At 71.4% G+C, this 179,595-nt stretch carries 150 protein-coding genes and 6 pseudogenes (1 of these 156 cut by a window edge); 78 read left to right on the forward strand and 78 right to left on the reverse strand.

Features of this window, described 5'->3' with window-relative positions:
- The 10 genes from GWK25_RS38630 to GWK25_RS38675 form a co-directional block, all read left to right on the forward strand.
- A protein-coding gene (locus GWK25_RS38630) for a fumarylacetoacetate hydrolase family protein (protein WP_374200715.1) crosses the window boundary here: on the forward strand, positions 1-328 show its end. Its footprint begins 701 nt before the window's first position; the window shows 328 of its 1,029 coding nt (coding positions 702-1,029); its start codon lies off the left edge, out of view; the stop codon is at positions 326-328.
- The gene (locus GWK25_RS38635; protein ID WP_215456166.1) at positions 325-1,296 is read left to right on the forward strand and encodes a cyclase family protein; all 972 of its coding nucleotides are present in this window, start codon (positions 325-327) and stop codon (positions 1,294-1,296) included. The genes GWK25_RS38630 and GWK25_RS38635 overlap by 4 nt, the downstream gene beginning before the upstream one ends.
- Positions 1,297-1,319: 23 nt before the next feature.
- The gene (locus GWK25_RS38640) at positions 1,320-2,450 is read left to right on the forward strand and encodes an FAD-dependent oxidoreductase (RefSeq protein ID WP_215456168.1); all 1,131 of its coding nucleotides are present in this window, start codon (positions 1,320-1,322) and stop codon (positions 2,448-2,450) included.
- Entirely contained in the window at positions 2,447-3,523 is a 1,077-nt protein-coding gene (locus GWK25_RS38645) for an amidohydrolase family protein (RefSeq protein WP_215456169.1), read from the forward strand. Before GWK25_RS38640 ends, GWK25_RS38645 begins: the two co-directional genes overlap by 4 nt.
- 25 nt (positions 3,524-3,548) lie before the next feature.
- On the forward strand, positions 3,549-4,487 hold the full coding sequence (locus tag GWK25_RS38650; protein ID WP_215456170.1) for a VOC family protein: 939 nt from the start codon (positions 3,549-3,551) through the stop codon (positions 4,485-4,487).
- A 106-nt stretch (positions 4,488-4,593) separates the two neighbouring features.
- Entirely contained in the window at positions 4,594-5,565 is a 972-nt protein-coding gene (locus GWK25_RS38655) for a fumarylacetoacetate hydrolase family protein (RefSeq protein WP_215456171.1), read from the forward strand.
- Positions 5,562-6,314 (forward strand): SDR family NAD(P)-dependent oxidoreductase, encoded by a 753-nt coding sequence (locus tag GWK25_RS38660; protein WP_215456172.1) that lies wholly within the window; start codon positions 5,562-5,564, stop codon positions 6,312-6,314. The genes GWK25_RS38655 and GWK25_RS38660 overlap by 4 nt, the downstream gene beginning before the upstream one ends.
- Positions 6,315-6,330: 16 nt before the next feature.
- Entirely contained in the window at positions 6,331-7,086 is a 756-nt protein-coding gene (locus GWK25_RS38665) for a CoA transferase subunit A (protein WP_215456173.1), read from the forward strand.
- The gene (locus GWK25_RS38670) at positions 7,083-7,757 is read left to right on the forward strand and encodes a CoA transferase subunit B (protein ID WP_286014575.1); all 675 of its coding nucleotides are present in this window, start codon (positions 7,083-7,085) and stop codon (positions 7,755-7,757) included. Before GWK25_RS38665 ends, GWK25_RS38670 begins: the two co-directional genes overlap by 4 nt.
- Before the next feature lie 440 nt (positions 7,758-8,197).
- On the forward strand, positions 8,198-10,759 hold the full coding sequence (locus GWK25_RS38675) for a GH32 C-terminal domain-containing protein (RefSeq protein WP_215456174.1): 2,562 nt from the start codon (positions 8,198-8,200) through the stop codon (positions 10,757-10,759).
- Positions 10,760-11,241: 482 nt separating this feature from the next.
- Here the strand turns inward: GWK25_RS38675 and GWK25_RS38680 are convergent, their stop codons facing one another.
- Complete coding sequence (locus tag GWK25_RS38680) at positions 11,242-12,441, reverse strand: Clp protease N-terminal domain-containing protein (RefSeq protein WP_251829228.1); 1,200 nt, start codon at positions 12,439-12,441, stop codon at positions 11,242-11,244.
- Between the two features lie 226 nt (positions 12,442-12,667).
- Between GWK25_RS38680 and GWK25_RS38685 the strand changes: the two genes are divergently transcribed.
- The 3 genes from GWK25_RS38685 to GWK25_RS38695 all read left to right on the forward strand — a co-directional run bounded on the left by GWK25_RS38685 (position 12,668) and on the right by GWK25_RS38695 (position 14,950).
- Positions 12,668-13,375, forward strand: a complete 708-nt coding sequence (locus GWK25_RS38685) for a hypothetical protein (protein WP_215456175.1) — start codon at positions 12,668-12,670, stop codon at positions 13,373-13,375.
- A gap of 81 nt (positions 13,376-13,456) precedes the next feature.
- Positions 13,457-13,750, forward strand: a complete 294-nt coding sequence (locus GWK25_RS38690; RefSeq protein WP_215456176.1) for a zinc-ribbon domain-containing protein — start codon at positions 13,457-13,459, stop codon at positions 13,748-13,750.
- A 156-nt stretch (positions 13,751-13,906) separates the two neighbouring features.
- On the forward strand, positions 13,907-14,950 hold the full coding sequence (locus GWK25_RS38695) for a S9 family peptidase (protein ID WP_215456177.1): 1,044 nt from the start codon (positions 13,907-13,909) through the stop codon (positions 14,948-14,950).
- A gap of 147 nt (positions 14,951-15,097) precedes the next feature.
- On the opposite strand, the gene GWK25_RS38700 is transcribed toward GWK25_RS38695, so the two are convergent.
- Complete coding sequence (locus tag GWK25_RS38700) at positions 15,098-16,288, reverse strand: MFS transporter (protein WP_215456178.1); 1,191 nt, start codon at positions 16,286-16,288, stop codon at positions 15,098-15,100.
- Positions 16,289-16,403: 115 nt separating this feature from the next.
- Between GWK25_RS38700 and GWK25_RS38705 the strand changes: the two genes are divergently transcribed.
- The 4 genes from GWK25_RS38705 (at position 16,404) to GWK25_RS38720 (ending at position 20,925) form a co-directional block, all read left to right on the forward strand.
- On the forward strand, positions 16,404-17,375 hold the full coding sequence (locus GWK25_RS38705; protein ID WP_215456179.1) for a helix-turn-helix domain-containing protein: 972 nt from the start codon (positions 16,404-16,406) through the stop codon (positions 17,373-17,375).
- Positions 17,376-17,419: 44 nt separating this feature from the next.
- Entirely contained in the window at positions 17,420-17,926 is a 507-nt protein-coding gene (locus GWK25_RS38710; protein ID WP_251829229.1) for a glutathione peroxidase, read from the forward strand.
- Between the two features lie 134 nt (positions 17,927-18,060).
- Positions 18,061-18,927 (forward strand): MerR family transcriptional regulator, encoded by an 867-nt coding sequence (locus GWK25_RS38715; RefSeq protein ID WP_251830665.1) that lies wholly within the window; start codon positions 18,061-18,063, stop codon positions 18,925-18,927.
- Between the two features lie 315 nt (positions 18,928-19,242).
- A complete protein-coding gene (locus GWK25_RS38720; protein WP_215456181.1) occupies positions 19,243-20,925 on the forward strand; it encodes a hypothetical protein in 1,683 nt (560 codons plus the stop codon).
- Positions 20,926-21,100: 175 nt separating this feature from the next.
- On the opposite strand, the gene GWK25_RS38725 is transcribed toward GWK25_RS38720, so the two are convergent.
- Positions 21,101-23,719, reverse strand: a complete 2,619-nt coding sequence (locus GWK25_RS38725) for a D-alanyl-D-alanine carboxypeptidase (protein WP_215456182.1) — start codon at positions 23,717-23,719, stop codon at positions 21,101-21,103.
- A gap of 296 nt (positions 23,720-24,015) precedes the next feature.
- On the opposite strand from GWK25_RS38725, the gene GWK25_RS38730 reads away from it, so the two are divergent.
- The 3 genes from GWK25_RS38730 (at position 24,016) to GWK25_RS38740 (ending at position 26,642) form a co-directional block, all read left to right on the forward strand.
- On the forward strand, positions 24,016-24,774 hold the full coding sequence (locus GWK25_RS38730; RefSeq protein ID WP_215456183.1) for a GPP34 family phosphoprotein: 759 nt from the start codon (positions 24,016-24,018) through the stop codon (positions 24,772-24,774).
- A 517-nt stretch (positions 24,775-25,291) separates the two neighbouring features.
- Entirely contained in the window at positions 25,292-26,149 is an 858-nt protein-coding gene (locus tag GWK25_RS38735; protein WP_184892816.1) for a helix-turn-helix transcriptional regulator, read from the forward strand.
- A 301-nt stretch (positions 26,150-26,450) separates the two neighbouring features.
- Positions 26,451-26,642: a DUF397 domain-containing protein gene (locus GWK25_RS38740; RefSeq protein WP_045556149.1), complete on the forward strand. Its 192-nt coding sequence runs from the start codon at positions 26,451-26,453 to the stop codon at positions 26,640-26,642.
- A 144-nt stretch (positions 26,643-26,786) separates the two neighbouring features.
- Here GWK25_RS38740 and GWK25_RS38745 read toward each other — a convergent pair whose 3' ends face one another.
- Entirely contained in the window at positions 26,787-27,626 is an 840-nt protein-coding gene (locus GWK25_RS38745) for a hypothetical protein (protein ID WP_215456184.1), read from the reverse strand.
- A gap of 80 nt (positions 27,627-27,706) precedes the next feature.
- Here GWK25_RS38745 and GWK25_RS38750 point away from each other — a divergent pair, with 80 nt between their 5' ends.
- Both GWK25_RS38750 and GWK25_RS38755 read left to right on the forward strand, forming a co-directional pair.
- On the forward strand, positions 27,707-28,495 hold the full coding sequence (locus GWK25_RS38750; protein ID WP_215456185.1) for an SDR family oxidoreductase: 789 nt from the start codon (positions 27,707-27,709) through the stop codon (positions 28,493-28,495).
- A gap of 212 nt (positions 28,496-28,707) precedes the next feature.
- Complete coding sequence (locus tag GWK25_RS38755; RefSeq protein ID WP_215456186.1) at positions 28,708-30,285, forward strand: sodium:solute symporter family protein; 1,578 nt, start codon at positions 28,708-28,710, stop codon at positions 30,283-30,285.
- Between the two features lie 51 nt (positions 30,286-30,336).
- Here the strand turns inward: GWK25_RS38755 and cpt are convergent, their stop codons facing one another.
- The 3 genes from cpt to GWK25_RS38770 form a co-directional block, all read right to left on the reverse strand.
- Entirely contained in the window at positions 30,337-30,918 is a 582-nt protein-coding gene (cpt, locus tag GWK25_RS38760; RefSeq protein ID WP_215456187.1) for a chloramphenicol phosphotransferase CPT, read from the reverse strand.
- 37 nt (positions 30,919-30,955) lie between these two features.
- Positions 30,956-31,411 carry a GNAT family N-acetyltransferase gene (locus GWK25_RS38765; RefSeq protein ID WP_215456188.1) on the reverse strand — a complete coding sequence of 152 codons (456 nt, stop codon included), beginning with the start codon at positions 31,409-31,411 and terminating at the stop codon, positions 30,956-30,958.
- Positions 31,412-31,536: 125 nt separating this feature from the next.
- On the reverse strand, positions 31,537-32,652 hold the full coding sequence (locus GWK25_RS38770) for an ADP-ribosylglycohydrolase family protein (RefSeq protein WP_215456189.1): 1,116 nt from the start codon (positions 32,650-32,652) through the stop codon (positions 31,537-31,539).
- Between the two features lie 438 nt (positions 32,653-33,090).
- On the opposite strand from GWK25_RS38770, the gene GWK25_RS38775 reads away from it, so the two are divergent.
- Entirely contained in the window at positions 33,091-33,612 is a 522-nt protein-coding gene (locus GWK25_RS38775; RefSeq protein ID WP_215456190.1) for a DUF2165 domain-containing protein, read from the forward strand.
- 36 nt (positions 33,613-33,648) lie between these two features.
- Here the strand turns inward: GWK25_RS38775 and GWK25_RS44405 are convergent, their stop codons facing one another.
- The gene (locus GWK25_RS44405; protein WP_286014576.1) at positions 33,649-37,086 is read right to left on the reverse strand and encodes an ATP-binding protein; all 3,438 of its coding nucleotides are present in this window, start codon (positions 37,084-37,086) and stop codon (positions 33,649-33,651) included.
- Between the two features lie 94 nt (positions 37,087-37,180).
- Positions 37,181-39,793, reverse strand: coding sequence for a bifunctional FO biosynthesis protein CofGH (locus GWK25_RS38785; protein WP_215456192.1), 2,613 nt, complete (start codon positions 39,791-39,793; stop codon positions 37,181-37,183).
- A gap of 481 nt (positions 39,794-40,274) precedes the next feature.
- Between GWK25_RS38785 and GWK25_RS38790 the strand changes: the two genes are divergently transcribed.
- Positions 40,275-42,605 (forward strand): immune inhibitor A domain-containing protein, encoded by a 2,331-nt coding sequence (locus tag GWK25_RS38790; RefSeq protein ID WP_215456193.1) that lies wholly within the window; start codon positions 40,275-40,277, stop codon positions 42,603-42,605.
- Positions 42,606-42,789: 184 nt separating this feature from the next.
- On the opposite strand, the gene GWK25_RS38795 is transcribed toward GWK25_RS38790, so the two are convergent.
- Positions 42,790-43,638: an LLM class F420-dependent oxidoreductase gene (locus GWK25_RS38795; protein WP_215456194.1), complete on the reverse strand. Its 849-nt coding sequence runs from the start codon at positions 43,636-43,638 to the stop codon at positions 42,790-42,792.
- A gap of 162 nt (positions 43,639-43,800) precedes the next feature.
- Entirely contained in the window at positions 43,801-44,685 is an 885-nt protein-coding gene (locus GWK25_RS38800; protein ID WP_308404428.1) for a serine hydrolase, read from the reverse strand.
- Positions 44,686-44,851: 166 nt separating this feature from the next.
- On the opposite strand from GWK25_RS38800, the gene GWK25_RS38805 reads away from it, so the two are divergent.
- Both GWK25_RS38805 and GWK25_RS38810 read left to right on the forward strand, forming a co-directional pair.
- Entirely contained in the window at positions 44,852-46,384 is a 1,533-nt protein-coding gene (locus GWK25_RS38805) for a CehA/McbA family metallohydrolase (RefSeq protein WP_215457890.1), read from the forward strand.
- A 136-nt stretch (positions 46,385-46,520) separates the two neighbouring features.
- Positions 46,521-47,351, forward strand: coding sequence for an SAM-dependent methyltransferase (locus GWK25_RS38810; protein ID WP_215456195.1), 831 nt, complete (start codon positions 46,521-46,523; stop codon positions 47,349-47,351).
- Between the two features lie 35 nt (positions 47,352-47,386).
- On the opposite strand, the gene GWK25_RS38815 is transcribed toward GWK25_RS38810, so the two are convergent.
- Complete coding sequence (locus GWK25_RS38815; RefSeq protein ID WP_215456196.1) at positions 47,387-48,307, reverse strand: endonuclease/exonuclease/phosphatase family protein; 921 nt, start codon at positions 48,305-48,307, stop codon at positions 47,387-47,389.
- A 74-nt stretch (positions 48,308-48,381) separates the two neighbouring features.
- On the opposite strand from GWK25_RS38815, the gene GWK25_RS38820 reads away from it, so the two are divergent.
- On the forward strand, positions 48,382-48,804 hold the full coding sequence (locus GWK25_RS38820) for a nitroreductase/quinone reductase family protein (protein ID WP_374200669.1): 423 nt from the start codon (positions 48,382-48,384) through the stop codon (positions 48,802-48,804).
- Between the two features lie 4 nt (positions 48,805-48,808).
- On the opposite strand, the gene GWK25_RS38825 is transcribed toward GWK25_RS38820, so the two are convergent.
- Both GWK25_RS38825 and GWK25_RS38830 read right to left on the reverse strand, forming a co-directional pair.
- Complete coding sequence (locus GWK25_RS38825) at positions 48,809-49,057, reverse strand: hypothetical protein (protein ID WP_215456197.1); 249 nt, start codon at positions 49,055-49,057, stop codon at positions 48,809-48,811.
- Positions 49,058-49,133: 76 nt separating this feature from the next.
- On the reverse strand, positions 49,134-49,931 hold the full coding sequence (locus GWK25_RS38830; RefSeq protein WP_215456198.1) for a bifunctional 2-polyprenyl-6-hydroxyphenol methylase/3-demethylubiquinol 3-O-methyltransferase UbiG: 798 nt from the start codon (positions 49,929-49,931) through the stop codon (positions 49,134-49,136).
- Between the two features lie 149 nt (positions 49,932-50,080).
- On the opposite strand from GWK25_RS38830, the gene GWK25_RS38835 reads away from it, so the two are divergent.
- Positions 50,081-50,989 (forward strand): virginiamycin B lyase, encoded by a 909-nt coding sequence (locus GWK25_RS38835; RefSeq protein WP_215456199.1) that lies wholly within the window; start codon positions 50,081-50,083, stop codon positions 50,987-50,989.
- Positions 50,990-51,187: 198 nt separating this feature from the next.
- Positions 51,188-51,670: a hypothetical protein gene (locus GWK25_RS38840; protein WP_215456200.1), complete on the forward strand. Its 483-nt coding sequence runs from the start codon at positions 51,188-51,190 to the stop codon at positions 51,668-51,670.
- A 15-nt stretch (positions 51,671-51,685) separates the two neighbouring features.
- On the opposite strand, the gene GWK25_RS38845 is transcribed toward GWK25_RS38840, so the two are convergent.
- The 4 genes from GWK25_RS38845 to GWK25_RS38860 all read right to left on the reverse strand — a co-directional run bounded on the left by GWK25_RS38845 (position 51,686) and on the right by GWK25_RS38860 (position 54,274).
- Positions 51,686-52,515 (reverse strand): IS5 family transposase gene (locus tag GWK25_RS38845; RefSeq protein ID WP_374200716.1). Its coding sequence is split into 2 segments (ribosomal slippage): positions 51,686-52,203 and positions 52,203-52,515, totalling 831 coding nucleotides; the frame shifts between segments, so codons are not numbered across the junction.
- Between the two features lie 65 nt (positions 52,516-52,580).
- Positions 52,581-53,204, reverse strand: coding sequence for a histidine phosphatase family protein (locus GWK25_RS38850; protein ID WP_215456201.1), 624 nt, complete (start codon positions 53,202-53,204; stop codon positions 52,581-52,583).
- 88 nt (positions 53,205-53,292) lie between these two features.
- Positions 53,293-53,727 (reverse strand): cytidine deaminase, encoded by a 435-nt coding sequence (locus GWK25_RS38855; RefSeq protein WP_215456202.1) that lies wholly within the window; start codon positions 53,725-53,727, stop codon positions 53,293-53,295.
- Between the two features lie 10 nt (positions 53,728-53,737).
- A complete protein-coding gene (locus GWK25_RS38860; RefSeq protein WP_215456203.1) occupies positions 53,738-54,274 on the reverse strand; it encodes an AAA family ATPase in 537 nt (178 codons plus the stop codon).
- Positions 54,275-54,390: 116 nt separating this feature from the next.
- Here GWK25_RS38860 and GWK25_RS38865 point away from each other — a divergent pair, with 116 nt between their 5' ends.
- Both GWK25_RS38865 and GWK25_RS38870 read left to right on the forward strand, forming a co-directional pair.
- Positions 54,391-54,621 carry a hypothetical protein gene (locus GWK25_RS38865; protein WP_215456204.1) on the forward strand — a complete coding sequence of 77 codons (231 nt, stop codon included), beginning with the start codon at positions 54,391-54,393 and terminating at the stop codon, positions 54,619-54,621.
- Positions 54,618-54,917, forward strand: coding sequence for a type II toxin-antitoxin system PemK/MazF family toxin (locus tag GWK25_RS38870; RefSeq protein ID WP_215456205.1), 300 nt, complete (start codon positions 54,618-54,620; stop codon positions 54,915-54,917). Before GWK25_RS38865 ends, GWK25_RS38870 begins: the two co-directional genes overlap by 4 nt.
- Positions 54,918-54,950: 33 nt before the next feature.
- On the opposite strand, the gene GWK25_RS38875 is transcribed toward GWK25_RS38870, so the two are convergent.
- From GWK25_RS38875 to GWK25_RS38890, 4 genes are all read right to left on the reverse strand, one after another.
- Positions 54,951-56,438 (reverse strand): aldehyde dehydrogenase family protein, encoded by a 1,488-nt coding sequence (locus GWK25_RS38875; protein WP_215456206.1) that lies wholly within the window; start codon positions 56,436-56,438, stop codon positions 54,951-54,953.
- Positions 56,435-58,165 (reverse strand): amidohydrolase family protein, encoded by a 1,731-nt coding sequence (locus GWK25_RS38880; RefSeq protein ID WP_215456207.1) that lies wholly within the window; start codon positions 58,163-58,165, stop codon positions 56,435-56,437. The genes GWK25_RS38875 and GWK25_RS38880 overlap by 4 nt, the downstream gene beginning before the upstream one ends.
- 109 nt (positions 58,166-58,274) lie before the next feature.
- Entirely contained in the window at positions 58,275-59,393 is a 1,119-nt protein-coding gene (locus tag GWK25_RS38885) for an LLM class flavin-dependent oxidoreductase (protein WP_215456208.1), read from the reverse strand.
- A gap of 139 nt (positions 59,394-59,532) precedes the next feature.
- Complete coding sequence (locus GWK25_RS38890; protein ID WP_215456209.1) at positions 59,533-60,285, reverse strand: SDR family NAD(P)-dependent oxidoreductase; 753 nt, start codon at positions 60,283-60,285, stop codon at positions 59,533-59,535.
- A 195-nt stretch (positions 60,286-60,480) separates the two neighbouring features.
- On the opposite strand from GWK25_RS38890, the gene GWK25_RS38895 reads away from it, so the two are divergent.
- Complete coding sequence (locus GWK25_RS38895) at positions 60,481-61,221, forward strand: hypothetical protein (RefSeq protein WP_215456210.1); 741 nt, start codon at positions 60,481-60,483, stop codon at positions 61,219-61,221.
- A gap of 121 nt (positions 61,222-61,342) precedes the next feature.
- Positions 61,343-62,134 (forward strand): hypothetical protein, encoded by a 792-nt coding sequence (locus tag GWK25_RS38900; protein ID WP_215456211.1) that lies wholly within the window; start codon positions 61,343-61,345, stop codon positions 62,132-62,134.
- Between the two features lie 117 nt (positions 62,135-62,251).
- Here GWK25_RS38900 and GWK25_RS38905 read toward each other — a convergent pair whose 3' ends face one another.
- The gene (locus GWK25_RS38905; RefSeq protein WP_374200670.1) at positions 62,252-62,815 is read right to left on the reverse strand and encodes a LuxR C-terminal-related transcriptional regulator; all 564 of its coding nucleotides are present in this window, start codon (positions 62,813-62,815) and stop codon (positions 62,252-62,254) included.
- Between the two features lie 554 nt (positions 62,816-63,369).
- On the opposite strand from GWK25_RS38905, the gene GWK25_RS38910 reads away from it, so the two are divergent.
- On the forward strand, positions 63,370-64,113 hold the full coding sequence (locus GWK25_RS38910; RefSeq protein ID WP_215456212.1) for a hypothetical protein: 744 nt from the start codon (positions 63,370-63,372) through the stop codon (positions 64,111-64,113).
- Between the two features lie 44 nt (positions 64,114-64,157).
- Here the strand turns inward: GWK25_RS38910 and tgmC are convergent, their stop codons facing one another.
- The 3 genes from tgmC to GWK25_RS44085 are packed head-to-tail and all read right to left on the reverse strand — an operon-like array spanning position 64,158 to position 67,002.
- On the reverse strand, positions 64,158-65,354 hold the full coding sequence (tgmC, locus tag GWK25_RS38915; RefSeq protein WP_215456213.1) for an ATP-grasp peptide maturase system methyltransferase: 1,197 nt from the start codon (positions 65,352-65,354) through the stop codon (positions 64,158-64,160).
- Positions 65,351-66,337 carry an ATP-grasp ribosomal peptide maturase gene (gene tgmB / locus GWK25_RS38920; RefSeq protein ID WP_215456214.1) on the reverse strand — a complete coding sequence of 329 codons (987 nt, stop codon included), beginning with the start codon at positions 66,335-66,337 and terminating at the stop codon, positions 65,351-65,353. The genes tgmC and tgmB overlap by 4 nt, the downstream gene beginning before the upstream one ends.
- Complete coding sequence (locus tag GWK25_RS44085; RefSeq protein WP_251829231.1) at positions 66,337-67,002, reverse strand: DUF6415 family natural product biosynthesis protein; 666 nt, start codon at positions 67,000-67,002, stop codon at positions 66,337-66,339. The genes tgmB and GWK25_RS44085 overlap by 1 nt, the downstream gene beginning before the upstream one ends.
- A gap of 224 nt (positions 67,003-67,226) precedes the next feature.
- On the opposite strand from GWK25_RS44085, the gene GWK25_RS38930 reads away from it, so the two are divergent.
- Genes GWK25_RS38930 through GWK25_RS38940 form a run of 3 tightly spaced genes read left to right on the forward strand, consistent with a single transcriptional unit; the run spans position 67,227 to position 68,861 of the window.
- Positions 67,227-67,487 carry a hypothetical protein gene (locus GWK25_RS38930; protein ID WP_215456215.1) on the forward strand — a complete coding sequence of 87 codons (261 nt, stop codon included), beginning with the start codon at positions 67,227-67,229 and terminating at the stop codon, positions 67,485-67,487.
- A complete protein-coding gene (locus tag GWK25_RS38935; protein WP_215456216.1) occupies positions 67,459-67,986 on the forward strand; it encodes a DUF6879 family protein in 528 nt (175 codons plus the stop codon). The genes GWK25_RS38930 and GWK25_RS38935 overlap by 29 nt, the downstream gene beginning before the upstream one ends.
- Before the next feature lie 23 nt (positions 67,987-68,009).
- A complete protein-coding gene (locus tag GWK25_RS38940; protein WP_215456217.1) occupies positions 68,010-68,861 on the forward strand; it encodes a helix-turn-helix transcriptional regulator in 852 nt (283 codons plus the stop codon).
- 39 nt (positions 68,862-68,900) lie between these two features.
- Here the strand turns inward: GWK25_RS38940 and GWK25_RS38945 are convergent, their stop codons facing one another.
- Positions 68,901-69,161: a GntR family transcriptional regulator gene (locus tag GWK25_RS38945; RefSeq protein ID WP_215456218.1), complete on the reverse strand. Its 261-nt coding sequence runs from the start codon at positions 69,159-69,161 to the stop codon at positions 68,901-68,903.
- Positions 69,162-69,415: 254 nt separating this feature from the next.
- On the opposite strand from GWK25_RS38945, the gene GWK25_RS38950 reads away from it, so the two are divergent.
- Entirely contained in the window at positions 69,416-69,673 is a 258-nt protein-coding gene (locus GWK25_RS38950) for a hypothetical protein (RefSeq protein ID WP_374200671.1), read from the forward strand.
- Positions 69,674-70,084: 411 nt separating this feature from the next.
- Here GWK25_RS38950 and GWK25_RS38955 read toward each other — a convergent pair whose 3' ends face one another.
- Positions 70,085-71,011, reverse strand: a complete 927-nt coding sequence (locus GWK25_RS38955) for an LLM class F420-dependent oxidoreductase (protein ID WP_215457894.1) — start codon at positions 71,009-71,011, stop codon at positions 70,085-70,087.
- Between the two features lie 50 nt (positions 71,012-71,061).
- Positions 71,062-72,345 (reverse strand): amidohydrolase family protein, encoded by a 1,284-nt coding sequence (locus GWK25_RS38960; RefSeq protein ID WP_215456220.1) that lies wholly within the window; start codon positions 72,343-72,345, stop codon positions 71,062-71,064.
- Between the two features lie 241 nt (positions 72,346-72,586).
- Between GWK25_RS38960 and GWK25_RS38965 the strand changes: the two genes are divergently transcribed.
- Positions 72,587-75,619, forward strand: coding sequence for a BTAD domain-containing putative transcriptional regulator (locus tag GWK25_RS38965; RefSeq protein WP_215456221.1), 3,033 nt, complete (start codon positions 72,587-72,589; stop codon positions 75,617-75,619).
- Positions 75,620-75,823: 204 nt separating this feature from the next.
- The gene (locus GWK25_RS38970) at positions 75,824-76,069 is read left to right on the forward strand and encodes a hypothetical protein (RefSeq protein WP_251829232.1); all 246 of its coding nucleotides are present in this window, start codon (positions 75,824-75,826) and stop codon (positions 76,067-76,069) included.
- A gap of 74 nt (positions 76,070-76,143) precedes the next feature.
- Here the strand turns inward: GWK25_RS38970 and GWK25_RS38975 are convergent, their stop codons facing one another.
- The 3 genes from GWK25_RS38975 to GWK25_RS38985 form a co-directional block, all read right to left on the reverse strand.
- Complete coding sequence (locus tag GWK25_RS38975; RefSeq protein WP_215456222.1) at positions 76,144-76,515, reverse strand: fic family toxin-antitoxin system, toxin component; 372 nt, start codon at positions 76,513-76,515, stop codon at positions 76,144-76,146.
- Entirely contained in the window at positions 76,512-76,730 is a 219-nt protein-coding gene (locus GWK25_RS38980; protein ID WP_215456223.1) for a hypothetical protein, read from the reverse strand. The genes GWK25_RS38975 and GWK25_RS38980 overlap by 4 nt, the downstream gene beginning before the upstream one ends.
- 88 nt (positions 76,731-76,818) lie before the next feature.
- Positions 76,819-78,486: a fatty acid--CoA ligase family protein gene (locus tag GWK25_RS38985; RefSeq protein WP_251830676.1), complete on the reverse strand. Its 1,668-nt coding sequence runs from the start codon at positions 78,484-78,486 to the stop codon at positions 76,819-76,821.
- 191 nt (positions 78,487-78,677) lie between these two features.
- On the opposite strand from GWK25_RS38985, the gene GWK25_RS38990 reads away from it, so the two are divergent.
- From GWK25_RS38990 to GWK25_RS39015, 6 genes are all read left to right on the forward strand, one after another.
- Positions 78,678-79,826, forward strand: a complete 1,149-nt coding sequence (locus GWK25_RS38990) for a lipid-transfer protein (RefSeq protein ID WP_215456224.1) — start codon at positions 78,678-78,680, stop codon at positions 79,824-79,826.
- 27 nt (positions 79,827-79,853) lie between these two features.
- Positions 79,854-80,270: a Zn-ribbon domain-containing OB-fold protein gene (locus tag GWK25_RS38995; protein ID WP_215456225.1), complete on the forward strand. Its 417-nt coding sequence runs from the start codon at positions 79,854-79,856 to the stop codon at positions 80,268-80,270.
- Positions 80,267-81,046 carry an enoyl-CoA hydratase/isomerase family protein gene (locus GWK25_RS39000; RefSeq protein ID WP_215456226.1) on the forward strand — a complete coding sequence of 260 codons (780 nt, stop codon included), beginning with the start codon at positions 80,267-80,269 and terminating at the stop codon, positions 81,044-81,046. Before GWK25_RS38995 ends, GWK25_RS39000 begins: the two co-directional genes overlap by 4 nt.
- A gap of 313 nt (positions 81,047-81,359) precedes the next feature.
- The gene (locus GWK25_RS39005) at positions 81,360-85,673 is read left to right on the forward strand and encodes a LamG-like jellyroll fold domain-containing protein (RefSeq protein ID WP_215456227.1); all 4,314 of its coding nucleotides are present in this window, start codon (positions 81,360-81,362) and stop codon (positions 85,671-85,673) included.
- Between the two features lie 233 nt (positions 85,674-85,906).
- Positions 85,907-92,719 (forward strand): polymorphic toxin-type HINT domain-containing protein, encoded by a 6,813-nt coding sequence (locus GWK25_RS39010; protein WP_215456228.1) that lies wholly within the window; start codon positions 85,907-85,909, stop codon positions 92,717-92,719.
- A complete protein-coding gene (locus tag GWK25_RS39015; protein ID WP_215456229.1) occupies positions 92,709-93,167 on the forward strand; it encodes a hypothetical protein in 459 nt (152 codons plus the stop codon). Before GWK25_RS39010 ends, GWK25_RS39015 begins: the two co-directional genes overlap by 11 nt.
- Before the next feature lie 91 nt (positions 93,168-93,258).
- On the opposite strand, the gene GWK25_RS44620 is transcribed toward GWK25_RS39015, so the two are convergent.
- The 5 genes from GWK25_RS44620 to GWK25_RS39035 form a co-directional block, all read right to left on the reverse strand.
- Entirely contained in the window at positions 93,259-93,780 is a 522-nt protein-coding gene (locus GWK25_RS44620) for an acyltransferase family protein (protein ID WP_308404430.1), read from the reverse strand.
- Between the two features lie 445 nt (positions 93,781-94,225).
- The gene (locus tag GWK25_RS44625) at positions 94,226-94,537 is read right to left on the reverse strand and encodes an acyltransferase family protein (protein ID WP_251829234.1); all 312 of its coding nucleotides are present in this window, start codon (positions 94,535-94,537) and stop codon (positions 94,226-94,228) included.
- Between the two features lie 98 nt (positions 94,538-94,635).
- Positions 94,636-95,166, reverse strand: coding sequence for a hypothetical protein (locus GWK25_RS39025; RefSeq protein ID WP_215456230.1), 531 nt, complete (start codon positions 95,164-95,166; stop codon positions 94,636-94,638).
- Between the two features lie 267 nt (positions 95,167-95,433).
- Positions 95,434-97,776 (reverse strand): PQQ-binding-like beta-propeller repeat protein, encoded by a 2,343-nt coding sequence (locus GWK25_RS39030; RefSeq protein ID WP_215456231.1) that lies wholly within the window; start codon positions 97,774-97,776, stop codon positions 95,434-95,436.
- A 347-nt stretch (positions 97,777-98,123) separates the two neighbouring features.
- A complete protein-coding gene (locus GWK25_RS39035) occupies positions 98,124-98,999 on the reverse strand; it encodes a VOC family protein (protein ID WP_215456232.1) in 876 nt (291 codons plus the stop codon).
- A gap of 409 nt (positions 99,000-99,408) precedes the next feature.
- On the opposite strand from GWK25_RS39035, the gene GWK25_RS39040 reads away from it, so the two are divergent.
- On the forward strand, positions 99,409-100,056 hold the full coding sequence (locus GWK25_RS39040) for a TetR family transcriptional regulator (protein ID WP_184892725.1): 648 nt from the start codon (positions 99,409-99,411) through the stop codon (positions 100,054-100,056).
- 133 nt (positions 100,057-100,189) lie between these two features.
- Here GWK25_RS39040 and GWK25_RS39045 read toward each other — a convergent pair whose 3' ends face one another.
- Positions 100,190-100,702, reverse strand: a complete 513-nt coding sequence (locus tag GWK25_RS39045; protein ID WP_374200672.1) for a nitroreductase/quinone reductase family protein — start codon at positions 100,700-100,702, stop codon at positions 100,190-100,192.
- A 78-nt stretch (positions 100,703-100,780) separates the two neighbouring features.
- Positions 100,781-102,180, reverse strand: a pseudogene (locus GWK25_RS39050) (acyl-CoA dehydrogenase family protein).
- Between the two features lie 235 nt (positions 102,181-102,415).
- On the opposite strand from GWK25_RS39050, the gene GWK25_RS39055 reads away from it, so the two are divergent.
- The 3 genes from GWK25_RS39055 (at position 102,416) to GWK25_RS39065 (ending at position 104,855) form a co-directional block, all read left to right on the forward strand.
- On the forward strand, positions 102,416-103,582 hold the full coding sequence (locus tag GWK25_RS39055) for an acetyl-CoA acetyltransferase (RefSeq protein WP_215456233.1): 1,167 nt from the start codon (positions 102,416-102,418) through the stop codon (positions 103,580-103,582).
- Between the two features lie 81 nt (positions 103,583-103,663).
- Positions 103,664-104,089 (forward strand): pyridoxamine 5'-phosphate oxidase family protein, encoded by a 426-nt coding sequence (locus GWK25_RS39060; protein ID WP_215456234.1) that lies wholly within the window; start codon positions 103,664-103,666, stop codon positions 104,087-104,089.
- 13 nt (positions 104,090-104,102) lie between these two features.
- Entirely contained in the window at positions 104,103-104,855 is a 753-nt protein-coding gene (locus tag GWK25_RS39065) for a pyridoxal 5'-phosphate synthase (RefSeq protein WP_215456235.1), read from the forward strand.
- Between the two features lie 21 nt (positions 104,856-104,876).
- On the opposite strand, the gene GWK25_RS39070 is transcribed toward GWK25_RS39065, so the two are convergent.
- The 6 genes from GWK25_RS39070 to GWK25_RS39095 form a co-directional block, all read right to left on the reverse strand.
- Positions 104,877-105,656, reverse strand: a complete 780-nt coding sequence (locus tag GWK25_RS39070; RefSeq protein WP_308404431.1) for a class I SAM-dependent methyltransferase — start codon at positions 105,654-105,656, stop codon at positions 104,877-104,879.
- Between the two features lie 101 nt (positions 105,657-105,757).
- Entirely contained in the window at positions 105,758-106,378 is a 621-nt protein-coding gene (locus GWK25_RS39075; RefSeq protein WP_215456237.1) for a GNAT family N-acetyltransferase, read from the reverse strand.
- A 24-nt stretch (positions 106,379-106,402) separates the two neighbouring features.
- Positions 106,403-106,828 carry an OB-fold domain-containing protein gene (locus tag GWK25_RS39080; RefSeq protein ID WP_215456238.1) on the reverse strand — a complete coding sequence of 142 codons (426 nt, stop codon included), beginning with the start codon at positions 106,826-106,828 and terminating at the stop codon, positions 106,403-106,405.
- 55 nt (positions 106,829-106,883) lie between these two features.
- The gene (locus tag GWK25_RS39085; protein ID WP_215456239.1) at positions 106,884-107,333 is read right to left on the reverse strand and encodes a DoxX family protein; all 450 of its coding nucleotides are present in this window, start codon (positions 107,331-107,333) and stop codon (positions 106,884-106,886) included.
- Positions 107,334-107,415: 82 nt separating this feature from the next.
- Entirely contained in the window at positions 107,416-108,357 is a 942-nt protein-coding gene (locus GWK25_RS39090) for a hypothetical protein (protein WP_215456240.1), read from the reverse strand.
- A gap of 295 nt (positions 108,358-108,652) precedes the next feature.
- Positions 108,653-110,230: an ATP-binding protein gene (locus GWK25_RS39095; protein WP_308404432.1), complete on the reverse strand. Its 1,578-nt coding sequence runs from the start codon at positions 110,228-110,230 to the stop codon at positions 108,653-108,655.
- Between the two features lie 193 nt (positions 110,231-110,423).
- On the opposite strand from GWK25_RS39095, the gene GWK25_RS39100 reads away from it, so the two are divergent.
- From GWK25_RS39100 to GWK25_RS39115, 4 genes are all read left to right on the forward strand, one after another.
- Complete coding sequence (locus GWK25_RS39100) at positions 110,424-111,665, forward strand: NAD(P)/FAD-dependent oxidoreductase (protein ID WP_215456242.1); 1,242 nt, start codon at positions 110,424-110,426, stop codon at positions 111,663-111,665.
- Positions 111,666-111,953: 288 nt separating this feature from the next.
- Positions 111,954-114,242 carry an acetate--CoA ligase family protein gene (locus GWK25_RS39105; RefSeq protein ID WP_215456243.1) on the forward strand — a complete coding sequence of 763 codons (2,289 nt, stop codon included), beginning with the start codon at positions 111,954-111,956 and terminating at the stop codon, positions 114,240-114,242.
- Between the two features lie 73 nt (positions 114,243-114,315).
- Complete coding sequence (locus GWK25_RS39110; protein WP_215456244.1) at positions 114,316-115,143, forward strand: enoyl-CoA hydratase/isomerase family protein; 828 nt, start codon at positions 114,316-114,318, stop codon at positions 115,141-115,143.
- Positions 115,144-115,209: 66 nt separating this feature from the next.
- Positions 115,210-115,962 (forward strand): flavin reductase family protein, encoded by a 753-nt coding sequence (locus GWK25_RS39115; RefSeq protein ID WP_251829235.1) that lies wholly within the window; start codon positions 115,210-115,212, stop codon positions 115,960-115,962.
- Here GWK25_RS39115 and GWK25_RS39120 read toward each other — a convergent pair.
- The 6 genes and pseudogenes from GWK25_RS39120 to GWK25_RS39145 all read right to left on the reverse strand — a co-directional run bounded on the left by GWK25_RS39120 (position 115,959) and on the right by GWK25_RS39145 (position 120,783).
- Complete coding sequence (locus GWK25_RS39120; protein WP_215456245.1) at positions 115,959-116,495, reverse strand: hypothetical protein; 537 nt, start codon at positions 116,493-116,495, stop codon at positions 115,959-115,961. The two genes, GWK25_RS39115 and GWK25_RS39120, sit on opposite strands and share 4 nt — an antisense overlap.
- 94 nt (positions 116,496-116,589) lie before the next feature.
- Positions 116,590-116,814 (reverse strand): annotated as a pseudogene (locus GWK25_RS39125) (MFS transporter); the annotation flags it as partial.
- 3 nt (positions 116,815-116,817) lie between these two features.
- Positions 116,818-117,215, reverse strand: a pseudogene (locus tag GWK25_RS44925) (RNA-guided endonuclease TnpB family protein); the annotation flags it as partial.
- Between the two features lie 174 nt (positions 117,216-117,389).
- Positions 117,390-118,439 carry a Zn-dependent alcohol dehydrogenase gene (locus GWK25_RS39135; RefSeq protein ID WP_215456246.1) on the reverse strand — a complete coding sequence of 350 codons (1,050 nt, stop codon included), beginning with the start codon at positions 118,437-118,439 and terminating at the stop codon, positions 117,390-117,392.
- 21 nt (positions 118,440-118,460) lie between these two features.
- Entirely contained in the window at positions 118,461-119,615 is a 1,155-nt protein-coding gene (locus GWK25_RS39140) for an acyl-CoA dehydrogenase family protein (RefSeq protein WP_215456247.1), read from the reverse strand.
- 256 nt (positions 119,616-119,871) lie between these two features.
- Positions 119,872-120,783 (reverse strand): SDR family NAD(P)-dependent oxidoreductase, encoded by a 912-nt coding sequence (locus tag GWK25_RS39145; RefSeq protein ID WP_215456248.1) that lies wholly within the window; start codon positions 120,781-120,783, stop codon positions 119,872-119,874.
- A gap of 165 nt (positions 120,784-120,948) precedes the next feature.
- Between GWK25_RS39145 and GWK25_RS39150 the strand changes: the two genes are divergently transcribed.
- The gene (locus tag GWK25_RS39150; RefSeq protein WP_215456249.1) at positions 120,949-121,890 is read left to right on the forward strand and encodes a cyclase family protein; all 942 of its coding nucleotides are present in this window, start codon (positions 120,949-120,951) and stop codon (positions 121,888-121,890) included.
- Between the two features lie 522 nt (positions 121,891-122,412).
- On the opposite strand, the gene GWK25_RS39155 is transcribed toward GWK25_RS39150, so the two are convergent.
- The 4 genes from GWK25_RS39155 to GWK25_RS39170 all read right to left on the reverse strand — a co-directional run bounded on the left by GWK25_RS39155 (position 122,413) and on the right by GWK25_RS39170 (position 126,905).
- Complete coding sequence (locus tag GWK25_RS39155; protein ID WP_308010875.1) at positions 122,413-122,985, reverse strand: ATP-binding protein; 573 nt, start codon at positions 122,983-122,985, stop codon at positions 122,413-122,415.
- A 514-nt stretch (positions 122,986-123,499) separates the two neighbouring features.
- Positions 123,500-124,387, reverse strand: a complete 888-nt coding sequence (locus GWK25_RS39160; protein ID WP_215456250.1) for an acyl-CoA dehydrogenase — start codon at positions 124,385-124,387, stop codon at positions 123,500-123,502.
- Positions 124,388-124,556: 169 nt separating this feature from the next.
- Positions 124,557-125,687 carry an acyl-CoA dehydrogenase family protein gene (locus GWK25_RS39165; RefSeq protein ID WP_215456251.1) on the reverse strand — a complete coding sequence of 377 codons (1,131 nt, stop codon included), beginning with the start codon at positions 125,685-125,687 and terminating at the stop codon, positions 124,557-124,559.
- A 12-nt stretch (positions 125,688-125,699) separates the two neighbouring features.
- On the reverse strand, positions 125,700-126,905 hold the full coding sequence (locus GWK25_RS39170) for an amidohydrolase family protein (RefSeq protein WP_215456252.1): 1,206 nt from the start codon (positions 126,903-126,905) through the stop codon (positions 125,700-125,702).
- Positions 126,906-127,064: 159 nt separating this feature from the next.
- On the opposite strand from GWK25_RS39170, the pseudogene GWK25_RS39175 reads away from it, so the two are divergent.
- Positions 127,065-128,590: pseudogene (locus GWK25_RS39175) on the forward strand (class I adenylate-forming enzyme family protein).
- A gap of 31 nt (positions 128,591-128,621) precedes the next feature.
- Here the strand turns inward: GWK25_RS39175 and GWK25_RS39180 are convergent.
- Both GWK25_RS39180 and GWK25_RS39185 read right to left on the reverse strand, forming a co-directional pair.
- A complete protein-coding gene (locus GWK25_RS39180; protein ID WP_215456253.1) occupies positions 128,622-129,134 on the reverse strand; it encodes an EF-hand domain-containing protein in 513 nt (170 codons plus the stop codon).
- 191 nt (positions 129,135-129,325) lie between these two features.
- Positions 129,326-129,733: an STAS domain-containing protein gene (locus tag GWK25_RS39185; RefSeq protein ID WP_215457900.1), complete on the reverse strand. Its 408-nt coding sequence runs from the start codon at positions 129,731-129,733 to the stop codon at positions 129,326-129,328.
- 550 nt (positions 129,734-130,283) lie between these two features.
- On the opposite strand from GWK25_RS39185, the gene GWK25_RS39190 reads away from it, so the two are divergent.
- Together GWK25_RS39190 and GWK25_RS39195 are read left to right on the forward strand one after the other, a co-directional pair.
- Positions 130,284-130,865 carry a sigma-70 family RNA polymerase sigma factor gene (locus tag GWK25_RS39190; RefSeq protein ID WP_215456254.1) on the forward strand — a complete coding sequence of 194 codons (582 nt, stop codon included), beginning with the start codon at positions 130,284-130,286 and terminating at the stop codon, positions 130,863-130,865.
- A gap of 482 nt (positions 130,866-131,347) precedes the next feature.
- Positions 131,348-132,682 carry a zf-HC2 domain-containing protein gene (locus GWK25_RS39195; protein ID WP_251829236.1) on the forward strand — a complete coding sequence of 445 codons (1,335 nt, stop codon included), beginning with the start codon at positions 131,348-131,350 and terminating at the stop codon, positions 132,680-132,682.
- Between the two features lie 65 nt (positions 132,683-132,747).
- On the opposite strand, the gene GWK25_RS39200 is transcribed toward GWK25_RS39195, so the two are convergent.
- The 3 genes from GWK25_RS39200 to GWK25_RS39210 all read right to left on the reverse strand — a co-directional run bounded on the left by GWK25_RS39200 (position 132,748) and on the right by GWK25_RS39210 (position 134,708).
- Complete coding sequence (locus tag GWK25_RS39200) at positions 132,748-133,245, reverse strand: DUF1877 family protein (protein WP_215456256.1); 498 nt, start codon at positions 133,243-133,245, stop codon at positions 132,748-132,750.
- Between the two features lie 11 nt (positions 133,246-133,256).
- Positions 133,257-134,138, reverse strand: coding sequence for a formyltetrahydrofolate deformylase (purU, locus tag GWK25_RS39205; protein WP_215456257.1), 882 nt, complete (start codon positions 134,136-134,138; stop codon positions 133,257-133,259).
- 69 nt (positions 134,139-134,207) lie between these two features.
- Complete coding sequence (locus GWK25_RS39210; protein ID WP_215456258.1) at positions 134,208-134,708, reverse strand: hypothetical protein; 501 nt, start codon at positions 134,706-134,708, stop codon at positions 134,208-134,210.
- A gap of 128 nt (positions 134,709-134,836) precedes the next feature.
- Between GWK25_RS39210 and GWK25_RS39215 the strand changes: the two genes are divergently transcribed.
- Positions 134,837-136,144: an ABC transporter substrate-binding protein gene (locus GWK25_RS39215; protein WP_215456259.1), complete on the forward strand. Its 1,308-nt coding sequence runs from the start codon at positions 134,837-134,839 to the stop codon at positions 136,142-136,144.
- Between the two features lie 106 nt (positions 136,145-136,250).
- Here GWK25_RS39215 and GWK25_RS39220 read toward each other — a convergent pair whose 3' ends face one another.
- Entirely contained in the window at positions 136,251-137,975 is a 1,725-nt protein-coding gene (locus GWK25_RS39220) for a hypothetical protein (protein WP_215456260.1), read from the reverse strand.
- A 191-nt stretch (positions 137,976-138,166) separates the two neighbouring features.
- The gene (locus GWK25_RS39225) at positions 138,167-139,549 is read right to left on the reverse strand and encodes a transcriptional regulator (RefSeq protein ID WP_215456261.1); all 1,383 of its coding nucleotides are present in this window, start codon (positions 139,547-139,549) and stop codon (positions 138,167-138,169) included.
- Between the two features lie 304 nt (positions 139,550-139,853).
- Here GWK25_RS39225 and GWK25_RS39230 point away from each other — a divergent pair, with 304 nt between their 5' ends.
- A complete protein-coding gene (locus GWK25_RS39230; RefSeq protein ID WP_221522833.1) occupies positions 139,854-140,537 on the forward strand; it encodes a bifunctional DNA primase/polymerase in 684 nt (227 codons plus the stop codon).
- A gap of 91 nt (positions 140,538-140,628) precedes the next feature.
- Positions 140,629-141,114, forward strand: a complete 486-nt coding sequence (locus tag GWK25_RS39235; RefSeq protein WP_215456262.1) for a hypothetical protein — start codon at positions 140,629-140,631, stop codon at positions 141,112-141,114.
- 26 nt (positions 141,115-141,140) lie between these two features.
- Here GWK25_RS39235 and GWK25_RS39240 read toward each other — a convergent pair whose 3' ends face one another.
- Entirely contained in the window at positions 141,141-141,410 is a 270-nt protein-coding gene (locus tag GWK25_RS39240) for a hypothetical protein (protein WP_215456263.1), read from the reverse strand.
- Positions 141,411-141,850: 440 nt separating this feature from the next.
- On the opposite strand from GWK25_RS39240, the gene GWK25_RS39245 reads away from it, so the two are divergent.
- The 4 genes from GWK25_RS39245 (at position 141,851) to GWK25_RS39260 (ending at position 145,475) form a co-directional block, all read left to right on the forward strand.
- Positions 141,851-142,456 carry an ATP-binding cassette domain-containing protein gene (locus tag GWK25_RS39245; protein WP_215457901.1) on the forward strand — a complete coding sequence of 202 codons (606 nt, stop codon included), beginning with the start codon at positions 141,851-141,853 and terminating at the stop codon, positions 142,454-142,456.
- Positions 142,453-143,268 (forward strand): ABC transporter permease, encoded by an 816-nt coding sequence (locus GWK25_RS39250; protein ID WP_374105825.1) that lies wholly within the window; start codon positions 142,453-142,455, stop codon positions 143,266-143,268. Before GWK25_RS39245 ends, GWK25_RS39250 begins: the two co-directional genes overlap by 4 nt.
- Before the next feature lie 60 nt (positions 143,269-143,328).
- A complete protein-coding gene (gene uppS / locus GWK25_RS39255; RefSeq protein ID WP_308404433.1) occupies positions 143,329-145,149 on the forward strand; it encodes a polyprenyl diphosphate synthase in 1,821 nt (606 codons plus the stop codon).
- Positions 145,150-145,304: 155 nt separating this feature from the next.
- Positions 145,305-145,475 carry a hypothetical protein gene (locus GWK25_RS39260; protein ID WP_251829237.1) on the forward strand — a complete coding sequence of 57 codons (171 nt, stop codon included), beginning with the start codon at positions 145,305-145,307 and terminating at the stop codon, positions 145,473-145,475.
- A gap of 43 nt (positions 145,476-145,518) precedes the next feature.
- Here the strand turns inward: GWK25_RS39260 and GWK25_RS39265 are convergent, their stop codons facing one another.
- The 3 genes from GWK25_RS39265 to GWK25_RS39275 form a co-directional block, all read right to left on the reverse strand.
- Positions 145,519-145,713 (reverse strand): hypothetical protein, encoded by a 195-nt coding sequence (locus tag GWK25_RS39265; protein WP_215456264.1) that lies wholly within the window; start codon positions 145,711-145,713, stop codon positions 145,519-145,521.
- 385 nt (positions 145,714-146,098) lie between these two features.
- A complete protein-coding gene (locus GWK25_RS39270; protein ID WP_215456265.1) occupies positions 146,099-146,956 on the reverse strand; it encodes an alpha/beta fold hydrolase in 858 nt (285 codons plus the stop codon).
- An 884-nt stretch (positions 146,957-147,840) separates the two neighbouring features.
- Positions 147,841-148,533, reverse strand: a complete 693-nt coding sequence (locus tag GWK25_RS39275) for a metal-dependent transcriptional regulator (protein ID WP_033525889.1) — start codon at positions 148,531-148,533, stop codon at positions 147,841-147,843.
- Positions 148,534-148,918: 385 nt separating this feature from the next.
- On the opposite strand from GWK25_RS39275, the gene GWK25_RS39280 reads away from it, so the two are divergent.
- The 3 genes from GWK25_RS39280 to GWK25_RS39290 all read left to right on the forward strand — a co-directional run bounded on the left by GWK25_RS39280 (position 148,919) and on the right by GWK25_RS39290 (position 152,085).
- Positions 148,919-149,680, forward strand: a complete 762-nt coding sequence (locus GWK25_RS39280) for an SIS domain-containing protein (protein WP_215456266.1) — start codon at positions 148,919-148,921, stop codon at positions 149,678-149,680.
- Positions 149,681-149,869: 189 nt separating this feature from the next.
- Positions 149,870-151,351, forward strand: a complete 1,482-nt coding sequence (locus GWK25_RS39285) for a PAS domain-containing protein (RefSeq protein ID WP_215456267.1) — start codon at positions 149,870-149,872, stop codon at positions 151,349-151,351.
- Between the two features lie 71 nt (positions 151,352-151,422).
- Positions 151,423-152,085, forward strand: coding sequence for a 1,4-alpha-glucan branching protein (locus tag GWK25_RS39290; RefSeq protein ID WP_215456268.1), 663 nt, complete (start codon positions 151,423-151,425; stop codon positions 152,083-152,085).
- A 61-nt stretch (positions 152,086-152,146) separates the two neighbouring features.
- On the opposite strand, the pseudogene GWK25_RS44105 reads toward GWK25_RS39290, so the two are convergent.
- Positions 152,147-152,761 (reverse strand): annotated as a pseudogene (locus GWK25_RS44105) (IS200/IS605 family accessory protein TnpB-related protein); the annotation flags it as partial.
- Between the two features lie 102 nt (positions 152,762-152,863).
- Between GWK25_RS44105 and GWK25_RS44415 the strand changes: the two are divergent.
- Both GWK25_RS44415 and GWK25_RS39300 read left to right on the forward strand, forming a co-directional pair.
- Positions 152,864-153,208, forward strand: coding sequence for an RRXRR domain-containing protein (locus GWK25_RS44415; protein ID WP_215456269.1), 345 nt, complete (start codon positions 152,864-152,866; stop codon positions 153,206-153,208).
- Positions 153,209-153,666: 458 nt separating this feature from the next.
- Positions 153,667-154,695, forward strand: coding sequence for an isopenicillin N synthase family oxygenase (locus GWK25_RS39300; RefSeq protein WP_215456270.1), 1,029 nt, complete (start codon positions 153,667-153,669; stop codon positions 154,693-154,695).
- A gap of 16 nt (positions 154,696-154,711) precedes the next feature.
- On the opposite strand, the gene GWK25_RS39305 is transcribed toward GWK25_RS39300, so the two are convergent.
- Complete coding sequence (locus GWK25_RS39305) at positions 154,712-155,815, reverse strand: citrate synthase 2 (RefSeq protein ID WP_045556076.1); 1,104 nt, start codon at positions 155,813-155,815, stop codon at positions 154,712-154,714.
- Positions 155,816-155,969: 154 nt separating this feature from the next.
- Between GWK25_RS39305 and pdxH the strand changes: the two genes are divergently transcribed.
- The gene (gene pdxH / locus GWK25_RS39310) at positions 155,970-156,599 is read left to right on the forward strand and encodes a pyridoxamine 5'-phosphate oxidase (RefSeq protein WP_215456271.1); all 630 of its coding nucleotides are present in this window, start codon (positions 155,970-155,972) and stop codon (positions 156,597-156,599) included.
- Positions 156,600-156,640: 41 nt separating this feature from the next.
- Here the strand turns inward: pdxH and GWK25_RS39315 are convergent, their stop codons facing one another.
- The 8 genes from GWK25_RS39315 to GWK25_RS39350 all read right to left on the reverse strand — a co-directional run bounded on the left by GWK25_RS39315 (position 156,641) and on the right by GWK25_RS39350 (position 166,827).
- Positions 156,641-157,258 (reverse strand): TetR/AcrR family transcriptional regulator, encoded by a 618-nt coding sequence (locus GWK25_RS39315; RefSeq protein WP_215456272.1) that lies wholly within the window; start codon positions 157,256-157,258, stop codon positions 156,641-156,643.
- Complete coding sequence (locus tag GWK25_RS39320) at positions 157,246-157,983, reverse strand: enoyl-CoA hydratase family protein (RefSeq protein ID WP_215456273.1); 738 nt, start codon at positions 157,981-157,983, stop codon at positions 157,246-157,248. Before GWK25_RS39320 ends, GWK25_RS39315 begins: the two co-directional genes overlap by 13 nt.
- A complete protein-coding gene (locus GWK25_RS39325) occupies positions 157,980-159,548 on the reverse strand; it encodes a 4-coumarate--CoA ligase family protein (RefSeq protein ID WP_215456274.1) in 1,569 nt (522 codons plus the stop codon). The genes GWK25_RS39320 and GWK25_RS39325 overlap by 4 nt, the downstream gene beginning before the upstream one ends.
- Before the next feature lie 28 nt (positions 159,549-159,576).
- On the reverse strand, positions 159,577-160,740 hold the full coding sequence (locus tag GWK25_RS39330; protein WP_215456275.1) for an acyl-CoA dehydrogenase family protein: 1,164 nt from the start codon (positions 160,738-160,740) through the stop codon (positions 159,577-159,579).
- 87 nt (positions 160,741-160,827) lie between these two features.
- Positions 160,828-162,708, reverse strand: coding sequence for a biotin carboxylase N-terminal domain-containing protein (locus GWK25_RS39335; RefSeq protein WP_374200673.1), 1,881 nt, complete (start codon positions 162,706-162,708; stop codon positions 160,828-160,830).
- Between the two features lie 23 nt (positions 162,709-162,731).
- Positions 162,732-164,336, reverse strand: a complete 1,605-nt coding sequence (locus GWK25_RS39340) for an acyl-CoA carboxylase subunit beta (RefSeq protein WP_215456277.1) — start codon at positions 164,334-164,336, stop codon at positions 162,732-162,734.
- Entirely contained in the window at positions 164,333-166,033 is a 1,701-nt protein-coding gene (locus tag GWK25_RS39345) for an acyclic terpene utilization AtuA family protein (protein ID WP_215456278.1), read from the reverse strand. Before GWK25_RS39345 ends, GWK25_RS39340 begins: the two co-directional genes overlap by 4 nt.
- The gene (locus GWK25_RS39350) at positions 166,030-166,827 is read right to left on the reverse strand and encodes a TIGR03084 family metal-binding protein (protein WP_215456279.1); all 798 of its coding nucleotides are present in this window, start codon (positions 166,825-166,827) and stop codon (positions 166,030-166,032) included. The genes GWK25_RS39345 and GWK25_RS39350 overlap by 4 nt, the downstream gene beginning before the upstream one ends.
- Before the next feature lie 232 nt (positions 166,828-167,059).
- On the opposite strand from GWK25_RS39350, the gene GWK25_RS39355 reads away from it, so the two are divergent.
- Both GWK25_RS39355 and GWK25_RS39360 read left to right on the forward strand, forming a co-directional pair.
- On the forward strand, positions 167,060-167,980 hold the full coding sequence (locus GWK25_RS39355; protein ID WP_374200717.1) for a DMT family transporter: 921 nt from the start codon (positions 167,060-167,062) through the stop codon (positions 167,978-167,980).
- 112 nt (positions 167,981-168,092) lie between these two features.
- Positions 168,093-168,950 (forward strand): alpha/beta fold hydrolase, encoded by an 858-nt coding sequence (locus GWK25_RS39360; protein ID WP_215456281.1) that lies wholly within the window; start codon positions 168,093-168,095, stop codon positions 168,948-168,950.
- A 239-nt stretch (positions 168,951-169,189) separates the two neighbouring features.
- Here the strand turns inward: GWK25_RS39360 and GWK25_RS39365 are convergent, their stop codons facing one another.
- A complete protein-coding gene (locus tag GWK25_RS39365; RefSeq protein WP_215456282.1) occupies positions 169,190-170,389 on the reverse strand; it encodes a pentapeptide repeat-containing protein in 1,200 nt (399 codons plus the stop codon).
- Between the two features lie 85 nt (positions 170,390-170,474).
- On the opposite strand from GWK25_RS39365, the gene GWK25_RS39370 reads away from it, so the two are divergent.
- Positions 170,475-170,843: a DUF952 domain-containing protein gene (locus GWK25_RS39370; RefSeq protein ID WP_215456283.1), complete on the forward strand. Its 369-nt coding sequence runs from the start codon at positions 170,475-170,477 to the stop codon at positions 170,841-170,843.
- An 87-nt stretch (positions 170,844-170,930) separates the two neighbouring features.
- Here GWK25_RS39370 and GWK25_RS39375 read toward each other — a convergent pair whose 3' ends face one another.
- Positions 170,931-174,041, reverse strand: coding sequence for an FAD-binding and (Fe-S)-binding domain-containing protein (locus tag GWK25_RS39375; protein WP_215456284.1), 3,111 nt, complete (start codon positions 174,039-174,041; stop codon positions 170,931-170,933).
- Between the two features lie 380 nt (positions 174,042-174,421).
- Between GWK25_RS39375 and GWK25_RS44630 the strand changes: the two genes are divergently transcribed.
- From GWK25_RS44630 to GWK25_RS39395, 4 genes and pseudogenes are all read left to right on the forward strand, one after another.
- Entirely contained in the window at positions 174,422-177,388 is a 2,967-nt protein-coding gene (locus GWK25_RS44630; protein WP_308404434.1) for an ATP-binding protein, read from the forward strand.
- Positions 177,385-177,786, forward strand: a pseudogene (locus GWK25_RS39385) (roadblock/LC7 domain-containing protein); the annotation flags it as partial. The gene GWK25_RS44630 and the pseudogene GWK25_RS39385, both read left to right, overlap by 4 nt.
- Before the next feature lie 128 nt (positions 177,787-177,914).
- Positions 177,915-178,262 carry a DUF742 domain-containing protein gene (locus GWK25_RS39390; RefSeq protein ID WP_215456285.1) on the forward strand — a complete coding sequence of 116 codons (348 nt, stop codon included), beginning with the start codon at positions 177,915-177,917 and terminating at the stop codon, positions 178,260-178,262.
- Positions 178,243-179,505: a cytochrome P450 gene (locus GWK25_RS39395; protein ID WP_215456286.1), complete on the forward strand. Its 1,263-nt coding sequence runs from the start codon at positions 178,243-178,245 to the stop codon at positions 179,503-179,505. The genes GWK25_RS39390 and GWK25_RS39395 overlap by 20 nt, the downstream gene beginning before the upstream one ends.
- The last annotated feature ends 90 nt before the right edge of the window (positions 179,506-179,595 follow it).

Here is a 179,595-nt window from a genome sequence, read left to right on the forward strand (position 1 = left end):
CGCCCCGGGCTTCACCCCGCTCGGCCCGTGGATCGTGCCCGCCGAGTCGATCGCCGACCCGGGTGACCTGCGGGTCACGCTGAAGCTCAACGGCCGGACCATGCAGGACGAGTCCACGAAGGACATGCTCTTCGGCATCGCACGGCTGGTGTCGTACATCTCGCAGACGGCTCAACTCCTTCCCGGTGACCTGGTGTTGACCGGCAGCCCGGCCGGCAACGGCATGCACTGGGGACGGCTGCTGCAGGGCGGCGACGTCATGGAGGGCTCCGTCACGGGGCTGGGCGCGCAGCGCACCCGCTGCGTCGCCGAGGGGACCGCGTCGTGACGGCCCCGCTCGACCCCACGGACGCCGAGGGCGCGATCGCCGAGGCCGCCAAGCGGTGTTCCAACTGGGGGCGTTGGGGCGAGGACGACGTGCTCGGCACGCTGAACCTCCTCGACGAGGCCAAGCGCCGCGAGGGTGCGGCACTGGTCCGCCGGGGCGCGAGTTTCTCGCTGTCGCAGCGGTTCGACATGAACGGGCCGCAGAAGGGCTGGCGCCGCCGCACCAACCCCGTCCACACCATGCTGGACACGGGAACGGACGCGGCGCTCGGCAACCAGGGCTTCCCGCACGGCATCGGCGGCGCCGACGACGTGATCACGATGCCCTTGCAGTGCTCCACCCAGTGGGACGGGCTCGGGCACATCTTCGACCACGGCAAGGCGTGGAACGGGCGGGCGGCCGAGAAGGTCGTCACCTCCGACGGCGATCTGGTCACCGGCGTCGAGCACATGGCCCCGTACGTCGCCGGACGCGGAGTCCTCCTCGATGTCGGCCGGGTGATCGGCGACGAACGCGGAGAACTGCCGGACGGTTTCGCGATCACCGAGGAACACCTGACCGCGACGGCCGAGGCGCACGGCGTGGCCGTCGGCCGCGGGGACATCGTCGTCGTCCGGACCGGGCGGCTGGCGCGCGCCCGCCGCGAGGGCTGGGGCGACTACGCGGGCGGAGACTCTCCCGGTCTGTCCTTCACCACCGCCGGCTGGCTGCACACGAGCGAGATCGCCGCGATCGCCACCGACACGTGGGGTTTCGAGGTACGGCCGAACGAATTCGACGGCGCCTTCCAGCCGCTGCACCAGGTCGTCATCCCCCACATGGGCCTGCTGATCGGCGAGATGTGGGACCCCGACGCCCTCGCGGACGACTGCGCCCGCGACGGCGTGTACGCGTTCTGGCTCACCGCCGCGCCCCTGCCCATCACCGGAGCCGTCGGCTCCCCCGTCAATCCGATTGCCGTCAAGTAAGCCGCGGAACAAAGGAGTTCCCCATGTCCAGACCCCGCACGGTCCTCGTCATAGGCGGCGGCGCCTCCGGCAACGCCATCACCGTCCTGCTGCGCCGGGCCGGCCTCTTGGTCGACCTGATCGAGGCCAGCCCCGACTGGAACGCCACCACCGGCTCCGGCATCACCCTCCAGGGCAACGCCCTGCGTGTCCTGCGCGAGCTGGGCGTGTGGGAGCAGGTGGAAGCATCCGGTTTCGCCTACGGCTCGCTGGGGGTGACCGCCCCCGACGGCACCCTGCTGTTCGTCAAGGAGGACATCAAGTGCGGCGGTGACGACCTGCCCGCCACCCTCGGCATGCGGCGGCCGCAACTGCAGCAGATTCTCATCGACGCCGTCCGTGCGACCGGTGCCACCGTACGCCTGGGCACCACCGCCGAGACCCTGGAGCAGGACGCCGACGGTGTCTCCGTCCGGTTCAGCGACGGCACCGAGGGCCGCTACGACCTGGTGATCGCCGCCGACGGCCTGAACTCCGCGACCCGCGCCGCGATCGGCATCAGCGACCGTCCCGAGCCCGTCGGCATGGCCATCTGGCGCGCCCCCGCCCCGCGCCCCGAGGGCGTCACCCGCTCGGACCTCACCTTCGGTGGCCCCGCCTACATCGCGGGCTACACCCCCACCGGCGAGAACACCCTCTACGCCTACGTCGTCGAGGCCAACCGGGACCGCAACTCCATCGACCCCGCCACCTACGCGGACGAGATGCGCCGGCTGGCGGAGCAGTACGGCGGTGTCTGGCCCGAGATCACCAAGCACATCACGGACCCCGCGAAGGTCAACTACACGTGGTTCAACCGGCATCTGGTCGAGGGCTCCTGGCACCGCGGCCGGGTCGTCCTGGTCGGTGACGCCGCTCACTGCTGCCCGCCCACCTTCGCCCAGGGCGCGGCGATGTCCTTGGAGGACGCCTCCGTCCTGACGGAACTGCTCACCAGCGGGCGCGACTGGGACGACGCCCTCTTCCAGGCTTACTACGACCGACGCGTCCCGCGCGTGAGGACCGTCGTCGAGGCGTCCGTCCAGCTCTGCCAGTGGCAGCTGGACCAGGTGCACGACGCGGATGTGCCCGGACTGATCGGCCGCACCATGACCGCCCTCAAGGAACTGCCGTGACGGACCACCCGCCGCCGGCCACCGCCGGAAGCCGCCCCCAGCGCGATCCCCGCCCCTCGTCGAGCAAGGAGGCGCGCACTCCTCCGACCGTCGACGTACACGCGCACGTCCTGATCCCCGAGGTCGATGCCCTGGTGGCCGGCCTGCCGGGCCTGGCGGAGGCCAGGGCCCTCGACGCCCGCCGCAACGGGCCCGCGGCTCTCGCCGTCAGCGGCCCCATGGTCGCCGAGCGCATCCCGAGGCTGACGGACGTCGCCGTACGACTGGCCTCGATGGACGCGCAGGGCGTGGACGTCCAGCTGGTCAGCCCGTCGCCCTCGCACTACCACTACTGGGCGGACGAGGAGACGGCCGAGAAGCTGTGCCTGCTCGCGAACGAGGCGACGGCCGCCCACTGCGCGCAGGCACCCGGTCGACTGCACGGTCTGGGTCTCGTTCCCCTCCAGCACCCGGAGTCGGCGGTGCGCGCGCTCGAACTCGCCATGGGCATGGGCCTGTCGGGTGTCGAGATCTCCTCGCACACGCCGGGCCGGGAACTGTCCGACCCGGCGTACGAACCCTTCTGGAGCCGGGCCGAGGAGACGGGCGCGATCCTCTTCCTGCACCCCTTCGGCTGCACGCTCGACGAACGTCTCGACCAGTGGTACCTGTCCAACACCGTCGGTCAGCCCACCGAGAACGCCGTCGCCCTCTCGCACCTGATCTTCTCCGGGGTGCTGGACCGGCACCCGGAGCTGAAGGTGATCGCCGCGCACGGGGGCGGCTATCTGCCCACCCACATCGGCCGCTCCGACCACGCCTGGTCGACCCGCTCCGACGCGGGCGCGGGCTGCGCCCACCTGCCCAGCAGCTACCTCAAGCGCCTGTACTTCGACTCCCTGGTCCACGACCCGCAGGTCCTGCGGGCGCTGATCGGCGCGGTCGGCGCCGACCGGGTGCTGCTCGGCTCCGACTTCCCCTTCGACATGGGCACCGAGGACCCCGTCGGCGCGCTGCGCGCCGCACGCCTGCCCGACGACGACTTCCACGCCGTGCGCGGTGGCAACGCGACAACGCTGCTGCGCCTCACCTGACCCCCACGCAGGAGGAAAACCCACCATGAGCGCACGCCTGCTCACCCATCTGCGGCACGTCGACCTCGCCGTGCCCGACTACGACAAGCAGCTCGACTTCTACGCCGGCGTCTGGGGCCTGACCAAGGTCGCCGAGGACTCCGGTATCTCCTTCCTCGCCGCCGAGGGCAGCCCCGAGCAGTACGTGGTGCGGCTGCGCAAGGCCGAGGAGAAGCGCCTCGACCTCGTCTCGTACGGCGCCGCGAGCGCGGCGGACGTGGACGCCCTCGCCGAGCAACTCCTGGCGGGAGGTGTGCAGTTGGTCTCCCAGCCGGGCAAGATCGACACACCCGGTGGCGGCTACGGCTTCCGCTTCTTCGACGTCGACGGCCGCACCATCGAAGTGTCCGCCGATGTGGACGTCCGGCAGCACCGCAAGATCGAGGAGAAGGAGTCGATCCCGGTCAAGCTGTCGCACGTCGTGCTGAACTCGCCGGACCTGGACAGGACCCGCGAGTGGTACGAGACCCACCTCGGCTTCCGCCACTCCGACACGCTCAGCTCGCCGTACGTCGGTGACGTCATGCATTTCATGCGGATCTCCAACCAGCACCACTCCATGGCCATCGCCAAGGGCCCGCACACCTCCCTGCACCACGTCTCCTTCGAGATGCGCGGCATCGACGAGTACATGCGCGGCTCCGGCCGCGTGATCCGCGCCGGCTTCAAGAAGGTCTGGGGCCCGGGCCGGCACATGGCGGGCGACAACACCTTCACGTACTTCCTGGACCCGCACGGCAACACCGTCGAGTACACGACGGAGTTGGAGCTGCTGGACGAGGACACCTGGCACCCCCACGTCTACGACTTCTCCCAGCCCGAGGTCACCGACCAGTGGGGCACGGCGAACCCGATGAACGAGCTGATCGCCAAGGAGTCGTTCAACGACGTCGACCGCGGCGTGTTCGTCGCCCCGCCGGTCTGATCCTCCTCGAACCCCGGGGACGCGGTGGCCCTGTCACCGCCCTGACGCCCTTGCCGCGTCCCCGGCTCCCACCGCTGTCGCACACCGCCGGAGCCTGGAGCCGTGCATGCGTTTCGCCACCTATGAACACCGACACCAGCGCCGGGTCGCCGTCGTGGAGGAGGACGGCACCCTTCACCCCGTTCCCGGGGCGCGCTCGCTCACGGAACTGCTCAGCCGCGGCGACGGACTCGACTCGCTCCTGCGCGCCGGCGCCGCCACGCTGGACGTCCCACCGGGCCCCCACGTGTCCGAGGTACTACTGCTGCCTCCGCTTCAGCCGCCCACCGTGCGGGACTTCGTCACCTTCGAGGAACACGTCGAAGGAGTAAGGCGATCCGTCGACGGCGTCGGCGGGGTGCCCGAAGCCTGGTACGACGCCCCGACGTTCTACTTCACCAACCCGTACGCCGTCATCGGCGCCCACGACGACGTCCCGGTGCCGCCGGGCAGCGAGGTCCTCGACTTCGAGCTGGAGGTCGCCGCCGTCATCGGCCGGGAGGGGCACGACCTGACTCCCGAGCAGGCAAGGGACCACATCATCGGCTACACGGTCTTCAACGACTGGTCGGCCCGTGACCTGCAGTCCCGCGAGATGCAGGTCCGCCTCGGCCCGTGCAAGGGCAAGGACACGGCCGCCACCCTCGGCCCGTACCTGGTCACCGCCGACGAGCTGGAGCCGTACCGCGACACCGACGGTTTTCTGCGCCTGGCGCTGACCGCCTCGGTGAACGGCGAGGTCGTCGGCAAGGACCTGCTGTCCAACATGAGCTGGACCTTCGAGGAGATGGTCGCCTACGCCTCGCGGGGCACCGTCGTCCGCCCCGGCGACGTGCTCGGCTCCGGCACCTGCGGCAACGGCGGCTGCCTCGCCGAGCTGTGGGGCGTCCGGGGCGAACAGTCCCCGCCCCCGCTGAAGCCGGGCGACACCGTCGCCCTCACCGTGGAGGGCATCGGCACCGTCTCCAACACCGTGGTCGCGGGCGGGGATCCGCAGCCGCTGCCGACCGCCCGCCGCCGCTCCCGGGAGCGGCCGTGAACGACCCGCGTCCCGGGAGACTCCTCGGCAAGGTCGTCGTCGTCACCGGCGCCGCACGCGGCCAGGGCGCCGCCGAGGCCGAGGCCCTGACCCGCGAGGGCGCCCGCGTCATCGCCACCGACGTGACCGGGGCCCCCGGCTGCCGCCGCCTCGACGTCACCGACCAGGAGCACTGGGCGGAGCTGGCCGCCGAACTGCGGGAGTCGTACGGCCAGGTGCACGGCCTGGTCAACAACGCGGGCATCACCTGGCGCGCCCGCCTCGACGAAGTGACCCCCGACGACTTCGCCCGGGTCCACGCCGTCAACGTCACCGGCCCGCTCCTTGCCGTCCAGCACCTCACGCCCCTCATGCCGCCCGGCTCGTCCATCGTCAACGTCGGCTCCACCGCCGCGCTCACCGGCCACTACCCGGTCGCCTACACGACCAGCAAATGGGCACTGCGCGGCCTGTCGAAGACCGCGGCCACGGAGCTCGGCCCGCGCGGCATCCGGGTCAACACGATCCACCCCGGCTTCATCGAGACCGAGATGACCGCCTCCGCCTCCCCCGCCTTCCGCGAGGCGAACATCCGCGAGACCCCGCTCGGCCGGACCGGCACGGTGGACGAGATCACCCCGCTCGTGGTCTTCCTCCTGTCCGACGAGTCCTCCTTCATCACCGGCGCCGAGATCCCGGTCGACGGCGGACTCGCCGTGCACGGCGGCGTGAAGTCCATCTCGGACGCCGTACGCATCCATCAGGCGTAGAAAGGCCCTCTCACTCATGGACAAGGTCTGTTCGAGCGCCGCCGAGGCAGTCGCCGACATCACCGACGGCGCGTCTGTGGCCGTCGGCGGCTTCGGCCTCAGCGGTGTCCCCGAAGTGGTGATCCGGGCCCTGCACGAGCAGGGCACCAGCGGCCTGCGGGTCGTGTCGAACAACTGCGGCGTGGACGGCCGGGGACTGGGCGTGCTGCTCGGCGCCGGCCGGATCGCCCGCGTGACGGGCAGTTACGTCGGCGAGAACAAGGAGTTCGCCCGCCAGTACCTGTCGGGCGAACTGGAGGTGGAACTGGTGCCGCAGGGCACCCTGGCCGAACGGCTGCGCGCCGGCGGCGCGGGCATACCCGCGTTCTACACCCCGGCCGGTGTGGGCACCGAGGTCGCGAACGGCGGTCTGCCGTGGAGGTACGCGGCGGACGGCTCGGTCGCCGTGGCGTCCCCGCCCAAGGAGACACGCGACTTCCACGGCCGGCCGCATGTCCTGGAGCACGCCGTCACCACCGACTTCGCCCTCGTCCGGGCCTGGCGGGGGGACCGGCACGGCAACCTGGTCTTCCGCCGCGCCGCGGCCAACTTCAACCCGCTCGCGGCGATGGCCGGCCGGATCACGATCGCCGAGGTCGAAGAGCTCGTGGAACCGGGCGAGTTGAGCCCCGACGCCGTTCACGTCCCCGGCGTCTTCGTCCAGCGGATCGTGGAGCTCACCCCCGCTCAGGCCGCCGACAAGCAGATCGAGAAGAGGACGGTACGAGCATGAGCGCCACGATGGACACGCCCCGGGGCTGGACCCGCGACCAGATGGCCGCCCGCGCCGCCGCCGAACTCACCGACGGCTCCTACGTCAACCTCGGCATCGGCCTGCCCACCCTCATCCCCGGCCATCTCCCGCCCGGCGTGCAGGTGGTGCTGCACTCCGAGAACGGCATCCTGGGCACCGGCCGCTATCCGACCGCCGACGAGGTCGACCCGGATCTCATCAACGCGGGCAAGGAGACCGTCACCGTCCTGCCCGGTGCCTCCTTCTTCGACTCGGCCCTGTCCTTCGGCATGATCCGCGGCGGTCACATCGACACCGCGGTGCTGGGCGCGATGCAGGTGTCGGAACGCGGTGACCTGGCCAACTGGATGATCCCCGGAAAGATGGTCAAGGGCATGGGCGGGGCGATGGACCTGGTCCACGGCGCCCGCCGCGTCATCGTCCTGATGGAGCACACCGCCAAGGACGGCAGCCCGAAGATCCTGACCGAGTGCACCCTGCCGCTCACCGGCGAAGGGTGCGTCCACCGTGTCATCACCGACCTGGGTGTCCTCGACGTCACACCCGACGGCCTCGCCGTCGTCGAGACCGCACCCGGCATCACCCTCGACGAGATCACCGCGAAGACAGCCGCGCCGCTACGGACCGACGCCGTCACCGCGACCTGCTGACGCAGCCGTCCACGCCCCCTCGCAGGTCGACGCTCAGGGGCGCAGTGCTCGGCCCCGTCGGCCGCCGCCAAGCGGGCGCTCCTGTGCGGAGCGACGGCATTCAAGGCCCGCTGAGTTCCGGTGTGATGCGCCCTGCGCAGGGGTGTCCCGGCCGTTTCGCTGTTGGAGCGGGCCCCGATCGGGGTCGGGCGGATGTTCCCGAGCGGCCACCATCGCCTCACGGAACGCAGGCTGATCTCAGAGCAATCGCGTCCGAACCGTTGACGCGCCGACCGGATCGCGCCTCATAATCGGGCACCTCGATGTCATCGCTGACATAAGTCAACGCTGACATCTCGTCGGCTGCGTGGACGTCGCCGTCGGCCAGTTGCCACTTTCGATCCGCCCGCGCCAGAGCCGTACACACCGGCGCGCGGACGGCCGCGGGACAAGGAGTCACCATGAGCTCTGCACGCGTATCCCGGCATGCCCGCATGCGCCTGATGGCGGCGATGGTGACCGTCTGCGCCCTGTCGGCGACCCCCCTCGCGCCCGCGGCGGTCGCGGCCGACACCCCGCCGTACACCGAGCCCCACAGACCCCAGTTCCACTTCACCCCGGAGAAGAACTGGATGAACGACCCCAACGGCCTCGTGTACCACCAGGGCGAGTACCACCTCTTCTACCAGTACAACCCGAACGGCAACTCCTGGGGCGACATGTCCTGGGGGCACGCGGTGAGCAAGGACCTCGTGCACTGGGAGGAGTTGCCGCTCGCCCTGTCGCACGACGACGAGGAGATGGTGTTCTCCGGCAGCGCGGTCGTCGACGTGAACAACACCACCGGCTTCGGCACGAAGAACAACCCGCCCATGGTCGCGATCTACACCAGCGCCTACAAGGACGGCGGCAAGCAGGCCCAGTCGCTCGCCTACAGCACCGACCGCGGCCGCACCTGGACCAAGTACCAGGGCAACCCCGTCATCGACATCGGTTCCAGGAACTTCCGCGACCCGAAGGTCCAGTGGTACGCGCCCACCCAGAGCTGGCTCATGACGGTCTCGCTCTCCGAAGAGCACAAGGTGCAGTTCTACTCCTCGAAGAACCTCAAGGACTGGAGCCTGCTCAGCGAGTTCGGGCCGACCGGCGCGGCGGGCGGCGTGTGGGAGTGCCCCGACCTGTTCCCCCTCGCCGTCGACGGCGACCCGGGCAACATCAAGTGGGTCCTGGTCGTGAACCTCAACCCCGGCGGCGTCGCGGGCGGTTCGGGCTCGCAGTACTTCATCGGCGACTTCGACGGCAAGAAGTTCACCGCCGAGGACAAGGGCACCTACACCCCGCCCACGGGCACGGTGGTGCAGGACTTCGAGGGCACCGACTTCGGTACGTGGACCACCACCGGCAGCGCGTTCGGCCGGGCGCCGGCAGCCGGGGCGGTGAACGGGCAGCAGCCGGTCACCGGCTTCGACGGCACGGGCCTCGCCAACAGTTTCCACGGCGGTGACGGCACCACCGGCACCCTCACCTCGCCCTCCTTCACGGTCGACAGCCCCTACCTGAACTTCAAGATCGGCGGGGGCCGGCATCCGCACAAGGACGGAACGGTCCTGGAGCAGACCCCGCCCGAGGGCACGGTCCTCGCCGACTTCGAGGGCGGCACCTACGGCGACTGGACGGCGACCGGGAACGCCTTCGGCACCGCACCGGCCGCCGGCACCCTTCCCGGCCAGCAACAGGTCTCCGGTTTCCTGGGCGGCGGGCTGGTCAACACCTTCCTGAACGGGGACTCCACCACGGGCACCCTCACGTCGCCCGAGTTCACCCTCGACAAGAAGTACGTCAACCTCCTCGTCGGCGGCGGCCACCACCCGGCCGGCTCGGCCAACCCCACCGCCGTCGAACTCCTCGTGGACGGCCAGGTCGTCCGCAGCGCCACCGGGAAGGACGCAGAAGCGCTCGACTGGGCGACCTGGGACGTCGGCGACCTCGCCGGGAAGAAGGCGCGGATCAGGATCGTCGACGACAACACCGGCGGCTGGGGCCACCTCAACGTCGACCACATCGTGCTCTCCGACACCACCGCACCGCGCGTCTCCGCCGAGACATCCGTCAACCTGATCGTCGACGGCAAGGTCGTCCGCACCGCCACCGGCACCGACAGCGAGACCCTGGACTGGGCCTCGTTCGACCTGCGCCCCTACGCCGGCAAGCAGGCGCGGATCCAGGTCGTCGACATGAACACCGGCGGCTGGGGCCACATCCTGGCCGACCGGTTCACCGCCGCGGACGAGCCGGCCAAGTCGGTTCTGCAGCGGGCCGACTGGACCGACCACGGCCAGGACTACTACGCGGCCGTGTCCTGGGAGCACGCGCCGGGCGGCAAGCGCTACATGATCGGCTGGATGGACAACTGGGACTACGCCGGCGCCGTCCCCACCACCCCCTGGCGCGGCGTGCAGAGCGTCCCCCGGGAGATGGCCCTGCGCACGATCGACGGCAGGATCCGACTGACCAGCAAGCCGGTGGGCACCTTGGAGTCCCTGCGGGACAGGCGCCTGGTGGCGGCGTCCGGCGTCACCGTCAAGAACACCTCCAGGCGCCTGCCCAGCCGCACGGCCGCGGGCAGGGCGCTCGACATCGAGGCCACGTTCTCCCTCAAGGACGCCGACCGCTTCGGCCTGAAGGTCCGCACGGGCGCGAACGGCGAGGAAACCGTCATCGGGTACGACGCCACGACCCAGGAGCTGTACGTCGACCGCTCCCGTTCCGGCGCCGTGGACTTCCACAACCTGTTCTCCACCGGCCTGCGGACCGCGCCCCTGAAGCCCGAGAACGGCAAGGTCAAGCTGCGCATCCTGGTCGACTGGTCCTCCGTCGAGGTCTTCGGCGGCAGCGGCGAGGCCGTGATCACCGACCAGATCTTCCCCGACCCGTCCAGCACCGGCATGGAGGTCTTCGCCGAGGGCGGCACCGCCACCCTCGACCAGCTGCGGACGTGGCAGCTGGGGTCCATCTGGAGGTGACGGGGCGTGAGTTCACGCCCCGGGAAGGCAGGAATTGGGTTGCGGCTCGACTGTGTCCACGACATGCCACGACACCGAACACCCGGGGCATGGTTCCGAACACGACGGCGGACGCGAGGGTTTCGCCCGTGCGTCAGTTTTTCCGGCGGCGCCTCTGTGCGAAGGGGCCGTGGCGATCGTGCTCCCGCCATTCCTCGTCCTGGGGGTCACGGTCCTCGCCGTCGGCGTTGTCTCCGGGGGTCGCGATGCGTTCCCCCCTGTTGACCTTGGCCAGCAACGAGGCGAGGGGATCAGGGGGACCGTCGCTGAAACGAGCGGAGGCGCGCTCGGGCGGTGACCCCGGCTCTCCCCCGTCGTGACTCGACCGTGCCGTACCGCTCATGAGCAGCCCCCTCCGACTCGATGAGATGCACTGAGGTCTTTCCCTGACCCCTCGCGGGTAACCCGATGTCGCTCCTGCCCGTGCTCCGCGGCCGAGTGGGTCAGGCGGTGGGAGGGCCGGTCAAGGCGGTGATCAGCTGGTGGGCTCGGGTTCGTTCGAGCAGGAGGGACTCGGTCAGGGGGCCCGTGCCGGGGTCCGGTACGGAGCCGTCCGTGGAGGCGGTCGGGCCCGTTGCGGTCGCGGTGGAGGGCGGGGCCGTCGTCAGGTAGTGGCCGAGGGGGCGGGGATCCGGGAGCAGGGGGACGCTGTTGTCGGTCAGGGCCCTGTGGACCGTCGCGTAGTCCAGGCCCAGCCGGGTCAGGCGGTCGCCGCCCGTGTAGCGGAGGTCGGGCGTGGGGGCGTTCTCGCCCGCGAGGTGCGGGTGGCGGAGGGCGACCTCGTGCGTGGCCAGGATCGCTAGGAGGACGTGTTCCGTACCGACCGCTTCGGCGCCCAGCCGGTGTGCCTGCTCGTAGGTCTCCAGGCCGACCCAACGGGTGGGGCGCGACGCCCAGTTGATCCCGGAGCGCTTGACCAGCCACCGCTTCCAGAAGGGCAGGTGGCGGTAGTGGTCACGGCCGAGGAGCCGGTCGCGGGTGGCGTGCAGGAGCGGGGTCAGGCCGTCCGTCGCGCAGGCGGCCGTCCCGTCGAGGCGGGCCCGTACGGCCTGGGGGGTGATACCGCAGGCGCCCAGCAGCTCCACCGCGCGGTTCTCCTCGTCCAGCAGGGCCCGCAACAGATGCGGTGCGCCGAACTTCGCCGCGCCCTCCCGCTCGGCGTGGCCCATCGCAGCCGTCAGCGCCCTGGCCGCGGCGCCGGTAAAGCGATCGCTCCGGTCGACGCTCTCGCCCAGCACCTCCCGCGCGTCGACGTTCGCCTCCGCGTCGTCGGAGGCCCGCCACCCTGCGGTCCGGTCCGTCCGCACGACGTCCGGATCCGTCCCCACGGCATCCCGGTCCCTCCGCTGCCGCAACACCGCCAGCAGGGCCGTCTTCGTCGCCCCCTCGCTCGCGAGTGCCTCGCGCGCGGCACCCTTGGACGTGGTGATGCCGGCGAGCAGGTGCTCGGTGCCCAGAGGGCCCCCGGCGCCCGCCTGGGCACCTCGGGCCGCCCCCAGGATGCCCACGGTGTTCCAGTCGGCCTCTCTCATCGCCGCCGCCGCGCCACCGGCCGCTCCCCCGCCACCGGCCGCCCCCGTGCCGTCGGCAGCTCCCGCGCCGCCAACCGCTCCCATACCGCCGTCCCTCTTCTCGCTGGTCATGGGGCCAGCCTCGCCGAGCGGGGGCGCCGGCCGCATCGCCCCCGAGAGGGACCTCGGCGGGTCTCGGCATGCCTCTCTGGTTGCATACGGCGCGGCCGGAGGTGGACCTCTGGCGACGGGGGCGCCCCGGCCTGCACCCCGCCATCACAATCCAGCCACACCCCCTCCAAAAAACCGCAGGCGTACGGGATGATTCAGCCTTCAACTGCACCATCGTGGGGGGACCATGAGCCACGACATCACGCCACCGCCCATGCCGGGCTTCGGGCCGCCGATGCCGCCGCAGCCGCCGAAGCCGCCGTCCGGGAACCGGACGAACCTGATCATCGTCGGGTGTGCCGTCGCCGTCGTCGCCAGTGTCATCGGCACGGGCATCGTGGTGACCGACGACGGCGACGCGTCGGCCTCGCCCGCGCCGACGGTCACCGTGACGAAGACGGTCGCGGCGCAGGACGCGGACACCACCGGCGACGACAGCGGGGACGACAGCGGGGAGGGGACCGAGGAGTCCTCCGACGCGAGCGACACCGCGACCGACGACGACGGGGTCTTCGCCCTCGACGACGAGGTGATCTACGACAGCGACGTCGAGGTCGCGCTCTCCGGGTTCAAGCGCGGGGTGTCCAGCGACTACGCGGTGCCCGAGAGCACGCCGTACGTCAAGTTCAACATCAAGATCACCAACGGGTCCGACGCCACGGTCGACGCCAACGAGATGACCGTGAACTGCGCCTACGGCGACCAGGGCAAGGAGGGCGAGGCGATCTATGACGACGGCCTGAACGGTCTCCCCGACACCCGCATCCTCGCCGGACGCTCCCTCACCGTTCCGTGGGCCTGTGAGCTGCCCAAGAGCGAAACGTTCCTCCAGGTCGAGGTCTCTCCCGACTACGACTCCGAGGAAGCGATCTTCACCGGCGACGTGAAGAAGTGAGGGACGGGCACACTTGAAGGCAGTGCGTACGGTGCGTGCAACACGCGCGGTGCGTCGTTGGGCACCCCCGGGAAGGATCAGATGTTCATCATCTTCGGCACCAAGGGATACCTGTACCAGCTCGCGATACTGACTCTGGTGTGCGGACAGTGCGGCAACCCCGCCGCGCACACGCTCAGGAAGCGGGTCACGAAGTTCACGCTGTTCTTCGTGCCACTCGTCCCGATCTCGACGAAGTACCAGACGCAGTGCACGTTCTGCGGCGCCGAGCAGAAGGTCAGCGCCGAGCAGGCCGAACGGCTCCAGGAGCAGAGCGCCGGCTCGCACGGCGGCCAGTCGTACGGCCAGCCGCAGCAGCAGCCGTACCAGTCCTGAGAACGGGCAGGAGCGCATCGGGCTGGAGGAAACCGGCCCGAAGGAACCCGGCGTGAGAGCGGTCGGGGAAGAATCAGCCTGAAGGAACCGGCGTGTACGGCAGCGCCGTGTCCTTCCGGTGGCACGCCCTCCCCGCCCGCGCGGGATACTGGCCCCATGCGGTTGCGAGGCCGGGGCTGTGTCGTCACCGGGCTGGTGTCGGTACTGGTGGCTCTGCCCGGCTGTGCGGGTGGCGACCGCGAGGGTGGTCCGGCTCCCACGGCGCCGCCGCAGACATCGCGGACGTCGGAGGCAGCGGAGGCAGCGGAGGCATCCCCCACCCCGCCCCCCGTGAACCCGGTCTCGATCCCCGGCCTGATCGCCCGCCCGCACACCGGCTCCGACCTGCGTCTGGGCGCCGTACTGGCCCGTACCGCCGCGTACACCAGCCACGCGGTGACCTACGAGGCCGACGGTCTGACCATCTCGGGGATCATGAACATCCCCGAGGGCGAGGGGCCCTTCCCGGCGCTGGTACTGGCGCACGGGTACATCGACCCCGCCGTGTACACGACCGGGCGCGGGCTGGCCCGGGAACAGGATCTGCTGGCCCGCGAGGGCTACGTCGTCCTGCACACCGACTACCGCAACCACGCCGGTTCCGACGACGACCCCGACAACGACGTGAACCTCCGCCTCGGCTACACCGAGGACGTCATCGGCGCCGCCCTCGCGCTGCGCGACTCCGGGCGTCCCGAGATCGACACCGACCGGCTCGGTCTGCTGGGGCGGTCGATGGGCGGCGGTGTCGTCTACAACACGCTGGTGGTCGCCCCGGGGCTGTTCGACGCGGCCGTGGTCTTCGCCCCGGTGAGCTCCCGCCCCGCCGAGAACATCGACCACTTCCAGCGCCCCGGCGACGACCCGATCGTGGCGGAGATCGAGGCCGCGCACGGCACCCCGGCGTCGAACCCCGCCTTCTGGCGCGAGGTCTCGCCCCTCACCTACGTCGACCGCGTCACCGAACCCCTCCTCATCCACCACGGCACTGCGGACGACACCTGCCCGCTCGCCTGGTCGGAACGGACCCGCGCCGAGTTCGCGGCGGCCGGCAAGGACGTACGGCTGATCAAGTACAGCGGCGAGGGCCACACGTTCGGCCCGCAGTGGCCCGCCTCGATGCGCCGCACGGTGGCCTTCTTCGACGAACACCTCCGCTGACCACGGCGATGTCACAGATTCCAGGGCCCGACGCACCTATCCAGTGGTCCACCCTCGGGTGAGAAGCGCTGTCCGGTACGACCGAGTAGAGCGCGCCTGGCCGTGAGGGTGGCTGCCGGGTTCGCGCGAGCGCCCGGGGGCGCGGGATCAGGACGCGTGTGTCGGTCGTGTCAGCCCCGCTTGCTCGTTCCGGCCCGCCGTCCACAACCCCAGTGTCATCGCCACCGACGCCGCCGCCATCGCTGTCATCGCCGTTCCCGGTGACGTCAGTTGGGCCACCGCGCCTGCCAGGGCCGCGCTCAGACCCTGCAGGGTGAGCATGCCCGCCGAGTGCAAGCCCAGGGCGTGGCCGGTGAGTTCGGGCGGGGTCAGGGTCAGGAGGTGGTGTTGCTGGACCAGGCTCGCGCCGAAGCCGACGGAGGCGAGGGTGGCGCAGGCCGCCGCGACCGGGGTCGGGGGGTGGAGGGCGAAGAGGAGGTACGGGGTCGCCAGGAGCAGGAGCAGGGGTGCGGCCAGGCGGTCGCGTACCCGGGGTGGGAGCAGGCGGCCGACCGTCACGTCACCGATCAGCATGCCCAGCGCCGCGCAGGCGAAGAGGAGGCCCGCTCGGTCGGGGGCGTACGCGACGAACAGGGACTCGCAGCCGACGACCAGGCCGTTGGGGATCCACAGGCCCAGGTAGAGGCGGCGGCGTGGGGCCGACGACCACAGGAGGGCGTTCGTGCGCCAGGTAACGGTCACGGACGGGCGGCCGGCGGCGCGCGGCGTGTGGTGTGTCAGGCCCAGGGCCGCACAGAGGGCCGCCGCCGCGTACAGGGCCGCCGCCACCAGCAGCGTGACCTCCGGGGACAGCCACACCACCAGGGCGCCGCCGGTCGCGTACCCGGCGATCTGGGTGAGTCCGTGCAGCATGTTGAAGACCGAACGGCCGAGCAGATAGCCGTCCTTCGGCAGGATCTCGTTCAGCAGGCCCCAGCGGACCCCACCGCCCAGGGAGGCGACCAGGCCCTGCGCCGCGATGACCGCGAAGACCGTCCACAGAGGCAGGGCGGGGAGGGCGAGTGCCGCCGTGCTCGCCGCGAAGAGTACGGCCAGACCCGCCAGCGTCGCCCTCGGCGGCAGGCGGTCCGCCGCCGAGAGCAGGGTCGTCGCGCCGATCACCTGGGCCAGGGACGGGCCGAACATGCTGAGGGCGGACAGCAGGGGGGAGCCGGTCGCCGCGTAGACGGAGGTACCGAGGGCCAGACCGCCGATCGTGGAGGCGGCGACCTGCAGGGCGGAGGAGACGAAGAGAGGGGTGAACTCCCTTGTGCGGAAGAGGGCTTGGTAGCTGCGCATGGACAGGACCCTGCGGTCCCGCCCCGGTCCCGCCGTAATGTTTCGCGCACACGCGAAAGCTCCGCCGGAGCCGGGAACACGACGGAAACGGACAGGACAGGACGGAGGTGTCCGCATGGGCTTGTGGCAGGTCAACGCCGACACCCTCGCCGGCAGCCGGTTCGTCGTCTCGCCGCTCGCGGAGACCTTCGCGAGCCTGAAGATGCTGCACGCCGGGACGGGCACGCATCCCGGGGAGCGGGCCTGGCTGCGGGCCCATCTCCCGGCGTACCGGGTGGCGTTGGCCGGGGACCCGCTCACCGCCCTGCTCGTCCGCGCCGGGCTCGGCCAGGAGTGGATCGCCGACTTCCTCACGCCCGCCCCGCGCGAGGGCGAGACCTTCGCCACCGAGGTCGCCCGGGTCCGGGGCGCCGACCCGGCCGCCGCCCGCGCCCACCTCACCCTCTCCCTGCGCGGCCCCCTGCCCGCCGCCCTGCACCGGGACGACCTGCCCGGCCGCGCGGCCGACCTCCTCACCCACGTGTGGGAGGAGACCGTACGGCCGTACTGGGAGCGGCGGCGGCGCGTGCTGGAGGCCGATGTGCTCGCCCGGACCGCCCGGTTGGGGCAGGCCGGCTGGGCGGCCGTGCTGGACGCGCTGCGGCCGGGGATGCGGTGGCTCGGCGAGAACCGTCTCCAGGTCAATCTGCACGAGTACCCGCCGCGCGAGATCTCCGGGGCACGGCTGGTCTTCGTGCCGGTCACGCCGCAGCGCACGGGGTGGGTGGCGTGGGAGGAGCACGAGCGGTACGCCGTCGTCTACCCGTGCTCGGGCGTCCTCGCCGACGACGGCGGGACCACTGCCGTGCCCGCCGCTCTCGGCGCCCTGCTCGGCGAGAGCCGCGCCCGGGTCCTCGTCGTCCTCGACTCCCCCATGAGCACCACCCAGCTCTGCGCCCTCACCGGTCAGGGTCTCGGCTCCGTGGGCCGTCATCTGAGGGTGCTGCTGGACGCCGGGCTCGTACGGCGCGGGCGGGCCGGCCGTTCGGTGCTGTACGCGCGGACGGCGGAGGGAGAGGTGCTCCTCCGGGCGGGCCGGGGGGCGTGAACCCGATCGGAAGGGGCGCGCGGTACCGGAGATAGCATCCGTTTATGACTACTGACAACGCCACCCCCTCCGTCCTGGACGTGGAGATCGACGCCCTCAAGGGCGGCCCCGCGGACCTCGCGCAGTACGCCGGTCAGGCCGTCCTCGTCGTGAACGTGGCCTCCAAGTGCGGTCTCACCCCCCAGTACACGGGCCTCGAAGCGCTCCAGGCCCGCTACGCCGCGCAGGGCTTCACCGTGCTCGGCGTGCCGTGCAACCAGTTCCTCGGGCAGGAGCCCGGCTCGGCCGAGGAGATCGCGGAGTTCTGCTCGGCGACGTACGGCGTCACGTTCCCGATGACCGAGAAGGTCGAGGTCAACGGAGAGGGCCGGCACGCCCTGTACGAGCGGCTCGTAGACCACGCGGACGCCGAGGGCCACTCCGGCGACATCCGCTGGAACTTCGAGAAGTTCCTGATCGGCCGCGACGGCTCGGTCGTCGCGCGCTTCTCGCCGCAGACCGAGCCCGAGTCGGCGGAACTGGTCGCCGCCGTGGAGAAGGCCATCGGCTGACGTCCGCGGACGACCGTGGACCTCTGACGCCCACGGGACGCCTTTGACCTTGCCCCTGGGGCAAGGGGCACCGTCGCTCTCGCCGGGCGGAGGGCGCCCGGTGACGGAGGATGCCCCCTGTGACCCGCTTGGACATGGACGACCTGCTCACCATCGGTGCCTTCGCCGGCCGCGCACGACTGTCGGCGAAGGCACTGCGGCTGTACGACCGGTTGGGGCTGCTGCCGCCGGCGTACGTCGACGAGGTGAACGGCTACCGGTACTACCGGGCCGAACAGGTCGAACGTGCCCGGCTGGTGGCCCTGCTGCGGCAGCTCGACATGCCGCTCGCGCGGATCGCCGAGATCGTGGGCCTCGTCGAGCGGGACGGGACGCGGGCGGCCGACCGGCTGGCCGCGTACTGGGCCGGGGCCGAGGAGCGGTTCGCGTCCCAGCGGACCCTCGTCGCCTACCTCCGTGGACGGTTGTCGGGAACGGAGTCAGGCATGGAAGAGACGTACGGGATGTTCGCGGTCGAAACGGTCGACATCGCGCCCCAGGTGGTGCTGACCCAGTCGCGGCACACCCTCGCGGACGAACTGCCCGCGTGGATCGGGGCGTCGCTCGGACGGCTGGAGGAGGGCGCGGTGGCCTGCGGCGGAGTCACCGGGGCGCCGTTCGTCGTGTACCACTCCGAGGTGTCGATGGAGAGCGACGGGCCCGCGGAGTCGTGTGTGCCGGTGGCCGACGAGGGTGCCGCACGGGCCTGGGCCGCCGAACACGGGCGGGCCTGGGAGACCGGCGTGCGCGTGGAGCCGGCGGCGCGGCTCGCGTACACCCGGATCAGCAAGGCCCAGGTGGCCCATCCACAGATCCTCGCGGCGTTCGAGGCGGTCGAGCGGTGGATCGCCGCGCGGGGGCTGCGGGTCACCGGCCCGTGCCGTGAGATCTACTTCGCGGACTGGGACGCGGCGGGCCCCGAGGACCCGGTGTGCGACGTGGCGTTCCCGGTCGCATTCTGAGCCGTGTAGGAGCCGTGTGGTACCGGTACGGCCGTAGGGAAACCCCTACGGCCGTACCGGATCGCCCGGGTCCTGTCGGCCAACTGTCAGCGGGTGATTAGCGTCTACCCCGGTGCAGGATGCAGGGGCGCCCGAGCACACGGACGCCCGAGCGCACGGATACAGCAGCACATGGACGACACCCGCCCGCACGAGTCGAAAAGGAACGGACGAGCCGCAGTGGCCTTTGCCGAGCTGACCCCACGACGACCCGTCTCGCGTGCCGACGGGCCGTCGCCGTCACCGTCGCGCGAGCCGTGGCGGCAACGCCATCGCGTGCCCCTCACGGCCGCCCTGTGCGCCCTGCCGCTGTACTTCGTGTGGTGGGCGGTCTTCGCGACCGGCGGCGGCGATCTGGCGGCCCAGGTGGCGTGGGCGGAGTTCGCGAAGACGTACCCGGACTCCGCGGTCAACCTGTTCTGGTACGGGGGGCTGCACGCGGCCAACTACAGCGTGCTCTCGCCGTATCTGATGGCGGCGCTCGGCGTCGTCCCGGTCACGCTGCTCTCGGGGCTCTCCGCGTCCTGGCTGGCCGGCGAGGTCGTCACCCGGACGGGCGTACGGGCGCCGGTCCCGGTCGCGCTGGCGGCGACGTTCTCGCTGTGGTGCCAGGTGGTGTCGGGGCGCTCCACGTTCATGCTGGGCACGGCCTTCGCGATGGGCGCCCTGGTGGCGGTGGTGAGCGGGCGTACCGGGCGGCACATCGCCGTGGCGGCGGTGTGCGCGACGCTGTCCACGCTGGGGAGCCCCGTCTCCGGGCTGTTCCTCCTCGTGGTCGGTGCCGCGTACCTGTTGTGCCGTGAGTGGGGCCGGGCGGCGGCGCTGCTCGTGCCGCCGGTGACCGTCGTCGCCGTGACCACGCTGCTGTTCCCCTTCGAGGGCGAGCAGCCCATGGCCTTCAGCCGGATATGGCCACCGGTCGTGCTGTGCGCGGCGGTGGTGCTGGTCGCGCCGAGCGCCTGGCGGGTACTCCGCCTGAGCGCCGCGATCTACGCGTTCGGCGTGGTCCTCTGCTACCTGATCCCCACCCCCATCGGCACCAACGTCGAACGCCTCCTGGAACTGGCGGGCCCGGCGGCGGCTCTCGCGATCTGCCTCTACCGGGGCGAGGCCCGTACGGCCGACGACGGCCGCCTGCCCCTGTCCTGGTTCACGCCACGGCGGCGCGTCGTGGCCGGTGCGGTGGCCCTGGTGCTGTCCGTGACCTGGCTGACGGGCAAGACGACCGCCGACATCGTCAAGAACACCAAGGTGCCCGAGTGGGCCGTGAAGACCGACGGTGTGGTGAAGGAGCTGAAGCGGCTGGGCGCGTGGAAGACCCGCGTCGAGGTGGTACCGGCCCGCGACCACCGCGAGGCCGCCATCCTCGCGCCGTACATCAACATGGCGCGCGGCTGGAACCGGCAGGCCGACGTCGAACGCGGACGCCTCTTCTACGAGGGCCACGGCGGGACCGAGGTGCCCGAGGGGGCGTTCACCCCGGCCGCGTACAAGGCGTGGCTGTCGCAGTGGGCCGTCGGTTTCGTCGTCCTCGTCAACGGTGAGCCGGACGGGCCCGCCGAGCTCGAACACGCGCTGGTGAGCAGCGGGCCGGACTATCTGGAGCCGGTCTGGCAGGACGCCAACTGGAAGATCTACCGGGTGAAGAACGCGACGCCGCTCGTCGACAGGCCGGCCACCGTCGTCAGCGCCGACGGGGCCAACCTCGTGGTGCGCATGCCGCGGGCGGGCGAGGTCACCGTCCGTGTCGCCTACTCGCCGTGGCTCTGGGCCGACAACGGCTGTCTCACCGCCGACCGCGGGTCCGACGGCGACCTCACCGAGTTCACCCGCCTCACGGTCCACGAGGCGGGCGACGTACGCATCAGCTCCCAGTACGGGGGGCCGTCCCGGGCCACGACGCTGGAGTGCGAGAAGGAAGCGGACGAGAAGGCGGGGGTGGGGGACGGGGAGCGGTAGCCCCGCCCCGGTGCCTGGCTTCCGGCTCCTTCGGTCCCGGCGTCGTTCGGGTGCGGGTGCGTCGTGGCTGAACGACCAGGCCCTGCGGGCCTGGTCGTTCAGGGGCGCGGGGAACTGCGCAGGAAGCCCCACCGGCCCGCACCCGGACAAGGCGCTCGCTTCGGGGGCGTCAGCGTCAGCTCACGCGGGTCAGCTTCGTGAGGAAGTCGGGCTCGGTGAGGGGCTTCTGGAGGGCCACGGGGACCTCCACGCCCTCTCCGGCGCCGTCGCCGACGATCAGGGTGCCGACCTCGGTGCCCGACTTCGCCGCGTGCGGGATGGTCGCGCTCGCGTCGAGTTCGAGCTTGACGGTCTTGCCCGCCCAGCCGACCGCCGAGACGTTCTTCGTCGCCACGACCGGGGTCTGGCCGCCGAGCCCGTCGTCGACGTACCCGACGACGTCGCCCTTCTTCAGGATCGTGTCGGAGGTCAGCGCGTCCTGGGCCGCGATCATGGCCGTCTTGCTGACCGCGTTGACGGTGTCGATGATCGGCGGGGTGTGCTGGCCGAGGATCGCGCCGACGACGATCGCCGTCTCACCGCCGACGTCCTTCGTGGCCGCGAAGAGCAGATTGCCGCCGGCGGCCGTGGTGGAGCCGGTCTTGATGCCGATGGCGTTGTCGTAGGGGACGAGACGGTTGTAGTTGCTCCAGGGCTGGCCCGAGGGGTCCTTCCAGGAGGGCAGCCTGGTGATGTCGGTGAGGGCCTTCATCTTCACCAGCTCGTTGCCGAGCTTGACCTGGTCCTCGGCGGTGGAGACGGTCGTCTCCTTCAGACCCGACGGGTCGGTGTACGTCGTGTTCTTCATGCCGAGGTCCTTGGCGGCGGCGTTCATCTTCTTGACGAAGTCCGCCTCGGATCCCTTGCTGTCCCAACGGGCGAGCAGCCGGGCGATGTTGTTCGCGGACGGAATCATGATGGCCGCGATCGCGTCGTACTGGGAGAGCTGGTCGCCCTCCTTGACGGTGTTGAGGGTGGACTCGCCGTCCTTGTCGTAACCGCCCTCGGTCTCCGCCTTGGCGTCGACGGGGATGGTCTTGCCCTTGGAACCCGGCTTCATCGGGTGTTCCTTGAGGATGACGTACGCGGTCATCGCCTTGGCGACGGAGCCGATGGCGACGGGCTTCTGCTCGCCGAAGCTGTCCATCGTGCCGATGCCCTCGACGTCCATCCAGCCCTGGCCCTCGTCGGGCCACGGCAGGGAGACCTTGTCGCCCTCGAAGGCGTACGACGCGTCCGCGGTGAGGGCGAGGGTGGGGGTGGGGAGCGGACGAACGGCCTGTACGACTGCAAAGACGATCACCAGCAGGATCACCAGCGGGGTCCAGATCTTGACCCTACGGATGAGCGTCCGCACCGGGGTCTGGCGCGGCGGGGGCGTGTTGGTCAGCTCCGCCAGGAGGTCCAGCGGGGGCTTCGGGGGCAGCGGCTGCTGCGTCGTGCGCTCCGGGCCCACCTGAGGGAGGGCCCGCGTCGCCTCCGCGGGGGCGGGAGGTGGCGGCGCGGCCGGCCCGGGTGCCGTGGTCGGCCTGGGCGTCGTGGTCTCGTCCAGCGACTTGAGCGCGACGAATTTGCTGGTCCGCTCGGCGGGGGGCGTCGCGGGCTCGTCGACCTCGCCGTCGGCGCGGGCGCCCTTGTCGGCGTCGGCGTCCTTGGGGGCGGCGTCGGCCTTGGGAGCGGCGTCGGCCTTGGCGGGCTCGGCATCGGCCTTGGCGGGCTCGGTGTCCTTGGGGACGGCGTCGCCCAGCTTGAGCATGGTGGTGGGGTGGTCCACGGCAGGTGGCTTCGGGGCCCGGAAGATGGCCGTCGGCTGATCCACCGCCCGCCGCGCCTCGGCTCCGCCGTCGCCGCCCGCTTCCCCGCCCGTACCGTCGGCGGCCTCGGGCCGGTCACCGGCAGGTCGGCGTTCGCCGGGGGCGGCGCCGGGCTCGTCACCGGAGCGCTCAGGGACGTCGTCGACGGCCTCCGGCTCGTCATCCGAGCCTGCGCGCACGTCGTCCGCGACCTCCGGCTCGTCACCGGAAAGCTCACGCCCGCCATCAGCGGCGCCGTCGGCGGCGGCATCCGGCTCGTCGTCGGACGGTCCACGCCCGCCGTCAGCGGTCTCCGCCGCGTCGCCCGCGGTCGTCTCCTCCGCGTCGGTCCCCCGAGCGGCATCGGCAGCCTTCGCCGCGTCCTCGGGGTCCCCCGCGTCGGCGGCGGCCGCCGCGGCGCCTCGCTCGCGCGGGTGAGCGTCCCCACCCTCGCGCTCGTCCCCGGCCGCCGGCTCCGTGCCGGTGTCCTCGTCCTCGTCCTCGTCCGTCTCGTCCTCCGAGGCGGAGCCAGAGACGGGCGTGGCCGGTGCCGTGGGACCGCCCTGCGCCGGGATGTCCGCGTCGGCCGAGTCGTCGGCCAAGTCGTCGGCCGGGGCCTCGGCAGGCGTCCGGGCCCCGCCCCGGTCCTCGGTGTCCGTCGTGTCGGGCCGGCCGGGCTTCGGCTCGTCCCGATCCGGCCCTGCGGTCTCAGCCGCCCCGGCGGCATCCGCCACCCCCTCCGCCTCCAGGAGCGCTCGGCGGGAGAAGACCGCTGTCGCCTGGTCCGGCTTCGGCGTGGCGGGCCGGGACATCGCGAGGCGTGGGTCCGGGGAGGGGGCGGCGGAGCCGGAGGAACGGTCCGGGGCCGAGCCTCCGGGGTCCGGAACCGCTGGCTCGTTCCCCGGCGTCGACTCCGTCGACGACTCGTACCGCTTCGACCTGTCGGGGGACGTGCCCGCCACCGATGCCTCCTCCCGCGCGCCGCCCGACCTAGGAGCGCGCGCCCAACCGAACCGTGAACCGTGAACCCGTGGATCCGCGAATCCGTGAAAGAACCCGCCGCCCGGACACTAGTCACCGCCGCACGACCGCGCCGCGCCGCTGTCCGAACCATGTACCAGTGTCCTGTGTGCGGGCTTAACCTCTCCGGCAGACGAGAACGACATACCTTCCGGTTCCACTACATTTCGGTCACGCACCCTCGACAGACCAATGTGAGAGGGGTCACCCTGTCATTCATCCACGCGGGGAGGCATGGATGGGCAGGAGCCGCAGAAGTATTCCGGAAGAGCTTCTACTGCTGGCGCTGGACCCGGCCACGGGTACCACCGCACAGCCGCAGTCGCTCGACCTTGGTCTGGCCGGAGCGCAGCTAGTGGAGCTGGCGCTGGCCGGACGGATAGCCCCGGACGGGGATCGTATCGCCGTGGTGTCCCCACGGCCGACTGGAGATCCGACGCTGGACTGCGCGTTGGAGTTGCTGCGAAGGCGTGGCGCTCCCGTGCGGGCGGTCCACTGGATAGGCGGGCCGCGTCTCGGGCTCCGCCAGACCTACCTCTCGCATCTGGAGCGGTGCGGCATGGTGCATGCCGTGGCGGGCCAGATGTGCGGAGTGCTGCCGACGACTCGCTACCAGGCGAGTCGGACCGAGATCAGCCGGGAGATCCGAGCCCGGCTGGATTCCGCGATCCGCACCGGCGTACCGCCGGACCCGCGGACCGCGGCGCTCGCCGCCCTGGCGCACGCGGTCGGCCTCGGCAAGCACCTGTATCCGGGGAACGAGGGACGCTCGTCCCGCTCCCGGCTGCGGGACCTGATCCGGCACGACCCCATGGGTGGCCTGGTGGCCCACGCCGTCATGGACGTGCAGAACGGCGTGGCCGCACAGCCGCGTCGCAGCCCGGCACCGACCGGCCGTCAGGCCGCCCCCGGAGCCAGGCCGCCCGCACCGGAGCCCGCGCGCGGCCTGCCGATGCAGCCGCGCCGAGGCTCGATGGCCCGCGTGGTGGCGCACTGAGATCCACCCGAACCACGCGCTGAGGCACCGAGGTGCGTGTGGGAGCAGGACCCCAGAGCCGCGGGTCCCTACCTCCCACCGCACCACGTGCCCCACGCATGCACTACGCACCACCCGCAGCACCCGCACCAGCACCACCCGCATCGCTTGCACCACAGGCGTCACCTGTATGCCGGCACCGGACGCTCGCGGGACCCCAGAACCCGTTCGGGAGCCGCCGGTTCGCGCGGGGCGTGTGCGACCGTACAGACGGCCGCACACGCCCCGCGCGGCCGCATGTCCGTCCACCAGTCACGCGTCGCGCCCCGCGGGTCGTCCTCGTGCCCCGCTCGGGTGCCGTCCCCCGGAGATCCGACAATTGTCCGGCGGAGATCCCTCCACGGCGGGAAAACACCGGCGCAAACGGCGCGTGCACAGCGCATATCCGCTGTTTTCCAGCGGTACTCAGCACCTTGGTGGCAATCTGCTCAGCAGCAGATACGCAAAGTAGAGGCACGCAGCCGGAGGTGCACGTCCCGTGGCGTCCAATGTCAATCCCACCGTCAGGCGACGCCGGTTGGGCCAGGAGCTGCGTCGGCTCCGCGAGCTCAAGGGTATGACCGCCGAAGAGGTCGCCGAGCGACTGCTGGTCTCCCAGTCGAAGATCAGCCGCCTGGAGAACGGCCGCCGCTCCATCAGCCAGCGCGACGTACGCGACCTCTGCGGGGTCTACGAGGTCGAGGATCAGAGAGTCGTCGACTCCCTGATGCAGATGGCCAAGGACTCCCGCCAGCAGGGCTGGTGGCACGCCTTCGGGGACGTGCCGTACAGCGTCTACATCGGCCTGGAGACCGACGCGGAGTCGCTGCGGGTGTACGACCCCCAGGTCGTCCCCGGGCTGCTGCAGAGCCGCCCCTACGCCGAGGCCATCATCCGGGGCGCGCTGCCCGAGACGTCGGCGACCGAGATCGAGAAGCGCGTCGAGGTGCGCATACGGCGCCAGGACCGTGTCACCACCGACACCAACCCGCTGCGGCTGTGGACGGTGCTGGACGAGGCGGCCCTGCGCCGGGTGGTGGGATCCCGGTCGGTGATGCGCGAACAGCTGGAGCACCTCATCGAGTTGTCCCAGGTCCCGCATGTCACGGTGCAGGTGCTGCCGTTCGAGGTCGGGGCCCACCCGGGCATCAACGGCCAGTACGCCATCCTGGAGTTCGTCGACGCGGCGGATTCGAGCGTGGTGTACATCGAAGGGGTGACCAGCGACCTCTACCTGGAGAAGCCGCACGACGTGCAGAAGTACACCGTCATGTACGAGCACCTCCGCGCGCAGGCGCTGAACGTCGAGCAGTCACGGCAGTTCATCGAGAACGTCGCGAAGGAATACGCGCGCTGAACCCCCCGGACACCGGCGCACCTCTCGACCACCAGAGCGACCCTCAGGGCGATTCCAGACGCTCTGGGAAACTCCTGAACGAGGAAGCGCCGGAAGATACACCCTCCACATGCCCCAGTGGAAGACCATATTGGAATATGCCACCCGCACGAGTGAATAGTCGCTTCGTCTGCCGATGCTGACGAGTAGCGTCGATCACGCCAAGAGCTCAGCAGTCTTGGCGCAAACCGAACCGCGGGTTCCGCAGGGAACTCGCGGCGCGGCGACAGCAACTCAGCGACGAACCAGCACCGGAGCAGAAATGGCAATCCAGCAAGGCGCCACGGACAGGTGGGTCAAGTCCTCCTACTCCCAGGGGAACGGCGCGTGCGTCGAGATCAAGTCCCCCGTCCTGTCCGCCATGGCGGTCCGGGACTCCAAGGTCACCGACGGCCCCACCCTGGCGTTCCCCGCCGACGCGTGGAACACCTTCGTCTCCTCGGTCAAGGCCTGAGATACGGTTCCGGCCCTCGTTCGAGCGCCTGAACGACAACTCCACAAGCACCACCGACAGAGCCCTCTCGACCGGCCCGCCGTCCTGGCCGAGGGGGCTCGGCCTTGCCCCCGCGCGGTTCCCGCCTCCCGGGCCGCCCGGCCCCTAGCGCAGCCGGTCCACGTACCGGTCCGTCCCCGGCACCGTGGGGACGAACGGGGCCAGCAACTCCAGCCTTCCCAGACCGCCTTCGGCGACCGCCTCCCCCAGCCCGCCGAAGGACGCCTCCCAGCAGTCCTGCGGGTCGGCCTCCAGGAACCACAGGAGGGTGAGGCGGGTGTCGACACCCTCGACCTGCTTGACGTACGACATCCGGTCGAGGGGCAGCGGGGTGGGCCGGAAGACCGTGACCATCGCGGCCGGTGATCCGGCGAGCCGCTTCGGCAGATGGCGGGACCGCAGCCACTCCAGCAACTCCGCACGCTCCTCGGGCCCCTCGGCGTCGATCACCTGGAGCACGAGGCCGGCGTACGGGTGGTCCAAGGCGTGGACGTCACGCGGGCCGGCGGCCCCGTCGCGGTAGACGGTGACCTCGTGGTCCTGGAACGCGGTGAAGACGTGCGTACGGTCCTGGTAGACGCGTGCGTCGCGATTCAGCCGTTTGTTGATGGCGACGGTCCAGCGCATGTGGTCGTCGTAGCGGCCGTCGGTGATCCAGTACGTGGAGAGGTAGCAGCCGGCGGTGACCGGCTGGGCGATCGCCGACTTCTCCGGGACGCGCAGGAGTTGGAGGTCGCGGGTGGCGACCCAGCGGCGTCCGGCGAACATCCAGGGCATGGCCATCGCGCCCGCGTAGTAGTGGTCGTCCTCGTACCAGCGGTTGTACGCGTACTCGTGGCCCGGGTGCGGCTCGACCATCGTGATCAGGGCGTGGCCGGGGCGGACGCCGTAGGGGCCTACGGCGGCCAGTTCGGCGTACGTGGAGCTGTGGGTGTCCTCGCTCATGCGTTTTCCCTTCCGTCCACCTGCGGTCGCCCATACTCTGACGCTCCGTCAGATAATGTGCCAGAGCCGGGAGGTCTCCGATGTCACTGCTCGCGGGAAGGACCGTCGTCGTCTCGGGAGTCGGTCCCGGACTGGGCCAGCGGGTCGCCGCGGCGGTCGTACGGGACGGCGGGAACGCCGTGCTGGGGGCGCGCACGGAGGCGAATCTCGCCAAGGCCGCGGCGGATGTGGACCCGGACGGGGCGCACACGGCGTACCGGGCGACCGACATCACCGACGAGGCGCAGTGCGCGGCGCTCGCGGCGCTGGCGCGGGAGCGGTTCGGGGGTGTGCACGCGGTGGTGCACGTGGCGGCCTGGGACAGCTACTTCGGGGGCCTGGAGGACGCCGACTTCGCCACCTGGCAGGCGGTGCTCGACGTGAACCTGCTGGGCACCCTGCGGATGACCCGGGCCTGTCTGCCCGGCCTGAAGGCGGCGGGCGGCGGCTCGATCGTCATCATCGGCACGCAGTCGTCGGTGGCCGCGCCCTCGCAGGTGCGGCAGGCGGCGTACGCGGCGTCCAAGGGTGCGCTGACCAGCGCGATGTACTCGCTGGCGCGGGAGTTGGGACCGCATCGGATCCGGGTCAACACCGTGCTGCCGGGCTGGATGTGGGGGCCGCCCGTGGAGGCGTACGTACGGTTCACCGCGCACGGTGAGGGCGTGTCCGAGGCGGAGGTACTGGGGCGGCTGACCGAGCGGATGGCACTGCCGGAGCTGGCCACGGACGGGGACGTGGCGGACGCGGCGGTCTTCCTGGCCTCCGACCGCGCCCGAGCGATCACGGGCCAGTCACTGCTCGTCAACGCGGGCGAACTGATGCGCTGAGGAGCGCGCGGCGGCGGACGCCCGACGGGGCGTCGGCGGACGGTGATCATTTCCGGCCACACGAGGTTCACATACATAAACTCAAGTCATCGCGCGGAACTTCTTTGCCCGCTCTTGACCTTCCTGTTCCTTGCCGTGGCCATGCCACCGAACCCAGAGTTCACATGCCTGACCCAAGTCTGAACCTGGCGGCGGACCCTGGAAGGGGGCCCATGAATAGTCTCGACTGGGCCGTGCTCATCGGCTACTTCGGTGTGATGGTCGCGATCGGCGTCTGGTCGCACAAGCGCGTGGACAACGTCAGCGACTTCTTCACCGCCGGCGGCAAGATGCCCTGGTGGCTCTCCGGCATCTCGCACCACATGTCGGGCTACAGCGCGGTGATGTTCACGGGCTACGCCGGCATCGCCTACACCTACGGCGTCACCTCCTTCGTGACCTGGTCGTTCCCGATCGCCCTCGGTATCGCCATCGGCTCCAAGCTGTTCGCGCCGCGCATCAACCGACTGCGCTCACGGCTGCATGTCGCCTCCCCGCTGGAGTACTTGAAGAACCGGTACAACCTGGGCACGCAGCAGGCGTTGGCCTGGTCCGGCATGCTGCTGAAGATCGTGGACGTCGGCGCCAAGTGGGCCGCGATCGCGACCCTGCTCTCGGTCTTCACGGGCATCTCCCTGAACCAGGGCATCCTGATCACCGGCACGATCACCGCCGTCTACTGCACGATCGGCGGCCTCTGGGCCGACGCGCTGACCGAGCTGGGGCAGTTCGTCATCCAACTCCTCGCCGGTGTAGCCATGTTCATCGCCGTGGTGGTGAAACTGGGCGACCACGGAGGCTTCTTCGGCGTCTGGGACCACCCGAAGCTGGAAGGCCACGCCGAGCCGCTGGTGGGCCCGTACGGAACGGTCTTCCTGCTCGCCTTCCTGTTCATCAAGCTGTTCGAGTACAACGGCGGCATGCTCAACCAGGCCCAGCGCTACATGGCCACCGCCACCCCGTACGAGGCCGAGCGCTCCGCCCGGCTGTCGGCGGCCCTGTGGCTGATCTGGCCGCTGGTGCTGTTCTTCCCGATGTGGATGTCACCGCTGCTGGTGACCTCGGAGAAGGGCGACGGCTCCGACTCCTACGCCCTGATGACCGAACAGCTGCTGCCGCACGGCCTGTTGGGCCTCGTCATCGTCGGCTTCTTCTCCCACACGATGGCCATGTGCTCGTCCGACGCGAACGCCATCGCTGCCGTCTTCACCCGGGACTGCGCGCCGGTGATCTGGCGCCGGGCCCGTACCTGGACCGAGGGGCAGGGGCTGCGGGTCGCCCGGATCGCGACGGTCGTCTTCCTCGGTCTGTCCATGGCGGCGGCGACCCAGGTCAACTCGCCCGCCTTCAAGGACATCATCACCGTCGTCATCAAGTGGGTGGCCGGGCTGATGGGACCGATGGCCATCCCCATGATGCTCGGGCTGCTGCGGCCGTTCCGTCGCTCCGGGCCGACGGCGGCGCTCACCAGCTGGGCGTGCGGGCTGTTCGCCTTCTGGCTGGTGAACTACCCGATCCACTGGAACATCGACGGCGGTGTGCCCCTGCAGTACCAGGTGTCCGTCCCGCTGGCCGTCTCGCTGGTCCTGTACATCGTCATCGGGTTCGTCAAGCCGGAGGACACGCCCGAGCGGCTCGCGATCATCGAGACGATCAACTCGGACGGCGACGGTGACGGCAGGGGCGGCGCCGGGGCCGCGGCGCCGGTTCCCGCGCGGGGCGAGGACGCGTCCAGCCCCAGCGGGGTCTGAGGGCGATCCCGATCCGTGGGAGGGCCGTCCCCGGGAGCCCGGGGACGGCCCTCACGGCTGGGCCGGCTGGGCCGGCTGGGTGCGGTGGCGGGCGAGGTGGGCCGCGATCGTGCGGGCGCAGGTCAGGGACTCGGTGTGGGTGGTGTCGACCTCCAGGTCGTACTGGACGCCCTGGTGGACGAGGTCCGCCTGGGCGGCGGCCATGCCGAGGACCCGGTCGCCGCGGGCGATCTCGCGGGCGGCGGCGACGGCGGAGTCGCAGCGGACACCGACCCAGAGGACGTCCAGAGGGCTGTCCCCCTCGGCGAGGATCTGCTGCCAGCGCTGTTGGGAGGCGGCTCCGCCGAGGAAGACGTCGTCGACGATGATATGGGCGCCCGCGCGGGCCATGGCCACGATGCCCCGGGCCCAGGCCTGTTCCAGGGTGCGGAAGTCCGCGCCGATGGCGACCGCGCCGTCGGGGGAGATCCCGATGCCGCCGTCCGCCGTCTGCATCCTCGCGGGCATGGCGTCGGTGAGGGAGTCGATCCCGAACGTGAGCCACTGGTCGGGCAGTTCGGCCTGCAGGCACCGGGCGAGGCCGGATTTGCCGGAGCTGGAGCCGCCGTTGAGGATGATCATCTGGGTGGTCATCGGGTCACGGTAGAGCGGCTCGGCCGCGTCGCGAAACCTATTTCGGCGGCGGTTTCGTCGGTGGGCGGATCATGAAGACGTCCACCGGGTCCTCGGTCTCCAGGAGGAAGCCGTGACGCTCGTAGAGGCGTCTGGCGGGGCTGCCCTGGAGGACGTTGAGGCGAACGGGTACGCCGTCGTGCTCGCAGCGGGCGAGGAGGGTCTGGAGGACGGCTGTGCCGATGCCGGTGCCCTGGAGGTGGGGGGCGAGGTAGAAGTGCTCCAGCCAGTGCGCGTCGGCGGCCGGGCGCAGGGCCACGCAGCCGGCGAAGGTGTCGGCGACCTCGATGATCCAGGTGTGGGCCGGGTCGTAGGCGTCGCGGAAGCGTTGGCGGACGCGGTGGGGGTCGTAGCGGCCGAGGCGTTCGAGGTCGGGCCGCATGACGGTGGCGCGCAGCTCGGCGACGGAGGTGAGGTCGGTCGCTGTTGCGGGGCGTATGTTCCAGTCGGCCATGATCGTCACGGTACCGCTGCGCTTGGCTTGCGCCGGGGGCCGATGGGGGCTTCTGTTGGCTGCCGGGTGCGCGTGTGTTGGGGCTGGGCGCGCAGTTCCCCGCGCCCCTTGTGGGGCGGGCCAGGTCAGGCTCGGGGGTAGCGGGTCAGCCAGCCTGGGACTGCTCCGGTGGGGGCGTGGAGGGCCGGGCCCTGGGTCATCTCCAGGGCGAAGTCGTCGGCGAGGACGAGGATCGTGGGGCGGCCCTCCAGTTCGGCCAGCCAGGCCGGTGGCAGGGCCGTCTCGCCGTGGAGGGCGCCGAGGAGGCCGCCCGTCAGGGCACCCGCGGCGCCGGAGGGGCCCCCGTGGTTGACGGCGAGGCACAGGCCCTGGCGGATGTCCTCGCCGACCAGGGTGCAGTACACGGCGACGGCCAGGACCCCGGCGGCGGCACCGTCACCGGCCAGCTGCTCGACGACCGCGGGTGACGGCGGGCCCTGGCGGACGGCGGCCACGGCCTGCTGGAGGGCCTCGGCGACCGGCTGGTGGCCGGGGCGGGCGGCCAGCAGCACCAGGGTCTTCTGGACGGCGGCGTCGAGGCTCTCCCCGCGCGCGAGGGCGTGCACGATGACGGCGTACGAGCCGGCGGTGAGGTACGCGACGGGGTGGCCGTGGGTCTGGGCCGCGCACTCGACGGCCAGCTGGAAGACGAGCTGGGGTTCCCAGCCGACGAGGAGCCCGAAGGGGGCGGAGCGGCCGGCGGCCTCACCGCCGGACGCGCCGGGGTTCTTGGGGGCGTCGAGGGTGCCCATGGTGCCGTCGCCGAAGCCGAGGAGGCATATCAGGGAGGGGTCGCGGCGCACGTAGAGCCACTCCTCGCGGGCGAGCCAGCCGTCGTCCTTACGGCGTTCGTCGGGCCCCCAGTCCCGCTGGGTCGCCGCCCAGCGCAGATACGCCCGGTGCAGATCGGTCGGCGGGTGCCAGACGCCGGTGTCCCGGCGGACCTGGGCACGGATCAGGCCGTCGACGGTGAACAGGGTGAGCTGCGTGAGGTCGGTGATCGCGCCGCGCCTGCCGTACGCGGAGGCCAGATCGGTCAGCCCCTCCGGGCCGTACGCCTCACCGATCTGCGCCAGGGTGAGCTGGTCGACCGGCGCGCCCAGCGCGTCGCCGACGGCAGCGCCCAGCAGCGTCCCGCGCACGCGGCTGCGGAAGTCCTGCTGCTCGACCCGCCCCCAGACGGCACCGGCTGTCGCACCCACCCCGGCCTCCTCATGGCCCCTGTCCGACCCGTACGTCAGTACGTCAGTACATCCGTACGCCCGTACGGCTCGACAGTCCAGCACTGTAATGGAACGGGAACGGTCCGTTCAGGGCTCCGGTTGACCGTTAAACGTTTCTTGCGCCACAACCTGTTGATCGACTTCAGTCGCCAAACGGGCGGATGCGAACAGCCGCCGTAACCAGGTCCAACTCCCGGAGAACTGGAGATTCCGTGCCCGCGCGATGCCCGCGCGCAGCGGCATTCGTGGCGCCCTTGACGGCAGCCTCAGGAACAGTGCTGTGAGGTGGGGCGGAGTCGCCGGGCGAGGGTGCCCGGCCACGGGGGGTCTCGTCTTTCGGCCATCAGCGGCTCCACGGAGATCCAACGCACCGAAAAACGGCTGGGGTTGACCCATGATCACGCACATAGTTGGACCATGGCTGAAACCCAGACCCCCCGCGGCTCACTTCTCCCCCTGGCCTCCACCCTGCTCGTCGGCACGATCGCCCTCTACATGGCGCTCGTCGCGTTCAGCAACATCACCGACTTCGGCACGAATCAGCAGTTCGTCCGCCATGTCTTCGCCATGGACACCACGTTCAAGGACGAGGACCTGATGTGGCGGGCCATCGAGTCCAAGGGCGTCCAGGACGCGGCGTACGTCCTGATCATCGTCTGGGAGACCGTGGCGGCGCTGCTGCTCATCGCCGCCACCTGGTTCTGGGCCCGCGCCCTCGGCCACCGCACCTTCCACACGGCCCGCCGCTACAGCACCGCCGGTCTCCTCATGGTCCTTCTGCTCTTCGGCGCCGGCTTCATCGCCATCGGCGGCGAATGGTTCGTCATGTGGCAGTCCAGCGACTGGAACGGGCTCGACGCGGCCCTGCGCGTGTTCCTGCTGAGCGGAGTGGTCCTGCTGGTGACGTACCTGCCGGCGAACGACCGCGCGGCCGGCTGACCGGCAGCCGGGCCGCGTCACGGCGTCCGGGAGCGGTCACCCCCGGACGCCGTCCCGGAAGGCGTCCCGGAAGGCGTCCCGGGCCCCGGTGGCCCTGGCGATCAGCGGGCCGAAGGGCGCCGGGTCGGTGTCGGGGGCGCGGGACAGGAGGGTCAGCCGGAGAGTGAGGTCGGCCAGGTCCTCCCAGTCGTGGTCGCGTGCCAGCCCCTCGGAGAGCATCGACTCGGCTCGCGGTCCGTCGCCCAGTGCGCAGGCGACCAGCACCTCCTCGAACGAGGCGGCGGCGTCGCTGCTCTCCTCCACCCGCGTGGTGATCGGCTGGAGGAGACGGGACAGTTCCTCGGCCACGGGCAGCTCCCGCGACCGGCCCAGCAGGAGGGACGATTCCGCCCTGATGAACCTGAGCCTGTGCCTCAAGGCCGCCGCCGGATCACCGACGTGCCGCGCGCGTTCCCACCGGTCGCTCACGCCGGCGACGTACCAGCGCGTCGTCACCGTCTCCGCGTCGTCCGACTGCTCCGCGGTGTCCCCGAGGCCGTCCAGCAACTGCCGGGCCTCGTCGTGACGTCCGCACCACAGCAGCACCTCGGCGCTCCTGCGGGTCGCCCACGCGGTCTCCTCCCCGCGCTCCACGCACTGTCCGAGATCGGCGAGCGCCTGCGGAAGGCGCCCGCAGGCGATGGACGTTCTCGCCCGGGCGGCGTGCAGACCAGGCGTGTCCGGGCGGAGCGCGATCGCCCGGTCCAGGTCCCGTAGCGCCGCCACGTACTGTCCTCGCCGCAGGCGCACCACGCCCCGGTCCGCCAGCACGGCCGCGTCGTCCGGCTCGCGGTCCAGCGCCCGGTCGAGTTCGGCGACCGCGTCGTCGTCGGCACTCAGGGCCCGCAGCGCCGCCGCCCTCTCCGAGGCCCAGCGGTGGGGTTCGCGTTCCCGTGCGAGGTCGTAGTCCTTCAGCGCCTCCTGGTAGCGGCCGGCGTCCTGGTGGGCCCTGGCCCTCTGCCCCAGCGCCCAGGTGCCCGACCCGTCGGCCGCCACCGCGCGGTCCAGATCCGCGGACATCCCGTCCTGGTCGCCCAGTTCGCCCAGGAGGAACGCCCGGTGGACCATGGCCCAGGCGTACCTCGGGTTCAGTTCGATCGCGCGGTCGAAGGCCGTGCGGGCCTCCTCGTGGCGGCCCAGGCGTGCCAGCGCGTAGCCGAGGCTCGCGTGGGCGGAGACATGGGCGGGATCGAGCCGGCAGGCCCGCCCGAGTTCCTCGACGGCCTCCTCGTTCCTGCCCGCCAGCCGGTAGGCGTCCCCCCGCTCGGAGGCGATCCACGCGCTGTCCGGAGCGATCCGCACGGCCCGGTCGAGGTCGGCGAAGGCCTCGTCGTGCCGGTCCCGGTCCAGATGCAGCTCCGCGCGGTGGACCAGGGCCCACAGATACTCCGGATCGTTCTCCAGCGCCCGGTCGAAGTCGGCGAGTGCCCCTTCGTCGTCGCCGAGGCGGTGTTTGCTCTGCCCCCGGCTCGCCAGGGCCAGTCCGTGCGCGGGATCCAGTTCGAGCACGCGGTCGAAGGTGGCCACCGCCTCCTCGTAGCGGGCCAGGGCGTGCAGGATGTCCCCGCGGACGCCGAGGGTCTGGGCGGTTCCGGGGCGCAGCGCGTCGGCGCGGTCGACATCGGCCAGGGCCGCCGCGTACTCGCCTCGTCTGCGGTGCGTGATGCCCCGCCCCTGGTACGCGTCCGCCGACTCCGGGTCCAGCGCGACGGCACGGTCGTACTCGGCGAGGGCACGGTCGTACTCCCCCGCCCAGCGCAGTTCGCGCCCCCGTACGCCGTGTGCCCTGGCCCGCACCGGCGGGTCTAGGTCGGCCCGGGTCAGGAGCAGCGCCAGGGCGGACAGCACCCCGTCCGGCTCCTCGGCGAGGGCCGCGAGGAGGTCGCGTCCCCATGCGCCCACCGCTTCCGTCTCCGTCTGTTCCCCGGCGTCCGCCAGGGCTTGGGCGCAGCCCCGGGCCGCCCCCTCGTCGGCTTCGCACGCGTCGACGACGTCCCGCAGCGCCTGCGCCAGGGCGGTCTGCGGGCGGGCGCACAGCAGGTGGTACAGCTCTTCGATCCTCAGCTCGCGCCAGGACTCGTCGAGCCACAGACCGGCCGGGTCCAGCCCCTCCCCGGCCGTGGCCCGGCGCTCGCCGAACGCCTCGGCCAGTCGCGTGTGCCGCTCGGTCCAGCGTTTCGGCGTCCGGGCGCGCTGGAACCTGAGCATGGCGGTCCGCACGACGCCGTGGAACTCCGCCCGACCGGCGCGCTCAGTCACGAACGGCAGCCCGCACAGCCACTCGTAGAGTTCCTGGGTCTCCGCGCCGTCCGCCACCGCCCCGAGCAGGTCCTCGTCCAGCCGGCGCGGCAGCGCGCACGCGAGCGCCGTCGCCCGCCGTGCCGGGTCCCGCTCCCACTTCAGGAAGCGCTCCACGGCCGTGGCGGAGGGGTCGTCGACGGTGCCCGGGCCGCCGCCCGGGTTCTGGGCCAGCGTCGACACGAGCACCGGGAGCCCGCCGGACAGCCGCAGCACCTCCCGTACGACGTTCTCGTCCACGATCTGCCGCGCCGCGAGCAGTTGGCGGGACTCGGACTCCGTGAAGGGGCGCAGGGCCAGCTCGGTGACGAAGCCCGCGTAGTCGCCCCAGCGGGCGGGGTCGGGGCCGTGCTGGCCCGCGAGGGTGAGGATCACGTTCGCGGGGAGGGCGCCGTGGCGGTCCGTCGTGACGAGGTCCAGGAGCCAGGCGTCGAGGAAGGGCGAGGTCCGTTCGTAGGTGTCGAAGAAGAGGCTGACCCAGGGGACGTCGGCGGCCACCCGGTCCAGTTCCGCGACGAAGACCGGGGTGAGGGCCGTCAGGGGTTCCAGCACGAGCTGTACGTCGTCGTGGTTGCTGAAGCGTGCGCTCAGCGCGGCCCGCAGCCGGTCCGTCCGGTGGGCGACCTGGGCCGGGTCGACGGCGCCGGCGAAGGCGCCCACGACCGGGACCATGCCCAGCCCGATGAGCCCGGCCCGGGAGGCCGCCAGGCTGCCCGCCGAGGGCGCGGCGGGTGCGTCGGCGCCCGGCCCCGCGTCCAGCGCGGCCGACGCCCTCTCCGCCTCGTGCCGGCGCTGGCGGTAGGTGCCGAGGAGCCTGTCCAGCGCCTTCAACTCGGCACCCTGCCGGGCGAACTGCGCGCTGATGGCCGCCATCGCCTCCGGCACGCTGTTGACCGTCTCGTCGGTGCGGGCGGTGAGCGCCTTGTGCCGGGTCGCCACGGCCTCCAGCTCGCGGACGAGTGAGGACTTGCCGACGCCGGCCGGGCCGTGGACGTGGAAGACGAACGTGTGCCGTTCGTCCTCGGGTGGCGTGTCGAAGTTCCCTCGGAACAGGTCGAGTTCCCTGCGGCGCCCCACGAATCCGGCGCGCTTGCGGCGCGCGATCAGCTCCTGCATCGTCGGCCGCGTCGGCCTCATCGGTCCCACCCCCGTGCCCGGTCTCCCCGAAGGTACCCGGGCGGACGGTCTCCCTCACCTTCCCCCGTCGGCACGGGCGAAGACCGACAGACTGTCAGTCCAACACCGGCAACAACTCCGGCAGATGACCGTCGGAGGCCTCGGCCGCCCGCTGCCGTTCCTCCGGGACGGGCCCGTACAGCGTGGTGCGGGGGCGGGCGGGGCGGCCCGCCGTCTCCGCGACCGCGATCAGGTCCTTGACCGACTTGTAGGAGCCGTAGGAGGAGCCCGCCATGCGGGAGATGGTCTCCTCCATGAGGGTGCCGCCCAGGTCGTTGGCGCCCGAGCGGAGCATCTCCGCCGCGCCCTCCGTGCCCAGCTTCACCCAGCTGGTCTGGATGTTGGGGATGTGGGGGTGGAGCAGCAGGCGCGCCATGGCGGTGACGGCGCGGTTGTCGCGCATCGTCGGGCCGGGGCGGGAGATGCCCGCCAGGTACACGGGTGCGTTGGTGTGGATGAAGGGGAGGGTCACGAACTCCGTGAAGCCCCCTGTCTGTTGCTGGATCCGCGCCAGGGTGCGCAGGTGGCCCAGCCAGTGGCGCGGCTGGTCGACGTGGCCGTACATCATCGTCGAGGAGGAGCGGATGCCCACGTCGTGGGCGGTCGTCACCACCTCGATCCAGGTCGCCGTCGGCAGTTTGCCCTTGGTCAGGACCCAGCGGACCTCGTCGTCCAGGATCTCCGCCGCCGTGCCGGGGATGGAGTCGAGGCCCGCCTCCTTCGCGGCCGTCAGCCACTCGCGGATCGACATCCCGGTGCGGGTCGCGCCGTTCACCACCTCCATCGGGGAGAAGGCGTGGACGTGCATGCCGGGGACGCGTGACTTCACGGCCTTCGCGATGTCGAAGTAGGCCGTGCCCGGCAGGTCGGGGTGGATGCCGCCCTGCATGCAGACCTCGACCGCGCCGAGGTCCCAGGCCTGCTGGGCGCGGTCGGCGACCTGGTCCAGGGAGAGCGTGTACGCGTCGGCGTCCGTGCGGCGCTGCGCGAAGGCGCAGAAGCGGCAGCCGGTGTAGCAGACGTTGGTGAAGTTGATGTTGCGGGTGACGATGTACGTGACGTCGTCGCCGACGGCCGACCTGCGGACGTCGTCCGCGATCCGGGTGAGCGCGTCGAGCGCCGGACCGTCCGCGTGCAGCAGGGCGAGCGCCTCGGCGTCCGTCAGTTTCGTCGGGTCGTCGGCCGCCGTCGCCAGCGCCGCCCGTACGTCCGTGTCGATGCGCTCGGGGGTCATCCCGGGCGCCGCCGCCTCGCGCAGGGCGCCCCAGTCGCCGTAGACGGAGTCGAAGTCCTCGCGGCGGTCGCCGGTGCGGCCCTCGGTGTCGATGGCGGTGTGCAGATCCGTGCGTCCGGCGGCGACGAAGACCTCGTCGGGCTCCTGCCACGGGTGGCCCTCGACGACGGCGTCCGGCAGCGCGAGCCCGGTCTCGGGGTCGGCCAGCGCCCGTACGTGCGGCAGCAGGCGCGGGTCGAGCCACGGTTCGCCGCGCGTCACGAACTCCGGGTAGACGCAGAGGCGTTCGCGCAGTTCGAAGCCGGCCGTCCGGGAGCGTTCGGCGAGTTCCTCGATCTGCGGCCAGGGGCGCTCGGGGTTCACATGGTCGATGGTGAGGGGGGACACCCCGCCCCAGTCGTCGATCCCGGCGCCGATCAGCCGCTCGTACTCGTTGTCGACCAGGTTCGGCGGGGCCTGGATGCAGCCGGCCGGGCCCATGATGTGCCGGGCGACGGCCACCGTGGCGACCAGCTCGTCCAGCTCCGCGTCCGGCATGCCGCGCATCGCGGTGTCCGGCTTGGCGCGGAAGTTCTGGATGATCAGTTCCTGGATGCCGTGGTAGGCGCGGGAGACCTTCCGGAGGGCGAAGAGGGACTCCGCCCGCTCCTCGTAGGTCTCGCCGATGCCGATGAGGACGCCGGAGGTGAAGGGGACGGAGGAGCGGCCCGCGTCCTCCAGCACCCGCAGCCGGACGGCCGGTTCCTTGTCCGGGGAGCCGTGGTGCGGGCCGCCGGGCTCGGACCACAGCCGGGTCGCGGTCGTCTCCAGCATCATGCCCATGGAGGGCGCGACGGGCTTGAGGCGCTGGAAGTCCGTCCAGCTCATCACGCCGGGGTTGAGGTGCGGGAGCAGGCCCGTCTCCTCCAGGATGCGGATGGAGATGGCGCGGACGTAGGCGATCGTGTCGTCGTAGCCGTGGGCGTCGAGCCACTCGCGCGCCTCCGGCCAGCGGTCCTCCGGCTTGTCACCGAGCGTGATCAGCGCTTCCTTGCAGCCGAGCGCGGCCCCCTTGCGGGCCACGTCCAGCACCTCGTCCGGCGACATGAACATGCCGTGGCCGGCCCGGCGGAGCTTGCCCGGGACGGTGACGAACGTGCAGTAGTGGCACTTGTCCCGGCAGAGCCGGGTGAGCGGGACGAAGACGCTCTTCGAGTACGTGATGACACCGGGCCGCCCGGCCTCGGCGAGCCCCACGTCCCGTACCCGTGCCGCCGAGGCGGCGAGGTCCTCCAGATCGGCGCCGCGCGCCTGGAGCAGCACCGCCGCCTCGCTCACGTCGAGCGCCACGCCGTCACGGGCGCGTTTGAGCGCGCGCCGCATCGAGTTCCCGGTGGGAGCGGTGGGGCCGGTGGAGTCGGTGGGTCCGTTTCCAGAGGTCGCGGAAGTCGTCATCCGTCGAGCATACGAGCGACCGGATCGGCCCAGACAGGCACGGCGGACCGGATGGACCGTGATGCGTTACACGGTGTAACCGGCGGCGAGCCGACGGGCCGCCTTCGGACGGCCGACCACTCGCGCTATCAGCCGCCGACGACAGCCGGCACCGGCGCCCATACCCGCCATGAATTGCCGCCATGAATTACCGCCACCCATAACCGCCACCACCACCCCCCATTACCGCCCAGTAATACCAATGGGTAATTTTGCGGCTCACTTGCGGGACGAGTGAACAGTTTGTGCGCGAGGCCGAATATGGCTGTCCGATAACGGAGTTACTCGTGCCACGGACGATTGCGAACTTTCCTTTTTTCGCAACCTCCGATCAAATACGTTCACTTGAACCATCACGCGTGTCAGAGGCCCCGGGCGTCACGGGACAGAACCGTCCGCCCGCCCGCACGGCCGACCGCGTACAGGAAGGACCCCCCACCAAGTGACCAGCAACCGCTGGGCGTTCAGGGCCGCAGCGACCTGCGTGGCCCTCGCCACCGCCGCCGCGACGTTCACGCTTTCCACCGTCACCGGCACGCAGGCCGCCGAAGCCCACCCCACCCACCTGCACACCCACACCGCGCACGAGCACGCGCACGACCTCGAAAGCCCGCTCACCAGGACCCAGGCCGCCCAGCGCGAGGAGGCCCTCAAGCAGCTCATATCCGGCGACGCCACGGTCGAGAAACGTGACGGCTCCAAGGTCGTCCAGCTCAAGAGCAGGAAGGGCGAACCCAAGTACGTCGAGCTCGGACGCGAGAAGACCGACCGGATCTTCACGGTCCTCGTCGAGTTCGGCGACAAGACCGACGACCGCTACGGCGGCACGCCGGGCCCGCTGCACAACAAGATCGCCAAGCCGGACCGCAAGAAGAACAACACGACGGCCTGGCGGGCCGACTACGACCGCAAGCACTACGAGCAGTTGCTCTTCGGCACGGGCAAGAAGACCGAGTCGATGAAGAAGTACTACGAGAAGCAGTCCTCGGGCCGCTACTCCGTGGAGGGAGAGGTCTCGGCCTGGGTCAAGGTCCCCTACAACGAGGCCCGTTACGGCTCCAACAAGTGCCAGCCCGACACCTGCGCCTGGCAGGTCGTCGCGGACGGCGTCACCGCCTGGGCCGAGCAGCAGAAGGCGGCCGGGCGGACGGACGCCCAGATCAAGACGGAGCTGGCGAGCTTCGACACCTGGGACCGCGGGGACTTCGACGGCGACGGCGACTTCAACGAGCCCGACGGCTACATCGACCACTTCCAGCTCGTCCACGCGGGTGAGGGCGAGGAGGCCGGCGGCGGACCGCAGGGCGAGGACGCCATCTGGTCCCACCGCTGGTACGCCTTCAACGACGACTGGGACAAGACCGGCCCTGAGGGCAACAAGCGCGGCGGCGCCCCGATCGGCGACACCGGCATCTGGGTCGGCGACTACACGATCATGCCGGAGAACGGCGGCCTCGGCGTCTTCGCCCACGAGTACGGCCACGACCTCGGCCTGCCGGACCACTACGACACCAGCGGCAAGGGCAGCAATTCCACCGGCTCCTGGACCCTCATGTCGGGCGGCTCCTGGCTCGGCCGGAGCAGGACCGAGATCGGCGACCTGCCCGGCGACATGACCGCCTGGGACAAGCTCCAGCTCGGCTGGCTGAACTACGACCGGGCCAAGGCCGGGAAGAAGTCCACGCACACGCTGGGCGTCGCCGAGTACAACACCAAGGACAAGCAGGCCCTCGTGGTCGAGCTGCCCGAGAAGCGGGTCGAGGTCGACGTCGTCAAGCCCGTGGAGGGCACGCGGGAGTGGTGGAGCGGCAGCGCCAACAGCCTGTCCAACACGCTGACCCGTTCCGTGGACCTCACCGGGCGGACCTCCGCGGCGCTGACGCTCGACGGCTGGTGGGACATCGAGAAGGAGTACGACTTCCTCTACACCGAGGTCTCGACCGACGGCGGCGCCACCTGGACGGCGGTCGACGGCACCGCCGACGGCCGGCCGATCAGCCGTGACGGCGACGGCAGGCCGGTCCTGGACGGCACCACGGACGGCTTCCGGAAGCTGTCGTACTCCCTGGACGCCTACGCGGGCCGGAAGATCGAGCTGCGGTTCCGCTACCAGACCGACAAGTTCGTGGCCCAGAAGGGATTCGTGGCCGACCGGATCACCGTCACGGCCGACGGCTCGCCCCTCTTCTCGGACAACGCCGAGACCGCCGACCCCGCCTGGACGGCCGCCGGCTTCTCCCGCTTCGGCGGCTCCTACACCACGGAGCACGAGCAGTACTACATCGCCGAGAACCGCCAGTACGTGTCGTACGACCAGGCGCTCAAGCTCGCGATCAACACCACACGCCCCGACTGGGTGGAGCGCTACCCGTACCAGAACGGCCTGCTGATCTGGAAGTGGGACACCTCGCAGCAGGACAACAACACCAGCCAGCACCCCGGTGTCGGCCTGCTGCTGCCGGTCGACGCCCACCCGAAGGCCCTGAAGTGGTCCGACGGCGAGCCGGCCGGCAATGACCACCAGACGCACGACTCGACGTTCACCCTGGGCCGCACGGACGCCTTCACGCTGCACTGGGGCAAGAAGGTCACGCTGAAGGTCACGTCGAAGAAGGGGGTGCCGGTCTTCAACGACCGCACCCACACCTACTACGACAAGAGCAACCCCACAGGCGGCGTCAGGATCACCGACACCAACACCAAGATCCAGATCGTCAAGGAGGCCAAGGACGGCTCGACGGTCACGGTCCGGGTGGAACCCGCGGGGAAGTGACCACGACCCTGGACTGATCGCGGTAACCCGCGCCACCGAAGGGCCGGGCCGCACGGCCCGGCCCTTCGGCTGAGAAGCACAGGGCGCAGCCCCGGCCGCTGCTCAGGGGCGCGGGGAACCGCGCGGCCGACCACGACGGATCCGCACCCGCCGACCCGCCCGAACCCGGCAGACGAGACGCCGACTACGCCACGAACTCCCCGTACTGGTCCAGCAACGCCAGCACCTCCCCCTCCCCAGCCGGAGGCAGTTGCACCACCGCCTCCTCGATCCCCAGCTCCGCGTAGTACGCCAGCTTCCCCGCGCTCGGCTGCACCGCGTACGGCACGACCTGCAGCGCCGCCGGATCACGCCCCGCGTCCGCCCAGGCCGTGCGCAGCACCGGCAACGCCTCGCTCAGGCCACGCCCCCCGATGGGCAGCCACCCGTCCGCGTACTCGGCGATGTGCGCGAACAGCTTCGGCCCCGCCGCCCCGCCGATCAGCGTGCGCGGCCCCACCACCGGACCGCGCGCCTTCTGCACCGGCTTCGGGTACGCGGAACTCGCCCGCACGCTCCCGAACTCCCCCGCGTACGCCGTCGGCTCCTCCGCCCACAGCGCCCGCATCAGCGCCATCCGGTCCCGCACCAGCTCCCGGCGGGTGCCCCACTCGACCCCGTGGTCGGCGGCCTCCTCGACGTTCCAGCCGTAGCCGAGGCCGAGGGTGAGACGGCCGCCGGAGAGGTGGTCGACGGTCGCGATCTGCTTGGCGAGGTCGATCGGGTCGTGCTGGGCGACCAGGGTGATCCCGGTGCCGAGCCCGAGCCGCTCGGTGACGGCCGCGGCCTGGCCGAGCGCGACGAAGGGGTCGAGGGTGCGGCCGTACTCGCGGGGCAGGTCACCGCCGGCCGGGTACGGGGTCGTCCGCTCGACGGGGATGTGCGTGTGCTCGGGGAGGTAGAGCCCCGCGAAACCGCGTTGCTCCAGCTCCCGGGCGAGCCGGGTCGGAGTGATCGTCTCGTCGGTGAGGAAGATCGTCACGGAGATGCGCATGTGTCATCTCTAGCGGCTATGGACAAGGATGTCCATACCGACCGGTCGGCACTTAGGGGAGCCGACCGGTCGGGCGGGCGGGCCGCGCGAGGCGCGCGAGGCGTGTGGGCCGCGCGGGGCGTGCGGGCCGCGCGGGGCGTGCGGGCCGCGCGGGGCGGCGGGTCAGTCTTCATCGGCGTTCGGGGCGGGACGCGTCGGCGTGGCCCCGCGCAGGGCGCGCCTGGCGGCCGCGATCGTGCCGGGCAGGGGGCCGAGGCGGTGGACGAGGGCCCAGCGGCCGTCGTCGTACGCGGCGGCCACGGTGGACGAGCCGCGGGTGGCGCCGTCGTGCCAGCGGAGCGAAGGGGCCCGCAGCCAGGAGGGCGCCGGGTCGCCGAACCGGCGTTCCACGAGCAGCGCCACCAGGAGGTCCGCCAGGGTCCGGCAGCCGGACCACAGGCCGCCGGCCGGCAGGATCGCCCCGGTCATGGTCCACAGGGGGCGGGGGCGGCCGAACAGATCACGCGGCACGAGCCGCCGCCCTTCCGGTGGGCTCGCCGTCATCGCTCCCGCGCCCAGCCCGAGCGGCGACAGGACGTGCGTGTCCACCAGTTGCTGGTACGAGCGGCCCGTGACGCTCGTGAGCGCGAGCCCGAGCACGGCGTAGCCGAGGTTGGAGTACTCCTCCCGGCCCGGCCGTCCCGCCGTCAGCCGGTCCAGGTCACGCAGCGACTCCCGCAGCACCGCCTCCGTGAAACCGGCGTACGGGTCCTCGGGCGGGCCCGTGGGCAGGCCGGTGGGTCCGGCGGGCAGCCGGGGCAGGCCCGAGGTGTGTTCGGCGAGGTGCCGCAGGGTGATGCCGGTCCCCCTCGGCACCTCGTCGAGGCACTCCTCCAGCGGGGTGTCGAAGTCCAGCTCCCCCGCCGCCGTCAGCCGGGCCAGGACGGTGCCGGTGAGCACCTTGGTGAGGGAGCCGATCTCCACGAACCGGTCCGCGTCATGGCCGTGCGCGACCCGGTCGGTGACACCGGCTCCGCCCAGCACACAGATCGGTGTCCACACGCGCACGCTCCCCCGCTCCCCGCTCTGTCGCGTATCGAAAACTGGCGATTCCTTTCCCTTGCCCCGCAGTTCACCACCGCATACGAAGGTGGCGGACACCACGCACCACCCCCGCACCACTCCACGCACCACCCACGCCATGTCACTCACGACCGACCTGGGGAGCAGCAGCATGTGCGACGACCACCACGGTGACGGGAACGGACTGGGAAGGCGCGCGCTGTTCGTGACGTCGGCGGCGGCCGCGCTTACGTTGGGAAGCGTGACCTTCTGGACGAGCGGCGCCGAGGCCGCGGACGGCGAGCAGGAGACCAGGACGATCAGGGGGACCCTCCCCACCGGATCCCCTGACTTCGTGTATCTGCCGGTGGAAGTACCCGCCGGGGTAAGGGAGTTCAGGGTCTCCTACAGCTACGAGAGAACGACCGTCCCGGCCGGCACGATGGGCAACGCCCTCGACATCGGCGTCTTCGACGAGCGCGGCACCGAACTGGGCGGCAAGGGCTTCCGCGGCTGGTCGGGCGGCGCCCGCACCGAGTTCTTCATCCGGACCGACGAGGCGACCCCGGGGTATCTCCCGGGCCCCGTACGCCCCGGGACCTGGTACATCGCGCTGGGCCCGTACACGGTGGCACCGGACGGGCTGCCGTACGAGATCACGATCACCCTGACGTACGGCAGGCCCGCCCCGGCGGTGCGGCCGGTGTATCCGCCGGAGCGGGCCAAGGGGCGGGGCCGGGCCTGGTACCGGGGCGACTGCCATCTGCACTCCTGGTACTCCGACGGCCGCCGTACGCCCGCCGAGCTGGCGGCGCTCGCGCGGGCCGCGGGACTGGACTTCATCAACAGCTCGGAGCACAACACCCAGTCCGCGCACGCCCATTGGGCCGACCACGCGGGTGACGACCTGCTGATCATGCTGGGCGAGGAGGTCACCACGCGCAACGGGCACGTGGTGGCGCTCGGCGTCGACCCGGGCACGTTCGTCGACTGGCGCTACCGGGCGCGGGACAACCGGTTCGGCAAGTACGCACGCCAGATCCGCCGCGCCGGGGGCCTGGTCGTCCCGGCCCATCCGCACGCCACCTGCATCGGTTGCAACTGGAAGTTCGGCTTCGGCGAGGCGGACGCGGTGGAGGTGTGGAACGGGGCGTACTCGCCGGAGGACGAGGTGGCGCTCGCCGACTGGGACGGCATGCTCGTCGCGGCGGTGCGCGAGGGCCGTCAGGACTGGATCCCGGCGATGGGCAACAGCGACGCCCACCGCGATCCCGACCCCGTCGGCCGCCCCCAGACGGTCGTCCTGGCCGAGGAGTTGAGCCGGGAGGCGATCCAGGAGGGGCTGCGGGCGGGCCGCTCGTACGTCGCCGAGTCCAAGGACGTGTCCGTGTCGTTCACGGCGTCCGGGCCGCGCGGCGGGCACGCGGGCATCGGCGAACGGTTGAAGGTGGACGGCGACACCCCGGTCACCGTCCGTCTGGAGGCCACGGGCTCCGCCGGCTGCACCATCCGCTTCGTCACCGACCAGGGCGTCCTGTTCACCTCGCCCACGATCCCGGAGTCCGGCACGGGCACGGCCCAGTGGCGTACGACGGCCTCGTACGCGGCGTACGTGCGCGCCGAGGTCCGCCGGCCACCGATCGTCCCGGGGTTCCCGGGCCCACTGGCGGCCTTCACCAACCCGATCTTCCTGGGGCGTCGCTAGCGGTCACCTCCAAGATGCGGGACCGACAGGGGGAACCCGCGTACGAAACAACTGTGTTGAGCCTTATGTTTGGCTCGACACAAACGTGCGTCCGTCGGTGCGACGGCGCACCTGCACGGCGGAGGAGACGGCGCCCATGACCGATCACGCGACGACGCCCGACCCGGCGGCGGCTCCGGCGGCGAAGGAGAAGGTCGACACCTCGGTGCCCGCCTCCGCCCGCATCTGGAACTACTGGCTGGGCGGCAAGGACAACTACCCGGTGGACGAGGCGGCCGGCGACGCGTACGCCGGCGCCTTCCCCGGCATCGTGACCATCGCCCGCAGCAGTCGCGCGTACCTGCGGCGCAGCATCCGGCACCTGGTGGAGGTGGAGGGCGTCCGGCAGTTCCTGGACATCGGCACCGGGCTGCCCACGGCCGACAACACCCACCAGGTCGCCCAGCGCAGCGCGCCCGACGCGCGGATCGTCTACGTCGACAACGACCCGATGGTCCTCGCGCACGCCCGCGCGCTGCTGTACTCCTCCCCGGAGGGCGCCACCGCGTACATCGACGCCAGCCTGTACGAGCCGGAGCGCATCCTGGAGGCCGCGGCGGCGACACTGGATCTCTCCCGGCCGACCGCGCTGATCCTCAGCGGCATCCTGGGGCACGTCAGCTCGTACGACGAGGCCCGTGACATCGTCCGCCGCCTGCTCGCCGGTCTCCCCTCCGGCAGCTACCTCAACATCAACGAGGGCTCCCGGGGCACCGATCCCGACTACGAGCGCGCCCAGGACGCCTACAACGAGACGGGCGCCGTCCCGTACTTCCTGCGCCCGATCGACCAGATCACCGGCTACTTCGACGGCCTCGACCTGCTCCCTCCGGGCATCGTCTCCGTCCCCCTGTGGCACCCGGACGACACGACGGCGGGCGAGCCGAAGCCGATCGGGCAGCACGGCGGAGTGGGCCGGAAGCCGTAGGGAAGGCGGCGGGCGGTGTACGTGGCCGGGGGGCGTCAGCGCGCCCCGGCCCCGGCCTCCCTGTCGGCCCCCGCGGCGGCCCCACCCCCGTCCGCCAGATCCTCCAGGTCCGCCACGACCGCCGCGTGGTCGGAGGGCCATACGCCGTCCACGGGGGCGTCGCCCGCTCTCGTCACGGCCCGTACATGGCCGAGGCCGCCGGGGCCCGGTGGGCCGACGTGGATGTAGTCGACCCGTACGCTCGGCCCGTGCGACGCGGCGACGTACGGGTTGGCGAGGTCCCAGGTGGCCGACGGGACGCCCGGCTCGGCGTACTCCCAGACGTCGAAGAAGCACTGTCCGGGCACGGCGGGCGCGGTCCTGTAACCGCCGAACAGCCGCACCTCGTCGGAATCGGGCCAGGCGTTGAAGTCGCCGGTGATCACGGGCGGGTGGCCGGTGCTCCCGCCCCGGTGCCGTGCCACGAACTCGGCCAGCGCGGTGACCTGCCGGCAGCGTTGCGCGGAGGCGTCGGTCTCCGAGCTGAGGTGGGCGGTGAAGAAGGGCACGGGCGCGCCGGGTGCGTCGAGGAGGGCGTGGAGGGCGCCGCGCCCGCTGCCGCCCTCCGCCGTCGGCAGCCCGATGGCGGCACTCTCCAGCACGGGCCACCGGCTCAGCACGGCGACTCCGATGCCGACGCCGGGGTCCCCGATCCGCCGCTGCCAGCGCTCGGCGTCGCCGTACTCGCCCCAGGCCCAGTGCATCCCGAGCTCCCGGGCGAGCCACCCGGCGAGGTTGCCCTCCCCGGGCCGCTCATTTTCTCCGCGACCGTGTCCGGGCCCCTCTCCGCGTTGCTCCCAGACCTCCTGCAACCCGACGACATCGGGGCGCAGTTCGCGCAGTACGGCGAGGATCGCCTTCTGCCGCTCCTGCCACGGCCCGAACCGCCACCACAGGTTCCACGTCACGACCCGCACCGGCCACCCACCGCCTTCGCCCCGCACCCGATCCTGTACTCCGTACCTCCCACCCCCCGAGGAGAACCAAGCCGATGTCCCGGAACGAGGACCCCACAGCCCCCACCGCCCCCATGGACCTCAAACAACGGGTCGTGACGGCCTTCCAGCGGCGCGTCGCCAACCCGGTGCTCCGCCGCGTCCCGTTCCAGACGGTCCTGGAGACCACCGGCCGTACGTCCGGCCTCCCCCGCCGCACGCCCATCGGCGGCCGCCGCGTCGGCGACTCGTTCTGGCTGGTCTCCGAGTACGGCGACGCCTCCCACTACATCCGCAACATCAAGGCCGACCCCTCGGTCCGCGTCCGCATCCGGGGCCGCTGGCACGAGGGCACGGCCCACCTCCTCCCCGACGACGACCCGATCACCCGCCTGCGCACGCTGCCCCGCCTGAACAGCACGGCGGTGCGGGTACTGGGCTCACGACTGCTGACGGTACGGGTGGACCTGCGCGACTAGGGCCCTAGGGGGTTTGTTCGAACGTGAAGTAGATGGTCAGGACGTAGGGCTCGTCCTCGTCGTGGGCGTGGTGCCAGGAGGCGTCGACCAGGAACACGTCGTGCGCGCCCACCCACTCGTGGGCCTTCCTGAAGGCGTCCGCGGCGGTGACCGCCATGAAGAGCCTTCTGGCCATGGGATGCACCTGCGACTCCGCGTCCGAGTCGTCGAAACCGTCCGGGACGGCCAGGCAGAGGTCGGGATCGAGTTCCATGACTGCTAGGACCGCGCGGCCACCGCCCGGGTTGCCTCGAAGCCCGACGCGGCGGCGTTTCACCCCACGCGGGCGTTCAGGTCCTCGACGCAGTGCCGTACGGGTCCGGCGGACGGGAGTCACCCGAGGCACACGCCACGAACACGAACTCCTTCCCGGGCCGGTCGGGAGCGTCCCGTACGTCCTCCACGGTGTAGCCGTGCGCGAGCAGGTCCGCCTCGATCTCGTGCCGCTCGCGGAAGCTGAGGGTGGAGTCGGAGGTGAGGGACGCGGCCGAGTCGTCCACGCCGCCTGAACCGCCGCCGAACACGTAGTGCCGGCGGAAGGACACCAACGGGCCGGAGACCTCCGTCAGTTCCACCCAGCTCTCGACCCTGCCGAAGCCGGGCACGTCGGTCACCCCGTACGACTCCGCGCGGTTCCAGGCTTCCCAGGCCCGTCTCGACGGGTCCCGGGTCTCGAAGACGAGGCGACCGCCCGGCCGCAGTGCCTCGTACGCGGCCGTGAGGGTCCGTCGCCACAGCTCCGGGTCGACGATCGCCTGCGCCACGTTGGCGGTCATCGTGACGAGGTCGACCTGGAGGGGTGGCGACGGGAGGTCGGTCGCGTCTCCGTGGATCCAACGGACCCGGCCCGCCCCCGGTTTGGCCCGTGCGACGTCGAGAGAGGCGTCGGCCGGGTCGAGCCCGACCACCTCCACCCCACGCTCCGCCAGCAGCAGCGCGAACACCCCCGTCCCACAGCCGATGTCCAGCACCTTCCGCGCGCCGAACTCCTCCGCGATGCGCAGATAGGCGTCCAGGTCGCCGCGATCGGGGTCGAGCGGGTCGTAGAGCTCGGCGAGCCGCCGGTCGTGGAAGATCTCGTCAGTCATACCGGCAGACCTCCCCCGTCCAAGGACCCCTGACGCGGCGGGAATTCACGCGACACGGCAGGGCCGCGTTGGTGATTGTTGACTCTGACTGTTGATCGCTGACTGCCGACCACCGCCGCACGCGGTGCAGACCGAGGAGCCCTTGCCTTATGCCCGATCGCCAGACCACCGCGTCCATCACGGAGTTCGCCGTCTCCGACGCCGAGGCAGGGCCGTACGGTGTGACGACCGGACCGGACGGGGCGTTGTGGTTCACGGCGGTGCACGCCGGGCGGATCGGCCGGCTCGCGCTCGACGGCGAGGTGACGTCGTACGCCCTCCCGTCGGCGACCGGCGGGCCGTCGGTCATCACGGCCGGGCCGGACGGCGCGCTGTGGTTCACGGAATTCCAGGGGCATCGGATCGGGCGGATCACCACCGCCGGCGAGGTCACGTCCTTCACCCTGCCGACGCCCGGGGCAGGCCCGTTCGGGATCGCGGTCGGCGCCGACGGCGCGCTGTGGTTCACGGAGTCGGGGGCCGACCGGATCGGGCGGATCACGACCGACGGGGAGGTCACCGAGTTCCCGCTCCCGCTCACCGGGGCGTTCGCGTCGGCCATCGCGGCCGGGTCGGACGACCGGCTGTGGTTCACGTTGAACCAGGCCGACGCCATCGGTGCGATCACGCTGGACGGGGAGGTCACGGTCCACCCGCTGCCGACGCCGGGCGCCGCGCCCGTGGGTGTCACCGCCGGTGGTGACGGGGCCCTGTGGTTCGTCGAGATCGGCGCCGGCCGGATCGGGCGGATCACCACGGACGGCAGGATCGACGAGTTCCCGCTGCCGGACCCGGAATGCCGCCCGCACGCCGTCGTCGACGGCGCCGACGGTTCTTGCTGGTTCACCGAGTGGGGCGCGAACCGTGTCGGCCGGATCGGCCACGAGACGCACGAGATCCAGGAGTACGACCTGCCGACCCCCTCCTCGGAGCCCCACGGAATCGCCCTGGGACCGGACGGCGCGGTGTGGACGGCCCTGGAGACCGGTTCCCTGGCCCGGGTCGAGGTGCACGACTGAGGGGTTCGCGACTGAGGGGTTCGCGACTGAGGCGTACCGGTTGAGGTGCGCCCTCCGCGCTGGGTAGGGCAACCTCAGATCCTGCTCTGAACCCGCCCCATCGTCTTGTTGCCGTTCACGACGCGGTGTCACGATCACGGCCTCGCCCGCGACCAACGGGCTTACTGACGGGGGACGTTCATGTCACACACATCGCGTATGCCGCACCGCGGACTCATCGCCACTCTGATTCTGCTGTCGGCGGTCGCCCTCCTCTCCACCACCGCGTGGTCCTCCGGGTCGGAGGTCTACGGGGAGGCAGGTGCCACCACCGACCTCCCCGGCCGCGAGGTCGTGGACAGGGCCCCGGAGCTGGACATGGCCGAGCGAGTCGTCCTGAGTCAGGACCGCACGCAGGGCAACGCGTCCCTGGAGTACGGCGAGGCGGAGAAAGGGGACGGCGACACCGTGACCGTCGCGGTGGACTGCGAGGGCAAGGGCAGGATCGACGTGGAGCTCCGTCCGCTGGCGGCCTCCTTCCCCCTGGACTGCCGCGACGGCGAAGTGACCGGCATCCACAACCAGTTCACCCTCGCCGGCGCCGACCGCGCGGGCACGGTCACCGTCACCGCCGCCCCGGGAGTGCACTGGTCCCTCTCGGTGGGCCGGGGGGAGCCGGCGGAGCAGGACCTCAGCGACTAGGTTCTGTCTCTTTGGTCAGCGTCGGGCCCAGATGAGGATGCCGGCGAGGTGGAGTGCGGCTTGGTAGGCGATCGCGAGTTTGTCGGTTCGGGTGGCCAGGCCGCGCCACTGCTTGAGGCGGTTGATACACCGCTCAACTGTGTTCCGCTGCTTGTAGGCTTCACGGTCGAAGCTTGGCGGGCGGCCTCCGTGGCAACCCCGCCGCAGGCGGTGGCCGATCTGGTTGGACGGCTGTGGGATGACCGCTCGGATTCCCCGGCGCCGCAGGTGGCTGCGGATGGCGTGGGATGAATAGGCGCGGTCGGCCAGCACGATGATGGGCCGGGTTCGTGGTCGGTTCGGTCCGCTGCGGGGCACACGAATGCGAGACATCACCGTCTCGAATGCGGGTGCGTCCCCGGCCTGGCCTGCGGTGACCGTGAAGGCCAGAGGCCGTGCACCGCCGTCCGCAGCCAAGTGGACCTTGGTGCTCAAGCCCCCGCGAGAGCGTCCGAGGGCGTGATCAGCAGGCTCGCCGGAGCGGATCGCCCCTTTTTGCTTGCGCCTGCGGCGTGCTGGTGGGCCCGCACGACCGTGGAGTCCACCGAGACCGTCCAGTCGATGTCGGCGTCGGCATCCGCCGCTGCCAGGACGGCGGCGAGGATCTTCTCCCAGGTGCCGTCGACGGCCCACCTGATCAGCCGTTTGTGGGCAGTCTGGAACGAGCCCAGCTCGTCCGGCAGGTCCCGCCAAGGCGAGTTGGTGCGGTACTTCCACGCGATGGCCTCAAGGGTGCGGCGGTGATCGGCCCACCTTCGGCCGCGGACCGGATCGACCGGCATCAACGGCTCGATCCGGTCCCACATCTCATCGGAGATCACTAATCGGACGGACACAACTGATCAACTGACGAACCCATCCAGCAGGCACGCTAGACGTGCACCTCGGGAGGAAGGCCCGTCCAGCGCAGCTCGGGAGGCAGATGCCGCATGTCGTTCGAGACGAGGACGGAGGCCGGCCGGCCGGGCGCGTACCGGATGACCGTGAGAGCGGCGTTGCTGTGGTTGAGGCCGAGCCAGCGCCAATGCGGCGCATGCATGGCGTCCCGGACGAGCCAGGCAACCAGGAAGTTGTGGGTGACGACCAGTTCGTGCCGGTCCTCTTCACCGTGTACCGGCCCGGTGAACATCTCCAACGCCTGCCGGGCGAGAGCAGATCCGTGCTTTCGTTCCTCCTCAGTCGCGCCAGAAAGGAAGCGGAGGAAGAAGTCTGCGGATTCCGCTGGCAGCTCGTCTCTCATGGGCACGTAAGGAACGTAGTCACCGGCCACTTCCGAGACACGTAGGGGAACGTTCTGCAGCTGGTCACCGATCAGACGCGCGGTCTGCTCTGCCCGGGGCAACGGGCCATGGTAAACAGCCGCGAAAGGGATCTCGCGCAGGCGCTGACCCAGCAGCACGGCTTGCCGACGACCCACCTCCGTCAGCCCGCTTTCCTCCGACGCCGCCTCGCCATGCCGCACCAGATAGAGGTAACGGGCAGCCGTGCCGGTCATCACACACTCCTCTGCACCCACTAGCGATCTTGTATATCGATGGACACAGCCTGGTTCCGCACCGGTTCCCGCATCAAAGAGACAGAACCTAGGGCTCTTCCGACCCGTTCTCGGCGTCGAGCTGGTGGTCCGCCCACACGTAGCTCTCGGGGAGCAGGTCGGTGATGGGGACGGCCCGGAGGCGGTCGCCCCCGCCGACGATGACCTTGACCGTGGGGAAGTAGTCGAGGAGGACCTGCCGGCACCGGCCGCACGGGGGAACCACGCCCCGGTCGCGGTCGCCGACGGCGACGATCACGTCCAGCTCGTACGCGCCCTGGGCGGCCGCCGTGCCGATCAGGACCAGCTCGGCGCAGGGGCCCCCGGTGAAGTGATAGGCGTTCACGGCGGTGACGATCCGGCCGTCCCGGGCACGTCCCGCGGCGGCCATGGTGTGGTTGTCGCCCCGGCACCGCGTACGGGCGACGTGGGCCGCGGCCCGGACGAGTTCGTGGTCGACGGGGTCGGTCGGTGTCGCGGTCATCGCCACAGCCTCACGCACCGACCCGCTTCAGCACCAGCTCCGCCAGCTCACCCGGGCTCGACTCGCCGTCCAGGAACACCGTGCCGGAGGGGAGGGCACCGGCCGCCGCCACGCACTCCGGGATGCGGTCCTTGCACCACCGGCGGACCCGTGCGTCCTGCTCGGGATCGTCCGGGGTGAAGCTGCGGCCGTCGATACGGGCGGCGAGTACGTCCTCGGGGACCTGGAGGAAGAAGTGATGGAGGGGGACGACGGCCGCCTCGATCGCACCGAACACCTCGGCCACGTAGTCGGGCTTCACCAGGGTCATCGGCACCAGCACCGGCCGCGGCCCGTACTCCTCCACCAGCCCCACCAGGAATCCGGCCACCTGCCGCCGCCACAGCCGCAGATCCTGGAAGTCGCCGGTCGGCACCTCCACGATCTCCCGCAGCACGTACCCGATCACCTCGGGATCGAAGACGAGCGCGTCGGGCCACCGCCCCCGCAACTCCTCGACCAAGGTGCTCTTACCACTCCCGAAAGCCCCGTTCACCCATACGATCACCAGCCGACCGTATCCCGCCCCGTGCGGCAGAAACACGGAGGGTAGTCGATGACCGTCGGACCGTCCGGTCGGCAGCTCGGCCATGGCCTTGTATCACCGAGAGTATGATGCTCAACATGACGGTCAACATGACGATGAGCCTGCCCGACGAGGTGGCCGCCTTCGTGAAGGCGAAAGGGAACGCCTCCGCGTACACGGCCCGGATACTGCGCCGCGAGATGCTCGCCGAGGAGCTGGAGAGGTCCGCTCAGGTGCGGGCCGAGGCCGGGATCACGACGCTCTCGGCGGAACCCGCCGAGAGCGAGGAAGACACCCTGGAGCGCTGGGCGCGGGTGGCGGGCCGGTGAAGCGCGGGCACGTCTACCAACTGTCGTTCGCCGGAGGCCCGGCACACGTCCTGGTCATCTCGTCCGACGCTCTCAACGCGCAGAACAAGACCGCGACCTGTGTTCTGGTCTACCCGCAGAAGGTGCGCGAAGCGACACTCGTGGACATTCCGGTCGGCTTCCCCTCGTCCGGCACCATCGTGCTCGGCGAGTTCCGCACCTTGTCCTCCGCCCGCTTCTCCGAAGACCTCGGAGCGGTCGACGCACGCGTCATGGAAGCCGTGGAGATCGGGCTGCGCGCGGTATTCGATCTGTAGAGCGACGGCGCCGGACCGCGAAGTGCGCTCACCTCACCCCGGCCACACGATCGCCTGTGTCTCGCTGTACGCGTGCAGCGCGTACGAACCCACGTCGCGCCCCACCCCGCTCTGCTTGAACCCGCCGAACGGCGCCTCCATGTTGCGCCCGACCGTGTTCACGCCCACGCCGCCCGCCCGGAGGCGCCGCGCCACCCGGAACGCTCGGGCGACGTCACCGGACCAGACGTAGTCGATGAGGCCGTAGTCGCTGTCGTCGGCGAGCGCGACGGCCTCCTCCTCGTCGTCGAAGGGGAGGACCACGACGACCGGGCCGAAGATCTCCTCGCGCACCACCCGCATGTCCGGCGTACAGTCCGCCAGGAGCGTGGGCGGGACGTAGAACCCCTTCTCGTACGGCGGCCGTTCACCCCCGGCCACCACCCGCGCCCCCTCCTTGCGCCCGAGTTCGACGTACGCCTCGACGCGGTCGCGGTGGGCCGCCGAGATCACCGGCCCGACCACCGTGCCCGGCGCGCGCGGGTCGCCGACCGGCAACCGGGCCGCGTAGGCGGCCAGTTGGGTGACCAGCCGGTCGTAGACGCCGCGCTGTGCGATCACCCGGGTCGGCGCCGTGCAGATCTGCCCGCTGTAGAAGGTGAAAGTGGTGGCGATTCCGGCCACGGCCGCGCCCAGGTCCGCGTCGTCGAAGACGACCGCCGCTCCCTTCCCGCCCAGCTCCATCAGCTGGCGCTTCATCCCGCGCCCGCACACCTCCGCGATCCGCCGCCCGACCGCCGTCGAGCCGGTGAAGCTGACCATGTCGACGTCCGGTGAGTCCACGGCGGCCTCACCGACCTCCACCCCCGACCCGCTCACCACGTTCACCACGCCCGGCGGGACACCGGCGGCCTCCAGGGCCTCCGCCATGCGGTAGACGGAGAGCGGGTCCTGCGGGGCCGGCTTCACGACCACCGTGTTGCCCATGGCGAGGGCGGGGGCGATCTTCCCGGCCGGGTTGGCCCAGGGGTTGTTGTACGAGGTGATACAGGTGACCACGCCCACGGGCTGCCGTACGGCGAGGGCGCCCATCACGGCCGCCTTCCCGAACGGCCCGGCCTCGTTGATCTGGGGCGCGATCGGCTCCTCCACCGGCTCCACGCGCGCGTACCGCTGGAACCGGGCGGCTCCCACCCCCACCTGCATGGCCCGCGCCGTCCCGGTCGTCGCGCCGCTCTCGGCCTGCGCGAGTTCGGCGTACGGAACGAGGTGGCGTCGTATGTGGTCCGCCGTACGGGCGAGGATCGCGGCCCGCTCGGCGGCAGGCGTCCTCGACCAGGGGCCGAATGCCTCCCGCGCGGCGGCCGCCGCCGCGTGCGTCTGTGCCCGCGAGGCCTCCGGCGCCCACCCGACGACCTCTTCGGTCGCCGGGTCGACCACCTCGTAGTGCCCGCCGTCCGGCTCCACCCAGGAGCCGCCGATGAACAGCCGGCGCCGCCCGGACTCCTCCGCGGCGCCCGCCGAAGACCCCGGCCCGCTCACCGCGTACTCACCGTCCGGGTGTCCCGGCCGCTGCGCAGCACCTTTCCGGGGACGGCGCCGGTCACCACGTCGTCGCGGATCGCCTCGACGCCGTTGACCCAGACCGCCCGTACGCCGATCGCCCTGGAGTCCAGGCGCGGGCTGTCGCCCGGCAGGTCGTGCACCAGGGTGGCCTTGCCGGCGTCGACGCGCTCCGGGTCGAAGAGGACGAGGTCCGCATGCCAGCCCTCCCGCACCTGGCCGCGTTCCCGCAGGCCGAAGAGGCGCGCCGGGTCGTCCGTGAGCATCTTCACCGCCTGCTCCAGCCCGACCAGCTTCCGGCCGCGCAGACAGTCGCCGATGAACCGGGTGGTGTACGGCGCGCCGCACATACGGTCCAGGTGGGCGCCGGCGTCGGAGCCGCCGAGGAGGACGTCCTCGTGGCGCCAGGTCTCGGCACGCAGGGTCCAGGAGTCGGGGTCGTTGTCGGTCGGCATGGGCCACAGGACCGTACGGAGGTCGTCGGCGGCGCAGATCTCCACCAGGCACTCGAACGGTTCCTGTCCCCGCTCGGCGGCGATGTCGCGCACGACCCGCCCGGTGAGGCCCTCGTTCACCTCGCTGTAGGTGTCGCCGATGACGTACCGCCCGAAGTTGGCGAGCCGCCGGAAGACGCCCGCCTCCTTCGAGTCCGCCCGGCGCAGCATCTCGGCCCGCACCTCGGGGTCGCGCAGGCGCGCGATCCGCTCGGGCACGGGCAGACCCAGGATCGGGCCCCAGCCGGGGATCAGGTTCAGCGCGCAGAACGTGCCCAGGGACATGTTCATCGGCGTGAGGATCGGCATGGTGAGGGCGACGACCCGGCCGCCCGCCTTCCGGGCCCGTTCGCTCGCCTCCAGCTGCCTCGGCACGCGTTCGGGGACGGCGGAGTCGATGGTCAGCACGTTCCAGTTGAGGGGGCGCCCGGCCACGGCGCTCATCTCGACGAAGAGGTCGATCTCGTCGTCGCTGAACTGGTCCAGGCATCCGGCGACGATCGCCTCGATCTGGGTGCCCTCGTGCTCGCCCACCGCCCGTGACAGCGCGATGAGTTCGGCGGGCTTCGCGTGCCGCGACGCGACCGGCTGCCCGTCGCCGTCGCTGTGCGTCGAGGACTGCGTGGTCGACAGGCCCCAGGCGCCCGCGTCCATCGCCTCGTGGAACAGCCGCAGCATGGCGTCCAGTTGCTCGGGGCTGGGCTGCCCGCCGATGGCGTCCGGACCCATCACGTACCGCCGCAGCGCGCAATGGCCGACCATGAACCCGGCGTTGACGGCGATCCGGCCCTCCAGCGCGTCCAGGTACTCCCCGAAGCCGTGCCAGGTCCAGGGCGCGCCCTCCTCCAGCGCGACCAGCGACATTCCCTCGACCTTGGACATCATCCGCCGCGTGTAGTCGGCGTCCTCGGGCCGGGCGGGGTTGAGCGGCGCGAGCGTGAATCCGCAGTTCCCGCCCGCGACGGTGGTCACCCCGTGGTTGAGGGACGGCGTCGCGTACGGGTCCCAGAACAGCTGCGCGTCGTAGTGGGTGTGGGGATCGACGAACCCGGGCGCGAGCACGAGCCCGGCGGCGTCCTCCGAGGACCGTGCCTCCTCCGTCACCTCCCCGATGACGGCGATACGGCCGTCCCGCAGGCCCACATCAGCGGTGTACGCGGGCGCACCGGTCCCGTCGACGACGGTCACACCTTTGATGACATGGTCGAGCATCTCTCTCCCCTCCGGGTGCCTGGTAAGAATGTGGATGCCGCCCGTGCCGGTCAGGGGCGCGGGGAACTGCGCGACCAGCCCCCACCCGCCCGCAGCCGCCGTACAGACGTCACCCCGCCGCCCGGAACCGCGAGGTACGGTGCACAGGATCCGTGTCGATCTTCGGAATCACGTGCTCCCCGACGAGCCGGATCGTCTGCAGCGTCGCCTCCTTCGGAACCCCCACCGGCAACCCGAAGCTCAGCTGATCCGCCCCGGCCTGCTCCCACCGCTTGCACTGCCGGAAGACCTCGTCCGGATCCCCGCAGATCAACAGCTCTTCCTCGATGAGCAGTTCGATGAACTCCTCGTTGTACTCGGGCAGCGTCTCCGGCCACGCGGGGAAGCCGTCCGGCCGGGGGAACGTGTCGTGGTACCGGAAGACCAGCGACGGCAGGTAGTGCAACCCGCCTGCGACCGCGATGCGCACCGCCTCGTCGTGCGTGGGCGCGCAGATCGCGGTCGTCGTCACCATCACGTTGTCGTTGACGAAGTCCCCGACGGGCTCGGCGTCGACGATGGCGGTCTTGTACTTCTCCAGCACCCACTCCATGTCGGAGACCTTCTGCACACTGAAGCCGAGCACCCCGAGCCCCTTGCGCGCGGCCATGGAGTACGACGGCGGCGACCCGGCGGCGTACCACATCGCGGGGTGGGACTTCCCGTACGGCTTGGGCAGGATCTTGCGCGGCGGCAGCGACCAGTGCTTGCCCTGGAAGCCGACGTACTCGTCCTGGAGCCACATCTTGGGGAACTCGGCGATGGTCTCTTCCCAGATCTCCTTGGTGTAGTTCATGTCGGTCACCCCGGGGATGAACCCGAGGATCTCGTGGGAGCCGGCCCCGCGCCCGCTGCCGAACTCGAAGCGGCCCTCGGTGAGGTGGTCGAGCATGGTGACCTTCTCGGCGACCTTCACGGGGTGGTTGACCTGGGCGAGCGGGTTGAAGATGCCGGAGCCGAGGTGGATGCGGTCCGTCGCGTGTGCGAGGTAGCCGAGGAAGACGTCGTTGGCCGAGAGGTGCGAGTACTCCTCCAGGAAGTGGTGCTCGGAGGCCCAGGCGTACTTGAAGCCGGACTTGTCCGCCTGGATGACGTACTCGGTCTCCTCCATCAGCGCCTTGTGCTCCGCGAGGGGGTCGGTCTCGGCCCGCTTGCCCACGTATCCCTGTACAAAGAGCCCGAATTCCAAGGAGGTTCACCGTCCCACGGTCAGATCCTCTGCTGCTTCTGACTGTCCGTCAGATATCGACACGGCCGACTGTTCCACCGGCCCCGTGGAGCGTCAATAGCTGACGTACCGTCAGATGCGCCCTCCGGGGCCCCGACGGTCAGAGGCTCACTCCGGCCAGCCAGCCGCCGTCGATCACGAACGGCTGCCCGGTGATGTAGGAGGAGTCCGCACAGGAGAGGAAGAGGGCGAGGCGGGCGATCTCCTCGGGGCGGCCGATGCGGCCGAGCGGGATCCGCTTGCGGTAGAGCTTGTCGACGGCCTCGGCGGACACCTCGTCGCCGGGGTCGGTCATCGCGGTGTCGACGGCGCCGGGGCAGACCGCGTTGACCCGGATGCCCTTGCGGGCCAGCTCCAGGGCGGCGACCCGGGTGAGGCCGACGATGGCGTGCTTGGTCGCCGCGTACGCGCCGACGTACGCCATCCCCGTCATCCCCGTGTACGAGGCGGTGTTGACGATCGTGCCGCCGCCGGCCGCCTCGATCTCCGGGGCCAGCGTCTTGACGCCGAGGAAGACGCCGACCTGGTTGACCCGCACCACCTGCATGAACTCGTCGAGAGGGGTGTCGACGAGGGAGTTGAAGCGCAGCACGCCGGCGTTGTTGACCAGCCCGTCGACGCGCCCGTACGCCCCCTTCGCGGCGGTCACGGCGGCCGTCCAGTCGTCCTCGCGGCTCACGTCCAGATGGACGTAGAGGGCGCCGATCTCCTTGGCGAGGGCCTCCCCCTGGTCGTCGAGGACGTCGGCGACGACCACCTCGGCCCCCTCCGACCGGAAGAGCCTCGCTTCCTGCTCGCCCTGGCCGCGCGCGGCACCTGTGACGAGGACGACACGTCCGTCGAGCTTGCCCATGGGGACTCCCATCGCGGTGTGTTGGTCGAGGTCAGGGTACCGCCAGATCTGACGATGCGTCAGAGAGGCAACGACAGCTTGCATATGCGATCAGAAGCGACCGGAGAGTAGGGACATTTGACTCTGTCCACCGGCTGTACGGCACCCCAATAATCCTCCATCGGAAGGTAAAGCACCCCCCAAGGAGAGACAGTCATGGCAGCCAAGAGGCGCTTCAGGAACAAGAAGGTCCGATACTTGGCGATCGGCGCCTCACTTGCGACCTGCGCGGCCACCGTCACCGTACTGCTGCCGTCGGCCAACGCCGCCGACGAGCCGTCCGTCGACCAGATCATTGGGATGTGTGAAAGGACGGCGAAACTCAACGGAAAGCAGCAGTCGACGAGCGATTTCGGAGGCGGTCTCGGCGACGGGTTCGCATCCGACACCTGTGATTTCGTCGAGACGAACTTCGAGACCTTCGACGGCCCCACGGAGAAGGTCACCGTCGACTTCCCGAACTGCGAGCCGAACGCCACCGAACCGTCGAAGGTGACCACCGAGTTCTCGAAGGCGGTGGGCCAGGGCCAGGGCAAGTACACCGCGACCCAGCAGGGCGCCCTCGGCGGTCTCTTCGGGGCTCTGAGCGGTGGCTGGGTGAAGCACAAGGGAACGCTGGACATGACCGTCAAGACGGCCACCGCCAGCGAGTCGGAGGTGCGTGAAGTCCCGGTCGGCAAGATCATGCACGTCACCTTCACGCCGAAGATGCAGCGCATGACCGGCGAATGGCGGGTGCACCTCGACGCCGATCCCGGAAGCTTCGGCGTGAACCCCTCCCCCGAGAAGAACTTCGTGGCACCGGAGGTCGTCGAGGGCCCGGTCATCCTGGAGAGCGCCGCGGGCACGCCCGGACTCGCGGACGGCACCACCAAGGTCGTCCTGGAGGACTGCTGACCCGAGCCCGACGGCCCAAGCCTCTCGGTCGCCCCCCGTCCCACCTCCCGCCGGATCACCTCCCCCTTCCGGCAGAACCCTTCCCATCAACACTTTCCCCCTCACCCTCGCAGGAGATCCCATGACACGCACCGGGCGCAGCGGCAACCACCGCAGCAAGAAAAAGCGCATCACCCTCGCGCTGGCACCGGTCGTCGCCCTCGGACTGGCCGTCCCGCTGATGTACAGCGCGGGAGCCGCCACCCCCGACGAGGTGGCCACCGACTGCCGCACGGACTCGGACAAGCTGGAGAACTGCGAGTTCGTCGACGTCCAGGTCAGGCGCGACAGCCTCGGCCCCAACGAGCGGGTCACCTCGGTGACCGACAACTGCGGAGTCGGCACCGCGGCGACGAAGACCTTCAGCGGCACGGCCTCCGTGACCCGCGTCATTCAGCTGGAGGACGGCTTCAACACGGACGGCAGCACCAAGCTGGCGAGCTCCGTCTTCGAGATCGGCGTGAAGTTCGCCACGCAGGAATTCAACATCAAGCGCGACGACACCACGTCGTCGTTCACCTTCTCCAGGTCCGACACGGTGAAGGCGGACCACATCGCCTTCTTCATGTGGTCCCACAAGCGCACCGACGTCAGCGGTTTCCTCAAGGCCACGTACAAGGAGGCCCAGGACGGCCAGACGGTGTTCTTCTCGCCCAGCGAGAACTCCACCGCCGTCCACGTCTTCTACCCGCAACTCCTGCCCAGCGGAACACCGGACGGCCGGCTCTGGCTGCGCAATGTGAAGTGCGGCACGCCCCAGGCCGATGGAATCCTCAACAGTGGGAACAGCGCGCGTGCCGAACCCGGATTCGAGCAGGGCGGCGAGAATGTGACCGACGTCGAGGTTTCGCTCTCCGACGTCACCGTTCAATAGCACCCGGAGAAAGTCGAGTAATCCCCCGTGCCCTGCGCGGGGGATTTTTTCATGCAGTCCACGAAAAGCGTCGAAGTATTCCCTCGGACGTTCCCTCAGACACTCAATTGCGTCTTCTCATACGCGAACCCCGCTAGCCGCTCCCAGCCACCTCAGCACCGCCTCCGTCCTCCCCCGGGCATCCAGCTTGGCGTAGATGTTGCTGAGGTTGTTGCGGACGGTCTTCTCGCTCAGGGTCAGCCGCAGCCCGATCTCCTGGGCACCGAGGCCGGTGGAGAGGAGCTCCATGATCTGGCGCTCGCGGGGCGAGAGCAGGGAACGCAGCCGCTCCGTCGCCCGCCCGTGCTCCGGCGGTAGCTGCCGTGCCGCGTCCCGGATGGCGGCGCAGGCCACGGGCGAGAAGGAGGTGTGGCCCACGGTGGCGGCCACGACAGCGGAGGACAGCATGCAGGTGCAGTAGTCGCCCTCGACCAGATAGCCGGCCCCGCCCCGGAACACCTCCACCACCGTGTCGGCGTCCTGCCGGGGACTGACGACGATCACCGGGGCACTCATCGAGCCCATGGCGTCCAGCAGCACCGGGAAGGACACCGACGGGTCCTCGCAGCGCAGGACCACGACGTCGGCCTCGGTCTCGCGGAGTGCACCGTAGGGCGGCGGGACGAGCAGGGCGCTGCTCACGTACCGGTCGTCGGGGCCCGGCCAGCCCTCGTGCCGCCATCGGCCGGGTTCGCAGGCCAGGGCGACCGACAGGCCGGGGGGCGAGGGTGCCGTCGAGCGGGGTGGGCGTTCCGTGACCCGGGAGGGTTGTGCGGGAACAGCCGAAACGGGGGTGCCTGCGTGCTGGGACGTTCTGACGTGCCGGGGAGATCGCACCTCACGTGTCCTTCCGCCGAAGCCATGACTCCCCTACATACGTGCCTCCGACGTCAGTTGTTCGAAGTTTCAAGAACGAAACGGCAACCTGTCTGACAGGTTCACCGCACGGGCCACGGCGGCGGCCGGAACCTGTCTGTCCTGAACTGCCCCAGAAGGCACGGGATTTCAGGTACGCGCACGCAAGGAGAGTGCGGGACGGGCCTCATGAGGTGACCGGGCGGGGCGGTAGGGTCCCGATGTGCGTTGATCCGCCGGGCGGTGGCCGAGTGCCACCGCAGAGGGTGCGGGCGACCCTGACGAGTCCCGGGGCCGCCCGGTTCGGCCTACCCGTCGTCCGCCACACCGGAGATCACGCCATGCCCGCTCAGCGACCCCTCATCTCCTACGACGCCTTCGTGGAGACCGCCACCGCCGATCCCGCCGTCGTCGGCCTCGTCCTCAAGGGCTCCCGGGCCCACGAGGGCATGACCACAGAACACTCCGACCACGACCTGTACGTCGTCCTCGCGGAGGGCGCGACGACCGGGCTCACCCGGTACGCGGGGCACCGCACGCCCGAACTCGACCTCGTGATCCTCACCCTCGACGAATTCCGCGCCGCAGGGATGCCCGGGTTCGAGCGGTACGCCCTGGCCCGAGGCCGGGTCGTGCTCGACCGGCTGGACGGGGAGATCGCCCGCATCCTGTCCACCAAGGCCCGGCTCGACGCCGACGAGGCCCACCAGGAGGCGGCCGCGCACCTCGACGCCTATGCCAACTCCCTCTACCGCTCGGTCAAGAACGCCCGTGACGGCCAAGCGCTGGCGGCCCGCCTGGACGCCGCCGACAGCGTCCGCTTCCTGTTGGAGTTCCTCTTCGCGCTGGACCGCCGCCCCCGCCCGTACAACAAGTACCTGCACTGGGAGCTGTGCCGCTTCCCGCTCCCCGCCTGGGACACCGGCCACCTCCTCGACACCGTTTCCCGCATCGCGGCGACAGGCGACGTGGCCACACAGCGCGACCTCTTCGCCCGGGTCGAGGCCGTGGCCCGGGCCGCCGGGCACGGGGCGGTGCTGGACGGGTGGGGCGGGGACCTTCGCCTGATGCGGCCGCGGCGGTAGCGGCAGCGGCAGCGGCAGCGGCAGCGGCAGCGTGATCCTCGCGCTCAGCCGGGCAGGTCCCAGGCGGGTCCTTCGGGGGAGCCCAGCCAGACACGCTGACGCGCCGGGGTGACGGTCAGGCCGAACTCGGTCTGCGGCGGCGCTCCCGCGTCCCACCACACACCGATCGACTCCTCGACGGCGTCCCACAACCGCTCGGGGCCGCCCTGACTCACCCGGAACCCACCCCCACCATCCGGTGCGACCGTGGCGAACGACCTCGTGGCCAGGTCGACCACGTGGTCCAGCATCGGTCCACCACCCACACTCATCCTGATGTGCTGGGCGTCCGGTACCGCGAGTTGGCCGACGAACCGGCCGGTCCAGTCGGCCAGCACCTCGGGCCCGACCTGCGCCGGACGCTCGTACGCGCCCCCGGTCACCAGATCCGCCACACCGGACAGGGAGGGCGCGGCGTGCGGACGGGCGATCATGAACGACACCGTGCCCGGCAGGAACCTCCCTTCCGCGGTGCCGCCCTCGCCGACGGTCAGCCTCACCAGGCCGGAGCCGTACAGCCACCCGGACAGAGTCGTGACGACCGTGCCACCGGGCCGCACCTGTTCGAGCCAGGCCTCGGGGACCGTGCGCACGGAACACGTGGCGATCAGCCCGTCGTACGGGGCACCTTCGGCGTGGCCGAGAAGTCCGTCGCCGTCGACGAGCGTCGGCTCGTGGCCTATCGCCGTGATCACGGCCCTGGCATGTGCGGCGACAGCCGGGTCGAGCTCGACCGAGGTCACGCACCCGCTCCCGAGGCGCTCGCACAGCAGGGCGGTCGAGTAGCCGGTGCCGGTACCGATCTCCAGCACCCTGTCGCCGTCCTGCGGATCAAGGTCCTGAAGCATGCGCACGACCAGGCTCGGCAGGGTGGACGAGGACGTCGGATCACCCGCGACGGGGCCCTCCACGGCCTCCGGTCGCACCTGCCCGTCGAGCTGGGTCACCAGCGTGTCATCGGCGTACACCTCTTCCAGGAAGGCGTGCATGTCGTCGCGGTCTGGAAGGGCCGGCGTCCACAGCGTGCCTCGCGGGCCGTCGGACCGCCGGAAGTACGCACGCACGAACTCGTGCCGGGGCACGGCCTCGACGGCGGACCGCCAGGCCGCCGCCCTCAGATGCCCGCCCAGTTCGAGCCGGTCGGCCAAGGCCTGACGCAGCTCGGCTGCGAGGTGCTCGTCCCTGAGTGGGCTGTCGGTCATGACGGGGGCCCTTTCTCCAGCAGGTCGGCCAGAGCGGAGGCGATGACCCCGGTCGTCTCTCGGTCGACGAAGGCCCACTGCCCGTTCGGATTGCACTCCAGGAAGCGCCATGCCCCGCTCGCCTCCAGGGCGAAGTCGAACGCGCCGAAGACCAGACCGAACGCCTTCAGGTAGGCGCGGATGCCACGGCGGACCACGGCAGGGACGTCTGCCGCCGCCACCGGCGTACAGCTGATCAGATCGTGATCGAACCGCCAGTCGAGGTGATCGCCGTCAGTACTGATCAGCGTGGCGAACAGCCGCTCGCCCACGGCAGCCACCCTCACGTCGGCAGTCTTGGCGACAGCCTGCTGAAACAGATGTGGGCAGGCGGCGACGCCGTCACCGATCTCGTCGGCTTCGACCGTACGCACCCAGACCGTCCGCAACGCCCCGCCCTCGCGATAGGTGGTCGACCTGAGCGGCTTGTAGACCACCGGCCCGTACTCCTTGGCGAAGGACCGGGCGGCTGCGGGATCGTTGGTGATCAGCGTCGGGGGGACGTCCAGCCCTGCCGCCACGGCCTCCGTGATCTGGCGGGGCTTGAACTCCGCCCCCGAGTTCCGGTGCGGGTGATTGACGTACAGGCATCCCGGAAGTGCCGCGAGAAGGCCGCCCAGCCCGTGCCGGAGCTGGGCCACGGCGAAGTCCCGCTCCTGGGCGTCCGGATCGTCGGTCGGGACGGCGTAAGGCGTCGGTCTCCGGTAGTACACCGCCCGAGCGTCCTCCAGACCGAGCGTGCGGGTCGCAGTGGCGAGCGGACCGTGCCACGACCACCCGCCGCCCGCCCTCCCGGAGAACGTCAACTCGTCCGGCGAACCGGGGTCGAACCGTACGACCGGAACACCACGGTCGTGCAATGCGGTGATGACGCGGTCGGACGTCACGTCATCCAGGGCGGTCAGTACGACGACGGGACGCGGCGGATACGCAGAGGCAGCCATCAGTCCTGGTCCGCGTCCTGGTCATGACCCTCGTCGGTGTTGGAGGGACCGGATCCGTCCCCCTGGCTGGTCTGGGTCCTGGTCTCCGTCCCGGAACCGGTGCCGTGCTTGCCCATCTCCACGGGCCGCCCCTGCGAGTCATGGAAGACGGCCCTCTGTGACACCGGGTCCAGGCCTACCGCGGTGGCGACGGCGTGCGGCTTCGGATACGGCTCCATGCGGGTAAGGCCCCAGGGCCGGAGAGGCTGGTCGATCGCTTCCACCGCGGCCTTCTCACTGCCGGGTGCGTGGTCGGCCAAGTTCTCATGGTGGTCGCACAGGGCGTTCACCGAGCGGGCGAGACGCTGGGCGTGGGCAATGCCGGCGGGGAGTGTGGGGCCGGGTTCGAGGCCGAGTCGCATCCGGGCCTCACCGACACAGGCGAGGGCACACGCTCGGGGCACGTCACCCTCGGGCAGCGGTCCGGCCGCGGCCTCCACCTCGGGGACGGCGACCATGATGTGCCCGCGCAGTTTGCGGGTGAGCGTCTCCAGCTCGTCGGTATTCGGCGGCTCGGCATCCTCGGCGAGCAGACTGCGTGCCGTGGCCCGCATCGTCTCGATGTCGAGCGGGATACGGTCCCGCTCAACCGAAGCCGAAGAACGGACGGTCGGTGTGGCTGCCATTCGGTGCTCCTCAGCAGCGTGGCTCAGCCCTGGAGGGTGTCCCGCCGGGGCTTTGTCGTCTCTGCCGACGTTGGAAGCCTGGTGTGCACTCCCGCGAGAGATGTTCATAGATGTTCACGACAGGTTGTCAGTTATGGCCATAGCTGGTGTGCACCCTTGCCGCGACGCTTTGATGCCTTCAGAGTTGTGCACATCAGCGCACAACATGAGTGCCGGAGGCGGCGATGACACTACGGTTCATCGGCATCGACCCCAACACGGGAACGGGCCAGAGCCCTACGGTCTGGGTCGACGAGAGCAGCAATGATCTGGTCATTCAGGGATGGAAGCCGACACCCGAACTCGAAGCCCAATGTGCGGCTTACGAGGCGCCGGGGCACGCTGTGGGCATCCCCGACCACGAGGCGGTTGTCCTTGTCCCAGCCCGCATGGTGCCGATCCTGAGGAAGGCCTGCGATGTCGCGGAACGTACCCAGCTTCGATGAATTGCTGAGCAGTGCTCAGCGCTCGGCAGTCCACCTGGAGATGCGCGACGCCTACGGAGTCGCCGATGAAGCCGAGGACTTCGCCCGCTGGAAGAGCGCCGGAGAACGCGACACGGACCCCGGATCGCCGTATTGGGCACCGTGGGTGACACTGATTCGGAGCACAGTGGCCCGAGGCGTGGTGGTGCGCCGGGCCCGCATCGTGTCCGAACCCGTCAGCGACTACATCCGGTACGAACACGCGGGCACTGCCGTCAACGTGGCAGCGGGTGAGTGCGTACGGTGGTTGCCCCGTCGAAACGCCTCCGACATCGCGCTCCCCGGCAACGACTTCTGGTTGATCGACGACCGGGTCGTCCGGTGGAACCATTTCACCGGTGACGGCGCCTCCGGTGGAGGAGAGATCAGCGAAGATCCGGCCGCGGTGAAACTGTGTGCGGACGCCTTCGAAGCGGTGTGGGCACGCGCCACACCACACGAGGACTACAAGATCAGCTAGTACGGAAGGTGCACGGTCGGCTCATGCCCAACTCCCCGTCCTCCTCGGCCCAGGCCGCGCGCGAACGGGTCGCACAGCGCCTGCGGGAGCTGCGCGCTGACGCGGGGATCACCGGTACTGAGCTGGCCGTGCGTTGTGGCTGGACACACCCCAAGACATCCCGCATCGAGAATGGGCGTACGCCTCCGACACCGGACGACATCCGTCGCTGGTGCCGGGCCTGCGACGCCGAGGAGCAAGCCCCGGACATCATTGCCCAGTCGCGTGACGCCGAGTCGCTGTACGTCGAATGGCGACGACGGGTACGCGCGGGCCTGAAACGACTCCAGGACAGCTATGTAGACCTCTATCAGTCCACGGAGCTGTTCCGGATCTACTCTCCCACTCTGGTGCCCGGACTGCTGCAGACCGAGGGTTACGCACGTGCCCTGCTGTCCGCCAATGCCCGTCTGCTCGGCGTCCCCGACGACGCCGAGGAAGCCGCCACGGCTCGGCTGGAACGCTCGCAGGTCATCCATCAACGAGGACGCCGATTCGTCATGGTGATCGAAGAGAGCGTCCTCTCCTACCAGTTGGGCGACGACGACGCGATGGCCGCGCAACTCGGCCACCTGCTCACCGCCGGCGCCCTCCCCGCGGTCTCCCTGGGCATCATTCCCAGCGCGACGCGGGAACGCGTCTTGTGGCCACAGGAGTTGTTCCACGTCTACGACGACACGCTCGTATCCGTCGAACTGCTGTCGGCTCAGGTCAACGTCACCCAGCCCGACGAGATCGCCCTCTACCTGAAGGCGTTCGAGCAACTACGTGGCATGGCTGTGTACGGGGCGAGGGCGCGCGCCCTCGTCCTCAAGGCGATCGAGGCTCTGGACTGACGCGGGTCGGTGCCCGCCAGGTGCCGCGCGGGACGCGCGTCAGCCACTGTCGGCCGAACCTTTGGGCCGCCTGTCCACGACGTACACCCCCATGCCCGTCACCGTCTCCACCAGCCCCTCGTCCTTGAGCACCTTCACAGCCTTGCGCAAGGTGTCACGCGCCACGCCGAACTCGGCTTCCAGCTCGACGAGACTCGGGATCCGGCGGCCCGACGGGATGCTCCCGTCCTCGATGCGGGCACGCAGGCTTTCGGCGATCTGACGGTACGGCGGGACGGGCCCTTCCCGGTCAATGGTCATGGTCCAGGACAGTAGGCGGCGAGCGTAGACCTGCCATAGCTCCCCCAGAGGCTAGGTGGGGGTAGACGGGGGTAGTACAGTCCCGCTACCCTGCGGAAACGCAAGACCCCGGCGAGGTTGTGGGACCTCCCGGGGCATGGCCACCAGCTACACAGGAGCTGACGACAGTGAGCATTATCCACGCGCTGTTGCGGTGCGTTCTGAGCACCTTCGCCCCGGGCACCGGCAGGAGGCGGGCTGGCACCCGCCACTCCATGCCAGACCCCGGGCACGCGCCCGAAGCATCCCCGGCAGCCGCAGCACCACTCCCGACCCCGCGTTCTCCGTACAGCCGGGACACGAACACCCCCCTCGACGGCGCCGCCTCCCCCCTCGTCCGCCCCTACCTCGTCGCCGTCGAGCGGGAGCAGGCGCGGCAGTCACGGCGGCGGCTCGCGCTGGTCCTCGCCGCCGACTTCGGCATCGATCTCGACCGTCATGTCGTCGGCGCCGAGCAGGTGGTGGCGTGTTGAGGCCGCCGGTGACGCGCGAGGCGGCGCGGTGAAGGCCGGGCGGTACCCGGAGAACGGGGCCTCCCGGTTGACCATCCGCGTCTACCGCGTCGACTCCGACAGTGAGCGCGTCGACTCCGTACGGCAGCTCACGGTCCTGAGGGCCCACGCCCCCGAACGTGTCCGGGAGTCGCTCGACTGGCCACCTTGCAGCTGCGCCGGCTGCCGATCCGGGCACCTTCCGAAGCTGCCGTGAGCCCCGACACAGCTGGCCGCCTGTCCTCCGCTGCGTCGGCGGCTTGGGGCAGGCGGCGCCCTCGGATTCCACGATCAGACCGTGACGACCCGGGCCACCTGCGCGCGTGCTGCCACGGGCAAGGATTCGCCGGGCCTCGCCGCAACCGGGCACCATCCGCGGGCCTCACGAGGTTCTCACGCAGACCTCGCCGGGCCCCCTTGGAGCAACGGCCCCACCTCAGCCCCGAACGCTCCTATCTGATCCGTGAGTTCACCCACGTCGCGGCTTCGGAACCGCACCTGGATCTGGTCCACCCCCATCGCCCGGTACGCGCGCAGGGACTCGGCCAGCGTCTCCGGGCTCCCGGTGAGGGTCCGGCGTCCCACGTCCCAGCTCGGATCGCCGACGTACAGCGGTTCTGTGATCGCGCCGACCACGAACGGCCCGGTGGCCCCCGCCTCCTCCCGCAGCCGTCGCAGGCGGGCGATCTGGGCCGGGAGGCGGTCGCGCGGGTCGCCCTGGGGGAGCCAGCCGTCGCCGCGGACGGCGGCGCGGCGGACGGCCGCGGGGGACGAGCCGCCCACCCAGAGGGGCACCCGGGACTGGGCGGGGCGCGGGCGTTGGCCCAGGTCCTCGAAGTCGTACAGCTTGCCGTGGTGGGAGGGGAACTCGTCCGGGCCGAGGGCGGCTCGCAGCGCGTCCACGCACTCGTCCAGCACCGCGCCCCGCCGGTCGAAGTCCGCCCCCAGCGCCTCGAACTCCTCCCGCACGTGCCCCGCGCCCACGCCCAGGATCAGCCGGCCGCCGGAGAGGTGGTCGAGGGTGGCGTACTGCTTCGCCGTCACCAGCGGGTGGCGCAGGCCGACGACCGCGACATGGCTGAGCAGCCGGACCCGTTCGGTGACTCCGGCCAGGTAGGCGAGCGTGGCGACCGGGTCGTACCAGACCGTGCTCATCGCGGAAGCGAGCCGGCGCGGGATGGCCACGTGGTCGCAGACGGCGACGTACGCGAACCCGGCCCGGTCGGCGGCCCGCGCGATCTCGGCCAGGTCATGCGGGCCGGCGCCCGCCTCCCAAGGCTCGGCATAGAGGGTGCTCTGTGACTGGACGGGGAGTTGCATCCCGTAGCGGAACCCGTCCCCCGCCCCCGCCGACGGGCGATCCGCCCCGCTCACCGAGCGCCCCCCGGCCCCGCCCACAACCCGTCCTCCGTCAGCCCCAGCAGCTCGATCGCGTTCCGGCGCACGATCCGGTCCACCACGTCCGGGGCCAGGTGGCCCATCTGGGCCTCGCCCACCTGGCGGGACTCGGGCCAGGTGGAGTCGGAGTGGGGGTAGTCGGTCTCGTAGAGGACGTTGCCGACCCCGATCGCGTCCAGGTTGCGGAGCCCGAACGCGTCGTCGAAGAAGCAGCCGTAGACGTGGTCGGCGAACAGTTCCGACGGCGGACGGTGGACCTTGTCCGCGACGCCGCCCCAGCCCCGGTTCTCCTCCCAGACGACGTCCGCGCGCTCCAGGATGTACGGGATCCAGCCGATCTGGCCCTCGGCGTACATGACCTTCAGGTTCGGGAAGCGCTCGAACTTGCCGCTCATCAGCCAGTCGACCATGGAGAAGCAGCAGTTGGCGAAGGTGATCGTCGAGCCGACGGCCGGTGGCGCGTCCGCCGAGGTGGACGGCATCCGGCTGGACGAGCCTATGTGCATCGCCACGACCGTGCCGGTCTCGTCGCAGGCCGCGAGGAAGGGGTCCCAGTCGTCGGTGTGGACGGAGGGGAGGCCCAGGTGCGGGGGTATCTCGGAGAAGGCCACCGCCCGGACCCCGCGCGCCGCGTTCCTGCGGACCTCCGCCGCCGCCAGCTCCGCGTCCCAGAGCGGGATGAGGGTGAGCGGGATGAGCCGGCCCCGCGCCTCGGGGCCGCACCACTCCTCCACCATCCAGTCGTTGTACGCGCGGACGCCGAGCAGCCCCAGTTCGCGGTCCGCGGCCTCGGTGAAGGTCTGGCCGCAGAAGCGCGGGAAGGTCGGGAAGCAGAGGGCCGACTGGACGTGGTTGACGTCCATGTCGGCGAGGCGCTGCGAGACGTCGTACGAGCCGGGGCGCATCTGCTCGTACGTGATGATCTCCAGTTTGATCTCGTCCCTGGAGTAGCCGACGGCGGTGTCGAGGCGGGTCAGCGGACGGTGCAGGTCCTCGTAGACCCACCAGTCGCCGATGGGGCCGTCGTCGCCCGGGGCGCCCATCACGGGCTTGAACCGGCCGCCGAGGAACGTCATCTCCTTCAGCGGCGCGCGGACCACCCGGGGGCCCGTGTCCAGGTACTTCTTGGGGAGCCGGTCCTGCCAGACGTTCGGGGGCTCCACCGTGTGGTCGTCGACGGAGATGATCTTCGGGAAGGGGGCCGGGGCGGGAGTGGGGCTGTCGGGATCCATGGCGCTCGTCTCCAAGGTGTCCATGTCCGTCACGGTAGCGCTGATCTGACGGTCCGTCAGCAATGTCGTCGGCGGCACCGCCGGTGGTACGGCTCCGGCCGCGGCGGCGGGGATCGGGGCTCGAACCCGAGGAGAGGAGGAGAGACTGTGCAGACCTGGTGACATCCCGCGCGGCTCCCTGTGATCGACCTCTCCCACGGCTGACGGATCCGCCATGAACAAGGCAAACTGGCCTGGTTGTCAGGTAGGCCTGAGGGGGCTGTCGATGGGCGGTGGACCGAGAGTGCCGGAGGACGGGGGGCCGCGAGTGGCGGAGGTCGGTGGGCCGCGAGTGCCGGAGCAAAGGACCGCTGTGGACGCCGAGACCGCGAAGCCGGCCCCCGAGGACCCGGCCGAGCTGCGCTTCAGCGTGCTCGGGCCCGTGCGGGCCTGGCGCGGCGCCGAATCCCTCGCCACCGGTTCGCCCCAGCAACGCGCCTTGCTCGCCGCCCTGTTGCTTCGCGAGGGCCGTACCGCCACCGCGAGCGAGCTGATCGACGCGCTGTGGGGCGACGAGCCGCCCTCCCAGGCACTGGCCGCCGTACGGACGTACGCCTCCCGGCTGCGCAAGGTGCTCTCCCCCGGCGTCCTGGTCAGCGAGTCCGGTGGCTACGCGGTCCGCGCGCTGCCCCCCGGCGCCCTGGACCTCGCCGTCGCCCAGGAACTGGCGAGCGACGCCGAGAAGGCCAAGAACGCCGGGGACCTGTGCGAGGCCCGCCGCCTGCTGAACGAGGCACTCGGGCTGTGGGACGGCGAGGTGCTGGCGAGCGTTCCGGGCCCGTACGCGGAGACCCAGCGGGCCCGGCTCGACGAATGGCGGCTCCAACTGGTGGAGTCCCGCCTGGACATGGACCTGGAGCAGGGCTGCCACGCGGAGGCGGTCTCCGAGCTGACCGCCCTCACCGCCGCGCACCCGTTGCGCGAGCGACTGCGCGAACTGCTGATGCTGGCGCTGTACCGCAGCGGACGCCAGGCCGAGGCCCTCGCCGTGTACGCGGACACCCGCCGGCTGCTCGCGGACGAACTCGGCGTGGACCCGCGGCCCGGCCTGCGGGAGTTGCAGCAGCGCATCCTGCTGGCGGACCCCCGCCTCGCGGCCCCCTCCGCGGCATCGGATCCCGAGCCCGCCGCGACCCCGGTACGGCCCGCCCAACTACCTGCCACCGTGCCGGACTTCACCGGCCGTGCCGGTCTCGTCGACGACCTGAGCGCGGTCCTGGCGGCGGCCTCCGGCGCCCAGGGCCAGGTGATGGCCGTGTCCGCGCTGGCCGGCATCGGCGGCGTCGGCAAGACGACCCTCGCGGTGCACGTGGCCCACCAGGCCAGATCGGCCTTCCCCGACGGCCAGTTGTACGTCGACCTCCAGGGCGCCGGCGCCCGCCCCGCCGAGCCGGAGACGGTCCTCGGCTCCTTCCTGCGCGCCCTCGGCACGGCCGACTCGGCGATCCCCGACTCCCTGGCGGAGCGAGCCGCGCTGTACCGGTCGGTCCTCGACGGCCGCCGGGTGCTGGTCCTGCTCGACAACGCGCGCGACGCCGCGCAGGTACGGCCCCTGCTGCCGGGGACGGCCGGCTGCGCGGCCCTCGTGACGGCGCGGGTGCGCATGGTGGACCTGGCCGGCGCCCATCTCGTCGACCTGGACGTGATGTCCCCCGACGAGGCCCTGCGGCTCTTCACGAAGATCGTCGGCGAGGAGCGCGTCGCGGCGGAGCGCACCGCCGCCCTCGACGTCGTGGCCGCCTGCGGCTTCCTCCCGCTCGCCATCCGCATCGCCGCGTCCCGGCTGGCGGCGCGCAGGACCTGGACCGTCTCCGTGCTCGCCGCCAAACTCGCCGACGAGCGCCGCCGTCTGGACGAACTGCAGGCCGGGGACCTCGCGGTGAAGGCCACGTTCGAGTTGGGCTACGGCCAGCTGGAGCCCGCCCAGGCCCGCGCCTTCCGGCTCCTCGGCCTCGCCGACGGCCCGGACATCTCGCTGGCGGCCGCGGCCGCCGTACTGGACCTGCCGCCGGAGGAGACCGAGGACCTCCTGGAGATCCTCGTCGACACGTCCCTCCTCGAATCCGCCGCGCCCGGCCGCTACCGCTTCCACGACCTCGTCCGGCTCTACGCGCGTGCATGCGCGGAACGCGACGAACAGCCGCCGGGCGAGAGGGGGGCGGCGATGTCGCGGCTGCTGGACTTCTATCTCGCCACGGCCTCCCAGGTCTACGCGATCGAACGCCCCGGCGACCGCCTCGTGGACCACCTGGAGCCCACCGTCTACCCGGGCCTGCGTTTCACCGAGGGGTCCGCCGCGCTGGACTGGCTGTACACCGAGGCGTCCTGCCTCCTGGCCTGCGTACGCCAGTCCGCCGGCACGGACCGGCTGCGCCGCGCGGTCGACCTGCTCTGGGCCGCCAAGGACCTCACCGAGTCGGGCGCCAACTCCCACCAGTACGAGACGACGGCGCGCGCGATGTGCGACGCGGCGCGGACGGCGGGGGACGCGCGGGCTGAGGGGCGGGCGCGGATGATGCTGACCAACGTGCTGCTGGTGTCCGGGCGCATCCAGCAGGCCGAGGAGCAGGCCGGGCTCGCCATGGGACTGGCTGCCTCGGCCCGGGACGACCGGACGATCAGCTGGGTGTCGAACGACCGGGGGATCATCTCGCTGCACCAGGGCCGGTACGCGGACGGGAAGACGTTTCTGGAGCAGGCCATCGAGGGCTACCGCACGGCGGGCAACCGCCCCGGTGTCGCGCTCAGCCTGTGCAACCTCTCCCGCGCCCACCTGGGCATGGGCAACATCACCAAGGCGGTCGAGATCGCCGAGCAGGGTCTCGCGGCCCAGCTGGAGATCGGCCGGACGATGCGCCTGGCCAACGGCCACTTCACCCTGGGGATCGCGCTGACCCGGGCGGGGCGGCACGCCGAGGCGCTCAACCAGTTCTCCGACGCGCTCGGCATCTTCATCGACCACCGGCAGCGGCTCTGGGAGGGCGTGACCAACTTCCGCATCGCCGAGGCCCATCTGGCCGCGCTGCGCCCCGCACAGGCGGCCCGGCACGCCGAACAGGCCCTCGCCCTGGGAGTCATCGGCGGTGACCGCATGCGCGGCAACGTACTGACCCTCCTGGGCCGCGCGCTCTTCACCCTGGGCCAGGCCGACCGTGCCAAGGCCTGCTGGCACGACGCGCTGGAGCTGTACGAGCAGACCGGCGGCGCGATCGAGGCGGACGAGGTCCGCACGCTCCTCGCGACCCCCCGGGCGGCGTGAGCGGCGCGGGCCGACGTGGGCGTTCAGCATTCGTTTATCGCGGTCCGGCACTGTCGTACCCGTCACACCGTCGCGTCGGGGGGCAGGCGGTCTGACCTGGGGCTCAACCGCTAAGGTGCGGCTCCGAACGGCCCGTCCGGCAGCCCTCGGGGGAGCTACCGGGCGGGCCTTGCTGACTCGCCATCACAGCGGAGGAACCACGACATGAGCGACAAGAAGACGGCCCCGGAGGCCACGCCCCAGGACAACGCGATGCCCACGCCGCCGACCAAGGGCAAGACCGGCGCCACGCCCCAGGACAACGCCATGCCCACGCCGCCGGCGGAGAACGAGGGCATCACCACGCTCGACAACGCGATGCCCGGCGGTCCCGCCAAGGCCGGGGACATCCGCACGCTGGACAACGCGATGCCCGCCCCGCCCGCCCTCGACCTCGACGGCGGCAAGTAGGCACACCGGACTTCCGTATCCACGGGGATCGGCCGCGGTGGCGCGGAGGGGGAGCCACCGCGGCCGAGGTGTGTCTAGACCGCCCACGACCGGAGAACCTCGGCCACGCTTGCGGCAGTACAGCTCTCCTTTCTCAGCTCGGTCGCCAGCGCGGAAACGCGCCGCTGATCCAGCTTGGCCGGGGCTCCGGAGGCGATCAGATACGCGTGGGCGACCGCGACCGCCACCCGGAGGTTCGAGCGCTCCAGCCACCTCATGCGGCCGAGGGAGTGGGCGAGGGCCGCCGCCTTGGCGTACACACCCTGGTACACGTCCTGACCGACGAGCACCGCCCGATGCCGTTCCACGGCGGCGACCGCCACTCCGTAGTCGTCGATGGCGGGGTCGCCCTGGCCCGCCCGCTGAGCGACCTCCAGGATCCACGCGAGGTCGATGTCGACGTTCACCTACCTGACTCCCCCTCGATCTCGTCGAGGAGATCGCCGTACTCGTCGAGCACCTCCTGCGCGGCAGCCATGAAGACGGCGCGCACCTGCTCGTTGTCGTTCCGGATGAGCTGCTCGACATACTCGTTGACCGGTATCCGCCGCGTGGCCGCCGCCTGTCGCGCCATCTCGGCGGTGTCGTCGTCCATGCGGATGTTGATCTGCGTCTTGGCCATACCAGGACGGTATCACCAGATACCAGGCGGTGCTATCCGGTGATACCAGGCACATCTCGGCCTCGGACCCGCTCAGGAAGGAGCGCCGTCAGCCCACCTTCCCCCGTAACTCCCCCTTCACCACCTTCCCGCTCGCGTTGCGCGGCAGTTCGGCCACGAACGTGACCGTTCTCGGCACCTTGTAGTTGGCCATCTCCCGGCGGGACCACGCGATGAGGTCGTCGGCGGTCACCAGGGATCCCGGGCGGCGGACGACGAACGCCTTGCCGACCTCGCCGAGGCGGGCGTCGGGGACGCCGACGACGGCCACGTCCGCGACGTCGGGGTGGAGGCCGAGGAGTTGCTCGATCTCGGCGGGATACGCGTTGAAGCCGCCGACGATGAACATGTCCTTGACCCGGTCGGTGATCCGGAGGTTGCCGTCCTCGTCCAGGACGCCGATGTCACCGGTGCGCAGCCAGCCGTCGGCGGTGACCGTGCGCGCGGTCTCGGCGGGATCCTCGAAGTAGCCGCGCATGACGTTGAAGCCGCGCACGAGGACCTCTCCGGGGGAACCGGGCGGCAGCGGGGAGCCCAGCGGATCGACCACGCGCACCTCCGCCCCGGGGACCGCCCGCCCGGACGTCGACGCGATCACCGACGGCTCGTCGCCGCGCCGGCACATCGTGACGATGCCGGACGCCTCGGAGAGGCCGTACGCCGTCAGCACGGTGTCGACGCGCAGTTCGGTCCGCAGCCGTTCGACGAGCCGGAGCGGCACCACCGCCGCGCCCGTCACCACCAGACGCAGGGCGCTCAGGTCGTAGTCGTCGCGGGCGGGGTGGTCCAGCAGGGACTGGTGGAGGGTCGGCGGGCCGGGCAGCACCGAGACCCGCTCGGCGGCCACGTTGGCCATCGCCGTCTCCACGTTGAAGACCGGCTGGGGGATCATCGTGGCGCCCCGCATGAGGCAGGCGATCACCCCGGCCTTGTAGCCGAAGGTGTGGAAGAACGGGTTCACGATGAGATAGCGGTCGCCCTCCCGGAGCCCGGCCAGTTCGCTCCACACCTCGTACGCCCGCAGGGTCTGCGCGTGGGTGATCACCGCGCCCTTGGGGCGGCCGGTCGTCCCGGACGTGAAGATGATGTCGGAGGGGGACTCCCCCGTCAGGCCGTCCGACCGCGCCCGTACCTCCGCCGCGCTCACTCCGTCGCCGCTCGCGAGGAAGTCCTTCCAGGTGCGGAAGTCGGCGGGGGCGTCGTCCGAGAGCACCACCACCTGTTCCAGGTGCGGGAGTCCGGGCAGCGGGCCCGGCCGCTCGCACACGCTCCCGGCGCCCGGTACCCGCAGGCGCCCCCCGTCCGCTCCCGCCGCGCGCCGGAGCGAGGCCACGTACGAGGTGCCGAGGAACGTCCCGGTGACGAACAGCAGCTTCGCCCGGCTGCGCGCCAGCACGTCCGCCGCCTCGCCGCCCTTGAAGCGGGTGTTCAGCGGGACGAGGACCGCGCCCGCCGAGACCGCGCCGAGCGCGGAGACGATCCAGTCCAGGGAGTTCGGCGCCCAGAGAGCGACCCGGTCGCCGGCGCGCACGCCGTTCGCGACGCACGCGGCCGCCGCGCGCTCCACCCGGGCGGCCAGCTCCGCGTACGACACCCGCGTACGCCCGTCGACGACGGCCTCGACCCCGGCGAACCGCCGGGCCGCCGCGCGGACCAGCCCCGGGACGGTCCCCCATTCCAGATCACCGCGCCGTGCCTCACCGCGCCGTGCCTCCATGTCACCGCTCACCGCAGGCCTCCGTACCCGAGAACCAGGTGTTCAAGAGCCCGGGGGTGCACCAGAAGTCCCCCTGGGCCCCCCTGACATCAGCCGATCACCCGTAAGCGCCGTAGCTGACTACCCGTCAGATTAGCTGTACCCTGACGGACTGTCAGCAGCCGAACAGCCCCCTGTGCGGAGGTGCGCCCATGGCCGTGCTCAAGGACGCGACGGCGATCGTCGGCATCGGCCAGACCCCCTTCGCCAAACGACTCCCCGAAACGGAAAGGGCGTTGGCGTGCCGGGCGATACTCGCCGCGCTCGACGACGCGGGGATCGCCCCGGACGAGGTCGACGCGCTCGCCTCGTACACCATGGAGGAGACGGACGAGGTCGAGGTGGCGAAGGCGCTGGGCCTCGGCGACCTCACCTTCTTCAGCAAGGTCGGCTACGGCGGCGGCGGTTCGTGCGCCACGGTCGCGCACCTCGCTGCCGCGATCGCCACCGGCCAGGCCACGGTCGGCGTCGCCTGGCGCTCCCGCAAACGCGGCTCCGGCCCGCGCCCGTGGAAGAACACCACGGTCCAACTGCCCACCCCGGCGCAGTGGACCCGCCCCTACGGCCTGCTCCGCCCCGCCGACGAGATAGCCATGCTGGCCCGCCGCCACATGCACGAGTACGGCACCACGCGCGACCACCTCTTCAACGTCGCCCTGGCCTGCCGCAACCGCGCCAACCAGAACCCGGCCGCGATCATGTACGAGCGCCCGCTCACGCGCGAGATGTACATGAACTCCCGCTGGATCAGCGAACCCCTGTGCCTCTTCGACAACTGCCTGGAGACGGACGGCGCGCTGGCCTGCGTGGTGGTCTCCGCCGAGCGCGCCCGCGACTGCCGCCGCACCCCCGTCTACGTCCACTCCGCCGCCCAGGGCCTGCCCGCCCAGCACCACGGCATGGTCAACTACTGGAACGACGACCCGCTGACCGGTCCCGCCTGGACCGCCGCGCGGCATCTGTGGAAGCACGCGGACCTCACCCCGGACGACATCGACGTCGCCCAGATCTACGACGCGTTCACCGCCCTGATCCCCCTGTCGCTGGAGGGGTACGGCTTCTGCGCGCGCGGCGAGGGCGGCGCGTTCACCGAGGGCGGCGCCCTGGAGACGGGCGGCCGGCTCCCCCTCAACACCTCCGGGGGCGGTCTCAGCGAGGCCTATGTGCACGGCTTCAACCTGATCACCGAGGGCGTACGGCAACTGCGCGGCACGAGCACCGCCCAGGTCCCGGACGCGGCGACCTGTCTGGTGACGGCGGGCGAGGGGGTACCGACCTCGGCGCTCCTGCTCCGCAACTGAACAAGTCATCGGCCGACGGGAGTTGTGATGCTCACACCAGTGGTGGACGACGACGGCGCCCCCTTCTGGGGCTACGCCGCGCAGGGCGAACTACGGATCCAGGCCTGCGCCGACTGCGGCGAGTTCCGCTTCCCGCCCCGCCCCTGCTGCCCGCACTGCCGCTCCTTCGCGACCCAGTGGCGCCGGGTCTCGGGCCGGGGCCGCGTCTGGTCGTACGTCCGCCCGCACCCGCCCCTCCTCCCCGACTACGCGGAGCAGGCCCCGTACCACGTCGTCCTGGTCGAACTGGCCGACGCCCCGCGCATCCGTCTCGTCGGCAACCTGGTGAGCGGGCCGGGCGCCCGCCTGGACTCGGTACCGGCCGAGCGGATCCGGATCGGGGCCAGGGTGCAGGTGGTGTTCACGTCCACCGGCCTCCCCCAATGGGTACTGGAGCGGCCGTGACCCTGCGCACGACGACGGACAAGGCCACGGGCGTGGCCCTCCTGACCCTGGACCGCCCGGACCGCCTGAACGCGATCGACCTGCCGATGGCGGAACAACTTGCCTTCTTCTGGCAGGAGTTGAGGTTCGACGAAACGGTACGGGCGGTCGTCGTGACCGGCGCGGGCGAGCGCGCCTTCTGCACGGGCCTCGACCGGGACGCGGCGAGCGCCGTCCCGCAGCCGAACTCCCCCTACACGATCGAGGATCCGCTCCTCAAGATCGGCCCGAAGTCCAACGACTGCTGGAAACCCCTGATCGCCGCCGTCAACGGCATGGCCTGCGGCGGAGCCTTCTATCTGCTGGGCGAGTCGGAGTTCCTCGTCGCCGACCCCGCCGCCACCTTCTTCGACCCCCACACCACCTACGGCATGGTCAGCGCCTTCGAGTCGATCCTGATGGCCCAGCGCATGCCGTACGGGGAAGCCGCGCGCATGGCCCTGCTGGGCACCGCCGAGCGGATGTCGGCCAAGCGCGCGCACGAGGTGGGGCTGGTGTCGGAGGTGACGGAGCCCGGCGAGGCGGTCGCGGCGGCCCTGCGGTGCGCGGAGATCGTCGCCGGGTGCCCGCCGGAGGCGGTCGAGGGCACGGTACGGGCCTGCTGGGCGGCACGGGAGGCGACGCGGTCGCACGCTCTCGCGCTTGCCCCCCACCTGATTTCACTCGGCAACCAACCGGGGGACCGGCAGGCCGAGTTGTACACCGCGCGGCGGCGGGACGGATTCCGGATGCGATGAGGAGAGACACTCTCAATCAGGGGCAATTCGCGGACCAAACGTGAAGTGATTCACACACGCACTTCACTTGATTGCGGAGAAGCATGAGTTTTTGTCCCATGTGAGTCTCTGGTTAAGAGACCGGAGATACTCGTATGTTGCGGCCTGATCGTGTGTGCGACCGACACCTGATCGCACATTTCCAGGCATAGCTCAACGCCGTTCGGCGGGGGACCAACATATGAATACGTACGGGGGAAGACGTCGGCTGCGCGCAGCCGGCGCGGTACTCGCCGCGGCGATGGCGCTGGTGGCGGGTACTTCTGATGGCGCCATGGCAGTGGCCGGCGGGACCGCCGGAACCTCGGCCGTCGACGCCGCCAAGGCCGCCGGGGCCGCCGAAGCGGGCGGGACGGCCGACGGCTCCGGGGAAGACGGAGCGGGCGAGGACACCAGGGCGCTGGCCAAGGCCAAGCGCACGGGCAAACTGGTGGAGATCACCTCGCTGCGCGGTGAGAGCAGCGAGGTGTTCGCCACTCCGCAGGGCCGCTTGGAGGCCCGGGAACATCTGCGTCCGGTGCGGACGCGGGTGGACGGCGAGTGGCGGGACATCGACACCACGCTCTCGCGCGGCGACGACGGGGCGGTCGCGCCCAAGGCGACAACCGTCGGGCTGACGTTCTCGGGCGGCGGTTCGGATCCGCTGGTGCGGATGACGAAGAACGGCCGCGAACTGGCCTTGTCCTGGCCGGAGAAGCTGCCCGCCCCGGAGCTGAGCGGGAACACCGTCACCTACCCGGACGTGCTGCCCGACGTGGATCTGCGGATGACGGCGCAGCAGGACGGCTTCACCCAGCTCCTGGTGGTCAAGTCGGCGGAGGCCGCCGAGAGTGCGGAGCTGGACGAGCTCCGTCTGAAGCTGGACGCCGACGGCATGCGGGTCGAGGAGACCGACGAGGGCGGCCTGGCGGCGATCGACGAGGGCGCCGGGAGCGCGGTCTTCGTGGCCCCCCGCCCGGTGATGTGGGACTCCAGCGACCAGGCACCCGACGCCACGGAACAGTCCGCGAAGCAGTCGTCGGCGCGGTCCACCGCCGGAGGCCCCTCGAAGGTGTCGGCAGTCTCCGGTCCGCGCCCCGCGACCGCTACCACCACGAACGCCGGCACGACCGCCGTCACCGCTGCCGCCAACGACGGCGGGGACCCTCCCGAGGCCGTCGCCGGTGAGTCCGCGAACATGGCCCCCGTCGGAGTGGACGTCCCCACCACGCAGGACGCGCTGGTGCTGACGCCCGACACGGACGTGCTCCGGGGCAAGGACACGGTGTACCCGGTGTTCATCGACCCCCAGTGGCACTCCCCGAAGGCCACCGCGTGGACGATGGCGTCCAAGTACTGGGCGTCGTCGCCGCAGTGGAGGTTCAACGGCGAGTCGGACGCGGGCCTCGGGTACTGCAACTGGGCCTACTGCGCCCCGCACGACACCAAGCGGCTCTTCTACCGCATCCCGACCTCGAAGTTCGCGGGCCGGACCGTGCTCCAGGCGGAGTTCGTGGTCCGCAACACCTGGTCGGCGTCCTGCTCCGACCGGAGTGTGGAGCTGTGGCGTACCAAGGACATCTCCTCGTCGACGACCTGGAACTCCCAGAACGCGTCCGGCTTCTGGATCGACCACCTCAGGACGGCGTCCTTCGCCTACGGGTTCACCGGCTGTGCCGCGAAGGACGCCGAGTTCGACGTGAAGTCCGCGATCCAGCAGGCGGCGGACAAGAAGTGGTCGACGATGACCTTCGGCCTGAGGGCGGGGAGCGAGTCCGACGCCTACGGCTGGAAGCGGTTCTCGGACGACGCCTTCCTGCGCGTGCAGTACAACCGGCCGCCGCCGCAGGTGAAGATGTCGCAGCTGGTCATGGAGTACGGCGGTTCATGCAAGAAGCCCGAGAGCGCCGCGCGTGTGCGCACCCTGGGCAAGATCTACGCCAACAACATCACCGACCCCGACGGCGACACCGTCAAGGTCGAGTTCGCGGCGAGCTGGGACACCGGTGACGGCAAGGGCTCGGTGACCCGCTGGAGGTCGGGGCTGACGGGGGCGAAGAAGTCCGGCTCGGACTTCACGATCACCCTGCCGTCCACCTTCCCCAAGAACAAGACGATCAACTGGTACGTCCGTTCTTACGACGGGGCCCAGTCCTCGCCCTGGTCGTACACGGGTGACGCGACCTCCTGCTACTTCGTGTACGACACGAGTGTGCCGAAGGCCCCGACGATCTCCTCCGCCATCTACCCGGCCTCCGACCCGGAGGACCCCGAGGACCCCTGGTACGACGGAGTGGGCCAGTACGGCAACTTCGTGGTCACCGGGGCCGTCTCCGACGTCACGAAGTACTGGTACGGCATCAACGGCGACCCGGTCTCCGCCAACACGGTCACCACCTCGGCGGGCGCGGCCAGGACGGTGCCGGTGCTGCCGCTCAAGCCGGGCCTGAACACCTTCACCGCACGCTCCTTCGACACCGCGGGCAACGGCTCCGAGATCCGCACCTACCAGTTCCGCGTCAAGGCCGGGCAACTCGAACGCGCCAACTGGTCGATGGACGAGGCGTCCGGCGCCACCCAGGCGGCGGGCGGCGCACCCGAGCAGACCGCGACCCTGCACGGCGGCCCGACACCGGGCGTGGAGGGCAAGATCGGCAAGGCGGTGCAGTTCGACGGCGTCGACGACTACGCCACCACCGACATCGTCACCATCAACACCGACGTCAGCTTCACGGTGTCGGCCTGGGTGAAGCTGTCCGCGATGCCGGCTGACGCGGCGGTCGTCGCCTCCCAACGGGGCAACAACGCGCCCGGTTTCGAGCTGTACTACTCCAAGGGGTACGACCGCTGGGTGTTCAACCAGTACAGCGCCGACAGCACCAGCGGCACGCCCGTCCGGGCCATGCAGGCCGCCGCCGGCGGGGTCAAGGTCGGTGAGTGGACGCATCTGGTCGGCATGTACGCCGCCGGTGAGAAGCAGCTGAAGCTGTTCGTCAACGGCACGCTGGCCGGCACCACCGCCTACAGCACGGGCTGGAACGCGCGGCGCGGCATGGTGATCGGCGGCAGCTTCCTCAACGGCACGCCGACAGCGCCCTTCCCCGGCGCCATCGACGAGGTGAGGACCTACGAGAAGCCGCTGTCGGCGGCCGAGGTGTCGACCCTCTACACGGCGAACTCGATCGGCGCCGGACGTCCGGCCCGCGCGGCCTTCCTCATGGACGACGCCGCCGACGCCACCGCGCTGAGCGGCCGAGCCGACGTGAACCCCGCTGTCCTCAAGGGCGGGGCCACCACCGGCACGGCAGGGGTGGACGGCAACGCCCTGACGCTGGACGGAACCGACGACTACGCCGTCACGACCGGCCCGCACATCAACACCTCGTACAGCTACGCCGTCTCGGCCTGGGTGAAGCTGCCGAAGACCAAGCCGAACCACGCCGCCACGGTCGCCTCGCAGATCGGCACCACGGTGACGGGTCCGGAGCTCTACTACTCCAGCGCCTACGACCGCTGGGTGTTCAACCAGCACAGCGCCGACACCGGCGACTCCACGGTGGTGCGGGCCATGCAGCCCGAGGGCACCACGGCGTACGGCGGTGAGTGGACGCACCTCGTCGGTGTGCAGGACACCGTGGCCGACAAGCTGTCGCTGTACGTCAACGGGACCCTGGCCGACACCACCGCCACGACCACCACCTGGTACGCCGGGGGCGCGGTGCAGATCGGTGCCAGCGCGTTCGAGCGCACTCCCACCTCGTTCTTCCCCGGTCAGATCGACGACGTACGGCTCTTCGACCGTCCGGTGTCCGCCGGTGAGGTGCAGCAGCTGTTCAAGCAGCGCGCGGTGGTCAAGGGCCGCTGGAAGTTCGAGACGGCCGCCGGCACCCCGCTGACCTCGCCGGACGCCTCCTCCTCGGCCAACGCCATGACCCTCTACAACGGCGCTCAGACGGGCTCGGGCTGGGTCGACGGCGCGGTCACCCTCGACGGCACCAACGACTACGCGGCAGCCCCCGTGGTGCCGGTCGACACCGGTGCCAGCTTCACCGTCAGCGCCTATGTCCAGGCGGCCGCGACACCGACCGGTCCGGTCACCGTCGTCAGCGCTCCGGGAGCCAAGAAGAGCGCGTTCGCGGTGCGTTACGAACCCAGCGCCACCCCGGACACCGATCCGGGCCGCTGGCGGATCGCCACGGCCGACTCCGACAGCGACACCGCCGCGTTCTCCGACGTCGGCAACGGCATGTTCTACAGCCCCACCGACTGGAACCACCTGGCCCTGGTCTACGACGGCTTCTCCAAGGAGGTCCGCCTCTACGTCAACGGCGAGCTCCAGGAGACCGCCTGCGCCGACGCCGACGAGGACGGGGTGCAGGACGACACGGGCTGTGCCGACGTCGTCTCGTGGGCCGACGACGTGCTGACGTACAAGGCGTCGAAGACGCTGCAGCTCGGCCGGGACACTGCGGGCACGACGTCCAGCCAGTACTTCCCCGGTTCGCTCTCCGACGTCTGGGTCTTCCAGGGTGCGCTGACCGAGACCCAGATCGACCACCTCGCCGTCGGCATGCCGGGCGTGGAGACCGCCGTTCCCAGCGGCGGGTGACCGGTTCGGCCAGGGGGCCGGGACCGACCGCCTGACGCGGCCCGGCCCCGGCCCGGCCCGGTGTGCCTCACTCCGCCGTGCGCGGCTCCCCGCTGGCCGCGGAGTACTCGGGCCGAGGGACCGGATCGGCAGAAGGTCGCCGTCATTCCGGACGAGCTGGTGACCGCGCAAGTGGAGAAGGGCCGCGAGTTCGGCACCTCGAAGCAAGTAATCAACGGGAGAAACAGAAGCGAATGAAGACCAGACCCCGCCGGAGAACAGGTAGGCCGTGGCGGTGGGTGGCACTCGCCTCCGCCACCGTGCTGACCGGCACCCTGATACAGGCGTCCGGCGCACCTGCCGTAGCCCAGGCCTGGCACAAGCCAGCGCTGCCGAAGGCCGAGTCCCCGGTCAAGGGCGGCCCGGCGGGCAAAACGGTGCCCCGCACGGTCGCCAAGGGCCCCCGCACCCCCGCCAAGGCCCCGGCCACCACCTGGCCCAAGGCCACCGCCACCACCGTCGCCCTGGACAAGGGCGCCACCAGGGTCAAAGGGCTCCCCCTGACCCTGGACACCAAGGTCAAGAAGTCCTCCGCCGCAGCCACCGGCGCCTACACCGTGGGCGCCCTGTCCCAGAAGGCAGCGCGCAGGACTGGCGTCGACGGCCCCGTCTTCACCCTGACACCCAGCCAGAAGACCAAGCAGCGCGTCGGCACGGTCCGCGCCGCACTCGACTACTCCTCCTTCGCCGGCCTGTACGGCGGCGGCTACGCCTCCCGCCTCACCCTCGTCCAGCTGCCCGCCTGCGCCCTCACCACACCGCAGAAGGCGAAGTGCCGCACCACGCGCCCGCTGGAGACCGTCAACAACACCGACAAGCAGACGCTGACAACGAAGTCGGTCGCCCTCAGCGCCGGCTCGGCCACCGTCCTGGCGGCGACCGCGTCGGCGAGCAGCGACAAGGGCGACTACAAGGCCACGTCCCTGTCGGCCTCGTCGACCTGGAACACGGACCTGAGCAGCGGCTCGTTCGCCTGGTCGTACGACATGGCGCTGCCCAAGGTGCCCGGCGGGCTGACACCGCAGGTCGGGCTGTCGTACTCCTCCGGCGGTGTCGACGGACGGACGGGTAACAGCAACAACCAGGCATCCTGGGTCGGTGACGGCTTCGATCTGGCGCCCGGTTTCATCGAGCGCAGCTACAAGAGCTGCGAGAAGGACGGGGCCAAGAACGCCGACGGCAATGAGCCGGGCGACCTGTGCTGGGCGTACGACAACGCCACCCTGTCACTGAACGGCTCCGGCGGGGAGTTGGTGCCCGACGGCACCAACTCCTGGAAGCTGCAGAACGACGACGGCACCAAGATCGACCGGATCTACGGCTCCAGCGCCAACGTGCGCTCCAACGGCGCCCGCAACGACGAGTACTGGCGGGTCACCACCCCTGACGGCACGCGGTACTACTTCGGTTACAACCGGCTGCCCGGCTGGGCCAGCGGCAACGAGACCACGGACTCGACCTGGACGGTGCCGGTCTTCGGCAACAACACCGACGAGCCCTGCAACGCCTCCACGTTCGCCGCGTCCTGGTGCCAGCAGGGCTGGCGCTGGAACCTCGACTACGTGGTGGACCGGCGCGGCAACGCGGTCGCGTACTACTACGACAAGGAGACCAACTCCTACGGCCGCAACCTGAAGGCCGCCGATGACACCCCGTACGTACGCGGCGGCACCCTGGACCGCGTCGAGTACGGGCTGAAGTCCACCGCCGTGTACTCGGCGAAGGCACTGGCCAAGGTCGACCTCACCAGCAGTGAGCGGTGCATCGCCGACAGCTCCACCACCTGCTCGTCCATCTCCACGGACTCGCAGTACTGGTACGACACTCCCTGGGACCTGAACTGCGAGGCGGGCACCGACTGCGACGAGGGCCGCTACTCCCCGGCGTTCTTCACCCGCAAGCGGCTCACCGAGGTCGCCACCCAGGTCTACGACGGCAGCGGGTACGACAACGTCGACTCCTGGAAGCTGACCCACCGCTGGGGCATGGCCGACACCGACTACCAGCTGCTGCTCGACTCCGTCCAGCGCACCGGCCATGGCGGCACGGCCTCGATCACATTGCCGAAGACCACGTTCGCCTACACCCAGCTCGCCAACCGGCTCGACAGGACCGGCGACGGTTACGCCCCGTACATCAAGTCCCGGCTGTCCACGATCGCCGACGACTCGGGCGGCCAGATCGACGTCAACTACTCAGCGCCGACTTGCGACTTCGATGCGCTGCCCACCCCGCAGACCAACACCACCCGCTGCTTCCCGCAGTACATCGGCGGCAGTTCGAGCGACGACCCCGAGCTGCAGTGGTTCAACAAGTACGTCGTCGACACGGTCACCTCGACCGACCGCACGGGCGGCTCGCCCGACCAGGTCACCATGTACGACTACCTGGACGGCGCGGCCTGGCACTACGACGATGACGACGGCATGTCCAAGGCCAAGCTGCGGACCTGGTCGCAGTGGCGCGGTTACGGCCACGTACGGGTGCGCACCGGTGGCCAGGGCGGCGCCTCGGCCATGAAGACGCAGCAGGACTCGTACTTCCTGCGCGGCATGGACGGCGACCGCAAGGATCCCTCCGGCGGCACCAAGTCCGTCAGCGTCACCCTGGGCGACGGCGAGGGCGACCCGCTCACCGACCATGAGTCACAGGCTGGCTTCGCCTACAAAACCGTCACCTACTCCGGGCCGGGCGGCAAGGTCCTCGAGAAGTCGGTGAGCCGACCCTGGTACAAGGAGACCGCGAAGAAGGTCCGCGACTGGGGCACCGTCACCGCCAACTTCACCGGAACCGCCTCCACCAAGTCGTGGACCTCACTGGACGACGGCGCGGGCACCAAGTGGCGGACCACCTCGGGTTCCGAGACCCATGACCCCGCCACCGGCCTGGTCGTGCAGAGCGAGGACCTGGGCGACACGACGACCGCCGCCGACAACCAGTGCACCCGCACCACCTATGTCACCGGCAGCGTCCCCCTGGCCACCCCGGCACGAGTCGAGACGGTCGCCAAGGCGTGCGACGCCACCACCAGCCGGCCGGCCGACGTCATCTCCGACGTCCGCACCGCCTACGACGGCGGGGCCTACGGCGCCGCGGCGACCAAGGGCGACGCCACCAGGACGGCGAAGCTCAAGACGTACAACGGCACCACCGCGGTCTACCTGGAGTCCAGCTCCACCTTCGACGGCTATGGCCGGGCGCTGACCACCACCGACCTGACCGCCGACGTCACCGTCACCTCCTCCGACGTGCTCACCAGGACGGCCCGCAGCGGCGGACGGACCATCACCACCGCGTACACGCCGGCCACGGGCTTCGCGACGAGCAGCAAGGTGACCACCCCACCTGCCACCGCGGGCGATAGCACCACAGCCCAGACCTCGACCACCACCTACGAGGCGCTGCGCGGGCTGCCGCTCACCGAGACCGACACCAACAGCAAGGTCACCACCTACGCGTACGACGCGCTGGGCCGCGTCACGAAGGTGTGGGCGCCGGACCGGACGACGGGCCAGACCCCCAGCAAGGAGTTCACCTACACCATCACCGACGGCAAGCCGGTCGCGGTGGGCACGAAGACCATCGGCAACTCGGGTGCGCAGGACACCTCGTACGCCCTGTTCGACGGCTTCCTCCGCCCCCGCCAGACGCAGGCTCCCGGCCCGGACGGCGGAACACTGCTGGCCGACACCTTCTACGACGAACGCGGCCTGACAGCGAAGGAGTTCGCCACCTACTACACCACCGCCGCGCCGTCGACGACGCTCTTCAAGCCCGCCGACGCGCTGAGCGTGGAGACCCAGAACCGGTACACCTACGACGGCCTCGGCCGGGTGACCGAGCTGAAGGCGATCGCCGGCAACGGTGACGGTGGAAAGGTCCTTGGCGTCACCAAGACCCTCTACGGCGGCGACCGCACCACGGTCATCCCGCCGGTCGGCGGCACCGCCCAGACCGCCGTCACCGACGCCCGCGGCCGCACCACCGAACTGCGCCTGCTGCACTCCCGTTCCGCCGACGCCGCCTACGACACCACGTCGTACGACTACTCGCCGCGCGGTGAGCTGACCAAGGTCACCGACCCGGCGGGCAACTCCTGGACGTGGACGTACGACCTCATGGGCCGGCTCACCGACACCACGGACCCGGACAAGGGCGCCGGTCGCCTGGAGTACGACGACAGGTCTTTGCTGACCCTCTCCAGGAACGCCAAGGGTGTCCTGGCCTACGTCTACGACGGCCTGGGCCGCAAGACCGAGATGCGGGACAACTCCTCGTCCGGGACGCTGCGCGCCAAGTGGGTCTACGACACCATCAGCGGCGCCAAGGGCCACCTCGCCTCCAGCTCCCGCTTCAGCGGCGGCCAGGAGTACAAGTCGAGCATCGTCGCCTACGACCGGCTCTACCGCCCGCTGCGCACCTCCGTCACCGTCCCGTCCTCCGAGGGCGCCCTCCAGGGCACCTACCTCTCGGCGACCACCTACAACGACTCGGGAAAGGTCCAGGGCGTCGGCTATCCCAAGGCCGGTGACCTGGCCGCCAACACGGTCACGTACACCTACGAGAACGGCACGCTGCGGCCCGTCGGGGTCAGCGGCCCGCTGAACCTGACCGCGAGCACCCGCTACAGCCTCACCGGCAAACCGCTGCAGTACTCCATGGCCGCGAACGGCGGGAAGGCGACGTACGAGACCAACACCTACGAGTTCGGCACCCAGCGGCTGGCCACCTCACGGGTGGACCGCCAGGACATCGCGGGTGTCGACCAGCTCAACACCTACACCTACGACGAGGCGGGCAACGTCCTGTCCGTCTCCGACACCTCCCGCTCCGGCACCGACAACCAGTGCTTCAGCTACGACCACCTCGGGCGGGTGAAGGAGGCCTGGGCCCAGTCAACCACCGGCTGCGTCGCCACGCCCACCACGGGCGCGGTGGGCGGACCGGCCCCGTACTGGACGTCCTACACCTACGACAAGGTCGGCAACCGGCTCACCGAGACCCAGCACGCGACTACGTCGGGCGGCTCCGACACGGAGCGGGAGTACCACTACCCGGACCCGGGTGCCGTGCGCCCGCACTCGCTGACCTCGGTGGACAACACCGTCGGGACCGTCAAGTCCCGCGACAGCTTCACCTACGACGACGTCGGCAACACGCGCACCCGACTGTTGAGCGACGGCACCTCCCAGACCCTGGGCTGGGACACCGAGGGTCATCTGACCAAGGTCACCGAGCCCGTGGAGGGCGGCAGCGACAAGGTCACCGAGTACCTGTACGACACGCAGGGCAACCGCCTGATCGGCCGGACCCCGACCGAGACGACGCTGTATCTCGGTCCCACGGAGATCACCCTGGCCAAGGGGTCCACGGCTCCCAAGGGCACCCGCTACATCGACGTGGGCGGCGGCCACATGGCCGTCCAGGGCAACGACGGGAAGATCTCCTTCACCCTGGCCGACCACCACGGCACCGCCCAGCTGTCCGTGGACGCCACCACCCAGGCCCTGACCCAGCGCCGCACCCTGCCGTTCGGCGGGCCGCGCGGCGCCGAGCCGACCTCCTGGGCGGGCACCAAGGGCTTCGTCGGCGGCACCATCGACAAGGCCACCGGCCTCACGCACCTGGGCGCACGCGAGTACGACCCCACCCTGGGCCGCTTCCTGTCGGTCGACCCGGTCTTCACGGCTACCGACCCGCAGCAGATGCACGGCTACACCTACGCAAACAACAACCCGCTGACCCATTCCGACCCGGCGGGCACGGAGATCGGGTCCAAGCCCAACTCCTGCCAGTACTCCCTCGCGAACTGCAGCAAGAAGACCCAGAAAGAAGTCGGCTACAACGCGAAGTCGGGCACGACCGACTACCGCCGCGGCAACATCTACAAGCGCTCCCAGGCGGCGAAGAAGTACTGGGTGTCGTCGAACACGCCGGTGACGAACGACCTCGACAGACTGGGGGACTACTTCTCCAGAAGCATGATCGGGGAGTTCTCGAACGACTTCTGGGACAACCCGGTCTACGAGAGCGCTGAGAAGGGTCAGGCGTGCTTCGGCCGGGAGGGCTGCCGCCAGGCGTACCTCTACTTGCTGGGCATGGACAAACGAGGTGAGGTCGCCGACGTCGAGACCGCCAAGGAGATCGCGGCGACCTACTGCGTCTACAACGCCGACGAATGCAACGAGAAGGCCGCGGCCGTCGCCCGGGGCAACGTCATCAAGGAGGCCGTCACCACGGCCCTGCTGGGCTACCTGGTCGGCGCGGCCGGCATGGGGCGCCGGGGTGCGACGTCCTGCAACAGCTTCGTACCGGGCACCCAGGTCCTCATGGCCGACGGCACTGCCAAGTCCATCGAGGACGTGAAGACCGGGGACAAGGTCCTCGCGAGGGACCCGAGGACTGGCCGCACCGAGGTCAAGACGGTCACTGCCGAGATTCTCGGCGAGGGCCGGAAGAATCTGGTCAGGATCACCCTTGCCATCGAGGTCGACGGCCGGAAGCAGACCGCCACGATGACCGCGACAGCGGGCCACCCGTTCTGGGTCCCGGCGCTCGGCGCGTGGACCGACGCCACCGACCTGACCGCGGGCGAACAGCTCCGCACGTCCACTGGGTCCCTGGTCCGCATCACCGAGGTCCGTCGCTGGACCCAGCCTGCCACCGTGCACAACCTCACCGTGGCCGACTTCCACACGTACCATGTGCTGGCGGGACCCACGGCTGTTCTCGTGCACAATGACGGCGGGTTCGACTGGGAGAAGGGACTCGAGGATCTCAAGAACGGCTGGGACCCGGGTGATCTCGATGACGACGGTTACCACGCCCCGCGTGGAAACCAGGCAGAGAACAGGGAATTCAAGGACGCGCTGCAGGAGGCCGAGCGAGGTATCGGTCGGGAGATAACACCCGCCGAGCGTCGTGCCCTGCACGAAAGAATTACTGGGCAGGGGTACGGCTATCACCGGATCGTGGAAGAGGCCAAGGGGATGTTCGGTGGCTGCTGACGACCAGACGGCCAGGGTTCGTGGGCTCCTTCAGGGTGCGACGGTTCGCTCTGTCGGCAGGGCTGCAGACCTGTGCACGGTTGAGTTCACCGGCCTTCAGGGTGAGGAGCTCAGGGCCCACATTCAGTGCCCTTTCCGAATTCTGCAGGAAGGGAAGGTCATACTGGGGTCTCGCGACATGAGATACCCGCAACGCGGGGCCGGACCGGACGCGTTCGACCACTTCGAGACGATCTACGATGCGCGAGCCGCGAAGTTGAACGGGATCATCGACCAGCTTCGACCGACGGTGACAGACGTGGCATTCGGTGCCGGCGGGCATCTCGCCGTCACGTGGAGACCTGCTTTCCGGATCGAGGCATTTCCTGACTGTTCCGGCGCCGTGGAAGCCTGGCGAGTCTTCACCCGGGGTGGCCCACACTATGGATATCCCGAAGGCTCACTCTAGGAAACGGGATCGTTGATCGCACCGCGACGACGCAGAAGGGTCTGACGGAGAGGCTTCCGGCAGGCCCTTCGGGGTCAGGACCGGAGATCGATCACCCACTGGCCGCGCTGTCCACCCGCTCCGATGTCACCCCGGACACAGGCCGTTCCCGGACCTGTCGGCGGGTGAACCGCCGGCCCCACTTCTGGGCCGGTGCCTCGACGCAGTAGTAAGTCAGGACGCACACCGGCAACAGCATGGCGTAGAAAGCCACTTCGAGGGCCAGGTCGTCGTGGGGGCGGCGGCCGATCGTGCCGTCGCTCACCGCCAGCAGCAGCGGATGCACGAGGTAGACCGAGTAGCTGATCGTGCCCAGGAACGTGAGCAGACGTGGGATCCGCCGGCGGCGCAGCGCCAGCCCGATGCCGAAGGTGACCACGGCCAGCAGGAAGGAGACGATCCAGGCGCGCCGGGTGAAGTGGCCCCCGTCGCCGTCGACGTACGCGCTCCCGACCGCGCAGGCCACCACCAGGGCCGCCGCGCACCCCGCCCAGGTCCAGCTGCTCTGCCCGGTGTCGCCCGGTACACCGCCGTACCGAGGAACATCACGGCGAGGATCACCAGCCCCTCCCACACCGGGACGGTGCCGTTGAAGGCGACCAGGGCCAGCGCGAGGACCCAGCCCAGCACACCCCCGAACACCCGCAGCGCGGCCGATCCGGTGCTCGCGCAGCAGATGGCGACGGCCATCACGGCCGCCGCGAGGCCGAGGAGCCGGCCGGTGCCCAGCTCCTCGGAGAGGGCCGACGCCGGCAGAACGAACCCGGCCGCCACACTCAGCGTTGCGAGCCCTGCCAGGGTGACGGCGACCGCGCCGGACCGCCGGTGCTGACGGACCGTGAAGAGTCCGACTACCAGCAGATAGAAGGCCATCTCGTAGGAGAGCGTCCACAGGACGAGCAGCAGGTTGGGGGTACCCAACAGCTCCTGGAACAGGGTGAGATGGGCCAGGGCCACCGAGGCGAGGCTCTGGCCGCCAAACTCCCGGATCTCCGCCACGCCCAGGTGGTCGGCCGCGATCAGACCGGCGACGACGGCCGCGCACAGCGGGTAGATACGGAAGAGGCGGCCGGTCCAGACGTCCTCACACAGCCCCGGCGTTCCAGCGACGCTGGGATGATGTAGCCGCTGACCAGGAAGAACACCATGATGCCGTAACGGCTGGTGTTGAACTCCGGCATCAGCTCCCGTCGGAACTCCGCCATGAAGGAGTACGACGAGTGGTCGAACACCACGACGAGCGCGGCGATGCCGCGCAAGGCGTCCAGCCAGCCGAGCCGCGACGCACCGGACTTGGCCGTCCGAGGCGTCGCGGCGAGTGAGGACTTCATGCCCGCTCTCATATGCAGTTCTTCTCCGGTGTTCAGTTGTGCGGTCCGCACCCAGGCCGCACGTGGTCCGCGCTCAGCCACCGGTCCCGTTGGCCGGCTCAGAAGGAGGAACGCTCCAGGTCGGCCAGCTTGCAGCTGCCGCCGCTCGCGCCGCCGTCGTCGACCGTGCCGGCCGGGGCCTTCACGTCGATGGTGACGGACTCGCCCGCAGGCACCGAGGCGATGCGGTTGTCCTCGGCCGTGTGCAGCACGGTGCCGCTCGCGTCCGTGAACTCGAGGTCGAACTCGTAGGAGTAGTCGGTGGTGGTCGAGGTGTTGGTGGCGCGGACGCGGGAGACGAGGCCGTTGTCGTAGGTGCAGGTCTCGATCTTCAGGTCCCTCGCGGCACCGCGCTGGGAGCTGGACGAGCCGCCCGTCCCCACGGTGGTGCTGCCACCCGAGGTGGACGAGGAGCCGCTGTCGGATCCACCGCTGGAGCTGGACGAGGAGCCGCTGTCGGATCCACCGCTGGAGCTGGACGAGGAGGACGAGCCGCCCGAGCAGCCTCCACCGCCGGAGCCACGGGCTCCGGTGAGGGCGAGGACGGTGATACCGAAGACGGCGACGGCACGGACGTGGCGGGACTTCACGTGTTCAACCCCCGTTGAAACGTTGCGAAATGAGCGCCGAAATGGCGAAACGCCGGCACATTGCTGGCAGGTGCACGACACCATAGCAGCGATTCGGCCACAGACCGGGAGCAAGCGGTTGCGGGCAGCGCACAGGGCCCGCTCCTCCCTGCGGGCGCGGACGGATACCCGTACGGGCTTACGCCGAGGCGCACTTGAGGGGGTGGCGGCCGCAGAGGGACGTGCGCGAGGGAGTCGGGGCGCGGCCCCGGCTCCCTCGTACGGCACTCAGCTCGTGCGCGCCGTCCCCGTGCCCTTCTCCGCGTCCAGCGCGTACACGCACCGGTCCTTGCTGCAGGCGTAGACGACGCCGTCCTTGACGACCGGCGATCCGGTGATCTCCCCGCCCGTGGCGAGCTTCCACCGCAGCCGGCCGTCGTCGGCCTTCAGCGTGTAGAGGAGGTGGTCGGTGGAGCCGAAGTGGATGCGGCCCTCCGCCACCGACGGGGCGCCGACGATCTCGCCGCCCGCCTGGAAGCGCCACTTGGGCGTGCCCGTGACCGCGTCCAGGGTGTAGAGGCCCTTGCCGCTGCCGACGTGGATGTGCCCGGCGGCCACCAGCACCGGCTCCAGCGAGGAGCGGGACTCCGTCGCGATGCGCCAGCGGTCACGGCCGTCGGTCGCGTCGAGGGCGTAGACCGTGCCGAGGTAGTCGGCGAGGTAGACGCCGCCGCCCGTGACGGCGGGACCCGGCGCGAACGTGGGGGCGGACAGGAACACCGCCGGGGCCTCGAAGTGCCAGCGGACGTGGCCGCCGGCGATGTCGACGGCGAGGACGCGGCTGCCGGCGGCGATGTAGACGTAGCCGTCGGAGGCCGGTGTCAGCCGCACCGGGACGCCGCCGCAGGAGGCCGCGTCGCCGATCGGGTACGACCAGCGCTCCTCGCCCGTACGGGCCTCCAGCGCGCGCAGCCGGGCGTCCTTCCAGACGTACACCGTGCCGTCCTGGACGACCGGCCCGGCCTCCGGGGTCTCGAAGTCGGTCTGCGCGCCGGTGAGCTCCCACAGCTTCTGCCCGTTGGACGCCTCCCAGCCCTGGACGCCGCCGCCCCGGGTGGCGGTGACCACCGTGCCCCGGTCGGCCTTCAGCGAGTACACCCAGGCTTCCGTGGACAGCCGCCAGAGGTCTGCGCCCTCGCGGGCGTCGAGCGCGAAGAGGGTCGGGCCGTCCGAGGCGTGGATACGGCCGTCCGCGACCGCCATCGACCAGGCGACGTCCCGGGTCTTGAAGCGACGCCGGCCTGTGGCCACGTCCAGGGCGTGCACCTCGAAGGAGGTGACGTAGACGAGGTCCCCGGCGACGGACGGGGTGCCCCAGACGTCGTTCGACATGCGGAAACGCCAGGGGCGCCAGCCGGAGGCGGCCGGTTCCGGGGCGGGCGGGGCCACGGCGGGCGCGGGGTCGGCGCCGTTCACTCCGGCGCGCGGCCGGGACCAGGACGCGGCGAGACCGGCCTCGGGAGGGGGCGCCTTCACCGCGGCGGCGCGGGCGTCGGCGACGCGCGGACCGGGCCCGATGGGCACCTGACCGCCGGCGAGCCGCACCGGCCCGGTGTCGGGGGCGCCGAGCCCGACGGGCGCGGGGTCGTACGAGGGCGGGGGCGGCGGTACGGGCGCGGGGCGCGCCCCGCCGCCGCTGCGGCCGCCGGAGGCCTGCTGGGGCTTGGCCGCGGGGCGTCCGCCCCGGCGGGTCTCGATCAGGCTGACCGCCTTCTCGGGCAGCCACGCCGACGCCGTACCGCTGTCGTCCGAGCCGGAGCCGAAGAGGTGGGGCGCGAGCTGCGCCTGGAGGTCGGCGGGGTTGGGGCGCGCGGTCGGGTCCATCTGCATACAGGACTCGATGAGGGGGCGCAGATCGTCCGGGAGCCCGGAGAGGTCCGGCCCCTCCCGCAGCAGCATGAACACGGTCTCGACGGGGTTGGCGCCGTGGAACGGCGCGTGCCCGGTGGCGGCGAAGACGAGCATCGAGCCGAGCGAGAAGACGTCGCTCGCGCCGGTCACGCTCCGGGAGTCCTTCGCCTGCTCGGGCGACATGTACGCCGGTGTACCGACGGCGACGTTCGTCATCGTCAGACGTGTGTTCGATACGCCGGAGGCGATGCCGAAGTCGATCACGCGCGGCCCGTCCTCGACGACGAGCACGTTGGAGGGCTTCAGGTCACGGTGGACGAGTCCGGCGCCGTGGATGGACTGGAGGGCTTCGGCCACGCCCGCGGCGAGCCAGCGGACGGCCTGGACCGGCATGGGCCCGCAGTCGTTCACTATCTCCTCGAGCGAGGGCGCGGGGACGTACGCGGTCGCCAGCCACGGCACGGCGGCACGCGGGTCGGCGTCGACCACGGCAGCCGTGTAGAAACCGGACACCGCGCGGGCCGCCTCGACCTCACGCGTGAACCGGACGCGGAAGAGCTGGTCCTCCGCGAGCTCGGTCCGCACGGTCTTGATCGCCACGCGCCGGCCCGACGCCGAGCGCGCCAGATAGACCAGCCCCATGCCGCCGGCCCCCAGCCGTCCCAGCACTTCGAACGGCCCGATCCGCCGCGGATCGTGCTGCGTCAGCTGATCCACCACTTGCCCTGCCACCTCCCCGTACGGACCGCGTCACCCACGTTGTGCGCGCGACCCCGTGCAGCGTCTCACCACCGCACCGCCATGGCGGCACGCACCCCGATTCTTCCTGCTACCGGGGGCAGGTTGCTAACCCGGGGGCGGATCGGGGTGTCTCAGGACAAAACCACGTCGTCCGCCCCTCGGGAAGTGGGAGCCCGGATGGTGGGACTGTTCGGCGGGCGATGTACCACCGGCGCACAACCTCGTCCGCCTGCCCGCCCACGGGCTTCTTCACTCCCCCACGGCCGCAGGGGAGCACCCGGCCGCAACACTGTCCGCAACGCGCAACCGAGCGGTCTTCCCGCTGGTCAGCCCCTGTCCTGCGGACCGTTCGCCGCGCGTTCCCCGGTCGGCCGCGTCTCGTCCTTGCGCTGGTCGTCCCCCCGCTGCCGGAGTTCGTCCGGATGCTGTTCGGCCTGCTCCGCCGCCTGCGGGGCCTCCCGCCAGCCGTTGTCGCGCTTCCGCTGGAGCAGCGCGAACGACGCCCCTTGATTGTCCGTGACGACCGCCACATTTCCGTACGAGGTGTCGAACGGCGGCACCTGCACCCGGCCCCCGAGCCGGCTGACGGTCCCGAGCGCGGCCTCGCAGTCCTCCGTGCCGAAGTGGACCAGGAAGTGCGGCGGCATCTCCGCCGGGAAGACGTCCGTGAGCGTGGCGCGGCCGAAGTCGGGGGTGGCGTCCGGGCCGAAGAGGGCCTCGTGGAACAGGTGGGCGTAGAAGGAGTTGGCCGCCTTGGTGTCGCGGGTGTAGAGCTCGGCCCACGCGAACGTGCCGGGCTCGTGGCGCCGGCCGAAACCGGGGTGCGCGGCGGCCTGCCAGAGGCCGAAGACCGCGCTCTCCGGGTCCGTGGCGAGCGCGGCGGTGCCGAGTCCGCCGACCGGGGTGGGCGGGGTGATCACCTGACCGCCGGCCGCGACGATCCGGGCGGTGAGAGCGAGCGCGTCCGGGGTCGCGAAGTGCACCGTCCACACGGTGGGGAGGCGGCCGTCGGGTTTGGGCGCGAGGGCGGCGACGGGGGCGCCCTCGACGTGCGCCCACACCTCGTGCGCGCCGTCCCCGGGCGCCACCGCGAAGGTCCACCCGAAGAGTTCGCCGTAGAACCGCTTGCCCGCTTCCACATCGGGCAACTGGGCGTCCACCCAGCAGGGGACGCCCTCGGCATACGGGGTCTCATCGGCCATAGGCCCAAGCTAAAGGCGCACGTGACAGCGCGCGCGCCGGGCGCGTCCGCTCGCGTCGGGGCGCCTGAGAACTCGGGGGCAGAGGTGCGCTGGCGGCCGCAGGGTGGTGGGGGGTGCGCGCGCAGCTCCCCGCGCCCCTGAAAAGCGGGGCTGCGCCCCGGCTTTTCCCCCGAAAGGGCCGCAGGCCCCTTTCAGGGGCGCGGGGAACTGCGCGACCAGCCCCCACCGGACGGACGCTGGGGGTCAAAGGGGCGCAGCCCCTTGAGGATGGGACGGGTAGGGGCGGCGGGGGCGAAAGAAAATGGCCAAGCCACCCCCTCCCCACCCCCCGAACCCCTTGGTGAGGCCCACACTCCCCATTTGCACTCGGCCGAATCGCGCTCCGATCACCCCTCGGTAAGCTGACGGCATGACAGGACAAGTGCGTACCGTCGACGGCCGCGTGGCCGGCCGACGAGGGCAGGCGACCCGGCAGAAGCTGCTCGACTGCCTCAGCGAGATGCTCAGCTCGTCGCCCTACCGGGACGTCAAAGTCATTGATGTCGCCCGGAAGGCGGGCACTTCACCCGCGACCTTCTACCAGTACTTCCCGGACGTCGAGGGCGCCGTCCTGGAGATCGCCGAGCAAATGGCCACCGAGGGTGCCACGTTGACGCGTCTCCTCGAAGGCCGCTCCTGGGTCGGCAAGGCCGGCTGGCAGACCGCCCAGGAACTCGTCGACGGATTCCTGGAGTTCTGGCGCAAGAACGACGCCATCCTCCGCGTGGTCGACCTGGGCGCCGCCGAGGGCGACAAGCGCTTCTACAAGATCCGCATGAAGATCCTGAACTCGGTCACCAACTCCCTCTCGGACACGGTCGCCGAGCTCCAGGCCAAGGGCCGCGTCGACAAGGACGTGAACCCGGCGGCCCTCGCCGGTTCCCTCGTCGCCATGCTCGCCTCGGTCTCCGGCCACCAGAAGGGCTTCCAGACCTGGGGCGTGAAGCAGGCCGAACTGAAGCCCAACCTGGCCCTCTTGGTCCACCTGGGCATCACCGGCAAGAAGCCCACGAAGTAGGCAGGAGCCCCCGGGCACGGCCCCCGGACGCGATTCCTGTCACGCAGACGGCACCCTCACCCGAGGAGTGCCGCCTGCCGCGTTCAGGGGGCCTGCACCGCAGCGCTCGGCCGCCCTCAGCGCCCGGCCGCACTCAGCGGCGCACGATCCGGAACACCCGTATCTCCCGGTCCACCCGGGCCTGATACGTCGAGTACGGCGGCCAGAACCGCAGCAACTCCTTCCACACCGCGGCCCGTTCCTCACCCGCCAGCAGATGCGCGGTGACGGGGATGTCCTGCCCCTTCCAGTTGATCTCGGCGTCGGGGTGGGCCAGCAGGTTGGCGCTCCAGGCGGGGTGACCGGGGCGACCGAAGTTCGACCCCACGAGGACCCAACTGCCGCCCCCGTCCTCGGGCATACAGGCCAGCGGCGTACGACGCGGCACCCCGCTGCGCGCACCGGTGGCGGTCAGCACGACCCCGGGCAGCAACTGTGCACTGAGCAGCACCCGCCCCCGGGTGACCCGGTGCACCGCCCGGTCCAGGGCGGGTATGACGTGCGGCGCGACCCGGGCGAACGCGGGTGCCGAGGACACCTTCTGCACCAGCCGTACGCCCATGTCCTTGATCCTCCCGGCCATCCCCGCCGCACCTCTCGAAGCCATCAGCCCCGCACCTCCTCGCGTACGCCCCGCCCGTCGAGCTCCCGCCCACCGGGACCCCGTCCACCGACACCCTGACCGTCACGTTCCCTGACCGTCACGTTCCCGGCCTTCCTGGTCCCGGCCTTCCTGGTCCCGGCCTTCCCGGTCCCGGCCTTCCCGGTCCCGGCCTTCCCGGTGCAAGCCGCCGCGGCCGCGCCCGTCGCGGTCCCGCTCCTCGCGGCCCTGCCCCCCGCCCGCGAAGACCCCCGCCACGTCGGCCGCCCACCCCCGCAGCCGGTGCACCGGTCCGAAGAGCAGTTCGTCCCCGGTCGCCCGCTTGAAGTACAGCTGTGCCTCGTGCTCCCAGGTGAACCCGATCCCGCCGTGCAGCTGGATGCCCTCCCCGGCGGCCGCCCGCAGGCCCTCCAGGGCCTGGGCGAGCGCCAGCCCCCCGACCTGCTCACCGCCCCTTTCACCGCCCGCTCACCCGCTCCAGGGGCGGCCGCAGCCGCCCAGGCCGCGTAGTACGCCGCAGAGCGGGCTGCCCGTACCCCTACGTACACCTCCGCCAGCCGGTGCTTCACCGCCTGGAACGACCCGATCGGCCGTCCGAACTGCTCCCGCTGCATCACATACGCGACCGTCCGCTCCAACACCCGGTCGGCGGCGCCCACGGCCTCCGCGGCGAGCACGGCCGCCGCCGCGTCCCCGACCCGAGCCAGGGCGCCCGGCACGTCAACTGCGTCGTCGCCCCCCAGCAACTCACCTCGCACATCGCGCAGTTCGATCCGGGCCACCGGTCGCGTCTCGTCGACGGAGGTCTGTCGCACCCGTACGACCCCGGCACCGTCCCCGGGACCGACCCCCACACCGTCCCCGGCCTCCCCGCTCCCCGCCCGTACCGCGAACAGCAGCGTCCGCGAGCGGGCGTACCCCCCGGCGTGCGCGGCGACGACCAGCAGCCCCGCGCTGTGCCCGTCGAGGACCTGGCCGGCTTCCCCGTAGAGCCGCCACCCGTCCCCGTCGCGGCGAGCCTGGACGCCGCCGGCCCGACCGCCGCCGGACCACGCGCCCCTGTTGTCCCCGGTCAGCGCCAGGGCGGTGGAGAGGGCGCCACCCGCTGCCACGAGGGCGCCGGTGAGCCGGCCGGAGGCGAGCAGGGGAAGCAGTTCGGCACGCTGCCGCTCGCTGCCGAGAGCGAGGACCAGAGGAGCGACGAGAACGGAGGTGGACAGCAAGGGGGACGGGGCCAGCGATCTCCCCATGTCCTCTGCCACCAGGGCGAGTTCGGTCATCGAGCAGCCGACGCCGCCGTACGGCTCGGGAAGTGCGAGCCCCGGCAGCCCGAGCTGGTCGGAGAGGGCGGCCCACAGCCCGCCGTCGTACCCCGCCTGCGTCCGCACGGCGGCCCGGACCTCCTCCGGACCACAGCGCTTGAGCAGCAACTCCCTTACCGTGCGCCGGATCTCCTCCTGCTCGGCGGTGAAGCGGGCATCCATGGACGGCACCCCTTCCGTTCCCCCAGCCACGTTCTCCGGATCTGACGGTCCGTCATATTAGGCCGGAAGCCCACGGAAGCACAGGGTCGCCGCACAGGGGCATCGGACAGGCTCATCTCGCAAAGTCACCGCACGGAGTCACCACACGAAGTCACCACCCAGAACCACCGCACAGGTTCCGCAGGTCCACTTCCCGTAGGTCCACCGACCCCACATCTGATGTACCGTCAGATTCATGAGCCGACGAAACGTCGCGATCGCCGGCGTCGCCCTGTCCGACTGCGGCCGGGTGGACGACGCGACCCCGTACGCGCTCCACGCGCAGGCGGCCCGCCGGGCCCTGGCCGACGCGGGGCTGGACCGCACCGCGATCGACGGCCTGGCCTCGGCCGGCCTCGGGACGCTGGCCCCGGTGGAGGTGGCGGAGTATCTGGGCCTGCGGCCCACCTGGGTGGACTCCACGTCCGTCGGGGGCTCGACCTGGGAGGTGATGGCGGCGCACGCGGCGGACGCGATCGCCGCCGGGCACGCGAACGTCGTCCTCCTCGTCTACGGCTGCACGGCCCGCGCGGACATCAAGGCGGGGCGCCGGACCGGCACCCTCTCCTTCGGAGCGCGCGGCCCCCTCCAGTACGAGGTCCCCTACGGGCACACCCTGATCGCCAAGTACGCCATGGCCGCGCGCCGCCACATGCACGAGTACGGCACGACCCTGGAGCAGCTGGCCTCGGTGGCCGTACAGGCCAGGGCGAACGCGGCGGCGAACCCCGAGGCGATGTTCCGCACCCCGATCACGGTCGACGACGTGCTGTCGTCCGCGCCGATCGCCGATCCCTTCACCAAGCTGCACTGCTGCATCCGCTCCGACGGGGGCGCGGCGGTCGTGCTGGCGGCCGAGGAGTACGTGCGGGACTGCCGGCCGACGACACCCGTGTGGATCCTCGGCACCGGCGAGTACACCTCCCACACGACGATGTCCGAGTGGCCCGACTTCACCGTCTCCCCGGCGGCGGTCAGCGGACGCCTGGCCTTCGAACGCGCCGGAGTACGCCCTGCGGAGATCGACTTCGCCGAGATCTACGACGCCTTCACGTACATGACCCTCGTGACCCTGGAGGACCTCGGGTTCTGCGCCAAGGGCGAGGGGGGCGCCTTCGTGGAGAAGGACCGCCTGACGCTGACCGGCGACCTCCCCGTCAACACCGACGGCGGTGGCCTCTCCGCCCAGCACCCCGGCATGCGCGGCCTCTTCCTCCTGGTGGAGGCCGTACGCCAGCTACGCGGCGAGGCGGGATCCCATCAGATCCGCACCCCCACCGGCGCCCTCCCCGGCCTGGCCGTCGCCTCGGGCACGGGTGGCTGGTTCTGCTCGTCGGGAACGGTGGTGCTGGGGCGGGGGTGAACGGCCGGGAACAGGCGGCGGAGCCGGGGTGCTGTAGTGACTCGGCAGCGAGAACGCCCCAGGCATCCCGGAGGAAGTGACATGGCACTGTCCCGCAAGGAGCGCGAGGAGTTTCTGGCCGAGGCCCACGTGGCCGCGTTGGCGGTGGACGCGGGGGACGGACGGGCCCCGCTCACGGTGCCGATCTGGTACCAGTACGAGCCCGGCGGCGACATCTGGGTCATGACCGGCCGGGACTCCCGCAAGAACCGGCTGATCCAGGCCGCCGGGCGCTTCACCCTGATGATCGACCGGCTGGAGCCCACCATCCGCTACGTCTCCGTCGAGGGCTCCGTCACCGACACGACCCCCGCCACGCTCGACGACCTCCGGGAGATCTCCGCCCGCTACCTCCCGCCCGAGAAGGTGGACGGCTACATGGACTTCGCCTCCGCCAACCACGGCGACCAGGTCGTCATTCACATGCGCCCCGAGCGGTGGGTCTCGTCCGACCTGGGCACGGTGTGAGACCGTCCCACCCATGATCGAGCCCCCTTCCCGGCCCCAGCCGGAGCCCCGGCCCCTGCAGCGGCCCGAGCCCCGAGCCCAGGCCGCGTCCGCCCCGTCCCGGCCGTCCGCGTTCGTCGAGGCGCTGCGTGGGCTGCGCGTCTGGGATCCGCAGGTCAGCGCCCTGCCCCTGTTCGACCCGGCCACGGCCCCCGCCGAGCCGGTAGCGCTCTTCACCACCTGGTTCGGGGACGTCGTGGCGGCCGGGGAGGTGGAGCCGCACACGATGTCGCTGGCCACGGCCGACGAGGAGGGTCGGCCGGACGTCCGTACGGTGATGCTGCACGACGTGGACGCGCGCGGCTGGCACTTCGCCTCCCACGCCGGAAGCCGCAAGGGCCGGCAGCTCGCGCACCGGCCGTACGCGTCCCTCGGTTTCTACTGGCCCCTCCTCGGCCGCCAGGTACGGGTGCGGGGCCGTGTCACGGTCGAGCCCGCCGAGGTCGCCCACGCCGACCTGCACGCCCGGTCGACGGGTGCGCTGGCCGCCGCCCTCGTCGGTCACCAGAGCGAGGTCCTGTCCTCGTACGAGGAGTTGGAGCGCGCGTCGGAGGCCGCCTGGGCACGGGCCGCGCGGGAACCGGACGTGCCCGTGCCCTCCTGGACGGCGTACGTCGTGGAGCCGGACGAGGTGGAGTTCTTCCAGGGGGACGCGAGACGCCGCCACGTACGGCTCAACTACCGTCGGGCAGACGGTGGTTGGATCACGGAGCTGCTGTGGCCCTGAGGCCGCCGACGGGCAGGGCCCTCAGACCTTCTCCCACACCGACACGTGCTTGGTGCTGTCGTTCGTGAAGGGCTCCCCCTTCCACCCCGCCCACCGGTTCCGCAGCCGCATCCCGGCCAGCCGCGCCATGAGGTCCAGTTCGGCCGGCCAGACGTACCGGAACGGGATCGACCGGTACTCCGTCCGCCCGTCGACGACCGTCACGTGGTGCGACCGCATCCCCTGCGTCGCCACGTCGTACGTGTCGAACCCCAGCCGCCCCGGACCGACCCGGAACGGCACCGCGTTCTGTCCCGGCGGCAGTCTGCGCAGGTCGGGCACCCCGACCTCGATGACGAAGTGACCGCCCGGCACGAGATGGGCGGCGGCGTTGCGGAAGCACTCCACCTGCGCGTCCTGCGTGGTCAGATTGCCGATCGTGTTGAAGACCAGGTAGGCGACGGTGAACCCGGGACCGCCGACCCGTGTCGTGGCGAAGTCCCCTACGGTGACGCCGATGCCGTCGCCGCCCGGCTTGGCCTGCAACCGCCGGACCATGGCCCGCGACAGGTCGATCCCGTGCACCGGCACGCCCCGGCGGGCGAGCGGCAGGGCGATCCGCCCGGTGCCGATCCCGAACTCCAGGGCCCGCGCGTCCCCTCCCGGCGCGGCCGCGAGGTCGGCGATCAGGTCCACGACAGGATTGACGGCGTCCGCGCCGAACACCTCGTCGGAGGGGTCGTCCGAGGGGCCGTCGTAGTGCGCGGCGACGGCTTCGCCGAAGTAGCCGTCGGGATCGTCGACAGTCTCGTACTCGTCCACGAAGCCACTCCCGTTCCCGTTCCCGTTCCCGTTCCCGTTGCCGTTCCCGTCGCCGCTCTTGCTCCCGTTCCCGTTGCCGCTTGCGCTTACGTCGTCCGAACTCATCGAATCCCCTCCGGGGTCGGGTCCGTGGCCAGTCGGGCGTGCAGGTGGGCGTCCCGGAATTCCTGCCGGCTCTCCTCGGCGAACGCCGCCCCGCGCATGAGCCCCTCGTACGAGAACCCGCACAGCTCGGCGATACGGCAGGACGCGGTATGGCCGACGACGTGGTCGAGTTCGAGCCGGTGGATGCCGAGTTCGGCGAACGTCCAGCGGGCGGCGAGGTCGAGGGCCCGGGTGGCGACCCGGCGGCCACGGGCCTCGGGCAGCACCCAGTAGCCGACGACGGCCCGGCGCATGTGCGCGTCGATCCCGCTCAGCCCGACCTGCCCGAGGGTCGCGCCGCTCTCCGCGTCCGTGATCCGGAAGGCCACGGTCGTGCCCTCCGCGTCGGACTCGGCGCGCCGCCGCAGTGACTCCCGGGCGCCCTCGAAGCTCGCGTCCCACACCAGAGGGTTGTTCCACCGCCGGAAGTCCGGGTCGGTACGCCCCCGCAGCCACGCCTCGACATCAGCGTCGGACTCGGGGTCCCAGGCACACAGGCGCAGCCCGTGCCCGTACGGCTCGACGGAAGACGCGGGGGACGAATCGCAGGGCGGCACACGCTCATCAGTACGGCTCACCCGCCCATTGAAACGCGTACCCCCTCACCGACGCGCGCGAAATACGGGCACCACGAACTCCCCCGCTTCCCGGAACACCACCTCCAACTCCATCCCCACCCGCAGCCCACCGGCCTTCGCCCCGGCCTTCTCGCTGGTCTCCTCCACGACCTCGGTCATCATCCGGGGGCCCTCCACGAGGTCGACCACGGCGGGGACGTACGGAGTCCGCTCCCCGAAGGGCGGCAGGTCGTTGCGGTGGACGACGGACCAGGTGTAGAGCACGGCGCGCCCGGAGGCCTCCTCCCACCCCACGTCCTCGCTCCAGCAGTACGGACAGAACTCGCGCGGGTAGTGGTGGGCGCGTCCACAGCCCGCCGCTCCGCACCGCCGCAGCAGCAAGCGCCCGTCGGCGGCGGCGTCCCAGTACGTACGACTGAGGCCGTCGGCCTCCGGCTGATCGAACCGCACGCCCTCGCCGCCCCTCACCACCAGACTCCCCTCACCGCCGGGCTCCCCTCCCGCCTCAGAACAGCCCCAACGCGCTGTCCACCGACCACGTCTGCCATGACATCCCGAACAGCGCCACCACCGAGATGAGCGCCATCATCGAGTTCTGCCCCTGCTCGGCCCAGTCGTGGATCATCAGCACGAGATAGAGGAGATTGAGCACCAGCCCACCGACGAGCGCGATCGGCGTGAGAAAGCCGAGGATCAGCCCGAGTCCGAGGGCGAGTTCGGCGTAGACGACGACATAGGCCATGGCCTTCTGCCGAGGCCTGACCACCACGTCGAACCCCCCGCGCACCGCCCCCCACCGGTGCTTCTCCGCGACCCCCGCCGCCCACGCGATCCCGGCTCCGTCCTGGAACCAGGCCCTCTTGTCCTTGTGCCGCCAGCTCTCCAGCCACCACAGCCCGAGCCCGATTCGAAGCACGGCCACCCATTCGGCACCGCTGAGCCAGATCGTCTCCATGGACATCGCCCTTCCGCACCCACGCGGGAATCTGACGGTACGTCAGTTCAGCGGATGGGCGGGCCGACGCGCAAGGGGGCCGCTACTCGTATCTGATGCGCCCTTTGGGGAAGGCTTCCACGCCGATCAGTCGCTTGTCGGCCTGGGACACCCCCACCGCGCGGACGGAGAGACCATCCATGCGCTCAAGACCGGTCACGTCGATGGGCGCGGTTCCGACGGCGCGCACCCGGAGAATGAGGTGGGTCAAGGACGGGAAAGCGGCCGGGATCCCCGTCAGGTCGACTACCGACGGCATGCGCGACGGCACTCTGGTGACATAGACGAGCAGGTGGGTCACCTGGTGGTGCACGAGATTCGGCGGCATCGCCAGCAGGTCATCGGACTCCAGGACCAGATGGGTCAGGGCCGGGAGGCCTCCGATGGCCGACAGCCCCCGCACGGCTGGCCCGAAGAGCCCCAGATGCGTGAGGCGTTCCCATCGGTCGGCCGCTTCTCGCGTCCAGTCGGCAGGCATGGCGATGAGGGACATCTCGGCCACGTGCGGCAGTGGAGGCAGTCTGAAATGGGCGTCTGCCTTCTGATTCCACGGCACTCGCAGGGGCTCGTCGTCGAACAGGACGCTGAGCACGGAACTGGGGACCCCCACACCGAGCGTCGACAAGCCGCGCGCGGTGGCGAGGGGGGCCAGCGAGACGTCACCCTTCAGAGCCGACTCGCTGATGTACAAGTCGTGGACCCCGTGCTCGTCCACGAAGGTCACGACCTCTTCCGCCGGAACGTCTCTGATGACCGAGAGGCTTTCGACCCGGCCCACCACCCCGGCCTGCGCGAGCTGCCCAGGTACGGAGATCGTCAGCTCCCGCACATCCAGTCCGGAGAGCACGTCACGGGCATACTCCCCGCCGGGAAAGCGGTCCCAGGCAGAGACGAGGGCGGCCGCCAGGCCTGCGCGGTGTCCGTCGGGAATCCGGGACAGGAAGCTGAGCGCCTCAGGTCCCCCGATCTCGCGGGCCAGATGCACGGCGTAGAGGCTGAGGCGAGGGCGCCCAGGCTGCGCAGCCGATCACGGACCTTCTCGTCGAACCGCTGGAGGGTGATCTCGCGTTCCCCCTCGGCGGTGAGGTAGCCGGCGACCCACGAGAGGATCGCCCGTCGCTGGTCGGCGTCCAGGTGGGGCAGCGGATCCCGAGTCCGAAGTGGGCGTCATGAATGTGAACCGGCCTTTCGGTAAAGGAGGTTGCCACAGAACATGATGAGGCAGCCCGGGACGCCACACTCGGAGCATCCGGGCATTGCCCCCGAACCTGTTTTCCCGGTCAGGCCTCGTACAACTCCTCCAGCCCGACGAGCGACACGTCTCCCCCCTCCGCCTCCGCTCGCAGCGCGTCGCTGAAACCCACCGCGCCGAAGCACACCAGTCGGCAGTGCTCCGCGTCCATGCCCCGCCCTACGAGCAGGTCCCTGGCCCGACGCAGCCGCTCCAGATGCGGAATCCCCATGACGGTCCCCCACTTGGCCTCGCCGAGCAGGGCCACGGCCGGACGGCTCCCCCCGGTTCCCTGCTCGACCACAGCAACGTCGACCTGGATCTGCCGACGCGCCTTCGGATCGCTCACCACACCGCCGCCGACCTCCCCCAGGGACGTACGCAGCAAGGACCGCCCCGGACCGAGCACGTACTCCCTGCACATCGTCTCGAAGTGCGGCCCTGCCACCTGTGCCGCGAAGCGCTCCGCCGAGCCGGCCCAGACCTCCGCGGCCTGCCCGCTCTCGAGCCGCGTCCAGGAAGGGCGCATGACCGCCTCGTAGAAATTGATCAGTGGCTCGACGATCCGGTACTGCGACTTCCCCGCCCGGAAGAGGTCCGCCTCACGGGCGAGCAGGTGGCTGTCCTCCAGGACGTTGAGCGGATGCGAGATGTCGACGGACTTGCGGCCGATGTAGCCCGCGATGCCACCACGCGTCGTGTTTCCCTGGGCGACCGCCGCGAGCACCGAGTGGTACAGCGCGGTATCACGGATGTCGGCCTCCTCGGCGAGCAGATAGCGCGCTTCCCGGAAGAGGGGACTGAACGGCGACAGGACCGTGCGGCAGATCCAGTCGTCGAAGTCCCCCAGGCTCACCGGAACGTCGTCGGCCAGGAACTGGCGACGGTAGGCGGGCGTCCCCCCGAGGACGGCGTGCAGCCGGGCGGCCAGGGCGGGTTCGGCCGCGACGCCCCAGAAGTCGGCTGCCGCCCGGTACCCGAAGGGGCGGACGACGAGTTCGAGTTGCGCCCGGCCGCGCAGGGGTGCGGTGCTCGCGAGAAGCCCACCCATCACGGACATCGCCGAACCGCACAGCAGAAGCCTCATCGTGCTCCGCTCGACCTGAAAACGGTCGATCTCACGCTGAATGAGCGACGGCAGCTCCGGGACGACCTTCGCCAGGTACGGAAACTCGTCGATGACCACGAGGAACGGCGAGCCGGGCACCGAAGACACACCCGAAGGCGCATCGGACCTCGAAGACGCATCGGCGCCTTGCCGACCGGCGGCCGGGACGCCCCGGTGGGCAGAGGCCGCCGCCTCGGGCACGGCGAGTCCGAAGAGATAGGAGACCGCGTCGTCCCAGTCGGCGAACGAGAAAGGCACGGGGGACCCGACGAAATCAGCGAGCGCGGCGCTGAGCTGACGCAGGGACTCCGCCGCGGTCCCGGCCGTAGCCCCGAAGTAGAACCCGCCCCGTTCCTCGACGAGCGCCCGCAGCAGATAGGTCTTGCCCATGCGCCGTCTGCCGCTGACGATCCCGAGCATGGCGTGCGGCAGCGTGCGTCCGGCGAAGGCGGTGAGGGCGTTCCACTCCGCGGCCCGGTCGAAGACGTGAGACGGCTTACCCGGCGGTCCTTGCTGCACGCTGCTCCTTAGGAGTACACCCCTAAGGAGCATACTCCTAAGACCTGCCTTTGGCTCCGCGACACCTTCCCCCCACATTCCGAGCGGACTACGCCACAGACCCCACCCACCCTCCTACACCCGTGATCAATCCGCAACCAATTCCGGTCTTGACCGAGACCCAACAAGTGAAGGCGTGAATACGCTCAGGCACATGGCCGACTCCACTGCACCCGCCGACTCCACCGCGTCCGCGGGGCCTGCGACCCCCGCCCCCGCCGACCGCCCCGTCTATGTGATCGGCGGCGGACCCGGCGGCCTGGCCGTCGCGTACGCGCTGCGGGCCCGGGGCGTGCGCGCGGTCGTGCTGGAGAAGTCGGACAAGGTCGGGGCGTCCTGGCGGCGGCACTACGACCGTCTGCACCTGCACACGACCCGGCGCCTCTCGGCGCTGCCCGGCCTGCCCATGCCGCGCCGCTTCGGCCGGTGGACCTCCCGGGACGACGTCGTGCGGTACCTGGAGAAGTACGCCGAGGTGCACCAGCTGGAGATCGTCACGGGCGTCGAGGTCTCCCGCGTCGAGCGCTGCGCGGACGGCACCGGCTGGCTGCTGCACGCCACCGGCGGCCGCGAGCTGACCGGCGGCGCGGTCGTCGTCGCCACCGGCTACAACCACACGCCCCACATCCCCGACTGGCCCGGCCGGGACTCGTACCAGGGCGAGCTGGCGCACGCCGCCGAGTACCGCAACCCGCAGCCCTACGCCGGCCGGGACGTCCTCGTCGTCGGCATCGGCAACACCGGCGCCGAGATCGCCGTCGACCTCGTCGAGGGCGGGGCGGCGCGCGTCCGGCTCGCGGTGCGGACGGCCCCGCACATCGTGCGCCGGTCGACCGCCGGGTGGGCGGCCCAGTACACGGGCGTCCTCGTACGGCGGCTGCCGGTCGCCCTCGTGGACCGGCTCGCGAAGCCGATGGCGAAGCTCAGCGTGCCGGACCTGTCGGCGCACGGCCTGGCCCGCCCCGACACCGGCCTCTACTCCCGCGTCCACGAGGGTGCTGTCCCTGTACAGGACGTCGGCCTCATCGACGCCGTACGCAAGGGGAAGGTCGAGATCGTCGGCTCTGTCGAGGGGTTCGAGGACGGCAAGGTCGTCCTCGGCGACGGCACCCGCGTCGAGACCGACGCCGTGATCGCCGCCACCGGCTACCGGCGGGCCCTGGAGGGGCTCGTCGGACACCTCGACGTGCTCGACGAGCGCGGCAAGCCCGTCGTACACGGCGCCCACACCCCTGGGAACGCCCCGGGCCTGTACTTCACCGGCTTCACCAACCCCATCAGCGGCATGCTCCGCGAACTCGCCCTCGACGCCGAGAAGATCGCCAAGGCGGTCACCAAGGCCGGCGGGGTCGCCACCCTCGACGCGATCACCGTACGAATCCGCACCGCCCGCTGACGGCCCCCTCCACATGGACACACACCACCGTCGGGCGAGCCCGCTCCCCCGGCCACCGAGTCGTCGTTCGCGGGCGACCCGATCACCTGATCGTCGTTCGCGGACGCCGCCGGTCACAGGTCTGACCACCGCCCCGCGTGGGTACAACCTCCTTACTGCCGCGTAACTTTGCTCGCACACCCATTCCTGACACAGCGTCAGTTCAGTAGTCTTAAATCTGACGTGTCGTCAGATACGTGAACGTCTCCACGTCACTGAATTGGCTGTCACACAGGAGCGGGCGGACCGATGCTTGGATCAACCCACGGCACCCTCACCACCGACTCCCGCCGGGCCCGGGCCATCGCGTGCGGCGAGCACCCCGCACAGGTCGTGCACGGCAGGCCCGCCGAGGCCGGCGACCTCGATGTCAGCGGACGCCCGTTGTACGCAGACGTCCCCGATCTGGACCGATTCTTCCGGCCGGAGTCCATGGCGGTCGTCGGCGCCTCGGACGCGGAGGGCCGGCCGAACACCGGGATCACCCGCCAACTGCTCGCCTGGTCCGAACGCGTCGGCGCCCGGCTCCACCCCGTGCACCCCACCCGGGAGTCGGTCTTCGGCATCCCCTGCGCCCCTTCCGTCGCCGCTCTGCCCGAACAGGTCGACCTCGCCGTCCTCCTCGTCTCCGACCCCCTCCCCGTGATCGGCGAACTGGCCGAGGCCAAGGTGAAGTTCGCCGTCGCCTTCGCCTCCGGTTTCGCCGAGACCGGCGCGGAGGGTGCCGCCGCCCAGGAGCGGCTGGCCGCCGCCGTGGCCCGGGCCGACGGCCTGCGGCTGCTCGGCCCCAACACCAACCTCAACGCCTTCGAGCGCTTCCGCGACGACCTCGACGGCCCGGCGATCGCGCTGATCACCCAGTCCGGCCACCAGGGCCGCCCCGTCTTCTCCCTCCAGGAACTCGGCATCCGCCTCTCCCACTGGGCCCCCACCGGCAACGAGGCCGACCTGGAGACCGCCGACTTCATCTCCTACTTCGCCGAACGCCCCGAGGTGGGCGCCATCGCCGCGTACGTCGAGGGCCTCAAGGACGGCCGAGCCTTCCTCCTCGCCGCCGACCGGGCCGCCCGGCGCGGTGTCCCCGTCGTCGCCGTCAAGGTCGGCCGCACCGAGACCGGGGCCCGCACCGCCGCCTCCCACACCGGCAAGCTCACCGGCGCGGACGCGGTCGTCGACGCGGCGATGCGGCAGTACGGAGTGATCCGCGTCGACGGGCTCGACGAACTCCAGGACACGGCGACCCTGTTGGCCAGGGCCCGGCGACCGCGCGTCCCGGGACCGTCGGCCACCGCGGCACCGGCACCGGCACGGGGGTCAGCCGTACCGCGACCCGAAGGCGTCGTCGTCTATTCGATCTCGGGCGGCACGGGCGCGCACTTCGCCGACCTGGCCACCGAGGCCGGACTGCCCCTCCCCACGCTCTCCGAGGCCAAGCAGGCCGAGCTGCACCAGTGGATACCCGACTATCTGAGCGTGGCCAACCCCGTCGACAACGGCGGCCACCCGGTGGGTGACTGGCGCGGCCCCCGCATCCTCGACGCGATCCTCGACGACCCGGAGGTCGGGGTGCTGATCTGCCCCATCACCGGCCCCTTCCCTCCCATGAGCGACAAGCTCGCCCAGGACCTGGTGGACGCGGCGGAGCGGACGGACAAGCTGGTGTGCGTGGTGTGGGGGTCCCCGGTGGGCACCGAGGCCGCGTACCGCGAGACGCTGCTGGGGTCGTCCCGGGTGGCGACCTTCCGCACCTTCGCCAACTGCATCACGGCCGTCCGCGCCCACCTCGACCACTCCCGCTTCACGGCCGCCTACCGCTCCCCCTTCGACGAGGCACCCCGCTCCCCCTCGCCCTCCTTCCGCAAGGCGCAGGCACTGATGCGGCCGGGGCAGCAGCTGAGCGAGCACGCCGCCAAGCAATTGCTGCGGGCTTACGGCATCCGCGTGCCGCGCGAGCAGTTGGTGACCAGTGCGGCGGCGGCCGTACGCGCGGCGAGCCTGGTCGGCTACCCGGTGGTGATGAAGGCGTCCGGCGCGAGCATCGCCCACAAGACGGAGCTCGGCCTGGTGAAGATCGGCCTGACCTCCGCGAGCCAGGTCCGCGACGCCTATCGCGAACTCACCGACATCGCCCGCTACGAGGACGTCTCCCTCGACGGGGTGCTGGTGTGCCAGATGGTGGAGCGGGGCGTGGAGATGGTCGTGGGCATGACCCACGACGACCTCTTCGGGCCCACGGTCACGGTGGGGCTCGGCGGCGTCCTCGTGGAGGTGCTCCGCGACTCCGCCGTACGCGTACCGCCCTTCGGCGAGGACCAGGCCCACGCCATGCTCGCCGAACTGCGTGGGCGGGCCCTGCTGGACGGGGTGCGCGGGGCTCCCCCGTCCGACGTGGACGCCCTGGTGGAGGTCGTGCTCCGCGTGCAGCGCATGGCGCTCGAACTCGGGGACCAGATAGCGGAGCTGGACATCAACCCCCTGATGGTGCTGCCGAGGGGGCAGGGGGCGGTGGCCCTGGACGCGCTGGCGGTGTGCCGCTGAGCGCCGACGCGCGAGGAAGGCACCCCACCCGACCAGGACGACCTTCACTCCCCGTAAGAATAGGAGCACCCACATGTCCGCTTCCCCCCGTGAACATCCCGAAAAATCCCGTGACTCATTGATACGGCACGCCACTGACAACGCCGTCTCGTGGATCACTCTCAACCGCCCCGAGGCGATGAACGCCATCACCCCTGACCAGCGAGAACGCCTCATCCGACTCCTCTTTGACGCCTCCGCCGACCCCGCCGTGCGCGCGGTGGTGATCACGGGCACGGGCCGCGGCTTCTGCGCGGGCGCGGACCTGCGGGGCTCGACGACGGACGGCGGAGAGCGGGTGCCCGGTGACGTGGCGCGCGTCATCCGGCTCGGTGCCCAGCGCCTGATCGCGGCCGTACTCGACTGCGAGAAGCCGGTGATCGCGGCGGTGAACGGCACCGCGGCCGGTATCGGCGCGCACCTCGCCCTCGCCTGCGACCTGGTCCTGGCGGCCGAGGAAGCCCGTTTCATCGAGGTGTTCGTCCGGCGCGGGCTGGTCCCCGACGGCGGCGGCGCGTACCTGCTCCCCCGTCTCATCGGCCCGCAGCGGGCGAAGGAGCTGATGTTCTTCGGTGACGCCCTGTCCGCCGCCGACGCGGAGCGCCTCGGCCTCGTCAACCGCGTCGTCCCCGCCCAGGACCTGGAGAAGACGGCCCGCGCGTGGGCGGACCGCCTGGCCGCCGGCCCGACCCGCTCCCTGGCCGCGACCAAGCACCTGGTCAACACCTCCCTCGAGACCGACCGCGCCACCGCCTTCGCCGCCGAGGCCGCCGCACAGGAGATCAACATGGCGACGGCCGACGCCCAGGAGGGCGTGGCGAGCTTCGTGGAACGACGCACACCGCGTTTCGAGGGCCGCTGACCGCCGAGGAGAGCCTCGGCACGAGCCTTCACTTCTGACGGCCCGTCAGCTCTAATGACTCACGTGATGGGACACGCGGGAATGGCAGCCGCCGCCGTCCGCTATCTGAGAGCGGCTCCGGCGGACAGGAGCCGTGGGGCGACGCACGCGCCCCCGGTCGTCGACCCCCTGCCCCGCCCGGACCTGCGCTGCGTCGGGGAGCACGAGCGGGCACCGGTCGACCAGGCCGAGTTCCGCCGCGTCCTGGGTCACTTCGCGACCGGCGTCACGGTGATCACGGCACCGGGGATCCCCGTGGCGGCCGCCCCCGACGCGCACGCCGGTGAGCGCACCGGCGCACACACCGACGGCCATCTCCACGGGCAGCTCGACGGCCATCTCGACGGACAATCGGCCGACCGCCCCGCCGGCTTCGCCTGCCAGTCCTTCTCCGCGCTCTCCCTCGACCCGCCCCTCGTCGTCTTCATGGTCGGCCGTACGTCGACGACCTGGCCCCGGATCGCCCGAGCCGGTGTGTTCTGCGTGAACGTACTCGGCGCGGACCAGGGCGAGTTGTGCCGGCGCTTCGCGGTGAGCGGCACGGACAAGTTCGCCGGCGTGGCCCACACCCCGGCCCCCGCCACGGGCTCCCCCCGCCTCACCGGAGCCCTCGCCTGGATCGACTGCACGATCCACGCCGTACACCCCGGCGGCGACCACCTGATCGTGGTGGGCCGGGTGGAGACACTGGGCGCCGACACCGACGACGGCACCGCCGACACGGATGGCGCGCCGCTGCTGTTCCACCGGGGCCGCTTCGGTGGCTTCGCGGTCGGCTAGGTCGCCGACATCGTCCCGCCCACGAGCAGCAGGCACAGCGTGGCCAGCGTGCCCCAGAGGAGGATCGCCGCGCAGGGCTGCACGGGACGGCCCATGTCGGCGCGCACCAGGGTGTGGTGGGTGACCAGGGCCGCAGGCAGCGCAGCCGCGTAGAACGCGAGGCCGGGAAGCAGCCAGGACGGTACGGCCAAGGCGGGAAGCACCCAGAGGGTGCAGGCGGGCGGGATCCACCACCATGCGACGCGGCCAGTGAGCTGCCGCGCCGTCCAGGCTGCGAGTGCCACTGCCGGGAGCACGTACGCCACGGTCATGAGGGCGGCGGCGAAGAGGATGAGGAGGAGCAGCAGCGGGGAGAGCAGGAGCACCCCGAAAGACGCCGCGGGTACCCGCCCGGAGTCGAGTCCGGCCAGAAGGAGGACCGCGCACGACAGCCCGCCTTCCACGCCCAGTACCGCCATGGAAACAGCGGACGGCGCCGCACCCGCGCGAGCCTCGCTCTCGTCCCCGTCCGGCACCCCGGCTGTCGCCGCCATGGACATCACCAGCACCCCTCCCCGCCTACAGGGAGGGTGCCACGGCCGAATCGGTTGCGCCGCACGGTTTCCCGGCCGCGTCCACCCCGGCACCTCAGACCACCGCCGGCGCCCGCGCCCTCCCCACCGGTCGTCGTCGTATCACCAGTGCCATCAGGGCGGCCGCCGCGCCCAGCGCGCCCGAGGCGTACCAGACGACGTCGTATCCGCCGAAGGCGTCGCGGGCGAGGCCGCCGAGGAAGGCGACCAGGGCGGCGCCGACCTGGTGGGAGGCGAGGACCCAGCCGAAGACGATGGCGCTGTCCTCGCCGTAGTGCTCCCACACCGCCAGTCCGGCGGCCAAAAGGTTCTTCGCTGCGTTCACGTCCCGGTCGTGGGTCGTCCCGCAGTCGCACGTCCAGGTGCGGACGCTCAGCGAACATCTTGTCCTGCAAGGTGCCGCAGGCGGAGCACAGCTTGGACGAGGGGAACCAGCGGTCGACCGCGATCACTTCGCGCCCGTACCACTGGGCCTTGTACCCCAGCATGCTCCGGAAGTCGGCCCACGCCGCGTCGGAGATGGCACGGGCCAGTTTGCCGTTCTTCACCATGTTCCGAACGGTGAGGTCCTCGATCGCGATCGTTTGGTTCTCACGAACGAGCCGAGTGGTCAGCTTGTGCCCGGGGGTTGGAGATCTTCTCGCCGGTCGAGAGCGTCAGGAGGTGGTCGAGTCCGACGTCGCGCCTGCTGGACCGATCGACAGGCCGCGCGAGCATCGAGCGGTACTCGACCACACCGGAGTGAGGGATCGGGGCGCTCCCCTGCGGGACCGCCCCGTACGGGCGCCTTGCCACCGAATCCGCCCCGACCGGAAGCCACGGAAGCCGCCCCCGTGGTCGCAACTCCCAAGCCCCTCAGAACGTGAGCACCGCCCGCGCCACCCGCCCCTCCCCCGCGTCCTCCGCCGCCTTCGCGAAGTCCTCCACCGGATACGTGGCCGTGACCAGCTCGTCCAGGAGCAGTCGCCCCTCCCGGTACAGGTCGGCGTAGAGGGCGATGTCCCGCTGCGGCCGGGACGACCCGTAGCGGCAGCCCAGGATCGACTTGTCCAGGTAGAGGGAGGAGACGAGGAAGGACGCCTCGGCGGTCGCGGCCGGCACCCCGAGCAGGATCGCCTGCCCGTGCCGGTCCAGCAGGTCGACGGCCTGGCGGATGAGGTCGACCCGGCCGACGCACTCGAACGCGTGGTCGGCGCCGGTGGGGAGGATGTCCCGCACCCCGTCCACGGACGTCAGGAAGTGCGTGGCGCCGAACCGCCGCGCCACCGCCTCCTTCTCCGGATTGGCGTCCACGGCGACGATCCGCGTGGCCCCCGCGAGCCGCGCACCCTGCACCACGTTGAGCCCGATCCCGCCGGCCCCGATGACGACGACACCGTCCCCCCGGTCGACGCGGGCCCGGTTGAGCACGGCCCCCACCCCGGTCAGCACCCCGCACCCGATCAGCGCGGCGGAGGTCAGGGGGATGTCCTGCGGGATCCGTACGGCCTGCACGGCCTTGACCACCGTCTGCTCCGCGAAGGCGGAGTTCGCGGCGAACTGGAACACCTCACGCCCGCCCCGCGAGAACGGCCGCGTGGGCCGCCCGATCGCCCGTCGGCACATGGTCGGCCGTCCCCGGTCGCAGTCGGCGCAGGCCCCGCAGTTGGCGAGGGTGGACAGGGCCACGTGGTCCCCGGGCCGGACGTGCCGGACCCCCGCCCCCACCTCCGCGACGACCCCGGCCCCCTCGTGCCCGAGCACCACGGGAACAGGGAACGGAATGGTCCCGTCCACCACCGACAGATCGCTGTGGCAGAGGCCGGCGGCCCTGATCGCGACCCGCACCTCACCGGGCCCCGGCTCCCGCACGGCCAGATCGTCGACGACCTCGGCCCGCTTCCCGTCGAACACCACTCCGCGCATGGCCTCCACCCTTCGGTGTTCTCAGCCTCTCGGCTCCCTCGGCAGACCGAGCACCCGCTCGGCGATGATCGTGCGCTGCACCTCGTCCGAACCGCCGTAGATGGTGTCGGCCCGGCTGAACAGGAACATCTGCTGCGACGGGTCCAGTGCGTACGGCTCCGCAGCCGACCACTCCCGCGGTCCGACGACCGCCTCCGCGCCCCGCACCTCCATCGCCAGCTCCCCGAGCCGCCGGTGCCACCGCCCCCACAGCAACTTGGCCACACTCGGCGCGCCCGGCTCCGCGCCGCCCTCCGCCCCGCCGAGCGTCCGCAGGGCGTTCCACCGCATGGTCTTCAACTCGGCCCACTGTCGGACGAGTCGATCACGTACGACGGCGTCGTCCACCGCCCCGCTGTCCACGGCGGCGCGCACGACACTCCCCAACTCCTGCTCGAACCCGATCTGTTGGGCGAGCGTCGACACCCCGCGTTCGAAGCCGAGCAGTCCCATGGCGACCCGCCAGCCGCTCCCGTCGCCCCCGACGACATGCTCCGCGCGGGCGTGCGCCCCGTCGAAGAACACCTCGTTGAACTCGCTCGTCCCGGTCATCTGCCGGATGGGCCGCACCTCGATCCGCCCCGGCTGGTCCATCGGCACGAGCAGCAACGACAGCCCGTGGTGCCGCTCGGAGCGCGCCTCGGTCCGGGCCAGCACGAAGCACCAGTCGGCCTCGTGGGCGAGCGAGGTCCAGATCTTCTGCCCGGTGATCCGGTACGACCCGTCTCCCGCCCGCTCCGCCTTCGTCCGCACACCGGCGAGGTCGGACCCGGCGCCGGGCTCGCTGTATCCCTGGCACCAGAGTTCGTCGCCGCGCGCGATCGCCGGCAGGAACCGCCGCTTCTGCTCCTCGCTCCCGAACGCGATCAGCGTCGGCGCGAGCAGCTTCTCCCCGATGTGCCCGGAGCGGGCGGGTACGTCCGCCCGCGCGTACTCCTCGGCCCACACCACCTGTTGGACGAGCGTGGCCGTCCGGTTCCCGTACCCGCCCTCGCTCCAGCCGAGCCCGATCCACCCGGCGGCGCCGAGCGTCCGCTCCCAGGTGCGCCGCTCCGCGTGCACCCCGGCGTGCGCCCCCAGCCAGGCCCGCGCGTCCGCCCGGAAGGCCTCGTCCTCATCACTGAACCCGAAGTCCATGCCGCCTCCAAGATGACCGCCGCGCTGATGGTGGTGCGTGGTGGGTGAGTCCGGGTGCGTTGTCGGGTGCGGGTCGGTGGGGCTTCTCGCGCAGTTCCCCGCCCCCCTGAAAGACGCGGCCCCCATGGCCCTGAAAGGCGACCGGCGGCGAGCCCGAGAGGCACCGGCGCAGCCCCTGCTTCTCAGGGGCGCGGGGAGCTGCGCGACCAGCACCCACGCACCCGCAGCCGAGAACTCGCCCCGTTCGGCAGGGCCCTCACGCGTTCGGCCGCGCCCCGGACGCCGCCGCACGAGCCATCCCCTCCACCCGTTCCAGCATCGGCATCGGATCCACCCCCACCGCCCCCGGCAGGAACTCCGCGATCCTCTCCGGCGTCCAGCCTCCTTCGGCGTACGCGGCACGCAACTCCCGCGGCTGCGCCCACACCGCGATCTTCGGCCCGGCGACCGTGTACACCTGCCCGGTCACCCCCGCCTCCCGGGCCCGCTCGGACAGCAGGTACACCACGAACGCGGCCACGTCCTCCGGTTCACCGATCTCGGTCAGCTCCATCGGCACCCCCGCCGACATCCGCGTACGCGCGACCGGCGCCACCGCGTTCGCGGTCACCCCGTACCGGTGCAGGCCGAGCGCCGCGCTCCGCACCAGCGAGATGATCCCGCCCTTCGCCGCGCTGTAGTTGGCCTGCGAGACGGACCCCTGGTGGTTGCCGCTGGTGAACCCGATCAGGGTCCCGGCCCGTTGCTTGCGCATGACGGCGGACGCCGCCCGGAACACGGTGAAGGTGCCCTTGAGGTGTGTGGCGATCACCGGATCCCACTCCTCCTCGGCCATGTTGAACAGCATCCGCTCGCGCAGGATCCCGGCGACGCACACGACCCCGTCGATCCGTCCGTACGTCTCGACCGCCGTGTCCACGACCCGCTGCCCGCCGGCCATCGTGGAGATGTCGTCGGCGACGGCGACCGCCTCGCCCCCGGCGGCCTCGATCTCCTTGACGACGGCCTCGGCGACGGAGCTGGTGGGTTCGGAGCCGTCGACGGAGACGCCGTAGTCGTTGACGACGACCCGCGCTCCCTCGGCGGCGGCGCCGAGGGCGACCGCACGGCCGATCCCCCGCCCCGCTCCGGTGACGGCGACGACCTTGCCTGCCAGGAAATGTCCCACCCCGAGCCCTTCCCCTCATCACGTCACCCGGCGAACCGCTGTCCGCCGGACCGCTACCCGATGCCGTACATCTGATGCACTGTTATCTGACGGGTCGTTAGATTTGCTCGTACGGCGATTCTACGACCCGCCGGATACGCCACCACAAGCCCTCGGGGAGGCCCGATGTCATCGCCCACGGAGTTCGCCGCGTTCACGGACATCGCCAAGCGCGTGAACAACTGGGGGCGTTGGGGGGCGGACGACGAGATCGGCACCCTCAACCTGATCACCGACGAGGTCGTCCGGCGGGCCGCCGCCTCGGTGCGTTCCGGGCGCCGCGTGCCGCTGGCGCTGCCCCTGCAGCAGGACGGCGTGCAGACGGGGATGATGCCGGGCCGGGTCAATCCGCTGCACGCGATGGTGCAGATCAACCAGGAGATCTTCGGTCCGGGCACGGTCGCGTGCAGCGACGACGCGGTGACCATGGGACTCCAGTCGGCGACCCACTGGGACGCGCTCACCCATGTCTCGCACTCGGGCCGGGTCTACAACGGCCGCCCCGCGGACACGATCACCCCGCACGGCGGCGCGGCCTTCGCCGGTATCGACAAGGCGCGGCACATCGTCTCGCGCGGCGTCCTGCTGGATGTTCCGCGCGCCCTGGGACTGGCCGACGACCGGCTGCCCGGCGGCCACGCCGTCACCCCGGAAGACCTGGACGCCGCCGAGGAGTTGGCGGGCACCCGGGTCCGGGCGGGCGACATCGTGCTGGTCCGCACCGGGCAGATCCGGTCCTACCTCGCCGGGGACAAGCACGCGTACGCGTTCCCGTCACCGGGGCTGTCGCTGCGTACACCCGAGTGGTTCCACGCGCGCGATGTGGCGGCCGTCGCCAATGACACCCTGACGTTCGAGATCTTCCCTCCGGAGGTCGAGGGCCTGTGGCTGCCGGTGCACGCGCTCGACCTGGTCGAGATGGGGATGCCGCAGGGCCAGAACTGGAACCTGGAGGAGTTGTCCACAGCCTGTGGACAAGCAGGGCGGTACGACTTCCTGCTCTCGGCGATGCCGGAGCCGTTCGTCGGGGCGACGGGCACACCGGTGGCGCCGATCGCCATCCTGTAGACCGCCTCCCGCGGGCGCGCGCGGGCCGACTGGCGGCGCGCCGCCCGCCCGGAGCGGGTGTTTCGAACGTCCCGCACGGCACCGCGCGCCGCCATCCGGCTTCGGCGCACCCGCCCTTGTTTCCCGGGCCCTGCGGGGAGCCGGCGCCGAATCACGACCCACACTCGTCGAGGGCTCCGTCACCGTGACCCTCGTCGTCCCCTCGCGGCGAATCGCTGAACACAAGCGTGATCAAACGGACATGGCGCGTCAACACCCGTGGGGGGCTCAGCCGCGTGGAACCGGCGTCGCGACGGTGCGTACGGGAGCACGTCCCGGCGCGCGGATCGGCCACCGCCGGAGACCGCCCCACCCCGTGCGCTCACGCGCAGGCGTGTGCGGCGCACATGTGGGTGCCCGAGTGCGCCTGTTGACTCGGTGCGCCTCGCCGCGCGACCGCAGATGGCGGTGGCGGCTCGCGCAGTTCCCCGCGCCCCTCTAAAAGCAGGGCTTCGCCCCAACCCGTCGCCCCCTCGCCCCGGCCTACACCACCTCGTACGCCAACCCCTCACGCACCGCCAGGCTTTCCCGGGCCACCGCCGCCACACCCGTGACCGCGCCGCACGCCGGATAGACCGCGGGAGTCACCACGCCGCCACCGCCCCCGAAGCCCGACGCGCCCACACCGCTCGCCGCCCCCGAGGTCCCCGGCACCACCCGGTCCAGTTCGCACCAGATCCGCTTGCCGACGCCCTCGTGGCTCCAGCCCCAGCGGTCGGCGAGAACGTCGACGAGGGCGAGACCGCGCCCGCCCGTCTCGTCCCCGTCGGCGCACCGCGGGGCCGGCGGACACGCGCTGCCGTCGACGACCTCCAGGCGGACCTTGCCGATCACGCCGTCACGGAGGCCGGACAGCAGCAGCCGCAGCACCGCCGGACGCCCGGTGTGCACGACCGCGTTGGTGACCAGCTCGGAGACGAGGAGGATCAGCGTCTCGGCGAGCGGCTCGTCGTCCCCTATCCCGGACCCGGAGAGCCGTGCACGGGCCCATCTCCGTGCACGACCCACCTCTGCGGGGTCGGGCCGGATCTCCAGCTGCACTTGAAGCACCTGCACCGCTCACACCATCCGAACCGGCGGACACATCGCCGCACGCCCCTCTGGGGCCACGATCGTGGTCATCTGCTGCCTGGCCGACGCCACCGCCGTCGACACCATCGGCACCGGGATCACGGAACGTGATCCCCTTACAGGACAGCATGGTTGACGTACAGTCACCCCAACAAGCGCTTCGGGCATATTCCAGCGCGAAGGAGTACGCGTACGGCATACTGTGCGACGCTCATAGCGGGGAGTCGAACAGACCGGGGCATCGAGACTCCGGCCCACTTCACGAGCGCCGGGCACCGCCGGATCCGGGGCCGCCACAGGGGCAACACCGGCTCGGCTCGACCTCGGAACCACTCGCATCCACCAGAAGGTACCGGAGCGGACCTCCGACTCCAGGCCGTGACAAGTCACGCCTAGGACACAACACGATATCAACGCTCGGTAATTCCGGTATGCCACGTTCCGCGACATTCGCCGCGACGAACGCCACGCATTTCGCTTCCCTCCCTGGTCAGCGCGCTCAACTCGCGTCGCTCAGCAGTTCCCCCGCCAACATCTCCTCACTCTCGGTGATCGATCCGCCACGTTCCGCCCGCACCCACGCGCGCTTCAGACACAGGTGTACGTCGGCCTCCCAGGTGAACCCCGAACCGCCGTGGACCTGAAGGGAGTCGCGGGCTCCGCGCACCGCCGCCTCGTCGGCCAGCAGCCGGGCCGCCGCGATGTCGACCGGATCCAGGGTCACGGCCGCCGCGTACACCGCCACCCGCGCGACCTCCACCCGGACCAGCAGTTCGGCGCAGAGGTGCTTGACCGCCTGGAAGGCGCCGACCGGCCGCCCGAACTGCTCCCGGGTCCGGGCGTGTTGCACGGCGGCCTCGCAGGCCCGCACGGCTGTGCCCACCTGCTCGGCGGCGGTGAGCAGTACGAACAGATCATCGGGGCGGTGGAAGGAACCGCCCCCCGGCACCCGGTGCAGCGGCGTCAACGGATCCACCGATCGCAGCGGTACGGCCCCGGCCGCGTCCCCGGTCACCGCATCGGCCTCGTCCAGCCACTCCACCAGACCACCACCCCCGACAGCGGTCACCACGGTCTGCCCCGTCGCCGCGCCCGGCACCACGCCCGCCGCGAGATGGGTGGCCACGAGCGGCCCGGGCAGCAGTGCGCGCCCCGCCTCCTCGAAGACCAACACGGCCTCCGGCACCCCGAGCCCGACCCCGCCCCGGTCCTCGGCCAGCCGCAGCGAGAAGAAGCCCACCTCCCCCAACTCCCGCCACAGCCCCCGGTCCAGCCCGCCGCCCCCGTCGACGGCGGCCCGCAGCTCCTCCGCCCCGAAGCGCCGAGCCAGCACCTCCCGGAAGCCGCTCTTCAACACCCTCTGATCCTCGGTCAGTCGAAACCGCACAGGCCAACAGCCCCTCTTCACCAACGGACACACCCGCTTTCGAGGGGCGCGGGGAACTGCGCGAACAATCACGACGCACCCGCACCCGCCAACACCCCAGGCACCCCCACCCCCTGAGGCGCCCTCGCCCCTGAGGCGTCCTCGCCCCCTGAGGCGCCCTCGCCCCACCTCACCCCTTCGGCAACCCCAAGATCCGCTCCCCCACGATGTTCCGCTGAATCTCCGACGTCCCCGCGGCGATCGTGTACGACAACGAACTCAGCCGATCCAGAACCCACCCACAGTCCAGATCGAGCGCGCCCGCCCCCAACACCTCCGCAGCCACCTCGTACAACTCCTGCCGCGCCCGCGAATACCTCAGCTTGAACACCGAGCCCCCGACCCCCGGCACCCCGCCGGAGGCCTCTCCCTCGCTGACGTTCCACTGCGTGAGCCGCCACAGCGCCCGGAACTCCGCGTGCAACCGCCCGAGCCGCCGCCGCACACCCGCGTCGTCCCAGACCCCGTTCGCCCGTGCCTGTCTCGCGACCTCCCCCAACACCCGGCGGCAGGCCACCACTTCACCCACGAACGCCGTCCCCCGCTCGAACGACAGCGTCACCATGGTCACCCGCCAGCCGTCGTTCTCCGCGCCCACCCGGTTGGCGACCGGCACCCGGACCTCGTCGAGGAACACCTCGGCGAACTCCGTGGAACCGGCGAGGGTGCGCAGCGGCCGTACGGTGACTCCGGGCGCGTCCATAGGCATCGCCAGCCAGGAGATGCCCCGGTGCTTCGGTGCCTGCCTGTCCGTCCGCACCAGCAGCTCGCACCAGTCGGCGACCTCGGCGTGCGAGGTCCAGATCTTGGAGCCGCTGACGACGTACTCGTCGCCCTCCCTGCGCGCACGCGTCCGCAGTGCCGCGAGGTCGGACCCGGCGTCCGGCTCGCTGAACCCCTGGCACCACACCTCCTCGCCCCGCAGGATCGGCGGCAGCCAGCGTGCCCGCTGTTCGGCGGTGCCCTCGGCGGCGATGGTGGGGCCGGCGTGCAGCAGCCCGACGAATCCCGCGCCCACGTACGGGGCACCCGCCTTCTCGGTCTCCTCCAGGAAGATCAGCCGGGTGGTCGGCGAGGCGTCCCAGTGGACGTCGGCGTACCCGGCGTCGTACAGCGTCCGCTGCCAGCCGAGGTCGTAGGCGCGCCGGCCCGGCCAGTCGTCGGGCGACGGCTTCGGCGGCAGCGAGGGGAGCGTCTTCGCCAGCCACTCCCGCAGCCGCGCCCGGAACGCCTCCTCCTCGGGGCTGTACGCGAGGTCCATCGCCCGTGATCCCTACTTGCCGAGATCGCGGTCGAAGTCCAGGCCGAGCATGCGGATCGCGTTCCCCCGCATCAGCTTGTAGACCGTCTCGTCGTCGAGTCCCTTGACGTGGTCGAGGGCGACCTCCTTGGTGTGCGGGAAGGTCGAGTCGACGTGCGGGTAGTCGGTCTCGAAGGTCGCGTTGTCCCGGCCCACGACGTCCAGCGAGGCGACCCCGTGCTTGTCGCGGAAGAAGCAGCAGAACATCTGCCGGTAGTAGTACGTCGACGGCGGTTCGGGGATCAGGTCCCGCACCCCGCCCCAGGCGCGGTGCTCCTCCCAGACGTCGTCGGCGCGTTCCAGGGCGTACGGGATCCAGCCCATCTGCCCCTCGCTGTAGGCGAGTTTGAGGGTCGGGAACTTCACCAGGACCCCGCTGAAGAGGAAGTCCATCATCGAGGCCATCGCGTTGTTGAAGGAGAGCGAGGCCTGCACGGCGGGGGGCGCGTCGGGGGAGGCGGCCGGCATCTGGGAGCTGGAGCCGATGTGCATGTTGACGACCGTGCCGGTGTCCTGGCAGGCCGCGAAGAAGGGGTCCCAGTAGCCGGAGTGGATGGAGGGCAGACCGAGGTAGGTGGGGATCTCGGAGAACGTGACGGCCCGGACGCCCCGGGCGGCGTTCCGCTGGATCTCCTCGACCGCGAGGTCGATGTCCCACAGGGGGATGAGACAGAGCGGGATCAGCCGGCCGCCGCTGTCGCCGCACCACTCCTCGACCATCCAGTCGTTGTAGGCGCGGACGCAGGCCAGGGCGACCTCCTTGTCGTGCGCCTCGGCGAAGGTCTGCCCGCAGAAGCGCGGGAAGGTCGGGAAGCAGAGGGAGCCCTCGACGTGGTTGAGGTCCATGTCCGCCAGCCGTGCCTTGGGGTCCCAGCAGCCGCGCCGCATCTCCGCACGGGTGATCCCCTCCAGTGTCATCTCGTCCCGGTCGAACCCGACGGCCGCGATGTTCCGTTTGTACGGGAACTTGAGGTCCTCGTAGATCCACCAGTCGGTCGGCGGTCCGTCCGGGTCCATCGTGATCTGGTACTTGCCCCCGACGTACGCGAGCTCCCCGATGCCGGCGGTGAGGGGCTTGGGGCCTCGGTCGCGATACTTCTCCGGCAGCCAGGTCTCGAAGAGATGCGCGGGCTCGATCACATGGTCGTCGACGCTGATGATGCGGGGCAGTTCGGTCATGGGTCCCCTCCAGCGAGCCATTTCTGACGGACCGTCAGCTAGGTCCTCTCCAGCAGGCTAGTGGCGCACCTCTGGACCGACAAGGCGCCCGGCCCTACGCTCTGCCCACGATCTGACACATCGTCAGCTGAATGCGGCAGGGGGCCCTCCGTGACCGATGTGACCGATACGACCGATGCACCCGATGTACCCGAGACCGCCCACGTGCTCAGCGGGTCCGGCACCCTCTGGGAACTCCTCGACCGCCGCGCCGGCCTCACCCCCGACCGGCCCGTCCTCCTCCAGGACGACCGCACCCTGAGCTTCGGCGAACTGCGATCCGGCGCCGAGCGCGTGGCAGCCGGGCTGTACGACTGGGGCGTACGTCCCGGCACGGTCGTCGCCTGGCAGCTGCCCACCCGGATCGAGACGGTCCTGCTCTCCTTCGCCCTGGCCCGCCTCGGCGCCGTCCAGTCCCCGGTCATCCCCTTCTACCGCGACCGCGAGGTCGGCTTCGCGCTCCGGGAGTCCCGGGCGGAGTTCTTCGCGGTCCCGGGCGAGTGGCGGGGCTTCGACCACACGGAGATGGCCCGACGGCTGGAGGCGCGCGGGATCTTCGAGGCGTACGACCGCCTCCCGGACGGCGACCCCACGACACTGCCCGCCCACCCGCCGACGGCACCTCCGTCCGCTGGATCTACTGGACCTCGGGCACCACCTCCGACCCCAAGGGCGTCCTGCACACCGACCGTTCACTGATCGCGGGCGGCTCCTGCCTCGCCCACGCCCTGCGGCTCGGCGCGGACGACGTGGGCTCGATCGCCTTCCCGTACGCGCACATAGGCGGCCCCGACTACATGGTGATGCTCCTGCTCTACGGCTTCCCTGCCGTGCTGTTCGAGCACTTCGCGCTGCCGGCCGCGCTGGAGGCGTACCGCAAGCACGGGGTGACGGTGGCGGGCGGGTCGACGGCGTTCTACTCGATGTTCCTGACCGAGCAGCGCAAGCAGCCGGGTGAACCGCTGATCCCCTCTCTGCGGCTGCTCGCGGGCGGCGGCGCCCCGAAGCCACCGGAGGTCTACCACTCCGTCGTACGGGAGATGGGCGTACAGCTCACCCATGGGTACGGCATGACCGAGGTGCCGATGATCACGATGGGCGCGCCGGACGACTCGGCGGAGAACCTGGCGACGACGGAGGGGCGGCCGCCGGAGGGGATGGAGATCCGGATCGCACAGGACGGGGAGGTGCGGCTGCGCGGGGAGGCCGTCTGCCAGGGGTACCTGGACCCGGCGCAGTCGGCGGCGGCCTTCGACGCGGACGGGTTCTTCGTCACCGGTGACCTCGGGCATCTCACCGACAGCGGCCATCTGGTGCTGACCGGCCGCCTCAAGGACGTCATCATCCGCAAGGGCGAGAACATCTCGGCCAAGGAGATCGAGGACCTGCTGCACCGGCATCCGGCCGTCCAGGACGTGGCGGTGATCGGGCTGCCGGACCCGGAGCGCGGGGAGCGGGTGTGCGCGGTCGTCGAACAGCCGCCGGAAGCCGACTCGCTGACGCTGCCGGACGTCACCGGCTGGCTGCGCGCGGAAGGGCTGTCCGTCCACAAACTGCCGGAGCAACTGGAGGTGGTGGACGCCCTCCCGCGCAACGAGACCCTGCGCAAGGTGCTCAAGTACAAGCTGCGCGAACGGTACTCATGACCGGCGGCGCTCGACGCTCTCGGCCGCCCGCCTACTCCGGCACGGTGAAGTAGCGGGCGAACGCGTCGACGACCTCCACCTCGTCCACCTTGCCGTCGGCGTCGGCGTCGAGGGTGGCGGCGGCCGCGTCGGCGACCTCCGCGGGAGCGCCGAGGGCCTTGAGGACCCGGGCGGCCTCCTCGACCGTGGCCTTGCCGTCCCCGTCGGCGTCCGCGACCGCGAGGGCCGCGTGCAGGAAGGGGCGGGCGATCTCGGCGAAACGGTCGGGGTTGTCGCGCAGCCGCTTGACCGCGCCGTTCACGAACTCGTCCCGGGTGATGCGCTGGTCACCGTCCCGGTCCGCTATGCCGGCCATGCCCTGCCAGAAGGCCTCGGCGCCGCCGTACAGGGCCTGGCCCTTGTCCGAACGGGCGGTGGTGCCGAACTCGTTGAGAACCGCCTTGCTCGCCGCGCTGAAGTCCTCGCGGTCGATCCAGCCGTTGCCGTCCTGGTCGAAGGTGGCGAACCGGGCGGCGATCCTGCGCTCGTACTCGCTGCTGACCATGTCTCCTCGGGCCCGCCTTACGTCGAGTGGGGTGCTTCTCGGACGGAGCGTACGACGTCAGAGGCCCGGGCGGAGCGGGAAAGCGGCGCTTGTACCAAGACTGCGGGAATTCCGGGACAACTGTGTGGCCGCCGGGACACCCCAAGTGGGGCATATCACACGTACGTACTGCTCATGGGAGGGGTGCGGGGTCAGGCCGACAGAGGGTCGGCCCGGTCGTCCGTGTCCGGCGCGACCGCCGAGGGGACGTCCGGATGGACGTCGAAGAGACGGCGGACCCCGAGGGCGGCGAGGACACGGTTGACGTGCGCCCCCTCCGCCGGGCCGCCGCCCGCGCGGCCGTCCGCGGGGAGGATCAGCCGGAGCCGCCCCCGGCAGGAGCGCATCAGCCGGCGCGTGGCGACCAGTACGCCGACGCCGCTGGAGTCGCAGAACACCACGGCGGAGAGGTCGAGGACGAGACTTCGGCGGCCGTCGGCCACCGCCTCGTGCACCCGCTGACGGAGCACGGGCGAGGTGACCAGGTCCATCTCCCCGGACACATGCAGTACGGCCCACTCACCTTGCTCGCCGTCGGTCACTTCGAACGCCACCGCGATGCCTCTCAGTCGCCGAACCGGAAGCCACTGCACCGCTTCCTGCTGCGCGGCTGCCCCGCCGTCGTTCCATGAAACACCGGGGGCCCGGCGAAAGCGCGGGGTAAGCGAGCCAATTCCAGGCCCTTTTCGGTGCGTTTTCCATCGAGTACGGTCAGATGCGATCGAACTTTGATCACGAATGGCTTCGGAATCGATCCGATCCGGACCGGGACAGGCCTCGCCCGGTTGGATTCGTGCAGATCAGGCACCTCATATGGTCGTACAGACATACGAAAGGCGGGTGGACGCCCACGTGGGCGATGTGGAAACGGCTTACCCGTGAGGTGCATACCACCTCCGGCCTCGCGAGGGGCGCGCATTGCCATAAAGGGGCGTGCGCGGTCAGCGGTGCCGACTACATTCGGGACGGCGGTGCGCACAGGCTGGAATCGGGCCGGAAGCGGACTGCCGCGGACCGGGGGTCGGTTCGGGGGTCCGCCGACGGCCGGGCGGCGGCCCGACCGGGCGGTCATTCAGGAACGGCGCAGGTGAGAGCAGGGTGAGGGGCTGTATGGCGACGACGGACGCACCGCCCCGCTGGGACCGCAGGATGCAGCAGCGGCTGGCCCGGGGCGAGGCGGCGGCGCTCGGTGAGCTGTACGACCGGTTCGCGTCCCTCGTGCACGGGCTGGCCCACCGTGTCCTCGGCGACGAGCGAGGCGCCGACGGCATCACCCGCGAGGTGTTCCTGCGGCTCTGGGAGAACCCCGAGGAGTACGACCCCAAGCAGGGGCCGCTGCGGTCCTGGGTGGCGGCGCTGACCCACCGTCTGGCGGTGCAGCGGCTGCGGGCCGACGAGACCGCCGCGCTCGCCCGGGGCGGCGAGGGCACGGCGGAGGACCTGGAACGCAAGGTGCACCATGCGTCGGTGGCGGCCCGCGCGGACTACATCGTGCAGGCCATGCCCGCCCCGCTGCGGGCCGCGCTGGAGCTGGCCTATTTCCAGCGCCGTGACTACCGCCAGACCGCCACCGACCTGGGCGTCACCGAGGACGAGGCCCGGCGCCGCCTCCGCCTCGGCCTCCAACTCCTCTCCACCGCCCACGACACGCGCCCCTCCGGCACCCCACCCGAACCCGGGCCCCTCACATGACCACCACACCGAGCCCGCACGGACCGCCCGAGCCGGAGAACGGGGAGAACCCCACCCCGGCCCGCCCGATCGGGTCCGCCGACCGGACCGCACGACACCCCTCCGACCACGGAAGCCGTCCATCGGGCCACGCCACCGCCCACACCACCGGGCACACAGACGGACCGGGCGGGACGAGCGGGTCGGACGAGGCGCGCGGGTCGGACGAGGCGCGCGGCTCGGACGGGCCAGACGGACCGGACGGCTCAGGCGGCCCGGACGGGCCAGACGGACCGGACGGGCCAGACGGACCGGACGGCTCAGGCGGCCCGGACGGCTCAGGCAGGCCGGGTGGAGCAGCCGGACCGAGGCGGCCGGGAGAACCGGGCGGACCGGGCGGGCCCGGGGAGCCGGGCGAGCCGCGTGGGCCTCAGGATGGCGGTGGTGAGCCGGTGGGGCCGCCCCGCATACCGCTGCCGCGCACCTCCGTGGAGGACACCGGAATGCCACTGCCCGACGCGACCCCGACCCTCACCCCGGAGACACCCCCACTGCCCGACGCGACCCCGAACCCCACCCCGGGCACGCCCCCGTCGGCTTCCCCCTTCCCCGGTGCTCCCCTGCCGCCCGGTTCTTCCGGGTCCCCCGGCTCCCGTCCTCCCCTCGTGCTGGAGCACCGGGTGCTGAAGGCGTTGCTCGGGGCCTGGGCCCTCGCGGTGTGCTCCGCGGAGGAGGCGTTGGCGGTGGAGGAGCACCTCGGGGTGTGCGGAGGCTGCGCGGACGAGGCCCGGCGGCTGCGGGAGGCCGTGGGACTGCTGCACCCGCCGGAGAGCCTCGACCTCGACCCGGCCCTGCGCACCCAGGTACTGGACGCCTGCCTGGGCCGCCGCCCGCCCCGTATCCCCGTCCCCCGCTGGGCCGCCCCGTACGACGCGGAGACGGCCCGGCTGGACGCCCTGCTCCAGGACATCGGCGCAGCCGACTGGCACGCCCCCGTCCGGCTGCGCTGGTTCGAGGGCGAGGGCCCGGTGAGCCGTCGTACGACCGTCGCCGGGGTCATCGCTCACCTGCTCACCGTCGACGGGCTCGTCGCCGCGGCGCTCGGCCTGGACGACCCGCTCGCCCCGCTCACCCCGCCCGACGGGCTCGAACCGGGCCCCGGCGAGCCCGTCGGGGCCCTCTCCCCGGCGGCTCGCACCGAGGCGTACTGGAAGGCGTCCCACTTCCCGCCCACCCGCGCCCTGCGCGCCCCCTGGCGGCAACAGAGCCACGACATCGTCCGCACCACCTCGTTCACGGGCGGCGACGACCCCGACGGCTCCGGCACCCCCGGCACCTCGGGCCGCCCGACCGTGCCGTACGGCGGCTTCGTGCTCCCCCTCCAGGACGCGATGATCGATCGGGCGTTCGAGTGCTGGATTCACGCGGAGGACATCGCGGAGGCCGTGGACTACCCGTACGCGCCGCCCTCCGGCCGCCATCTGCACGGCATGATCGACCTGGCGGCCCGCATGCTGCCCGTGGCGCTGGCCGAGCGCCGCAGGACCGGGCTCGCGTCCCCGCCCGGCCGCCACCTCGTACCGGCCGGCGCCCCCGGCCGCAGCCTCCGCCTGGAGATCGAGGGTTCCGGCGGCGGTGAGTGGCTGATCCCCCTCGACTCCCCCGCCGCCCTCGGTTCCGCCGACCACGAAGTGGCGCACGTGGCCCTGGACGGCGTCGAGTTCTGCCGGCTCGCTGCCGGGCACGTACCTCCGGAGGAGGCGGCCGCCGGACAGGGCGGCGACCGGGAGGCGATCAGGGACGTGCTCTTCGCGGCGGCGGCCCTGAGCCGTATGTGATCCCGGCCCGCGGCCGTATGCGGGGCCCCGCGACACCTACGCGGCCGGTGGCCGGCTCCTGGTGCTCAGAGCTGCCAGACCAGCAGCGCGTGACCTTCGCGGGCCGCCGCGCCGAAGTACTCCACCAGCTGTCCGTACACGAACCGCGTCATCTTCAGGGCCTGGGCCTCGTCCCAGACGGGCGGGCAGAGCCCCGCCTCGACGACATCGCCCGGTTCGACGTACGCCAGGAGCCGGTCGACCGGCAGGTCGGCCAGCCCGCGGGCCGCGACGCCCACCTGCTCGGCGGTCAGACAGCCGTAGTCCCCGTACCCGGGGGGCGCGTACCGGATCCGCTGCTCACCGCGGCTCACGTCCACGGGGAACCCGGCGCGTCCCAGCAGCACACGGAGGAGGGGCCAGGCCATGTCGCTGGCGTAGTAGAGCGCGTCGGCGGGCCCGGGTTCGAAGTGCTCCTCGCCCTCGCGGACGTCCTCCATGTGGTTCCACGCCCAGTCGGGATCCCGCTTGATCCGCTCCAACTCCTCGGCCGTCAGGCGGAGGTACTCCCCGAGGGAACTCATCCGCCCGGCACCTAGGCGAACACGACCGTCCGGCGCCCGTTCATGAGGATGCGCCGCTCGGCGTGCCACTTGACCGCCCGCGCGAGCGCCTGGCACTCCACGTCACGCCCGACGGCGACGAGCCCCTCGGGCGTCACGCCGTGGCCCACCCGCTCGACCTCCTGCTCGATGATCGGCCCCTCGTCGAGGTCGGCGGTGACATAGTGCGCAGTCGCGCCGATCAGCTTCACTCCGCGCGTGTGCGCCTGGTGGTACGGCTTCGCGCCCTTGAAGCTCGGCAGGAAGGAGTGGTGGATGTTGATGATGCGCCCGCTGAGCTGCTTGCAGAGGTCGTCGGAGAGGACCTGCATGTAGCGGGCCAGCACGACCAGCTCGACGTTCTCCTCGCGCACGATCTCCAGCAGCCGCGCCTCCGCGTCCGCCTTGGTGTCCTTGGTCACCGGGATGTGGTGGAAGGGGATGTCGTACGACCCCACCAGCTCGGCGAAGTCGGTGTGGTTGGAGACGACGGCCGCGACCTCCACCGGCAGCGCGCCCGTGCTCGCCCGGAAGAGCAGGTCGTTCAGGCAGTGCCCGAACCTGCTGACCATCAGGACGATCCGCATCTTCTCGTCGGCCAGGTTGATCTGCCAGTCCATCTGGAAGGAGTCGCCGATCGCGGCGAAGCTGGCCCGCAGCTTGTCCACGTTCACCGGGGCGTCCGCCGAGAAGTGGACGCGCATGAAGAACAGACCCGTGTCGTGGTCGCCGAACTGCTGACTGTCCTCGATGTTCCCACCGGTCATGAAGAGGTAGCTCGACACGGCGTGCACGATGCCCGGCTTGTCGGGGCAGGCGAGGGTGAGGACGTACTGGTCGGCGGGCGCCGCGGCTCGGGTGGACTGCTCGTTCATGCCCGACAGGGTCCCATATGGCGTACCCCTGTCGGCAACCGTCCCGAGGGCCGGACCGGGGACGGCCCCCTACGCCGCCCTGGTCATGATCCGCAGCACTTCGAGCGTGCGCGGCGGTGTGTCCGGGTCCTCGCCGTCGCTCATCGAGAGCCGTACGTGGGCCTCGCGTGCGGCGCGGACGGCCTCGGGCCAGGCCTCGTGGTCGAGGTACGCGGAGACGGGCGCGTCCGGACCCACCTGGTGCATGATCCGCAGCACGCGCAGCACGGCGGTGTCGACGAGGGCCGCCTCCTGGGCGTCACGGAAGATCGTGCCGACGTACTTCTCGGCGGACCAGTTGTCCAGCCAGGTGTCCTCGACCAGGCGGTACACGGCGTCGGTGACGTCCCCGTACCCGTCGGCACCGGCCAGCCAGACGTTCTGCTGGAACGCGGGGTCGGAGAGCATGTGCAGCGCGGAGCGCACATTGCTGCGCCAGCGCCACCACGGCATGTCGTTCAGTGGCATGCCGCCCATGGTGAACGAGCGACGCCCACGACGGGAAGGGGTCTCCGGGCCTTGGACGGTCATCGGTCACGCATTCCTCTCTGCAACCACTCGAAAATACGATCGTAGCTCCTCGCAATTCACCTCCCGGTCACCTCTCGTTGACCGTCCGTCACGCACCGGTTGGTGGTGTGACGGAATCGTGCGGAGCCATGACTGGCTTCCAGGCACGACGCGCACCGCAGACCCCAGGCCCTCCCCCAGGCCTCGCCAAACGCCTGGTCACAGCCACCACCACGCTGGCGGCGTGTGCCTCACTCGTCGCCGGCTGCGGGGTCATCCCTGGTGCCACGGGGGGTACCGGGGACGGCCCCGTCACCGTCATGACCTGGGCCCCGGAGAAGACCGCCGCCACCAACAAACCCGGCATGCCCGCGATGGCCAAGGCGTACGCCCGCTGGGTCAACGCCAAGGGCGGCATCAACGGCCGCGAGCTGCGGATCCTGACCTGCAACGACCGCAACGACACGGTGGCGGCCGCGAAGTGCGCCCGCCGCGCCGCCGACGAGGACGTCGTCGCGGTCGTCGGATCGTACAGTCAGCACGGCCGTTCCTTCCTCGCTCCGCTGGAGTCGGCGGGCATCCCGTACATCGGCGGCTACGGCGTCACCGACGCCGAGTTCGCCAGCGCCCTGTCGTACCCGGTCAACGGCGGACAGGCCTCCCTCATGGCCGGCCTCGGCGAGCAGCTCGCCAAGGACTGCGGGCCGGTCGCCCTCGTCCGCCCCGACTCGATAGCCGGCGACCAGCTGCCGCTGCTGCTGGACTCGGGGCTGCGGGCCGGAGGCCACGGCGGGTCGGAGGACCAGCTGGCCGCCGAGGACGCGACCGAGTACGGGGGGCACGCCCGGGAGGCGCTGCGGCGGGCCAGCGTCCAGCCGGGCACGGAGGGGTGCGTGGTCCCCGCCCTGGGCGACCGCACCTTCACCTTCATGGACTCCTTCCGCCGCGACCGCGCGGACTTCCCGGACGTCCGTACGGGGACGGTCCTGGGCAGCGTCGACCAGACGGTGATCGACGCGACCGGGGGGAAGTCGGGGCCGTACGAGGGGGCGTACGTCACCGGCTGGTACCCGGTGGAGAGCGACAAGCGGTGGGACCGGATGAAGGAGGTGATCCGGGAGCACGCGTTCGGCGACAACCGGATCGATCCCGCGGACCCCGGGGTGCAGACCACGTGGATCGCGTACACCGTGCTGACGGCCGCCCTCCGGAAGATCGGTGACGGAGAGGTGACCGCGCACGCGATCCAACGCGTCCTCGACGACGGTCTGAAAGTCAGCACCGGCGGCCTGACCCCACCCCTGAGATGGCGCTTCGAGGACCTCATCGCCTCCGCCGGCTTCCCCCGCCTCATCAACCCCGAAGTCACCTTCCAGATCGTCCGCAAGGGCCAACTGATCGCGGCCCGAAGGGACTTCGTGAACGTGGAGAAGACCCTGGTGGAGGCGGAGAACTGACCGCACCGCCGGAGTCACAGGCCCCGGACGCGGGCCGGCCAAGGGCCCGGGGTGCGGCCGGCAAGAGGCCCCGCGTGCGGTCGGCGAGGGGCCCGGGGCCGGTTTCCTACAGCTGGACCGCCTGGCGTTCCGTCAGGCTGTAGGTCTTGGCGATCTTGTTCCAGAGTTCGGCGGCCTTGGTCTTCTCGGCGCTGGCCGTGGCGCTGGCCTGGTTGCCGGCCTGGGTCTGGCCGGTGGTGCGGGCCTGCCCCTTCTTGCAGCCCTTCTTCTGGGCGGTCTGGTCCGCCCACGCGGCGTAGTGGTTGTCGGCGGAGGCGGACGCCTTCCAGGCGTTGGTCAGCGAGGTGGTCAGGGCCTCGTGGTCCGGCAGCCGGTCGACGGACAGCTCGCCGAGCCGGGTGACCAGGTCGCCCCGCTGCTTCGCCGCGTCCCGCAGGTCCGTGGCCGCCTGGCCCAGGTTGGAGCAGGTCTTGATGTTCGCGACGGCCTTGATCACGCTGCTCCGGCTGTCGCCGCTGTCAGCCAGCAGCTTGTCGAGCGCGACCGCCTGCTCCCGTGCCGGATCCGCCGACGCGGAAGCCGACTCCTCGGGCGCCCCGGACGCCGAAACCGGCTTGTTGTCGCTCGGCGACGACTCGTCCCCGGACCCGGCCATCAGCGCGCCCGCCCCGATCCCGAGCGCCGCGATCCCCACCCCGACGAGCGCGATCAACGGCACCCGCGATCTCGTACGACCGCCCCCGCCGCCCCCGCTCTCGCGTCTCTGGGAGGCCCGCCCGGCATGCCCGCCGTGGCCGCCCGGACCCCGCGGCGGCTGCGGGGCACGGCCGGGGTCGATCTTCGGCAGCTGCTGGGTGGACCCGGGGGTGCCACCGGCCCCCGGCTCGTTCCGGAAGAGGCTGTCGAACACGTCCGGCTGCTGCCCCTGCTGCGCACCCGGCGTCGCGCCGTACGCCTGCGGGCGCTGCTGCGTCTGCGCGGTCACCGGCGGTATGTACTGCGTCGCCGCCTCGTCCGGATGTCCGGCGGGCGTCCCGGGCGCGGGCCGCCCGGGGTTCGCGGTCGGCGGGAGGGGCCCGGCGCCGTTGTCCGGCACCCGCCCGAGATACGTCGTCGCGTCCCCCGACGCCTCCGGCGGCAGCGCGCCCGGCCCGACCGGCGGCAGGTACTGCGTGGCGGCCTCGGCGGCAGGCGTCTGCGCGGTCACCGGCGGTATGTACTGCGTCGCCGCCTCGTCCCCCGGCATGGCCCCGGCTGCCGGCACGAACGGGATGTACTGGGTCGCCCCCTCGTCCATGGGCGGCAGCGGCGCGCTCTGCGGCGACTGCGGCGGCTGAGATGCCTGGGGCGACGCCCCGGCGGACGGCACAGCCGCCTCTCCCGCGACCGGCGGCAACGGCGCACCCGCCCCCGCCCCGCCGTACCCCGCGCCCCCGTAGGCCGCCCCTGGCGCCCCCTCGGGAGGCAGTGGCATCCCACCCTGGGTGCCGTAACCCTGACCGGCCGCGTCACCCTGGGGCCCGTACGCCCCCTGTGCGCCGTACCCGGCGTGTCCACCCGCCGTGCCGTACGCGTCCTGCGCCCCGTGCGCTCCCCACTCCGGCGCGGGGGGCGCACTGTTCCAGTGGTTGGTCTGCGGCTGGGCGGACGGCGCCGGGGTCTCCTCGGAGCCCCACTGCCGCTGCTGGTCCCACGGCTGAACCGGGGCCGGCGGCAGCGGGGCCGGCGGCAGATCTCTCGGGTGGAGCGGCGCCCCACCGTCCGAGGGCAGCACGATGCCTTCGCGCGCGGTCCGCGCCGAGGGCTCCTCGCCCTGTCCACTCTGCGTCACCGAGACTCCTACGAATGGGGGACTTGCGGAATCGTCGACTCACGCTACCGGGTCCGAACGACACCCCACGCACCACCCGCGCCCCGATGAGGGGGCGGAGCCCCCTCAGGAGCGTGGGGAACTGCGTGATCAGCCGCACCACCTCTCGCCCACGGCCGCGCGAACGACCTGAGTACCCCACCCGGAGCGCTCTACGCCGCTTGCAGGTCCATTCGCGCCCCGAACTCGCGGACCACCGCCTCCTCCCGGAACGGTTCCAACCGCTGCTGGAAGTCCTCCAGATACTCGGCCCCCCGATTCGACCTCAGCGACCCCAGCAACTCCACCGCCTTCAACCCGGTGTGGCAGGCCTGCTCGACCTCCCGCTGCTGCACCTGTGCCGTGGCGAGCAGCACGTACCCGATGGCCCGCCGCCGCGCCCGCGACTCCGGATGCTTGGCCAACGACTCCTCGGCCCGCCGGGCGGCCGCTTCCGCCTGCCCGAGATCCCGGTGGCAGTGCGCCAACTCGTCGGCCAGATAGGCCTCGTCGAAGTGCTTGATCCACACCGGATCGTCCCCGGACGACGGATCCGCCGCCTCCAAGGCGTCGACGGCCCGCCCCGCGGCCGCCTGCGCACCGCGCGCGTCCCCCATCAACGCGTGCCCGCGCGCCTCCGCCGCGTGGAACATCGACTCCGCGCGCGGAGTCGCCCGCCCCCTCGCTCCTTCCTGCGCCGCGCGCGCCAACTGCGAGATCTCCCGCGGGTTCCCGAGCTGCGCCGCGAGGTGGCTCATGGACGCGGCGAGCACGTAACCGCCGTACGCGCGGTCGCCGGCGGCCTGGGCGAGACGGAGCGCCTGGATGTAGTACCGCTGGGCGAGTCCGGGCTGACCGGTGTCGACGGCCATGTACCCGGCGAGTTCGGTGAGTCGGGCGACCGCCGCGAACAACTCCCGTCCCACGCCCTCCCGGTAGGAGCCGGCCAGCAGTCCCGAGACGACGCTGTTGAGATAGTGCACGACGACCGGCCGGACGTGCCCGCTGCCGTACTGGTGGTCGAGGTCCACGAGCGCCTGGGTCATCGCGCGCACGGCCGCCACGTCGGCGAGCCCCACCCTGGGCCCCGCCGAGCGGGCCACCTGCGAGTCCGGCGCCGAGATCAGCCAGTCACGGCTGGGCTCGACGAGGGCGGAGGCGGCCACGGAGGACCCGGAGAGGAAGTCCCGCCGGCCCACGTCGCTGCGCCACAGCTCGCAGACCTGCTCGATGGCTCCCAGCACCGTCGGCGAGAACTGCAGGCCGACACCGGACGCCAGGTTCTTGCCGTTGGCCATGCCGATCTCGTCGATGGTGACCGTGCGGCCCAGCTTGCGACCGAGGGCCTCGGCGATGATCGCGGGCGCCCGGCCCCGCGGCTGCTGTCCGCGCAGCCAGCGCGCGACGGACGTCTTGTCGTAGCGGAGGTCGAGTCCATGCTCCGCGCCGCACATGTTGACCCGCCGGGCCAGCCCCGCGTTGGAGCAGCCCGCTTCCTGGATGAGAGCCTGCAGTCGTTCGTTCGGCTGCCTGGCGACGAGCGGCCTTGCGGCCATGGCGTACCCCCTGTGGCTGTGGTGCCTTGCCCACGCACCGAGTTGACCTGTCATCAGTGACCGCATCCCGTCGCATACGTGTACCCGCGTATCGAAAGGATCCGGCCTCGAAGATCAATGCCCCGCCGACATACCGAAGATGCGAGACATGCCAGGATTGCCGGGGTAAACACGGATGCTGTACCCCACACGTGGCTACCCGGCTCACTCCGTGATCCCTCTCGCGCGCCCCCGGACATGCACCCATGCGCCCCGGGCCCGTTGACGATGCTCTCCCCCGCGCATGTGACATCCGTAACCCCTGATGACCGCTAGAGTTGTGTTCATCGTGGAAGAGACCATCGCGGGCCCTGAAGCTGCCCAAATCCCGAAGCAGCGTGGCGAATCGCTGCTGGACACCGCCGTTCGATACGCCGAAGAGCGCCATTGGGACGTGTTCCCCGGCACTTGGCTGGAAGCCGTCGACGGGGTGCAGATCTGTTCCTGCGGCAACGCAGCGTGCGCCACCCCCGGCGCGCACCCGGCGCGCGAGGACTGGGCGACCCAGGCGACGGGCAGTGCGACCGTCGCACGCCGCCTCTGGTCGAAGCAGCCGAACGCGTCGATCCTGCTGCCGACCGGCCGTACGTTCGACACGATCGACGTTCCCGAGACCGCCGGCCTGCTGGCGCTCGCCCGTATGGAACGCATGGAGCTGACGCTCGGGCCGGTGACCTGGACGCCGGACCGCCGTATGCAGTTCTTCGTGCTCCCGGGCGCGTCGGTCAAAGTCCCGGACCTGGTACGGAAGTTGGGCTGGTCGCCGCTCGCGCTCGATCTCAAGGCGCTGGGCGAGGGCGAGTTCGTGGCCGCCCCGCCGACGCGCTACGGATCCCGGGGCGCCGTGCAGTGGGCCCGTCGCCCCACCCCGGCCAACCGCTGGCTGCCGGACGCGGAGGAACTGATCTCACCGCTCGCCTACGCGTGCGGCCGGGACGGACGCCGGTAACACTTCGGGCCCGCGTTCCCTTCCCCCCAGTGGCCGACCAGGCCACTCACGTGATCTCCTCCAGCCAGCACGTGCGATGACTGGGGGACGTATGGACAGGCAGGGCATCCTGCGGCGCGGCATGAGGGTCGGTCTGCTGATGGCTTGCCTTCCGAGCCTGCCCTGGGCCGCTCTCGCCGTGGCGGTGGCCGCGGTGGAATTCCTCAGGGGAGGGGACACACAGCTGGCGACCCAGAACGTGGGGTACGCGGGTGTGCTCTGCGGAGGGAGCCTGGTCGTCGGGGTACTGATGGGCCTGATCCTCGGTGGAGGCCTGGCGCTCACTTCTCTCGCCGTCACTCGGGTGTGGGGACTCGCCCTCGTGGGAGGGCTGCTCGGGGCGCTGGTCTTCCCGGCCGAGTTCGTGGTGGTCACGCTGGGCACGGGCGGGGCTTACGCACAGCTCCTGACGACACTGCTGGCGTGGCCGGTCATGACGGTGGTGGCGGCCGTGCACAGCGCGGACATCGTGGGGCGGTCCCGCGCCCACGGATGGCTGTGGGCCCCAGGACCGGTACAGCGGCTCCGGCGAGGCTGATCCCACCGGCGGCCTCGGGACGACCGTCAGCCGAGGGCCGCCCGCGTGGGGGGTGCTGGGACCGGGGCGGTGGGGCGGGGCGGGCGGGTGGCGAAGAGCCAGGCGCACATGCCGACGGCCGCGAGGAATCCGCAGAGCAGCACGGCGACCACGGCACCGAGGGGCACGGAGCAGCCCTCGTCGGCGAGACCCATTGCCGTCACGACCCCCAGTAGGCACAGGTCCACGACCGACAGGCCGCTCACGACGACCGTCCGGGTGGCCCCGCCCCCGGTCGGCGACAGAGAAACCGACACCGGCCACCACGTGCTCGAACAGCGCCCGGCCCGCGTTCTCCGCATCGGCCGCGAAGACGCAGTAGCAGTAGCAGTAGGTGAGCGAACTCAGGATCAGTCCGAGCAGGGCCGCGAGGAGCGCCACAAGGGCCTGGCCGAGCGCTTCTTCCCGGCGGCCGGTCGGCGCGGCGTCCCCCAGGAAGTGGGAGATGACGATGAAGACGGCCGCCAGCGCGAACCCGGCCAGCACACCGGCGAGTTGCGAGTACGGCCTCGGGGAACATCGGTACAGCGGTTGGCGCTGATATTGATTCTCCACTGCTTGGTGGCTCGCTACAGCGGTGTAGGCGGTAGGCGCTGTCCAGCGTCAGCCGCTCTGAGCAACCGTGCCTCTTCTCATGGGAACTCGTTGTGGCTTCGGGATCATCGTTGCCGAGCGTGCCGGTCTGGGGCTAACTCACATGGAAGTGGTTGATGTACATCACCGCTACGGAAAGCGGCACCTGCTGCGGGGCGTCGATCTGCGACTGTCGCCGGGGGCGCTGACCGGGATCGTGGGTGAGAACGGCGCGGGCAAGTCCACCTTCTTGAAAATCCTGGCCGGAGAGCTGCGGCCGAGTGCGGGCCGGGTGCGGCACAGTGGCCGGTTCGGGTACTGCCCGCAGCAGGTGGTGGTCAACGACGCCCTGACTGTGCGCCAGCACCTGCACTTTCTCCGAGCCGCGTTCCGGCTGGCGGATCTGCGGCATGCCGAGGAAGTAATGGATGTGCTGGGTCTGGCCGAGTTCGTCGACGAACGGGCGGGTGTGCTCAGCGGTGGCACACGGCAGAAGCTCAACCTCACCCTGGCACTGATGCACGATCCGCAGGTCTTGCTCCTGGACGAGCCGTACCAGGGCTTCGACTGGGACACCTACCTGCGGTTCTGGGAGCTGGCGGCCCGATTGCGTGACCGCGGGTGCTCGGTCCTCGTGGTTTCCCATCTTGCCTACGACACCGGACGTCTGGATGAGCTGTGGTGCCTGAGCGGTGGCCGGCTCCAGCGGCACCTGGCAGGTGCCGCGTGAAGACACAGGTGATGCTGCTGGTCACAGCGACGCGGTATGCGCTGGTCGAGCACGCCCGTAACCGTTTCGCCATGGTGCTCATCGCTGCGTTCCTGCCGGTGTGGACCTGCCTGGCCTACGCCGCCATCCCCGACAGCCCGGCGCGGATCCAGTTGCGGGCCACGGGTGAGCTGCTGGCCCCGCGGGGCAACGAGATCACCGCGATCAGCGGCGCTCTGAACGCCGTCACCCTGATCACGGGCTTCCTGATGTTCGCTGCGACGTTCACCAGCAGCGGTTTCGACCGGCGCCTGGCCATGGCCGGCTACCCCCGCGTCCAGCTCGTCGCGGCCAAGGTGGGGGCGCTGGCCCTCGCGTCGGCTCTGATCGCCACCTACGCCACCGCGGTGACCTGCCTGACCTGGACACCCCGCCAGCCCCTGCTGCTGGCCGTCGCGTTCTTCAGTGCCGGGCTCACCTACGGCGTGCTGGGAGTCGGGTTCGGTGCCCTGCTGCGCCGTGAGGTCGAGGGCATGTTCGCCATTGTCATGACCAGCATCGTGGACCTGCTGCTGCAAAACCCGATCACGAGTTCGGGGGCGGGCAGCAGCATCACCCGTTTTCTTCCCTCCTACGGCGCGATGCAGGCGGCCACCGCCGCCGGCTTCTCCGACGCCGCCACACCCCGCTACGTCCTGTGGCAGCTGGCCTGGTTCTCGGGTGCGGCCCTACTGGGGCTGCTCGCCTTCCACCGCCGCACCCGCAGCGCCCTTCCGCACGCCACGTCTGTGCCCGTCCCGTCCACCCGCCAGGAGGCCATGGCGGGTCGCTGACCTGCTGTGACAAGCACAACCGTGCCGCAACCGATGCGTGTTGATCTCGTTGGGCGGCATGTGACAGCCACCCAGGAACGCACCACTCGCACTCAGCAGCGCGCCACCGCAGCGATGGCGGGCCCAGCCCCCTCGTGGCGCGCGGTGATCGGCGACGACCCGGTGCTGCGGTCGGCCTACCGGCTTTGCCGGCGCAGAACCAAGGAACAGGACCCGGCTGAGTACGCGCTGATCCAACTGGTGCCCGGCGCGCTGCGCCCGGCGTGCTGGGCGCTGTGGGCGGCTGCCAATGCCATCGACGACCTGGCCGACGACCGCACCGCTCCGGACGCTGAGCGGGCCGCCCGGGTGCATCAGTGGATCACCGATCTGGAGCGTGAGCTGGCGGCCGGCCACAGCGCGGACCCGGTGCGCCGCGCTCTGGTGGACACCACGCTGCGCTGGCGGCTGGACCTGGGCGAACTGCACGGTGCGATGCTCCTGGTCCAGGATGACGCCCACGGCCGGCGGCTTGGCGACTGGAAGGCATGGCGCTGCTGGGGCCGCGACACCCTGCTGCCCTGGTTCGACCAGGTCCGCGACCTCTTTGACAGGGCCGGCGTCCCCGTCGCACTGCGTCTGGACGCCCAGGAGACCTATGAGACCTTCCTCGACGGGGTCCGCCTCACCGACATCCTGACCGACTTCTCCGCCGACCTCGCGCAAGGCGATCTCCTCCTGCCCGACGAAGCCTTCGACGCCTTCCCCGAGGCCGCAGGTGACCTGACCGGCCGGCGGTGGAGCCCCGCTGTCCGCGACCTGGTCACCCACCTGACAGCGCTGGCCCGCCAATGGGTCACCCAGCCGACCCTCACCCGGGGCATGCACCCCGGTCCCGCCAACGTCCTGTGCACCATGGCCGACCTGCTGCACGCCCAGCTCGACGCCATCGCCACCGCCGGCCCGGCTCTCCTGCGCACCCGGCCGCAGCCCACCCTCTTCGCCACCGCCCGCATCCTCGCCCCCGCCCGCGCCCGTGCCGCGCTCGCCTGGACGCTCACCCCCCTCACCGTGCCACCCCCACACCGGCCCGTCCGGCACGGCGTCCTCCCCGCTGCGCGCGCAGCCGCCCGTCCCGCCGTCGTCAGCGCACCGCCGGCCCACCCCGACGGCCACCGGCCCCCGCAGATCCCGGCCGCGCAGATGCCTCTCCACGTCGCCGTCATCATGGACGGCAACGGCCGTTGGGCCCAGCAACGCGACCTGCCCCGCCACGCCGGCCACCGAGTCGGAGCCACCGCCGTACGCGAGACGGTCCACGGAGCACTGGAGATCGGCCTGCGCCACCTGACCCTGTACACCTTCTCCACCGAGAACTGGAAACGCGACGCCGAGGAAGTCGACGCAATCCTCGACGTCGTTCGCGCTGAACTGACCGACAATCCCTTCCGCGACCTCGACGTCCGCGTCCGCTGGCATGGCCGCACCGGCAAACTCCCCACCGACATCAGCGACCTGCTGCGCAAACGCGAACGCACCACCCGCGGCCGCACCGGCCTGACCCTGACCATGTGCATCAACTACGGCGGCCGCGACGAGATCACCCGCACCGCCGCCCACCTCGCCCGCCAGGTCCGCGACGGACACCTCCACCCCGACCACATCAGCGAGAAAGACTTCGCCCGGCACCTGCCCCATCCCGACATGCCCGATGTCGACCTGCTCTGGCGCACCGGCAGCGAACACCGCACCTCCAACTTCCTGCCCTGGCACGCCGCCTACGCCGAACTCCACTTCACCCACGACTACTGGCCCGACATCGACCGCCGCCACCTCTGGCAGGCCATCACCGAATACAGCCACCGACAACGCCACCACGGCGCCACACCCGCAGCCACCTGAAACAAGGACCAAAGGCACACCCGGCGCCAGGGCCTGCCAGGGCTACTTCCCGGCTTCCAGCGCGAGGGGGTAAAGATCATCCGTGCGGAGATGGGGCAGTCCAGGGGCCCCGTAGCTGCCCGCCCTGCACGGCGAGCTCGGCCGTCGCCGACCTCATGCCCGGCCACATCGCCATCGAGGAGAACTCCCCGGCTCCGGAGCTGCCGATCGCCCTCGACATGCCGGGCAAGGTCGCCGACTTCCTCCGCACCGCCGAGCTGGAGCCCGCCGAGCGGGCCGCGCTCGATCAGGGGGTGACCGTACGGCGCGGTCAGGGCTACACATGACGGACAGTTGCCCCCTTGGGGCGGGTGCGGCGCGGTTCGCCGACTATTCGCCGGCCACCATGATCGCGTTGATGAGGTCGCCGCCGCTCTCTTGCAAGGCCCTGACCGCCTTCGCTCTTGACGCACCAGTCTGCGCCACAACCAATTCGATGTCCTTGGGGTCAACCCCGGTCTCGTCGACGGGCTCGTCGACGGTGTCCTCGTACGGCTCAGGGACGTCTTCGAAATCTTCTGGCATGAAGTCCTCCAAGGAGCGAAGAAGTACCGCTCAGCCCTTCCACCGCTCAGGCACCGTGAAACAGGTGCCCCACGCCGTCACGGGCGGCGTTCGCTGCTGACCATGATCAATCTCAGCGCCAACCGCTGTACCGATGTTCCCCGAGGCCGGAGTAGAGCTCGGCGACCGTCCCGACGTCGAGGGTCGGGGGCTTGCGCGGCATCGGCGACTCCGCGACAGGTGACACGACACAGCGTGCTCGCGGATGGCCGCCGTGCCGTGACGTTCGCGGATTTCCGGCGCGGGCGGGAGAGAGGTGCGGTAGAGCAATGCGGCGGAGAGTGCGGTGGAGCGGTGTCCCGCCGTGCGGTCAGGAAGGGCCCGGAGCGCGTCTGGGCCCTCGCGTTCAGGACGAGAAGCCGTCCAGGAACGGCTCTATCGCCGCGCGCCACGCGTCCGGCTGGTCGTAGTGGACCAGGTGGCCCGCGTCGGCGACCTCCGCGTACTGGCCGTGGGGCAGCACCCGGACCATCTCCTGGGCCTCGGCGCGTCCCAGCTCCCCGTCGAGGCCGCGGACGACCAGGGCCGGGCAGCGCACCTGGGTCAGCTCCTCCCAGTGCGCGTCGTAGACCCAGGTCTCACGGGTCGTCAGCATCTGCTCGGGTTCGAACACGGGCCGCCAGCCGTCGGGCCCCTCGTGCATGACCTCGGCGTAGAACTCGCCCCGGGACGGGCTGGGGCGCTCCACCCAGGGGTCGTCCTCGCCGAACCACTTGCGGACGTCGGCGAGGGTGGCGAACGGCAGCGGCCAGGCCTTGAACCAGTTCTCCCACTCGCGTTGCGAGGCGGCGCCGAGCGCCGAGGCCCGCATGTCGCAGATGATCAGTCCGCTCACCAGGTCGGGGCGGCGGGCGGCCAACTGCCAGGCGGTCAGCGCGCCCATGGCGTGGCCTATGAGGACAACCGGGGCGAGGCCCAGTTGCTCGACGGCGGCCTCGGCGTCCTCGACGTAGGCCTCACGGGTGTACGCGGCCTGCTCGGGCTTCGCGCTCTGGCCGTGTCCGCGCTGGTCGAGTGCCACGGCGCGGTGGCGTTCGGAGAGCCAGCGGGCGGTGGGGGCCCAGTGCGAGGCGCGGCCCATGAGGCCGTGCAATAACAGCACTCCGGGCCGGGGTTCGTTCTCGCCGGTCTTGGGCGGGTCGCCGAACTCCCAGGCGGCGAGACTCACGCCGCCCGCTCCCCTCACGTCGATGCGCCGCACCATTGGCACCCCCCAGACTCCCGCCCGGACCGCTCGCTCCCGCCTCTCGCTCCCGCTTCGAGCCGGCCGGTCCACTCGTCCCAACTGCTGTCGTACCGCTGTCGTGCTGCTTCCGTTGTGCATCCGCTGTCGCTTCCGCCCTGGCTCTCGCCGTCGCCTCGCCGTTGCTCCAGCTGCTGTCGTGCGCCGTGCGCGCCGCTCGGACGGCGAGCACTTGTGTTACAGCGTGCATATCGGTTGACACGTTACGTGTGGGGCGCTCGCATCAGTCATGGCGCGGGTCACACAGCGACACGCCATCCACGTTATCGAATACACATTCGAAGATGCCGCTCTTGGCGACAACACCCCTCATTCGAGTGACCTCCCTCAAGGATTGCCCGCCGCCGCCGAGGGGAGATCTTCAACGGGAGGCGGACCGCTCGGGGAAAACGGTCCGAGGGGGATGACCCTGGGAGCTCGGGGCTCCGGGTCAGCACAGGGGAGGACAGGCCCCGGCGCCGCACGGCGCCGGGGCCCTCCTCATGTCCACGGCACATCCGCCCCGCCCCCTCCCTCACCACCCGGGATCCTCGTCGCGGGCGGCCAAGAGCCCCTCAGGTCATATGCCTCATGCGCAAGCCTCGCACGCGAACGGCCCGAGCGCTGCGATTCCGCGCACTGAATCTCGGATTGGACGGGTTCCCGGACACGGTCCCCATACACCACAACTCCCCCTCCCGCACCGGGAGTTGGCGGGCGATTGCGAACGTCCGCCGGCACGCGTCGAACAGCGTCCGACGGCGGGTGCGCGGACCGGCCCCCGACGAGGATCGACGGGTGAGGGACAGGTGCAGGGGGACGGGCGTGGCGCAGGGGCGGGCGGGCCCGGGTGCGGGCCGGGAGTGTCAGCGCTTGGCGACGAACACGTGGGAGGCGACGTCCGCCTCCAGCTCCGCCGCCTCACCGCCGCTGCCCACGAGGACACCGCCGGCCGCCTCCGTCACGCTCACCACGGAGCCGGGCTGCACGCCCGCGCGGCGCAGCGTGTACATCAGCTGGGCGTCCGTCTGGATGGGCTCGCCGATCCGGCGTACGACGACGGTCTTGCCCTCGGTCCCCGGGTCGAGGTCGGCCAGCGACACCATGCCCTCGTCCAGGAAGGGGTCGGCGCCGTCCTTCTCGCCCAGCTCCTCCAGGCCCGGGATCGGGTTGCCGTACGGCGACTCCGTGGGGTGGCGCAGCAGCTCCAGGACGCGGCGCTCGACCGCCTCGCTCATCACGTGCTCCCAGCGGCACGCCTCGGCGTGCACCTGCTCCCACTCCAGACCGATCACGTCGACGAGCAGGCACTCCGCGAGGCGGTGCTTGCGCATCACACGCGTCGCCAGCCGACGACCCTCCTCGGTGAGCTCCAGGTGACGGTCCGCGGCGACGGACACCAGCCCGTCGCGCTCCATGCGCGCGACCGTCTGGCTCACCGTGGGGCCGCTCTGGTCGAGCCGCTCGGCGATCCGGGCGCGCATGGGGACCACACCTTCCTCCTCCAGCTCGAGGATGGTGCGGAGATACATCTCCGTCGTGTCGATCAGTCCGGACATACGTGCCCCTCGATGAGATTCAGCCGGAGGCTGCGACGGCCACACCGGCTTGCTGCGGCTTGCTGCGCTGGCCCTGGACTCAATTCTTACGCATCCGGCTGACAACCGGGTGGCGCCGGGGGGACGACGGCGGTATGAGCCCGGTCAGGTGGCCGATTTGTGACCCGACGCCCCGCTTTTGGGGCCGGTCCCAGGGGAAGGGCCGCTGAGGCCGGGTCGCGGGAGCGGGGAGGTGGACTTCTCCCGCAGTTCCCCGCGCCCCTGGAGAGCAGGGGCCGCGCCCCGCGCTCTCCTGCGCACGCTTCCCGTATTGACACCCCACTGGTCCAGACCACTAACGTGATCGGCGTCACCAAGGACTCGCGGAAGGCGGAGGGGTCGGCACATGGGGCTGGACGGCGGCACGGCGGGTGGGCGGTTCCTCGACGCGGCGATCGGGCTGCTCGAACGCGTACGGGACGAGGAGGCGGAGTCGATCACCGCGGCGGGAGAACTGATCGCGGACACGGTCGTCACCGGCGGACGCCTGTTCGCCTTCGGGGCCGGCCACTCCTCGCTCGCCGCCCAGGACCTCGTCTACCGGGCCGGCGGACTCGCGCTGATGAACCTGCTGGCGGTCCCCGGCGCCGTGGGCGTGGACGTGGTGCCCGCCACCCTCGGATCCGCGCTGGAACGGGTCGACGGGCTCGCGACCGCCGTGCTCGACAGCAGCCCGCTGCGCGCCGGCGACCTGCTCGTGGTGATCTCGCTCTCCGGCCGCAACGCGCTGCCCGTCGAGATGGCCTCACACGCCCGCGAACTGGGCGCGAAGGTCATCGGCGTCACCTCGGTCGCGTACGCCACGGAGACGACGTCCCGCCACTCCTCCGGCACCTTCCTCAAGGACCACTGCGACCTCGTCCTCGACTCGAAGATCGCGGTCGGCGACGCCGAACTCACCCTCGACACCATCCCCGCCCCCTTCGCCCCGGCCTCCACCGTCGTCACCTCGGCGATCCTCCAGTCGGTCATGGCCACCGCCGCCGCCTCCCTCGCGGACCGGGGAGTCGAACCGCCCCTGCTGCGCTCCGGCAACGTCGACGGCGGGCTCGACTGGAACGACCGGGTGATGCGCGAGTACGGAGATCGGATCTTCTACCTCCGCTGACTGCACCCCTGGATTCGTGGGAACGCTGAGAAGGGTGAGGAGGAAATCCGGCGTACAACGATTTCGTCCAAATCTTGCGTGAAGCGGATGTGGGCTGGGTCACGTTCGAGTTGAATGATGGCGAGTGAGCGAACCGACGCGCCGTACCAGCCGTACATGCGGACGCAACGCAGCCTGCAGGGGGTTCAGGTGAGTGCTTCCCGGCGTACTGGGGCCACCGACGAGCTCGGGCCCGACAAGCCCGAGCGGGACGGCCCGACGAACGACGACACCGAGGACACCGAGGACATCGAGGGCACGGTGAACACCGAGGACACCGAAGGCACCGAGGACTCCACGGACTTCGGCGGCTCCGACCTCCTGGCCGCCCTCCTCGACGGGATGGACGCGGCCCTCTGCGCCTTCGACGCCGACGGCGTCGTCACCCACTGGAACCGCGAGGCCGAACGCATCCTGGGCTGGAGCGCCGAGGAGGCCGTGGGCCGCCGCGGCTTCGCCGGGTGGGCGGTCCGCACCGCCGACGCCGAGGAGGTCGAGGGGCGGCTGATGGCCGCCATGCACGCCAGCGGCCGGCAGGTGCACGAGTTCGCCCTGGTCACCAAGGACGGCGGGCGCGTCCTGGTCCGCACCCAGTCCGCCGCCGTACGCGGACCCGACGGCAAGCCCGCCGGCCTCTACTGTGCCTTCAGCGAGGTCCACGCCCAGATCGACCTCGAACGGTCCATCGCGCTCAGCGAGGCCCTCTTCGAGGACGCCTCCTGGGGCGTCGTCCTCGTCGACGCCGACCTGCGCCCCGCCGTCGTCAACGCCCACGCCGCCCGCTCCCTCGGCATCGGCCGCACGGCGGTCCTCGGACGCCCACTCGGCGAACTGCTCGCCCAGGGCGCCGAGGAACTCGAGAACGCCCTCACCCATGTCCTCGCCGAGGGCGCCCCGCCCGCGCCCGCCGAGATCTGGGTCGGCGTCCGCACCCCCGAAGGCGAGAAACGCCGGTGCTGGCGCAGCGGGTTCCTCCGCCTCGCCTCCCCCCTCGCCGAGGAACCGGTGCCGCTGGGTGTCGGCTGGCTCTTCCAGGACATCACCGAGTCCAAACAGACCGAGCAGGAGGCCGCGCAGCTCCGCTTCCGCGTCAACCAGCTCCACCGGGCCGCCCGCGCCGCCGCCGAGTGCGAGGACCCGGGCGAGGCCGCCACCGTCCACCTCGACTTCGCCCTCGCCGGCTTCGCCGACCACGCCCTCATCGACCGCGTGGCCGGGGGTTCGATCGCCGACGGCGAAGGACCCGCCCGGCTCGTCCGCGCCGCCGCCACACCCTCGGGCCGGCCCGGCCCCAGCCATCTCGCCGGCCACGCCGGCATCCCCGTCCGCTACGGCCCCGGGCACCCCGCCCTGCAGTGCGTGGAGCGCGCCGGCTCGGTCCGCGCCAGCGCCGGTACGGCCGCACCGGAGACGGCCCGCGAGTGGGCCACCGGGCGCCAGTGGCCCCCGGAGACCGTGCACGCCCTCTGCGCGGTCCTCCGCAGCCGCGGCCGCACCCTCGGCGTCGTCACCTTCCTCCGCGGCGCCGGCCGCACCCCCTTCGAACGCGCCGACGCCGTCTACGCCGAGGACGTCGCCATACACATCGCCGCGGCCCTCGACCTGGAGGCCCTGGAGAGGTCGTCGGAGTAGAGGCCCGGTGAGCGCACGGCCGCGTGGGAAACACCTCGCGGCCGCCCGGCCGTGCGGCGCAGAATCCCTGCATGGCGATCATCCACCGCACGACCCTCACACCCACCAAGCTCGAACTGCTGGCCTCCTGGCTGCCCACCCGCCCCTGGTACGCCGGCGGTCCGGCCGCTCCGGACCTGACCAAGGCGGGCGGCTTCCGACTCGACGACCCGGAGGGCGAGGTCGGCATCGAGTTCATGGTCGCCACCGACACCTCCGGCGCGGCGCCGGTCCACTACCTGGCCCCCCTCACCTACCGGGGCGCCCCTCTCCCCGGCGCGGAGCACGCCCTCGTCGGCACCACGGAACACGGCGTCCTGGGCATCCGCTGGGTCTACGACGGCATCCACGACCCGGTCCTGGTCACCCAACTCCTGGCCCTCTTCGCAGGCAAGGCCGAACCCCAGGCCCAGAGCCTCACCGACACCCCGGACCACGAGATCACCCACTCCTACGACGGCGACGACCCCCTCCCCACGACCGCCTCCCCGCCCGCCGACACCGCCGAAGCCTCCGAACTCCCCCTCACCTCCGGCGCCACGACCCTGCACCTGAACCGAGTCCTCCACCCGGACGCCCTGGACCTGCCGCCCCAGACAAAGGGCCAGCTCACAGGCCACTGGACGCTGCCGGACGACACCCGGGCGCGGGGTATCTTCGCCGTCCTGCGGGCGAATCCTGTCGGCCTCCACTGAGACGGTAAGGATCTCCGGACAGGAGGTCACTCGCCGACCCACGGTCGTCGTGTGACCGTTCCTAATCAGTGAGCAGGAGTGAGTCTTGGACCCATGCCTGGTCACTGCGGACATCCCGAACGGTTGTGGATGTCCTGGTCGCCCGCGTACTCGCCGCGTCCGGCGGCACGGATCGTGTCCGTGGTCCGGGGATGCGGGGGCGGGGTTCCTCACGCCCAGGGGCACGCCGGTCGGCCTGGACGGTCCGATGCCCGTGCGCATCGCTCTGGTGTGCACGGGGCGGTGTCGTCCGTCGCCGGATCGGGTGTCCCTGGGCGCGTCGTCCGATCGCGATGCCGGCCGCATCGTGCCGGGTGGTCCTACGGGTGGGGCCGGCCATCGGTTTTTGCCAGTGCTGGGCACCCCACTTGCTGGTGTAGGCCGGATCCACGGCGATGATCGTGACACCGGTGGTGTCGGCCATGGAGGTCAGCCGGGCGCGGAGCCTGCCTGTCGGCATGCCGGAGATCAGCTGCCGGAATCGGCGCCTGTGCCCGTGTTTCTCTCTGGTCTTCTCGGCCTGGAAGTCGAGGTCTTCGACCGCGATGGCCTTGACGCCGCAGGTGCGGGCCCAGTTCAGCAGCCGTGTGAGGGCGTGCCGTACCTGGGCGTCGCGGTGCTGGGCGGTGCCGGACAGGTACCGACGACAAGACGGAAACCGACGGCCACGGACGGAAGGTCGTCGTCAGACGCAGTCTGGTCACCGTCGAATTGCGGCACCCGGGCGAGCAGACCAAAGATGCAGCAGCGTGCCGGGTACCGCCACCGGCGGCGCTCCGCGAACTGCCGTTACCGGCCTCGGCGTTCGCAGAATCGCGCCCGCGCCCAGGGCTGGCTTCCACCGTCCTTACGGCACCGCGGGGACACCGCCGCCGCCTTGGTGACTCGTATCTGCCACTACGCGCCCGTCTCCGAAATCCACTTGGCGCATTTGGCCTTCGACACCCATTCCATGAGCGCAGGAAGGACTCTCCGTGGCACCGAATACCAGGACGGCTCGCTCGTCGGTACCCATGCCCGCGCCTACCTGCGCACGAAGTGGGGCAGCGCTTGCGTGTACTGCGGCGCCCGGCGTGCCCCCTGAACAGGCGCGACGCCGTCGTCGAAGTTCCCTGCGAAAAAAGCGCTTGAACGCCTACAGCTCGCTTCCTAGAGTGATGGGCACGTGAGAAGGGAGGTGATCGGGTACATGTATGAAACCCGGACGCACGAGGTGGCTGCGGGCTAGCGGCCCTGCACCACACACAGTGCGGTGCCGGACCAGCGCGTGTTGCGCGTGCAGCCGGCCCAATCTCAAGCAGTCACCCGACCCGCAGGCTCGCCGGTACGTCCGGCCGGCTTCTTCGGTCCTTAGGGGCCGGAGGGACCCAGAGCCTGCGGGTCGTCTGCGTTTCGTAGGGCGCAGTATGCTTTCGCCATGCTTCCGATACTCGTTCGACGCCGGCACGTGGACTTCGTGCGCGTCACGAGCATGGGGTGTCGGGTTTCCGTCTGAACCTCGGACCCGGCCCAGCCCTCTTCTCTCACTCTCGGACGCATCCCATGACGAACTCGGCGACGGCATCGTCGTATCTCCAGCTGCCCATCATCGATCTCTCCGCCGCCGATCGCGGGCCCGAAGCGCGGGCGCTGTTGCACGCGCAGTTGCACAGTGCCGCTCATGACGTGGGGTTCTTCCAGCTCGTCGGGCACGGGATCGGGGAGGACGAGATCCGGCGGCTCGACGCGGCCATGCGGGCGTTCTTCGCGTTGCCCGAGGCCGAGCGGCTCGCCCTCGACAACGTCAACTCGCCGCATTTCCGCGGCTACACGCGGACCGGGGACGAGCGGACGGGTGGCAGTCGGGACTGGCGGGACCAGTTGGACATCGGCGCCGAGCGGGCCGTCCGGCGTCCTGGACCCGGGGAGCCCGCGTACTGGTGGCTCCAGGGCCCCAATCAGTGGCCCGCGTCCCTGCCGGAGCTGCGGACCGCCGCGCTCGCGTGGATCGACCGGCTCAGTGCCGTGGCGCAGCGGCTGCTGCGGGAGTTGCTGGTCTCGATCGGTGCGCCCGCCGGTTTCTACGACCCGATCTTCGGGGAGCGGGCCCATCCGCAGCTGAAGCTGGTGCGGTATCCGGGAAGTGCGGGGGACGGGGCCGATCAGGGGGTGGGCGCCCACAAGGACTACGGGTTCCTGACCTTGTTGCTGCAGGACCAGGTCGGTGGGCTCCAGGTGGAGCGGGCGGACGGGCTGTTCCACGACGTGCCGCCGATTCCGGGGGCGTTCGTCGTGAACCTCGGAGAGTTGCTGGAGGTGGCGACGAACGGCTATCTGCTCGCCACCCATCACCGGGTGGTGAGCCCGCCCGGGGCGACCGAGCGGTTCTCCGTGCCGTTCTTCTACAACCCCCGGCTCGACGCCCGGGTGGAGCCGCTGGTCTTTCCGTACGCCTCCACCGCGCCCGGCGTGACCGACGATCCGGGGAATCCGCTGTTCGCCGAGTACGGGTTCAACGAGCTCAAGGGGAAGCTGCGGGCGCATCCGCTGGTCGCCGAGCGGCATCACGCGGGGCTGCTCAGCCCCGCGTGACGGTACGGCCCGTGCCCTAGTGCGCGGCGATGTCGGCGTAGCCCTCGATCTCCTGGGGGCTGCGCGTGCCGGGGCCGACGTAGCGTGCGGAGGGGCGCACGAGGCGGCCGGTGCGCTTCTGTTCGAGGATGTGCGCCGACCAGCCGGCGGTGCGGGCGCAGGTGAACATCGACGTGAACATGTGCGCCGGGACCTCGGCGAAGTCCAGGACGATGGCCGCCCAGAACTCGACGTTGGTGGCGAGGACACGGTCGGGGCGGCGGGCGTGGAGTTCGGCCAGGGCCGCCTTCTCCAGGGCTTCCGCGACCTCGAAGCGGGGGGCGCCGAGGTCGCGGGCGGTGCGGCGCAGGACCCGGGCGCGGGGGTCCTCGGCGCGGTAGACGCGGTGGCCGAAGCCCATGAGGCGTTCGCCCTTGTCGAGGGCCTGCTTGACGTAGGCGTCGGCGTCGCCGGTGCGTTCGATCTCCTCGATCATGCCGAGGACGCGGGAGGGGGCGCCGCCGTGGAGGGGACCGGACATGGCGCCGACGGCGCCGGAGAGGGCGGCGGCGACATCCGCGCCGGTGGAGGCGATGACGCGGGCCGTGAAGGTGGAGGCGTTCATGCCGTGTTCGGCGGCGCTGGTCCAGTAGGCGTCGACGGCCGCCACGTGCTTGGGGTCGGGCTCGCCCCGCCAGCGGATCATGAAGCGTTCGACGACGGACTGGGCCTTGTCGATCTCGCGCTGCGGGACCATGGGCAGGCCCTGGCCGCGGGCGGACTGGGCGACGTAGGAGAGGGCCATGACGGCGGCGCGGGCGAGGTCGGCGCGGGCCTGCTCCTCGTCGATGTCGAGGAGGGGTTTGAGGCCCCAGACGGGGGCGAGCATGGCGAGCGCGGACTGGACGTCGACGCGGATGTCGCCGGAGTGGACGGGGATGGGGAACGGCTCGGCGGGCGGGAGCCCGGGGCGGAAGGCGCCGTCGACGAGGAGGCCCCAGACATTGCCGAAGGAGACGTGGCCGACCAGGTCCTCGATGTCGACGCCCCGGTAGCGGAGGGCGCCGCCTTCCTTGTCCGGTTCGGCGATCTCCGTCTCGAACGCGACGACTCCTTCGAGCCCGGGTACGAAGTCGGACATCAGGCGGCTCCTCTTGATGTGTGCGACAGGCGGTTCCTGCACCATACGCCTGAGTGCCAGGTTTGGGGAGGGTCGGCGGCACTCAGTGCCACTTTCCTCGGGTCCGCCGTTCATACGGCAGGATGACCATGTGAACGATCACGATCCTGCTCTCATGCGCAAGCAGTACCGCGCCGACGGGCTCGACGAGAGCGAGCTGGCCGCCGGCCCCATGGAGCAGTTCGGGCGGTGGTTCCTCCAGGCCGCGCAAGAGGGGGCAGTGTTCGAGCCGAACGCCATGGTGGTGTCGACGGCCGACGCAGAGGGGCGCCCCGCCTCTCGTACGGTGCTGATGAAGGCGTACGACGCGCGCGGCTTCGTCTTCTACACGAACTACGACTCGCGCAAGGCCCGTGACCTGGCGGTGAACCCGTACGTCTCACTGCTCTTCCCCTGGCACGCGCTGGCCCGGCAGGTGATCGTGACGGGGACGGCGGTGCGGACCGGGCGGGACGAGACGGCGGAGTACTTCCGTACGCGGCCGCACGGGTCGCAGCTGGGGGCGTGGGCCAGCGCGCAGTCGTCGGTGATCTCCTCGCGGGCCGAACTGGACGCCACGTACGAGGAGCTGCTCGCGCGCTATCCGGAGGGCGAGCAGGTGCCGGTGCCGCCGCACTGGGGTGGTTTCCGAGTGGTGCCGCAGAGTGTGGAGTTCTGGCAGGGGCGGTGGAACCGGCTGCACGACCGGCTGCGGTACATGGCGGAGCCGGACGGGTCGTGGCGGGTGGAGCGGCTGAGTCCCTGAGGTCGAGCTGCCGAGGCCGCCCTTGATGTCCCGGGGCCGGCTCAGCCCAGTTTCTCGTCGAGGAGGGCCGCCCACTGGGCCACCACCTTGTCGCGGCGGCCGGTGTCGTCGGTGAGGAGGTTGGCGAGGCCGAGGCCGCGGGCCATGTCGAGGAGGCCCTGGACGGTTTCGCGGACGCCGGGGACGGTCTCGTCGGCGCGCAGGAGGTCGACGGCGATGCGGTGGGTCTCGCGGCCGACGCGGGCTTCGAGTTCGGTGACGCGGGAGCGGAGCTGTTCCTCGTTGGAGGCGGCGACCCAGAGGTGCAGAGCGGCGCGGAAGAGGGGGCCGGTGAAGAGGTCGACGACGGCGGCGACGACGGCCCGGCGGTCGGCTGTGCCCTCGGGGAAGAGGGCGCGCAGGGCGAGGGAGCGTTCTTCGGCGACGTACTCGACGGCGGCGGTGAACAGGTCCTCGCGGGTGCGGAAGTGGTGCTGGGCGGCGCCCCGGGAGACGCCGGCGCGTTCGGCGACGACGGAGACGGTGGAGCCGGCCCAGCCGTGTTCGGCGAGACAGGCGACGGCGGCTTCCAGGAGGCGCTGACGGGTGACGCGGCTGCGGTCCTGCTTGGGGCCGCGATCCACACCAGGGCCTGTTTCCATCATGCTCACAACACCCATCCCGGGTCCCGTCCTTCGAGGAACGCCGTCATGCCCTCGCGGGCGTCGGCGGAGGCGAACAGCCGGGACGAGAGGCTGGTCAGTTCACCCGCGTCCAGGTCGAAGTTCTCCAGCACCTTAGCCGTGAGCAGGCGTTTCGTCTCCGCCAGGGCCCTCGGTGAGGCCCGGCGCAGTCCGTCGAGGACGGGGGCGAGGACGTCGTCGACATCGTCCCCGGCGGCCGTGAGCAGGCCGATGCGGGCGGCCTCGGCGGGGCCGAACCGCTCGCCGGTGAGGGAGTAGCGGGCGAGGGCGCGCGGGTCGGTGCGGGGGCGCAGGGTGAGGGAGATGACGGCGGGCGCGACGCCGATGCGGACCTCGGTGAGGGCGAAGGTGGCCTCGGGTCCGGCGGCGGCGATGTCGCAGGCGCCGAGCAGGCCGAGGCCGCCCGCGCGGACGTGGCCGGTGACGCGGGCGACGACGGGCCTGGGCAGTTCGAGGAGCTGGCGGAGCAGCGTGACCATGGCTTTCGGGTCGGGCGGATCGCGCAGGTCGGCGCCCGCGCAGAACGTGTTCCCGGTGTGGGTGAGGACGACGGCGCGTACGTCGTCGTCCTCGCCGCACCGGGTGAGCGCGTCCGACAGCTCCCCCACCAGCCTCGCCGAGAGGGCGTTGCGGTTGGCCGGGGAGTCGAGGGCGAGGGTGGCGACGCCCCGGTCGTGGACACGGTGGATCAGGTCGGTCACAGGCGTTCCCTGAGTTCGCGGCGGAGGATCTTCCCGGAGGCCGCGCGGGGCACGTCGGCGATGAAGGTGACGTGGCGGACGCGTTTGTAGGGGGCGACGCGTTCGGCGACGTACATCATCACCTCGCCCTCGGAGAGGTCCCGCGCGGTGGGCCGGCGGACGACGAAGGCGTGCGGCACCTCGTTGCCGTCGTCGTTGTAGTGGCCGATGACGGCGGCGTCGGCGATGCCGGGGTGGGTGACGAGGAGGGCTTCGAGTTCGGCGGGGGCGACCTGGAAGCCCTTGTACTTGATCAGCTCCTTGACCCGGTCGACGACGTACAGCCAGCCGTCGGCGTCGACATGGCCGATGTCACCGGTGGCGAGCCAGCCGTCGGCGTCGATCATGTCGGCGGTGTCCCGGGGTCGGCCCAGGTAGCCCTTCATGACCTGCGGGCCCCGGATGACGATCTCGCCGGGTTCGCCGACGCCGACCTCCTTGCCGGGGTCGTCGAGGGAGACGATCCGCATCTCGGTGCCGGCGATGAGTTTGCCGACGGTGCCGGGGGGCGCGACGGCGGCCTGGACGAGGGGGACCAGGTGGGAGCAGGGCGAGAGTTCGGTCATGCCGTAGCCCTGGACGACGGGCGGCAGGGAGAGACGGGCGGAGCAGGCGGCGGCGAGCGTCGCGTCGAGGGGTGCGGCGGCGGAGAGGATGTGCCGGACCGTGGAGAGGTCGTAGCGCTCGGCGGCCGGGTGCTTGGCGAGGGCGAGGACGATCGGCGGGGCCACGTAGAGGTGGGTGATGCGGTGGTCGGCGATCGCCTTGAGGTAGCCCTCCAGGTCGAAGCGGGGCAGGACGACGACCGTGGCACCGAGCCGCAGCGGGGCGTTCATCAGGGCCGTGAGCCCATAGATGTGGAAGAACGGCAGTACGGCGAGGATGCGGTCGCCGGGGCCGGCCGGCATGACCGGTTCGAGCTGGGCGAGGTTGGTGGCGATGGACCGGTGGGTGAGCATGACGCCCTTGGGGACACCGGTCGTGCCGGAGGAGTACGGGAGCGCCGCGAGGTCCGTCACCGGGTCGATGTCGACGGCCGGTTCGGGGGCGGCGGAGGCGAGCATGTCGATCAGCGAGCGGTGGCCCGGGGCGCTGTCGCAGACGAAGATCTCCCGTACGCCGCCGACGCGTTCGGCGGCGGCGCGGGCGGTCTCCAGGAGCGGTGAGACGGTGACGATCCAGCTCGCCCCGGAGTCCTGGAGCTGTTTGGCCAGCTCGGCGGGGGTGGCCAGCGGGTGCACGGTGGTGACGGTGGCGCCCGCGCGGGTGGCGGCGTAGAACGCCGTCGGGTAGGCGATCGTGTTGGGGCTGTGCAGGGCGAGGACGTCGCCCTTGCGGACGCCCGCCTCGGCGAACGCGGCCGCGAGCCGGCGGTGGAAGCGGTCCAGTTGTTCGTAGGTGAGGGTGGTGCCGTCGACTCCGTCGATCAGCGCGGGCAGCTCGCCGAACTCGGGGGCGCGGCCCAGGACGGCTTCGTGGATGGGGAGTTCGAGGGGCAGGACGTCTGCGTACTCGCTGCGGAACATGGTTCCTCCTCGCGCCGCACGGTGCCGGTCAGTACGACTTCGGCAGGCCCAGGGTCTGGTGGGAGATGTAGTTGAGAATCATCTCCCGGCTCACCGGCGCGATACGAGACACGCGCGCGGCCGTAATCAGCGAGGCGAGGCCGAACTCGGCGGTGAGGCCGTTGCCGCCGAGGGTGTGCACGGCCTGGTCGACGGCCTTCACACAGGCCTCGGCCGCCGCGTACTTGGCCATGTTGGCGGCCTCGCCGGCCGCCGCGTCGTCGCCCGCGTCGTAGAGGTGGGCCGCCTTCTGCGTCACCAGACGGGCCAGTTCGAGTTCGATGTGGGACTGGGCGAGAGGGTGGGCGATCGCCTGGTGGGCGCCGATGGGCTGGCGCCAGACCGTGCGGTCGCGGGCGTACTCGACGGCCTTGGCGAGGGCGTACCGGGCCATGCCGATGGCGAAGGCGGCGGTCATGATCCGCTCGGGGTTGAGGCCGGCGAACAGTTGGAGGAGACCGGCGTTCTCGTCGCCGACCAGGGCGTCGGCGGGGAGCCGGATGTCGTCGAAGCTCAGCTCGAACTGCTTCTCGGCGGCGCGCAGTTCCATGTCGATCCGGCGGTACTCGAAGCCGGGGGTGTCCGTGGGGACGATGAAGAGGCAGGGCTTGAGGGTGCCAGTGCGGGCGTCCTCGGTGCGGCCGACGATGAGGACGGCGTCCGCCCGGTCGACGCCGGAGATGAAGACCTTGCGGCCCGTGAGCAGCCAGTCTCCGGTTTCGTCGCGGCGGGCGGTGGTGGTGATGCGGTGGCTGTTGGAGCCGGCGTCGGGTTCGGTGATGCCGAAGGCCATGAGGCTGGTGCCGTTCGCCAGGGCGGGCAGCCAGGTCTGCCGCTGGGCCTTGGTGCCGAAGCGGGCGATGACGGTGCCGCAGATGGCGGGAGACACGATCATCATGAGCAGGGGGCAGCCTGCGGCGCCCAACTCTTCGAGTATGATGGAGAGTTCGGCTATTCCACCGCCTCCGCCGCCGTACTCCTCGGGGAGGTTGACGCCCAGGTAGCCGAGTTTGGCGGCCTCGGTCCAGAGTTCGTCGGGGTGGCGTTCTTCTCTGTTGATCGTGGTGATGTAGTCGCGGCCGTAGCGTTTTCCGAGGGCGGAGACGGCGGCTCGTAGGGCTTTGTGTTCTTCGGATTCCAGGATCGGGGACATGTTCGGGGGCTCCTAAGGGGGAGGGTCCGTTCGTCGGTCGGAGGGTGCGGGTTGGTGGGGGCGTGTCGCGCAGTTCCCCGCGCCCCTTCAGGTCGGCTGCTGTTCGACCACGGCCAAGAGGGCGCCCATCTCCACCTGCTGTCCTGGCGTCGCGTGGAGGGCCGTCAGGGTGCCCGTCGTCGGGGCCGTGATCTTGTGTTCCATCTTCATCGCCTCCAGCCAGAGGAGGGGTTGGCCCGCTTCCACCGCTGAGCCTGGCTTCACGTGGTCCGCCACGCGGACGACCGTGCCCGGCATGGGGGCCAGGAGGGAGCCGGGGGGCTGTTGGGTGGTGGGGTCGGGGAAGCGGGGGACGGCGGTGAGGGTGGTGGTGTTGACGTAGATGCGGTCGCCGTGGCGGGTGACGTCGAACTTCCGCCGGACGCCGTCCACTTCGAGGACGACGCAGCGGGGGTCGACGTTGACGACACGGACCCCGTCCGCCTCGGGGCCGTTCCTGGTGTGGCGGTAGCGGGCCTCGTGCTCCTCCCCCGCCATCAGGTAGCGCTTGGTCTGGGGCTGGGAGGGCACGTTGCGCCAGCCCCCGAAGCGGGGGTGGCCCCCGGCGGCGGCGTCGGCCAGGGCGGCGGCCAGCGGGGCGTGCGGGTCGGGGGTCCCGGTGGTCAGGGCGGAAAGGTGGCGGTCGTAGAAGCCCGTGTCCATGCGGGCGGTCGTGAACTCCTCGTGGCGCAGGGAGTTCACCAGCAGGGCCCGGTTCGTGGTCGGGCCGTGGATCGTCGCCCGTTCCAGGGCGCCCGCCAGCCTGCGGATCGCCTCCGCCCGGGTGGGGGCGTGGGCGATCAGCTTGGCGAGCATCGGATCGTAGTGGACGCCGATCGTGTCGCCGTCCTCGTAACCGGTGTCCAGGCGGACGCCCCCGGGGACAGCCAGTCGGTGCAGGGTGCCGGTCTGCGGTGCCCAGTCGCGGGCCGGGTCCTCGGCGTACAGGCGGGCCTCGATCGCGTGGCCGCGTGCGGGTGGGGGGTCGGCGGGCAGGGCGTGGCCCTCGGCGACGCGGATCTGTTCGGCGACCAGGTCGAGGCCGAAGACGGCTTCGGTCACCGGGTGTTCGACCTGGAGGCGGGTGTTCATCTCCAGGAAGTGGGCCCGGCCGGCGGAGACGAGGAACTCGACGGTGCCCGCGCCGACGTAGTCGACGGCGCGCGCGGCGCGTACGGCCAGCGTGTGGAGTTCCTCGGTGAGCGCGTCGGGCAGGGCGGGGGCCGGGGCCTCCTCGATCACCTTCTGGTGGCGGCGTTGCAGGGAGCAGTCGCGGGTGCCCAGCGGCCAGACGGTGCCGTGGGTGTCGGCGAGGATCTGGACCTCGACGTGACGGCCGTTCTCCAGATACGGCTCGACGAAGACCTCGCCGTCACCGAAGGCGCTCGCGGCCTCGGCGCGGGCGCTCTCCAGGGCGGTGGGCAGGTCTGCCAGGTGGCGTACGACGCGCATGCCGCGGCCGCCGCCGCCCGCCGCCGCCTTCACCAGGACCGGCAGGTCGTCCTCGGTGACCTCGGCCGCGTCCAGGGGGGCCAGGCCCATGAGTTGCTTGGCGCGGGTCTTGGACGCCATCGCCTCGATCGCCTCGGGGGGCGGGCCGATCCAGACGAGGCCCGCGTCCCGGACGGCACGGGCGAAGTCGGGGTTCTCGGAGAGGAAGCCGTAGCCGGGGTGGACGGCGTCGGCGCCTGCGGCGAGGGCCGCCTTCACGATCAGGTCGCCGCGCAGATAGGTGTCGGCGGGGGCCGCGCCCGGCACCCGTACGGCCTTGTCGGCCACGCGTGTGTGCAGGGCGTTCGCGTCGGCGTCGGAGTGCACGGCGACCGTGCGGATGCCCAGGTCGGCGCAGGTGCGGAAGATGCGGCAGGCGATCTCGCCGCGGTTGGCGACGAGGACGGAGTCGATCGTCTGGATCACTGGTGCGGTCACGGGAGACATCAAGGGAGACAACCTCACATCCGGAAGACGCCGAAGCCGCCACGCGCGCCCTCGTAGGGGGCCGTGTGGATCGCGGACAGGCACAGGCCGAGGACGGTGCGGGTGTCGCGGGGGTCGATGACCCCGTCGTCGTACAGCCGTCCGGACAGGAACATCGGGAGCGACTCGGACTCGATCTGCTGCTCCACCATCGCGCGCAGCGCGGCGTCGGCGTCCTCGTCGTACGGCTGTCCCTTCGCGGCGGCCGACTGGCGGGCCACGATCGACAGGACGCCCGCCAGTTGCTGCGGGCCCATCACGGCGGACTTGGCGCTGGGCCAGGCGAAGAGGAAGCGGGGGTCGTAGGCGCGGCCGCACATGCCGTAGTGGCCTGCGCCGTACGACGCGCCCATGAGGACGGACAGGTGGGGCACCCGGCTGTTGCTCACCGCGTTGATCATCATCGCGCCGTGCTTGATGATGCCGCCCTGCTCGTACTCCTTGCCGACCATGTAGCCGGTGGTGTTGTGCAGGAAGAGGAGGGGGATGTCGCGCTGGTTGGCGAGCTGGATGAACTGGGCGGCCTTCTGGGACTCCTCGCTGAAGAGGACCCCTTGGGCGTTGGCGAGGATGCCGACGGGATAGCCGTGCAGGGTGGCCCAGCCGGTGGTGAGGCTGGTGCCGTACAGGGGCTTGAACTCGTCGAAGTCGGAGGCGTCGACGATCCGGGCGATGACCTCGCGGGGGTCGAAGGGCGCCTTCAGGTCGCCCGGGACGATGCCGAGCAGTTCCTCGGCGTCGTACTTGGGGGGCTGGACCAGGTGCGGGTCCGGATCGGCGTACGCCTTGCGGTGGTTGAGGCGGGCGACGACCCGGCGGGCCTGGCGCAGGGCGTCCGGCTCGTCGACGGCGAAGTGGTCGGCGAGGCCCGACACGCGCGCGTGCATCTCGGCGCCGCCGAGGGACTCGTCGTCGCTCTCCTCGCCGGTGGCCATCTTGACGAGAGGCGGGCCGCCGAGGAACACCTTCGCGCGTTCCTTGACCATGATCACGTGGTCGGACATGCCGGGGATGTAGGCCCCACCGGCGGTGGAGTTGCCGAAGACGACGGCGATGGTGGGGATCCCGGCGGCGGAGAGCCGGGTGAGGTCGCGGAAGATCGCGCCGCCGGGGATGAAGATCTCCTTCTGGGAGGGGAGATCGGCTCCGCCGGACTCGACGAGGCTGATGCAGGGCAGGCGGTTGGCGAGCGCGATGTCGTTCGCGCGGAGGGCCTTCTTCAGGCTCCACGGGTTGCTCGCGCCGCCGCGTACGGTCGGGTCGTTGGCGGTGATCAGGCACTCGACGCCCTCGACGACCCCGATGCCGGTGACGAGCGAGGCGCCGACCGTGTACTCGCTGCCCCAGGCGGCGAGCGGCGACAGTTCGAGGAAGGGCGTGTCGGGGTCAAGCAGCAGTTCGATGCGCTCGCGGGCGAGGAGCTTGCCGCGCGCCCGGTGCCGTTGGACGTACTTCTCGCCCCCACCCGCCAGCGCCCTGGCGTGCTCGGCGGTCAGCGCGTCCAGCTTGGCGAGCATGGCCTCGCGGTTGGCCCGGTGGTCCGAAGCCGCCGTGTCCAGGGCCGAGTTGATGATCGTCACAGCAGGGCCTCCGGTATGTCCAGGTGGCGGGAGCGGAGCCATTCGCCGAGGGCCTTGGCCTGGGGGTCGAAGCGGGCCTGCGAGGCGACGCCCTCGCCGAGGATGCCGGCGATCTCGAAGTTGAGGGCGCGCAGGTTGGGCAGCGTGTGCCGGGTGACCGGCAGGTCGGCCGTCTCCGGGAGGAGCGCGCGGAGCCGGTCGGTGGTGAGGGTGTGGGCCAGCCACCGCCACGCTTCGTCCGTGCGGGCCCAGAGGCCGATGTTGGCGTCGCCGCCCTTGTCGCCGCTGCGGGCGCCGGCGACGAGACCGAGGGGCGCGCGGCGGGTGGGGAGGCCGGGCGGCAGCGGCTCCGGGAGGGCCGGTTCGTCGACCGGTCGCAGGGGGAGGGTGTCGTCGCCCGGCGGCACGGGCAGCCGGCGGCCGTCGTGGAGGACGGCCACGTGCCGCACGGTGTCCCGGGCGACGTGGGCCGCCTCGAACACCCCGTAGGGGGCGCCCTTTCCGGGTGGGGCCAGGACGTGGAAGCCGGGGTAGCTCGCGAGGGCCAGCTCGACGGCGGCTCCGCTGAGGGCCCGGCCGACGGTGGCCTGGTCCGGGTCTCGGACGACGAGGCGGAGGAGGGCGCTGGCGGTCTCCTCGGTGCGGGCGTCGGGGTGGTCGGTGCGGGCCAGCTCCCAATCCACCTGCGCCGGACGGGACTTGGCGGCGGCGAGCGCGGTCTCCAGCTGGTCGCGGACGAGGGCGGCCTTGCGTTCGATCTCCAGGCCGGTCAGGACGAAGGTGACCTCGTTGCGGAAGCCGCCGAGCCGGTTGAGGCCGACCTTGAGGGTCGGGGGCGGGGCCTCGCCGCGTACGCCGTGGACGCGGACCCGGTCGGGGCCGTCCTGGGTGAGGCTGACCGTGTCGAGGCGAGCGGTGACGTCGGGGCCCGCGTACCGGGCACCGCCCGTCTCGTAGAGGAGCTGCGCGGTGGCCGTGCCGATGTCGACGAGGCCACCGGTGCCGGGGTGCTTGGTGATCACGGCCGAGCCGTCGGCGTGGAGTTCGGCGAGGGGGAAGCCGGGGTGGCGCAGGGCGGCCGGGGTCGACTCGTGGAAGAACGCGTAGTTGCCGCCGGTCGCCTGCGCCCCGCACTCCAGGACGTGCCCGGCGACGACGGCGCCCGCGAGGCGGTCGTACTCCCCCGGCCCCCAGCCGAAGTGCGCGGCGGCGGGCCCGGTCACCAGGGCGGCGTCCGTGACCCGGCCGGTGACCACGACGTCGGCGCCCTCCCGCAGACAGGCCGCGATGCCGAAGCCGCCGAGGTAGGCATGGGCGGCGAGGGTGCCGGCGTGGGCGGCGGTGAGGTCGTCGCCCTCGACGTGGGCGACGCGGACGGGGATGCCGAGCCGGGCCGCCAACTCCCGTACGGCGTCGGCGAGTCCGGCGGGGTTGAGTCCGCCCGCGTTGGCGACGATCCGCACGCCCCGCTCGTGCGCGAGCCCAAGACACTCCTCCAACTGGCGCAGGAACGTGCGGGCGTACCCGGCCGCGGGGTCCTTCAGGCGGTCGCGGCCGAGGATGAGCATGGTCAGCTCGGCCAGATAGTCGCCGGTGAGGACGTCGAGTTCACCGCCGGTGAGCATCTCGCGCATGGCGTCGAAGCGGTCGCCGTAGAAGCCGGAGGCGTTGCCTATGCGGAGGGGGGCCGCCGTCACGGGGTGGCTCCCTTGGCCGCGCGTCCGGTGCCGGGCGGGCCCGCGAAGGCCTGGGCGATGTCCAGCCAGCGGTCGGCGTCCGCGCCTTCGGCGCGCAGGGCGAGGTCGGCGCGGTGGGCGCGCTGGGTGACCAGGAGGCAGAGGTCGAGGGCGGGGCCGGTGACGCGGTCGGTCGCGTCCTCGGGGCCGTACGTCCACAACTCGCCTGTGGGGCTGGTCAGTTCGACGCGGAACTCCTCGAAGGGCGGGGTCAGTCCGTGCACCCCGAAGGCGAAGTCGCGGGTGCGGATGCCGAGTCGGGTGATGTGGCGGAGGCGGTCGCCGGGGCTGATCCGGGGGACGCCCAGCGCGTCGGCGACGTCCAGGCCGTGGGCCCAGGTCTCCATGAGGCGGGCGGTTGCCATGGAGGCGGTGGACATGGGCGGGCCGTACCAGGGGAACCGCGCGCCCTTGGGCGCCGCGCGCAGGGCGGCCTCCAAGGCCTCGCGGCCGGCCCGCCAGTTCGCGAGCAGCTCGGCGGGCGGCTTCTCCGCGCCTTCCTCGGCGCCCCGGTCGACGAAGTCTCCGGGCGAGGTCAGCGCGCTCTCGACCTCGCGGGCGAAGGCGGCCTGGTCGGTCACCGCCAGCACGGAGGAGTGGTCCGTCCAGGCGAGGTGGGCGATCTGGTGGGCGACGCTCCAGCCGGGCGCGGGCGTCGCGAGCGCCCACCGCTCCGGGCTCAACTCGGCCACGAGGAGGTCGAGTTCCTCACTCTCGGCACGGAGATCGTCGATCACGGGCGTGGGGTCGGCCATGGGGGGAGCATGGCAGCGGACGGATAAACAATCAAGCGTGCTTGCATTTTTGCGGGATGAATTCGAGACCACTGCCCGGGATGGAAGGTGTCGACGTAAGGGGCAATAGCGGCTACAGACCTGACTTAGTCCATTGCTTTGCACTTTCAAGTCCTCCATAATGAACGACGTGACACTCCCCCGTGCTGAACAGTCCGTGCCCGTCGCCGCGGCCGCAGCCTCGGCCGACCCCGTGCTCGCCTCCGCCTCCGGTCCCGGCTCCGTCTCCGGCGGCTTCCGCCGCGCGCGCGGGCTTGGTTCGCTCGGGCCCGTCGGGCTGGTGCTCGCCGGGGGGATATCGGTGCAGTTCGGCGGGGCGCTCGCGGTGACGCTGATGCCGCGCGCCGGGGCGCTCGGAGTGGTGACGCTCCGGCTCGCGGTCGCCGCGCTGGTGATGCTGGTGATCTGCCGGCCCCGGCTGCGCGGGCACTCGCGTACCGACTGGGGGACGGTGGTCGCCTTCGGTGTCACCATGGCCGCGATGAACGGCCTCTTCTACCAGGCCGTCGCCCGTATCCCCCTCGGTCTCGCCGTCACCCTGGAGGTGCTCGGCCCGCTGACGCTCTCCGTCCTCGCCTCCCGGCGGGCGCTGAACGTGGTGTGGGCCGGGCTCGCCCTCTGCGGCGTCTTCCTGCTCGGAAAGGGCGGCGGAGTCGGCGGCCTCGATCCGCTGGGCATCGCCTTCGCCCTGGCAGCCGGGCTGGCGTGGGCCCTCTACATCGTCTTCAGCGCGCGTACGGGGCGGCGGTTCCCGCAGGCCGACGGGCTGGCGTTGGCCATGGCCGTGGCGGCGGTGCTGTTCCTGCCGCTGGGGATCGTCGAATCCGGGGGCCGGCTCCTCGATCCGGCGACGCTCGCCCTGGGCGCCGCCGTGGCCGTGCTCTCCTCCGTCCTCCCGTACACCCTCGAACTCGTCGCGCTGCGCCGACTGCCCGCCTCCACCTTCGCGATCCTCATGAGTCTGGAGCCCGCGATCGCCGCCACCGCCGGTTTCCTCATCCTCGACCAGGCCCTCACCACCGTCGAGGCCCTCGCGATCGCCCTGGTCATCGGGGCGAGCATGGGCGCGGTACGGACACAGGTGGGGCGGGGGAAGGCCGGGGTGCCGGGGTGAGCCGCTCTCCCCGGCCGGGCGGTGCCGTGTCTTGGCCTGAGCCGCCGGTCTCCCTAACGTGAGGACGACCCCCGCTCGCCCGAGGGCGGGGAGGCCGATCGACGGGGGTGCCGTGCCGCACATCGAGTTGTCCGCCGGGACGATCGACTACCAGGACACCGGCGGCGAGGGGCCGGTGCTCGTGTTCAGCCACGGTCTGCCGATGAACGAGACGCAGTGGCGCAAGGTCGTACCGCTGCTGGACGGGTACCGCTGCGTCCTGCCCACCCTGCCGCTCGGTGGCCACCGGCGGCCCATGCGCCCGGACGCCGACCTGTCGCACCGGGGTGTCGCACGACTGCTGGGCGAGTTCATGGAACGGCTCGGCCTTGAGGACGTGACGCTCGTCCTCAACGACTGGGGTGGCGGCCAGTTCCTGGTGACCGAGGAGCGGGGCCACCGCGTCGGGCGGCTGGTGCTGGTGGCCTGCGAGGCGTTCGACAACTTCCCGCCGGGAGCGGCCAAGGCCGTGGCCAAGGTGTGCGGGGTCCCCGGCGGAGTCTGGCTGCTCACACGGCTGATGCGGGTCCCGGCGTTCCGTGACCACCGCGGCGGGTACGGCGGCATGAGCCTGCGCGGGATCCCGCCCGAGATCATGGCCGACTGGTTCGGCCCGGCGACCCGGAGCAGGGCCGTCCGCCGGGACTTCGCGAAGTTCGCCACGTCGGCTCCCGGCCGGGCGACGCTGCTGGAATGGAGCGAGCGCCTGCGGAAGTACGACCGCCCCGTGCTGGTCGTATGGGCGACCGAGGACCGCCTCATGCCTCGCGAGCACGGCCCCCGGCTGGCAGAGCTGTATCCGAAGGGCCGGCTGGTCGAGATCGCCGACTCCTCAACGCTCGTCCCCGAGGACCAGCCGGAACGACTCGCCCAGGTCCTGAGGGAGTTCCTCAGGGAGACGGGGGCGGAGCCGCTGCGGCACAGGGACTGAGCGCGGGGCTCGGCGCCGCGGCTCAGGAGGTGCGGGGGCCCGGCGCGAAAGCGGACCGGGAGCGGCGTGGCGGGGGCGGTGCCCGCCGGTGGGAGCACGGTGGCGAGTCCGGCGGCGGTGACGGCGAGCGCGCTCCGCAGCCGGGTCCTGAGCCTCGGGGTGAAGGGTGTCCTGAGGCGGAGGCCGTCCCTTCCGGACCGCCACGGCGGTGCCGCGCCGCGTCGGCCGTCGGCTCCCGGTCACGGCATCGAGCGCAGCGGCGGATGTTCCGTCGTGATGCCCGGAGGCTGGAGGAGGGGCGGGGGCTCCGGGCCCGGGTCATCGGTGAGGACCACGCCGGCGGTGGTGGGATCGAAGTCGGCGGGCCAGCGGGTCCGGGCGCTGACGAGGGCTCCGGTGAGGCGGGCCCCGGTGAGGTCGGCGGTGCTCAGGTCGCTGCCGCGCAGGTCGGTCAGGCGGAGGTCGGCGCGGTGCAGGACGGCGCCGGAGGCGTCGGCCTTGCGGAGGTTCGCCTCGCGCAGGTCGGCCTCGGTGAAGTCGGCGTCCCGCAGATCCGTCGCGACCATCCGAGCCCCGCGCAGATCGGCGAGGGCGAGGCGGGCGCGGCGCAGGATCGCGGTCTTGAGTTCGGCGTGCCGGAGGTTGGTGGAGACGAGGGACGCCTGGGTGAGGTTGGCGTGGTACAGGCTCGCCGCTTCCATGCAGGACCGGTCGAAGTTGACCTCGGTCAGCCACAAGCCGTCGCAGTCGGCGCGGCGCAGATCGGTGACGCCCAGATTGAGCCAGGAGTGCTCCCGGGGATGCAGCAGCAGCACGCCGAGTCCGGTCAGCGCCACCTGGGCGTCCGCCGCCCGCACCTCCAGCGGCGCGACGTCGTTGATCGGTGTCTGCGCCGACGGAACCGCCGCAGCGCGCGCTCCCAGGGCCGCCGGGTCCTCCGGTCCGGTGGGCGGCGGCCACGGCAGATGTGTCCGCAGATAGGCCGCCAGAATGGAGAGGATCGCCTCGCGGTCCCGCGCCGAATGCTCCGCGATCCGCCACAGCGCATGCAGTCCACCGATGCGTACGTCCACCTTGTCGCTGCCGAGTTGGTCGACCGCCCGGCTGAACCGGTCGGTGACATAGCCCTCCTGCGTCGCGCGCAGACCGTCCTGACTCACCCTCAGTTGGCGCCAGGTGGCGTACGCGCCGAAGAGGACGGCCAGGCCGCCGATGGCCTGGAGCAGTGTCGTACGGACGTCGCTGACGGCCTTGAGCCTGTCCCGCGCGTCCACGCTCGCCCCGGCGAGATCGTGGTCGACGACCGCGCCCGGCACGAGGACGAGGGCCGCCCCCACGGCGACGAGGCCCACCACCCCGGTGACGGCGACGACCAGCGTCCGTCCCCTCCCGGCCGGCCGTTCCCGCGATGGTCGCCCATCTCGCCCCCGCAGCTCCATGGGCACGGGAGCTTAGGTGGGGCCATCGAACCGATCAAGGTCGAGCACACGGCGGGCTTGCCGCTCGCTGCTGTATAACCGGCCTGTGATCTACCACGTCGTATCCCTGGACGCCTGGACCGCCCGGCCCGACCAGCCGTACGCCCCCTCCTCGCTCCCGGAGGACGGTTTCGTGCACTGTTCGCCGGACGAGGCGACCACGCTGGCCGTCGTCAACGCCTTCTACCGGAACGCACCCAAGCCTCTGCACGTGCTCGTCCTCGACGAGGAACGGCTGACCGCCCGGGTGGAGTTCGAGGCCGCCGCTCCCGCCCCGCCGCCGGGTGTCGGCGAGGACGTCCTGTTCCCCCATGTGTTCGGGCCGCTCGACCGTGACGCCGTCGTACGGATCCTGGAGATCCGGTGGGACCAGAACGGCCGCGCGGTGGGGCTGGGCGAGCGTCAGGGCACCTGAGGTCCGCCGCCGGGACCAACTCCGTACCTGGGGCTCTTGGGCCGTGCGGGGGCACGGGCAGGGGGCGCTGGCCCACCGGGCGCCGGTTCAGCGGTTCCGGTCGCCGCCTTCCGTCCGGGCCTCCTCCCCCAGGCCCCCCAGGCCCACTCCCAGCCCCTCCGCCAGCACCTCCGCCAAGTGCCGCCCTCTTCTTCCCGCCAGCTGCTCCAGCTGGGTCCGGCAGGAGAAGCCGTCCGCCAGGACGAGCGCGTCGTCGGGCGCGTCCCTGACCGCCGGGAGGAGTTGCTCCTCGGCGCAGGCCACCGAGACGTCGTAGTGGCCCTTCTCGAAGCCGAAGTTGCCGGCGAGGCCACAGCAACCGCCGCTGAGGGTGCCGGTGAGTCCGGCGGCCGCGCGGAGACGGCGGTCGGGGGCGTCGCCCAGTACCGCGTGCTGGTGGCAGTGGGTCTGGCCGACGACCGGGCGGTCCACGGCGGGCGGGGTCCAGTGCGGGGCATGGCGTTCGAGTGCCTCCGCGAACGTGATGACCGAGGCGGCGAGCTGGTGGGCCCGGGGGTCGTCGGGGAGGAGTTCGGGCAGGTCGGAGCGGAGCGTGGCCGCACAGCTCGGTTCGAGGACGACGACGGGGAGGTGCGGTGGGGTGAGGTCGGGGTCTTCGTCCAGCAGCCGTTGGGGGATCGGGCTCAGGAACACGTCGAGGATGTCGAGCGTGCGGCGCAGCACCGCGCGGGCCCGGTCGAGCTGTCCCGTCGAGATGTACGTCAGCCCGCAGCAGACCCGGCCCGTCCGCATCGCGAACAGAGCCCGGGTGAGGCGTAGTTGGGTGAGGGCCACCTCCTCGCCCGCCTCGGCCCGGAGCGCCCAGGACGGCTTCCGCTTCATCCACAGTGTCGGCGGCACGATCACATGGAGCCCGGCCGCTTCCAGCACCTTCAGTGCCGCCTGCCCGACGGACGGCAAGAGGTACTCCGTGAAGGTGTCGGTCCACAGGAGCACGGTCGTGGGCGCCTGCGCCGCGGTCGCCGCCTCCTCCCGCCGCGCCTCCTCCTTCAGCATCCGGTGGTACCACCGCGTGAACGGCACCTTCGCCGGCCGCGGCAGCTCCCGCTCCCCCGCGATCCCGCCCAGCCGCTTGGCGAGCGCGGCGAGAGGGCGTACCCCGGCGAGGAAGCCGACGAGTCCGGCCGTGCGCGTACGGGCCACCAGGCGGAGCCACACCGGCAGCCACCCCATCGCGTAGTGGGACGCCGGGCGGCGGCGGCCCGCGTAGTGGTGGTGGAGGAACTCCGCCTTGTACGTGGCCATGTCGACGCCGACCGGGCAGTCGGAGCGGCAGCCCTTGCAGGAGAGGCAGAGGTCGAGGGCGTCCCGCACCTCGGGCGAGCGCCAGCCGTCGGTGACCACCTCGCCGGCCAGCATCTCGTGCAGGAGGCGGGCCCGGCCCCGGGTGGAGTGCTCCTCCTCCCCCGTGACGCGGAAGGAGGGGCACATGACGGCTCCGGACGCCGGACCCACCTCGGTCGTACGGCACTTCGCGACGCCCACACAGCGTCGTACCGCCGCCGAGAAGTCGCCGCCGTCGTCCGGGTACGCGAACTCCACCGGCACGGGTGTGCGCGGGAGGACCGCGAAGCGGAGGTTGGTGTCCAGGGGGGCGGGGCGGACGAGCATGCCGGGGTTCAGCAGGTCGTCGGGGTCCCAGACACCCTTCACCTGCTCGAACAGCCGGACCATCTCGGCGCCGTACATCGTCGGCAGGAGTTCCGCGCGGGCCTGGCCGTCGCCGTGTTCGCCGGAGAGGGAGCCGCCGTGCGAGGTGACCAGTTCGGCCAGTTCCTCGGAGAAGCGGCGGAAGCGGCCGACGCCTGCCGGGGTCAGGAGGTCGAAGTCGACACGGACGTGGATGCAGCCGTCGCCGAAGTGGCCGTAGGGCGTGCCGCGCAGGTCGTGGGCGCGCAGCAGGCCCCGGAAGTCCCGCAGGTACGCGCCGAGTCGGGCCGGTGGCACCGCGCAGTCCTCCCAGCCCGGCCAGGCCTCGGTGCCGTCGGGCATCCGGGTGGCCGTGCCGCTCGCGTCCTCGCGGACGCGCCAGAGCGCGCGCTGCGCGGCGGGGTCCGTGACCACACGGGCGTCGGCGGCGTCGGCCGCGCGGACCAGGGCATCGGCACGGGCCCGCGCCTCGGCAGGTGTGTCGCCGCCCGCCTCCACGAACAGCCAGGCCCCGCCCGCCGGGAGCCCGCTCGACCCCGGGGGGACCAGGTCGGCCGCCATGCCCTCCACCGTCAGCGGGCCGAGCGGCAGCAGACCGGGGGCCGCCTCGGCGGCGGCGCTCTCGTCGGCGTACGCCAGGACGGCGAGGGCACGCGCGCGGGGCGCCTCGACGAGCCGTACGACCGCTTCCGTGAGCACTCCGAGCGTGCCCTCGGAGCCGCAGAAGGAGCGGGCCACGTCCGCGCCGTTCTCCGGGAGGAGGGCGTCGAGGGCGTACCCGGAGATCCGGCGCGGGAGGTCGGGGAAGCCGGTGCGCAGGCGGGCCAACTCCCGTTCCACCAGCGGTCGGAGGCCGTCCGGCGCGCCGGACCAGCCCTGGGCCGGTCTGCGTGCGTCGCCGCTCCCCGTGAGGACCGACAGCTCACGCACGCTGTCCGCCGTCGTGCCCCAGGCGACCGAGTGCGAGCCGCAGGAGTTGTTGCCGATCATGCCTCCGAGGGTGCAGCGGCTGTGGGTGGAGGGGTCGGGTCCGAAGCGGAGGCCGTGCGGGGCGGCGGCCTCCTGGAGGCGGTCCAGGACGAGGCCGGGCTGGACGACCGCCGTGCGCGTCTCGGGGTCGAGGGAGACCAGCCGGTTCAGATGACGGGTGAAGTCCAGGACGACGCCGGTGCCTGTGGCCTGCCCGGCGATCGAGGTGCCGCCGCCGCGCGCGACGACCGGCACGCCGTGCGCCCGGCAGACGGACAGGACGGCCGCCACGTCGTCCGCGTCCCGGGGCGCGACCACGCCCAGCGGCACCCGGCGGTAGTTGGACGCGTCCATCGTCGTCAGCGCGCGTGCGGTCGTGTCGAACGCGGTCTCGCCGCGCACGCCCGCCGCCCGCAGCGCGGCCGGCAGCGCGCCCCTCAGCTCCGCCGTGTCCGCGTCACCTGCCGCGTCGCGTGCCCGGGCGGCACCGCGGCCCGTCGCACCCCCGATGTCCGTCATGCGTCCCAGGATGCACCCGACCACTGACAGTGACGACGACCCGGCCGCAGAGTGACGGTCCGACCTGTGGACAGGCGGCGCGCCGCTCACCGGGAACGTTGGCTTGATTCCGGAGAGCCAACCTGAAACCGGCCAACTCCCGTCACGAACTCCCATATAGTGACGCCCAATTGAGCATCTAATCGAGCACTGACCAAGATCGATCAAGCACCGATCACGCACCGGTCGAGCGCTCACCGAGCACTGACCAAGCCCGATCAAGCACCGACTGAGCACAAACTGAGCACCAGACGTCGCTTCTCGTTCAGGGACCGACCGAGTTACCGCCTCCAGGAGCCGACTGCGTTACCGAGTTCAGAACCGACCGAGGACACCCGCCGATGACCGCGCCCAGCCCCCCACGCCCGCCGGGCGAACGCCCCGCCCTGCGCTCAGTCCTTCCGTTACCCCTGGTGACCGCCCTGCTCTCCGCGGCCGCCGTCGGCGCGGCCGTCGCACCGGCGCCGCCGGACGTACGCACGGCCCTCGCGGCCGGCGGGGGCGCGGCCGCGCTGCTGCTGACGCTGACCGTCGCGGTCGCCGTGCACGCGCGCGTGTCGGTACGGCTGCTGCGCCTGCGGCTGGACGCGGTCTCCCGGGACACCGGTCTGCTGCTCCAGGAACGGGCCAGGATGACCGAGGAGCACGTCCAGGAACGCGGCCGGCTGACCGAGGAGTTCGTGCAGGAGCGGGCACGGATCGCGGCCGAGTTCGCCCGGGAACGGGTACGGCTGACCACGGAGGCCGAACGCGAACGCGAACGACTGTCCGACGAACGGGACCGTACGGCGGAGGAGACCACCCAGGAGCGGTCCCTGCTCGCCGAACGCGCCGAGCGGGCCGAGTCCGAGCGCGCCGCCCTGCTCGCCGTGACCGCCAACGTGGCGGGCCGGATGCAGGCCCTCGCCACCGGCACCCTCGCCGACCTGCGGGCCATGGAGGAACGTCACGCCGACGAGGACGTCCTCGCCGACCTCCTCCACCTCGACCACCGCACCGCCCAGGCGGGCCGCCTCGCCGACTCGGTCGCCGTCCTCGCGGGCGCCCGCTCGGGCCGCCGCTGGGCACGGCCGATCCCGATGGAGTCGATCCTGCGGGGCGCGATGGGGCGGATCGGCGCCTACCGCCGGGTGCGACTGCACTCCTCCAGCGAGGCCGCCGTCGCCGGCCACGCCGCCGAGGGCGTCATGCACGCGCTCGCCGAACTCCTCGACAACGCGGCCAACTTCTCGCCGCCGACCGCCGAGGTCCATGTGTACGTCGAGGAGGTCCCGGCCGGCGCGATCATCTCCGTAGAGGACTCCGGGCTGGTCATGAGCGACGTCCAGCTCCGGCGCGCCGAACGGGCCGTGTCGGGGGAGACGGCCGACCTCACGGCCCTCTCCGGCACGCGGCTCGGCCTCGCCGTCGTCGGCCGGCTCGCCCGCAAGCACGGGTTGAAGATCTCCTTCCGGCCGTCCGCGCGTGGCGGCACGGGTGTGCTGATGCTCATCCCGCAGGACGTCCTGGCCAGCACGGTCCCCACGACCGCGTCACCCACGACGGCATCGCCCACGACCGGGTCACCCACGACCGGGTTCCGGTCGGCGGGGTCGGCCGCGTCGGCACCCCTCGCGGGGGCCGCGCCCGTTCCGCCGCCGTACGCGGGCGTACGCGCCCCGCACGACCTGGACGCCGAGCCGACGCCCACGCACGAGTTCCCGCCGGAGGCTCCCGCCCCGCCGACCTCCGACCCCGTGGCCGACGCCCTGATCGACTCCCTGGCCGACTACCGCCGAGCGGCTGCGCCGCCGCCGGGCGGTCCGGCGACGGGCGCGCCGGCTGACGCGCCGTTCGGCTCCCCCTTCACGTCGTCGTTCAGCTCCGAATTCGGCTCGGGCGACCCGGCGTTCGACTCCGGGCACGCCGGCACGTACGCCGGTGCGTACGCCGCCGAGCCCGACACGCGACACGACACCGCGCCCGGCTCTCCGACCACCCCGGGCGAGGCCGCCGACGACACCGCCTCCCCCACCCCTTCCGACGCCCTTCCCCGGCGTCGGCGTGGTCAGTCCCTCGCGGAGGCGGAGGCACGCACCAGGGCGCAGGCCGCCGACGTGCAGGCCCGTTCGGAGCGCGCCTCCCGGCCCGCCGAGGACGCGGGCACCGGCGCGGTCCGCTTCAGCAGCTTCCGCCGCGCGGTGCGCGGCACGGGCGGGCTGGACCAGGCGTTCGTCCAGGGGACGGCCTCGGGGGACGAGAGCTCCACGGGGACGCCGCTCCCGTCGACACCACCGGACCCGTCCGCCGCCGTGGACCGCTACACCGGCCCGTCTGCCGCCGTAGACCCATACACCGGCCCGTCCGCCGCCGTCGCCCCATACGGCCCGTCCGCCGCCGTCGACCGGTACGTGCCCCCCGCGACCCCTGCCGCGCCCGTCGCGCCGGTCGTGCCGGAGGCCGCCCTGGAACCCGTACGGGACGCCGCTCCGCCCGCCGACGCCGAGGCCGTGGACCAGGCCGTGACGCAGCAGCCGGAGTTGGAGCCCGTACGGGAGCCCCAGTGGGGTGCCGTAGGGGGAACCGCGTGGGAGCCCCGGCCCGAGGCCGAGCCCGAATCCGTGGGGGAGACGGCCTGGGCACCCGGTCCCGTGCCGGAGCCCGGTTGGGAGCCCGAGCCCGCGAAGGGGCTCGCGTGGCAGTCGGAGGCGGCGAAGCAGGCCGCCTGGGAGGCGGAGGCCGCCGCCGAGCTGCCATGGGCGCCGGATCCCGCGCAGGAGGCGAAGTGGGAACTCGATCCGGTACGGGAGCCGGCCTGGGAGCCCGTCCTGGACACCCGCCCCGCCCCGGAGGAGGCCACCGCGCCCACCCCGGACCTGAACCTGGATACGGGCCGGGCTACGGGCCGGGATACGGGCTTGGCCACGGACTCGGCCCCGTCCGCGTACGCACACCAGGAGCCGTACGCCCATCAGGACCCGTACGGGGCCAAGGAGCCGTACGGGGCCCAGGAGCCGTACGCGCCCCCGGAGCCGTACCTGGACTCATCCCTGTACGCGGAACCTGCCCCCTACGCGTCCCCGGCTCCGTACACGACGTCGGCCCCGTACGCGGATCCGAACCCCGCACCTGGCCCCACTCCGAACCCCACACCGGACCCAAGCCGTGCACCGGAACCGGAACCGGAACCGGACCAAGACCCAGCCCCGGACCCGGCCCCAGCCCCGGCCCCGGCCCCGGACCCGGCCCTCGCCCCTGCCGACGAGCCGCCGCCCCACACTCCCGCCCCCCGCACGCACCCCCACCTGGAAGGCGACCACACCCCATGACCGGCACCGGCTCCACCGCCGACGACAGGCTCACCTGGCTCATGGAGGGTTTGCTGGAACGCACTCCGGGCGCCCGGCACGCGCTCGTCCTCTCCCGGGACGGCCTGAAACTGTGCCGTACGCCCGAGCTCTCCGTCGACCAGGCCGACCAACTGGCCGCGATCGCCGCCGGCATCCAGTCGCTGTCCCACGGGGCGTCCATCCAGTTCGGCGACGGCAGCGGGGGCGTGCGGTCGGCGATGACGGAGTTCTACGGCGGAGTCCTGTTCATCGTGGAGGCGGGCGAGGGCGCGCATCTGGCCGTGGTGACGGACGAGGAGGCGGACGCCGGGCTGGTCGGACACAACATGAGCGAGCTGGTCGAACAGCTGGGCGAACACCTGAGCGCACGGCCCCGCCACCCGACGAGCACGACCGCCGATGACCCGACCGGTACGACGAGCACGACCGGTACGACACGTACGACAGGTACGACAGGTACGACGATGACCGTGGTCACGGCCACGGCTCTGGCGCCCCGTACGTCATGAGCCGGCCCGGCAGGGACGACCTGCCCGACCGGCTGTACACGCTCACCGGCGGCCGCAGCCGCTCCGCGCCCGGAGCGCCGCTGGACCTGGTGACGCTGGTGGTCGCGGAGAGCCAGCCGATCCCGGGCATGCAGTCGGAACACGTGACGATCCTGCGGCTGACGGAGCGTCCGACGGCGGTGGTGGAGATCGCCGCAGAACTGCGGCTGCCGGTGAGCATCACCAAGGTGCTGCTCTCCGACCTCCTCACGGCGGGCCGGGTCAGCGCCCGGCATCCGAGCCAGGCCACGCTGGTCGATCCGGACATTCTGGAGCAGGTGCTAGTTGGACTTCGCAACCTCTGAGAACGGCGACGGCCACTCCGTACCGCCGTCGCCGCCCGTGCCCCTCTTCGGCGCGCGTTTCCGGGGCGAACCGGCCGCCCTGTACCGGGAGTTGCGGCGGGAACACGGGGAGGTCGTGCCCGTGCTGCTGGACGGGGGTGTACCCGCGTGGCTGGTGCTGGGCTACCGCGAGCTGCACCAGGTGACGAGCGATCCGGAGCTGTTCAGCCGGAACTCCGACCTGTGGAACCAGTGGCCGGGCATCCCGGCGGACTGGCCGCTGCTGCCCGTGATCAGCCCGGAGCAGCCGTCGGTCCTGGGCACGGTCGGGGAGCGGCACCGGCAGCGCGCCGCGCTGATCGAGGAGGCGCTGGAGGCGGTCGAGCCGCTGGAGCTGCGCGGTCATGTCGAGCGGTTCGCCGACGAGTTGATCGACGTGGTGTGCGGGGTGGGCGCGGCGGATCTGGTGGGACAGTTCGCGGCGCCGCTGCCCGCGCGGGTGCTGGCGTTCCTGTTCGGCTTCCGGGAGGAGCACGCTCCCGGGCTGGTGGCGGCGCTGAACGACATCCTCGACGGGCAGGACCGTGCGGTGGCGGCCGAGGGGTATCTGCGGACGGCGATGGCCCGGCTGGTGGCGGAGCGCCTACAGCGGCCCGGGGACGACGTGGTGTCGCGGCTCCTGGCGAACGCGCGTGCCTACGAGGTGACGGTGGAGGAGGTCACGCACGATGTGATGGTGATGCTGGCGGCGGGGCACCAGCCGACGGCCGACTGGATCGGCAACTCGCTGCGTCTGATGCTGACGGACGACCGGTTCGCGGCGTCGCTGTTCGGGGGGCGCAGCAGTGTGGCCGAGGCCATGAACGAGGTGCTGTGGGAGGACGCGCCCATCCAGAACGCGGCGGGGCGCTGGACCACCAGGGATACCCGTCTCGGCGGTCGTGTCCTCCGTGCGGGTGATCTGGTGCTGCTGGGGCTGCAGGGGGCCAACGCCGACCCGCGTGTCCGTACGCACGGCTCCGCGCTGACGGGTGGGAACAACGCGCACTTCTCGTTCGGCCACGGCGAGCACCGCTGTCCGTTCCCGGCCCAGGAAACGGCCGAGGTCATCGCCCGAACGGGCATCGAGGTCCTCCTGGACCGCCTCCCGGATCTGGACCTGGCGGCCCCACCTGATTCCCTGACCCGCCGTCCTTCGCCTTGGCTGCGGGGGTTGGTGGAGCTGCCGGTGCGGTTCTCACCGGGGCCGGCACGCGGGGCTTGAACCAGCGGTTTCTCGCCCCCGCCGCCCCTACCCGTCCCTCCCCCACTCTCGGCTTCGCTCGAGCGGGAGGTGCCCCCACCAAGGGGCTGC

The sequence above is a fragment of the Streptomyces sp. ATCC 21386 genome (genome assembly GCF_018728545.1).
GTDB lineage: Bacteria > Actinomycetota > Actinomycetes > Streptomycetales > Streptomycetaceae > Streptomyces.

What these genes read in the sequence shown, in the direction of transcription:
- GWK25_RS39350 (WP_215456279.1), bottom strand. Translation starts at nt 166,827, where the DNA reads ATGGCCGACCCCACGCCCGTGATCGACGATCTCCGTGCCGAGAGTGAG.
- GWK25_RS38835 (WP_215456199.1), top strand. Translation starts at nt 50,081, where the DNA reads ATGCCCGATCGCCAGACCACCGCGTCCATCACGGAGTTCGCCGTCTCC.
- GWK25_RS39215 (WP_215456259.1), top strand. Translation starts at nt 134,837, where the DNA reads ATGACTGGCTTCCAGGCACGACGCGCACCGCAGACCCCAGGCCCTCCC.
- GWK25_RS38910 (WP_215456212.1), top strand. Translation starts at nt 63,370, where the DNA reads ATGCCCGCTCAGCGACCCCTCATCTCCTACGACGCCTTCGTGGAGACC.
- GWK25_RS39245 (WP_215457901.1), top strand. Translation starts at nt 141,851, where the DNA reads ATGGAAGTGGTTGATGTACATCACCGCTACGGAAAGCGGCACCTGCTG.
- GWK25_RS39115 (WP_251829235.1), top strand. Translation starts at nt 115,210, where the DNA reads ATGGGACACGCGGGAATGGCAGCCGCCGCCGTCCGCTATCTGAGAGCG.
- GWK25_RS38995 (WP_215456225.1), top strand. Translation starts at nt 79,854, where the DNA reads ATGCTCACACCAGTGGTGGACGACGACGGCGCCCCCTTCTGGGGCTAC.
- GWK25_RS38750 (WP_215456185.1), top strand. Translation starts at nt 27,707, where the DNA reads ATGTCACTGCTCGCGGGAAGGACCGTCGTCGTCTCGGGAGTCGGTCCC.
- GWK25_RS39315 (WP_215456272.1), bottom strand. Translation starts at nt 157,258, where the DNA reads ATGGGTGTTGTGAGCATGATGGAAACAGGCCCTGGTGTGGATCGCGGC.
- GWK25_RS38765 (WP_215456188.1), bottom strand. Translation starts at nt 31,411, where the DNA reads ATGGCCGACTGGAACATACGCCCCGCAACAGCGACCGACCTCACCTCC.
- GWK25_RS44415 (WP_215456269.1), top strand. Translation starts at nt 152,864, where the DNA reads ATGCAGCAGCGTGCCGGGTACCGCCACCGGCGGCGCTCCGCGAACTGC.
- GWK25_RS39325 (WP_215456274.1), bottom strand. Translation starts at nt 159,548, where the DNA reads ATGTTCCGCAGCGAGTACGCAGACGTCCTGCCCCTCGAACTCCCCATC.
- GWK25_RS39150 (WP_215456249.1), top strand. Translation starts at nt 120,949, where the DNA reads ATGTCATCGCCCACGGAGTTCGCCGCGTTCACGGACATCGCCAAGCGC.
- GWK25_RS38640 (WP_215456168.1), top strand. Translation starts at nt 1,320, where the DNA reads ATGTCCAGACCCCGCACGGTCCTCGTCATAGGCGGCGGCGCCTCCGGC.
- GWK25_RS39065 (WP_215456235.1), top strand. Translation starts at nt 104,103, where the DNA reads ATGATCGAGCCCCCTTCCCGGCCCCAGCCGGAGCCCCGGCCCCTGCAG.
- GWK25_RS39010 (WP_215456228.1), top strand. Translation starts at nt 85,907, where the DNA reads ATGAAGACCAGACCCCGCCGGAGAACAGGTAGGCCGTGGCGGTGGGTG.
- GWK25_RS39365 (WP_215456282.1), bottom strand. Translation starts at nt 170,389, where the DNA reads ATGGAGCTGCGGGGGCGAGATGGGCGACCATCGCGGGAACGGCCGGCC.
- GWK25_RS39040 (WP_184892725.1), top strand. Translation starts at nt 99,409, where the DNA reads ATGACAGGACAAGTGCGTACCGTCGACGGCCGCGTGGCCGGCCGACGA.
- GWK25_RS39140 (WP_215456247.1), bottom strand. Translation starts at nt 119,615, where the DNA reads ATGGACTTCGGGTTCAGTGATGAGGACGAGGCCTTCCGGGCGGACGCG.
- GWK25_RS38665 (WP_215456173.1), top strand. Translation starts at nt 6,331, where the DNA reads ATGGACAAGGTCTGTTCGAGCGCCGCCGAGGCAGTCGCCGACATCACC.
- GWK25_RS38900 (WP_215456211.1), top strand. Translation starts at nt 61,343, where the DNA reads ATGACACGCACCGGGCGCAGCGGCAACCACCGCAGCAAGAAAAAGCGC.
- GWK25_RS39390 (WP_215456285.1), top strand. Translation starts at nt 177,915, where the DNA reads ATGAGCCGGCCCGGCAGGGACGACCTGCCCGACCGGCTGTACACGCTC.
- cpt (WP_215456187.1), bottom strand. Translation starts at nt 30,918, where the DNA reads ATGACCACCCAGATGATCATCCTCAACGGCGGCTCCAGCTCCGGCAAA.
- GWK25_RS38755 (WP_215456186.1), top strand. Translation starts at nt 28,708, where the DNA reads ATGAATAGTCTCGACTGGGCCGTGCTCATCGGCTACTTCGGTGTGATG.
- GWK25_RS44085 (WP_251829231.1), bottom strand. Translation starts at nt 67,002, where the DNA reads ATGGCAGCCACACCGACCGTCCGTTCTTCGGCTTCGGTTGAGCGGGAC.
- GWK25_RS39270 (WP_215456265.1), bottom strand. Translation starts at nt 146,956, where the DNA reads ATGGTGCGGCGCATCGACGTGAGGGGAGCGGGCGGCGTGAGTCTCGCC.
- GWK25_RS39120 (WP_215456245.1), bottom strand. Translation starts at nt 116,495, where the DNA reads ATGGCGGCGACAGCCGGGGTGCCGGACGGGGACGAGAGCGAGGCTCGC.
- GWK25_RS38895 (WP_215456210.1), top strand. Translation starts at nt 60,481, where the DNA reads ATGGCAGCCAAGAGGCGCTTCAGGAACAAGAAGGTCCGATACTTGGCG.
- GWK25_RS39055 (WP_215456233.1), top strand. Translation starts at nt 102,416, where the DNA reads ATGAGCCGACGAAACGTCGCGATCGCCGGCGTCGCCCTGTCCGACTGC.
- GWK25_RS38890 (WP_215456209.1), bottom strand. Translation starts at nt 60,285, where the DNA reads ATGGGCAAGCTCGACGGACGTGTCGTCCTCGTCACAGGTGCCGCGCGC.
- GWK25_RS38730 (WP_215456183.1), top strand. Translation starts at nt 24,016, where the DNA reads ATGGGCAGGAGCCGCAGAAGTATTCCGGAAGAGCTTCTACTGCTGGCG.
- GWK25_RS38705 (WP_215456179.1), top strand. Translation starts at nt 16,404, where the DNA reads ATGGGCTTGTGGCAGGTCAACGCCGACACCCTCGCCGGCAGCCGGTTC.
- GWK25_RS39265 (WP_215456264.1), bottom strand. Translation starts at nt 145,713, where the DNA reads ATGCCAGAAGATTTCGAAGACGTCCCTGAGCCGTACGAGGACACCGTC.
- GWK25_RS38675 (WP_215456174.1), top strand. Translation starts at nt 8,198, where the DNA reads ATGAGCTCTGCACGCGTATCCCGGCATGCCCGCATGCGCCTGATGGCG.
- GWK25_RS39200 (WP_215456256.1), bottom strand. Translation starts at nt 133,245, where the DNA reads ATGAGTTCCCTCGGGGAGTACCTCCGCCTGACGGCCGAGGAGTTGGAG.
- GWK25_RS38955 (WP_215457894.1), bottom strand. Translation starts at nt 71,011, where the DNA reads ATGCAACTCCCCGTCCAGTCACAGAGCACCCTCTATGCCGAGCCTTGG.
- GWK25_RS39085 (WP_215456239.1), bottom strand. Translation starts at nt 107,333, where the DNA reads ATGGAGACGATCTGGCTCAGCGGTGCCGAATGGGTGGCCGTGCTTCGA.
- GWK25_RS38965 (WP_215456221.1), top strand. Translation starts at nt 72,587, where the DNA reads ATGGGCGGTGGACCGAGAGTGCCGGAGGACGGGGGGCCGCGAGTGGCG.
- GWK25_RS38830 (WP_215456198.1), bottom strand. Translation starts at nt 49,931, where the DNA reads ATGACTGACGAGATCTTCCACGACCGGCGGCTCGCCGAGCTCTACGAC.
- GWK25_RS39110 (WP_215456244.1), top strand. Translation starts at nt 114,316, where the DNA reads ATGTCCGCTTCCCCCCGTGAACATCCCGAAAAATCCCGTGACTCATTG.
- GWK25_RS44405 (WP_286014576.1), bottom strand. Translation starts at nt 37,086, where the DNA reads ATGAGGCCGACGCGGCCGACGATGCAGGAGCTGATCGCGCGCCGCAAG.
- GWK25_RS38700 (WP_215456178.1), bottom strand. Translation starts at nt 16,288, where the DNA reads ATGCGCAGCTACCAAGCCCTCTTCCGCACAAGGGAGTTCACCCCTCTC.
- GWK25_RS38840 (WP_215456200.1), top strand. Translation starts at nt 51,188, where the DNA reads ATGCCGCACCGCGGACTCATCGCCACTCTGATTCTGCTGTCGGCGGTC.
- GWK25_RS44625 (WP_251829234.1), bottom strand. Translation starts at nt 94,537, where the DNA reads ATGAAGTCCTCACTCGCCGCGACGCCTCGGACGGCCAAGTCCGGTGCG.
- GWK25_RS39135 (WP_215456246.1), bottom strand. Translation starts at nt 118,439, where the DNA reads ATGCGCGGAGTGGTGTTCGACGGGAAGCGGGCCGAGGTCGTCGACGAT.
- GWK25_RS38710 (WP_251829229.1), top strand. Translation starts at nt 17,420, where the DNA reads ATGACTACTGACAACGCCACCCCCTCCGTCCTGGACGTGGAGATCGAC.
- GWK25_RS39230 (WP_221522833.1), top strand. Translation starts at nt 139,854, where the DNA reads ATGACCGCTAGAGTTGTGTTCATCGTGGAAGAGACCATCGCGGGCCCT.
- GWK25_RS39180 (WP_215456253.1), bottom strand. Translation starts at nt 129,134, where the DNA reads ATGGTCAGCAGCGAGTACGAGCGCAGGATCGCCGCCCGGTTCGCCACC.
- GWK25_RS39225 (WP_215456261.1), bottom strand. Translation starts at nt 139,549, where the DNA reads ATGGCCGCAAGGCCGCTCGTCGCCAGGCAGCCGAACGAACGACTGCAG.
- GWK25_RS38985 (WP_251830676.1), bottom strand. Translation starts at nt 78,486, where the DNA reads ATGGAGGCACGGCGCGGTGAGGCACGGCGCGGTGATCTGGAATGGGGG.
- GWK25_RS39290 (WP_215456268.1), top strand. Translation starts at nt 151,423, where the DNA reads ATGGCGATCATCCACCGCACGACCCTCACACCCACCAAGCTCGAACTG.
- GWK25_RS39035 (WP_215456232.1), bottom strand. Translation starts at nt 98,999, where the DNA reads ATGGCCGATGAGACCCCGTATGCCGAGGGCGTCCCCTGCTGGGTGGAC.
- GWK25_RS38970 (WP_251829232.1), top strand. Translation starts at nt 75,824, where the DNA reads ATGAGCGACAAGAAGACGGCCCCGGAGGCCACGCCCCAGGACAACGCG.
- GWK25_RS39275 (WP_033525889.1), bottom strand. Translation starts at nt 148,533, where the DNA reads ATGTCCGGACTGATCGACACGACGGAGATGTATCTCCGCACCATCCTC.
- GWK25_RS39165 (WP_215456251.1), bottom strand. Translation starts at nt 125,687, where the DNA reads ATGGACCTCGCGTACAGCCCCGAGGAGGAGGCGTTCCGGGCGCGGCTG.
- GWK25_RS39235 (WP_215456262.1), top strand. Translation starts at nt 140,629, where the DNA reads ATGGACAGGCAGGGCATCCTGCGGCGCGGCATGAGGGTCGGTCTGCTG.
- GWK25_RS38945 (WP_215456218.1), bottom strand. Translation starts at nt 69,161, where the DNA reads ATGACCATTGACCGGGAAGGGCCCGTCCCGCCGTACCGTCAGATCGCC.
- GWK25_RS38655 (WP_215456171.1), top strand. Translation starts at nt 4,594, where the DNA reads ATGCGTTTCGCCACCTATGAACACCGACACCAGCGCCGGGTCGCCGTC.
- GWK25_RS39105 (WP_215456243.1), top strand. Translation starts at nt 111,954, where the DNA reads ATGCTTGGATCAACCCACGGCACCCTCACCACCGACTCCCGCCGGGCC.
- GWK25_RS38685 (WP_215456175.1), top strand. Translation starts at nt 12,668, where the DNA reads ATGAGCCACGACATCACGCCACCGCCCATGCCGGGCTTCGGGCCGCCG.
- GWK25_RS39305 (WP_045556076.1), bottom strand. Translation starts at nt 155,815, where the DNA reads ATGTCCGACTTCGTACCCGGGCTCGAAGGAGTCGTCGCGTTCGAGACG.
- GWK25_RS38690 (WP_215456176.1), top strand. Translation starts at nt 13,457, where the DNA reads ATGTTCATCATCTTCGGCACCAAGGGATACCTGTACCAGCTCGCGATA.
- GWK25_RS39100 (WP_215456242.1), top strand. Translation starts at nt 110,424, where the DNA reads ATGGCCGACTCCACTGCACCCGCCGACTCCACCGCGTCCGCGGGGCCT.
- GWK25_RS39375 (WP_215456284.1), bottom strand. Translation starts at nt 174,041, where the DNA reads ATGACGGACATCGGGGGTGCGACGGGCCGCGGTGCCGCCCGGGCACGC.
- GWK25_RS38850 (WP_215456201.1), bottom strand. Translation starts at nt 53,204, where the DNA reads ATGACCGGCACGGCTGCCCGTTACCTCTATCTGGTGCGGCATGGCGAG.
- GWK25_RS38960 (WP_215456220.1), bottom strand. Translation starts at nt 72,345, where the DNA reads ATGGACACCTTGGAGACGAGCGCCATGGATCCCGACAGCCCCACTCCC.
- GWK25_RS44630 (WP_308404434.1), top strand. Translation starts at nt 174,422, where the DNA reads ATGACCGCGCCCAGCCCCCCACGCCCGCCGGGCGAACGCCCCGCCCTG.
- GWK25_RS39280 (WP_215456266.1), top strand. Translation starts at nt 148,919, where the DNA reads ATGGGGCTGGACGGCGGCACGGCGGGTGGGCGGTTCCTCGACGCGGCG.
- GWK25_RS38745 (WP_215456184.1), bottom strand. Translation starts at nt 27,626, where the DNA reads ATGAGCGAGGACACCCACAGCTCCACGTACGCCGAACTGGCCGCCGTA.
- GWK25_RS38880 (WP_215456207.1), bottom strand. Translation starts at nt 58,165, where the DNA reads ATGCTCGACCATGTCATCAAAGGTGTGACCGTCGTCGACGGGACCGGT.
- GWK25_RS39210 (WP_215456258.1), bottom strand. Translation starts at nt 134,708, where the DNA reads ATGACCGTCCAAGGCCCGGAGACCCCTTCCCGTCGTGGGCGTCGCTCG.
- GWK25_RS38795 (WP_215456194.1), bottom strand. Translation starts at nt 43,638, where the DNA reads ATGCGCATCTCCGTGACGATCTTCCTCACCGACGAGACGATCACTCCG.
- GWK25_RS38680 (WP_251829228.1), bottom strand. Translation starts at nt 12,441, where the DNA reads ATGACCAGCGAGAAGAGGGACGGCGGTATGGGAGCGGTTGGCGGCGCG.
- GWK25_RS38950 (WP_374200671.1), top strand. Translation starts at nt 69,416, where the DNA reads ATGCCAGACCCCGGGCACGCGCCCGAAGCATCCCCGGCAGCCGCAGCA.
- GWK25_RS38820 (WP_374200669.1), top strand. Translation starts at nt 48,382, where the DNA reads ATGTCCCGGAACGAGGACCCCACAGCCCCCACCGCCCCCATGGACCTC.
- GWK25_RS39060 (WP_215456234.1), top strand. Translation starts at nt 103,664, where the DNA reads ATGGCACTGTCCCGCAAGGAGCGCGAGGAGTTTCTGGCCGAGGCCCAC.
- tgmB (WP_215456214.1), bottom strand. Translation starts at nt 66,337, where the DNA reads ATGGCTGCCTCTGCGTATCCGCCGCGTCCCGTCGTCGTACTGACCGCC.
- GWK25_RS39300 (WP_215456270.1), top strand. Translation starts at nt 153,667, where the DNA reads ATGACGAACTCGGCGACGGCATCGTCGTATCTCCAGCTGCCCATCATC.
- GWK25_RS38935 (WP_215456216.1), top strand. Translation starts at nt 67,459, where the DNA reads ATGTCGCGGAACGTACCCAGCTTCGATGAATTGCTGAGCAGTGCTCAG.
- GWK25_RS38785 (WP_215456192.1), bottom strand. Translation starts at nt 39,793, where the DNA reads ATGACGACTTCCGCGACCTCTGGAAACGGACCCACCGACTCCACCGGC.
- GWK25_RS38650 (WP_215456170.1), top strand. Translation starts at nt 3,549, where the DNA reads ATGAGCGCACGCCTGCTCACCCATCTGCGGCACGTCGACCTCGCCGTG.
- GWK25_RS39170 (WP_215456252.1), bottom strand. Translation starts at nt 126,905, where the DNA reads ATGACCGAACTGCCCCGCATCATCAGCGTCGACGACCATGTGATCGAG.
- GWK25_RS39330 (WP_215456275.1), bottom strand. Translation starts at nt 160,740, where the DNA reads ATGTCCCCGATCCTGGAATCCGAAGAACACAAAGCCCTACGAGCCGCC.
- GWK25_RS38715 (WP_251830665.1), top strand. Translation starts at nt 18,061, where the DNA reads ATGGACGACCTGCTCACCATCGGTGCCTTCGCCGGCCGCGCACGACTG.
- GWK25_RS39260 (WP_251829237.1), top strand. Translation starts at nt 145,305, where the DNA reads ATGCCCGGCCACATCGCCATCGAGGAGAACTCCCCGGCTCCGGAGCTG.
- GWK25_RS38855 (WP_215456202.1), bottom strand. Translation starts at nt 53,727, where the DNA reads ATGACCGCGACACCGACCGACCCCGTCGACCACGAACTCGTCCGGGCC.
- GWK25_RS38810 (WP_215456195.1), top strand. Translation starts at nt 46,521, where the DNA reads ATGACCGATCACGCGACGACGCCCGACCCGGCGGCGGCTCCGGCGGCG.
- GWK25_RS38980 (WP_215456223.1), bottom strand. Translation starts at nt 76,730, where the DNA reads ATGGCCAAGACGCAGATCAACATCCGCATGGACGACGACACCGCCGAG.
- GWK25_RS38990 (WP_215456224.1), top strand. Translation starts at nt 78,678, where the DNA reads ATGGCCGTGCTCAAGGACGCGACGGCGATCGTCGGCATCGGCCAGACC.
- GWK25_RS38775 (WP_215456190.1), top strand. Translation starts at nt 33,091, where the DNA reads ATGGCTGAAACCCAGACCCCCCGCGGCTCACTTCTCCCCCTGGCCTCC.
- GWK25_RS38865 (WP_215456204.1), top strand. Translation starts at nt 54,391, where the DNA reads ATGACGGTCAACATGACGATGAGCCTGCCCGACGAGGTGGCCGCCTTC.
- GWK25_RS39195 (WP_251829236.1), top strand. Translation starts at nt 131,348, where the DNA reads ATGCCACTGCCCGACGCGACCCCGACCCTCACCCCGGAGACACCCCCA.
- tgmC (WP_215456213.1), bottom strand. Translation starts at nt 65,354, where the DNA reads ATGACCGACAGCCCACTCAGGGACGAGCACCTCGCAGCCGAGCTGCGT.
- GWK25_RS38740 (WP_045556149.1), top strand. Translation starts at nt 26,451, where the DNA reads ATGGCAATCCAGCAAGGCGCCACGGACAGGTGGGTCAAGTCCTCCTAC.
- GWK25_RS38805 (WP_215457890.1), top strand. Translation starts at nt 44,852, where the DNA reads ATGTGCGACGACCACCACGGTGACGGGAACGGACTGGGAAGGCGCGCG.
- GWK25_RS39190 (WP_215456254.1), top strand. Translation starts at nt 130,284, where the DNA reads ATGGCGACGACGGACGCACCGCCCCGCTGGGACCGCAGGATGCAGCAG.
- GWK25_RS39005 (WP_215456227.1), top strand. Translation starts at nt 81,360, where the DNA reads ATGGCAGTGGCCGGCGGGACCGCCGGAACCTCGGCCGTCGACGCCGCC.
- GWK25_RS38825 (WP_215456197.1), bottom strand. Translation starts at nt 49,057, where the DNA reads ATGGAACTCGATCCCGACCTCTGCCTGGCCGTCCCGGACGGTTTCGAC.
- GWK25_RS38940 (WP_215456217.1), top strand. Translation starts at nt 68,010, where the DNA reads ATGCCCAACTCCCCGTCCTCCTCGGCCCAGGCCGCGCGCGAACGGGTC.
- GWK25_RS39045 (WP_374200672.1), bottom strand. Translation starts at nt 100,702, where the DNA reads ATGGCTTCGAGAGGTGCGGCGGGGATGGCCGGGAGGATCAAGGACATG.
- GWK25_RS38670 (WP_286014575.1), top strand. Translation starts at nt 7,083, where the DNA reads ATGAGCGCCACGATGGACACGCCCCGGGGCTGGACCCGCGACCAGATG.
- GWK25_RS38930 (WP_215456215.1), top strand. Translation starts at nt 67,227, where the DNA reads ATGACACTACGGTTCATCGGCATCGACCCCAACACGGGAACGGGCCAG.
- GWK25_RS38695 (WP_215456177.1), top strand. Translation starts at nt 13,907, where the DNA reads ATGCGGTTGCGAGGCCGGGGCTGTGTCGTCACCGGGCTGGTGTCGGTA.
- pdxH (WP_215456271.1), top strand. Translation starts at nt 155,970, where the DNA reads ATGCGCAAGCAGTACCGCGCCGACGGGCTCGACGAGAGCGAGCTGGCC.
- purU (WP_215456257.1), bottom strand. Translation starts at nt 134,138, where the DNA reads ATGAACGAGCAGTCCACCCGAGCCGCGGCGCCCGCCGACCAGTACGTC.